207 protein-coding genes, 1 tRNA gene and 13 pseudogenes (2 of these 221 running past the window's edge) are annotated in these 226,965 nt (G+C 58.7%); 120 read left to right on the top strand and 101 right to left on the bottom strand.

What is annotated here, in order from left to right; translation table 11 throughout:
* A protein-coding gene (locus ACXPVS_RS02055) for an ABC transporter substrate-binding protein (RefSeq protein WP_458508418.1) crosses the window boundary here: on the bottom strand, positions 1-1,451 show its 5' portion. It extends 175 nt beyond the left edge of the window; 1,451 of the gene's 1,626 nt are visible here — the first part of the coding sequence; its start codon is at positions 1,449-1,451; its stop codon lies off the left edge, out of view.
* 426 nt (positions 1,452-1,877) lie between these two features.
* Entirely contained in the window at positions 1,878-2,594 is a 717-nt protein-coding gene (locus ACXPVS_RS02050; protein ID WP_458508417.1) for an SIMPL domain-containing protein, read from the bottom strand.
* A 207-nt stretch (positions 2,595-2,801) separates the two neighbouring features.
* On the opposite strand from ACXPVS_RS02050, the gene ACXPVS_RS02045 reads away from it, so the two are divergent.
* The 4 genes and pseudogenes from ACXPVS_RS02045 to ACXPVS_RS02030 all read left to right on the top strand — a co-directional run bounded on the left by ACXPVS_RS02045 (position 2,802) and on the right by ACXPVS_RS02030 (position 7,052).
* Entirely contained in the window at positions 2,802-4,064 is a 1,263-nt protein-coding gene (locus ACXPVS_RS02045) for an ATP-binding protein (RefSeq protein ID WP_458508416.1), read from the top strand.
* Positions 4,057-4,623, top strand: a complete 567-nt coding sequence (locus ACXPVS_RS02040; protein ID WP_008148925.1) for a response regulator transcription factor — start codon at positions 4,057-4,059, stop codon at positions 4,621-4,623. The genes ACXPVS_RS02045 and ACXPVS_RS02040 overlap by 8 nt, the downstream gene beginning before the upstream one ends.
* A gap of 97 nt (positions 4,624-4,720) precedes the next feature.
* On the top strand, positions 4,721-6,448 hold the full coding sequence (locus ACXPVS_RS02035) for an ABC transporter ATP-binding protein/permease (protein WP_458508415.1): 1,728 nt from the start codon (positions 4,721-4,723) through the stop codon (positions 6,446-6,448).
* A 119-nt stretch (positions 6,449-6,567) separates the two neighbouring features.
* Positions 6,568-7,052, top strand: a pseudogene (locus ACXPVS_RS02030) (FadR/GntR family transcriptional regulator).
* A 13-nt stretch (positions 7,053-7,065) separates the two neighbouring features.
* On the opposite strand, the gene ACXPVS_RS02025 reads toward ACXPVS_RS02030, so the two are convergent.
* The 3 genes from ACXPVS_RS02025 to ACXPVS_RS02015 all read right to left on the bottom strand — a co-directional run bounded on the left by ACXPVS_RS02025 (position 7,066) and on the right by ACXPVS_RS02015 (position 8,981).
* A complete protein-coding gene (locus ACXPVS_RS02025) occupies positions 7,066-7,212 on the bottom strand; it encodes a hypothetical protein (RefSeq protein ID WP_458508414.1) in 147 nt (48 codons plus the stop codon).
* Positions 7,213-7,458: 246 nt separating this feature from the next.
* Complete coding sequence (locus ACXPVS_RS02020) at positions 7,459-7,650, bottom strand: hypothetical protein (protein ID WP_458508413.1); 192 nt, start codon at positions 7,648-7,650, stop codon at positions 7,459-7,461.
* A 14-nt stretch (positions 7,651-7,664) separates the two neighbouring features.
* Positions 7,665-8,981: a phospholipase gene (locus ACXPVS_RS02015; protein ID WP_458508412.1), complete on the bottom strand. Its 1,317-nt coding sequence runs from the start codon at positions 8,979-8,981 to the stop codon at positions 7,665-7,667.
* 238 nt (positions 8,982-9,219) lie between these two features.
* Between ACXPVS_RS02015 and ACXPVS_RS02010 the strand changes: the two are divergent.
* The 3 genes and pseudogenes from ACXPVS_RS02010 to ACXPVS_RS02000 all read left to right on the top strand — a co-directional run.
* Positions 9,220-9,414: pseudogene (locus ACXPVS_RS02010) on the top strand (dihydrodipicolinate synthase family protein); the annotation flags it as partial.
* Positions 9,403-9,609, top strand: a pseudogene (garD, locus tag ACXPVS_RS02005) (galactarate dehydratase); the annotation flags it as partial. The pseudogenes ACXPVS_RS02010 and garD, both read left to right, overlap by 12 nt.
* 101 nt (positions 9,610-9,710) lie before the next feature.
* Entirely contained in the window at positions 9,711-10,652 is a 942-nt protein-coding gene (locus tag ACXPVS_RS02000; RefSeq protein WP_458508411.1) for an AEC family transporter, read from the top strand.
* Here the strand turns inward: ACXPVS_RS02000 and ACXPVS_RS01995 are convergent.
* From ACXPVS_RS01995 to gatC, 6 genes are all read right to left on the bottom strand, one after another.
* A complete protein-coding gene (locus ACXPVS_RS01995) occupies positions 10,649-11,029 on the bottom strand; it encodes a carboxymuconolactone decarboxylase family protein (protein WP_149630540.1) in 381 nt (126 codons plus the stop codon). The genes ACXPVS_RS02000 and ACXPVS_RS01995 overlap by 4 nt on opposite strands.
* The gene (locus tag ACXPVS_RS01990; RefSeq protein ID WP_458508410.1) at positions 11,026-12,087 is read right to left on the bottom strand and encodes a calcium/sodium antiporter; all 1,062 of its coding nucleotides are present in this window, start codon (positions 12,085-12,087) and stop codon (positions 11,026-11,028) included. The genes ACXPVS_RS01995 and ACXPVS_RS01990 overlap by 4 nt, the downstream gene beginning before the upstream one ends.
* A 50-nt stretch (positions 12,088-12,137) precedes the next feature.
* The gene (locus ACXPVS_RS01985) at positions 12,138-12,512 is read right to left on the bottom strand and encodes a septal ring lytic transglycosylase RlpA family protein (protein ID WP_458508409.1); all 375 of its coding nucleotides are present in this window, start codon (positions 12,510-12,512) and stop codon (positions 12,138-12,140) included.
* Between the two features lie 87 nt (positions 12,513-12,599).
* Positions 12,600-14,045: an Asp-tRNA(Asn)/Glu-tRNA(Gln) amidotransferase subunit GatB gene (gatB, locus tag ACXPVS_RS01980; protein ID WP_458508408.1), complete on the bottom strand. Its 1,446-nt coding sequence runs from the start codon at positions 14,043-14,045 to the stop codon at positions 12,600-12,602.
* 10 nt (positions 14,046-14,055) lie between these two features.
* Complete coding sequence (gene gatA / locus ACXPVS_RS01975) at positions 14,056-15,507, bottom strand: Asp-tRNA(Asn)/Glu-tRNA(Gln) amidotransferase subunit GatA (protein ID WP_458508407.1); 1,452 nt, start codon at positions 15,505-15,507, stop codon at positions 14,056-14,058.
* Positions 15,508-15,523: 16 nt separating this feature from the next.
* Positions 15,524-15,811, bottom strand: coding sequence for an Asp-tRNA(Asn)/Glu-tRNA(Gln) amidotransferase subunit GatC (gene gatC / locus ACXPVS_RS01970; protein ID WP_007941222.1), 288 nt, complete (start codon positions 15,809-15,811; stop codon positions 15,524-15,526).
* Between the two features lie 210 nt (positions 15,812-16,021).
* On the opposite strand from gatC, the gene mreB reads away from it, so the two are divergent.
* From mreB to tldD, 8 genes are all read left to right on the top strand, one after another.
* Positions 16,022-17,059, top strand: coding sequence for a rod shape-determining protein MreB (gene mreB, locus ACXPVS_RS01965; RefSeq protein ID WP_002555108.1), 1,038 nt, complete (start codon positions 16,022-16,024; stop codon positions 17,057-17,059).
* Positions 17,060-17,202: 143 nt separating this feature from the next.
* Positions 17,203-18,171 (top strand): rod shape-determining protein MreC, encoded by a 969-nt coding sequence (gene mreC, locus ACXPVS_RS01960; RefSeq protein ID WP_458508516.1) that lies wholly within the window; start codon positions 17,203-17,205, stop codon positions 18,169-18,171.
* A complete protein-coding gene (mreD, locus tag ACXPVS_RS01955) occupies positions 18,171-18,662 on the top strand; it encodes a rod shape-determining protein MreD (protein ID WP_458508406.1) in 492 nt (163 codons plus the stop codon). The genes mreC and mreD overlap by 1 nt, the downstream gene beginning before the upstream one ends.
* A 44-nt stretch (positions 18,663-18,706) precedes the next feature.
* Entirely contained in the window at positions 18,707-19,303 is a 597-nt protein-coding gene (locus ACXPVS_RS01950; protein WP_458508405.1) for a Maf family protein, read from the top strand.
* Between the two features lie 57 nt (positions 19,304-19,360).
* Positions 19,361-20,818, top strand: a complete 1,458-nt coding sequence (gene rng / locus ACXPVS_RS01945; RefSeq protein ID WP_458508404.1) for a ribonuclease G — start codon at positions 19,361-19,363, stop codon at positions 20,816-20,818.
* A 75-nt stretch (positions 20,819-20,893) separates the two neighbouring features.
* Entirely contained in the window at positions 20,894-24,700 is a 3,807-nt protein-coding gene (locus ACXPVS_RS01940) for a YhdP family protein (protein ID WP_458508403.1), read from the top strand.
* 82 nt (positions 24,701-24,782) lie between these two features.
* Complete coding sequence (locus tag ACXPVS_RS01935) at positions 24,783-25,631, top strand: carbon-nitrogen hydrolase family protein (RefSeq protein WP_458508402.1); 849 nt, start codon at positions 24,783-24,785, stop codon at positions 25,629-25,631.
* 18 nt (positions 25,632-25,649) lie between these two features.
* Positions 25,650-27,092: a metalloprotease TldD gene (gene tldD, locus ACXPVS_RS01930; RefSeq protein WP_008148876.1), complete on the top strand. Its 1,443-nt coding sequence runs from the start codon at positions 25,650-25,652 to the stop codon at positions 27,090-27,092.
* Positions 27,093-27,151: 59 nt separating this feature from the next.
* Here tldD and yjgA read toward each other — a convergent pair whose 3' ends face one another.
* Positions 27,152-27,676, bottom strand: a complete 525-nt coding sequence (gene yjgA, locus ACXPVS_RS01925) for a ribosome biogenesis factor YjgA (protein ID WP_347803536.1) — start codon at positions 27,674-27,676, stop codon at positions 27,152-27,154.
* A gap of 108 nt (positions 27,677-27,784) precedes the next feature.
* Here yjgA and pmbA point away from each other — a divergent pair, with 108 nt between their 5' ends.
* The 3 genes and pseudogenes from pmbA to ACXPVS_RS01910 form a co-directional block, all read left to right on the top strand.
* Positions 27,785-29,131: a metalloprotease PmbA gene (gene pmbA / locus ACXPVS_RS01920; RefSeq protein WP_458508401.1), complete on the top strand. Its 1,347-nt coding sequence runs from the start codon at positions 27,785-27,787 to the stop codon at positions 29,129-29,131.
* A 256-nt stretch (positions 29,132-29,387) separates the two neighbouring features.
* Positions 29,388-29,579: pseudogene (locus ACXPVS_RS01915) on the top strand (hypothetical protein); the annotation flags it as partial.
* 78 nt (positions 29,580-29,657) lie between these two features.
* A pseudogene (locus ACXPVS_RS01910) lies at positions 29,658-29,786 on the top strand (ZIP family metal transporter); the annotation flags it as partial.
* 7 nt (positions 29,787-29,793) lie between these two features.
* Here the strand turns inward: ACXPVS_RS01910 and ACXPVS_RS01905 are convergent.
* The 10 genes from ACXPVS_RS01905 to ACXPVS_RS01860 all read right to left on the bottom strand — a co-directional run bounded on the left by ACXPVS_RS01905 (position 29,794) and on the right by ACXPVS_RS01860 (position 36,822).
* Entirely contained in the window at positions 29,794-30,069 is a 276-nt protein-coding gene (locus tag ACXPVS_RS01905; RefSeq protein ID WP_458508400.1) for an HPr family phosphocarrier protein, read from the bottom strand.
* A gap of 15 nt (positions 30,070-30,084) precedes the next feature.
* Positions 30,085-30,942 (bottom strand): RNase adapter RapZ, encoded by an 858-nt coding sequence (gene rapZ / locus ACXPVS_RS01900; protein WP_149630552.1) that lies wholly within the window; start codon positions 30,940-30,942, stop codon positions 30,085-30,087.
* Positions 30,943-30,944: 2 nt separating this feature from the next.
* Positions 30,945-31,409, bottom strand: coding sequence for a PTS IIA-like nitrogen regulatory protein PtsN (gene ptsN, locus ACXPVS_RS01895; protein WP_008150761.1), 465 nt, complete (start codon positions 31,407-31,409; stop codon positions 30,945-30,947).
* A gap of 12 nt (positions 31,410-31,421) precedes the next feature.
* Positions 31,422-31,730, bottom strand: coding sequence for a ribosome hibernation-promoting factor, HPF/YfiA family (hpf, locus tag ACXPVS_RS01890; RefSeq protein ID WP_007941242.1), 309 nt, complete (start codon positions 31,728-31,730; stop codon positions 31,422-31,424).
* A gap of 74 nt (positions 31,731-31,804) precedes the next feature.
* Positions 31,805-33,298 carry an RNA polymerase factor sigma-54 gene (locus ACXPVS_RS01885; RefSeq protein WP_458508399.1) on the bottom strand — a complete coding sequence of 498 codons (1,494 nt, stop codon included), beginning with the start codon at positions 33,296-33,298 and terminating at the stop codon, positions 31,805-31,807.
* A gap of 185 nt (positions 33,299-33,483) precedes the next feature.
* Positions 33,484-34,209 (bottom strand): LPS export ABC transporter ATP-binding protein, encoded by a 726-nt coding sequence (gene lptB, locus ACXPVS_RS01880; RefSeq protein ID WP_027924532.1) that lies wholly within the window; start codon positions 34,207-34,209, stop codon positions 33,484-33,486.
* Positions 34,209-34,757 carry a lipopolysaccharide transport periplasmic protein LptA gene (gene lptA, locus ACXPVS_RS01875; RefSeq protein ID WP_458508398.1) on the bottom strand — a complete coding sequence of 183 codons (549 nt, stop codon included), beginning with the start codon at positions 34,755-34,757 and terminating at the stop codon, positions 34,209-34,211. The genes lptB and lptA overlap by 1 nt, the downstream gene beginning before the upstream one ends.
* Complete coding sequence (gene lptC / locus ACXPVS_RS01870) at positions 34,744-35,316, bottom strand: LPS export ABC transporter periplasmic protein LptC (RefSeq protein WP_458508397.1); 573 nt, start codon at positions 35,314-35,316, stop codon at positions 34,744-34,746. The genes lptA and lptC overlap by 14 nt, the downstream gene beginning before the upstream one ends.
* Positions 35,317-35,323: 7 nt before the next feature.
* Positions 35,324-35,848: a KdsC family phosphatase gene (locus ACXPVS_RS01865; RefSeq protein ID WP_458508396.1), complete on the bottom strand. Its 525-nt coding sequence runs from the start codon at positions 35,846-35,848 to the stop codon at positions 35,324-35,326.
* The gene (locus ACXPVS_RS01860; RefSeq protein ID WP_458508395.1) at positions 35,848-36,822 is read right to left on the bottom strand and encodes a KpsF/GutQ family sugar-phosphate isomerase; all 975 of its coding nucleotides are present in this window, start codon (positions 36,820-36,822) and stop codon (positions 35,848-35,850) included. Before ACXPVS_RS01860 ends, ACXPVS_RS01865 begins: the two co-directional genes overlap by 1 nt.
* Before the next feature lie 276 nt (positions 36,823-37,098).
* On the opposite strand from ACXPVS_RS01860, the gene ACXPVS_RS01855 reads away from it, so the two are divergent.
* The 10 genes from ACXPVS_RS01855 (at position 37,099) to hisC (ending at position 45,063) form a co-directional block, all read left to right on the top strand.
* Positions 37,099-37,908 (top strand): ATP-binding cassette domain-containing protein, encoded by an 810-nt coding sequence (locus tag ACXPVS_RS01855; protein ID WP_458508394.1) that lies wholly within the window; start codon positions 37,099-37,101, stop codon positions 37,906-37,908.
* Positions 37,908-38,705 carry a lipid asymmetry maintenance ABC transporter permease subunit MlaE gene (gene mlaE / locus ACXPVS_RS01850; protein WP_458508393.1) on the top strand — a complete coding sequence of 266 codons (798 nt, stop codon included), beginning with the start codon at positions 37,908-37,910 and terminating at the stop codon, positions 38,703-38,705. The genes ACXPVS_RS01855 and mlaE overlap by 1 nt, the downstream gene beginning before the upstream one ends.
* Positions 38,705-39,172, top strand: coding sequence for an outer membrane lipid asymmetry maintenance protein MlaD (gene mlaD, locus ACXPVS_RS01845; protein WP_458508392.1), 468 nt, complete (start codon positions 38,705-38,707; stop codon positions 39,170-39,172). The genes mlaE and mlaD overlap by 1 nt, the downstream gene beginning before the upstream one ends.
* A gap of 11 nt (positions 39,173-39,183) precedes the next feature.
* A complete protein-coding gene (locus ACXPVS_RS01840; RefSeq protein WP_458508391.1) occupies positions 39,184-39,840 on the top strand; it encodes an MlaC/ttg2D family ABC transporter substrate-binding protein in 657 nt (218 codons plus the stop codon).
* A complete protein-coding gene (locus ACXPVS_RS01835) occupies positions 39,837-40,142 on the top strand; it encodes an STAS domain-containing protein (protein WP_458508390.1) in 306 nt (101 codons plus the stop codon). Before ACXPVS_RS01840 ends, ACXPVS_RS01835 begins: the two co-directional genes overlap by 4 nt.
* A gap of 113 nt (positions 40,143-40,255) precedes the next feature.
* Entirely contained in the window at positions 40,256-40,495 is a 240-nt protein-coding gene (locus ACXPVS_RS01830) for a BolA family protein (RefSeq protein WP_007912386.1), read from the top strand.
* A gap of 22 nt (positions 40,496-40,517) precedes the next feature.
* Positions 40,518-41,783: a UDP-N-acetylglucosamine 1-carboxyvinyltransferase gene (murA, locus tag ACXPVS_RS01825; protein WP_458508389.1), complete on the top strand. Its 1,266-nt coding sequence runs from the start codon at positions 40,518-40,520 to the stop codon at positions 41,781-41,783.
* A 127-nt stretch (positions 41,784-41,910) separates the two neighbouring features.
* On the top strand, positions 41,911-42,546 hold the full coding sequence (gene hisG, locus ACXPVS_RS01820) for an ATP phosphoribosyltransferase (RefSeq protein ID WP_007901570.1): 636 nt from the start codon (positions 41,911-41,913) through the stop codon (positions 42,544-42,546).
* Positions 42,547-42,670: 124 nt separating this feature from the next.
* The gene (gene hisD / locus ACXPVS_RS01815; RefSeq protein ID WP_458508388.1) at positions 42,671-44,008 is read left to right on the top strand and encodes a histidinol dehydrogenase; all 1,338 of its coding nucleotides are present in this window, start codon (positions 42,671-42,673) and stop codon (positions 44,006-44,008) included.
* A gap of 2 nt (positions 44,009-44,010) precedes the next feature.
* Positions 44,011-45,063: a histidinol-phosphate transaminase gene (gene hisC, locus ACXPVS_RS01810; protein ID WP_458508387.1), complete on the top strand. Its 1,053-nt coding sequence runs from the start codon at positions 44,011-44,013 to the stop codon at positions 45,061-45,063.
* Positions 45,064-45,163: 100 nt separating this feature from the next.
* Here the strand turns inward: hisC and ACXPVS_RS01805 are convergent, their stop codons facing one another.
* The 3 genes from ACXPVS_RS01805 to algW all read right to left on the bottom strand — a co-directional run bounded on the left by ACXPVS_RS01805 (position 45,164) and on the right by algW (position 49,248).
* The gene (locus tag ACXPVS_RS01805) at positions 45,164-45,883 is read right to left on the bottom strand and encodes a DUF4198 domain-containing protein (protein WP_458508386.1); all 720 of its coding nucleotides are present in this window, start codon (positions 45,881-45,883) and stop codon (positions 45,164-45,166) included.
* Positions 45,884-45,895: 12 nt separating this feature from the next.
* On the bottom strand, positions 45,896-48,001 hold the full coding sequence (locus tag ACXPVS_RS01800; RefSeq protein WP_458508385.1) for a TonB-dependent siderophore receptor: 2,106 nt from the start codon (positions 47,999-48,001) through the stop codon (positions 45,896-45,898).
* Positions 48,002-48,087: 86 nt separating this feature from the next.
* Positions 48,088-49,248 (bottom strand): Do family serine endopeptidase AlgW, encoded by a 1,161-nt coding sequence (algW, locus tag ACXPVS_RS01795; RefSeq protein WP_458508384.1) that lies wholly within the window; start codon positions 49,246-49,248, stop codon positions 48,088-48,090.
* Between the two features lie 102 nt (positions 49,249-49,350).
* Between algW and ACXPVS_RS01790 the strand changes: the two genes are divergently transcribed.
* From ACXPVS_RS01790 to cysN, 3 genes are all read left to right on the top strand, one after another.
* The gene (locus tag ACXPVS_RS01790) at positions 49,351-50,109 is read left to right on the top strand and encodes a Nif3-like dinuclear metal center hexameric protein (RefSeq protein ID WP_458508383.1); all 759 of its coding nucleotides are present in this window, start codon (positions 49,351-49,353) and stop codon (positions 50,107-50,109) included.
* Positions 50,110-50,292: 183 nt separating this feature from the next.
* Positions 50,293-51,210: a sulfate adenylyltransferase subunit CysD gene (cysD, locus tag ACXPVS_RS01785; RefSeq protein ID WP_090175435.1), complete on the top strand. Its 918-nt coding sequence runs from the start codon at positions 50,293-50,295 to the stop codon at positions 51,208-51,210.
* A gap of 9 nt (positions 51,211-51,219) precedes the next feature.
* On the top strand, positions 51,220-53,118 hold the full coding sequence (cysN, locus tag ACXPVS_RS01780; protein ID WP_458508382.1) for a sulfate adenylyltransferase subunit CysN: 1,899 nt from the start codon (positions 51,220-51,222) through the stop codon (positions 53,116-53,118).
* A 67-nt stretch (positions 53,119-53,185) separates the two neighbouring features.
* On the opposite strand, the gene ACXPVS_RS01775 is transcribed toward cysN, so the two are convergent.
* Genes ACXPVS_RS01775 through ACXPVS_RS01765 form a run of 3 tightly spaced genes read right to left on the bottom strand, consistent with a single transcriptional unit; the run spans position 53,186 to position 56,590 of the window.
* A complete protein-coding gene (locus ACXPVS_RS01775) occupies positions 53,186-54,091 on the bottom strand; it encodes an acyltransferase (protein ID WP_458508381.1) in 906 nt (301 codons plus the stop codon).
* Positions 54,092-56,191 carry a phosphate acetyltransferase gene (gene pta, locus ACXPVS_RS01770; protein WP_458508380.1) on the bottom strand — a complete coding sequence of 700 codons (2,100 nt, stop codon included), beginning with the start codon at positions 56,189-56,191 and terminating at the stop codon, positions 54,092-54,094.
* A gap of 60 nt (positions 56,192-56,251) precedes the next feature.
* Complete coding sequence (locus ACXPVS_RS01765; protein WP_056742973.1) at positions 56,252-56,590, bottom strand: DUF3565 domain-containing protein; 339 nt, start codon at positions 56,588-56,590, stop codon at positions 56,252-56,254.
* Here ACXPVS_RS01765 and ACXPVS_RS01760 point away from each other — a divergent pair.
* The 3 genes from ACXPVS_RS01760 (at position 56,559) to ACXPVS_RS01750 (ending at position 58,911) form a co-directional block, all read left to right on the top strand.
* Positions 56,559-57,044, top strand: a complete 486-nt coding sequence (locus ACXPVS_RS01760) for an FKBP-type peptidyl-prolyl cis-trans isomerase (protein WP_445179753.1) — start codon at positions 56,559-56,561, stop codon at positions 57,042-57,044. The genes ACXPVS_RS01765 and ACXPVS_RS01760 overlap by 32 nt on opposite strands.
* Positions 57,045-57,168: 124 nt before the next feature.
* Positions 57,169-57,651, top strand: a complete 483-nt coding sequence (locus tag ACXPVS_RS01755; protein ID WP_458508379.1) for a glutathione peroxidase — start codon at positions 57,169-57,171, stop codon at positions 57,649-57,651.
* Between the two features lie 156 nt (positions 57,652-57,807).
* The gene (locus tag ACXPVS_RS01750; protein WP_458508378.1) at positions 57,808-58,911 is read left to right on the top strand and encodes an NADH:flavin oxidoreductase; all 1,104 of its coding nucleotides are present in this window, start codon (positions 57,808-57,810) and stop codon (positions 58,909-58,911) included.
* Here ACXPVS_RS01750 and ACXPVS_RS01745 read toward each other — a convergent pair.
* Together ACXPVS_RS01745 and cysZ are read right to left on the bottom strand one after the other, a co-directional pair.
* Positions 58,880-60,103, bottom strand: coding sequence for a glycosyltransferase family 4 protein (locus ACXPVS_RS01745; protein WP_458508377.1), 1,224 nt, complete (start codon positions 60,101-60,103; stop codon positions 58,880-58,882). The two genes, ACXPVS_RS01750 and ACXPVS_RS01745, sit on opposite strands and share 32 nt — an antisense overlap.
* Before the next feature lie 40 nt (positions 60,104-60,143).
* Positions 60,144-60,896, bottom strand: coding sequence for a sulfate transporter CysZ (gene cysZ, locus ACXPVS_RS01740; RefSeq protein WP_458508376.1), 753 nt, complete (start codon positions 60,894-60,896; stop codon positions 60,144-60,146).
* A gap of 315 nt (positions 60,897-61,211) precedes the next feature.
* Here cysZ and trxB point away from each other — a divergent pair, with 315 nt between their 5' ends.
* Positions 61,212-62,174 carry a thioredoxin-disulfide reductase gene (gene trxB, locus ACXPVS_RS01735; RefSeq protein ID WP_458508375.1) on the top strand — a complete coding sequence of 321 codons (963 nt, stop codon included), beginning with the start codon at positions 61,212-61,214 and terminating at the stop codon, positions 62,172-62,174.
* Positions 62,175-62,244: 70 nt separating this feature from the next.
* Here trxB and ACXPVS_RS01730 read toward each other — a convergent pair whose 3' ends face one another.
* The 11 genes and pseudogenes from ACXPVS_RS01730 to ACXPVS_RS01680 all read right to left on the bottom strand — a co-directional run.
* The gene (locus ACXPVS_RS01730; protein ID WP_458508374.1) at positions 62,245-63,528 is read right to left on the bottom strand and encodes an NAD(P)/FAD-dependent oxidoreductase; all 1,284 of its coding nucleotides are present in this window, start codon (positions 63,526-63,528) and stop codon (positions 62,245-62,247) included.
* Between the two features lie 65 nt (positions 63,529-63,593).
* Positions 63,594-64,421 (bottom strand): transporter substrate-binding domain-containing protein, encoded by an 828-nt coding sequence (locus ACXPVS_RS01725; protein WP_458508373.1) that lies wholly within the window; start codon positions 64,419-64,421, stop codon positions 63,594-63,596.
* 46 nt (positions 64,422-64,467) lie between these two features.
* Entirely contained in the window at positions 64,468-65,196 is a 729-nt protein-coding gene (locus ACXPVS_RS01720; protein ID WP_458508515.1) for an amino acid ABC transporter ATP-binding protein, read from the bottom strand.
* Positions 65,197-65,265: 69 nt separating this feature from the next.
* Complete coding sequence (locus ACXPVS_RS01715) at positions 65,266-66,240, bottom strand: amino acid ABC transporter permease (protein WP_458508372.1); 975 nt, start codon at positions 66,238-66,240, stop codon at positions 65,266-65,268.
* Positions 66,241-66,371: 131 nt separating this feature from the next.
* Positions 66,372-67,622 (bottom strand): 2-aminoadipate transaminase, encoded by a 1,251-nt coding sequence (locus ACXPVS_RS01710; protein ID WP_458508371.1) that lies wholly within the window; start codon positions 67,620-67,622, stop codon positions 66,372-66,374.
* Positions 67,623-67,745: 123 nt separating this feature from the next.
* Positions 67,746-68,084, bottom strand: coding sequence for a HopJ type III effector protein (locus tag ACXPVS_RS01705; RefSeq protein ID WP_458508370.1), 339 nt, complete (start codon positions 68,082-68,084; stop codon positions 67,746-67,748).
* Positions 68,077-68,373, bottom strand: coding sequence for a DUF1244 domain-containing protein (locus ACXPVS_RS01700; RefSeq protein WP_458508369.1), 297 nt, complete (start codon positions 68,371-68,373; stop codon positions 68,077-68,079). Before ACXPVS_RS01700 ends, ACXPVS_RS01705 begins: the two co-directional genes overlap by 8 nt.
* Positions 68,374-68,438: 65 nt before the next feature.
* Positions 68,439-68,810 (bottom strand): dihydroneopterin triphosphate 2'-epimerase, encoded by a 372-nt coding sequence (gene folX / locus ACXPVS_RS01695; protein ID WP_056742993.1) that lies wholly within the window; start codon positions 68,808-68,810, stop codon positions 68,439-68,441.
* Between the two features lie 2 nt (positions 68,811-68,812).
* On the bottom strand, positions 68,813-69,373 hold the full coding sequence (folE, locus tag ACXPVS_RS01690) for a GTP cyclohydrolase I FolE (protein ID WP_458508368.1): 561 nt from the start codon (positions 69,371-69,373) through the stop codon (positions 68,813-68,815).
* A 22-nt stretch (positions 69,374-69,395) separates the two neighbouring features.
* On the bottom strand, positions 69,396-70,106 hold the full coding sequence (gene folM, locus ACXPVS_RS01685) for a dihydromonapterin reductase (RefSeq protein WP_458508367.1): 711 nt from the start codon (positions 70,104-70,106) through the stop codon (positions 69,396-69,398).
* A 72-nt stretch (positions 70,107-70,178) separates the two neighbouring features.
* Positions 70,179-70,295 (bottom strand): annotated as a pseudogene (locus ACXPVS_RS01680) (antibiotic biosynthesis monooxygenase); the annotation flags it as partial.
* 93 nt (positions 70,296-70,388) lie between these two features.
* Between ACXPVS_RS01680 and ACXPVS_RS01675 the strand changes: the two are divergent.
* Positions 70,389-71,348, top strand: a complete 960-nt coding sequence (locus tag ACXPVS_RS01675) for a MerR family transcriptional regulator (protein ID WP_458508366.1) — start codon at positions 70,389-70,391, stop codon at positions 71,346-71,348.
* A 1-nt stretch (position 71,349) separates the two neighbouring features.
* On the opposite strand, the gene ACXPVS_RS01670 is transcribed toward ACXPVS_RS01675, so the two are convergent.
* Positions 71,350-71,955, bottom strand: a complete 606-nt coding sequence (locus ACXPVS_RS01670) for a hypothetical protein (protein WP_458508365.1) — start codon at positions 71,953-71,955, stop codon at positions 71,350-71,352.
* Between the two features lie 54 nt (positions 71,956-72,009).
* A complete protein-coding gene (locus tag ACXPVS_RS01665; protein WP_458508364.1) occupies positions 72,010-72,486 on the bottom strand; it encodes a PAS domain-containing protein in 477 nt (158 codons plus the stop codon).
* A gap of 154 nt (positions 72,487-72,640) precedes the next feature.
* Between ACXPVS_RS01665 and ACXPVS_RS01660 the strand changes: the two genes are divergently transcribed.
* The 4 genes from ACXPVS_RS01660 (at position 72,641) to ACXPVS_RS01645 (ending at position 76,014) form a co-directional block, all read left to right on the top strand.
* The gene (locus ACXPVS_RS01660; protein ID WP_458508363.1) at positions 72,641-73,096 is read left to right on the top strand and encodes a flavodoxin; all 456 of its coding nucleotides are present in this window, start codon (positions 72,641-72,643) and stop codon (positions 73,094-73,096) included.
* A 209-nt stretch (positions 73,097-73,305) separates the two neighbouring features.
* Complete coding sequence (locus tag ACXPVS_RS01655; RefSeq protein ID WP_458508362.1) at positions 73,306-74,088, top strand: class II aldolase/adducin family protein; 783 nt, start codon at positions 73,306-73,308, stop codon at positions 74,086-74,088.
* A complete protein-coding gene (locus ACXPVS_RS01650) occupies positions 74,088-74,990 on the top strand; it encodes an alpha/beta fold hydrolase (RefSeq protein WP_458508361.1) in 903 nt (300 codons plus the stop codon). The genes ACXPVS_RS01655 and ACXPVS_RS01650 overlap by 1 nt, the downstream gene beginning before the upstream one ends.
* A 112-nt stretch (positions 74,991-75,102) precedes the next feature.
* Positions 75,103-76,014: an SDR family oxidoreductase gene (locus tag ACXPVS_RS01645; RefSeq protein WP_458508360.1), complete on the top strand. Its 912-nt coding sequence runs from the start codon at positions 75,103-75,105 to the stop codon at positions 76,012-76,014.
* A 77-nt stretch (positions 76,015-76,091) separates the two neighbouring features.
* Here the strand turns inward: ACXPVS_RS01645 and ACXPVS_RS01640 are convergent, their stop codons facing one another.
* The 4 genes from ACXPVS_RS01640 to ACXPVS_RS01625 all read right to left on the bottom strand — a co-directional run bounded on the left by ACXPVS_RS01640 (position 76,092) and on the right by ACXPVS_RS01625 (position 78,957).
* Positions 76,092-76,859: an N-acetylmuramoyl-L-alanine amidase gene (locus tag ACXPVS_RS01640; RefSeq protein WP_458508359.1), complete on the bottom strand. Its 768-nt coding sequence runs from the start codon at positions 76,857-76,859 to the stop codon at positions 76,092-76,094.
* A gap of 214 nt (positions 76,860-77,073) precedes the next feature.
* Positions 77,074-77,340, bottom strand: coding sequence for a bacteriocin immunity protein (locus ACXPVS_RS01635; protein ID WP_458508358.1), 267 nt, complete (start codon positions 77,338-77,340; stop codon positions 77,074-77,076).
* Positions 77,341-77,342: 2 nt separating this feature from the next.
* Positions 77,343-78,119 carry an S-type pyocin domain-containing protein gene (locus ACXPVS_RS01630; protein WP_458508357.1) on the bottom strand — a complete coding sequence of 259 codons (777 nt, stop codon included), beginning with the start codon at positions 78,117-78,119 and terminating at the stop codon, positions 77,343-77,345.
* A gap of 55 nt (positions 78,120-78,174) precedes the next feature.
* A complete protein-coding gene (locus tag ACXPVS_RS01625; RefSeq protein WP_458508356.1) occupies positions 78,175-78,957 on the bottom strand; it encodes a hypothetical protein in 783 nt (260 codons plus the stop codon).
* Between the two features lie 685 nt (positions 78,958-79,642).
* Between ACXPVS_RS01625 and ACXPVS_RS01620 the strand changes: the two genes are divergently transcribed.
* The 4 genes from ACXPVS_RS01620 to ACXPVS_RS01605 all read left to right on the top strand — a co-directional run bounded on the left by ACXPVS_RS01620 (position 79,643) and on the right by ACXPVS_RS01605 (position 89,201).
* Positions 79,643-81,436: a DUF1302 domain-containing protein gene (locus tag ACXPVS_RS01620; protein WP_458508355.1), complete on the top strand. Its 1,794-nt coding sequence runs from the start codon at positions 79,643-79,645 to the stop codon at positions 81,434-81,436.
* Positions 81,437-81,459: 23 nt separating this feature from the next.
* Positions 81,460-82,827 (top strand): DUF1329 domain-containing protein, encoded by a 1,368-nt coding sequence (locus ACXPVS_RS01615; protein ID WP_458508354.1) that lies wholly within the window; start codon positions 81,460-81,462, stop codon positions 82,825-82,827.
* Between the two features lie 140 nt (positions 82,828-82,967).
* Positions 82,968-85,523, top strand: a complete 2,556-nt coding sequence (locus ACXPVS_RS01610) for a LuxR C-terminal-related transcriptional regulator (protein ID WP_458508353.1) — start codon at positions 82,968-82,970, stop codon at positions 85,521-85,523.
* 162 nt (positions 85,524-85,685) lie between these two features.
* Positions 85,686-89,201, top strand: coding sequence for a dermonecrotic toxin domain-containing protein (locus tag ACXPVS_RS01605; RefSeq protein ID WP_458508352.1), 3,516 nt, complete (start codon positions 85,686-85,688; stop codon positions 89,199-89,201).
* Between the two features lie 52 nt (positions 89,202-89,253).
* On the opposite strand, the gene ACXPVS_RS01600 is transcribed toward ACXPVS_RS01605, so the two are convergent.
* On the bottom strand, positions 89,254-90,048 hold the full coding sequence (locus ACXPVS_RS01600) for an IclR family transcriptional regulator (RefSeq protein WP_458508351.1): 795 nt from the start codon (positions 90,046-90,048) through the stop codon (positions 89,254-89,256).
* Positions 90,049-90,213: 165 nt separating this feature from the next.
* Here ACXPVS_RS01600 and hmgA point away from each other — a divergent pair, with 165 nt between their 5' ends.
* From hmgA to maiA, 3 genes are read left to right on the top strand one after another with little or no spacing between them, the layout of a single operon-like run.
* The gene (gene hmgA / locus ACXPVS_RS01595) at positions 90,214-91,518 is read left to right on the top strand and encodes a homogentisate 1,2-dioxygenase (protein ID WP_458508350.1); all 1,305 of its coding nucleotides are present in this window, start codon (positions 90,214-90,216) and stop codon (positions 91,516-91,518) included.
* A 3-nt stretch (positions 91,519-91,521) separates the two neighbouring features.
* Positions 91,522-92,826 (top strand): fumarylacetoacetase, encoded by a 1,305-nt coding sequence (fahA, locus tag ACXPVS_RS01590; protein WP_458508349.1) that lies wholly within the window; start codon positions 91,522-91,524, stop codon positions 92,824-92,826.
* A 12-nt stretch (positions 92,827-92,838) separates the two neighbouring features.
* The gene (gene maiA, locus ACXPVS_RS01585; protein WP_458508348.1) at positions 92,839-93,474 is read left to right on the top strand and encodes a maleylacetoacetate isomerase; all 636 of its coding nucleotides are present in this window, start codon (positions 92,839-92,841) and stop codon (positions 93,472-93,474) included.
* Between the two features lie 23 nt (positions 93,475-93,497).
* On the opposite strand, the gene ACXPVS_RS01580 is transcribed toward maiA, so the two are convergent.
* Entirely contained in the window at positions 93,498-94,301 is an 804-nt protein-coding gene (locus ACXPVS_RS01580) for a SirB1 family protein (protein ID WP_458508347.1), read from the bottom strand.
* 183 nt (positions 94,302-94,484) lie between these two features.
* Between ACXPVS_RS01580 and ACXPVS_RS01575 the strand changes: the two genes are divergently transcribed.
* Positions 94,485-95,504 (top strand): Glu/Leu/Phe/Val dehydrogenase dimerization domain-containing protein, encoded by a 1,020-nt coding sequence (locus tag ACXPVS_RS01575; protein ID WP_458508346.1) that lies wholly within the window; start codon positions 94,485-94,487, stop codon positions 95,502-95,504.
* Between the two features lie 17 nt (positions 95,505-95,521).
* A pseudogene (locus tag ACXPVS_RS01570) lies at positions 95,522-95,674 on the top strand (2-oxo acid dehydrogenase subunit E2); the annotation flags it as partial.
* A gap of 162 nt (positions 95,675-95,836) precedes the next feature.
* On the opposite strand, the pseudogene ACXPVS_RS01565 reads toward ACXPVS_RS01570, so the two are convergent.
* Positions 95,837-96,091: pseudogene (locus ACXPVS_RS01565) on the bottom strand (YebG family protein); the annotation flags it as partial.
* A gap of 278 nt (positions 96,092-96,369) precedes the next feature.
* Between ACXPVS_RS01565 and ACXPVS_RS01560 the strand changes: the two are divergent.
* The gene (locus ACXPVS_RS01560) at positions 96,370-96,870 is read left to right on the top strand and encodes a phosphate-starvation-inducible protein PsiE (protein ID WP_458508345.1); all 501 of its coding nucleotides are present in this window, start codon (positions 96,370-96,372) and stop codon (positions 96,868-96,870) included.
* Here the strand turns inward: ACXPVS_RS01560 and ACXPVS_RS01555 are convergent.
* From ACXPVS_RS01555 to ACXPVS_RS01545, 3 genes and pseudogenes are all read right to left on the bottom strand, one after another.
* Positions 96,867-97,190, bottom strand: a complete 324-nt coding sequence (locus ACXPVS_RS01555) for a DUF3509 domain-containing protein (RefSeq protein ID WP_458508344.1) — start codon at positions 97,188-97,190, stop codon at positions 96,867-96,869. The genes ACXPVS_RS01560 and ACXPVS_RS01555 overlap by 4 nt on opposite strands.
* Before the next feature lie 233 nt (positions 97,191-97,423).
* Positions 97,424-97,546 (bottom strand): annotated as a pseudogene (locus ACXPVS_RS01550) (HAAAP family serine/threonine permease); the annotation flags it as partial.
* 66 nt (positions 97,547-97,612) lie between these two features.
* Positions 97,613-98,989 carry an L-serine ammonia-lyase gene (locus tag ACXPVS_RS01545; protein ID WP_458508343.1) on the bottom strand — a complete coding sequence of 459 codons (1,377 nt, stop codon included), beginning with the start codon at positions 98,987-98,989 and terminating at the stop codon, positions 97,613-97,615.
* A gap of 135 nt (positions 98,990-99,124) precedes the next feature.
* Here ACXPVS_RS01545 and ACXPVS_RS01540 point away from each other — a divergent pair, with 135 nt between their 5' ends.
* From ACXPVS_RS01540 to ACXPVS_RS01505, 8 genes are all read left to right on the top strand, one after another.
* Positions 99,125-100,072, top strand: coding sequence for a LysR substrate-binding domain-containing protein (locus tag ACXPVS_RS01540; protein ID WP_458508342.1), 948 nt, complete (start codon positions 99,125-99,127; stop codon positions 100,070-100,072).
* 213 nt (positions 100,073-100,285) lie between these two features.
* Positions 100,286-100,693: an HPF/RaiA family ribosome-associated protein gene (locus ACXPVS_RS01535; protein WP_458508341.1), complete on the top strand. Its 408-nt coding sequence runs from the start codon at positions 100,286-100,288 to the stop codon at positions 100,691-100,693.
* 200 nt (positions 100,694-100,893) lie between these two features.
* On the top strand, positions 100,894-101,199 hold the full coding sequence (locus ACXPVS_RS01530) for a DUF3649 domain-containing protein (RefSeq protein WP_458508340.1): 306 nt from the start codon (positions 100,894-100,896) through the stop codon (positions 101,197-101,199).
* Entirely contained in the window at positions 101,196-102,776 is a 1,581-nt protein-coding gene (locus ACXPVS_RS01525; protein WP_458508339.1) for a PepSY-associated TM helix domain-containing protein, read from the top strand. The genes ACXPVS_RS01530 and ACXPVS_RS01525 overlap by 4 nt, the downstream gene beginning before the upstream one ends.
* Complete coding sequence (locus ACXPVS_RS01520) at positions 102,777-103,103, top strand: DUF3325 domain-containing protein (protein ID WP_458508338.1); 327 nt, start codon at positions 102,777-102,779, stop codon at positions 103,101-103,103.
* 4 nt (positions 103,104-103,107) lie between these two features.
* Positions 103,108-103,671 (top strand): RNA polymerase sigma factor, encoded by a 564-nt coding sequence (locus tag ACXPVS_RS01515; protein ID WP_458508337.1) that lies wholly within the window; start codon positions 103,108-103,110, stop codon positions 103,669-103,671.
* The gene (locus tag ACXPVS_RS01510; RefSeq protein ID WP_458508336.1) at positions 103,668-104,657 is read left to right on the top strand and encodes a FecR family protein; all 990 of its coding nucleotides are present in this window, start codon (positions 103,668-103,670) and stop codon (positions 104,655-104,657) included. The genes ACXPVS_RS01515 and ACXPVS_RS01510 overlap by 4 nt, the downstream gene beginning before the upstream one ends.
* A 113-nt stretch (positions 104,658-104,770) precedes the next feature.
* Positions 104,771-107,200, top strand: a complete 2,430-nt coding sequence (locus tag ACXPVS_RS01505) for a TonB-dependent siderophore receptor (RefSeq protein WP_458508335.1) — start codon at positions 104,771-104,773, stop codon at positions 107,198-107,200.
* A gap of 7 nt (positions 107,201-107,207) precedes the next feature.
* Here ACXPVS_RS01505 and ACXPVS_RS01500 read toward each other — a convergent pair whose 3' ends face one another.
* Complete coding sequence (locus ACXPVS_RS01500; RefSeq protein ID WP_458508334.1) at positions 107,208-108,083, bottom strand: helix-turn-helix domain-containing protein; 876 nt, start codon at positions 108,081-108,083, stop codon at positions 107,208-107,210.
* Between the two features lie 138 nt (positions 108,084-108,221).
* Between ACXPVS_RS01500 and ACXPVS_RS01495 the strand changes: the two genes are divergently transcribed.
* Positions 108,222-109,124, top strand: a complete 903-nt coding sequence (locus ACXPVS_RS01495) for a DMT family transporter (RefSeq protein ID WP_458508333.1) — start codon at positions 108,222-108,224, stop codon at positions 109,122-109,124.
* A gap of 27 nt (positions 109,125-109,151) precedes the next feature.
* On the opposite strand, the gene ACXPVS_RS01490 is transcribed toward ACXPVS_RS01495, so the two are convergent.
* The 3 genes from ACXPVS_RS01490 to ACXPVS_RS01480 all read right to left on the bottom strand — a co-directional run bounded on the left by ACXPVS_RS01490 (position 109,152) and on the right by ACXPVS_RS01480 (position 111,814).
* Positions 109,152-109,661 carry a DUF2165 family protein gene (locus ACXPVS_RS01490; RefSeq protein WP_458508332.1) on the bottom strand — a complete coding sequence of 170 codons (510 nt, stop codon included), beginning with the start codon at positions 109,659-109,661 and terminating at the stop codon, positions 109,152-109,154.
* A gap of 140 nt (positions 109,662-109,801) precedes the next feature.
* Complete coding sequence (locus tag ACXPVS_RS01485) at positions 109,802-110,776, bottom strand: 2-hydroxyacid dehydrogenase (RefSeq protein ID WP_458508331.1); 975 nt, start codon at positions 110,774-110,776, stop codon at positions 109,802-109,804.
* 69 nt (positions 110,777-110,845) lie between these two features.
* Positions 110,846-111,814, bottom strand: coding sequence for a LysR family transcriptional regulator (locus ACXPVS_RS01480; RefSeq protein WP_458508330.1), 969 nt, complete (start codon positions 111,812-111,814; stop codon positions 110,846-110,848).
* Positions 111,815-112,007: 193 nt separating this feature from the next.
* On the opposite strand from ACXPVS_RS01480, the gene ACXPVS_RS01475 reads away from it, so the two are divergent.
* From ACXPVS_RS01475 to ACXPVS_RS01460, 4 genes are read left to right on the top strand one after another with little or no spacing between them, the layout of a single operon-like run.
* A complete protein-coding gene (locus ACXPVS_RS01475) occupies positions 112,008-113,519 on the top strand; it encodes an efflux transporter outer membrane subunit (protein ID WP_458508329.1) in 1,512 nt (503 codons plus the stop codon).
* Between the two features lie 10 nt (positions 113,520-113,529).
* Positions 113,530-115,728: an FUSC family protein gene (locus ACXPVS_RS01470; RefSeq protein WP_458508328.1), complete on the top strand. Its 2,199-nt coding sequence runs from the start codon at positions 113,530-113,532 to the stop codon at positions 115,726-115,728.
* Positions 115,718-115,918 (top strand): DUF1656 domain-containing protein, encoded by a 201-nt coding sequence (locus tag ACXPVS_RS01465; RefSeq protein WP_008153498.1) that lies wholly within the window; start codon positions 115,718-115,720, stop codon positions 115,916-115,918. The genes ACXPVS_RS01470 and ACXPVS_RS01465 overlap by 11 nt, the downstream gene beginning before the upstream one ends.
* A gap of 25 nt (positions 115,919-115,943) precedes the next feature.
* The gene (locus ACXPVS_RS01460) at positions 115,944-116,798 is read left to right on the top strand and encodes an efflux RND transporter periplasmic adaptor subunit (protein WP_458508327.1); all 855 of its coding nucleotides are present in this window, start codon (positions 115,944-115,946) and stop codon (positions 116,796-116,798) included.
* Positions 116,799-116,823: 25 nt separating this feature from the next.
* Here the strand turns inward: ACXPVS_RS01460 and ACXPVS_RS01455 are convergent, their stop codons facing one another.
* From ACXPVS_RS01455 to yaaA, 16 genes are all read right to left on the bottom strand, one after another.
* Positions 116,824-117,222, bottom strand: a complete 399-nt coding sequence (locus ACXPVS_RS01455; protein ID WP_458508326.1) for a DUF4440 domain-containing protein — start codon at positions 117,220-117,222, stop codon at positions 116,824-116,826.
* The gene (locus ACXPVS_RS01450; RefSeq protein WP_458508325.1) at positions 117,219-118,046 is read right to left on the bottom strand and encodes an SDR family oxidoreductase; all 828 of its coding nucleotides are present in this window, start codon (positions 118,044-118,046) and stop codon (positions 117,219-117,221) included. The genes ACXPVS_RS01455 and ACXPVS_RS01450 overlap by 4 nt, the downstream gene beginning before the upstream one ends.
* A gap of 34 nt (positions 118,047-118,080) precedes the next feature.
* Positions 118,081-118,545, bottom strand: coding sequence for a multidrug transporter (locus ACXPVS_RS01445; protein ID WP_458508324.1), 465 nt, complete (start codon positions 118,543-118,545; stop codon positions 118,081-118,083).
* A 194-nt stretch (positions 118,546-118,739) separates the two neighbouring features.
* Positions 118,740-120,191, bottom strand: a complete 1,452-nt coding sequence (locus tag ACXPVS_RS01440) for a mannose-1-phosphate guanylyltransferase/mannose-6-phosphate isomerase (protein ID WP_458508323.1) — start codon at positions 120,189-120,191, stop codon at positions 118,740-118,742.
* Positions 120,192-120,297: 106 nt separating this feature from the next.
* Positions 120,298-120,954: an alginate O-acetyltransferase AlgF gene (locus ACXPVS_RS01435; RefSeq protein WP_458508322.1), complete on the bottom strand. Its 657-nt coding sequence runs from the start codon at positions 120,952-120,954 to the stop codon at positions 120,298-120,300.
* Positions 120,955-120,968: 14 nt separating this feature from the next.
* Positions 120,969-122,144 carry an alginate O-acetyltransferase gene (locus ACXPVS_RS01430; protein WP_458508321.1) on the bottom strand — a complete coding sequence of 392 codons (1,176 nt, stop codon included), beginning with the start codon at positions 122,142-122,144 and terminating at the stop codon, positions 120,969-120,971.
* 11 nt (positions 122,145-122,155) lie between these two features.
* Positions 122,156-123,721 carry an MBOAT family O-acyltransferase gene (locus ACXPVS_RS01425; RefSeq protein ID WP_458508320.1) on the bottom strand — a complete coding sequence of 522 codons (1,566 nt, stop codon included), beginning with the start codon at positions 123,719-123,721 and terminating at the stop codon, positions 122,156-122,158.
* A gap of 154 nt (positions 123,722-123,875) precedes the next feature.
* Positions 123,876-125,006, bottom strand: a complete 1,131-nt coding sequence (locus tag ACXPVS_RS01420; protein ID WP_458508319.1) for a mannuronate-specific alginate lyase — start codon at positions 125,004-125,006, stop codon at positions 123,876-123,878.
* Between the two features lie 11 nt (positions 125,007-125,017).
* Positions 125,018-126,478, bottom strand: a complete 1,461-nt coding sequence (locus ACXPVS_RS01415; RefSeq protein ID WP_458508318.1) for an alginate O-acetyltransferase — start codon at positions 126,476-126,478, stop codon at positions 125,018-125,020.
* 10 nt (positions 126,479-126,488) lie between these two features.
* Positions 126,489-128,078: a mannuronan 5-epimerase AlgG gene (gene algG / locus ACXPVS_RS01410; protein WP_458508317.1), complete on the bottom strand. Its 1,590-nt coding sequence runs from the start codon at positions 128,076-128,078 to the stop codon at positions 126,489-126,491.
* A 26-nt stretch (positions 128,079-128,104) separates the two neighbouring features.
* Positions 128,105-129,592, bottom strand: a complete 1,488-nt coding sequence (locus ACXPVS_RS01405; RefSeq protein ID WP_458508316.1) for an alginate export family protein — start codon at positions 129,590-129,592, stop codon at positions 128,105-128,107.
* Positions 129,589-130,992 carry an alginate biosynthesis TPR repeat lipoprotein AlgK gene (algK, locus tag ACXPVS_RS01400; RefSeq protein WP_458508315.1) on the bottom strand — a complete coding sequence of 468 codons (1,404 nt, stop codon included), beginning with the start codon at positions 130,990-130,992 and terminating at the stop codon, positions 129,589-129,591. Before algK ends, ACXPVS_RS01405 begins: the two co-directional genes overlap by 4 nt.
* Positions 130,993-131,002: 10 nt before the next feature.
* Entirely contained in the window at positions 131,003-132,172 is a 1,170-nt protein-coding gene (locus tag ACXPVS_RS01395; protein WP_458508314.1) for a PilZ domain-containing protein, read from the bottom strand.
* Between the two features lie 35 nt (positions 132,173-132,207).
* The gene (alg8, locus tag ACXPVS_RS01390; protein WP_458508313.1) at positions 132,208-133,689 is read right to left on the bottom strand and encodes a mannuronan synthase; all 1,482 of its coding nucleotides are present in this window, start codon (positions 133,687-133,689) and stop codon (positions 132,208-132,210) included.
* A gap of 121 nt (positions 133,690-133,810) precedes the next feature.
* Entirely contained in the window at positions 133,811-135,127 is a 1,317-nt protein-coding gene (locus tag ACXPVS_RS01385) for a nucleotide sugar dehydrogenase (protein ID WP_458508312.1), read from the bottom strand.
* Positions 135,128-135,933: 806 nt separating this feature from the next.
* Positions 135,934-136,713 carry a peroxide stress protein YaaA gene (gene yaaA, locus ACXPVS_RS01380; protein WP_458508311.1) on the bottom strand — a complete coding sequence of 260 codons (780 nt, stop codon included), beginning with the start codon at positions 136,711-136,713 and terminating at the stop codon, positions 135,934-135,936.
* A 150-nt stretch (positions 136,714-136,863) separates the two neighbouring features.
* Between yaaA and ACXPVS_RS01375 the strand changes: the two genes are divergently transcribed.
* Positions 136,864-137,988 (top strand): polysaccharide deacetylase family protein, encoded by a 1,125-nt coding sequence (locus ACXPVS_RS01375; RefSeq protein ID WP_458508310.1) that lies wholly within the window; start codon positions 136,864-136,866, stop codon positions 137,986-137,988.
* Between the two features lie 337 nt (positions 137,989-138,325).
* Positions 138,326-139,720, top strand: a complete 1,395-nt coding sequence (locus ACXPVS_RS01370; protein ID WP_282479893.1) for a PhoH family protein — start codon at positions 138,326-138,328, stop codon at positions 139,718-139,720.
* A gap of 125 nt (positions 139,721-139,845) precedes the next feature.
* Here ACXPVS_RS01370 and ACXPVS_RS01365 read toward each other — a convergent pair whose 3' ends face one another.
* Both ACXPVS_RS01365 and ACXPVS_RS01360 read right to left on the bottom strand, forming a co-directional pair.
* Positions 139,846-141,069, bottom strand: a complete 1,224-nt coding sequence (locus tag ACXPVS_RS01365) for an MFS transporter (protein ID WP_458508309.1) — start codon at positions 141,067-141,069, stop codon at positions 139,846-139,848.
* A pseudogene (locus ACXPVS_RS01360) lies at positions 141,066-141,338 on the bottom strand (carbamoyltransferase C-terminal domain-containing protein); the annotation flags it as partial. The pseudogene ACXPVS_RS01360 and the gene ACXPVS_RS01365, both read right to left, overlap by 4 nt.
* Before the next feature lie 277 nt (positions 141,339-141,615).
* Here ACXPVS_RS01360 and ACXPVS_RS01355 point away from each other — a divergent pair.
* From ACXPVS_RS01355 to ACXPVS_RS01295, 13 genes and pseudogenes are all read left to right on the top strand, one after another.
* Positions 141,616-141,804, top strand: a pseudogene (locus ACXPVS_RS01355) (PhoH family protein); the annotation flags it as partial.
* Positions 141,805-141,880: 76 nt separating this feature from the next.
* Positions 141,881-142,354: a cyclic pyranopterin monophosphate synthase MoaC gene (gene moaC / locus ACXPVS_RS01350; RefSeq protein ID WP_033061025.1), complete on the top strand. Its 474-nt coding sequence runs from the start codon at positions 141,881-141,883 to the stop codon at positions 142,352-142,354.
* Entirely contained in the window at positions 142,351-142,593 is a 243-nt protein-coding gene (locus tag ACXPVS_RS01345) for a MoaD/ThiS family protein (RefSeq protein ID WP_458508308.1), read from the top strand. The genes moaC and ACXPVS_RS01345 overlap by 4 nt, the downstream gene beginning before the upstream one ends.
* Before the next feature lie 3 nt (positions 142,594-142,596).
* Entirely contained in the window at positions 142,597-143,049 is a 453-nt protein-coding gene (gene moaE, locus ACXPVS_RS01340) for a molybdopterin synthase catalytic subunit MoaE (RefSeq protein WP_458508307.1), read from the top strand.
* Between the two features lie 212 nt (positions 143,050-143,261).
* On the top strand, positions 143,262-144,038 hold the full coding sequence (locus ACXPVS_RS01335; RefSeq protein WP_458508306.1) for an ABC transporter substrate-binding protein: 777 nt from the start codon (positions 143,262-143,264) through the stop codon (positions 144,036-144,038).
* A 190-nt stretch (positions 144,039-144,228) separates the two neighbouring features.
* Positions 144,229-144,738 (top strand): disulfide bond formation protein B, encoded by a 510-nt coding sequence (locus ACXPVS_RS01330; protein WP_458508305.1) that lies wholly within the window; start codon positions 144,229-144,231, stop codon positions 144,736-144,738.
* Positions 144,739-145,554: 816 nt separating this feature from the next.
* Positions 145,555-146,499, top strand: a complete 945-nt coding sequence (cyoA, locus tag ACXPVS_RS01325) for a ubiquinol oxidase subunit II (RefSeq protein WP_458508304.1) — start codon at positions 145,555-145,557, stop codon at positions 146,497-146,499.
* A 3-nt stretch (positions 146,500-146,502) separates the two neighbouring features.
* Positions 146,503-148,533: a cytochrome o ubiquinol oxidase subunit I gene (cyoB, locus tag ACXPVS_RS01320; RefSeq protein WP_458508303.1), complete on the top strand. Its 2,031-nt coding sequence runs from the start codon at positions 146,503-146,505 to the stop codon at positions 148,531-148,533.
* Between the two features lie 3 nt (positions 148,534-148,536).
* Positions 148,537-149,163 carry a cytochrome o ubiquinol oxidase subunit III gene (locus ACXPVS_RS01315; protein ID WP_008147627.1) on the top strand — a complete coding sequence of 209 codons (627 nt, stop codon included), beginning with the start codon at positions 148,537-148,539 and terminating at the stop codon, positions 149,161-149,163.
* The gene (cyoD, locus tag ACXPVS_RS01310) at positions 149,164-149,502 is read left to right on the top strand and encodes a cytochrome o ubiquinol oxidase subunit IV (RefSeq protein ID WP_458508302.1); all 339 of its coding nucleotides are present in this window, start codon (positions 149,164-149,166) and stop codon (positions 149,500-149,502) included.
* A gap of 11 nt (positions 149,503-149,513) precedes the next feature.
* Positions 149,514-150,401 (top strand): heme o synthase, encoded by an 888-nt coding sequence (gene cyoE / locus ACXPVS_RS01305; protein WP_458508301.1) that lies wholly within the window; start codon positions 149,514-149,516, stop codon positions 150,399-150,401.
* A gap of 194 nt (positions 150,402-150,595) precedes the next feature.
* Entirely contained in the window at positions 150,596-150,826 is a 231-nt protein-coding gene (locus ACXPVS_RS01300; RefSeq protein ID WP_458508300.1) for a DUF3077 domain-containing protein, read from the top strand.
* 86 nt (positions 150,827-150,912) lie between these two features.
* The gene (locus ACXPVS_RS01295; protein WP_458508299.1) at positions 150,913-151,407 is read left to right on the top strand and encodes a RidA family protein; all 495 of its coding nucleotides are present in this window, start codon (positions 150,913-150,915) and stop codon (positions 151,405-151,407) included.
* A 74-nt stretch (positions 151,408-151,481) separates the two neighbouring features.
* Here ACXPVS_RS01295 and ACXPVS_RS01290 read toward each other — a convergent pair whose 3' ends face one another.
* From ACXPVS_RS01290 to ACXPVS_RS01280, 3 genes are all read right to left on the bottom strand, one after another.
* Positions 151,482-152,186: a hypothetical protein gene (locus tag ACXPVS_RS01290; protein WP_458508298.1), complete on the bottom strand. Its 705-nt coding sequence runs from the start codon at positions 152,184-152,186 to the stop codon at positions 151,482-151,484.
* A gap of 245 nt (positions 152,187-152,431) precedes the next feature.
* Positions 152,432-153,949 (bottom strand): HAMP domain-containing sensor histidine kinase, encoded by a 1,518-nt coding sequence (locus ACXPVS_RS01285; protein WP_458508297.1) that lies wholly within the window; start codon positions 153,947-153,949, stop codon positions 152,432-152,434.
* A complete protein-coding gene (locus tag ACXPVS_RS01280; protein ID WP_458508296.1) occupies positions 153,946-154,662 on the bottom strand; it encodes a response regulator transcription factor in 717 nt (238 codons plus the stop codon). The genes ACXPVS_RS01285 and ACXPVS_RS01280 overlap by 4 nt, the downstream gene beginning before the upstream one ends.
* 151 nt (positions 154,663-154,813) lie before the next feature.
* Here ACXPVS_RS01280 and msrB point away from each other — a divergent pair, with 151 nt between their 5' ends.
* The 3 genes and pseudogenes from msrB to msrA all read left to right on the top strand — a co-directional run bounded on the left by msrB (position 154,814) and on the right by msrA (position 157,804).
* Positions 154,814-155,332 carry a peptide-methionine (R)-S-oxide reductase MsrB gene (gene msrB, locus ACXPVS_RS01275; RefSeq protein ID WP_458508295.1) on the top strand — a complete coding sequence of 173 codons (519 nt, stop codon included), beginning with the start codon at positions 154,814-154,816 and terminating at the stop codon, positions 155,330-155,332.
* 42 nt (positions 155,333-155,374) lie between these two features.
* A pseudogene (locus tag ACXPVS_RS01270) lies at positions 155,375-157,065 on the top strand (cytochrome c biogenesis protein DipZ).
* A 31-nt stretch (positions 157,066-157,096) separates the two neighbouring features.
* Positions 157,097-157,804, top strand: coding sequence for a peptide-methionine (S)-S-oxide reductase MsrA (gene msrA / locus ACXPVS_RS01265; protein WP_458508294.1), 708 nt, complete (start codon positions 157,097-157,099; stop codon positions 157,802-157,804).
* A gap of 65 nt (positions 157,805-157,869) precedes the next feature.
* Here msrA and ACXPVS_RS01260 read toward each other — a convergent pair whose 3' ends face one another.
* Complete coding sequence (locus tag ACXPVS_RS01260; RefSeq protein ID WP_458508293.1) at positions 157,870-158,775, bottom strand: LysR family transcriptional regulator; 906 nt, start codon at positions 158,773-158,775, stop codon at positions 157,870-157,872.
* Positions 158,776-158,877: 102 nt separating this feature from the next.
* Here ACXPVS_RS01260 and ACXPVS_RS01255 point away from each other — a divergent pair, with 102 nt between their 5' ends.
* Positions 158,878-160,074 (top strand): acetylornithine/succinylornithine family transaminase, encoded by a 1,197-nt coding sequence (locus tag ACXPVS_RS01255; protein WP_458508292.1) that lies wholly within the window; start codon positions 158,878-158,880, stop codon positions 160,072-160,074.
* A gap of 167 nt (positions 160,075-160,241) precedes the next feature.
* Here the strand turns inward: ACXPVS_RS01255 and ACXPVS_RS01250 are convergent, their stop codons facing one another.
* The 5 genes from ACXPVS_RS01250 to ACXPVS_RS01230 all read right to left on the bottom strand — a co-directional run bounded on the left by ACXPVS_RS01250 (position 160,242) and on the right by ACXPVS_RS01230 (position 164,829).
* The gene (locus ACXPVS_RS01250; RefSeq protein WP_458508291.1) at positions 160,242-160,610 is read right to left on the bottom strand and encodes an antibiotic biosynthesis monooxygenase family protein; all 369 of its coding nucleotides are present in this window, start codon (positions 160,608-160,610) and stop codon (positions 160,242-160,244) included.
* 79 nt (positions 160,611-160,689) lie between these two features.
* Positions 160,690-161,400 (bottom strand): glutamine amidotransferase, encoded by a 711-nt coding sequence (locus ACXPVS_RS01245; protein ID WP_458508290.1) that lies wholly within the window; start codon positions 161,398-161,400, stop codon positions 160,690-160,692.
* 37 nt (positions 161,401-161,437) lie between these two features.
* Positions 161,438-162,499: a 2Fe-2S iron-sulfur cluster-binding protein gene (locus ACXPVS_RS01240; RefSeq protein WP_458508289.1), complete on the bottom strand. Its 1,062-nt coding sequence runs from the start codon at positions 162,497-162,499 to the stop codon at positions 161,438-161,440.
* Positions 162,496-163,458: an AurF N-oxygenase family protein gene (locus ACXPVS_RS01235; protein ID WP_458508288.1), complete on the bottom strand. Its 963-nt coding sequence runs from the start codon at positions 163,456-163,458 to the stop codon at positions 162,496-162,498. Before ACXPVS_RS01235 ends, ACXPVS_RS01240 begins: the two co-directional genes overlap by 4 nt.
* Before the next feature lie 156 nt (positions 163,459-163,614).
* Positions 163,615-164,829: an MFS transporter gene (locus tag ACXPVS_RS01230; RefSeq protein WP_458508287.1), complete on the bottom strand. Its 1,215-nt coding sequence runs from the start codon at positions 164,827-164,829 to the stop codon at positions 163,615-163,617.
* Between the two features lie 260 nt (positions 164,830-165,089).
* On the opposite strand from ACXPVS_RS01230, the gene ACXPVS_RS01225 reads away from it, so the two are divergent.
* On the top strand, positions 165,090-166,388 hold the full coding sequence (locus ACXPVS_RS01225) for a serine hydroxymethyltransferase (RefSeq protein ID WP_458508286.1): 1,299 nt from the start codon (positions 165,090-165,092) through the stop codon (positions 166,386-166,388).
* A gap of 95 nt (positions 166,389-166,483) precedes the next feature.
* On the opposite strand, the gene pdxR is transcribed toward ACXPVS_RS01225, so the two are convergent.
* Positions 166,484-167,980 carry a MocR-like pyridoxine biosynthesis transcription factor PdxR gene (gene pdxR / locus ACXPVS_RS01220; protein ID WP_458508285.1) on the bottom strand — a complete coding sequence of 499 codons (1,497 nt, stop codon included), beginning with the start codon at positions 167,978-167,980 and terminating at the stop codon, positions 166,484-166,486.
* 135 nt (positions 167,981-168,115) lie between these two features.
* On the opposite strand from pdxR, the gene serC reads away from it, so the two are divergent.
* From serC to glyA, 5 genes are all read left to right on the top strand, one after another.
* Positions 168,116-169,198, top strand: a complete 1,083-nt coding sequence (gene serC, locus ACXPVS_RS01215; protein ID WP_458508284.1) for a 3-phosphoserine/phosphohydroxythreonine transaminase — start codon at positions 168,116-168,118, stop codon at positions 169,196-169,198.
* Between the two features lie 123 nt (positions 169,199-169,321).
* Complete coding sequence (locus ACXPVS_RS01210; RefSeq protein ID WP_458508283.1) at positions 169,322-170,575, top strand: benzoate/H(+) symporter BenE family transporter; 1,254 nt, start codon at positions 169,322-169,324, stop codon at positions 170,573-170,575.
* The gene (locus tag ACXPVS_RS01205; RefSeq protein WP_458508282.1) at positions 170,575-171,420 is read left to right on the top strand and encodes a YggS family pyridoxal phosphate-dependent enzyme; all 846 of its coding nucleotides are present in this window, start codon (positions 170,575-170,577) and stop codon (positions 171,418-171,420) included. Before ACXPVS_RS01210 ends, ACXPVS_RS01205 begins: the two co-directional genes overlap by 1 nt.
* Positions 171,421-171,444: 24 nt before the next feature.
* Positions 171,445-172,626 carry an acetylornithine/succinylornithine family transaminase gene (locus ACXPVS_RS01200; RefSeq protein WP_458508281.1) on the top strand — a complete coding sequence of 394 codons (1,182 nt, stop codon included), beginning with the start codon at positions 171,445-171,447 and terminating at the stop codon, positions 172,624-172,626.
* Between the two features lie 25 nt (positions 172,627-172,651).
* Positions 172,652-173,917, top strand: a complete 1,266-nt coding sequence (gene glyA / locus ACXPVS_RS01195; RefSeq protein WP_458508280.1) for a serine hydroxymethyltransferase — start codon at positions 172,652-172,654, stop codon at positions 173,915-173,917.
* Positions 173,918-173,996: 79 nt separating this feature from the next.
* On the opposite strand, the gene ACXPVS_RS01190 is transcribed toward glyA, so the two are convergent.
* From ACXPVS_RS01190 to ACXPVS_RS01150, 9 genes are all read right to left on the bottom strand, one after another.
* On the bottom strand, positions 173,997-174,218 hold the full coding sequence (locus ACXPVS_RS01190) for a formate dehydrogenase subunit delta (protein ID WP_458508279.1): 222 nt from the start codon (positions 174,216-174,218) through the stop codon (positions 173,997-173,999).
* Positions 174,215-177,097, bottom strand: coding sequence for a formate dehydrogenase subunit alpha (gene fdhF, locus ACXPVS_RS01185; protein WP_458508278.1), 2,883 nt, complete (start codon positions 177,095-177,097; stop codon positions 174,215-174,217). The genes ACXPVS_RS01190 and fdhF overlap by 4 nt, the downstream gene beginning before the upstream one ends.
* The gene (locus ACXPVS_RS01180; RefSeq protein WP_458508277.1) at positions 177,094-178,626 is read right to left on the bottom strand and encodes a formate dehydrogenase beta subunit; all 1,533 of its coding nucleotides are present in this window, start codon (positions 178,624-178,626) and stop codon (positions 177,094-177,096) included. Before ACXPVS_RS01180 ends, fdhF begins: the two co-directional genes overlap by 4 nt.
* Positions 178,623-179,099, bottom strand: a complete 477-nt coding sequence (locus ACXPVS_RS01175) for a formate dehydrogenase subunit gamma (RefSeq protein ID WP_458508276.1) — start codon at positions 179,097-179,099, stop codon at positions 178,623-178,625. The genes ACXPVS_RS01180 and ACXPVS_RS01175 overlap by 4 nt, the downstream gene beginning before the upstream one ends.
* 512 nt (positions 179,100-179,611) lie before the next feature.
* Entirely contained in the window at positions 179,612-180,547 is a 936-nt protein-coding gene (locus ACXPVS_RS01170; RefSeq protein ID WP_458508275.1) for a LysR substrate-binding domain-containing protein, read from the bottom strand.
* A gap of 80 nt (positions 180,548-180,627) precedes the next feature.
* Positions 180,628-182,637, bottom strand: coding sequence for a CocE/NonD family hydrolase (locus tag ACXPVS_RS01165; protein WP_458508274.1), 2,010 nt, complete (start codon positions 182,635-182,637; stop codon positions 180,628-180,630).
* Positions 182,638-182,767: 130 nt separating this feature from the next.
* Positions 182,768-184,360 carry a BCCT family transporter gene (locus ACXPVS_RS01160; protein ID WP_458508273.1) on the bottom strand — a complete coding sequence of 531 codons (1,593 nt, stop codon included), beginning with the start codon at positions 184,358-184,360 and terminating at the stop codon, positions 182,768-182,770.
* A gap of 285 nt (positions 184,361-184,645) precedes the next feature.
* Positions 184,646-184,978, bottom strand: coding sequence for a hypothetical protein (locus tag ACXPVS_RS01155; RefSeq protein ID WP_458508272.1), 333 nt, complete (start codon positions 184,976-184,978; stop codon positions 184,646-184,648).
* 129 nt (positions 184,979-185,107) lie between these two features.
* A tRNA-Leu gene (locus ACXPVS_RS01150) sits at positions 185,108-185,192 on the bottom strand.
* A 107-nt stretch (positions 185,193-185,299) separates the two neighbouring features.
* Between ACXPVS_RS01150 and queA the strand changes: the two genes are divergently transcribed.
* The 6 genes from queA (at position 185,300) to ACXPVS_RS01120 (ending at position 191,383) form a co-directional block, all read left to right on the top strand.
* Positions 185,300-186,349, top strand: coding sequence for a tRNA preQ1(34) S-adenosylmethionine ribosyltransferase-isomerase QueA (gene queA, locus ACXPVS_RS01145; RefSeq protein WP_458508271.1), 1,050 nt, complete (start codon positions 185,300-185,302; stop codon positions 186,347-186,349).
* A gap of 14 nt (positions 186,350-186,363) precedes the next feature.
* Positions 186,364-187,479, top strand: a complete 1,116-nt coding sequence (gene tgt, locus ACXPVS_RS01140) for a tRNA guanosine(34) transglycosylase Tgt (RefSeq protein ID WP_458508514.1) — start codon at positions 186,364-186,366, stop codon at positions 187,477-187,479.
* Between the two features lie 43 nt (positions 187,480-187,522).
* The gene (gene yajC / locus ACXPVS_RS01135; RefSeq protein WP_458508270.1) at positions 187,523-187,858 is read left to right on the top strand and encodes a preprotein translocase subunit YajC; all 336 of its coding nucleotides are present in this window, start codon (positions 187,523-187,525) and stop codon (positions 187,856-187,858) included.
* Between the two features lie 63 nt (positions 187,859-187,921).
* Positions 187,922-189,790 carry a protein translocase subunit SecD gene (secD, locus tag ACXPVS_RS01130; protein ID WP_458508269.1) on the top strand — a complete coding sequence of 623 codons (1,869 nt, stop codon included), beginning with the start codon at positions 187,922-187,924 and terminating at the stop codon, positions 189,788-189,790.
* Between the two features lie 9 nt (positions 189,791-189,799).
* Complete coding sequence (gene secF, locus ACXPVS_RS01125; protein ID WP_458508268.1) at positions 189,800-190,714, top strand: protein translocase subunit SecF; 915 nt, start codon at positions 189,800-189,802, stop codon at positions 190,712-190,714.
* Between the two features lie 120 nt (positions 190,715-190,834).
* The gene (locus ACXPVS_RS01120; protein WP_309674219.1) at positions 190,835-191,383 is read left to right on the top strand and encodes a glycine zipper 2TM domain-containing protein; all 549 of its coding nucleotides are present in this window, start codon (positions 190,835-190,837) and stop codon (positions 191,381-191,383) included.
* A 61-nt stretch (positions 191,384-191,444) separates the two neighbouring features.
* Here ACXPVS_RS01120 and suhB read toward each other — a convergent pair whose 3' ends face one another.
* A complete protein-coding gene (suhB, locus tag ACXPVS_RS01115) occupies positions 191,445-192,260 on the bottom strand; it encodes a type III secretion system regulator SuhB (RefSeq protein WP_033061458.1) in 816 nt (271 codons plus the stop codon).
* A 146-nt stretch (positions 192,261-192,406) separates the two neighbouring features.
* On the opposite strand from suhB, the gene trmJ reads away from it, so the two are divergent.
* The 21 genes from trmJ to ACXPVS_RS01010 all read left to right on the top strand — a co-directional run bounded on the left by trmJ (position 192,407) and on the right by ACXPVS_RS01010 (position 211,117).
* Entirely contained in the window at positions 192,407-193,177 is a 771-nt protein-coding gene (trmJ, locus tag ACXPVS_RS01110; RefSeq protein WP_458508267.1) for a tRNA (cytosine(32)/uridine(32)-2'-O)-methyltransferase TrmJ, read from the top strand.
* Positions 193,178-193,179: 2 nt separating this feature from the next.
* Complete coding sequence (gene cysE, locus ACXPVS_RS01105; RefSeq protein WP_458508266.1) at positions 193,180-193,956, top strand: serine O-acetyltransferase; 777 nt, start codon at positions 193,180-193,182, stop codon at positions 193,954-193,956.
* Positions 193,957-194,124: 168 nt separating this feature from the next.
* Positions 194,125-194,616 (top strand): Fe-S cluster assembly transcriptional regulator IscR, encoded by a 492-nt coding sequence (iscR, locus tag ACXPVS_RS01100; protein WP_003227911.1) that lies wholly within the window; start codon positions 194,125-194,127, stop codon positions 194,614-194,616.
* A gap of 50 nt (positions 194,617-194,666) precedes the next feature.
* Positions 194,667-195,881, top strand: a complete 1,215-nt coding sequence (locus tag ACXPVS_RS01095) for an IscS subfamily cysteine desulfurase (protein WP_458508265.1) — start codon at positions 194,667-194,669, stop codon at positions 195,879-195,881.
* Between the two features lie 85 nt (positions 195,882-195,966).
* The gene (gene iscU / locus ACXPVS_RS01090; RefSeq protein WP_003443374.1) at positions 195,967-196,353 is read left to right on the top strand and encodes a Fe-S cluster assembly scaffold IscU; all 387 of its coding nucleotides are present in this window, start codon (positions 195,967-195,969) and stop codon (positions 196,351-196,353) included.
* A 34-nt stretch (positions 196,354-196,387) separates the two neighbouring features.
* Entirely contained in the window at positions 196,388-196,711 is a 324-nt protein-coding gene (gene iscA / locus ACXPVS_RS01085) for an iron-sulfur cluster assembly protein IscA (protein ID WP_458508264.1), read from the top strand.
* Between the two features lie 8 nt (positions 196,712-196,719).
* Entirely contained in the window at positions 196,720-197,241 is a 522-nt protein-coding gene (hscB, locus tag ACXPVS_RS01080; protein ID WP_458508263.1) for a co-chaperone HscB, read from the top strand.
* Between the two features lie 51 nt (positions 197,242-197,292).
* Positions 197,293-199,155 carry a Fe-S protein assembly chaperone HscA gene (gene hscA / locus ACXPVS_RS01075; RefSeq protein ID WP_458508262.1) on the top strand — a complete coding sequence of 621 codons (1,863 nt, stop codon included), beginning with the start codon at positions 197,293-197,295 and terminating at the stop codon, positions 199,153-199,155.
* A gap of 2 nt (positions 199,156-199,157) precedes the next feature.
* Positions 199,158-199,499 carry an ISC system 2Fe-2S type ferredoxin gene (fdx, locus tag ACXPVS_RS01070; protein ID WP_458508261.1) on the top strand — a complete coding sequence of 114 codons (342 nt, stop codon included), beginning with the start codon at positions 199,158-199,160 and terminating at the stop codon, positions 199,497-199,499.
* Between the two features lie 14 nt (positions 199,500-199,513).
* A complete protein-coding gene (iscX, locus tag ACXPVS_RS01065; protein ID WP_008147746.1) occupies positions 199,514-199,714 on the top strand; it encodes a Fe-S cluster assembly protein IscX in 201 nt (66 codons plus the stop codon).
* Positions 199,715-199,806: 92 nt separating this feature from the next.
* Complete coding sequence (gene ndk, locus ACXPVS_RS01060) at positions 199,807-200,232, top strand: nucleoside-diphosphate kinase (protein ID WP_007916882.1); 426 nt, start codon at positions 199,807-199,809, stop codon at positions 200,230-200,232.
* A gap of 28 nt (positions 200,233-200,260) precedes the next feature.
* Positions 200,261-201,409 (top strand): 23S rRNA (adenine(2503)-C(2))-methyltransferase RlmN, encoded by a 1,149-nt coding sequence (gene rlmN, locus ACXPVS_RS01055; protein ID WP_458508260.1) that lies wholly within the window; start codon positions 200,261-200,263, stop codon positions 201,407-201,409.
* A gap of 12 nt (positions 201,410-201,421) precedes the next feature.
* A complete protein-coding gene (pilW, locus tag ACXPVS_RS01050; RefSeq protein ID WP_458508259.1) occupies positions 201,422-202,180 on the top strand; it encodes a type IV pilus biogenesis/stability protein PilW in 759 nt (252 codons plus the stop codon).
* The gene (locus ACXPVS_RS01045) at positions 202,180-203,214 is read left to right on the top strand and encodes a RodZ domain-containing protein (RefSeq protein ID WP_458508258.1); all 1,035 of its coding nucleotides are present in this window, start codon (positions 202,180-202,182) and stop codon (positions 203,212-203,214) included. Before pilW ends, ACXPVS_RS01045 begins: the two co-directional genes overlap by 1 nt.
* 3 nt (positions 203,215-203,217) lie before the next feature.
* Entirely contained in the window at positions 203,218-204,327 is a 1,110-nt protein-coding gene (gene ispG / locus ACXPVS_RS01040) for a flavodoxin-dependent (E)-4-hydroxy-3-methylbut-2-enyl-diphosphate synthase (RefSeq protein ID WP_010457850.1), read from the top strand.
* A 24-nt stretch (positions 204,328-204,351) separates the two neighbouring features.
* Positions 204,352-205,641 carry a histidine--tRNA ligase gene (hisS, locus tag ACXPVS_RS01035; protein ID WP_458508257.1) on the top strand — a complete coding sequence of 430 codons (1,290 nt, stop codon included), beginning with the start codon at positions 204,352-204,354 and terminating at the stop codon, positions 205,639-205,641.
* Positions 205,642-205,681: 40 nt separating this feature from the next.
* Entirely contained in the window at positions 205,682-206,323 is a 642-nt protein-coding gene (locus ACXPVS_RS01030) for a tetratricopeptide repeat protein (protein WP_458508256.1), read from the top strand.
* Positions 206,316-207,467 carry an outer membrane protein assembly factor BamB gene (gene bamB, locus ACXPVS_RS01025; RefSeq protein WP_458508255.1) on the top strand — a complete coding sequence of 384 codons (1,152 nt, stop codon included), beginning with the start codon at positions 206,316-206,318 and terminating at the stop codon, positions 207,465-207,467. The genes ACXPVS_RS01030 and bamB overlap by 8 nt, the downstream gene beginning before the upstream one ends.
* 139 nt (positions 207,468-207,606) lie before the next feature.
* Complete coding sequence (der, locus tag ACXPVS_RS01020; protein ID WP_458508254.1) at positions 207,607-209,076, top strand: ribosome biogenesis GTPase Der; 1,470 nt, start codon at positions 207,607-207,609, stop codon at positions 209,074-209,076.
* Positions 209,077-209,189: 113 nt separating this feature from the next.
* Positions 209,190-210,338 (top strand): pyridoxal phosphate-dependent aminotransferase, encoded by a 1,149-nt coding sequence (locus ACXPVS_RS01015; RefSeq protein ID WP_458508253.1) that lies wholly within the window; start codon positions 209,190-209,192, stop codon positions 210,336-210,338.
* On the top strand, positions 210,326-211,117 hold the full coding sequence (locus ACXPVS_RS01010; protein WP_458508252.1) for an amidohydrolase: 792 nt from the start codon (positions 210,326-210,328) through the stop codon (positions 211,115-211,117). Before ACXPVS_RS01015 ends, ACXPVS_RS01010 begins: the two co-directional genes overlap by 13 nt.
* Before the next feature lie 87 nt (positions 211,118-211,204).
* On the opposite strand, the gene leuA is transcribed toward ACXPVS_RS01010, so the two are convergent.
* From leuA to xseA, 3 genes are all read right to left on the bottom strand, one after another.
* A complete protein-coding gene (leuA, locus tag ACXPVS_RS01005; RefSeq protein ID WP_458508251.1) occupies positions 211,205-212,884 on the bottom strand; it encodes a 2-isopropylmalate synthase in 1,680 nt (559 codons plus the stop codon).
* Between the two features lie 465 nt (positions 212,885-213,349).
* Positions 213,350-214,171 carry a peptidoglycan DD-metalloendopeptidase family protein gene (locus ACXPVS_RS01000; RefSeq protein ID WP_458508250.1) on the bottom strand — a complete coding sequence of 274 codons (822 nt, stop codon included), beginning with the start codon at positions 214,169-214,171 and terminating at the stop codon, positions 213,350-213,352.
* 3 nt (positions 214,172-214,174) lie between these two features.
* Entirely contained in the window at positions 214,175-215,554 is a 1,380-nt protein-coding gene (gene xseA / locus ACXPVS_RS00995; RefSeq protein ID WP_458508249.1) for an exodeoxyribonuclease VII large subunit, read from the bottom strand.
* Positions 215,555-215,612: 58 nt separating this feature from the next.
* Here xseA and ACXPVS_RS00990 point away from each other — a divergent pair.
* The 4 genes and pseudogenes from ACXPVS_RS00990 to guaA all read left to right on the top strand — a co-directional run.
* Positions 215,613-215,800 (top strand): annotated as a pseudogene (locus ACXPVS_RS00990) (sulfite exporter TauE/SafE family protein); the annotation flags it as partial.
* Positions 215,801-215,860: 60 nt separating this feature from the next.
* Positions 215,861-216,409, top strand: coding sequence for a sugar ABC transporter ATPase (locus ACXPVS_RS00985; protein ID WP_458508248.1), 549 nt, complete (start codon positions 215,861-215,863; stop codon positions 216,407-216,409).
* Positions 216,410-216,526: 117 nt separating this feature from the next.
* Positions 216,527-217,996, top strand: coding sequence for an IMP dehydrogenase (guaB, locus tag ACXPVS_RS00980; RefSeq protein ID WP_458508247.1), 1,470 nt, complete (start codon positions 216,527-216,529; stop codon positions 217,994-217,996).
* Positions 217,997-218,079: 83 nt separating this feature from the next.
* The gene (gene guaA / locus ACXPVS_RS00975; protein WP_458508246.1) at positions 218,080-219,657 is read left to right on the top strand and encodes a glutamine-hydrolyzing GMP synthase; all 1,578 of its coding nucleotides are present in this window, start codon (positions 218,080-218,082) and stop codon (positions 219,655-219,657) included.
* Positions 219,658-219,797: 140 nt separating this feature from the next.
* Here guaA and ACXPVS_RS00970 read toward each other — a convergent pair whose 3' ends face one another.
* The 3 genes from ACXPVS_RS00970 to ACXPVS_RS00960 form a co-directional block, all read right to left on the bottom strand.
* Complete coding sequence (locus tag ACXPVS_RS00970) at positions 219,798-221,258, bottom strand: hypothetical protein (protein ID WP_458508245.1); 1,461 nt, start codon at positions 221,256-221,258, stop codon at positions 219,798-219,800.
* The gene (locus tag ACXPVS_RS00965; RefSeq protein WP_458508244.1) at positions 221,255-222,853 is read right to left on the bottom strand and encodes a VPA1262 family N-terminal domain-containing protein; all 1,599 of its coding nucleotides are present in this window, start codon (positions 222,851-222,853) and stop codon (positions 221,255-221,257) included. The genes ACXPVS_RS00970 and ACXPVS_RS00965 overlap by 4 nt, the downstream gene beginning before the upstream one ends.
* A 302-nt stretch (positions 222,854-223,155) precedes the next feature.
* Complete coding sequence (locus tag ACXPVS_RS00960) at positions 223,156-226,209, bottom strand: membrane-targeted effector domain-containing toxin (RefSeq protein WP_458508243.1); 3,054 nt, start codon at positions 226,207-226,209, stop codon at positions 223,156-223,158.
* A gap of 247 nt (positions 226,210-226,456) precedes the next feature.
* On the opposite strand from ACXPVS_RS00960, the gene ACXPVS_RS00955 reads away from it, so the two are divergent.
* Positions 226,457-226,965: the 5' portion of a multicopper oxidase family protein gene (locus tag ACXPVS_RS00955; RefSeq protein ID WP_458508242.1), read on the top strand. 868 nt of this gene lie beyond the right edge of the window; 509 of the gene's 1,377 nt are visible here — the first part of the coding sequence; the start codon lies at positions 226,457-226,459; its stop codon lies beyond the right edge, outside the window.

Here is a 226,965-nt window from a genome sequence, read left to right as displayed (position 1 = left end):
TCGGTCGTGCGCTTGGCTTCTTTCACGATGCCGTCGAACGTCTTGTCGCACCACTTGGAGAAGTTGTTGCCTTGCAGCGAATCGCAGCCGAACAGCACGTTCAGCCAGTTGTCCGGGTCACCGTTGTCGCCGCTCCAGCCAATCAGCATCGCGCCGTTTTCGCCGCCTTTGGAGCGCTTGATGTACTCGCCCCACTCGTAGGTCACGATCTTGGCTTTGATACCGATCTTGGCCCAGTCGGACTGCAGCATTTCAGCCATCAGCTTGGCGTTCGGGTTGTAGGGACGCTGCACCGGCATCGCCCACAGGTTGATCTCGGTGCCTTCCTTGATGCCGGCTTCCTTGAGCAGCGCTTTGGCTTTCTCAGGGTTGTACGGCGCATCTTTGATGGTGGTGTCGTAAGACCACTGGGTTGGCGGCATGGCGTTGACGGCCAGCTGACCTGCACCTTGGTAAACCGAGTCGATGATCTGCTGCTTGTTGACGGCCATGTCCAGTGCCTGACGCACTTTCAGTTGCGCCATCGGGTTTGGCTGATCGCTGCCCTTGATCTTGTCCATCACGTTGTAGGCGATGTAACCCAGGTTGAAACCCGCCTGGTTAGGCACTTTCAGGGTCTTGTCTTCTTGCAGGGCTTTCAGGTCGGCTGGACGAGGGAACAGAGTGATCTGGCACTCGTTCTTCTTCAGCTTCTGGATACGTACCGACGGGTCGGTGGTGATGGCGAAGATCAGGTTGTCGATCTTGACGTCGTCAGGCTTCCAGTAGTCCTTGTTCCCGGTGTAGCGGATGTTGGAGTCTTTCTGGTAGCTCTTGAACACGAACGGACCCGTGCCGACCGGCTTCTGGTTGATGTCGGAGGCTTTGCCTTCTTTCAGCAACTGGGCGGCGTACTCGGCGGACTGGACGGAAGCGAAACTCATGGCCATGTTCTGGATGAACGCGGCGTCGACTTCTTTGAGGGTGAACTTGACCGTTTTGTCGTCGACTTTATCGATCTTGGTGATGTTGGTGTCCATCCCCATGTCGGTGAAGTACGGGAATTCGGTTGGGTACGCCTTACGGAACGGGTCATCCTTGTTAATCATTCGATTAAAGGTGAACAGCACGTCGTCGGCGTTGAACTCGCGAGTCGGCTTGAAGTACGGGGTGGTGTGGAACTTGACGCCGTCACGCAGGTGGAAGGTGTAAGTCAGGCCATCATCGGAGATGTCCCATTGGGTCGCCAAACCAGGAACAACGGCGGTGCCGCCGCGCTCGAACTGAGTCAGACGGTTGAACATGGTTTCAGCAGAGGCGTCGAAGTCGGTTCCGGTGGTGTACTGACCAGGATCAAAACCGGCCGGGCTCCCTTCGGAGCAAAACACCAGGTTAGTCGCCGCTTGGGCGAAAGGTGCGGCAGCTAATAAGCTGGCGCCGACTAAAAACGGAATGACCGCGTGTTTAAGCATGGTGGCCTCATGATTTGTTGTCATTTTTGGAATTAGAGGACGACCTCGTGAGTCGTGCCTGCGGATACTTATGCAGGGGCCATACCCATTGCAAGATCCAGAGCGGCCACAAGTCTTAAACTGTGGCACGGGCGTACCTTAATGTCGCATATGTATAAATTTAGGTGCATTTGACCGTTTGCGCAGGTTTTTTTCAGTGCAAATCGCGCACCGACAGAGGGCGGTCGGTGCGCCGGGCGCACCCGGTCGGAGCGCGGTGTTACTTATTTATACTCACACCCTAGAAGGGTGTGAGGCCGAACGGGCTGGTCTTGAAGTCTGGAGCACCGTCGAGTTGGCAATCGGTGTGACAGGTGCTTGTTGCTTAAAGATGTGTTGTGCCTGTTGGTACAACTCAAACTTCTTTTCTGTTTACGGGTTATCGAATCAAGGCATCACCACTTCAATCGCGCCATCCGCCGTCATGCTCACCTGACTCGTACCCGCCTCGACTTCCGGCGTCACCGGCGCACTGTCCATGCTCGCCGCTTTCATCATCATCGGCCCGCGCATGTACGGCTGTGGATAACCGTTGCTGTTCAAGTTCAGGTTAACGATTTTATAACCCTTGCCACCCAAAGCGTCGGTGGCCAGTTGGGCGCGTGCCTTGAAGGCTGCCACGGCGTCTTTGAGCAGCGCATCTTCGCTGGCCTTGCGGGTTGGCGTGGCGATGGCGAAGTCCATGCCGCCCATTTTCAGGTCGGTGAGCAGTTCGCCGGTCAGTTTCGACAGTGCGGCGAAGTCGGAGCTTTCCAGGCGCAGTTCGGCGCGTTCGCGCCAGCCAGTGATTTTCTGGCCCTTGGTGTCGTAGATCGGGTAGCTGTTGCGGCTGCCTTGGCGCAGGGTGATGTCCTTGACCTGTTTGGCCTGGGCCAGCGCTTTGTTCATGGTGGTGCTGACGTCGGCGGCGAGTTTGGCCGGGTCGCTGTTTTGCTCTTCGGTGTAGAGGGTCACGATCATCAGGTCGCGGGCCACTTCCTGACTGACTTCGGCGCGCAGGGCGATCTGGTTGTAATGAAGTTCGTCGGCGGCCAGGGCTGGGAGGCTGGCGATAGTGCCAACGCTAAGGGCGAGGATGGCGGCGCTGCGGCGGAATGTGTGCATGAAAGCTCCTTGGGCGATGCGCAGGGGTAATGTCCGAGCCTGCGTGAAACCATCAGACTCTAGCGTTTATGATCCGGTTCGCACAGTTACAACTTCTATACAGATGATCGGGCCTGGCCTGTGGCTGTTTGCCGCACTTTTGCCTGCCAGCCCCCGTGCTTGGTTATACTCCGCGCGATCCGCCTGGAGCGCTCATCAGGAGAGCTCATGCTCGCCCCCGTTCAAATCACTTCCGCCACTCGCCAGAATCTCTGGCGGCTAACGTTCATCCGCACATTGGTGTTGGCCGCTCAGGCCGGTTCCGTGGGGCTGGCCTACTGGCTCGACTTACTGCCGCTGCCTTGGTTCCAACTGGCCGCGACCCTCGGTTGCTCGATGTTGCTGTGCGCGTTCACGGCCATTCGCTTGCGCACCTCATGGCCGGTTACCGAACTCGAATACGCCGTGCAACTGGCCTGCGACCTGTTTATCCACAGTGCCTTGCTGTATTTCTCCGGCGGCTCGACCAACCCCTTCGTCTCTTATTACCTGGTGCCGCTGACCATCGCCGCCGTGACCTTGCCGTGGCGTTACTCGGTGATTCTGTCCGGTATCGCGTTGACGATGTACACCCTGCTGCTGGCCCGCTTCTATCCGCTGCAAACCTTCCCGATCGCTCGGGAAAACCTGCAGGTTTACGGGATGTGGCTGAGTTTCGCCCTGGCCGCGGCGGTGATCACCTTCTTTGCAGCACGCATGGCCGAAGAGCTGCGCCGTCAGGAAGAGCTGCGTGCCATCCGTCGCGAAGAGGGCCTGCGCGATCAGCAATTGCTCGCTGTCGCGACTCAGGCTGCCGGTGCTGCCCATGAGCTGGGCACGCCGCTGGCGACGATGAGTGTGTTGCTCAAGGAAATGCGTCAGGACCATCACGATCCGATGTTGCAGGACGACCTGAGCGTGCTGCAGGATCAGGTCAAACTCTGCAAAGAAACCTTGCAGCAACTGGTGCGCGCCGCCGAGGCCAATCGTCGATTGGCGGTGGACATGCAGGACGTCACCGATTGGCTCGACGAAGCCCTGAATCGCTGGCACCTGATGCGCCCGGAAGCCAGTTATCGCTTCCAGCGCTTGGGCCAAGGCACCGTGCCGCGCATGGCGCCGCCGCCGGACCTGACCCAGGCGCTACTGAATTTGCTCAACAATGCCGCCGACGCTTGCCCCGAAGGGCTACAAGTGACGCTGGACTGGAATGCCGAGGACTTGACCATCAGCATTCGCGACCACGGCGCCGGTGTGCCGCTGGCCATTGCCGAGCAGATTGGCAAGCCCTTTTTTACCACCAAGGGCAAAGGTTTCGGCCTGGGCCTGTTTTTGAGCAAGGCCAGCGTGACACGCGCCGGCGGCTCAGTGAAACTCTACAGTCATGAGGAAGGCGGCACGCTCACCGAGCTGCGCCTGCCCCGTGTCGCCCGAGGAGACGAACATGAGTGACGAGATCCAAGTCGAAGGCGAAGGTGAAGAACTGCCGCATTTGCTGCTGGTAGACGACGACGCAACTTTCACCCGGGTGATGGCCCGCGCCATGGCCCGCCGCGGCTTTCGCGTCAGTACCGCCGGTTCCGCCGAAGAAGGCCTGACCATCGCTCAGGCCGACCTGCCGGACTACGCCGCGCTGGACCTGAAAATGGACGGCGATTCCGGCTTGGTGCTGTTGCCCAAGCTGCTTGAACTGGACCCGGAAATGCGCGTGGTGATCCTTACCGGTTACTCGAGCATTGCCACCGCCGTCGAGGCGATCAAGCGCGGCGCCTGTAATTACCTGTGCAAACCGGCGGACGCCGATGACGTGCTGGCCGCGCTGCTCTCCGAGCATGCCGACCTCGACACGCTGGTGCCGGAAAATCCGATGTCGGTGGATCGCCTGCAGTGGGAACACATCCAGCGCGTGCTGACCGAGCACGAAGGCAACATCTCCGCCACTGCCCGCGCCTTGGGCATGCACCGCCGCACGCTGCAGCGCAAACTGCAGAAACGTCCCGTTCGTCGCTGAACCTGCGCTGAACGAATGCGAGCCGCTCCTCGCGACAAAACGAACCGATCATCTATGATCGGTTCGTGCGTGTTCTTTTCTTTATCGAGCCTTATCCATGAATCAGAACGCTGAATTTTCCGCGGTCAATGATGCTGTGCGCGGGCAGTTCTTCCGCAAGGTCTGGGCGATTATCACGCCCTATTGGCAAAGTGAAGAGAAGGCCAAGGCCTGGACGCTGCTGATCGCGGTGATTGCCCTTTCGCTGATCAGCGTGGGGATCTCGGTGTGGTTCAACACCTGGTACAAGGATTTTTACAACGCACTGCAAAAAAAGGACGAGGCGGCCTTCTGGCGGCTGATCCTGTATTTCTGCGGCATTGCGGCGGTGGCAATCATCGGTGCGGTCTACCGGCTCTATCTGACCCAGATGCTGACCATCCGCTGGCGAGCCTGGCTCACCGAAAAGCATTTTGCCCGCTGGCTCGGCAACAAGAATTACTACCAGCTGGAACAGGGCGGTTACACCGATAACCCGGACCAGCGGATTTCCGAAGACCTCAACAACTTCACCTCGAACACCCTGGAACTGGGCATTGGTTTGCTTCGCAACATTGTCAGCCTGGTGTCGTTCTCGATCATTCTGTGGGGCGTGTCGGGCAGTATCGAAGTGTTCGGTTTCACCGTTCCCGGCTACATGTTCTGGTGTGTGCTGGTCTATGCCGTGATCGGCAGCTGGCTGACGCATTTGATTGGTCGTCGCTTGATCGGTTTGAACAACCAACAACAACGTTTCGAAGCCGACCTGCGTTTTTCCATGGTGCGGGTTCGCGAAAACGCTGAAAGCATTGCGCTGTACAACGGCGAGCCCAATGAAAACCGTCGCTTGAGCTACCGTTTCGGGAGGGTCTGGCACAACTTCTGGGACATCATGAAGGTGTCCAAGCGTCTGACGTTCTTCACCGCCGGTTATAGCCAGGCCGCCATCATCTTTCCGTTCATGGTTGCTGCACCGCGTTACTTCGCTGGCAAGATCGAACTCGGCGATCTGATGCAAATCAGTTCGGCGTTCGGCAACGTGCAGGAGAGTTTCAGCTGGTTTATCAGTGCGTATCAGAATCTCGCCGCGTGGCGCGCCACCTGTGACCGTCTGCTGAGTTTCCGCCAGGCCATGACCGACAACGAAGAGCGTACGCCGGCAATTGATGTGAAACACCAGGGCTCGGCGTTGAAGGTGCATAACCTTGGCCTCGACCTGGCCGACGGTCGTCACCTGCTGAGCAGCGCCGACATGACCGTGGAGGAGGGTGAACGCGTCATGCTTAGCGGCCGCTCCGGCAGCGGCAAATCCACTTTGCTTCGCGCAATGGGGCACCTTTGGCCGGCTGGCCACGGCAGTATTCGTCTGCCGATGGGGCGTTATCTGTTCCTGCCGCAAAAGCCGTATCTGCCAATTGGCAGCCTGCGTGAAGCGCTGAGTTATCCACAGCCTGGCGATACGTATCCGCAGGAGCGCTACGTTTACGTGCTGGAAGCCTGCCGTTTGCCGCATCTCGCTACCCGTCTGGACGAACCCAATCACTGGCAGCGCATGTTGTCGCCGGGTGAGCAGCAACGTCTGGCCTTCGCACGTGCGCTGCTTTACGCACCGCAATGGCTGTACATGGACGAAGCGACCTCGGCGATGGACGAGGAGGACGAAGCGTCGCTGTATCAGACCTTGATCGATGAGATTCCGGGATTGAGCATTGTCAGCGTCGGGCATCGCAGCAGCTTGAAGCGGTTTCATCCACGGCATGTTCGTATTGAGAATGGCCATCTGGTGGACCAGACCGTGACCGCCTAATGGGCACAACCCTTGTGGGAGCTCGCTTCCACAGGGGCTGATGCTCGTTGACGGTGATCGTACAACCGGGTTGAGCGACGATGCGGTTTGAGCCGCAACTTTCGAGAACGACGTTCACCATGGAAAACCCGATCGACGCACCACGTCTCCCTCGCAAGCGCCGCAGTCTCGCTCAGGAACGGGTGATCGTGTTGTCCGAGCAGATCCGCGACGGTCACCTCAAGCGTGGCGACAAGTTGCCCACCGAGTCGGCGATCATGGATGCCCGTGGCGTCAGCCGCACCGTGGTGACCTGCGCGATGTGCTGGCGATTCTGGAGTTGCGCATCAGCCTTGAAGTGGAGTCCGCCGGCCTCGCCGCGCAACGCCGCAACGCCGAGCAGTTGGCCTTGATGCGTGACGCGCTGGATGCGCTCAATGAAAGCGCCGCCCATGACGACCAACAGCACTACATGAATCGTCTGAGTCGTGAGCACGAAGAGATTTACGAGGCGATTGCGCGGCAGGATTCGGAGGCGGCGCGTGCGGCGTGCGTTTACATCTGACGAACAGCCGGGAGCGGCATGCGCCATGCTCATGAAGAGGCAGCGGCGCAGCGCGGGTAGGTGTTTTCAGCTATCACGCCGGGTCCGTATCGTAATCGACGTACTCGACCGTGTTATCAATCAACACTTTGAATGTTTTGCGGGTGATCACCCATTCCTTTCCGGGAATCATTTCAAAATCGACGAAGTCTCCGACGTTCACATGGAGGTCGAATTCCATGGGCATCTCCAGAGCGACATGATTGCTTCTGGCCGGAAATGTAAACCGGTGTTTTGTTCTCATGGACGTTCACCCGAGCAGTAATTGAGTCACCGATTTAGCCTCTTCCAACGAGTACTCAACACTGTAAGAAGTACCAGTTTCGATGAACGGTCAGTGTCAGTTTGCACCTTCCGCTGCGCCCGGAAAGACGCCATCGCGAGCAAGCTTGCTCGCGAAAGGGCCAAAAGCCTTGATGCAATAACCTCAGCCAGTCCTCAAAATCGAGCGGTCCACTCGTATCGCCAACTCAGCAGCCTCGGATTTCGCATCGAACACCACATTCCCATGGTCATTCACCACTGCCCGGGCAATCGGCACTCCTTTGGACAACAACTCCAACGGCGCGCCTTTCAGTGATTGGCCCGAGGCCAGTTCCAGTTTCAATTTGATAGTCATCATCGATCTCCTTATCAGGCAACGTTGTCAGTCGGTTTGTAATCCTTGAGCAGCAAATAGGTGCTCCAGCCCCACCAGTCATCCACGGTGGCGGTGTCGTTCAGGTTGTTGACGTCCTTGCGTCGCAGCACCTTGTTGCCCTCGACCCTGAACAGCGGCGAGAAGTTGGTCGTCAGGTTCAGGGCTGCTTGCAGATCAGGCATCTTTTTCAAGGCGCCGAAATGGGCGGCCGGCGGGGCGATTCCACTGAGATAGGCCGCGAACACTTCATCCGCAGACACCTGCACCGCCTGATTCACCTGGGTGCGATTAGCGCTGTCGACGGCGTCGAAGTAGCGCTTGTCCCCGTACGCGTGCCATTGATCGCCGTTGCCATTGCGCACATTGAGGCCGAATTTGCTGTCTTCGTCGTGCATGAACCGTGTGATCAATGAACCCAGATCGCTCGGCGTGACCACCGCTGCCAATTGTTTGCGGGGCACTCGCAAGTGGCCGGCGGAAAACAGGTCGGTCAGGTAGTGATCGGCAAAGGCGTTCATCGCATAGGCCAGTTCCAGCTGCTTTTCATCGCCGCTGGTGTGGGCCAACACCGCGTGTTGCACCGCTGCGGTGTGCCCGGCGATATAGGCCAGCAGCGCCCATTCGGCGAAGTGATCGGCGTTGTTGGCGGCCAGTTTCAGGTAGCGGCCAAATGGGAACAACGCCGAAACGAAACTGCCGCCGCCGGTGATCTTGTTCCACTCTTCTGACAACGTATCACCGAGGGCGTCATAAGCCTCGTGAGGTTGTTTACCGTCCTTGATCGCCTGTTTGATCGCGGCGATTTCCTTTTGCATCACACCGAGGATCAGCTTGGCCTCAGCGCTAGAAGCAGGCAGCACGGCCAGCGAGTTGAAAGCATTGGTAAAACGCTGGATTCGGTCAACGCTTGTCGCGCCTTCGCTGATCGGTTGATCGGGAATTCCATAAAAATCCCCCCCCAGCGCAACGACCTGACCGTAGGTCAGCGCCAGCCCGTTGGGTAAATGCAACTCCACCTGCGAAGCCGGGATCGCCGGTGCGTCCTTGATGAAACGCAGCAGTGTGCTGTCGCCGATGGCGGTGTGTTCGCCACCTTCGAACCTCAGTTGTGGCGGGCCTTTCAGGGCTTTGCCGGAGGCGGTGGGCAAAGGCGCGGGAAGGGAAGTCGTAGAGCTGTGATGATCAGCAATCTGCAAGACCACGTGTTGGTTTCCCCCGATGAGAGGGATGCCATGCTCGGTAAAAAGATCATCCAGTTCGGCAATGACCTGTTTTGGTTTTACTTTCTGTTGTGCGTGTAAACCTGACATTTCCATCTCCTTGATATGTCGTCGGTACGATCAAAAATTAACTGTATGCATATACAGTTGTCTGAATCATAGGTGAGAAATTTCCTACGTCAAGAAAATACCTTTCTGACTCAAATTCTGCGGTCGACGATGAAATGCAGTTGACGAGCGCTGTTTAAGTTGTGCGATGACATACAACTTTGGCGCACGCTGAACGGTTTTCTCACCCACAGACGTCGCTACTCAGGGTGTTCGAATAATGAATCCACAAGAACTGAAGTCCACCCTCTCTTGGGGTCTGCTGTCTTTCCCGGTTACCGATTTCAATGCGCAGGGCGACTTCCATCGCGCGGGTTACATCAAACGTCTCGAATGGCTGGCCCCATACGGCGCCTCGGCATTGTTCGTTGCGGGCGGCACCGATGAGTGCTTCTCTCTGGCGGCCAGTGATTTTGTCTGCGGGACGTTGCAATGGGCGGCGGGGATGAACTTGCACGTGTTCACGACCGGGCGGGCCTCGATCGAAGACCTCGGTTGGGAGTTGTTTCACTACTACCTGGATGTGGCGAGTGGCAGGAAACAAACCTGGGCGCAGAAGCACAAACTGCATAACGACATTACCTTGTTCAACCCTGCGCCCATCACCTAAGGCCGAGTAATGATCATTCCCATGCAGAGCGTGGGAATGATCCGGGTGAAAGTGGCTTATCATTAGCCCCCTAACGACGCTCATCCAAGGTTATCCCCAGCATGCTGGCTATCTTCCTCGAAACCCTGAACATCACCGCGCCGGTGTTTGCCATGCTGTTTCTGGGGGCGCTGCTCAAACGCATCGACTGGATCAACGACAATTTCATCCACACCGCGTCGGCTCTGGTGTTCAACGTCACCATGCCGGCATTACTGTTTCTGGGCATCCTGCATGCCGACCTGCACGCCGCGTTGCAACCGGCGCTGCTGATCTATTTCTCGCTGACGACGCTGGTGTGTTTTGCCATCGCCTGGGGCTGGGCGATCTGGAAGTGCCCGCGCGAAGATAGGGGGATCTACACCCAGGGCGCCTTTCGCGGCAATAACGGGGTGATCGGTCTCGCGCTGGCGGCAAGCATGTACGGCGACTACGGGATATCCCTCGGGGCGATTCTCGCGGCGGTGGTCATCCTGTTTTACAACACCCTCTCGACCATCGTGCTGGCGGTGTACAGCCCGGTGATCAAGTCCGACCCCTGGAGCATCTGCAAAAGCCTGATGGTCAATCCGCTGATCATCAGCGTGCTTGTGGCGGCACCGTTTGCCTACTTCAAAATCAGCTTGCCGGGATGGCTGGAAACGTCCGGCCAATACCTGGCGCAAACCACCTTGCCGTTGGCGCTGATCTGCATTGGCGGCACGCTGTCGCTGGCGGCCCTGCGCAAAAGCGGCAACATGGCGCTCAGCTCAAGCCTGGTGAAGATGATCGGCCTGCCGATTCTGGCGACGCTGGGGGCGTGGCTCTGGGGCTTTCGTGGTGCGGAGTTGGGGATTTTGTTCCTGTACTTCGGCAGTCCGACCGCCGCGGCCAGTTTTGTCATGGCCCGTCAGGCCAATGGCAATCATGAACTGGCGGCAGCGATCATCGTGATCACCACGTTGATGGCAGCGGTCACCACCAACATCGGGATCTTCCTGTTGCAGTGGGGCGGGTGGATCTAGTCGGCTTTCTGGTAGCTATCAATCACTTCCTGCGCCGCGCGAAATGCATCGATGGCCGCCGGTACACCGGCATACACCGCGCAATGCAGCAGCGCTTCACGAATCTCCTCCACGGTGCAGCCATTGTTCAGCGCACCGCGCACGTGACCCTTCAATTCCTGCGGGCACTTCAACGCGGTCAGGGCGGCGAGGGTGATCAGGCTGCGGGTTTTCAATGGCAGGCCTTCACGGTTCCAGACGCTGCCCCAGGCGTGTTCGTTGACGAAATCCTGCAGCGGTTGAGTGAACTCGGTGGCATTGCCTAGCGCGCGGTCGACGAAGGCGTCGCCCATCACTTGGCGGCGGACTTCAACGCCAGGTTTTTTATCATCGGTCATGGCAATTCCTTATTGTGGTGTTGGCGCCGCCAGGCGCGCAGCGACGTGAACAGCAAAAACGCCATCAGCGCCGGCAGGACAAAAAACAGCATCAGGTGTTCAAGCTTGCCGGCCAGCGGCATGCCGGTGGTGAACGACACCACGTGCAGACCGTAAGCCAGATACAAACCCAAAAACAGCAGACCTTCGGCGCGTGTCACCCGGTACCCGGAATAGAACACCGGCAGGCACAACACCGCGACGCCGAGCATCACCGGCAAGTCAAAATCGAGGGCGTTGGGCGATACCGACAGCGGCGACGGAGCGACCAATGCGGTGAAGCCCAGCACGCCCAAGAGATTGAACAGGTTGCTGCCGATCACGTTGCCCACTGCGATGTCGCGTTGACCGCGCAAGGCGGCGATCAATGAGGTCGCCAGTTCCGGCAGGGACGTGCTGACAGCGACAATGGTCAGGCCGATGATCCGCTCCGACAACCCCAGATCGGTCGCGACCAAAACCGCCGCGCCCAGCAGCAGGTGCCCGGCGTAGACCAGCATCGCCAATCCCGTGACGATCATCAGCAGACTGCCGAGCCAGGGCGCTTGCGGGACTTCGTGGGTCGTCGATTGCGGGCGGGTTGAGTGCCGCGACTGGCGCAGCAACAGGCCCAGATACAGCACCAGTGCCGCGAGCAGCAGCACGCCATCGGTGCGGGTCAGTTCTTCGTTCCACGCCAATACGAACACCAGCAAGCTGGCGCCGATCATCAATGGAATATCCAGGCGCACCAGTTGCCGTGAAACCCGCAGCGGGATGATCAGCGCCGAGAGTCCGAGGGTGACCAGGATGTTGAAGATGCTACTGCCGATCACGCTGCCGACGGCGATGTCGGCGTTCTGCGCCAGGGTCGCTTGCAGGCTGACTGCCATCTGCGGTGCGCTGCTGCCGAGGGCGACGATGGTCAGGCCGATAATCAGCGGTCGTACATGCAGGCGTGCGGCGAGGCGCACGGCGGCGCGCACCATCAGCTCAGCGCCGGCGATCAGCAACAGCAAGCCGCTGAGCAATTCAATCATGCTGATCAGCGGTAAATCGGCAAGTCCGAAAATGGTCGGTGCTCCGTCTGTCAGTCGTCGAGGGCTTGCACGCGAACCTTCGCGGTGCCACTGCGCAGCATGCCCAACTGTTCGGCCGCTTCACGTGACACATCGATCAGGCGCCCACGAGAGTACGGCCCGCGGTCGTTGATGCGCACCACGCAGGACCTGTCGTTGTTCAGATTGGTGACCTTTACCCGCGTGCCAAAGGGCAGCTGGCGATGGGCGGCGGTCAGGGAATTCTTGTTGAAACGCTCGCCGCTGGCGGTGCGTTTACCTTGGTGTTTGGCGCCGTAATACGAGGCAACACCGGTCTTGTCATAGCCGTGTGGATCGATGGTATCGGTGCTGGCGCAACCGGCCAGCAGAGAGAGCAGGGCGCAAGCGCCAAGTAAGCGCGTCATTTGAGAGCTTCCAAAAACAATTGTGGGAGCGAGCCTGCTCGCTCCCACAGGGATCAGAGCCAGTGTTGAGTGCTGGCTCCATTCTCATCAGCCTTCGAGTTTGCTTTTCAGCAGTTCGTTGACCTGTTGCGGGTTGGCCTTGCCTTTGGACGCTTTCATGGCCTGGCCGACAAAGAAGCCGAACATCTTGCCGCGTTTGGTTTCGTCTGCCGCGCGGTATTGTTCAACCTGTTCGGCGTTGGCCGCGAGCATCTCGTCGAGCACCGCGGAGATCGCGCCGCTGTCGGTCACTTGCTTCAAGCCGCGCTTGTCGACGATCTCGTCCGCGCTGCCTTCACCGTTGGCCATCGCTTCAAACACGACCTTGGCGATTTTGCCGGAGATGGTGTTGTCGGTGATGCGTCGCAGCATGCCGCCCAGTTGCTCGGCTGAAACCGGCGACTGGTCGATGTCCAGGCCCTGCTTGTTCAACAGGCTGCCCAGCTCAACCATCACCCAATTCGCCGCCAGTTTGGCGTCGCCACCGATGCTCGCGACTTTCTCGAAGTAATCGGCTTGCTCACGGCTGGTGGCCAGGACGCTGGCGTCGTAGGCCGACAGACCGAACTGCGCCTGGAAGCGTTCGCGTTTCTGCGGTGGCAATTCCGGCAGGGTGGCGCGCACGTCGTCGAGGAAGGAGTCTTCGATGACCACCGGCAGCAGGTCCGGATCGGGGAAGTAACGGTAGTCGTTGGCTTCCTCTTTGCTGCGCATCGGACGGGTTTCATCCTTGTTCGGATCGTACAGACGGGTCTGCTGGATCACCTTGCCGCCGTCCTCGATCAGTTCGATCTGACGCTGCACTTCGGTGTTGATCGCCTTCTCGATGAAGCGGAACGAGTTGACGTTCTTGATCTCGCAACGCGTGCCGAATTCAACCTGACCTTTGGGGCGGATCGACACGTTGCAGTCGCAACGCAGCGAACCTTCGGCCATGTTGCCGTCGCAGATGCCGAGGTAGCGTACCAGTGCGTGGACGGTCTTGACGTAGGCCACGGCTTCTTTGGCGCTGCGCATGTCCGGCTCGGAAACGATTTCCAGCAGCGGCGTGCCGGCACGGTTCAGGTCGATGCCAGTGGCTCCGTTGAACTCTTCGTGCAGGCTTTTACCCGCGTCTTCTTCCAGGTGCGCACGGGTGACGCCGACACGTTTGATCGTGCCGTCTTCCATGGCGATGTCCAGGTGGCCTTTGCCAACGATCGGCAATTCCATCTGGCTGATCTGGTAGCCCTTGGGCAGGTCCGGGTAGAAATAGTTTTTACGGGCGAACACGTTGTGCTGGCCGATCTCGGCATCAATCGCCAGACCGAACATCACCGCCATGCGCACCGCTTCCTGGTTCAGCACCGGCAATACGCCAGGCATACCGAGGTCAACCAGGCTGGCCTGGGTGTTCGGCTCGGAACCGAAGGTGGTGGAACTACCGGAAAAGATTTTCGACCGGGTAGTGAGCTGGGTGTGAATCTCCAGCCCGATCACGACTTCCCATTGCATGTGTTTCTCCTCAGAAGCCGGTTGGTGTGCGGGTGTGCCAGTCAGTGTTGAGCTGATACTGGTGGGCAACGTTCAACAGGCGACCTTCCTGGAAATACGGGGCAAGCAATTGCACGCCGACCGGCAGACCATCGACAAAACCGGCAGGCATGGACAGGCCCGGCAGACCGGCAAGGTTGGCCGTGATGGTGTAGACGTCTTCCAGGTACGCAGCAACCGGGTCGCTGTTCTTGGCGCCGAGCTTCCAGGCCGGGTTCGGCGTGGTGGGGCCGAGGATGATGTCGACCTCATTAAAAGCTGCCATGAAGTCGTTTTTGATCAAGCGACGAATCTTCTGGGCCTTCAGGTAATAAGCATCGTAGTAGCCGGCCGACAACGCGTAGGCACCCACCATGATCCGGCGCTGCACTTCCGCGCCGAAACCTTCGCCACGGGAGCGCTTGTACAGGTCAATCAGGTTTTTCGGATCTTCGCAGCGATGGCCGAAACGCACGCCGTCGAAACGCGACAGGTTGGAAGAGGCTTCTGCCGGTGCGATCACGTAGTACGCAGGGATCGCGTGCTGCATGTTTGGCAGGCTGATTTCCTTGACCACGGCGCCGAGCTTTTCCAGTTCCTTGACGCTGTTGTGGACCAGTTCGGCAATGCGCGGGTCGAGACCGGCGCTGAAGTATTCCTTTGGTACACCGATGCGCAGGCCTTGCAGCGAGCCGTTGAGGCCAGCGCTGTAATCAGGCACCGGTTCGTCGATGCTGGTGGAGTCCTGCGGGTCGAAACCGGCCATGCCTTGCAGCAGGATGGCGCAGTCTTCGGCCGTGCGAGCCAACGGACCGCCCTGGTCGAGGCTGGAGGCGTAAGCGATCATGCCCCAGCGCGAAACGCGACCGTACGTCGGTTTCAGGCCTGTGAGGTTGGTCAGTGCGGCGGGCTGACGGATCGAACCGCCCGTGTCGGTGCCGGTGGCTGCCGGCAGCAGGCGTGCAGCAACCGCCGCCGCCGAACCGCCGGACGAACCACCCGGAACGTGTTCCAGGTTCCACGGGTTTTTCACCGGGCCGTAGTAGCTCGACTCGTTGGCCGACCCCATGGCGAATTCGTCCATGTTGGTCTTGCCCAGGGTCACGGCGCCGGCAGCGGCCAGCTTGGCGACCACGGTGGCGTCGTACGGAGCTTTAAAGTTGTCGAGCATCTTCGAGCCGCAGCTGGTGCGGATGCCTTGGGTGCAGAACAGGTCTTTGTGTGCGATCGGCGCACCGAGCAGGGCACCGCTCTCACCCTTGGCGCGGCGTGCGTCAGCGGCTTTCGCCTGCTGGAGCGCCAGGTCTTCGGTGAGGCTGATGAAACTGTTGAGCTGCGGATCGAGCTGGGCGATACGCGCCAGCAGGGTTTTGGTCAGCTCTTCGCAAGAAAACTTTTTATCGGCGAGTCCGCGGGCGATCTCGGCCAGAGTCAATTGATGCATTGCAGGCTCTTTCCCTTTAGTCGATGACTTTCGGAACCAGGTACAGGCCGTTTTCGACCGCTGGTGCGATGGACTGATAGGCCTCGCGATGATTGGTCTCTGTCACGACGTCTGCACGCAGGCGCTGGCTGGCTTCCAGTGGGTGGGCGAGCGGCTCGATACCGTCGGTATTGACCGCCTGCATTTCGTCGACAAGCCCCAGAATGCTGTTCAGGGCCGAAGTGATGTGTGGAAGATCGGCATCATCAAGGCCGAGACAGGCCAGGTGAGCGATTTTTTCCACGTCGGAGCGTTCAAGCGCCATGGGAATCTCCAGTGGAAAACAGAACGGACGGCGTCCGTGTGTTAGATTGTCGGAACACTACCGCATTTCTACGGTCATAAGGCCGCGATTGTGGGGGTTGGTGCACAGAAAAGCGGCCAATTTAACATATTGGCGCCTTGCCCAAAATCCCTGTCGTTGTTAGAGTTTGCCGCACTTTTTTACCCACGCGTTGCCTAGGGTCCCTTTCCCATGTTCAAGAAACTGCGTGGCATGTTTTCCAGCGATCTTTCCATTGACCTGGGCACTGCCAACACCCTTATTTACGTGCGCGAGCGCGGCATCGTCCTGAATGAGCCCTCGGTTGTGGCTATTCGGACACACGGTAACCAGAAAAGTGTCGTTGCTGTCGGCACCGAAGCCAAGCGCATGCTCGGCCGTACACCGGGCAACATTGCTGCCATTCGTCCGATGAAGGACGGTGTGATCGCCGACTTCAGCGTTTGCGAAAAGATGCTGCAGTACTTTATCAACAAGGTTCACGAAAACAGCTTCCTGCAGCCTAGCCCTCGTGTGCTGATCTGCGTTCCGTGCAAATCCACCCAGGTTGAGCGTCGTGCCATCCGTGAGTCGGCCCTTGGTGCCGGTGCCCGTGAAGTGTTCCTGATCGAAGAGCCAATGGCTGCTGCGATCGGTGCCGGCCTGCCGGTTGAAGAAGCTCGCGGCTCGATGGTTGTCGATATCGGTGGTGGTACCACTGAAATCGCGCTGATCTCCCTGAACGGTGTGGTTTACGCTGAATCCGTCCGGGTGGGCGGCGACCGCTTCGACGAAGCAATCATCACCTACGTGCGTCGCAACTACGGCAGCCTGATCGGCGAATCCACTGCCGAGCGCATCAAACAGGAAATCGGTACTGCCTACCCGGGCGGCGAAGTTCGCGAAGTCGACGTTCGTGGCCGTAACCTGGCCGAAGGCGTTCCACGCGCATTCACCCTGAACTCCAATGAAGTGCTGGAAGCTCTGCAAGAGTCCCTGGCCACCATCGTTCAGGCGGTGAAAAGTGCGCTGGAGCAATCGCCTCCGGAACTGGCTTCCGACATCGCCGAGCGTGGTCTGGTACTGACCGGTGGTGGCGCTTTGCTGCGTGACCTCGACAAGTTGCTGGCCCAGGAAACCGGTCTGCCAGTGATCGTCGCCGAAGATCCGCTGACCTGCGTTGCTCGCGGCGGTGGCCGTGCGTTGGAAATGATGGATAAACACACCATGGACCTGCTGTCGAGCGAGTGATCTCCCCCGACGCATCTATGCTGTTTAGCGCGCAGGCAGCACTTTGCAGTGCTGCCTGTTGGCGTTTATCTTCTGTCAGTCTGCATCCAGGCCGGTTTGATGCCGTATGAATAAAGAGAACATTTGCCTGGGAGGAGCGGCTTATTAAACCGCTTTTCACCAAAGGGCCTTCGCTGGGCGTGCGCTTGTTGGTGCTGGTCGTGCTATCGGTCGCGCTGATGGTGGTCGATGCCCGCTTCACACTGCTCAAGCCAGTGCGTAGCCAAATGTCGCTGGTGCTGATGCAGTCTTACTGGATCACCGACCTGCCACAGCGGCTATGGCAGGGTGTGGCCAGCCAATTTGGCAGCCGCACCGAACTGGTCGCCGAAAACGAAAAACTCAAAACCGAAAACCTGCTGTTGCAGGGCCGCATGCAAAAGCTTGCCGCCCTCACCGAGCAGAACGTCCGGCTGCGCGAGTTGCTCAACTCCTCCGCGCTGGTCAACGAGAAGGTCGAAGTGGCCGAGCTGATCGGCATGGACCCCAATCCCTTCACCCACCGCATCATCATCAATAAAGGTGAGCGCGACGGTGTCGTCCTCGGTCAGCCGGTGCTCGATGCCCGTGGCTTGATGGGCCAGGTGGTCGAGTTGATGCCGTACACCTCTCGTGTGCTGTTGCTGACCGACATCACTCACAGCATTCCGGTGCAGGTAAACCGCAACGGTCTGCGGGCGATTGCCAGCGGCACCGGCAACCCGGAACGCCTGGAACTGCGTCACGTGGCCGATACCGCCGACATTAAAGAAGGCGACTTGCTGGTCAGCTCTGGCCTGGGGCAGCGGTTCCCGGCGGGTTACCCGGTAGCGACGGTCAGGGAAGTGATTCACGATTCCGGTCAACCGTTCGCTATTGTGCGCGCCGTGCCGACCGCCGCGTTGAATCGTAGCCGCTACTTGCTGCTGGTGTTCACCGACGGTCGTACAGCCGAAGAGCGCGCCAATGACGCTGCGCAGGCTCAAGAGGCCTTGGACCAGCACGGTGGTGGCCCCGTCATTCCCGCGACCGTACCCAAACCTGCAGCCAAACCGCCAGTCTCTGTGCCGGCTACCACAGGAGGACGAGAATAATGGTGGGTGCTACTGCCTCCCGAAACGGCTGGATAGTCTGGCTGACATTCGCCATAGGCATGCTGCTCAGCGTTTCGCCGCTGCCACAATTCATGGAAATCCTCCGTCCATTGTGGCTAGCCTTGCTGCTGGCATTCTGGGCGTTAGCCATGCCGCAGAAAGTCGGGATGGTCACCGCGTGGTGCCTGGGCCTGGTCGAAGACGTGCTTTATGGCACGCTGCTGGGCCAGAACGCATTGATCCTGACGCTGATCACGTACTTGGTGCTGGTGCTGCAACAGCGCCTGCGCATGTTCCCGATGTGGCAACAGAGCCTGATGATCCTGGTGATCTTCGGCCTCGCGCAGCTTGTTCAGCTATGGCTCAGCGCTCTGACTGGCAATCGTCAGCCGACGCTGGCGCTGGTCTTGCCGGCACTGGTCAGCGCATTGCTCTGGCCGTGGGTCAGCTACGGTTTGCGCGGTTTGCATCGACGCTACAAAATCAATTAATTCGGTCAGGCATTTGCCCGCACCTCGACAAGGGAGATGTCTTGATGAAATTGTTGTACCTGGCCTCAGGCTCGCCGCGTCGACGTGAACTGCTCACGCAGATCGGCGTGCCGTTCTCCGTCATCAGTGCGGACATTGATGAAACCCCTTTAGAAAATGAATCCCCTTCGGCCTATGTCGAGCGCCTGGCGCGCTGCAAAGCCGAGGCCGGGCGTCGGACCGTCGTGTCCGATACAGATTTTTGCGTGCTGGGCGCCGACACCGCCGTGGTGCTGGACGGTAAAATTTTGGGCAAGCCGGTTGATGAAGCGCAAGCGTGCGCCATGCTGATGATGTTGTCCGGGTGTGAGCATGAAGTCCTGACGGCGATTGCGGTGCTCGGTGGTGAGCGTTGCGAGTCTCGGGTGGTGAGCAGTCGGGTGCGTTTTCGCAACATCAGTCGTGATGAGGCGGTGGCCTACTGGGCCAGCGGCGAGCCACAGGACAAGGCCGGCGGCTATGGCATTCAAGGGCTCGGAGCGGTGTTTGTCGCCGGGCTCAATGGCAGTTACTCGGCGGTGGTCGGGTTACCGCTGTGCGAAACCGCTGAGCTGTTGGGCCATTTCGGCATACCCTGTTGGCAAACCCTTAACGCGCGTTGAGCGTCGTACTGACAAGATGCGGCCATTATCGTGAACATGCCTGAACGAGACCCTGCCATGAGTGAAGAGATCCTGATCAACATCACGCCGATGGAATCGCGCGTGGCGGTGGTTGAAAACGGTGTTCTGCAAGAGGTCCACGTCGAGCGCACGCAAAAGCGCGGGATCGTCGGCAACATCTATAAAGGCAAGGTCGTGCGGGTATTGCCCGGCATGCAGGCGGCATTTGTCGACATCGGACTGGACCGCGCCGCGTTCATTCATGCCTCGGAAATCTCCCTGCGCGAAGGCCCTGCGGTCGAGAGCATCAGCGCTCTGGTTCACGAAGGTCAGAGCCTGGTGGTGCAAGTGACCAAGGACCCGATCGGCTCAAAAGGCGCGCGCCTGACGACCCAGTTGTCGATTCCGTCGCGTTATCTGGTGTACATGCCGCGCACCGCGCACGTTGGCATTTCGTTGAAAATCGAAGACGAAGCCGAGCGTGAACGTCTCAAACAAGTGGTCACTGACTGTGTGGCCAAAGAAGGCATCAAAGAGGTCGGCGGCTTCATCCTGCGCACCGCAGCCGAAGGTGCCGGTGCCGAAGAAATCCTCATGGATATTCGCTACCTGCGTCGTCTCTGGGATCAGATCAACGAGCAGATCAAAACCATCGGCGCACCGAGTGTGATCTACGAAGACCTCGGCCTGGCGCTGCGCACCTTGCGTGATCTGGTGAGCCCGAAGATCGAGAAGATCCGGATCGACTCCCGGGAGACCTTCCAGAAAACCACACAGTTCGTTGCCGAACTGATGCCGGAAATCGCCGATCGTCTTGAGCATTACCCGGGTGAGCGGCCGATTTTCGACCTGTATGGCGTCGAAGACGAAATCCAGAAAGCCCTGGAACGTAAAGTCCCGCTGAAATCCGGCGGCTACCTGGTGGTCGATCCGGCTGAAGCCATGAGCACCATTGACGTCAACACCGGGGCGTTCGTCGGCCATCGCAACCTTGAAGAAACCATTTTCAAGACCAACCTCGAAGCCGCGACCGCCATTGCCCGCCAGCTGCGCCTGCGCAACCTGGGCGGGATCATCATCATCGACTTCATCGACATGGAAGATGAAGAGCACCAGCGTCAGGTGTTGCGCACACTCGAGAAGCAGCTGGAGCGCGATCATGCCAAGACCAACATCATCGGCATCACCGAGTTGGGCCTGGTGCAGATGACCCGCAAGCGCACTCGCGAAAGTCTTGAACAAGTGCTGTGCGAGCCGTGCAGCAGCTGTCAGGGCCGCGGCAAGCTCAAGACGCCGGAAACCGTTTGCTACGAAATTTTCCGCGAAATCCTCCGGGAAGCGCGCGCCTATCAGGCGGAAGGCTATCGTGTATTGGCAAACCAGAAAGTGGTTGACCGTTTGCTCGATGAAGAATCGGGCAATGTCGCCGAGCTCGAAGGTTTTATCGGGCGCACCATCCGGTTCCAGGTGGAAACCATGTATTCCCAGGAACAATACGACGTGGTGCTGCTCTGAATCGCGGTCTTCCAACCCTGCTAGAACGGCTGGCCTCAGCTTTTTGCAGTATTTTTGCCATGGGAGCCACCTGACATGGAGCGTCTGACACGCATTTTGGCCGCACTGACCCGCTGGGGTCTGGGGCTGTGTGCGTTGGTGTTGGTGTTGTTGGCGTTATACGTCAGCCTCGGCCGAGAGCTGACCCCGCTGGTGGCCGAGTACCGTGCCGAAGTCGAAGCCAAAGCCAGTGCTGCCTTGGGTATGCCGCTGAATATCGGTGAACTGGAAGGTAGCTGGAGTGGTTTTGCTCCGATCATGCTGGCTCACGACGTGATGGTCGGCGAGGGCGCCAATGCCTTGCGTCTGGATCAGGTGCGCGCGGTACCGGATCTTTGGGCCAGCCTGATGGCGCGTGAAGTGCGCATCGCTCACCTGGAACTCAGCGGCCTGAAGATCAGCCTCAAGGAAAGCGAGGACGGCCATTGGGCGCTGGAAGGTTTGCCGGTCCAGCAGGATCAGCCGCTGGATCCTGCGCAATTGCTCAATCGCATGCAGGTGGTTCAGCAACTGTCGGTACTCGATAGCCAAGTCACTTTCCAGCCACTGCAAGAGCAGCCGCTGACCCTGACATACGTCGGGCTGAATCTGAAAACCGGCGTCTCCCGCCAGCGACTCGATGCGCGCTTGACTCTGCCCGACGGACAACCGGTGGCAATCAGTCTGCGGACCCGCCTGCGCGCCAGCGAATGGAAAGACGGCGAGGCCGAAGCTTATTTGAGCCTGCCGCAAAGCGACTGGTCGAAATGGTTGCCTGAGCGACTGACCCAGCAATGGAATTTTTCCGAGTTCAAGGCTGGCGGCGAGCTTTGGGTGAACTGGAACAAGGGTGCCCTGCAAAGTGCTGCGATTCGCCTGAACGCACCGCAACTCAAGGGTGCGTACGCCGAGCGCAAGCCGATCCAGATCAACAATCTGGCGCTCAATGGCTATTACCAGCGCAGCTCCGAAGGCGTGCTGGTAACCCTGGATTCGCTGGCCATGAACCTGGGTGAGACCCGTTGGGAATCGCATGTGCAACTCAAACAAAATGCGGCGACCGACAAGGCTGAAGAGCTTTGGCATCTGCAAGCCGACCGCCTCGATCTCACCCCGATCACCCCGATACTGAATGCCTTGGGGCCGCTGCCCGAAGGCATCGCCACCGCCGTCGAACGACTCAAAGTGACCGGCGGCCTGCGCAACGTGCTGATCGACTTCCGGCCCAATGCCACCGACGACAGCAAATTCAGCTTTGCCGCCAACCTGGATCGGGTCGGCTTCGATGCCTATCACGGCGCTCCGGCGGCACGAAATGTCAGTGGCAGCATCAGCGGTGATCTGGGCAGTGGCGAGTTGCGCATGGACAGCAAGGATTTTTCCCTGCATCTGGACCCAATCTTCGCCAAGCCATGGCAGTACATTCAGGCCAATGCCCGACTGACCTGGACGCTCGATAAAGAAGCCTTCACCTTGATCGCGCCATACCTGAAGGTGTTGGGCGAAGAAGGCAAGATTGCCGGCGACTTTCTGATTCGCCTGCATTTCGACCATACCCAGGAAGACTATATGGACCTGCGGGTGGGTCTGGTGGACGGCGACGGTCGATACACCGCCAAGTATTTGCCGGCCATGCTGAGTCCGGGGCTGGACGAATGGCTGCGAACAGCGATTCTCAAGGGTGCAGTGGACGAAGGCTTCTTCCAGTACCAGGGTTCGCTGAACCACGGTGCCGACGAGACTGCTCGCAGCATCAGCCTGTTCTTCAAGGTTCACGACGCCGAACTGGCCTTCCAGCCAGGCTGGCCACATGTCAGCAACGTCACGGGCGACGTGTTTGTAGAAGACAGCGGTGTGCGGATCCTGGCCAGCAAGGGGCAGTTGCTCAATACCCAGGTCAGCGACATTTACGTCAATATTCCTCATGTGCCAGCGGGGCAAAATGTCCATCTGTTCCTCGACGGTGAATTCGCTGGCGGGTTGGGCGATGGCCTGAATATTCTCCAGGAAGCACCGATCGGCACCGCAGCCACCTTTGCCGGTTGGGAAGGCGAGGGCGATCTGCGAGGCAAACTGAAACTGGACATTCCATTGGTCAAAGGCGAGCAGCCGAAGATCCTCGTCGACTTCAAGACCGCCAAGGCCCGCCTGAAACTGGCCGAGCCAACCCTGGAGCTGACTCAGCTCAAGGGCGATTTCCGTTTCGACAGCAGCAAGGGTTTGAGCGGGAAAAACATCACCGCGCGCGCTTTCGATAAACCGGTTACTGCACAGATTTTCGCCGATGGCGGCTCCGGCAACCTCAAGACTCGCGTCGCCGCCTCGGGCCAGGTCGAGGTCAAGAAACTCACTGATTGGCTGAGTGTTACTCAGCCGTTGCCCGTGTCCGGTGTGATCCCTTATCAGCTGCAACTGACCCTTGATGGGGCCGACAGTCAATTGATGGTCAGATCCAACCTCAAGGGGGTCGCAATCAATTTGCCGGCGCCGTTCGGCATGGCGCCCGACGTCGGCCGCGACACCACGTTCCGCATGACCCTACAGGGGCCCGAGCGCCGCTACCGGGTCAACTACGGTGAGCTGGCGAACTTCGCGTTTGCGGCGCCGGCCGGCAACTTTGCCTACGGGCGCGGTGAGTTGTTCCTGGGGGGCGGCAATGCCGTGCTACCTGGGGCTAAAGGCCTGCGGGTGCGCGGTGTGTTGTCGGAACTGGATGTTGGCCCGTGGAAGGATCTGGTAGACAAGTATGCTGGCCAGGATCCGGGCGGCAACGCCAAGCAGTTGCTCAGCGGTGTGGATCTCAAGATTGGCAAGCTCAGCGGTGTCGGCACTACGCTCGATCAGGCTTCCGTGCAGTTGAATCGCAAACCTGCTGCGTGGGCTTTGCAGCTCGACAGTCAGCAGGTCAAGGGCAGTGCCAGCATCCCTGATGCGACGAAAGGCGCGCCGATTGCGATCAATCTGCAATACGTGCGTTTGCCGGCGCCAGACCCGACGGTCCTGGCCGACGAAAACTCGTCAGATCCGCTGGCCTCGGTGGATCCGACGAAGATCCCGGCACTGGATATCACCATCAATCAGCTGTTCCAGGGCAAGGACCTCGTCGGGGCCTGGCATCTGAAAATCCGTCCGACCGCCAAGGGCATTGCGTTTAATACGCTGGATCTGGGCCTCAAGGGCATTCTCCTGCAGGGCCGCGGCGGTTGGGAAGGCACGCCCGGATCCAGCGGCAGTTGGTACAAGGGCCGGATCAGCGGCAAGAATCTAGCCGATGTACTGAAGGGCTGGGGCTTTGCGCCGAGTGTCACCAGTGAAGATTTTCATATGGATGTCGATGGTCGCTGGCCCGGTTCGCCGGCCTGGCTGGCCACCAAGCGCTTCTCTGGAACCCTCGATGCTTCGCTGAATAAGGGTCAGTTTGTTGAAATTGAAGGCAGCGCCCAGGCGTTGCGAGTGTTTGGCTTGCTGAACTTCAACTCCATCGGCCGCCGGTTGCGTCTGGACTTCTCCGACCTGTTCGGCAAAGGTTTGAGTTATGACCGGGTCAAAGGCCTGCTGGTTGCGACCAACGGCGTATACGTGACGCGTGAGCCGATCCGGATGACCGGTCCCTCGAGCAACATCGAACTCAACGGGACGCTGGACCTGGTAGGCGATATGGTCGATGCCAAGTTGCTGGTGACGTTGCCTGTGACCAACAACCTGCCGATTGCCGCGCTGATCGTCGGTGCACCGGCGATCGGCGGCGCGCTGTTCCTGATCGATAAGCTGATTGGTGACCGTGTAGCGCGTTTCGCCAGCGTCCAATACACCGTCAAGGGGCCGTGGAAAGAGCCGAAAATCACCTTCGACAAGCCTTTTTGACAAACTTTTTGAAAACGCACTTCCCAAGCCTATGGAGTAGCATGGCGGCCTGCCCTTATAAAAAGCGATGAAGGAGCGCGCCATGTCTGTAGCGGTGATTCAAATGGTCAGCCAGAGCGATGTGCTGGCGAATCTGGCCCAGGCCCGACGGCTGCTCGAGCACGCGGCGGCCGGTGGTGCGCAGCTTGCCGTGCTGCCGGAGAACTTCGCCGCCATGGGTCGTCGCGACACGGCCGGCATCGGCCGCGCCGAGGCATTGGGCGAAGGCCCGATCCTGCCATGGTTGAAACAGACCGCCCGCGACCTCAAGTTATGGATAGTGGCAGGCACATTGCCGTTGCCGCCGGTGGATCAACCGACGGCCAAAGTGCATGCCTGCTCGCTGCTGGTGGATGACCACGGCGAAACCGTTGCACGGTATGACAAGTTGCACCTTTTCGACGTCGATGTGGCGGACAATCGCGGGCGTTATCGCGAATCCGATGACTATGCTTATGGTCGTGGGGTAGTCGTGGCGGACACGCCCGTCGGTCGAGTCGGGCTGACGGTGTGTTACGACCTGCGCTTCCCGGAGCTATACAGCGAATTACGCGCTGCCGGGGCGGAGTTGATTACCGCGCCGTCGGCCTTTACCGCGGTGACTGGCGCGGCGCATTGGGAGGTGTTGATTCGAGCGCGGGCCATCGAAACTCAATGTTATGTGCTCGCGGCTGCCCAGGGTGGGACGCATCCGGGGCCGCGAGAAACCTTTGGCCATGCCGCGATTATCGACCCGTGGGGACGTGTGCTGGCGCAACAGGATCAAGGCGAGGCCGTGCTGCTGGCCGAACGCGATAGCAGCGAACAGGCGTCCATCAGGGCGCGGATGCCGGTATCCAGTCACCGGCGATTTTTCTCGCAGGGCGCCCAGCGACCTGCCTCAGAACGATGAATTTAAGGCGTAAAGCATATGAGCGAGTTGTTGTCCTCAGTCAGTGAACACCTCCTGGCGCCCGGCGGCGTAACAATCGAGAGCCTGCAAGGTGTGCTCGGCGATCTGGCCGGCCCGGGCATCGATGCTGCCGACCTGTATTTCCAGGGGCAGATTTCCGAGTCCTGGGCGCTGGAAGACGGGATCGTCAAGGAAGGCAGCTTCAATCTCGACCAGGGCGTCGGCGTGCGAGCGCAATCAGGCGAGAAAACCGGTTTTGCCTACAGCAATGCCATTACCCTTGAAGCCCTCGGCGCCGCGGCCCGTGCTGCACGTTCGATCTCCCGCGCCGGTCAGAACGGCACGGTGCAAGCCTTCACCACTCAGGATGTCGCCCAGTTGTACGGGCCGGACAACCCGTTGGAAGTCATGACCCGTGCCGAGAAGGTCGAACTGCTCAAGCGTATCGACGTCGCGACTCGCGCCCTCGACCCGCGTATCCAGCAAGTCACTGTGAGCATGGCCGGCGTCTGGGAACGAATCCTCGTGGCCTCCACCGACGGCGGCCTGGCAGCCGATGTACGGCCGTTGGTGCGCTTTAACGTCAGTGTGATCGTCGAGCAGAACGGTCGCCGTGAACGCGGCGGTCATGGCGGTGGCGGTCGTACCGATTACCGTTATTTCCTCAGCGATGACCGCGCCATGAGCTATGCCCGTGAAGCGCTGCGTCAGGCGTTGGTGAATCTGGAAGCCATTCCTGCGCCGGCCGGTACGTTGCCGGTGGTGCTGGGGTCGGGCTGGTCCGGTGTGTTGCTGCACGAAGCGGTCGGCCACGGTCTGGAAGGCGACTTCAACCGCAAGGGCAGTTCGGCCTACAGCGGGCGCATGGGCGAGATGGTTGCGTCCAAGCTTTGCACCATCGTTGATGATGGCACGCTGGCCGGTCGTCGCGGCTCCCTGAGCGTCGATGATGAAGGCACCCCGACCGAGTGCACGACGCTGATCGAAAACGGCGTACTCAAAGGCTACATGCAGGACAAACTCAACGCCCGCCTGATGGGCGTGGCCCGTACCGGTAACGGTCGTCGTGAATCCTACGCGCACCTGCCAATGCCGCGCATGACCAACACCTACATGCTGGCGGGCGAAAGCGACCCCGCAGAAATCATCGCCTCGGTGAAGCGCGGCATCTACTGCGCCAATCTCGGCGGCGGTCAGGTGGACATCACCAGCGGCAAGTTCGTGTTCTCCACCAGCGAGGCGTACCTGATTGAGGACGGCAAAATCACTGCCCCGGTCAAAGGCGCGACGTTGATCGGCAACGGGCCGGAGGCCATGAGCAAGGTGTCGATGGTCGGTAACGATCTGGCGCTGGACAGCGGCGTGGGCACGTGTGGCAAGGATGGGCAGTCGGTGCCGGTGGGTGTCGGCCAGCCAACGCTGAAAATCGATGCGATCACTGTGGGTGGCACAGGATCGTAAGGGCGTTTGAAAAAGTGAAGCTTCGGGTGGGCCGCGTGGCGACTCACCCGGGAAGAGATTTAACGCAGACCGCGTTGAGTCTCGTCCAGCTCACGGATGTACTTGAAGATTTTACGGCTCGATGCCGGTGGCTTGTTGGTCGCCAGTTCGTGCTGGGCCTGACGGATCAGGGAGCGCAATTGCTGACGATCAGCCTCCGGGTAGTCGACCACGAACTTCTCCAGGACCGCATCGTCGCCCGCGATCAAACGATCACGCCAGCGTTCCAGGCCATGGAAACGTTCGTTGTACTGCCGAGTGGAGGCATCGAGTTGATCGAGCAGAGTCAGAATGGCGTCAGTGTCCTGATCGCGCATCAGTTTGCCGATGAACATAAGGTGCCGTTTACGCGCGATATTCGCGGTGTGCTTGGAGGCATCGCCCAGAGCCCGGCGCAAAGCGTCGGTCAACGGCAGTTTTGCCAGCAAGTCAGGCTTGAGCGTTGTAAGGCGCTCGCCAAGGTCAACCAGAGCATGAAGCTCGCGTTTAACCTGGGATTTGCTTTTTTCTCCCGTATCGAGGGAGTCGTCGTAAGAATCAACCATGGTGGCCGTCCGCAAAGAAACGCCGCCATGATAACCAGTCGGGGGCCGCTTGTCCGGCCCGGTCGCTCGAAGGCCCCAGCCGAAAGCAGAATTTGAGTGGAGAACAGCATGAGTGCAGTTGAAAGCGTCGGCCCACAAGCGTTGCCGGCACTGCAAGAACAAGTCGAGCAGATCATCGCTGAAGCCAAGCGCCAGGGTGCCAGTGCCTGTGAAGTGGCGGTGTCCCTGGAGCAGGGCCTGTCCACCTCGGTGCGTCAGCGTGAAGTCGAAACCGTCGAATTCAACCGCGATCAGGGCTTCGGCATCACCTTGTACGTTGGCCAGCGCAAGGGTTCGGCCAGCACGTCCGCCAGCGGTCCGGAGGCGATTCGCGAAACCGTCGCCGCCGCCCTGGCCATCGCCAAGCACACGTCTGAAGACGAAGCTTCGGGCCTGGCGGATGCTGCGCTGATGGCCAAGGATCTGCAGGATTTCGACCTGTTCCACGAATGGGACATAACGCCGGAGCAAGCTATCGAGCAGGCCCTGGCCTGTGAAGCGGCGGCGTTTGCCACCGACAGCCGGATCAAGAATGCCGATGGCACCACCCTCAGCACCCACCAGGGCTGCCGTGTTTATGGCAACAGCCATGGTTTTATCGGCGGCTACGCGTCGACCCGGCACAGCCTGAGCTGCGTGATGATTGCCGAGGCCGACGGCCAGATGCAGCGCGATTACTGGTACGACGTGAACCGTCAGGGCAACTTGCTGGCCGACCCGGTGAGCATCGGCCAGCGTGCCGCGCAACGGGCGGCGAGCCGTCTGGGCGCGCGTCCAGTGCCGACCTGTGAAGTGCCGGTACTGTTTTCCGCAGAACTGGCCGGTGGTTTGTTCGGCAGTTTCCTCTCGGCGATTTCCGGCGGCAGTCTGTATCGAAAGTCCTCGTTCCTTGAAGGCACGCTGGGACAGAAACTGTTCCCGGAATGGCTGACCATCGATGAGCGTCCGCACCTGATGGGGGCTATGGGCAGTTCGGCGTTTGATGGCGATGGTCTGGCAACGTACGCCAAACCGTTCGTCGAAAAAGGCGAGTTGGTCTCATACATTCTCGGCACGTACTCTGGCCGTAAACTCGGGATGCCGAGCACCGCCAACGCTGGCGGTGTGCACAACCTGTTCGTCACCCATGGCGAAGAAGACCAGGCAGCCTTGCTGCGCCGCATGGGTCGCGGCCTGTTGGTGACTGAGTTGATGGGCCAGGGCCTGAACATGGTCACTGGCGATTACTCCCGTGGCGCGGCGGGTTACTGGGTCGAGAATGGTGAAATCCAGTTTGCGGTCCAGGAAGTGACCATCGCCGGCAACATGCGCGACATGTTCAAACAGATCGTTGCCGTCGGTAATGACCTGGAGCTGCGCAGCAACATTCGTACAGGTTCGGTGCTGATAGAACGTATGACGGTGGCGGGTAGCTAACGCAAACCGCTACACAAAAAAGGCGTACCACCCCATCAGGTGGCGCGCCTTTTTTTATGCGTCCTACATCGCTCCCACAATGAAGCTTATGCGTTTCGTCGGGGTGTTTCGGTTCTCAATACCGGGTGATTTGCGTCTGAACCAGCCTGAGGAGAGCGTCGAGTACCTGTGCGCCAGGACCATGCAGGACCCGTGACTGGCGCCGGCCCTGCGTGAAGCAGCGTTGCGCCAGAGCAGCAAAACATAGGTCGAGCTGCTGAATTTTATCAGCGAGTACGGCGAGTACCCGCGTACGCATCGATTGCTGCACATCGATGCGCAGACCATGGGAATCCATTACACCCTGCATCACCCGACCTACATCAACGACCTCAACGCTGCGGTGGAAGGCACCGGGTTTGCCGAGTGGCCGGAGCAGCTGCGCGCGGCGGCAATCCTGAAGGCTCCTTGGCTGAGGCGATCGATGAGTAACTGGACGAATGTTTTGTTGAGCATTCGGATGGCTGTTATTGCTGGCGGGGATGTCGCGTTGTTGTGCGCCTGGCTAGTGAGCCTGGCCGAACTGTTGTTGCCCTTGGGATTGGCACTGGCGGCCGGGGCAATGTTACTGATCGGGTTTTGCTTGATGATAGTGATGGATACAGCGCTCGACTAAGCGAGGGTTACTCGCCTTCGCCGAAGAAGTCGTTGATCAAATCCACCAATGCCTGCAGCGCCTCATCAGCTCGTTCACCTTCGGTGCTCAGGTGGATTTTGGTGCCCTTGCCTGCAGCGAGCATCATCATTGCCATGATGCTTTTTCCGTCGACCGTGGATTCCGGCGTGCGTCCTACTCTGATCGTGCAATCCTTGAACTCACCGGCGACGCCAACGAATTTTGCAGAAGCGCGGGCATGCAGGCCCAGCTTGTTGATGATTTCAATTTCCAGAGCAGGCATCGCGGTGTGAATCCTTTAGCTGAGGTCGCGGTGGCGAACCTGGACGTTCTTCAGGGTTTTTTGCAGGGCCTGCCCCAGACGTTCGGTCAGGTAGACGGAGCGGTGATGGCCGCCGGTGCAGCCAATGGCGATGGTGACATAAGCGCGGTTGCTGGCGGCAAAGCGTGGCAGCCACTTGAACAAGTAGGTGGAGATGTCCTGGAACATCTCTTCGACGTCCGGCTGTGCCGCCAGGTACTCGGCAACCGGTTGGTCGAGCCCGGATTGATCGCGCAATTCTGGCTTCCAGTAAGGGTTCGGCAGGCAGCGCACGTCGAACACCAGGTCAGCGTCCACCGGCATGCCACGCTTGAAGCCGAAGGACTCCACCAGGAACGCCGTACCGGGTTCCGGCTGGTTCAGCAGACGCAGCTTGATGGTATCTCGCAGCTGATACAGGTTCAGGTTGGTGGTGTTTACTTTGAGATCGGCGAGGTCGGCAATCGGCCCGAGCAGGGCGGTCTCATCATTGATGGCCTCGGCCAGCGAGCGATTGGCATTGCTCAGCGGGTGACGACGGCGGGTTTCCGAGAAACGTTTGAGCAAGGTTTCTTCGTCGGCGTCCAGATAAAGCACGTCACACTGGATATGCCGGCTGCGCACTTCTTCCAGTAGTTCGGGAAACCGCGACAAGTGGCTCGGCAAGTTACGCGCATCGATGGATACGGCAACCAGCGGTTGTGCCAGTTCGGTGTGAATCAACGCGCGTTCGGCCAGTTCCGGCAACAGACCGGCGGGCAGGTTGTCGATGCAGTAGTAGCCGTTGTCCTCAAGAACATCGAGTGCGGTACTTTTACCTGAGCCGGAGCGGCCACTGACGATGATCAAACGCATGATTAATGACCGTTTTGCTCGTCCAGGACAACCTGATACAAGGCTTCATTGCTCGGGGCGCTGCGCAGTTTTTCGCGCACTTCCTTGCGGTCGAGCATGCTGGCGATCTGGCGCAGTAACTCCAGGTGCGCATCGGTAGCAGCTTGCGGGACCAGCAGAACGAACAGCAGGTCAACCGGGGCGCCGTCGATGGCGTCGAAATCGATGGGTGCATCAAGGTGCATCAGGGCACTGATGGGCGAAGTACAGCCCTTCAGGCGGCAGTGGGGAATGGCGATGCCGTTGCCAAAACCGGTTGAGCCGAGTTTTTCGCGGGCAATCAGAGCCTCGAAGACATCTTGCATCTCCAGATCCGGTACTTCTTTGTGGATAAGGTTGGCAATTTGCTCGAGGGCTTTCTTTTTGCTGCCACCCGGCACGTTCACGAGGGAACGGCCGGGGGTCAGGATGCTTTCAAGTCGGATCATGGGTTGGGAGTGTTAACGACCGGTGGCGCCCTGGAGGAGGCTTTGGGTCTTTTCCTTATGCTTTTTGAGTTGTTTATCCAGCTTGTCGGTCAGTGCGTCGATCGCCGCATACATATCGGTATGCTCCGCGTTTGCGACCACTTCATTGCCGGGAATATGCAGCGTGGCTTCGATTTTCTGCTTGAGCTTTTCGACCGTCATCGTGACTTGCACGTTGGTGATCTTGTCGAAATGCCTCTCTAATCGTTCGAGTTTTTCGCCGATGTAGGTGCGAAGAGGTTCGGTCACTTCCAGTTGGTGTCCACTGATGTTGACTTGCATACAGCTTCTCCTTCGTTGCCAGTGCATAAAGCGGCAGGCAGAAATGCCTGCCACTGGAACGCTGTGGCGTGGCTCTACATCAACCGCTTGCGTTCGCTCGAAGGCGCGATCCCGAGGGATTCGCGGTACTTGGCGACGGTGCGGCGAGCCACCTGAATGCCTTGTGCCTCCAGTAAACCAGCGATCTTGCTGTCACTCAACGGCTTTTTCTGATTTTCCGCGGCAACCAGTTTTTTGATGATCGCGCGGATTGCCGTGGACGAGCATTCGCCGCCCTCGGAGGTGCTGACGTGGCTGGAGAAAAAGTATTTCAGTTCATATATGCCCCGTGGGGTATGCATGAATTTCTGCGTGGTCACCCGTGAAATCGTCGACTCGTGCATGCCCACCGCTTCGGCGATGTCATGCAGGACCAGCGGTTTCATGGCTTCGTCGCCGTATTCAAGAAAGCCGCGCTGATGTTCGACGATTTGAGTGGCTACTTTCATCAGGGTTTCGTTGCGGCTTTGCAGGCTTTTGATGAACCAGCGGGCCTCTTGCAACTGATTGCGCATGAAGGTGTTGTCGGCGCTGGTGTCGGCGCGGCGCACGAAACCGGCGTATTGGGCGTTGACCCGCAGTCGTGGCACGGATTCCTGGTTCAGTTCCACCAGCCAGCGCTCGTTGTCCTTGCGTACGATCACGTCTGGAACGACGTATTCGGCTTCGCCGGACTCGATTTGCGAGCCCGGGCGCGGGTTGAGGCTCTGCACCAGTTCGATCACCTGACGCAGTTCATCTTCCTTGAGCTTCATGCGACGCATCAGTTGGCTGTAGTCGCGGCTGCCGAGCAGGTCGATGTAATCGGTGACCAGGCGTTTGGCCTCGACCAGCCAAGGCGTCTTGGCGGGCAGCTGACGCAATTGCAACTGCAGGCATTCGCTCAGGTTGCGGGCGCCGATGCCAGCGGGTTCGAATTGCTGGATGCGGTGCAGGACGGCTTCTATTTCGTCCAGTTCGATATCCAGTTCCGGGTCGAAGGCTTCGAGGATCTCCTCGAGGGTTTCGTCCAGGTATCCCTGATTGTTGATGCAGTCGATCAGAGTTACAGCGATCAGGCGATCAGTGTCGGACATCGGGGCCAGGTTCAGTTGCCACAACAGGTGGCTTTGCAGGCTTTCGCCGGCCGATGTGCGGGTGGTGAAATCCCACTCGTCGTCATCGTTGCTCGGCAGGCTGCTGGCGCTGGTCTGGTAGACGTCTTCCCACGCGGTGTCGACGGGCAATTCGTTGGGGATGCGCTCATTCCAGTCGCCTTCCTCGAGGTTGTCCACCGTCGGGGCGGTTTCCTGGTAGGAGGGTTCCTGAATGTCGACGTTAGGTTGCTGTTCGGCTTTGTCGGCCAAGGGGTCGGCGTTATCGAAGTCGTCGCCTTCTTCCTGGCGTTCGAGCATCGGATTGGACTCCAAGGCCTCCTGGATTTCCTGTTGCAGGTCCAGGGTCGACAATTGGAGTAGGCGGATGGCCTGTTGCAGCTGCGGTGTCATCGTCAGCTGCTGGCCCATTCTCAAGACTAGCGATGGTTTCATGGCAGGGGCTTAACACCTTATTCGCCGGCGCACATGCGCCATCCACTATAGGGCGCCGGAGCGCCAAACATAAGCAAATTATATGCCCGAAACTGCAACGTTTGCCTAGAGCGCTGTAACAATAAAAAAAATGTTGATTTTTTATTGGGACAAGCGCTCGAGCAACCAGCCAGACACTTCAGTGCTTACAGGCGGAACTCATGGCCCAGATACACTTCCTTGACCAAGTCGTTGGCCAGGATGGTGGCAGAGTCACCTTCGGCGATCAGCTGGCCATCGTTGACGATGTAGGCGGTTTCGCAGATATCCAGGGTTTCACGGACGTTGTGGTCGGTGATCAGCACACCAATGCCCTTGGCCTTGAGGTGGTAGATGATCTGCTTGATGTCGCCCACCGAAATCGGGTCCACGCCTGCGAACGGTTCGTCGAGCAGGATGAATTTAGGGTTGGTAGCCAGTGCTCGGGCGATTTCCACGCGGCGGCGTTCACCGCCGGACAGGCTCATCCCGAGATTGTCGCGGATGTGGCTGATGTGGAATTCCTGCAGCAGGCTTTCCAGCTCTTTGCGACGGCCGGCCTTGTCGAGTTCCTTGCGGGTCTCGAGGATCGCCATGATGTTGTCGGCTACCGAGAGTTTGCGGAAGATCGAAGCTTCTTGCGGAAGATAGCCGATGCCGGCCTTCGCTCGACCGTGCATGGGTTGGTGGCTGACATCAAGGTCGTCAATCAGTACGCGGCCCTGATCGGCCTGTACCAGGCCGACAATCATGTAAAAGCAGGTGGTTTTGCCGGCGCCGTTGGGGCCTAGCAGGCCGACGATCTGACCGCTGTCGATCGACAGGCTCACGTCACGCACGACCTGGCGGCTCTTGTAGCTCTTGGCCAGATGCTGAGCTTTCAGAGTTGCCATTACTGGGCCTTTTGCTCGTCGGTTTTCTTCTTTGGCTGGATTACCATGTCGATGCGCGGACGCGATTCGGTGATCTTGCTGCCCGTCGCGCGACCGGCGCTCGCAAGTTTCTTGACCGTGTCGTAGACGATTTTCTCGCCTTGGGTGACGTTGCTGTCCTTGTCGATGACTTTGGCTCGATCAATCAATACAACGCGGTTTTGCGAGGCGTGGTACTGGATGGTCACTCCGTAGCCCTGAACCGGCTTGGTGTCGCCCGCTGTCTGCAACTGCTCGAAGTAGGCAAGATTGCCCACCGAAGTCACCACGTCAATGTCGCCGGCCGGCGTGCGGGTGATGGTCACGGTGTTGCCTTTAACGATCATCGAGCCCTGGGTAATGATCACGTCACCTTTGTAGGTGGCAACGCCATTTTTGTCGTCCAGTTGGGCGTCGTCGGCCTGAATGCGGATAGGCTGCGCTTGATCGGTCGGCAGTGCCCAGGCGCTCACGCTTCCCAGTGCTGCGCTCAGACCGAGCAAAATAGGGAGGGTTTTAACGAGCCTCATACTGTCCTCTTACGTTCGATAGCAGGTGTATCCTGCTTTCTTTCAAATACGCTTTCATTCCCTTGCCAGTCGTCACACCACCAGCGCCGTCGATTCTAACGGGTTGCTCGGTCTGCGCATATTGCCGCTGCGGGAACACTGTCATGCGGGTGGTGGTAATCAGGGTCCTGCGGTTTTTCTCGTCGAAGCGCGTGATACGCACCGAGTCAATCAGTTCGACTTGAGTGCCGTCGGGATTTACTTCTCCGTGCTCGCTCTGGACGTGCCACGGGAACTCGGTGCCGCGGAACATGTTCAGGTCGGGATTGGTCAGCAGCGTCACTTCGGTGGCTTTCAGGTGTTCAACCTTGTCGGACGTCATGTCGTATTGCAGTTTGCCGTCCGGCAGATATTGCATGCTGTGGGCGTTGGTCGCGTAATAGTCGATCGCGGTTTCATCGATCTTTGCCACCGGCTGATCGAGGAAGCGTTCCGGGCTGATGTTCCAGTAGCCGACCGCCGCGAATATCGCTGCGATGCAACCGAACACCAGGAATTTGCGAATCTTTTTGCTCAGCATAGTTGGCTCACAGGTACGCGGCGTTTGCCGCATCAAGGCGGCCCTGCGCGCGCAGGATCAGTTCGCAGAATTCGCGAGCGGCACCTTCGCCACCGCGGGCCTGGGTGATGCCGTGGGCGTGTTCACGGACGAAACTGGCAGCATTTGCCACCGCCATGCCCAGGCCGACACGGCGAATCACCGGCAGGTCCGGCAGGTCGTCGCCGAGATAGGCGACTTGCTCATAGCTTAGGTTGAGTTGGGCAAGAAGTTCGTCGAGCACCACCAGTTTGTCTTCGCGCCCCTGGTACACGTGTGGAATTCCGAGGTTCTTCGCTCGTCGCTCGACCACCGGGGTCTTGCGGCCGCTGATGATAGCGGTCTGCACACCGGCTGCCATCAACATCTTGATGCCTTGGCCGTCGAGGGTGTTGAACGTCTTGAATTCGCTGCCGTCTTCGAGGAAGTACAGGCGTCCGTCGGTCAGTACGCCATCGACGTCAAAAACCGCCAGTTGGATGTTCTTGCCGCGTTGCAGCAGGTCGGTGCTCATCACATTACTCCTGCGCGCAGCAGATCGGACAGGTTGAAGGCGCCGATTGGACGGTCCTCCTTGTCTACCACTACCAGCGCATTGATTCGATTGTCTTCCATGATTTTCAAGGCCTCGGCCGCGAGCATATCGGCCCGGGCGGTCTTGCCGTGGACGGTCATGACCTCGTCGATGGACGTATGGTGGATGTCGATGGTCCGGTCAAGGGTGCGGCGCAAGTCGCCGTCGGTGAAGATCCCGGCCAGTTTGCCATCGGGCTCTACAATCGCGGTCATGCCCAGGCCCTTGCGGGTCATTTCCATCAAGGCGTCCTTGAGTAGCGTGCCACGTTGCACCAGGGGCAATTCTGCTCCGGCGTGCATGACGGTTTCCACTTTCAGCAGCAGGCGTCGGCCAAGGGCGCCGCCGGGGTGGGAAAAGGCGAAATCTTCAGCCGTAAAACCGCGGGCTTCCAGCAGCGCAACGGCCAGGGCGTCGCCCATGACTAACGCGGCGGTGGTCGACGAGGTCGGTGCCAGGTTGAGTGGGCAGGCTTCGTGCTCTACATGCACGTTAAGGTTGACCTCGGCAGCCTTCGCCAGCGGTGATACAGGGTTGCCGGTCATGCTGATCAATTGAATACCCAGGCGTTTGATCAGCGGCAGCAGGGTGACGATTTCATTGGTGGAGCCGGAGTTAGACAGCGCCAGGATGATGTCGTCGCGGGTGATCATGCCCATGTCGCCGTGGCTGGCTTCGGCCGGGTGCACGAAAAAGGCTGTGGTGCCGGTGCTGGCCAGGGTGGCGGCAATTTTGTTGCCGATGTGCCCGGATTTCCCCATGCCGACCACGACCACGCGGCCTTTGCTGGCCAGAATCATCTCGCAAGCGCGTACGAAATCTGCGTCGATACGGGGCAGCAAGCCTTGTATGGCTTCCAGTTCGAGGCGGATGGTGCGTTGGGCAGATTGAATCAGGTCGCTGGATTGGCTCATGTCAGAAATCGTATAGCCTGATGAAAAGGCGGCGATTATAACGGTAATGATCGAAACCCTCACGCAAGTTCGTCACGCTTTGTCATTCTCAGTTACCGAATACCTCCGAATAGAAGCTTTTACTCCGTCAAGTTGCTGAACATGGCGCGGCTTGGGTCTTGGGCGCGTGGCATTTGCAGTGATATAGTTCGCCGCCAGTTCGGCCTGCCCGGGAGGTATGTGCTTTCGCCAGAAAGTCAGGCGTCCGAGTGAGAGGCTGCATCGCAAGGAGTTTAGATGAGTGCCGATAAAGCCTACGCGGTCGAGCTGAAGGGACTGACCTTCAAGCGCGGAACGCGCAGCATTTTCAATAACGTCGATATACGTATCCCGCGCGGCAAGGTCACCGGCATCATGGGGCCTTCCGGGTGTGGCAAAACTACGCTGTTGCGGCTGATGGGCGCACAGTTGCGGCCCACCAAAGGCGAAGTTTGGGTCAACGGGCAGAACCTGCCGAAGCTATCGCGCAGTGACCTGTTCGATGCGCGCAAGCACATGGGCGTACTGTTTCAGAGCGGTGCTCTGTTTACCGATCTCGATGTGTTCGAGAACGTCGCTTTTCCACTGCGCGTTCACACCGAACTACCGGAAGAAATGATCCGGGACATCGTCCTGCTCAAATTGCAGGCCGTGGGCTTGCGTGGCGCTATCGATCTGATGCCTGACGAGTTGTCCGGCGGCATGAAGCGTCGTGTCGCGCTGGCCCGGGCAATTGCCCTCGATCCGCAGATCCTTATGTATGACGAGCCCTTTGTCGGCCAGGACCCCATCGCCATGGGCGTGCTGGTGCGCCTGATCCGCCTGCTCAACGATGCGCTGGGCATCACCAGTATCGTGGTCTCCCATGACCTGGCCGAAACCGCGAGCATCGCCGATTACATCTATGTCGTCGGCGAAGGCCAGGTACTGGGGCAGGGCACTCCCGAGGAGTTGATGAGCTCGCAGGAGCCGCGCATCCGTCAATTCATGACAGGCGAGCCTGACGGTCCGGTCGCCTATCACTTTCCAGCGACGGATTACCGCGCAGATCTTCTGGGGAAGCGTTGATGCGCAAGATTTCACTGATAGAACGGGTTCGCCGGTTCGGCCACTCTGGCATTGACGTGCTGGGGGTGTTCGGCCGTTCGGCGATATTCCTGTTTCATGCCTTGTTTGGCCGTGGCGGCATTGGCGGCGGTTTTGGCTTGCTGATCAAGCAACTGCATTCGGTGGGCGTAATGTCCCTGGTGATCATTGTGGTCTCCGGGGTATTCATTGGCATGGTGCTGGCGCTGCAAGGCTTCAACATTCTATCCAGCTATGGTTCTGAGCAGGCGGTCGGCCAGATGGTTGCGCTGACGCTGTTGCGCGAACTGGGGCCCGTGGTCACGGCGTTGTTGTTCGCCGGACGCGCCGGTTCGGCATTGACTGCCGAAATCGGCAACATGAAGTCCACCGAGCAGTTGTCCAGTCTGGAAATGATTGGTGTCGACCCGCTCAAGTACATCATTGCCCCGCGCCTGTGGGCCGGCTTCATTTCCCTGCCGGTGCTGGCGATGATCTTCAGCGTGGTGGGCATCTGGGGTGGTTCGTGGGTGGCCGTCAACTGGCTGGGTGTCTATGAAGGTTCCTATTGGTCCAACATGCAGAACAGCGTGACCTTTGCAGACGATGTGCTCAACGGCATCATCAAAAGCATCGTTTTCGCCTTTGTCGTGACCTGGATCGCCGTATTCCAAGGCTATGACTGCGAGCCCACTTCCGAGGGGATCAGTCGTGCCACTACCAAGACCGTGGTGTATGCCTCTTTGGCTGTACTCGGCCTGGACTTTATTCTGACCGCCTTGATGTTTGGAGATTTCTGATGCAAAACCGCACCCTGGAAATCGGTGTCGGCCTTTTCTTGCTGGCTGGCATCCTGGCTTTGCTGTTGCTGGCGTTGCGGGTGAGTGGCCTGTCCCCGAGCGCAACCACCGACACTTATAAACTTTATGCGTATTTCGACAATATCGCCGGTTTGACTGTCAGAGCTAAAGTGACCATGGCCGGTGTGACCATCGGCAAGGTCACGGCGATCGATCTGGACCGCGACAGTTTCACCGGTCGAGTGACCATGCTGTTGGAAAAGCGCGTAGACAACCTGCCGACTGACTCCACCGCATCTATCCTGACCGCTGGCCTGTTGGGCGAGAAATACATTGGTATCAGCGTGGGCGGCGAAGAAGACTTGCTCAAGGATGGTGGAACCATCCACGACACGCAGTCGTCGCTGGTACTCGAAGACCTGATCGGTAAATTCCTGCTCAATACCGTTAGTAAAGACGCCAAATGAGGAGCTTTTGAATGATCTCTACCTTGCGACGTGGCCTGTTGGTATTACTCTCGGCCCTGCCTTTGATGGCTAACGCCGTGGCGGCGCCTTCCGCGCACGAACTGGTACAGGACACCACCAATCGGCTACTTGCCGATCTGGCGGCCAATAAAGAGAAGTACAAGCAGGATCCGAAAGATTTTTATGCCGCGCTGGACAGCATCGTCGGACCTGTTGTGGATGCCGAGGGCATTTCCAAGAGCATCATGACGGTTAAATACTCGCGCAAAGCCACGCCTGCGCAAATGAAGACCTTTGAAGAGAACTTCAAAAAGGGTCTGTTCCAGTTCTATGGCAACGCTTTGCTCGAATACAACAATCAGGGGATCGTCGTAGACCCTGCCAAGGATGAGTCCGGCGACCGGACCAGCGTCGGTATGACGGTCAAAGGCAGCAATGGCGCGATTTATCCTGTGTCTTACACGCTCGAAAAGATCAGCGGCGAGTGGAAGCTGCGCAATGTGATCATCAACGGTATCAACATCGGCAAGCTGTTCCGTGATCAGTTCTCTGAAGCGATGCAGCGCAATGGCAATGACCTGGACAAGACCATCAATGATTGGGCCGGGGAAGTCGCCAAAGCCAAGGAAGTCAGTCAGAAGCAAACAACCGAGACGCAAGCTCAATGAGTGTGTCGGCCGTTCGCATGAGCGAATCCGGTGAGTTGACGCTTAGCGGCATGCTGGATTACCGCACTGGCCCCGGTTTGCGCAAGCAGGGGCAGGCGCTGATTAAGTCCAGCAAGGCCGAGGCACTGGTGGTCGATTGTTCGGCAGTGCTGAAGTCCAGCAGTGTCGGCTTGTCGCTGCTGCTGTGCTTCATGCGTGATGCAGAGGCGGCCGGCAAGGCGCTGAGCATCCGCGGGATGCCAGAAGACATGCGCGAAATCGCTCAGGTCAGCGAATTGACCGAGCTGTTGGCGCACCCCTAACCGCATCTATAAAGAGGCCCCCCGTCAGAGTCCTGCTTCGCGGGGTTCGCAGGCGCGGGGCTTTTTTGTATGATGTCCGACCCGCGCGCACAGGGCGCCGATTGAGGTTGAGCATGCAGGCCGTAGAAGTGAAGAGCTTCCTAGAAGGAAAGCTGCCAGGAACCCTGGTAGAAGTCGAGGGCGAAGGCTGCAACTTTCAGCTGAACGTGATTAGCGATGAACTGGCGGCGTTAAGCCCGGTGAAGCGTCAGCAGCAGATCTATGCCCATTTGAACCCATGGATCACCGATGGCAGCATCCATGCGGTCACTATGAAATTTTTCAGCAGCGCGGCCTGGGCCGAGCGCACCTGAGCCCAAGGGCGTCGAGATTCTTATGGATAAATTGATAATTACCGGTGGCGTTCGTCTTGATGGCGAAATCCGCATCTCCGGGGCAAAGAACTCTGCCCTGCCGATCCTGGCTGCAACCCTGCTGTGTGATGGCCCGGTGACCGTGGCTAACCTGCCGCACCTGCACGACATCACCACCATGATCGAGCTGTTCGGCCGTATGGGCATCGAGCCTGTGATCGACGAGAAACTCAGCGTCGAAATCGACCCGCGCACCATCAAGACCCTGATCGCTCCGTACGAACTGGTGAAAACCATGCGTGCGTCGATCCTGGTGCTGGGCCCGATGGTTGCGCGTTTTGGTGAAGCCGAAGTCGCACTGCCCGGCGGTTGCGCCATTGGCTCGCGTCCGGTTGACCTGCACATTCGTGGCCTCGAAGCCATGGGCGCAATCATCGACGTCGAAGGCGGCTACATCAAGGCCAAGGCGCCTGAAGGTGGCCTGCGTGGCGCGCACTTCTTCTTCGACACCGTCAGTGTGACCGGTACCGAAAACATCATGATGGCGGCTGCTCTGGCCAAGGGCCGCAGCGTTCTGGCAAACGCTGCTCGCGAGCCTGAAGTCATCGACCTGGCGAACTTCCTGATCGCCATGGGCGCCAAGATCACTGGCGCCGGTACAGACACCATCACCATCGATGGCGTCGAGCGTTTGCACCCGACCACTTACAAAGTGATGCCTGACCGTATCGAGACCGGCACTTACCTGGTCGCAGCTGCTGTGACCGGCGGTCGTGTGAAGGTCAAGGACACCGATCCGACTATCCTCGAAGCCGTTCTTGAGAAGCTCAAAGAATCGGGTGCCGAAATCACCTGCGGCGAAGACTGGATCGAGCTGAACATGCACGGCAAGCGGCCAAAAGCCGTTAACGTACGCACCGCTCCCTACCCGGCATTCCCGACTGACATGCAAGCGCAGTTCATCTCCCTCAACGCCATTGCCGAAGGCACCGGTGCCGTGATCGAGACGATCTTCGAAAACCGCTTCATGCACGTTTACGAACTGCACCGTATGGGCGCCAAGATCCAGGTCGAAGGCAACACTGCCATCGTCACCGGTACCGAAAAGCTCAAGGGCGCGCCAGTCATGGCCACCGACCTGCGTGCTTCGGCCAGCCTGGTGATCTCGGCGTTGATCGCCGAAGGTGACACCTTGATCGACCGCATCTACCACATCGACCGTGGTTATGAGTGCATCGAAGAGAAACTGCAGATGCTCGGCGCCAAGATCCGCCGCGTACCGGGCTAGTTTCTGCTGCATGGGCACAGGGACGTGCCCGTTGATTTCGTTTCAAGTCGAGCCTTCTCGGGCTCGATGTGTGCCCGGCGCCATTTGCGACCGGGCATCAGTAGCCTGATAAGGACTGACGTTTCCCATGTTGACCATCGCACTGTCCAAGGGCCGCATCCTTGACGACACCCTGCCGCTTCTGGCTGAAGCGGGCATCGTGCCGACCGAGAATCCGGACAAGAGCCGCAAGCTGATCATTCCCACGACCCAGGCCGATGTACGTCTGTTGATCGTGCGCGCCACCGATGTGCCGACTTACGTCGAACATGGTGCCGCTGACTTGGGCGTCGCCGGTAAAGATGTGCTGATGGAGTACGGCGGCCAGGGTTTGTACGAGCCATTGGACCTGCGAATTGCCCTCTGCAAGCTGATGACCGCCGGCCGTGTCGGCGATGTCGAGCCCAAGGGCCGTCTGCGTGTAGCGACCAAATTCGTCAACGTTGCCAAGCGCTACTACGCCGAACAGGGCCGTCAGGTCGACATCATCAAGCTCTATGGCTCGATGGAGCTGGCGCCGCTGATCGGTCTGGCAGACAAGATCATCGACGTGGTCGATACCGGCAACACCCTGCGCGCCAATGGTCTGGAACCCCAGGATTTCATTGCCGACATCAGCTCCCGGTTGATCGTGAACAAAGCTTCGATGAAAATGCAGCACGCCCGTATCCAGGCGTTGATCGACACCCTGCGCAAGGCAGTGGAGTCTCGACACCGCGGCTGATTCACCTGCGCGACGTTAAGTCGCGCCCGTCTATCCGCCTCATAGCCAGAATTCTCAGGTGCCCAAGCGGATCGATGGTAGCTTCGGGTACCTGAGTTTTCGCCATTCCTATGAGGCTCTCGCTATGACCGCACCGACTGCAATTCGCCGACTCAACGCTGCTGATCCGGATTTCGCACATCATCTGGATCATCTGCTGAGCTGGGAAAGTGTGTCTGACGACTCGGTCAATCAGCGGGTGCTGGACATCATCAAGGCCGTGCGCGAGCGTGGCGATGCGGCGCTGGTGGAATTCACCCAGAAGTTCGACGGCCTGCAGGTCGCGTCCATGGCGGACCTGATCCTGCCTCGTGAGCGCCTGGAACTGGCCCTGACCCGAATCACCGCGCCTCAGCGTGAAGCGCTGGAAAAAGCCGCCTCCCGAGTACGCAGCTACCACGAGAAACAGAAGCAGGACTCCTGGAGCTATACCGAAGCCGACGGCACGGTGCTGGGCCAGAAAGTTACGCCGCTGGATCGCGCTGGCCTGTATGTCCCGGGCGGCAAGGCGTCTTATCCGTCCTCGGTACTGATGAACGCGATTCCGGCCAAGGTGGCCGGTGTGACCGAAGTGGTCATGGTGGTGCCGACGCCTCGTGGCGAAATCAACGAGTTGGTGCTGGCCGCAGCCTGTATTTCCGGCGTCGACCGCGTGTTCACCATCGGTGGCGCTCAAGCGGTCGCTGCGCTGGCTTACGGCACCGAAAGCGTGCCGAAGGTCGACAAGGTGGTCGGTCCGGGCAATATCTATGTCGCCACCGCCAAGCGCCACGTGTTCGGCCAGGTCGGCATCGACATGATCGCCGGCCCATCCGAAATCCTCGTGGTCTGCGATGGTCAGACTGATCCGGACTGGATCGCCATGGACCTGTTCTCCCAAGCCGAGCATGACGAAGACGCCCAGGCGATTCTGGTCAGCCCGGACGCCGAGTTCCTCGACAAGGTTGCCGCCAGCATCGCCAAACTGCTGCCGACCATGGAGCGCGCCGAGATCATCGAAACGTCGATCAATGGCCGTGGCGCGCTGATCAAGGTTCGCGACATGGACCAAGCCATCGAAGTGGCTAACCGCATCGCGCCGGAACACCTTGAGTTGTCCGTTGCTGATCCGCAGGCCTGGCTGCCGAAGATTCGCCACGCTGGCGCGATCTTCATGGGCCGTCACACCTCCGAAGCCTTGGGCGACTACTGCGCCGGTCCCAACCACGTGTTGCCAACCTCCGGCACCGCGCGTTTCTCCTCGCCGTTGGGTGTGTACGACTTCCAGAAGCGTTCGTCGATCATCTTCTGCTCCGAGCAGGGTGCGTCGGAACTGGGCAAAACCGCTTCCGTGCTGGCCCGTGGCGAGTCGCTGACCGCCCACGCGCGGAGTGCCGAATACCGCATCGTTGACGAAGACTTTTCACAAGGGCAGGGGAACTGAACATGAGTCAACTCTGGAGCCCGTTCGTCAAGAATCTGGTGCCTTATGTACCGGGCGAGCAGCCGAAGCTGGTGAAGCTGGTGAAGCTCAACACCAATGAAAACCCGTACGGACCATCGCCAAAAGCCTTGGCGGCGATGCAGGCCGAACTGAATGACAATTTGCGCCTGTACCCGGACCCGAACAGTGATGTGCTCAAGCAAGCCGTCGCCAAGTACTACGGCGTGCAGAGCAATCAGGTGTTTCTCGGCAACGGTTCCGATGAAGTCCTGGCGCACATCTTTCACGGTTTGCTGCAACACGATCAGCCGCTGCTGTTCCCGGACATCAGCTACAGCTTCTATCCGGTTTACTGCGGGTTGTACGGCATCGCCTTCGACGCGGTGCCGCTGGATGAGCAGTTCCAGATCAACCCGGCGGACTACGCCAAGCCGAACGGCGGGATCATCTTCCCGAATCCGAACGCACCGACGGGCTGCCTGTTGGCGCTGGATGCCGTGGAGCAAATCCTCAAGGCCAGCCCGGATTCAGTGGTCGTGGTGGATGAGGCCTACATCGATTTCGGCGGTCAGACGGCGATCAGCCTGGTGGATCGTTATCCGAACCTGCTGGTGACCCAGACCCTGTCCAAGTCCCGTTCACTGGCCGGCCTGCGGGTGGGGCTGGCGGTGGGGCATCCGGACCTGATCGAGGCGCTGGAGCGGATCAAGAACAGCTTCAACTCCTATCCGATTGATCGCCTCGCGAATGTCGGTGCAGCCGCAGCGTTTGAAGATCGTGAGTACTTCGACAAGACGTGCCGGTTGGTCATCGAGCATCGTGAGTGGGTCGTTGCGCAATTGGAAGAGAAGGGCTTTGAAGTCCTGCCGTCGGCGGCGAACTTCATTTTTGCCCATCACCCGCAGCACGATGCGGCCGGGCTGGCGGCGAAGTTGCGTGAACAAGGGGTGATCGTTCGGCACTTCAAGCAGGAACGGATTGCCCAGTTCCTGCGGATCTCGATTGGCACGCCGGAGCAGAATCAGGCACTGATAGACGGCCTCGGCGACGTCTAAAGCTGTGCGAGCCTGCTCGCGATGAGGCCATCACATTCAACATTGATGTTGAGTGCAAAACCGCTATCGCGAGCAGGTCCACTCCCACAGAGTTCTGTGGTTATTCGTGATGCGGTTCACCAAGGAAGGTCAGTGAGCTGAATACCCCGCGCGTTGCCACATCCGCGTTGTCCTTCAGCGCAATCACCATCTGCGCCGAAATCACATTCAACCCTTCATTGCGCACCACCACCTGCGCACGGCCGTCGGCATCCGTCTCGGTGCTCAACGTATTCGGCGCACTGCGATAATCGCCAGTCAACTTCACCCCCGCCGCCGGTTTCCCATCCAGTAGTACCCGCACGGGCAGCAACTTGCCCGGTCCGACCGTCAGCGGATCAACCTCTGGCAGAATCAGCAGTTTCATCTGATCAAGCTTCGGCAACTTCGCTCCTGGTTGATAAATCGCCAGGCTGTATTTGAAGGTCTGCGTCGACTCAATGGCCCCCGGCACTTTGCTGCGTCCTTCGTTGATCCATTTTTTATCCGCCGTCTGCGACCACATGCCGTTGTCCAGCGCCACCGCCATCACGGCGGGCGGCTTCAGCGGCTGCAAACGGGCGTGATCGGCCAGGCGTTGGACGGTCACGGGGATCATTTTGCCGTTGACGTCATAGGCCCAGGCGCCGCTGATTTTTTGTGCCTTGAAGGCGTTATCTTCGGCGCCGTGGCCGTAAATCACTTCGATGTTGCCGCGACGTTGTTCGGTCCAGAGGCCATGGGCCGAAACCTCGGTGGCGAACAGCAGGCCGAGCAATGCCAAGGGTTTGAGGTGATACATGGGCATTTCCTTTTACAGATTGAGTGTGAGGCTGACGGCGAAATTGCGCGGCTCACCGGGGTTGACCCAGTAATTGCTGTACGAGCGCTCATCGTATTTCTCGTCGAAAAGGTTGTTCAGGTTCAGGCCGACGGTGACGTGTTCACTGGCCTTGTAGTGGGCCAGCAGGTCGACGGTGTGGTACGCCGGCAACTCGAAATCGCCGCCGGATTCGCCCGAGCGGTCGCCGACGTAAGTGAACGCGGCGCCGACGTCGGAACCGCGCAAATGGCCATTCTGAAACTCATAAACGCCCAGCAGACTGCCGCTGCGCTTGGCGACGCCGAGGATTCGGCTGCCGGTGGGAATGACCTTGTCACCCTCGGTGACCTCGGCGTCTATGTAGGCGAAGGCACCGATCAGCCGCACCGCGTCGGTGACGTGCCCGGTGACTTGCAAGTCGAATCCCTGGCTGCGGGCCTTGCCCATGGCGCGGCTGGTGTCCGTGCCCGGGTCGAGCGCGAGAACGTTTTCCTTTTCGATATGGAAGGCGGCGAGGGTGGAGCTCAACCGGTCGTCGAACAGCTCGCTCTTGATCCCGACTTCGTAACCGACGCCTTCTTCCGGGTCGAAGGATTTGCCGGCAGCGTCCAGACCATTATTCGGTTTGAACGAGGTGGAGGCGTTAGCGAACAGCCCGATTTCGGGTGTCAACTGATAAAGCAGGCCGGCCCGTTGAGTCAGGGCGTCGTGGCGCTGGCGGCTGGTGGCACCGCGGCTGTGATCGTCGATGCTTTGCTCGAAGTGCTCGAAGCGTGCACCGAGCATGCCGCGCAGTTTGTCGGTGAAGACAATCTGGTCCTGCAGGGTCAGCGCGCGGCTTTCGACGTGTTCAAAAAGGTCAGTGCCGGAGCGCTTGCCGTTGGGTTTCGGCTGGTCGTAGACGGGTTGATAAATGTCGATGGCGTAGGGACCGCCGGCAATGGTCGTTACCCGTTCGTTTTTACGGAAGTTCTCATACTCGCTGCCAATCAGCAGTTCGTGCTGCCAACTGCCGAGGTCGAACAGACCGCGCAGTTCGAGTTGGGTGATGCTGTCGTGCCAGTTGGTATCGCGCTCGCGGTAGCGTCGTTTGAGGGTGTGGCCGTCGGTATTCAGCGGGCGGTTTTCGGAGGCGTAGCCCCAGAGTTTGCCTTCCTTGTAATGGCTGGCCAGGCGCAGCTTCCAGTTGTCATTGAGATGATGTTCGAGTGTGGCTTGCAGCAGATTGTTGTGGTTGTCGATGTTGCCGTCGTTGGGCTCGCCAAGGAAGGTCGAGCGCGAGACGCCACTCCATGTGTTGTTCGGCGCGACGATGCCGCGATCGAACGTGGAGCTGTGACGGACGAATTCGCTCTCCACCAAGAGGCTGGTGTCCGGGTTCAGTTGCCAGTTGAAGGAAGGGGCGACGAATACTCGTTGGCTGTTCACATGGTCGCGAAAGCTGTGGTTGTCTTCGACGGCCAGATTGATTCGAGACAGCACGGTGGCGTAGTCATCGAGCGGCGTGTTCACGTCGAGGGCGGTGCGGTAGCGATCCCAACTGCCGGCGCTGGTTTGCAGGGTGGTGAAGGCTTCGGGCTGGGGTTTTTTGCTGACGATGTTCACCGTACCGCCGGGATCGCCGCGTCCATAGAGGCTGGCGGCGGGGCCTTTGAGCACTTCAATGCGCTCGATGTTAGCGACGTCCGGGGTGCTTGGGTAACCCCGGTTGGCGCTGAAGCCGTCCTTGTAGAACTCCGAGGTGGTGAAGCCGCGCACGCTGTATTCGTAAAGCGTCAGGCCGCCGAAGTTGTTCTGCCTGGACACTCCACCGGCAAAGTCCAGGGCACGCTCGACGCTGTTGCTACCCAGATCGTTGAGCACGCTGACGGGAATGACGCTGATGGATTGCGGGATGTCGCGGATCGCGGTGTCGGTTTTGGTCGCGCTGGAAGACCGTGTCGCGCGGTAGCCCTTGACTGGGCCGGTGGGCGATTCGTAGTCGGAGGTGACGCTGGTGACATCCAGTTCGAGGGGGCCGGGCTCTTCGGCGAAGACCGGATCCCCCAGCAGACCGAGGGCAAGACTGGCCACGGAAGCCATTGTTCGAGACGACATGTTATGTTGTTCCAATCGACGTATTGAAACAATATAACATGTCTAATGAGAATGTCTGCTGTTAGCCCGAGCGCCTCGGGCCAGGGTCAGTTCTCTTCTTTCTCTTTAGCCGGTGCCGGTGGTGGTCGCAGGCCGATCTCAGCCGTGAGCTTGAGCTCTTTGCCATTGCGCATGACCAGGATCGTGACCTGGTCGGTCGGTTTGATCCGCGCGACCTGGTTCATCGAACGACGACCATCGCCGGCCGGTTCGCCGTCGATGCTGAGGATCACGTCACCCAGTTGCAGACCGGCCTTCTGCGCCGGGCCGTCACGGAAAATCCCCGCGACCACAATGCCCGGTCGCCCCGACAGGCCAAACGATTCCGCCAGTTCCTGGCTCAACGGCTGCACTTCGATACCGAGCCAGCCGCGAATCACCTGGCCGTGTTCGATGATCGACTTCATCACCTCCATGGCCAGTTTCACCGGGATTGCGAAACCGATGCCCTGCGAACCGCCGGACCTGGAGAAGATCGCCGTATTGATGCCGGTCAGGTTGCCGTTGGCATCCACCAGCGCACCGCCGGAGTTGCCGGGGTTGATCGCAGCATCGGTCTGAATGAAGTCTTCGTAGTTGTTCAGGCCCAGCTGATTGCGCCCGGTGGCGCTGATGATGCCCATGGTCACGGTCTGGCCGACGCCGAACGGGTTGCCGATGGCCAGGGCCACGTCGCCGATGCGGATGTTGTCGGAGCGACCGACCGTGATCGATGGAAGATTCCTCAAGTCGATCTTCAGGACCGCGAGGTCGGTTTCCGGGTCGCTGCCAATCACTCGGGCCAGGGTTTCACGACCGTCCTTGAGCGCCACCACGATCTGGTCGGCGCCGCTGGTCACATGGTTGTTGGTCAGCAGGTAACCTTCCGGGCTCATGATCACGCCGGAGCCGAGGCTCGACTCCATGCGCTTCTGTTTGGGCGAGTTGTCGCCGAAGAAGCGGCGGAACTGCGGATCCTCGAACAGCGGATGGTTCGGTTTGTTGATGACTTTGGTGGTGTACAGGTTGACCACCGACGGCGCGGCCGTGGTCACCGCGTCGGCATAGGACACCGGACCCTGTTGCATAGTGGTGGTTTGCGGGGCTTGCTGCATGTTGACGTCGAGGTTCGGGAGCCCGACCCACTGTGGGTAACGCTGGATTATCAATAGAGCGATAAGCACGCCAGCCAACAGCGGCCAGCCGGAAAAACGCAGCGCTTTAAGCATTAAGCACGTCCTGAGAGGTTGCAGGCGGTATGAGACCGCCCATAATGTCGCGCATTATACGAGGCCAAGCGTGCCTCTGAGCGGGATATTTAGGAGTCTTTTATGGCCGTCGCCCTGAGCACCCTGGTCGAAGAAGCTGACCGTTACCTTAGCAGTTCAAGGATTGCCGATTACTGCCCCAACGGATTGCAGGTCGAAGGCCGGCCACAAGTGATGCGCATCGTCAGTGGCGTCACCGCCAGCCAGGCGTTGCTCGACGCCGCTGTGGAAGCCCGAGCCGACCTGGTGCTGGTGCATCACGGTTATTTCTGGAAAGGCGAGAATCCGTGCATCACCGGCATGAAGCAGCGTCGGTTGAAAACCCTGCTCAAGCACGATATCAGCCTGTTGTCCTACCATCTGCCGCTGGATCTGCACCCGGACGTTGGCAATAACGTTCAGCTGGCACGTCAACTAGACATTACTGTCGAAGGCCCGCTGGACCCGGACAACCTAAAAGTTGTCGGCCTGGTTGGTTCATTGAACGAGCCGGTGACGGCCCGCGATTTTGCCCGTCGCGTACAAGAAGTCATGGGCCGCGAGCCGTTGCTGATCGAAGGCAGCGAGATGATTCGCCGCGTTGGCTGGTGCACCGGTGGCGGTCAGGGGTACATCGATCAGGCGGTGCTCGCTGGCGTCGATTTGTACCTCAGCGGTGAGGCGTCCGAGCAGACCTTCCACAGCGCCCGGGAAAACAACATCAGCTTCATCGCCGCCGGCCACCACGCCACCGAACGCTATGGCGTGCAGGCACTCGGGGATTATCTGGCGCGGCGTTTCGCTCTTGAGCACATCTTCATCGATTGCCCGAACCCCATCTGATACCGGGTCTGCCGAACACACCTCAAGCGCGCTCCCACCGCGGTCTGCACGGGCCAAACGAGGGGGTATATTCATATACCCTTTCGATCTAGCTTACGTCCTGATTAGAAGAGGTCGCTGTGCTAGGATCGCCGCTCGAACACGGCCCGCTGGCCGTCCATAAGATCGTTTTCGTGAGTAGCCATGGTCGACAAACTGACGCATCTGAAACAGCTGGAGGCCGAAAGCATCCACATCATCCGCGAGGTCGCCGCCGAGTTCGATAACCCGGTGATGCTGTACTCCGTCGGTAAAGACTCCGCCGTGATGCTGCACCTTGCGCGCAAGGCATTCTTCCCGGGCAAACTGCCGTTCCCGGTGATGCACGTCGACACCCGGTGGAAGTTCAAGGAAATGTACGCGTTCCGCGATCGCATGGTCGAAGAACTCGGCCTTGACCTGATCGTGCACGTGAACCCCGATGGCGTCGCGCAGGGCATCAACCCGCTGACCCACGGTAGCGCCAAACACACCGACATCATGAAAACCGAGGGCCTCAAGCAGGCTCTCGACAAGTACGGTTTCGACGCCGCTTTTGGTGGTGCCCGTCGTGATGAAGAGAAGTCCCGTGCCAAAGAGCGCGTGTACTCCTTCCGCGACACCAAGCACCGCTGGGACCCGAAGAACCAGCGTCCAGAGCTGTGGAACGTCTACAACGGCAACGTCAACAAGGGCGAATCCATTCGTGTGTTCCCATTGTCGAACTGGACCGAACTGGACATCTGGCAGTACATCTATCTCGAAGGCATCCCGATCGTGCCGCTGTATTTCGCCGCCGAGCGCGACGTTATCGAGATGAATGGCACCTGGATCATGATCGACGACGAACGCCTGCTCAATCACTTGAGCGATGAAGACAAGGCGCGCATCGTCAAGAAAAAGGTCCGTTTCCGCACGCTCGGTGACTACCCGTTGACCGGTGCGGTCGAGTCTGAGGCCACCAGCCTGACCGACATCATTCAGGAAATGCTCCTGACGCGAACTTCCGAACGCCAGGGCCGGGTCATCGATCACGATGGCGCAGGCTCGATGGAAGAAAAGAAACGTCAGGGTTATTTCTAAGGGGTTGTCATGTCGCACGTATCTGATTTGATCAGCGAGGACATCCTCGCCTACCTGGGCCAGCACGAACGCAAGGAAATGCTGCGCTTTCTGACCTGTGGCAACGTCGACGACGGCAAGAGCACCCTGATCGGGCGCCTGCTGCACGACTCCAAAATGATCTACGAAGATCACCTGGAAGCCATTACCCGCGACTCGAAAAAAGTCGGCACCACCGGCGATGACATCGACCTGGCATTGCTGGTCGACGGCCTGCAGGCCGAGCGGGAGCAGGGCATCACCATCGATGTCGCTTACCGTTATTTCTCCACCGCCAAGCGCAAATTCATCATCGCCGATACCCCCGGCCATGAGCAGTACACCCGCAACATGGCCACCGGTGCATCCACCTGTGACCTGGCGATCATCCTGGTCGACGCCCGTTACGGCGTGCAGACCCAAACCCGTCGCCACAGCTTCATTGCCTCGTTGCTCGGCATCAAACACATCGTTGTCGCCATCAACAAGATGGACCTCAACGGTTTCGACGAAACAATCTTCGAGTCGATCAAGGCCGATTACCTGAAGTTCGCCGAAGGCATCGCGTTCAAGCCGAGCACCATGGCCTTCGTGCCGATGTCGGCGCTCAAGGGCGACAACGTAGTGAACAAGTCCGAGCGCTCGCCGTGGTACACCGGCCAGTCGCTGATGGAAATTCTTGAAACCGTCGAGATCGCCAACGACCGCAACTACACCGACCTGCGTTTTCCGGTGCAGTACGTCAACCGTCCGAACCTGAACTTCCGTGGTTTCGCCGGCACCCTGGCCAGCGGCGTCGTGCACAAGGGCGACGAAGTCGTTGTGCTGCCGTCGGGCAAGAGCAGTCGCGTGAAGTCCATTGTCACCTTCGAAGGTGAGTTGGAGCACGCCGGTCCTGGTCAAGCGGTGACGCTGACCATGGAAGACGAGATCGACATCTCTCGCGGTGATTTGTTGGTGCATGCCGACAATTTGCCGCAAGTGACTGACGCGTTCGACGCCATGCTGGTGTGGATGGCCGAAGAACCGATGCTGCCGGGCAAGAAATACGACATCAAGCGCGCCACGACCTACGTGCCGGGTTCGATCACCAGCATCGTCAACCGTGTTGACGTGAACACCCTGGAAGAAGGTCCGGCCAATTCGTTGCACTTGAACGAAATCGGTCGGGTCAAGATCAGCCTCGACGCAGCCATCGCGCTGGACGGTTACGCGAGCAACCGCACTACTGGTTCGTTCATCGTCATCGATCGTTTGACCAATGGCACCGTCGCGGCCGGCATGATCATCGCTCAGCCGTTGAGCCATGGCACCAGCACGCATCACGGCAAACTGGCGCACGTCGCTACCGAAGAACGCGCGCAACGCTTCGGCCAGCAACCGGCCACTGTGTTGTTCAGCGGCTTGTCGGGCGCCGGTAAAAGCACTCTGGCTTACGCGGTTGAGCGCAAGTTGTTCGACATGGGCCGTGCGGTGTTTGTACTCGATGGCCAAAACTTGCGTCACGACCTGAACAAAGGTTTGCCACACGATCGCGCCGGGCGTACCGAAAACTGGCGTCGTGCGGCGCACGTTGCGCGTCAGTTCAACGAAGCGGGTCTGCTGACGCTGGCAGCCTTCGTTGCGCCGAGTGCCGAAGGTCGTGAGCAGGCCAGGGAGCTGATCGGCAAGGAGCGTCTGCTGACGGTTTACGTCCAGGCCTCTCCTGCGGTCTGCGCCGAGCGTGATCCACAAGGCCTGTACGCGGCGGCCGGGGATAACATTCCGGGCGATTCCTTTCCGTATGACGTGCCGCTGGACGCCGACCTTGTGGTCGATACCCAGTCGCTGTCGCTGGAAGAAAGCGTCAAGCAAGTGCTGGATCTGCTGCGCGAGCGTGGCGCGATCTAAGCGTTAGCCGTTAATAAAGAACCCGCCGATGAGTGATCATCGGCGGGTTTTTTGTGTCTGGGAATGATTAGTTAGATGGGTGTTCGTGGTGCATCTGTGCAAGCAACGCGTCCTTCTCCTGCCACAACTGGTTGATCCAGCCCTGGAACTGCAATCGATACTCGCCATCCTGGTCGTAGTTCTTGCCGATGAACTGCGGCGGAATCTTCATCTCCTGAAAGTGCACCACCACGTCCTTCACGTTCCCACAGAGCAAATCCCAATAACCGGGCCGGCCGGCCGGATAGTGAATGGTCACGTTGACGATGGCTTCCAGCTGTTCACCCATGGCATCCAACACAAACGCAATGCCGCCAGCCTTTGGTTTGAGCAAGTAACGGAACGGCGATTTCTGCTGGGCATGCTTGGCTTCGGTGTAGCGCGTGCCTTCGACGAAGTTGAAAATCCCCACCGGGTTATGGCGGAACTTGTCGCAGGTCTTGCGGGTGGTTTCCAGGTCTTTGCCTTTCTTCTCCGGGTGCTTCTCCAGGTAGGCCTTGGAGTAGCGCTTCATGAACGGAAAACCGAGCGCCCACCACGCCAGACCAATCACCGGCACCCAGATCAGTTCCTGTTTGAGGAAGAACTTCAGTGGACGAATCTTCCGGTTCAGCACGTATTGCAACACCATGATATCGACCCAGCTCTGGTGGTTGCTGGTGATCAGATACGAGTGCTGATAGTCCAGACCTTCCAGACCGCTGAGTTTCCAGCGCGTGTGTCCGAGCAAGTCCATCCACGCTTTGTTGTTGCTGATCCAGGCTTCGTGGATATGGCTCATCAGCCAATCGGTAAAACGCTGGGCGGCGGGGAAGGGCAATAGCAGTTTGAAGATCGCTACGATGAACAGGGGAGTGCAGCAGGCAATCGTGTTCAGCGCCAACAGTAGCGAGGCAATGATGCCTCGCAGCGGTGCAGGTAGGGAATCCAGCATTTAAAGATCCAAAGGTCGGTTGGCAGCTTGAATCGCGGTCAATGCGATGGTGTAGACGATGTCGTCGACTTGCGCGCCGCGCGGCAGGTCGTTCACCGGTTTGCGCAGTCCTTGTAGCATCGGCCCGAGGCTGACGCAGTCGGCGCTGCGCTGCACGGCTTTGTGGGTGGTGTTGCCGGTGTTCAGGTCGGGGAACACGAACACTGTGGCGCGACCGGCCACCTGGCTGTTCGGCGCCAGTTGCCGGGCAACGGTTTCGTTGGCGGCGGCGTCGTATTGCAATGGGCCGTCGATCAGTAGCGAGTGCTGTTGTTCATGGGCGAGCAACGTCGCTTCGCGTACTTTCTCGACTTCTTCGCCGCTGGCCGATTCACCGCTGGAGTAGCTGATCATCGCCACGCGCGGGGTGATGCCGAAGGCGGCTGCCGAGTCGGCGCTTTGCAGCGCGATCTCTGCCAGTTCGCTGGCGCTCGGGTGCGGGTTCATCACGCAGTCGCCGTAGACCAGCACTTCCTCGGGGAAGAGCATGAAGAACACTGACGACACCAGCGTGCAGCCCGGCGCGGTCTTGATCAGTTGCAAGGCTGGACGGATGGTGTTGGCGGTGGAGTGAATGACCCCGGACACCAATCCGTCGACCTCATCGAGCGCCAGCATCATGGTGCCGATCACCACGGTGTCTTCCAACTGCTGTTCAGCCATCGGCGCATTGAGGCTTTTGGTTTTGCGCAGGGCGACCATCGGCTCGACGTAGCGCTCGCGAATCAGGTCCGGGTCGAGGATTTCCAGCCCCGGCGGCAGCTCGATGCCTTGGGCGCGAGCCACGGCTTCGACGTCTGCCGGTTTCGCCAGCAAGACACAACGGGCAATGCCGCGTGCCTGACAGATCGCCGCGGCTTGCACGGTCAACGGCTCGCTGCCTTCAGGCAGGACGATGCGTTTGTTGGCAGCCTGGGCGCGCTGGATCAATTGATAGCGGAACACCGCGGGCGACAGGCGCATTTCCCGTGGCGTGCCGCAGCGCTGGTGCAGCCACTTGGCGTCCAGGTGGCTGGCAACGAAATCGGTGATGATCTCCGCGCGTTCGCGGTCGTCGATCGGGATTTCCTTGTTCAACCCGTTCAACTGGTTGGCGGTGTCGTAGGAACCGGTGCTCACCGACAACACCGGCAGGCCCGCCTGCAACGCGCCACGACACAGGTCCATGATGCGCGGGTCGGGCAGGGTGTCGCTGGTCAGCAACAGGCCGGCCAGCGGCACCCCATTCATGGCCGCGAGACTGACGGCGAGGATGATGTCGTCGCGATCGCCGGGCGTCACCACCAACACGCCGGGCTTGAGCAGCTCTACGGTGTTGCGCATGGTACGGGCGCAGATGATGATTTTGGTCATGCGCCGGGTCTCGTAATCACCGGCATTGAGAATTTGCGCGTCCATCAGGTCGGCGACGTCGCGGGTGCGTGGGGCGTTCAATTCCGGCTGGAACGGGATGCAACCCAGCAGACGGAAATCGCCACTGCGCAGTAATGGCGAATGCTCTTTCAAGCGCGAGGCGAAGGCCTCCATGCTCTCCTCGGTTTTGACTTTGTTGAGGATCACGCCAAGGACTTTCGGGTCTTTTGGACCGCCGAACAGTTGCGCCTGCAACTCCACGCGGCCGGACAGTTCGGTCAGCACTTCGTTTTCCGGTGCCGAGACCAGGATCACTTCGGCGTCGAGGCTTTTCGCCAAATGCAGATTGACCCGCGCGGCATAACTGGCGCTGCGGGTCGGGACCATGCCTTCGACGATCAGCACGTCCTTGCCGACGGCCGCCTGCTGATAAAGGGTGATGATTTCTTCGAGCAACTCATCCAGTTGACCGTCGCCGAGCATGCGCTCGACGTGCGCCAGACCGAGCGGCTGAGGCGGTTTCAAACCGTGAGTACGCGCCACCAGTTCAGTGGACCGTTCAGGCCCGGTGTCACCCGGGTGCGGCTGGGCAATCGGTTTGAAAAAGCCGACTTTGAGGCCGGCCCGCTCAAGGGTACGCACCAGCCCAAGGCTGATGGAGGTCAGACCCACACCAAAATCGGTGGGTGCGATAAAAAAAGTTTGCATGCGAATTCTCTGGAGGTGCATGGCAGTGGTGAACGCCTATGACTGACGATCTACCGAAATTCAGTCGCCAAGGTTATCGCTAACCGAGCCTTGTGCGCACCAACCGCAATCAAAGGGCTGGCCTATTTTTTCAATACGTTGCGCGGGGTCCAGGACCCAGGCGCGCGATTGCCACGGCGGCTGGTGACGCAGGTGCTGGGTGTGGCCGCAGGAAAGCTCGGCCACCCAGTGCCCGTCCTCATCCTGATGGAAGCCTGTGACCGTCGATCCTTTCGCCGCTACCCGTCTGTCCGGGTTGTGTTCGCTTTCGGGCGATTGCTTCGCTAAACTTGGCCATTCTTCATTCTTATGCAAAAGGTCTCGCCCCATGCTGATCGCCGCCAATAAGGCTGTCTCCATCGACTATACCCTGACCAACGACGCCGGTGAGGTCATCGACAGTTCCGCCGGCGGCGCGCCGCTGGTCTACCTGCAAGGCGCAGGTAACATTATTCCGGGCCTGGAAAAGGCTCTGGAAGGCAAAGCAGTCGGTGACGAACTGACTGTCGCCGTAGAACCTGAAGATGCCTACGGCGAATATGCTGCCGAACTGGTCAGCACGTTAAGCCGCAGCATGTTCGAAGGCGTCGACGAACTGGAAGTGGGCATGCAGTTCCACGCATCCGCTCCGGACGGTCAGATGCAGATCGTCACCATTCGCGATCTGGACGGCGACGATGTCACCGTCGACGGCAACCACCCGTTGGCCGGTCAGCGCCTGAATTTCCAGGTCAAGATCATCGACATTCGTGACGCCAGCCAGGAAGAAATCGCTCATGGTCACGTCCATGGCGAAGGTGGCCATCAGCACTGATTTTCTGCGCTAAGCTTTCGAGTACTGGAGAGGCGCCCGAGGGGCGCCTTTTTAGTCCGCGGCTGTCCCTGGTGACACCGCCAAGTGGCTGTTTCGAGAAGAACACGGGAATCTGGAGTTCGTCATGAGTGCTTTTCACGACCTTAAATTGACAGGCCTGGATGGTCAGGAGCTACCTTTGGCGCCCTTCAAGGGGCACGTCGTGCTGGTGGTTAACGTCGCCTCCAAATGTGGCTTGACCCCACAGTACGCGGCGCTGGAAAACCTCTACCAGCAATACAAGGACAAAGGCTTCAGCGTACTGGGCCTGCCGTGCAACCAGTTTGCCGGGCAGGAACCGGGTACCGAGCAAGAGATCCAGGCATTTTGCAGCCTCAACTACGGCGTGAGTTTTCCGTTGTCCAGCAAGCTGGAAGTCAACGGTCACGATCGTCATCAGCTGTACCGTCTGCTGGCGGGCGAGGGTGCTGAATTTCCCGGTGACATCACCTGGAACTTCGAAAAATTCCTGCTGGGCAAGGATGGTCGTGTGCTGGCGCGATTCTCGCCGCGCACGGCACCGGATGATCCGTCTGTCGTTCATGCGATCGAAAAAGCGCTGAGCTGAACCCAAAAAATCGCAGCCACTGAGCTGCGATTTTTTATGCCTGCCTTTTGATCCTTAATCACCACAATCAATAGTGCTGTGCATTGCTTGCCGCGCTGCATATTATCGCCGTCATAAAATATCTATCCCGTCGATACCGTTTTCGTGGAGCGTCCCATGCCCGTCAGAGCCCTGTTCAAACCGTTCCACCTCGGCACCCTCGAACTGTCGACCCGCGTCGTCATGGCGCCAATGACCCGTTCGTTTTCGCCGGGTGGCGTTCCTAATTCCAAAGTGATCGAGTACTACCGTCGTCGCGCCGCTGCGGGTGTAGGTCTGATCATCACCGAAGGCACCACCGTCGGCCACAAGGCTTCCAACGGCTACCCGAACGTGCCGCATTTCTACGGCGAAGCGGCGCTGGCCGGATGGAAAAAAGTGGTCGACGCGGTTCACGCTGAAGGTGGCAAGATCGTTCCGCAGCTGTGGCATGTCGGCAGCGTGCGCCGCATCGGCACCGAGCCGGAAGCCGCCGTGCCGGGTTACGGTCCGTCGGAGAAATTGAAGGACGGTCAGGTCGTGGTGCACGGCATGACGCAGCAAGATATCCAGGACGTGATCGCTGCATTTGCCCAGGCCGCCAAAGCTGCCCAGAGCATCGGCATGGACGGCGTGGAAATTCACGGTGCCCACGGCTACCTCGTGGACCAGTTCTTCTGGGAAGGCAGCAACCAGCGCACCGACGAATACGGTGGCAGCCTGGCTAACCGTTCGCGTTTCGCCATTGAACTGATCCAGGCTGTACGTGCTGCGGTCGGCGAAGGCTTCCCGATTATTTTCCGTTTCTCTCAATGGAAGCAGCAGGATTACACCGCGCGTCTGGTGCAAACACCGCAAGCGCTGGGCGAATTCCTCAAGCCGTTGTCCGACGCTGGCGTGGATATTTTCCACTGCTCGACGCGCCGTTTCTGGGAGCCGGAGTTCGACGGTTCCGAGCTGAACCTGGCCGGCTGGGCCCGTAAACTCACCGGAAAACCGACCATCACCGTGGGCAGTGTCGGCCTGGATGGCGAGTTCCTGCAGTTCATGGTCAACACCGACAAGATCGCGCAGCCAGCCAGCCTGGAAAAACTGCTGGAGCGTTTGAACAATGATGAGTTCGATCTGGTGGCGGTAGGTCGTGCGCTGCTGGTGGACCCGGACTGGGCGCAGAAGGTGCGTGACGGCCGTGAAGAAGACATCCTGCCGTTCAGCCGTGAGGCGTTGATGACCCTGGTTTAAGCTGAGGCTCTATGCTTGAGGCAAGCGGGGTCTGACAAGCCCCGCGCAACTGCCCCTCAAATTGCTCGATAATTGCTGCCCAGCCCTGGCGACTCGCATGCTGACGCGCATTAAGCCGCATGCAGCGCAAGGTTTCGCGCTCCTCCAACAGCCAACACGCCGCATCGCAAAACGCCTCTTCGTCCCCCGGCATCGCCAGTACGCCGTTGTAGCCGTGGCGAATGTGCTGGGCCGCTGCTGCCTGATCGTAGGCCACCACACCCAAACCCGAAGCCAGTGCCTCAAGCACCACGTTGCCGAACGTCTCGGTCAGGCTTGGAAACACAAACACATCCCCCGACGCGTAGTGACTGGCCAAGGCTTCGCCGCGTTGCGCCCCACAGAAAATCGCCTCGGGCAGTGCTTTCTCCAGGGCCACTCGTTGCGGGCCGTCACCGATCACAATCAACCGAATTTTGCGCTGTGGGTAAGTGGCTTTCAGTGCGTCGAAGCAACGTTTGAGCAAACCCAGATTTTTCTCCGGTGCCAGACGTCCTACGTGGATGAGCGCGATGTCGTCGTTGCCCAACCCCCAGCTCTCACGCAGGCCGCTAATCCGTTTGGTCGGGTGAAACAACTGGCTGTCGACCCCACGCGACAGCAACGCCAGCCGCTCGAAATGCCGGCGCTCCAGTTCCATTCTTTGACTCACGCTAGGCACCAGGGTCAGCGTCGAACGATTGTGAAACCAGCGCAGGTAATGGGTCAGCAATCGCGTCAGCAGCCCAAGCCCATACTGACTGGAGTACTGCTGGAAATTGGTGTGGAAGCCGCTGACCACTGAAATCCCCAAGCGCCGCGCCGCGCGCAACGCGGACAATCCCAGCGGTCCTTCCGTGGCGATATACAGCACGTCCGGTCGATGACGTTTCCAGCGCCGCAGCAGCTTGTGCATCGACGACTGACCCCATTGCAAGCCGGGGTAACCCGGCAGCGGCCAGCCCCGACACAGCAGCAACGCACCGTCACTGCCCAGCTGCTGATCGCAACCCTGACGCGGTCGCACCAATTCCACCTGATGCCCGCGCGCGCGCAAGCCGTCGCACAAGCGGCCGAGGGTATTGGCCACGCCGTTGATTTCGGGAGGGAAGGTTTCGGTGATCAGAGTGATATGCAGAGCTGTCGTCATGACCTCAGTCTCGGCTGAGGCCATGTCGTCAGTGTGACGGGTTGATGATGAATTTGTGACCGGGTCAGCGCTGGGCTACCAGGTTTTCCGCGCCGCGTTCACGCACCCAGAACAGGGTTGCACCCGCCACGGCGGCCGGCATCATCAGGATGTTGACCACCGGAATCAACAGCACCAGATAGACACTGCCGCCGAAACTCATGCTCTGCCAGCGCTTCTCGCGCAGCCAGGCGAGCATCTCGTTCCAGCCCAGTTTGTGGTTGTCCGCCGGGTAGTCGATGTATTGGATCGCCATCATCCACACCCCGAACAGCAGCCACAGAGGCGCAGCGATGATGTTTACCACCGGAATGAACGAGAGGATGAACAACCCGATGGCGCGTGGCAGAAAGTAGCCGAGCTTGCGCATTTCCCGGGCCAGGGTGCGGGGGATCATGTCGATCAGTTCGCCCCAGTTGAAGGACGGGAAGTCGTCGGTGCCGCGCACCACGACTTCGACTTTTTCCGCGAGGAAGCCGTTGAATGGCGCGGCGATGACGTTGGCCAGCATGGTGAAGGTGAAGAACACCATCAACACCACCAGCACCACGAACATCGGCCAGAGAACATAACTGAGAAAACTCAGCCAGTCGGGCAGGGATGGCATCAACGTATCGACCCACAGGCTGAATTGATGGCTGGCCAGGTAGATCAATCCGACGAACAGCACCAGGTTGATTACCAGGGGCAACAATACGAACAAGCGCAGGCTTGGGCTCAGGACCAGCTTGAGGCCTTCGCGCAGGTATTGCGGGCCGGACAGAACGGGGGCGGGCATAACGTGCTCCGAACAAAAGGGAAACGCGCCGACCTTACCGGCTTTGCCTGACAGGCGAAAGCGCGGTAGCAGCATCGACATTAACTGTAACAAAGGCGCCTATCTATCCATCGTGATGGGATAGAGACCGCCTATGAGCTGGATTGTTAAACCGTATTTCCTTAATCTTCGCCTCCTCGATACGCTGCACCCAATCTTTTTACAGGACTGTCGAGCCCAAGCCTTCCCCAAGTGCTTTCAACGGTCCTTTTTTATTCCCGTCGGTAACCCGGCGTTCCGCGCCAGAAGTTTCGGCCCGGTCAACAGGAGCAGGTCATGTCTGAAGTCCGTCATTCGCGAGTGATTATTCTCGGTTCCGGCCCTGCCGGTTACAGCGCCGCAGTTTATGCCGCCCGTGCCAACCTCAAGCCACTGCTGATCACCGGCATGCAAGCCGGCGGTCAACTGACCACTACCACCGAAGTCGATAACTGGCCTGGCGACGTCCATGGCCTGACCGGTCCGGCGCTGATGGACCGCATGAAAGAGCACGCCGAGCGCTTTGAAACCGAAATCGTTTTCGATCACATCAATGCCGTGGACTTCGCTGCCAAGCCTTACACCCTGACCGGCGACAGCGCGACTTACACTTGCGACGCACTGATCATCGCCACCGGCGCCAGCGCCCGTTACCTGGGCCTGCCATCGGAAGAAGCGTTCATGGGCAAAGGCGTTTCGGCCTGCGCGACCTGCGACGGTTTCTTCTACCGCAACAAGCCAGTGGCCGTGGTCGGTGGTGGCAACACCGCTGTTGAAGAGGCGCTGTACCTGGCCAACATCGCCAGTAAGGTCACCCTGATCCACCGTCGCGAAACCTTCCGCGCCGAGAAGATCCTGATCGACAAGCTGAATGCCCGGGTTGCTGAAGGCAAAATCGTGCTGAAGCTTAACGCGACCCTGGACGAAGTCCTGGGTGACAACATGGGCGTGACCGGTGCCCGTCTGAAGAACAACGACGGCAGCTTTGACGAGCTGACAGTCGACGGCGTGTTCATCGCCATCGGCCACACCCCGAACACTTCGCTGTTCGAAGGTCAGCTGACCTTGAAAGACGGCTACCTGGTGGTGCAGGGCGGGCGTGAAGGCAACGCCACTGCCACCAGCCTCGAAGGTATCTTTGCTGCCGGTGACGTGGCTGATCACGTTTACCGCCAAGCCATCACCTCGGCCGGCGCCGGTTGTATGGCGGCACTGGACGCCGAGCGCTACCTCGACGATCTGCAGAACGCTTCGTTCTGATTGCTTAGCGATGAAAAAACCGGCCTTGGCCGGTTTTTTTTGTGTTCGCAGAAAAGTCCCTCGGTTTCGATTAGACCCGGAACCGCTCCTGGACAAAGTCCATGACCTTCAACGATTGATAGATGGCATTGGCGGCAATCCGTCCGAACGGTCCGCCGTTCCAGTCCAGCAAGTACGGATTAAACAGTTGATAACGCGCACTTTCCCCGCACACCGCTTCGGCGATGACCCTGCCGCCAATCGAGCCGGTATTCAAGCCATGGCCACCAAACGAGGTGCAGGCCCAGACGCCCGGTTCCAGTAATCCCAGGTTGGGCATCTTGTTGGTGGAGTAACCCATCAGTCCGGACCAGGCTAATTCGATTTTGACCGGAGCCAGTTGTGGATAGACCGAGACCATGTCGGCCTTGAGCAGGGTGGCGAGGGTCTTTTCGTTCTGTTCGTTGCGGGTGGTGATGCGTCCGCCCCAGAGCAGGCGATCGCCTTCGACCACGCGGTAATAGTCCGAGGCGCGGCGGTCGTCGGAGAACGCGGCGCCGGAGTCGAGGACGTTTTTGATTGAGTCGCCCAAGTGTTCGGTCAGCACCACATAGGTCGCGATGGGCAGGAAGGCGCGGCTGAGTTTTTGCAACTCCGGGCCGCCGTAACCGCCAGCGCAGAACACCAGGTCCTGGCAGCACACGGTGCCGTTGGCGGTCTGGACAATTTTGTCGGCGCCGTCGCGCCGCCAGTCCAGCATTTTTGATTGTTCGAAAATCCGGCCTCCCGCGGCGTCGATGGCGAGGGCCAGCCCCAGGCAATAATTCAGCGGGTGGAAGTGCAGCGCCTTCGGATCCTCGATGCCTTGGAAATAGCGCAGGGTGTGGGCCCGTTCGCGGACCTGAGGGGTGTCGAGGTAGTTGAGTTCATAGCCGAAGTCGCGGCGCATCGTGTCGATGTGGTTTTTCACACTCGCACTGTCGTCGTAACGCTTGACCTGAATCGTGCCGGCGGATGGATCGCAGCCAGTCAGTGCCAGTTCGGCGATGTTGCGGCGGACAATCTCCACACCCTCGACCGACATCTGAAAAAGCGCCCTGGCCTGTTCCAATCCCAGTTTCTTGCGAATCGCTCCCGACCCTGCAGCCCATCCCGGCGAGACCACACCGCCATTTCGACCGGACGCGCCCCAGGCGACTTGCTGGGCTTCGAGGATGATCACGCGTTTGCCGCGCCGGGTCAGCTCCAGGGCAGCGGTAAGGCCCGCGATCCCGGCGCCAATGATGCAGACGTCGCAGGTTTCATCAGTGCTCAGTCCGGGCCTGGCTGCGCGAGGCAGCGAGGTTTGGGAATACCAGGTGGTAGGAAAGGACATGGTCAATCCTTGAGTGCTGCCTTTGGTGGGAGCGAGCAAGCCCGCTCCCACAGGGGAGGATTGGCTTACTTGACGGTCGAATAGTCCACGCCGTACCACTTGGTGGACAGCTTGGTGAGCGTGCCGTCCTTGTGCATCTCGCCGATGATTTGACTGAGCTTGGCTTTCAACTCCGCGTCACCCTTGTCGGTGGCAATGGCCAGGGGTTCGTAGAACACCACGCCATTGTCGACGGTACGCAGCGGGTAGTTTTTCTTGATGGCCGCCTCCAGCGTGCTGCGCTGAGTGAGGATGCCGTCGAGACGAACGCCGTCGCCCAGTCGCAAGTCATCCAGCGGTCCAAGGGAGCCGGCATAGGTTTTCATCTTTTTGGTCTGTACGTCGTAGGTGACTGGCGGCAGTTCAGTTGCTTCGATGGCCAGCGCCTGATTCAGGTAATCCTCGGACGTGGTGCCGCCTTCGACACCGATAGTTTTGCCATTGAGGGCTTTGTGGTCGGTCAGTGTGGATTTGTTGTGAACCGCAAACACGTAGGGCACGTAGTAATAGGTCGCGGGGAAGTCGAGAATTCGCGCGCGACTTTTGGTGGCGGTCATCGAGCCCACAGACATGTCCCAGCGGCCGTTCCACTTACCCGCGGTGATCACGTCCCAGTCAGGGGTGATGAATTTGACCTCGACTCCGAGACGCTTGGCGATCTCCTTGGAAACGTCGATATCAAACCCGTCGATTTCATTCTTATCGTTGATAAACCCTTGGGGAGGCCAGGTCGCCGACGTGGCGACGGTCATTGTTTTACTTTTCTGGATCTTGTCCAGTACGGCTCCGGCGTTGGCGGCGCCGACGAACACCAGCGACATTGCGGCTGCGATTACGTGTTTTTTGCTGACCATGTCCATCTCCACTTATCGTTATTGTTATGAAGGGGCAAAGCGGTGCTCAGTGACCAATGATCTGTGACAGGAATTTCTGTGCGCGTTCAGTTTGCGGGTTGTTGAAAAACTCGGACGGGGTGGCTTGTTCGATGACTTGGCCCTGGTCCATGAACAGCACGCGGTCGGCGACCTTGCTGGCAAAACCCATTTCGTGGGTTACGCAAATCATGGTCATGCCGTCGGTGGCCAACTCGCCCATCACGTCCAGCACTTCGTGGACCATTTCCGGATCGAGGGCCGAGGTTGGCTCGTCAAACAGCATCACTTTGGGGTTCATGCACAGTGCCCGGGCAATCGCCACGCGCTGCTGCTGGCCGCCGGACAGTTGGGAAGGGTACTTGTCGGCATGTTCGGCAATGCGTACCCGCTCCAGGTAAACCTGAGCGCGCTTTTTCGCCTCGGCGTTCGACACGCCTTGCACCAGTTGCGGGGCCAGGGTCAGGTTGTCCATCACGCTTAAATGTGGGAACAGGTTGAAGCTCTGGAATACCATGCCGATTTCCCGGCGCACCGCGCTGACACTTTCAGCCTCGCTGGTGAGGGTGATGCCGTTGACCTGAATGTGGCCTTTCTGGAAATTCTCCAGATGGTTGATGCAACGAATCATCGTCGACTTGCCCGAGCCTGACGGACCGCACACCACCAGAATTTCGCCGGTGGCGACGTTCAGGTCGACATCGCGCAACGCGTGAAAATCGCCGTACCACTTGTTCAGGCCGGTGATAGAAATCATTGAAGGACGGGGTTGCGCAGCAGGCGCAAGGTTGAGTTGTTCAGCCGTATTGGTTCGAATCATCGCGCATCAACCTCTGACAATGGATCGGTTGACCCGTTTTTCGATCCGCGCCTGCACCCGTTCAAGGATGAACGATAGGGCCCAGTAAATCATCGCAGCGGTGATCAGCATTTCCAGGTGGCGGAAGTCTGCGCGGCCCTGGGTCTTGGCCAGGTACATCAATTCCCAGACACCGATCACCGACACCAGCGAACTGTCCTTGAGCATGGCGATGAACTGGTTGCCGGTGGGCGGGATGATCACCCGCAAGGCTTGCGGCATGATCACCCGGCTCAGGGTCTTGAACGGGCTAATGCCGAGGGCTCGCGAGGCCTCCCACTGACCCACCGGAATGCTCTGGATGCCCGCACGAAAAATCTCTGTCATGTAAGCGCCGTAGCACAGCGACAACGCGAGGATGCCGGCTGGCACTGCGTCCACCACATAACCCAGTTGCGGCAGTCCGAGGTAAATCAGGTAGATCTGGATCAGCAGTGGAACACCGCGAAAAAATGAGGTGTAGAACGAGGCGATGGCATTGGCTAGGCCGTTGTTCGACAGCTTGGCCACGGCACCTATCAACGCCAGCACGAAGGCAATCACGATCGCCACAGCGGAGATGTATAGGGTGGTCGCGGCGCCCTGGATGATCAGGAAACCGATTTTGTCGAGGATGAAGCTGTAGGAAAGGTCGAAGGTGTCGAAGAACGCCAGGAACAGGATCAGCAGTTCGATCCATACCACGGTGGTCTGCACCTTGAATTTCAAGCGTCCGAGGACGTGAAAGTTCAGCGTGCCCAGTGCGGCAATCGCCAGGCCGATGGCGATATTGCGAACGGTCAGGTTGTCCGGGGCATTGCCCAACAGCGGATGCAGGAAATGACTGAGGCCGCTGTTGCCCAAGTTCATCAGGTAGGCGCCGAGAAACAGCACTACGGCTACGCCGAGCAGGAATTGAGGATCATTGGACTTTTTTTTATAAATTATATTGTCGTGATACATGACTGCCTCAGGCTTGTCGGTGGTAGTGATCTCGCTGGGTAAAAGAGGTGTTTGGCCAGTATTGCGATGCAAAATAGGGGACTACAAGCGAACATAATTCGCTATGTCAGTCCCGGATCGCAGTTTGCTTTTCAGGAAAGTTTCGCCAGGTTTGCTTCAAGGATATCCAACCCCTCCTCCAGCACCGCAGCCTCAGTGGTCAACGGCGCCAAAAGCCGAATGATGTGGCGCGACTTGCCGCTGGGCATCAGCAGCAAGCCCGCGTCTCGTGCCAGCGCGAGCAGTTGTGTCAACTGCGCCGATGCCGGTGTGCCGTCGGCATTGATCAACTCAATGCCGCGCATCGCGCCAACGCCCGTCAAGCGACCCAGAAACGGGGACCGCTTGTTGGCGCGCCAGGCCTCGTAGCGGCTGACGATGGCTTCTTCTTGTTGCGAACCCCATACGTGCAGGTTCGCATCGGTCATCTCGTCCAGGGTTGCCAGTGCCGCGGCGCAGGCAATCGGGTTGCCCGAATAGGTGCCGCCCAGTCCGCCCTTGGGCAAGGTGTCGAGCAGTGACTTGCGCCCGACCACTGCACCCAGCGGCACACCGCCGGCGATGCTCTTGCCCAGCAGAATCAGGTCCGGCTCAATGCCCAGTCGCGAAAAGGCAAAGCGCTGGCCGGTGCGGCCGAAGCCGGACTGGATTTCATCAGCGATCAGCAGGATGTTTTTTTCATCACAGAAGCGACGTAGCGCTTGGGCGAACTCCACGTCCAGCGTCAGGAAGCCCGATTCGCCCTGTACGGGTTCGACGATAAAACAGGCGACGTCGTCGACGTCGATCTCGACGCTGAACAGCCGGTCCATGGCTTTTAGAGCCTCGGCGCAGGTCACGCCGTTGTCCTTGCTCGGGAAGGGCAGGTGAAAAACCGGACCCGGCAGCACGCCGATTTTCTGTTTGTAGGGCGCGACTTTGCCGTTGAGGTTGAGCGTGGCGAGGGTACGGCCATGGAAGGCGCCGTCGAAGGCGATGACGGCCGTGCGACCGGTGGCGCCACGGACGATCTTCAGGGCGTTTTCCGCTGCTTCCGCACCGCTGTTGGTGAGCATGCCGCTGACCGGGTAGCCCACCGGAATAAATGCGGTGAGACGATCCATCAGTTCGATGTAGGGCGCATGCGGAGCGGCGTTGAACGCGTAGTGGGTCAGCCGGGTGGCTTGTTCGCGAATGGCCTCGACGATGCGCGGATGGCAATGGCCGAGGTTCAATACACCGATGCCGCCGACGAAGTCGATGTAGCGTTTGCCATCGGTGTCCCAGACCTCGGCATTTTTGCCGTGGCTGAGCGTGACGGGATGAACGATGTTGATCGACTGGCTGATGGTTTCGCTGCTCATGGATGACCGACTCTGAAGAAGGGATGCTTCTTTTTATCTAAGCCGTGAGCAGCGGTGCCCGGCAAACGAAATAAAGTTGCCGGGTCAATCTTAAAAGTCGGGATGTGATTTGCGGGCGTTGAATCAGCGGCGAGTCAGCGGCTGTTGAGTGAACTTCACACCGGCCAATCCATGAACAATCAGCGCGCGGATATTGCCGTGATCGCTGCCCTCAGGCGTCGCCACCACCGAACGGTAATGCTCGCCGAACGCCAACAGCGCCTCTTCATCGCTCAAGCCTTCCAGCAGCGCCAGACCCAGGGTCTTGCACGAGCCTTCATTCTGGCCGGCTGCGTTTTCCACGCTGCCATTGTTGAACGCCTGAGGTTGATAGTCGTAGCCGGCGGCGATGAACGCCAGGGTATCGGCAAAAACGTGTTCGCCGCTCTTGAGGCTGGCGCGCAGGGTATTCACATCACTCATTGGGTTTTCCTTTGGCGAACGCCGCTTGTTGTTCGGCGTTGGCTTCTTGCTGGTATTGGGCTTTCCACTCGACGTACGGCATGCCGTAAACCACTTCGCGGGCGTCATCGAGGCTGACCTCGATCTGGCGTTCGTCGGCAGCGGCCTTGTACCACTTGGACAAGCAGTTACGGCAGAAACCGGAGAGGTTCATCAGGTCGATGTTCTGCACGTCCTTGCGGCTGTCCAGGTGGGCGACCAGCCGGCGAAAGGCGGCGGCTTCGAGTTCCAGGCGTTGTTGATCGTTCATGGCGGGCTCTGTGCAATCAAATCGTGTGAGGATGATAAAAGTCTGACGAACAATGTGCCAGACGGTCAGCGGCTCGCGGCCAGGGTAATAGACACCGACTCGGCGAATCGCAGGGCGTGGGGTTTGTCGACTTCGACCTCGGCGTACAACACCGACTCGTTGGCCATGACCAGATCGAGAATTTCCTGAGTCAGGCGTTCGAGGAGGGCGAAGCGATTGCCCTCCACGTGGGCGATGATCGACTTGGTGATGGTGCGGTAGTTCAGCGCGTGATCGATGTCGTTGTCACGCACCGCTTCCTGAGCGGCATACAGGATGGTCAGGTTGATCAGGACATCCTGCTTGTTGAGGATTTCATCCTCGTTGATCCCGATGAAGGTCCGCAGGCACAGGTCCTTGACCCGGATGCGTGCCGTTCCTGGTTGAAGTTGTGGCATTGCTACTTGCTCCGTCCAATCAATTGCAGGAACTCCTGGCGGGTGTTGCTCGACTCGCGGAAGGCGCCGAGCATCACCGAGGTGTTCATGGTCGAATTCTGTTTCTCGACGCCGCGCATCATCATGCACATGTGCTTGGCTTCGATGACCACCGCGACGCCCGCCGCACCGGTCACTTGCTGCACCGCGTCGGCGATTTGCCGAGTGAGGTTTTCCTGGATTTGCAGGCGACGGGCGAACATGTCCACCAATCGTGCAATCTTCGACAGGCCCAGCACCTTGCCCGTTGGAATATAAGCCACATGCGCCTTGCCGATGAAGGGCAGCATGTGATGTTCGCAGAGCGAGTACAGCTCGATGTTGTCGACGATGATCATTTCATCGTTATCGGAAGCGAACAGCGCGCCGTTGACGATCTCTTCGACACTTTGCGCATAACCATGGCAGAGGTACTGCATGGCTTTTGCCGCGCGAACCGGGGTGTCTTGCAGACCCTCTCGGTCGGGGTTTTCACCGAGGCCGATGAGGATTTCGCGATAGCTCTGGGACAGGGATAACGTCATGGAACATCCTTGCGGGGGCCGTTTATTTGATGTGCCGTCCGCCGTTGACGGTCAGGGTCGTGCCGGTGACATAAGGGTTGTCGAGCAAATAACGCAGGCTCTGGTAGATCACTTCGCCGCCGGGTTCGATACCCAGCGCGGACTTGGCCAGTGCCTTGGCGCGGTACGCTGCGTCGTCGTCGGGGGTGAACATTAGCAGGGCTGGCGCGATACCGTTGACCTTGATTGTCGGCGCGTATTTCGCGGCGAAGGACAGGGTGAGGCTGTCGAGGCCGGCTTTGCTGGCGCAGTAGCCGATGTGTTTGCTGCTGCCCTTGCGGGTCACGTCGTCGCTGATGTGCACGATGTCGGCGGGGCTTGAGCGTTGCAGCAAGTCTGCACAATGCAGATTGATCAGGTAGGGCGCCAGCATGTGGACGTTGAACATGCGGGTGAAGGCCGTGGCGTCGGTGTCCGGGGTTTCGGCCAGCCATTCGGAGGCGTTATGGACAATCGCCCGCAGGCTGTCGGTGTGGTTATTCAGATCGCTGATGAACGCAAAAATCCCGGCTTCAGTGGAGAAGTCTGCAAACACCGCGGTCGCCCCCAGATCGCGCAGGATTTGCACGCCGGGGCGTTCACTGCGGTAACTGAAGATCACCGCTTGACCATCCTCGAGCAAACGCTGCGCGCAGTGCAGACCGACACGTTGGCCGGCACCGGTGATGAGGATTGGAGCTGCGGAAGAGGTCATGAACGGCTCGCGTCGCGGTAAGAGCAAAACTATACCAGCGACGTGGGGCGTACACCTATTGTGGTGGCAGGCTTAGCGATTCTGCGTTGAAGGCTCGGCGGGCAGCGGCCGTTGCGGCGTGGTGTTCAGCCAGTTGGTCAGCAGTCGGGTCGACAGCAGAATGAAGAAGTAGACCATCAGCGGGGTCAATCGGCGACGCGGCGCGCCACCAACGACTTGAACGGTGGGGGGGTAGGGGAGGTAGAATGGGATCCAATTTATACATGGACGTAGAATTGTAAAATGCCTGTCTTGACTGATGTTATCCCTGGATTGCAGCGTGGTCTTCCACTCGAGCAGGAAGAGCTGTTTCCGATACGCGAAGTAGCGCGCCTGACGGGGGTCAACCCGGTCACGCTCCGTGCATGGGAACGACGCTATGGATTAATACAGCCTGCGCGCACCGACAGTGGGCATCGACTGTATTCCATGACCGATATCGATCGGGTCCACAGCATCCTTGGTTGGATCGAACGCGGCGTTGCTGTCAGTAAAGTCGGCAAGATTCTGGCCAGGATTGCACCGCTACAGGCCTTATCGCACCTCCTCCCGAATGAACTCGTGCACGCTGACTACACGCAATGGCAGCAACAGATTCAGGCGGCGGTGAGTGCCTTTGACGAGGTTCAACTGGATCAGGTCTATGGACTGATCTTTTCCAGTTATCCCTTTACCGTCGTGTTTCAGGACATTCTGCGTCCACTCTGGAAGCAATTACTGCAGCGCCATGACGCGTTCGGCCGGGCTAGCGAGTGGTTTTTCCTGGATGGCTTTCTGCGCGCTCGAGTGTTGCAACGCCTGCTGCTGGTGCGTGTCCTGCAGCCGCGACGGGTGATTGTCTGCGCCCTGAACGATCAGTGTCGTGAACTCGAAGTCCTGGTAGCGGCGCTGTTTCTGAACAGTGCCGATTCGGCTATTCAGGTGTTGGCTATCGGTCAGCCGTTCGACGAATTGACGCTGGTCTGCGAGCGGGTCAAGCCCCAGGCGCTGGTGCTGTTTTCCAATCACGCGCCTGTGCCCGAATTGCCACGGCGATTGAAGCGCCTGGCCTTGAGCCTGGATTGTCAGTTGATGCTGGCGGGGGATGCGTCCGACCTGGTACAGGAGAACCTGACCGGATCGTCGATTGGATGCTTGGGTAACGAAGGATTGGTCATGCGTCAGCGTTTGAAACAGTTCCTGGCAGGCACCCTGGACACTTGAATCAGAGATGCATGGCTGGATGCGTCAGCCGATGCTGTTGAAGGATGTACTGGCGCAGGCGCTCGGTTTCGTCCTTGTCATCCTGATTCAACTGGTAGGCATAGAAGCCGTTGTCGGTTTCTTTCTCGAAGGCGCCGCGCAACGCGATCCGCTCATAGCCGGACGGGCTGAACCACAAGGCGAAATGTTTTGGCGGTTTGGTCTTGTTGCGAACTTCCAGCAAAACCCCTTTGAACGACACTTCGTGCACCCACATCGTACCGGGTTGGCCACTGGCATTTTCCAGTGCAACTGGTTCCTCGAGTACCAGGCGCCATGGCCGGACCATCGGTCCGTCTTCATAGATACTGGGGACGCCGAGGCGTAAATGCATCGCGTGAAACTCGTCTTCCACCAAGTGCAGCGGGAAGGTCATTTGCTGATTTTCGAAGTTGGCCTGGATGGTGACTTGCTCATGGGCGGCAAGGCGTGTGAGCAAGTCACGGATTTGTGAACCTCCGTTGACGAGCAGGCTCGACGTCGCATCCCGCATATTGAGTTTCGGGTTGTGTTGCATGGTCTGGATAAAATCCAGCTCATCCTGGGTCAGGAGTGCGTCGCGTTGCATGATCTGCTCAACAGAAAAAGTTACAAAGTCATCGGTGATTGTAGTTAATGACAATCAATTCTTTGATTTGTTTTTGCCGTTCGTCGCTTTTAGTGCGGCAAGCTCGGCCTGGACCCCGGCCAACTGCGCCTCCAGTTGGGCAACTCGCTGCTGCGCCTTGACCTGAACAGTGACGTCTTTCTGCACACCAACAAAATAAGTCTGTCCGTCATCCGGGTTTTTTACTGTTGAAAGGGACAGTTCGTTCCAGAATGGCGTGCCATCTTTGCGGTAATTTCTGAGGATTTTCCGACAGGAACCGCCACTGCTCAATGCCTCGCGAATCGCCGGGAGTGCTTCCTGATCGCGGTCACCGGACTGAAGAAACCGGCAATCCTGGTAAAGGATTTCTTCGCTGGTGTAACCCGTCAGGCGTTCGAATGCCGGGTTGACGTAAATCAGGATCTTGTCCTGCTCGCCTTCCTTCTCGGCAACCACGATGCCGTCGTTGGACGCGTTAATCACCATTTGCAGCAGTTGGGCGTTAATCATCGGAGAATCCTTTCCAATTTGATTGAGCGCTGCATTTTAGAAGAACACCGATTACTGTCTACTGGCCATCAACGTTAATTGAGAGTCAATCGCAGCTTTTTTGCCATGGCTGTTAATATTCCCCGTCTTTTTACTCAGCTTCAGGATCAGATTGATGAAAGTCGCCATCCTTTCCGGCTCGGTCTACGGCACGGCTGAAGAAGTCGCCCGCCATGCCGCGAGCATTTTGAACACCGCAGGTTTCGAAACCTGGTACAACCCGCGTGCAAGCCTCGCCGATGTTCAGGCCTTTGCTCCCGACGCCTTCCTGGCGGTGACCTCGACCACCGGCATGGGCGAGTTGCCGGACAACCTGCAACCGTTGTATTTCGCCATTCGCGACCAGTTGCCGGCGGCCTGGCGTGGCTTGCCGGGCGCCGTGATTGGTCTGGGCGATGCAAGTTACGGCGACACGTTTTGTGGCGGCGGCGAGTTGATGCGCGAATTGTTCGGCGAACTGGGCTTACGCGAAGTCCTGCCCATGCTGCGCCTGGACGCCAGCGAAAGCGTGACGCCGGAAACCGACGCCGAGCCTTGGCTGGCGGAGTTGGTCAGCGCTCTGCGGGGTTAGTCAGGGTTCTGACGGGGCTGCGCAATCTGTTCGCCGCACCGTTGTTGGCGGCAGTACGTTGACGTGGATCCAGGTTCGTTGGCGTACTGACTCGCTAGGCCATCAAGCTGGCTGCCAATGCAACTACACGATCCCCGGGGCGTGACTAGACTGTTGTAGCGTCGGTAAACAATAGAAACCCCAAGAATAAAAATCAGAGGTTCCTTGCCGTGAACGTAGCCCCCGTCCAATCGCCACACAGTGTCAAGGATCAGGTCAGCGCCGCCGAGTGGCAGACCCGCGTCGATCTTGCCGCCTGCTATCGTCTGGTTGCCCTGCATGGCTGGGATGACCTGATTTTTACCCACATTTCGGCCAAGGTCCCCGGTACCGAAGACTTTCTGATCAACCCGTTCGGGCTGATGTTCCACGAGATTACCGCGTCCAGCCTGGTCAAGGTCGATCAGGCCGGCAACAAGCTGATGGACAGCCCTTACGAGATCAACCCGGCCGGTTACACCATCCACAGCGCCGTGCACGAGGTTCGTCACGATGTCGTCTGCGTGCTGCACACCCATACGGCGGCGGGTGTCGCGGTGTCGGCGCAGAAACAAGGCATTTTGCCAATCAGCCAACAATCGTTGTTTGTTCTGTCGAGCCTGGCTTATCACGCCTACGAAGGTGTTGCGCTTAGCCATGAAGAGAAGGCGCGACTGCAAGCCGACCTCGGCGAAAACAATTTCCTGATGCTGCACAACCATGGTCTGTTGACCTGCGGCGGCACGATCGCCGACACGTTCCTGATGATGTTCACCTTCCAGCGCGCCTGCGATATCCAGGTGCTGGCGCAGAACGGTGGCGCCGAGTTGATCGCCATCGAACCGCAGATTCTGGCAGGCGCCAAGGCGATGATCGCCGGCGTCACCAAAAGCGCTCAAGGGATGGGCGGCGCACTGGCCTGGCCAGCGCTGCTGCGCAAACTCGATAAACAAGACCCGGGTTATAAACACTAATGGCCCTCGCCGAGATCCCCCTGTGTGTCTGGCGCAAACGCGGCCAGACGTTCGTATTCCGAGGCCAGACCATCCGTTACTGGACGGCGGGGCAGGGTGAGCCACTGCTGCTCATTCATGGCTTCCCGACCGCCAGTTGGGACTGGCATTACCTTTGGCAGCCGCTGACCCAGCGTTATCGGGTGATTGCCTGCGACATGCTCGGCTTTGGCGACTCCGCCAAACCGGTGGACCACGAATACAGCCTGCTGGAGCAGGCCGATCTGCAACAGGCTTTGCTGGCGCACGTGAAGGTCGAGCAACCGGTGCACCTGTTGGCCCACGATTATGGCGACAGCGTGGCCCAGGAACTGTTGGCCCGGCATTACGAAGCGCGCATTCATATCGGCAGTTGTGTGTTCCTCAATGGCGGCCTGTTTCCCGAAACCCATCGCCCGATACTGATGCAAAAACTCCTGCTCAGCCCCTTGGGCTGGATGATCGGGCGAGCCTTTTCCCGTGACGGTCTGGTGAAGAGTTTTCAGCGGATTTTCGGTCCGCACAGTCGCCCCACCGAGAGTGCGATGGATGATTTCTGGAGTCTGATTGAGAGCAATCAGGGGCCACGGATCATGCACAAATTAATCGCCTACATCCCTGAACGCCGTGTCCAGCGTGAGCGTTGGGTCAGCGCGATGCAGCGTGGTGAAGTGCCGTTGCGGGTGATCGATGGTGAGGTCGATCCGATCTCCGGCGCGCACATGGTCGAGCGTTATCGGGAACTGATCCCGAACCCCGACACGGTCTTGTTGCTCGGTATCGGCCACTACCCTCAAACCGAGGCGCCGGGGCAGGTGCTCAAGCACTATCTGGCATTTCGCGATCAGCTGGTTTCAATGCCGCGCAGGGTCGCCTGTTCCTGACTATCCCCCTGCCTTATCGCGCACCATTCAGCCTCACCCCAGTTCATTGTGACCCGCATCGCCGTGCCTGACACTCGGACTCATTGTCCCCTGGCCTGCTGGAGTCCCCCCAATGAATGAGTCTGTGCGCTTCGAAGATAAAGTTGTGATCATCACGGGTGCAGGCGGCGGTCTGGGCCGGGCCCACGCGTTGCTGTTCGCCAAACAGGGCGCCAAAGTGCTGGTCAACGACCTCGGCGGCTCGGCTCAGGGCGAAGGCGCAAACGCTTCGGCGGCTGACCGGGTGGTGGCCGAAATTCGTGAGGCCGGTGGTATCGCCCAGGCCAACCATGACTCCGTCACCGACGGCGAAAAAATCGTTCAGAACGCCTTGGACACCTTCGGCCGTGTCGATGTAGTGGTCAACAACGCCGGGATCCTGCGGGACAAAACCTTCCACAAAATGGAAGACGGCGACTGGGACCTGGTTTACCGCGTCCACGTCGAAGGCGCCTACAAAGTCACCCGCGCCGCCTGGCCGCACCTGCGCGAGCAAAACTACGGCCGCATCATCTTCACCGCTTCGACCTCGGGCATTTACGGCAACTTCGGTCAGTCCAACTACGGCATGGCCAAACTCGGCCTCTACGGCCTGACCCGCACCCTGGCCATCGAAGGCCGCAAGAACAACATCCTGGTCAACGCCATCGCCCCCACCGGCGGCACCCGCATGACCGAAGGCCTGATCCCGCCGCAAGTCTTTGAACAGCTCAAGCCGGAACTGGTCAGCCCGCTGGTGGTGTACCTCGCCAGCGAGAACTGCCAGGAAACCTCCGGGCTGTTTGAAGTCGGTGGCGGCTGGATGGGCAAGGTGCGCTGGGAACGAAGCCTGGGTGCGGGGTTTGATCCGCGGATTGGGTTCTCGCCGGAAGATGTGGCGGCGCATTGGCAGCAGATCTGCGATTTTGAAGACGCGGCGCACCCGCAGGACAACCTTGAAGCGTTGAAGGAAATGATGGCGAATTTGCAGAAGTATTCGCTTTGATGGAAACCAGCAAGGTCACCGTTCTTGACCTTGCTGGTTCTTGATAGTCGGCCCCGACATCTGGTTTGCAGCGGTGATCAGGGAAAATACTTGTGAACCAATGCCGCCAGATTCGCGGCCGTTTGCGCATCCATGATCCCGTCGTACGTTTCCGGGCGAAAGTGCAGCTGAAAGGCCCGAACCAGTTGTGTGAAACCTTGTTCAGTTGACGCACGGGACACGTCGTACCCGTAAGTCTTGAACAGTGTGAGCAACTTGGCTCGGGCTGGAATGCCGGTCTCGTTGTATTGCTGCAGATAGGTGTCTCGGGTGGCATCGTCGAACCAGGCACCGACGCCTTTCAAGTAAAGGGCATGCCAAGGGAATTTCGGCCCGGGGTCACTCTTGCGGCCGACCGCAATATCCGAGTGCCCCAGAACATGGGGCGGGCTGATAGCCGGGTAACGTTCAAGGATGTTCAGCGCCAGCTCTTCAATGGCGGCAATTTGTTCTGGCTGATACGGCGGAAAGTTGAAAACCCCTTGGCTAAACGTTGCAAGGTTGACGATTTCAACGCCGATTGACGTGTCGTTCAGATTGCTTCGATTGCCCCAGGTACTGACGCCCGCATGCCACGCCCGCTTGGTTTCGTCGACGAGATTGAAAACTTCCTGCCTGGTATAACCTGCTTTCAAGTAGCTCGGGTCGGTGATGTCGGGAACCAGATAGTGGGCGCTGACATTCGGGCCGGTCAGTGCGTTGACCGAACTGGAGAAGTTGCCGGCTGTGTAGTGGAGAATCAGAAAGCGTACTCGGGTGTTGAAGCTTTTGGTGGCGCGGTATTTATTGTAGTCAATGGGATTCATGGAGATATTGCTCGCCGTGGATTAGGTTGAAGTCAGCGTGATTGCAAAATGAATGGCTGACTTGTCATTAACCTTAATCGCTGGCGCGCTTCGTGCGATTACAGATCTATGTAGTCGCTTTCCGAGAAGTGTGTAGGTGGTAGGAAGTTTCGCGAGTTTGCATAAGAACTGGCGGTATAAGAAGCAAGCACGAATGCTTGCTTCTTTGTTTGGATTACTGTTCTTCAGGTTTGAAGCCTGGTTTGCCGTTGGCTGCTCTCCAGGTTTTAATGGCGTTTAACGCGCCCGTAGGGCTGTCTTCAACACCCTCTGCTGGGTAATATAAAATATCAGTGCCGTTTGGGTGTTCTGAAGTATCTACGATGTTGTCAACAACTGCATCGTGCTCTTTCTCTGATGAGTAATCGCCTTCAAATAACCTGTTTATGAGACTTGGGAATTCGGTTTCTGTGTATTCTTCGAATTTATTTTTTAATTTCATTTTTACATTTCTCCCTTTTTTGAATGGGCTTCGATGTGCTGCTTTGGTGTTAGTACACGAAGATTATCTATGTCGTAGACCGAGCAGCCTTCATTGATTGGCTTAACGTGGTGAATTTCAAATTTTTTACGTGCACCAACTTGATCCGAAAACAGAGCAGCCGGTGATAGCCCATTTCTAATATCAAGCTTGTTGACTTCGGTAAACTGATCAATCAGAAATTGGTCATTCGCCACGGCCTTCCAAAATACTCTGCGAAACGCTTTAAAACTCGAAAACTCCCGTCCTCGAAATTTATCCGCAATCTGCATCGGAATCGGCGCTCCTTCTCCCGTCGAGGCAGCACCCAACCAGTGTCCGGAAACTGCTTGTCCGGCGCCACTGGCAACACCGGGATCCTGCCGCCGATCCCTGAACATCGTGAATGTCGGAGGGATCCCGGAGTCGATCGGAAAAACGGTGATGAAGCCACCAAATCCGTAGCGATCCAGCTCTGGAAACGGATTGATTCGCCCTGTGTCAGGGGTGACGGTAGCGCCTTCATAGATCGGCAGGTCAGTGTCGATCAGCGGAAATTCCGTCGAAGGATCCTGCGGTTCTACCAATGGCGTCCAGGTGATGACGGGACCGTTAGAGACGGTGCTGCCGGATACGTAAACATTCTTGCTCGCGTCAAAGTGAGCAAACCTCACCGGCACACTCGCGGGTACTGTCACTCCGTCAGTAGTAACAACAACGATCTCTACCCTGTTGCCTACCGTCCTCGAGCCGAGTCTCACTGGCAGGTCGGTTTCCCCTCCGACGGCTGCCAGTTCATACAGGTCGGTCGTTGAATTAGGAGCGAGTTCGCTTCTGAAGCTGAGCCTGAGCCCGAAACTGCGCCTCGGTCTGAGCTTCCACCTTCATGCGGGCTTCTTCAGCAGCAACCCGTTGTGCTTCTTGTTCCGCTTCTCGTTGTCTTTGTTCTTGCGCATGCGCAGCGGCAAGAAGGTGCTGCACATGTATGTGTTGATTATTTAAAAGCTGAATTTGCTCTGTCAGTCGCTTTGCAGAGTAAGCAGCTTTATAGGAGGCAACCCATTTTGAATAAGCGGGCCCATAGGGCGTGACAGTTCTATCCAGAGCTTGAGCTCTGGCTAGATAATCACCAATCGTTGTGTTGAGTGGGCTGTGTCCATAGAAAGCATTGGCCAACACCGTATGGGTGTGCAGTTCAGCGGTCTTTTGTTGGATTAATACGTTTCTGACATTTAGTTCGTGCTGATAGGCCTGCGCCGACGTAGAAACTGATGATGGATGTTGTGCTCTCACATTAGCGAGGTCAACCTCAGTTGATCTTGGCAAGTCCTGAGATTTCGCACCATATTCATTTTTTACAAAAGCCTCCGTGGCCTTGATGTTGTCTCGGGTTTCGCGCCTTAGCCCTTCGCTGTGTGTAAGGCCAGAGCCCATTCCTCCTGGTCGTGTCGGCGGAACGCGAAATCCACCGCCTTTTGAGTCTTTTCCTGGTTTTGGTTGTTTTCCAACATAAGTGGTTGGCAAAAATTCAATTTTGCCGTGTTCTCCGACAACATTAGTTGCTGGTAACTGATACGGGGGACCTTGTTTTTCTGGCATTGTGAATCTTCCATGACGTCATTAATCGGTGGTGCTGAATAAGGTTACGCCAGGAGGTTTGAGGCTGGGTCCGAGAAAGTTGTAGGTTGTTTCTATTTGGAGTGTGCGCAGTTTTGCACTGTTTTTTGTGAAATAGAAAGAGGGGTCCTTAATTTGTGTAAGAACATTCTCTAGTTGTTGAGCAGTACTCGCGCTAACGAGGGCTGTTCAGCAATTAAACGAAACGCGCCCATAAAAAAGGCCGCTGCAAACGCAGCGGCCAAAGTAAGACGATTGATCAAGGAGCAATAAATCAACGTCAGTGAACACGGGGCGATGAGTCGAACATCTTCAATTCATCTGAAATCTTTCGCCAATGACGTGGGTGGGTCACTCGCCATTGCTTCGTGCTTTCCGGCCAGTTGCCGTGAAAGCCCGGCAAGAATAAGACCTTGAGTCCTAAGGAAAAATAGCGATTCATGACATGAACTGTTGCAGCATGAGCAACAGTGCTGACAGACCCCGCCTACACGCCATGCGTTGCGTTGATAACCCCCCATCCAGCCCATCCATAACCTGCGCAAATCCCCGTCCCATGCGGGTATTCATCCTTTGGAGGTACATCGTGAATACCTCCTTGGTGCGCTTATCGCTCCCCACGTGCGGCAGTAGGGTGGGGCCTTCTGTCACTCACCGGGGAAGACGCATGACAAAAACAACAATGCGCGCCATCTTCACGCCGCAAGCGCTGGCCGCTGCGGTTGCCTTGGGTTGCTGCGCCCAGGCGCAGGCTGTTTCATTCAACATTGGGGAAATCGAGGGGAGCTTTGACTCTTCGCTGTCCGTCGGCGCGAGCTGGGGCATGCGCGATGCCGACAAATCCTTGGTGGGCGTGGTTAATGGCGGGACCGGCCAGTCTTCGACCGGGGATGACGGGCGGCTGAACTTCAAGAAGGGCGAAACCTTCTCCAAGATCTTCAAGGGTGTTCATGACCTTGAGTTGAAGTACGGCGACACCGGGGTGTTCGTGCGTGGCAAGTACTGGTACGACTTTGAACTCAAGGACGAGAATCGCGAGTTTAAACCGATCAGTGACAGCGGTCGTAAAGAAGGCGCCAAGTCCTCCGGGGCGCAGTTGCTCGACGCTTTTGTCTATCACAACTACTCCATCGCCGATCTGCCGGGCACTGTGCGCGCCGGCAAGCAGGTGGTCAGTTGGGGTGAAAGTACCTTCATCGGCAACTCGATCAACAGCATCAACCCGATCGATGTTTCAGCGTTCCGCCGTCCTGGCGCCGAAATCAAGGAAGGCCTGATTCCGGTGAACATGTTGTTCGCTTCTCAGAGCCTGACCGACCAACTGTCGGTGGAAGGTTTCTATCAACTGGAATGGGACCAGACTGTCGTCGACAACTGCGGCACCTTCTTCGGCAACGACGTGGTGGCGGATGGTTGCAACAACAACTACACCGTCGGCAGTCCGGCGATTGCACCGTTGCAACCGATCGCTGCAGCGTTTGGACAAGGCTTCGAGGTCAGTCAGGAAGGTGTGATCGTCCCGCGTGGCGGTGACCGCGATGCCCGCGACTCCGGGCAGTGGGGGACGGCGCTGCGCTGGCTCGGCGACGACACCGAGTACGGCCTGTACTTCATGAACTATCACAGCCGTACGCCGACGGTCGGGACCACCACTGCCGGCCTGACAACGTTGGCACGGATCCCGGCCATCGTCAGTGCCGCCAACAGAATCGCCCCCGGCACCGGGGCGGCACTGGCTCAGAGCGTCATGCTCGGTCGCGGCCAGTATTACCTTGAGTACCCGCAAGACATTCGTCTCTACGGCGCGAGCTTTTCCACCACCTTGCCTACCGGCACGGCGTGGACCGGCGAGATCAGCTATCGACCCAACGCTGCGGTGCAAGTCAACACCAACGACCTGACCCTGGCCATGCTCAACCCGATTGCAGGCGGCGCGGCATCGCCTATCGCGACCACGCCCGGTGCCGACAACAAAGGCTACCGCCGCAAGGAAGTGACGCAGGTCCAGAGCACCCTGACGCAATTCTTCGACCAAGTGCTGGGCGCCCAGCGGCTGACCCTGGTTGGCGAGGCGGCGGTGGTGCACGTCGGTGGCCTGGAGTCGCGTACCAAACTGCGTTACGGCCGTGACTCGGTGTATGGCCAATACGGTTTTGGCGGCGATACCGATGGCTTTGTTACCTCAACCTCCTGGGGCTACCGCGCCCGGGCGATCCTCGATTACGCCAACGTGATCGGCGGGATCAACCTCAAGCCCAACCTGTCCTGGTCCCACGACGTCGCCGGTTACGGCCCCAACGGGCTGTTCAACGAAGGCGCCAAAGCGGTCAGCGTCGGCGTCGATGCCGACTACCGCAACACCTATACCGCGAGCCTCAGTTACACCGATTTCTTCGGCGGTGACTACAACACCCTGCAAGACCGCGACTTCCTGGCGTTGAGCTTCGGCATGAACTTCTGATCTGGCTGAGAAGGATGATTTTAATGTGCAAGATGATTCTGCAATGCGGCGCCCTGGCCTTGAGTCTGCTGGCTGCCAACGTGATGGCGGCGGTCTCGCCTGAAGAAGCCAACAAGCTTGGCACCAGCCTCACGCCGCTGGGCGCCGAGAAGGCCGGCAACGCCGATGGCTCGATCCCGGCCTGGACTGGCGGCATCCCGAAAAATGCCGGCGCGGTGGACAGCAAGGGTTTCCTGGCTGACCCGTTCGCCAGCGAAAAACCACTGTTTATCATCACCGCCGCGACGGTCGACAAGTACAAAGACAAATTGTCGGAAGGCCAGGTGGCGATGTTCAAGCGCTACCCCGAGACCTACAAGATCCCGGTTTATCCGACCCACCGTACCGTGGCCGTACCAGCGGACATCAATGAGTCGGCCAAGCGCAGCGCTCTGAACGTGACGCCGATCAACGACGGTAACGGTCTGGCCAATTTCACCGGCAACCGCTATTACGCCTTTCCGATTCCGAAGAACGGTGTCGAGGTGATCTGGAACCATATCACCCGCTATCACGGCGGGAACCTGCGTCGCACCATCACCCAGGCAACGCCTCAGTCCAATGGTGATTTCACCGTTATCCGATTCAAGGACGAGGTTGCGGTACCTTCGTTGCTCGGTGATTTTAAACCGGGCAGCGATGAAAACGTCCTCAGCTACTTCAAGCAGCAAGTCACCGCGCCTGCGCGCCTGGCGGGTAACGTGTTGCTGGTTCACGAGACCCTTGATCAGGTCAAGGAACCGCGCAAGGCCTGGATTTACAGCGCGGGCCAGCGCCGTGTGCGCCGTGCGCCTCAAGTGGCCTATGACGGCGTGGGGTCCTCGTCCGACGGGTTGCGCACCACTGACAACTTCGACATGTTTTCCGGCGCACCGGATCGCTACGACTGGAAGCTGGTCGGCAAGAAAGAAATGTACATCCCTTACAACAGCTACAAGCTCGACTCGCCCAGCCTCAAGTACACCGATGTGATCAAGGCCGGGCATATCAATCAGGATCTGACCCGCTATGAGTTGCACCGGGTCTGGGAGATCGTGGCCACGGTCAAGCCGAACGAGCGGCACGTGTATGCCAAGCGTCACATGTACATCGACGAAGACAGCTGGCAGGTGGCGCTGGCCGATCACTACGACGGTCGCGGTCAGCTCTGGCGTGTGGCCGAAGGTCACGCTCAGTTCTACTACGACTACCAGGTGCCGGCCTATACGGTCGAGGCGCTATATGACTTGATCGCCGGTCGTTACATTGCACTGGGGATGAAGAACGAGGAGAAACGCAGCTTCGAATTCAACATTGACGCAAAAGCGGGAGACTACACGCCGGCAGCCCTGCGGAGTACGGGGGTAAGGTAATCGTCCTACAGGCTCCTGCACACAAAGGTGACCCTCCGGTCACCTTTTTTATAGGCACAAATCAGTACGCTGAATACTTCTTCAACAAGCTGCAAAGAGAGGGCTAGGGTGGCGCCACAATTATAAAAAGGCGCACCACTATGACCGCCATGACGCTGTGTCGGGACCGTCCTGGATACCTGCCCCGTCTGTCTCCCCACCACCTGTCTCGCGACCGGTTGACTGAGCCGTTACTGGCATCGACGGCGCGGGTGAAATTACTCTGCGCGCCCGCTGGCAGTGGCAAGAGCGCGCTGCTCGCCGAATGCCTGTTGCGGGCGCCCGCGCAGTGTCAGGTCTGTTGGTTGCCGTTGCTGGGAGAGCCGATCAATGTTGTCGATTTTCGGCGGCGGTTGGCTCAGGAATTGGGGCTGACCTCGTCGGATGAGCCCACGTTGCTGGAGTATCTGACGCGATCACAGATGCCAGCCTGGCTGTTTTTCGATGACTATTGCCGCGTCCCGAACCCCGAGTTGGACCTGCTGCTGGATCGCATGCTAACGGTCAGCAGCCCGATGGTGACCTGGTGGTTGGGCACCCGTCGTCGCCCACAATGCAACTGGCCGCGCTTGCTGCTTGATGATGAGTTGTATGAGTGCGAGCACTCCACGCTGGCGTTTAATCAAAGTGAGATCGCCCAGCTGTTGCGGCATGTGGCACCGGTCGAGGCCAATGCAGTCGCCGGCAAGATCATCCAGCGCAGTGGCGGCTGGTGCGCCGGCGTACGGATTGCACTGCTGCAAAAATGTGACGGGTCTCACACCACCACGCCACAGGGCCGAACGAACACCTTACTCGATTACCTGAAGCACGAGTTGTTCACCACGCTGACGCCGGAGCTGACGGAAGCCTGGCAGGTACTCGCCCATTTACCGCGATTCAATGCAAGGCTGTGCGATCACCTGTTTGGCGCGGGTGAAGGTGCGCAATGTTTGAGGACGTTGCAAGAACTGGGTTGTTTTATCGAGCCTTGGCAGGACTTGACCGACTGGCTGCAGATTTTCCCACCGCTCACCCAGTTGATGTGCGATGAGCAATGGCCGGCGAGACGTTCCTGGCATCGTCGTGCCTGCCAGTGGTTCGCGGGCGAACTCGATTGGAAAGCCGCCTTCGAACAAGCACTGCTGGCTGAAGAGTTTGAGGTCGCCGTCAGCCTGTTGCAGCATTTCAGTTTCGAGCACCTGTTCGAGGAACAGACGGTCGTGCTGTTGTTGCGTTTGCATGAGCAACAGGGCGAGGAGCTGACGTTGGGCAGCCCGCAATTGGTTGGATTGATTACAGCTGCGCTGTTATTCGCCGGACGTTTCGAACAGGCGACTGCCTGTATCGCTCATTTGGCGCATTTCACGCCTCAACCCTCGGCGGTGCTTCAGCGTCAACTGATTGCACGTTGGCAGGCCCTACAGGGTTGGTTGCTGCATTTACAGGGACGAATGGAGGCTTCGCGCGCGCACTTTCTTGACGCAATGAGCGCGCTCGATCCCGAATGTTGGACGGCGCGGCTGATGTGTTTGTCCGGTTTGACGCAACAGGCCTTGCTGCGGGGTGAACTTGATGTGGCGCAGGCGATAAACCGCGATGCGTTGTGCCTGGCGCGAGCCCAAGGCTCATTGGTGTTCGAAGGGCTGCTGGAGCTCGATCACGCGCAATTACTGGAGCAACGTGGCGCTCTCGGTCGCGCAGAAACACTACTTGCCAACATGGCTGATCTGCTCGGTGAACAATCAACCCGTTCCAAACCATTGCTGGGCCGAATTGCCCTGCGTCGCGCGCGTCTGGCTTTGTACCAAGGGCAGGACGAACGTGCATCGGAACTGTTCCAGACAGGGTTGGACGTTTGTTTGCGCAACCACGACAAGCGCGTGCTCTACGGCTTTCTCGGTCAGGCGCAGCTGGCAGCCAATCAGCGTGACTATGCCCTGGCCTTTGTCCGGCTGCGCGACGCGGAGCGGCTGATGCAGCAGCGACAGATTCCGGACACCGTTTACAGGGGCGTCCTGTTGCAAGTCAGCAGTCATTTCTGGTTGCAGCAAGGGCGGCCGGAACTGGCTCATGAAGCGTTGACTCGTGTGTTGCGCCACTATCGTGGGCCGCACGCGCGACAGGCACCGCCGGCGACGCTGGACTTGATACCACGTATCGAATACCTGCTGGTTTTGGCGGAGGTTCATCTTCAACGAGCGCAAGAGCCACTGGCCCGGCTCAAGCGGTTTGCTGATTCTGCAGAAGCGCAGGGCGCTCATCGTCTGGAGGCCGAGTTGCACCTGGCGATGGCGGAGGTGGCTTTTGTTCAGGGCCAAGTGGCTTTGGCCAAAGAGGCTTTTGAGCAAGGTCTGGAACACATTCGTCGTTGTAACTTGTCGTTCTTGTTGTGTCAGCTTCGTCTACGTCAGCCGAATTTTTTAATCGAATTGGGTATGACTGCTTGCATTACACGTCAAGTAGATGCCGCGGGCGGCGATAACCCGCTTAGTCTGCGAGAGACACAGGTGTTGACATTAATTGCGTCTGGCAATTCGAATCAGCAGATCGCCGAACAGCTTTTTATTTCATTGCATACGGTAAAAACTCACGTACGGCGAATTTACCAAAAGTTAGACGTGGAACGCAGAACTCATGCGGTTGCCAAAGCCCGGTTGTTGGGTTTATGGGCGTAGAGCGCTGAGGAGAAGTGGATGTTGATAATGTAACTTTAAAGTACTACATACGTTGAAAGTAAATCTGGCTTTATTTATGGGTGGTGTCTGATTTAGCGTGATTGCAAGTGGGTGAAGTTTAACGCTTTGCTCCTGTAATTAAATAATTCAGAGAAATTGGTTATGGATGATCAAAAGATTTTAAGTTCGCAGTTTGAATTGGCTGAAGTCAGTGAGGCGATGAAGCAGCTGTCTAGTCAGCTGGCGAATGCGCCTTCGTTCAAAGGATTGCTTCAGGAATGTGCGTTGAAGGAACTTCAGCGACTGGATCCGGAAGTGTATGTCAGTCGGGTGTTTATCAATTGGCACGGCAGTACTTCGGCGTCTGTCAGTGAGCCAACAGGTTTGTTAAATGACGTACTGATGGAGTGTCTGTTACGTGGGCGTGCACCTGTTTATAACGCTGCTGAGTATGGAGTATACGACTGGCGTGACTCGACGGCGGACGAGGACCGCCACCCGGCTCTGGATATCGTAACGGTTGGCAAACTGATCACAGAACTACTTCTGAATTTGCCCGAAAAGTACGCTGCAGTTATTGACCAGCACTGGTCTGCCTCTCAGGGTTCCGACGCCACAGGGCGACCATTGTCTACGCGTAAAAGCATAGTGCGAACCCTCTATGTCAGGCTTTTCTGGCGTGAGTTGGCCGTCATGGCCGCGGAAGGTGGTTTGACACCGGACGACGAAAAGAAAGTCAATGAGTTGGCCAGCCCTCTGCTTCCCAGCGCGTTTTATGGTGTCTCGGTTCAGTTGCACAAAGGAGGCTTTGCGGCATTGGCTTCGACCTTCGTCATGCGCCTGGATGGTCAGTCGTTGGGGGCGATTATCCCGGCGACTGACAGTGCAGTGATTCTTTATACACCGAGTCGAGGTGTGGAGAAGTTCGCTACTTCGCGGGCACTGCATGAGGTACTCAAGAAGCGTCTGAGTGAGCCGGACCAGCGGGCAGAGCTCCTGAAAGGTCTTTCGTCCGATGACGCAGATCAGGTCAGCGATAGTCCTGATATTCGTTATTCGAGAATTGATGAAGATGTATTTTCGGCTTGCATCAATGCCGCGCTGAAGAAACAAAAGGCCAATATCATTGGTCAACTACGGGGCATGAACGGTTCGCGTTCGGATAACGAAAAAACGGTGCAGAAAATTGGCTCAATGCTGCACCTGGAAGAGATGAGCGAGGAGGCGAAAGGTCGTGCCGCCGTTTTCATTAAGTTGGTGTCAAGCAATGCCCGGCCAAGATGGTTGAAGGAGAGCTATGAAACTAACCAAGAAATTTATGCTTCCCTTGAACAGAGATTGCTTGAAAGCGAGGTGGGATTTCATGAGGCGACTAAAGTTGCTTCTACGTTTAAAAACTATGTCCACGGAGTGGTAGAGGATTTCATTTCGCCAAGTACAGATGAGCGTATTGATCCCGACACTATCTTTGTGAGCGTTCGGCATACTGTTAAATTAGCGGGCGGAAAAAAAGTAGAGCACAGTGAGCGAAAAACGCTGACTCAGGCTTTTATGTACGGTGCTCATGATCAAGAGGGGCAGTACGTGGTGGTTGTAGAGGAGTTCTATAACAATCCAAGGTTAAGTCCTTCTAATATAGCGCAGGCGATTCAGTCGTTAAATCTTCGTGTGGCGTATAACATGGCGAGGCAACGGGTTTATTCACAGGATCACGTCGTCGAATCAATGCGAGAGCGCTTGGGGCGAAAGACTGCCTTGACAATGTTTGGCGCGATCTTGCAAAACCACGTTACCTCGGTCGCTCAGGACATAGTGCAGCGTTACAACTTCGGTGATCCGACGATAGAGATAACCGGGATTGCGTTGGGGGCTAGAGTCAAGCCGATGAAAGATTTAATGGTGTATCGGAGGAAAAGTGCCGATGTTAATAGAAGTCCCCATGTCCTTTATGCGCCGGGTTTTCCGACGGGGCAGGAGTGGTTTCAGTTTCCTGATCTGAAAAGCTTACAGCAGCAAATGGGTCATTGGGCTTTTGACAAAGAAGGGCAGACCTATTTGAGGGGGCAGGGGTATTCAAGTGAAAGAGAAACGTTGGAGGAAATGTATCACCTAGAAGAGCCAAGCTTGATGTTGCAAGAGTGGTGGTGGTCCTCGATCCTACTGACACCGTGGGTCGAAGTTGGTCTATTAAAATGGAGTGTCCAGAATATAATCAGCTGGGAGGCGGACGAGGCGGAAGTCGCTACGCCGCGGTGGTACAGGAACTCGAATGTGGCAGATCAGCTTCTGTTGAATCGCTTAAATGCAGACTTCAAGGCGATTTATCAGATGTCCAAAGACAAGCTTGATATCGAGCCATTCCGTAAATTCGCTCGAAGCCTGGTGATGAAGACGCTGAACGAGTACCTGAGTCGCTCCGGACCTCATCCGGAAATTGATCCTGATGAGGTGTGGGTGAAGTTTCACGCTGATTCGAAAATCAGTTTGACCAACTTGTTCATTCAGTGGCAGTTGTGGCGCAGTGATATCTCGATCTTTGAAAAATTTTTCTTCGGCGCCAATCCTGTTGGCGGAATAATTCTTGATCTCAAGGAACAGTTGAGAGATGCGTTGTTCTGGACTTTTTCCGATCAGCCCATTGCGGCGCTGAATGCAAAAGTAATTAATGCCGTCATTGATCTGATGCCAGGTGAAAAATACATTGAGTACCTTAAGGCCAAACTTCTGCATGCTCCGGATGTTGATTTGAAGGTGAGCCTTTATCGCAAGCTCAAACAAAATGAAATGCTCAGGTCGGCACTCACGCAGAAAATGAAAGGTGAGATGTCGCAGGAGCAGTTCAATTGGTTGAAGGGGTTGATTGACGGTTTTGATCGAGACATCCCTCGTGAGAGTTACATTATCGCAGGTGGCAAGCCGGGTATTGGGGCTTACGGATTTACGCTTGAAGGTCGCAAACTGGAAGGCGCCTATGTCTTCGGTCGCAGGGTTAACGATCGTGAAGAATTAATTATCTATATACCTGATACGCCCGACGGCAAAGACTTCTTTTCTGTCGAAGCGTTAGCTGCTCGATTGAAGAGTTTCCGTTTTGGCCAGCATGTTTTGACATTGGCGCGTCTGGAACATAGAAAAGTCATAGAAAACACACTAAACCGTTACAGTCGTTGGAACGATCCGATCTCGTCCACGCCTGTGTTGGAGAATAGCTATCCGGTGTTGACGTTCAAGCAGGAATACGGGTCCATGATTGGACGCTTTATAGCCGATGTGGATTATCAGACGACAAGCCCGGCCGAAGCGATATGGCAGGAAGCAAAACTTCTGATTGATTTGGCACTTGATGTGGTGTCGTTGTTAATCCCGCCAGTTGGCATTGTGGTGAGCGTGCTGCGAATCACTCACTCAGTCGTTCTGGGAATAGTTGCTTCCAGCGAGGGGGATGACAAGGCGGCCAATGCCTATTTTGCCACTGCGTGGAGAGGGGCTATTACTCTGTATATCGGTAAAATCGCTTCGGTAGGAGCCGCTGTTAATGCTGTTGGCCTACTGTCCAGAATCAAGGATATAACCGACCTCGTCTCGACAGTAACCGGGGTCCCGGTAGGCATTAGCTATATAACGGCAGTCGCCGTTCCACAACACGAGGTGCAGAGCACGACTCGATTGATAGGTTAATGCAGTGATCAATACGCCTGGAAACATCCTGGCGTCGAACTAAAGCTGCATTTCAACGATGGATGGGAGATGTCTCATACCCCATCCGCCAACTCACACCCCGCGTCGCAGCCAACAATCGCTGCGCCGCCGGGCCGCTTTCATCAGCGTGAAACAATGACGCCGGGCCGACAATAGTCATCACCGCCGCAACATGCCCGACAGCATTGAACACCGGCGCCGACAACGCATCGACCCCCGGCATCAGCAAACCATGCACATGATGCAGACCGCGTTCGCGGATCTGTTCGCACAACGCCTGATAGGCCTGATCATCCACCAGCGCATGGGTCGAGCCGCTCTGCAGTTCCTGCTCTCGCAATTCGACGGTTTCACGCTTCGGCAGAAAGGCACCGAACACCAGCCCTGTGGACGAGCTGAGCAACGGCAACACCGAGCCCAATTGCGTTACCACCGTCACCGCACGTACGGCCGGTTCGATATGCACTACGGTCGCGCCCTGATTGCCCCACACCGCCAAAAAGCAGGTTTCGTTCAGTTCATCGCGCAATTCGGCCAAGGGCAGGGCACCCACTTTCAGCACGTCCATACTGTTCAGAGCGGCGAGTCCGACGCGCAACGCTTCGCGCCCCAGACCGTAATGGTTGGTGGCAGCATTTTGTTCAGCAAAACCGCTGGCAATCAGCGCCTGCAAATAGCGGTGAACCTTGCTCGCTGGCATTTGCACGTGTTCGGCCAGACGCGACAACGAGGTGGAGGGCGACAACTCGGCCAAGGCCTTGAGGATGTCGGTGCCGACTTCGGCCGAGCGGACTTTCTGTTTATCGTTGCTGCGCGGCGTTTCCATGGAGGCGGTCTGATCCCGGGACGAATGGGCGTCTTTATAGCTTGACGGTCAATACCAATCAAATTACGTTATGCGTAATCGAATTACGATAAATATAACCCAGGCGTGCCGAGAGCTCTTCAATGGAGTGACAGGCTATTGCCTACTCCCTGTTCAGGAGGCTCCATGAACCTCGATTCAACGGCGCCCGCGCTGGCTTATCAGTCCGGCTTCGGCAATGAATTCAGCAGCGAAGCGTTGCCCGGTGCCCTGCCTATCGGCCAGAACTCCCCGCAAAAAGCCCCGTACGGTCTCTACACCGAATTGTTCTCTGGCACCGCGTTCACCATGGCCCGCAGTGAAGCGCGGCGCACCTGGATGTACCGCATTCAGCCGTCAGCCAATCACCCCGCGTTCGTCAAACTGGATCGGCAACTGGCCGGCGGCCCGTTGGGTGAAGTGACCCCCAATCGTCTGCGCTGGAATCCGTTGGATATCCCGAGCGAGCCGACCGATTTCATCGACGGTCTGGTGAGCATGGTCGCCACCTCGGCTGCGGAAAAACCGGCCGGGATCAGCATCTACAGTTACCGCGCCAACCGCTCCATGGAGCGCGTGTTCTTCAACGCCGACGGCGAACTGCTGTTGGTGCCTGAGCTGGGACGCTTGCGTATTGCAACCGAATTAGGCGTGCTTGAACTGGAGCCACTGGAAATCGCCGTGCTGCCACGCGGTCTTAAATTCCGCATCGAACTGCTCGACCCGTACGCTCGCGGCTACATCGCTGAAAACCACGGTGCACCGCTGCGTCTGCCGGACTTGGGGCCTATCGGCAGCAACGGCCTGGCCAATGCGCGGGACTTCCTGACCCCGGTCGCCCATTACGAAAACCTCAGCCAACCCACCACGCTGGTACAGAAATTCCTCGGCCAGTTGTGGGGCTGCGAACTCGATCATTCGCCGCTAAACGTGGTCGCCTGGCACGGTAATAATGTGCCGTACAAATATGACCTGCGTCGTTTCAACACCATCGGCACGGTCAGTTTCGATCACCCGGACCCATCAATCTTTACCGTCCTGACGTCGCCGACCAGTGTCCACGGTCTGGCCAATCTCGACTTCGTGATCTTCCCGCCACGCTGGATGGTCGCCGAGAAAACCTTCCGTCCACCGTGGTTCCACCGCAACCTGATGAACGAATTCATGGGGCTGATCAAGGGCGAGTACGACGCCAAGGCCGAAGGCTTCGTGCCCGGCGGCGCGTCCTTGCACAGTTGCATGAGCGCCCACGGCCCGGATGGCGAAACCTGCACCAAGGCGATCAACGCCGAACTCGCGCCAGCGAAAATCGACAACACCATGGCCTTCATGTTCGAGACCAGTCAGGTGCTGCGCCCGAGCCGATACGCCCTGGATTGCCCGCAACTGCAAAACAACTACGATGCCTGCTGGGCCAAACTGCCCGCCACTTTCGACCCGACCCGGAGATAACCCATGACTCAGACTTCCATCACTCGTAGCTGGGTTTCCTCCGCCAATGGCCATGCTGATTTCCCATTGCAGAACCTGCCGCTGGGCGTGTTTAGCGTGAAGGGTTCGGCACCGCGCAGTGGCGTGGCCCTTGGCGAACATATCTTTGATCTGGAAGCTGCACTGGACGCCGGCCTGTTCGACGGCGCCGCAAAAACTGCAGTCGAAGCCACCCGTGGCGGCCAGTTGAATGCGTTCTTCGAACTGGGGCGTGACGCTCGCGTTGCCCTGCGCGAACGCCTGTTGGAACTGTTCAAAGAAGGCAGCACCCTGCACGGCAAGATCGAAGCCCAAGGCGCAAAACTGCTGCCACTGGCGGCGAACTGCGAGATGCACCTGCCGGCGAAAATCAACGATTACACCGACTTCTACGTCGGCATTGAGCACGCGCAAAATGTCGGCAAACTGTTCCGTCCCGACAACCCTTTGCTGCCGAACTACAAGTACGTGCCGATCGGTTATCACGGTCGCGCTTCGACCATTCGCCCGTCCGGCACCGAGGTTCGCCGTCCGAAAGGCCAAACACTGCCGGCCGGCCAGACCGAGCCGACGTTTGGTCCGTGCGCACGTCTGGACTATGAGCTGGAGCTGGGCATCTGGATCGGTCAGGGCAACGAGATGGGCGACTCGATCGCCATCGGTGACGCTGCCGATCACATCGCCGGATTCTGCCTGCTCAACGACTGGTCGGCGCGCGACATTCAGGCTTGGGAATACCAACCGCTGGGGCCGTTCCTGTCGAAAAGCTTTATCACCAGCATCTCGCCTTGGGTGGTGACTGGCGAAGCACTGGAGCCATTCCGTCGCGCTCAGCCGGCACGTCCGCAAGGCGACCCACAGCCGCTGCCGTACCTGTTCGATAAACGCGATCAGGCCGCTGGCGCCTTCGACATCGAACTGGAAGTGCTGCTGCTCACCGAAGGCCTGCGCGAGCAAAAACTGCCGGCCCATCGCTTGACCCTCAGCAATACCCGACACATGTACTGGACCGTGGCGCAAATGGTCGCGCACCACAGCGTCAACGGCTGCCAGTTGCAGGCCGGTGACCTGTTCGGTTCGGGCACCTTGTCGGGGCCGGAAAACGGTCAGTTCGGTAGCCTGCTGGAAATCACCGAGGGCGGCAAAAAGCCGATCGAACTCGCGTCTGGCGAGGTGCGTAAATTCCTTGAGGACGGCGACGAAATCATCCTGCGGGCTCGCTGCACCCGCGAGGGTTTTGCCTCCATCGGTTTCGGTGAATGCCGCGGCAAAGTGCTGCCAGCGCGCTAAGAGGATCGGGTCATGGAACTCTATACCTACTACCGTTCGACTTCGTCCTTTCGGGTGCGTATCGCGTTGGCGCTCAAGGGGCTGGATTACCAGGCGCTTGCGATCAACTTGATCGCGCCGCCAGGTGGCGAACATCGACAGGCGCCGTATCTGAGCATTAATCCGCAAGGCCGAGTGCCGGCCTTGCGCACTGACGAAGGTGAGCTGTTGATCCAGTCGCCGGCGATCATCGAATACCTGGAAGAACGTTATCCACAGGTGCCGCTGCTCTCCAAAGGCCTCGCTGCTCGCGCCCATGAGCGCGGTGTGGCGGCGGTGATTGGTTGCGACGTGCATCCGTTGCACAACGTCAGCGTGCTCAACAAGTTGCGGCAGTTGGGGCACGATGAACCGCAAGTGGTGGCGTGGATCGGGCACTGGATCAGCCAAGGATTGGCGACGGTGGAGCAGCTGATCGGCGATGAGGGTTTTTGCTTTGGTCCGACACCTGGGCTGGCGGATGTTTACCTGATCCCGCAGCTGTACGCGGCCGAGCGCTTCAGTATTTCACTTGAGGCGTATCCACGGATTAGTCGGGTGGCGGCGTTGGCGGCGACGCATCCGGCGTTCATCAAGGCGCATCCGTCGAATCAGCCAGACACCCCTTGAATCAGAAACACGATTTTTTGCGTTTAATGGACGATGGCGTTCGGCGGCAGGTGCCCCAGCCGTTCAGTCAGGCGAATCCGCTGAATCGGGTCGTCACTAAGCAGCAGGGCATGCTCCAGGTCAAAGCGCTCGGCGTTGGGGCAGTCCAGCCGTTGATAGAGACTGGCCCGGGCCAGGTAGTCGGAGGCGCTGGCGTTGCCCAGTTCCAGCACTCGTTCGGCGTCGATCAGAGCGCCGATGCAGTCATCGTTAGAAAGGTGTAACTGACGCAGGTTGCGTGACAGCCGCTGCAGCATTTGCACGGGTTCGGCCGTGAGCAAGTGCTCGGCGCCAAGCTTCATGTTCGGGCCGTATTGGCGTTGCAGCAGTTCCCGGCAATCGTTGGGGTACAACCGACGTCCGCCGCAGGGGTCGAGCAGGTGATCGGCGCCCGGTACCCGCAGCAGGAAATGCCCAGGGAAGTTGACTCCAGCCAGGGGGATTTCCAGACCTTTGGCCAGTTCCAGAGCAATCAACCCCAGACTCAGCGGCTGCCCACGTCTGCGTTCCAGCACTTTATTGATCAGCGCGACGTGCGGACGCAATGGCGTGGAGTCGTCCTGAGCAAAACCCAGGTCATTCATACGCCGTAACAATGGCTGGGCCAACTCGCTCACCGGCAACATCGGCAAGCCGTAACTGACCCGTTGTTGCAGGTCTTTGAAATCGTTCAGCACCGCCTCGGGATTGACCTCAGTGTCGTGTTCGGCGGCAATCCACAGCGCCGCCTCGAACAGCGCGGGCGGTGAACGTTGCAGGCAGTCGAAGAAACGTTGGCGGGGGGTCATCACAATCTCCGGGTAATGCCTCGTTTTAGCCCCGTCTCCGGCATTCGTCCAGTGCCGAACATAGGCGGCTGCAGGTTATGTCCGAAAGTCTGTATGACGGCGTCGCTTATTCCGGTGCGCTTCTGCAATTTTCGCGTGCAAGCCTATACTGGCGACTACAAGAAGTGATTCGGGAGCCCTACGATGTTCGCTCTCATGCAAAGCACTCGCCTTGAATCGCTGCATCTGAGCGTCGACCCGGTCACCGGGTTGAAGGCGGTCATTGCCATTCATAACAGCCGTCTGGGGCCTGCCCTGGGCGGGTGTCGTTACCTTGCCTATCCGAGCGACGAGTCCGCCGTCGAGGATGCAGTGCGCCTTGCCCAAGGCATGAGTTACAAGGCGGCGCTGGCCGGTCTGGCTCAGGGCGGCGGCGTGGCGGTGATTGTTCGCCCGGTCCATGTGGAAAACCGCGGCGCGCTATTCGAAGCCTTCGGGCGTTGCATCAATCAGCTCGATGGCCGCTACGTCACCGCCATCGACAGCGGCACCTCGGTGGCGGACATGGATTGCATCGCCCAACAGACCCAGCACGTCACCAGCACCACCTCGGCGGGCGACCCGGCACCGCACGCGGCGATGGGCGTGTTCACCGGTATTCGTGCCACCGCCATGGCCCGGCTGGGCAGCGATAACCTCGAAGGCCTGCGAGTGGCGATTCAAGGGCTCGGCAACGTTGGTTATGCCCTCGCCGAACAACTGCACGCCGCCGGTGCCGAGCTGCTGGTCAGTGACATCGATCACGGCAAAGTGCAATTGGCGATGGAGCAACTCGGCGCTCACCCGATCGCCAACGACGCGCTGCTCAGCACCCCTTGCGACATTCTTGCGCCCTGCGGTCTCGGTGGCGTGCTCAACAGCCACAGCGTGGCGCAATTGCGCTGCGCGGCGGTGGCCGGTTCGGCAAACAACCAACTGACCCATCTGGAAGTCGCCGATCAACTGGAGCGGCGGGGCATTCTGTATGCACCGGATTACGTGATCAATTCAGGCGGGCTGATCTACGTTTCGCTCAAACACCGCGGCGAAGAGCTCACGACCATCACCGCACACCTGTCGAAAATCAGCTCCCGGCTGACCGAAGTCTTCGCCCATGCCCAAGCGGAAAAACGCTCGCCGGCCCGAGTGGCTGACGCGTTGGCGGAGAAAGTGCTGTATCGATGAGGTTGAATCGACGAAGGATTCGCGACGAACCGGTGGCGGTCGATAGCGCAGTGGTGGTGCATCCGGTCCTGCCGCTGTCCCTGACCTTCGATCATCGCGTGGTGACGGGGGGTGAGGCGGCGCGTTTCTTCAAGGCGCTGGTCGAGGCGCTGGAACAACCGGAAGCTTAGGTTTTTCGCAGGCATGAAAAAGGCCCTGAGCCATTCGACTCAGGGCCTATTCAATTCGGGCGTTGCTTACTTGGCTGCCTTGAGGGCTTTGGCTGGCTTGGTCGGCTCAGCGACTTCAACAGGTTCAGGCGCCTCAACAGGGGCGGCCTTTTCAACGACTTCAGCAGGCGCGTTCAGCAGTTCCGACAGAGCATCCGGCTGGCTCTTGAACGCCTTGGCGAACACATCGCGGTTCTTCGCCATGTAGATCCCGGCTTCTTCCACTTGCTGTTCGGTCAGGGACGGAACGGCTTTTTGCAACACTTCAGCCAGCAATTCGGCCAGTTCGAGCATTTTGTCATGACGGTCAGCTTCGGCTTTATCCATGAACAAGCGCTCCAGATCTCGGCTGCTGCGGTATACCACTTCGACGGCCATTTACCACCTCACATGCCTTCACATTAAGTTGTCTTATTCGACTACTGTATTTATATACAGCGAAAAGGATAAGCGAATCCCTGCGCTTTGGGTAGTGGCTTTTTAATGTAGACCGAAATCAGGGTTTGTGAGATGCAGGTGCGACCAAACGCCACGGAGCACGTTTTAGAGCACCTCGCCATCATGTGACAGGCGCCTCTGGCCTTTTTTCTGCATGCAGAACAACCGTCACGTCAAACCCGCATCATCCGCTCGAACCGAGCTAAGGAAGAATCACCGTGAAAATCAACTGGGCCGAGAAACTGCGGCAGAACGTGCATCAACTGGCCGAGTCTCTGGGCAATCTGTTCGTCGAGACCTTCCACTACCTGGCGCTGTTCGCCATCGGTGCCGTCACCGCGTGGGCGGCGGTGATGGAGTTTTTGCAGATGATCGAGGCAGGGCACATCAAGATCGATGACATCTTGCTGTTGTTCATCTACCTGGAACTGGGGGCGATGGTCGGGATTTATTTCAAGACCAATCACATGCCGGTGCGCTTCCTGATCTACGTGGCGATCACCGCGTTGACGCGACTGCTGATCTCCAACGTCTCGCACCACAATCCGCCAGACCTTGGGATCATCTACCTGTGCGGCGGGATTCTGCTGCTGGCATTTGCGATTCTGGTGGTGCGTTACGCCTCGTCGCAATTCCCTTCGGTGAAAATCGAACACCCGCAACGCAAGATCGGTGCGGGTTCCGGTGAGCATCCCGACGTGGAGAAGGGCGAGCTTTAAAGCCCCATGGCTGACCGGCTGTGGCCCTTGATGTGGGGCGGCGGCAGGTTACGGTTGCAATTGTCGCCGTCGGTCATGGCTTCGAGGATGGCCACGGCGCTGTGCCCCTGTTCGATGGCAATGCCGAATTGAATGCTTTGCACCAGGCGTTTGAGGCGCTGGGGGTCATTGCGTTGTTCCGCGCTGATCATCCGTTTGGCGACCACATGACCGCTGTTGGACAGGGTCAGCATGATGCTGCCATCCAGACCCTGAATGCTCAGGTTGATCTGATAGTCCGGTGCAAAAGCATCGGTAATGAGCTGAAAAGGATTGTCCATGATGCGTTACCGCCTGATTGAACGTGCAGTTGTTGACCCGCCGTGATCGGGATTAGTTCGCAACACCAGACCATCGGCATTCCATGTTCCTGGACTTTCACCCGTGCAACGTAGGCGCTGCCGAAGGCTGCTCCATAGGCACAGCAAAGGGCATGCCGGAAAAATTGTCGAACAATAGACACGGCAAAAACAGAGGCGGGCACTACAGCCCGCCTTCTTTTTATCTGCCCGTTTCAGGGCATGAATGAGTAGATGATCGCAGACAGTGCAATCAAACCGATCAACACTACGAACACGTTCGAGGCCTGACCTGAGTACTGGCGCAAGGCTGGCACTCGACGGATGGCGTACATCGGTCATCGTTTGGCGTCGTTATTGTTCTTGCTCGGGCTCACGTGTTGCGGGCGGTCAGGGAATGCTCCTCAGCATTCCACCCAGCTAACAGCCAGGCCGCCCCGTGAAGTCTCTTTGTATTTGTCGTGCATGTCGGCGCCGGTATCGCGCATGGTGCGGATGACCCGGTCCAGGGAAATGAAGTGTTTGCCGTCGCCGCGCAGGGCCATTTGCGTGGCGTTGATCGCTTTCACGGCGGCAATCGCATTGCGCTCGATGCACGGCACTTGCACCAGGCCGCCAACCGGGTCGCAGGTCAGGCCGAGGTTGTGTTCCAGGCCGATTTCGGCGGCGTTTTCCAGTTGCTCGGGCGTGGCGCCGAGCACGTCTGCCAGCCCGGCGGCGGCCATGGCGCAGGCGGAGCCCACTTCGCCCTGGCAGCCAACTTCGGCGCCGGAGATAGACGCGTTTTTCTTGCAGAGAATGCCTACAGCCGCAGCGCCCAAAAAGAACGCCACCACGTCATCGTCCGACGCGTCCGGGTTAAATTTCATGTAGTAATGCAGCACTGCCGGAATGATCCCCGCCGCGCCGTTGGTCGGCGCCGTGACCATGCGCCCGCCCGCTGCGTTTTCCTCGTTCACGGCGAGGGCAAACAGGTTGACCCACTCCATGGCCGACAGCGTGGAGGTGATGACATTCGGCTTGCCGATTTCCAGCAGGCTGCGGTGCAATTTCGCCGCGCGACGCGGAACATTCAGACCGCCGGGCAGGATGCCTTCATGGCGCAGCCCTTGCTCGACGCATTCGCGCATCACCGACCAAATGTGCAGTAGCCCCTGACGGATTTCGGCTTCGCTGCGCCAGGCCAGTTCATTGGCCATCATCAACTCGGAAACGCGCAGACCGTGCAGGTTGCAGAGCCTGAGCAGTTCGGCGGCGCTGGAAAAATCATACGGCAGCACTACCTCGCTGATTGGCGCGATGCCGGACTCGGCTTCGGCCGCTTCGATGATGAAACCGCCACCAATCGAATAGTACGTTTGCTCCCACAACTCACCGGTTTCGCCAAAGGCTGTCAGGGACATCGCATTGGGGTGATAGGGCAGGCTCTCGTCGAGCAGCAGGAGGTCGCGTTGCCAGTTGAAGGCGATGGTGGTTTTGCCCGCCAGAGACAGTTCGCCGGTTTCGCGCAGGGTCTGGACTCGACTGTCGATGGACGTGGGATCGATGCTGTCCGGCCACTCGCCCATCAGACCCATGACGCAGGCGCGGTCGGTGGCGTGACCGACGCCGGTCGCCGACAGCGAGCCATAAAGTCGGATTTCTACCCGCCGTACGTCAGCCAGCAATTGTTGGTCAATCAGGGCTTGGGCGAAGGTCGCGGCGGCGCGCATTGGGCCGACGGTATGGGAACTGGACGGACCGATGCCGACTTTGAAGAGATCGAAAACACTGATAGCCATGCTAAAGCCTATACACGCAATGGAAGAGGAATCGCTGCCATTTTTGTAGGACAAGCGCAATGTCGGCGATACTGCCTACCTCGGTCCTACGTGACCAACGAAACTTCCTAAGACAGCCTTTAGCAGGACTAAACAATGAGTCGCCAATTGCACGCCCAGACTTACGTCTGGCTGCACGTGTTTTCCTGTGCCGCGCGGCACTTGTCATTCACCCGTTGCGCCGAAGAACTGCACATCACGCCGGGTGCGGTCAGTCAGCAAATACGACAGCTGGAAGAGCGGCTGGGTTTTCGCTTGTTTCACCGTCGTGCTCGGGGTGTGGAATTGAGTGCCGAAGGCCAGCGACTGGCCATCACGGTCAACGAGGCTTACGGCAGCATCGATGCGGAATTGCGACGACTGGACGCCGGAATGATTAGCGGGATTTTGCGGGTGCGCTCGATTCCATCGTTCCTGAGTAAATGGCTGACACCACGACTGCCACGTTTGCAGCAGCGCTTTCCGGACATTCAATTGCGCCTGGTGGCTGAGGACAGCAGCGTGCCATTACACGAAGGCGACTTCGATTTGGCCATCGACCTGAATGACGGCAGCTATCCCGGTTTGTTATCGACAACCTTGCTCGACGAGCAGATCTTCCCGGTCTGCGCCCCAAGCCTGTTGCGCGGCCGGCCGCCGCTGCATGGCCCGGCGGACCTGATGCATTTCCCATTGCTGCACGACATCACCGCCTGGCGCGGCAGTTACGAGTATGCAGAGTGGGAGTTCTACCTCAATACCATCGGCTTCGAAGGTGCGGACGTGCGGCGCGGGCACACCTTCAATCGCAATCACCTGACTATCGAAGCGGCGATTGCCGGGATGGGCGTGGCAATTGCGCGACGAACCTTGCTGAACGATGAGTTGGAGCGTGGGACGTTGATCGTGCCGTTTGGCTTGGCGGTGCCCAATCACAAGCGTTACGTGCTGCTCTATGCGCCGGGGGCGCTGAGCCATCCGGGCGTGCGTGCGGTGCATGACTGGCTGGTGGAAGAGGCGGGGATTTTTCGAAGCCTGCATCCGCTGGCGGAGCGGCAGATGTGAGCAATTGTGACAAAAGAGTCAGGCGACCAAACTCCCGACAGTAACAGCGCTTTTGCTCCTTGTCCGGCTTTTTTTGCGTATGAAAATTTATCTTTTTCTAGGGGTTGAATTGTTCTGCGAGCAGACCGATTGTGTAAGTAAGAGGACACGGTGATGACGCCCACGTGCCAGCCGATGTGCCTCTCGCGAGCTAGCTGAAATAAGGGATGAACTATGCAAATCCAAGTCAACAGCGATAACCATATTCAAAGCAGCATCCGACTGGAGGAGTGGGTACGTACTACCATTGAGAGCACGCTTGAACGTTATGAAGAGGATCTGACACGCGTCGAGGTTCATCTGCGGGATGAGAACGGCGACAAGCCCGGTCCCCATGACATGCGCTGTCAGCTGGAAGCTCGGCCAAAAGGCCACCAACCGATTTCTGTGACCCATAAAGCCGCAAGCCTGGAACTGGCGATCGACGGTGCGGCCGAAAAACTTGAACATGCGCTTGAGCACCTGTTCGGCAAACTGCGGGGCAAACCACGTGCCGCTGTGGTGCCGTTCGAGAGAGTCGCTGCCGATGCGTTGCTGGAAGACGAGTTTCTCGAGAACGAACAGGCTGTACAAAACGGTTGAAGCCTGATTAATTTTTTACCTTTTCACCGACAAACGGGTCTGCTTATGCAGGCCCGTTCTTGTTTGTGCTGACTGACCGCTGACGGCAGTAACACCGACTCCGTCGGATCTATTTTGCATATGAGAATATTTATCATTAGTATTGCGATCTTGTTAGCCCCGTGACGTTCACGAGGCTTCACCCGTTTCAAGGTCGAAACATGAAAGGCAAAATCGCTGCGCTCCCCGTTTCCTACCGACTGGCCGTCACTTCCCGAGTGTTGGCCGCCGTGCTGGGGGGGTACTTCGTCGCGGCATTGGCCAGTGTCAGCCTGACGATGTGGCTGCCCATGGCTCGTGGCGAAGCGGTGGTCGCCGGGATGATGACCTCGTTTCTGGTGTATCTGGTCGCCGTGCTCTGGTGCTTTGCCTGTCGCAGTGCGTGGCACGCCTGGTTCGGATTGATCGTGCCAAGCGTGGTTTTGGCGGCGGTGTCGGGGCTGGCTTACTGGATGGGGCACTCATGAAAGAGGGCTTTCGACAGGCCATGGCCTGGTTGCACACCTGGGCCGGGTTGATCTTTGGCTGGCTGCTGTTCGCGATTTTCCTGACCGGCACTCTCGCCTACTTCAAGGATGAGATCAGCCACTGGATGCAGCCGGAAATCCCCGCCCGTTCGCTGTCCTCCGAAGCCACTCTGACCCTGGCCCAGCACTACCTTGAACGGCACGCTGCGGGCGCCTCGCGATGGCTCATCGATTTACCGGATGCTCGCGAACCCGGGCTGTCGGTGAGGTGGCAGCAAGCATCGGCGAAGCCCGGCGTGCGCGGTCAGTTCACCGAAAAACTCCTCGATCCGCAAACCGGCGCAGAAGTGCAGGGCCGGGACACACGCGGTGGCGAGTTCTTTTACCGCTTCCACTTTCAACTGCAGATGCCCTACCCGTGGGGGCGCTGGCTGTCGACGATCGCAGCGATGGTGATGTTCGTCGCGCTGATCAGCGGGATCATCACCCACAAGAAAATCTTCAAGGACTTCTTCACCTTCCGCCCGCGCAAGGGCCAGCGCTCCTGGCTCGACGGGCACAACGCGGTGGGTGTTCTGGTGTTGCCCTTTCATTTGATGATCACTTACAGCAGCCTGGTGATTTTCATGTCGATGGTGATGCCAGCGAGCATCCTTGCCGCGTACAAAGGTGATGTCGAGGCGTTTTACGATGAGGTGTTTACGGCGTCCAGTTCGCCCGAAATGGCAGGCAAGCCGGGCCAGTTGATTCCGTTGGCACCGCTGCTGGAACGGGCCACCGAGCAGTGGTCGGGCGGACGAACCGGGTGGCTGACAGTGAACAATCCGGGTGATGCGAATGCCTCGGTGATTCTTGCGCGTGACGGCGCCGACCGAGTGGTCCACGACTTTGGCAACGCGTTGACATTCAATGGCGTGACCGGGCAACTCCTCAGCGCAACGCCCAAGCAAGCATTGCCAATGGCCATTGCCGGCGGTTTCTACGGCTTGCACATGGGCCATTTCGCCGGCCCGGTATTGCGCTGGCTGTACTTCATTTTTGGCTTGGCGGGCACCGCGATGATCGGAACCGGGCTGGTGATCTGGCTCGGCAAGCGTCAGCTCAAACATGCGAAGAGCGCCGTGGTGCCGTTTGAGTTGCGACTGGTAGACATCCTGAATATCGCCAGCATGTCGGGGTTGATGGTCGCGGTGGCGGCGTTCTTCTGGGCCAATCGATTGTTGCCGGTCGGAATGGCCGGGCGGGCGGACTGGGAGGTGAACAGCTTCTTCATCGTCTGGGGCTTGAGTGTGTTGCACGCCATGGTCCGCCGTGGTCGTGCCGCGTGGGTCGAACAGTTGGCGCTGGCGGCGTTGCTGTTCTGTGCGGTGCCGCTGCTGAACGCACTGACCACGCCTTATCACTTGGGCGTCACGCTGATTCAGGGCGATTGGGCCATGGCCGGTTTCGATCTGACGTGCCTGGGCAGTGGTCTGTTTTTCGCGTGGGCTGCGTGGAAAATGCAGCGCGCGGGGCAGACTGGACTCGTCACCCGAGCGCGGGCGAAATCGATAATGCTTGAGCAAGAGGCGCACTGAATGTTCCTGGCGTTGTTGCTGTGCTATGGCGGTTTCACCGCGCTCTGTTTATCGATGGATCGCAAGCATGCCGAACTGTTGGGGCGCAAGTCCTCGGCCCGTCGCCGCCAGGGAATGAAACTCAGTGGCTGGTTGTTGCTGGCGTTATCGCTGTGGGCTGCGGTGTCGTCGACGGGCTGGGGACGTGGATTGGTCGAGTGGTTTGCGGTGTTGATGCTCAGCGCTTTGCTGCTGGTGTTGTTGATGCCGTATCGCCCGCGCCTGGCCCTGGTGTTGGCCGGATTGAGTCTACTCACCAGTCCCGTCGCCGTGTTTGCAAAGGGCTGACCCGATGATCACCCGTCCACCGGAATCCGATGACGATGAACATCGCGGTGCGCGTGCGCATTTCCTGCGGGTGTTCCTTTCCCAGCGTTCGCAAATGGAAGCGCTGGTGAGCCGACGAGTTGGGTGTCGGGCGACGGCCGCGGATCTGGTGCAGGACTTGTTCCTGCGCTTCTGGCGTCGACCGCTGGTGCAGGTCGAAGAGCTCAGCACTTACCTGTTGCGTTGCGCCGGCAATATCGCCATCGACCATTTGCGCAGCGAAGGCACGCGGGTGCGGGTCAACGAGGGCTGGATACCGGATCAACCGGACAGCCACGGCAGCGAACCGCAAGCCGCGTTGGAGGCGGGTAACGACTTGCGTCACGTCGAAGCGGCGTTGCGTGCGCTGCCTGAGCGTACACGGCAGATTTTTTTGCTCAACCGTATTCACGGGCGCAAATACGCCGACATCGCGAAGGTCATGGCTTTGTCCCAAAGCGCCGTGGAAAAACATATGATGCGCGCCCTCGAGGCTTGCAAGGCCAGCCTGCGGGAACCCGATCCGCGCACGCCAGGGAAAGCACTGTGAACAACACCGAACGCGTCATCCCGACGCCTGCTCAGGAGCAGGCGGCCTTCGCCTGGCTAAGTCTGTTGCATGACCAGCCCAGCAGCGGCGATCAGGCCACCTTCAGTCATTGGTTACAGGCCGACCCCGCCCATGCCGAGGCTTACGCCCAGGCGCAAGGGGTGTGGGCGTTGACCGAAACACCGGCCCGAACGCTGGCCGATGAAGACGCGTTTGCCTTGCAGGGTTACCTCAACGCCATGAATCGCTCGCGCCGTACCCGTGTTCGGCGTTGGGCCGGTGCGTTGGCGATGGCCGCGTGTCTGGTGCTGATGATCGGCGTCGGTGCTGGCTGGCACCCGTCGCGCTGGGTGGATGATCTGGGCGCGGACTATGTGTCGGCACCGGGGGAAATTCGCACCGTCACGTTGGCGGATCAGTCGCAAGTCACGCTTGATGCTGACAGCGCGATTGCGGTGGATTTCAGTCGTGGCGAGCGGCGCGTTCAACTGCGGCGCGGCGCTGGATTTTTCAGCGTGACCCACACCGGCGAGCCGTTTGTGGTGGACGCTGAAAAAGGCCAGGTGCGGGTGCTGGGGACTCAGTTCGAAGTGCGTCTGCAACCGCACGGCGCTCAGGTCACGGTGTTGTCCGGACGGGTGGGTGTGACGGCGGACAAACACGCCGCGCAACAAATCCTCATCGCTGGCCAGCAAGTGGCCTATGGCGAGGGGTCGGCGGAAAAACTCCATGCGATCGACAGCGAAGCGCAATTGGCGTGGCGTCAGGGATGGCTCAATTACTACAAAATGACACTCGCCGACGTGGTGCAAGACCTTGGGCGTTATTACCCAGGACGGATTGTGCTGCTCAACGATGAACTCGCGGCGCGGCGGGTCAGTGGCAGCTTTGCGAGCAAGGATCCGCAAGCGGTGTTGAGTTCGTTGCAGGGGGTGTTGGGGTTTGAGCAACGCAAGGTTTTGGGGCATCTGATTATTTTGCGTTGAGGCAATGCTAAATTTTTTTCACAATTTTGGTGAGGTAAACCCCAGCGCCATCCGTGTAGTGACTGAAACTGCGAGTCATTCGCATCCAGTAGGTTCTACACAGGTCATGAGCAATGAAGTCCAGGGCAAAGTCGGGTTCGGTCAAACAATGGTTGGGTACGTGTGCCTTGAGCTTTTCGGCGTTGGCATTGCTGCCGTTGAGTGTGGCGGTGGCGGCTGAGGCCGGCAGTGCCCGACAGAGTGCGCAGTTCAGCTTCGCAATGGCGGCCAAACCGCTGCCTCAGGCCTTGAGCGACTTCAGTCGGATCACCGGCGTCAGCGTCATCTACACCGATGAGGCGCCGTACGGCCTAACCGCCCCGGCGATCAATGGGCAGTTGAGCGCCGAACAGGCAATGCAGCGTTTGCTCAGCGGTTCGGGGTTCACCTTCCGTCGCTCCGACGGCCGCACTTGGGTGCTGGAGCCGTTGCCTACCGAGGGTGCCTTGAACCTGGGCGCGACCACCATCACCTCGGTGGCCGATCAATCCATGAGCTATCAGCCACCGCCCACCAGTTCGGTGATGCGCTCATCGGCCTTGCTTCAGGAAATTGCGCAGACCGTCAACGTGGTTCCGGCTCAGGCCATCCGTGATCAAGCGCCGCGCAATCTGGATGACGCGCTGGCCAACGTCAGCGGTATTACTCAAGGCAACACACTGGCGAGCACTCAGGACTCGGTGATGACTCGCGGTTTCGGCGACAACCGTAACGGCTCGATCATGCGCGACGGCATGCCGATCGTGCAGGGCCGTGGCATGAATGCGACCGTGGACCGGGTCGAAGTGCTCAAGGGCCCGGCCTCGCTTCTTTATGGCATTCAAGACCCGGGCGGCGTGGTCAACATGGTCAGCAAGAAACCCGAGCTTGAGCAGTACAACGCGTTGACCCTGCGTGGCTCGACCTATGGCGACGGCAAAAACGGCAGCGGTGGCGGCCTCGACAGCACTGGCGCGTTGGGTGACTCCGGGTTGGCGTATCGCATGGTCCTGGACCACGAAGACGAAGATTACTGGCGCAACTTCGGTACTCACCGCGAGACATTGGTAGCACCGTCACTGGCCTGGTTCGGCGAAAGTACCAAGCTGCTGTTCTCCTACGAACACCGCGAGTTTCTGACCCCGTTCGACCGCGGCACGATCATCGACCCGCGTGACAACCATCCGCTGGACATCTCCCGCGAGCGTCGCCTCGACGAACCCTTCAACAACATGGAAGGCCGCTCGGACCTGTATCACTTCGAGGCCGATCACGAGCTCAACGACAACTGGAAAGCCCACTTCGGCTACAGCTGGAATCGTGAAACCTACGACGCCAGCCAAGTGCGCATCACCGCCATCGACACCAACAAAGGCACCCTGACCCGCAACATGGACGGCACTCAGAACGCCATCAGCACCGACCGCTTCACCACCGCCAGCCTTGAAGGCAACATCCCGCTCGCGGGGATGAAACATGACCTGGTGTTCGGCGTCGATGATGAGCACCGCAAGATCTACCGCGAAGACCTGATCCGCCAGAAAAGCCTGAGCACCTTCAGTTACGTCAACCCGGTTTACGGCCGTGAAGTCGCCGGGACCACCGTCAGCCCGGCGGACAGCGCGCAGACCGATGAACTGCGCAGCGACTCGATCTTCCTCCAGGACTCGATCCACCTGACCGATCAATGGATTCTGGTGGCCGGCGGGCGCTTCCAGGCATACGACCAGTACGCCGGTAAAGGCGTGCCGTTCAAGGCCAACACCGACAGCAACGGCCAGAAATGGGTGCCTCGCGCCGGTCTGGTGTATCGCTACACCGATGAATTGTCGTTCTATGGCAGCTACACCGAGTCGTTCAAACCCAACTCGACCATCGCACCCTTGAGCGGCAGCAGCACTGTGCTGGACGGCAGCGTTGCGCCGGAAGAAGCCAAGTCTTGGGAAATCGGCGTCAAGCTGGATATGCCGGGTCGCGTGACGGGTAACGTCGCGCTGTTCGACATCAAAAAACGTAACGTGCTGGTGGCCAATTCTGAAGGTCCCGTGACGGTCTACAGCGCCGCCGGTGAAGTGCGTTCCCGTGGTCTGGAAGTGGACCTGAGCGGTCAACTGAGTGATCGCTGGAGCATGATCGGCAGCTATGCCTACACCGACGCCGAAGTCACCGACGACCCGACCTACAAAGGCAAAAAACTGCAAAACGTAGCGAAGCATAGTGGCTCGCTGTCGGCGGTTTATGACGTTGGCACCATCGTCGGGGGGGATCAGTTGCGGCTTGGCGCGGGTGCGCGTTATGTCGGTGAGCGAGCGGGTAATGCCGTGAACGATTTCGACTTACCGAGCTACACCGTGGCGGATGCATTCGCCACTTACGACACCAAAGTCGAAGGGCAGCAGGTCAAGTTCCAGCTCAACGTGAAGAACGTGTTTGACCGAACCTACTACACCTCGGCGGCGAGTCGGTTCTTTGTGTCGATGGGGGAGTCGCGGCAGATTTCGCTTTCGAGCACGTTGGCGTTCTGAGGCGGCGTTAGCGCAAAAACGCCTGGCGATACCCGCCGGGCGTTGCGCCCAATGCCTGCCGAAACCGATGGGTGAAATGACTCGCACTGGCAAAGCCGCACGCCAACGCAATCTCCCCCAGCGGCTGCGACGTCGAACGCAACAACTCCCGCGCCCGGCTCAGTCGCCGTGCCAATACATACTGATGCGGCGGCAACCCAAAGCTCTCGCGAAACATCCGAGCAAAGTGGTATTCGGATAGCGCACACAACGCCGCCAACTGGCCCAAGCTGATGGCCTCGGCCAACTGAGTGTCGATGAACGCCACCAATTGCCGTCGCTGATGCGCAGCCAATCCACCTTTAAGCCGCAAGCCCTCACGCATTCCAACCTGACCGAGCAAAACGTGGCTGAGCATTTCATGGGCCAGGCTGCTGGTGAGCACGCGTTCGCCGGGCTCGTCCCAGTTGAGTGTGAGCATTTGCCGAAAGCGCCGGGCTTGCGCCGGGTCGTCCAGAAAGGTGGCTTCGCGCAGTTGCAGCTCGCGAGGTTCGCGGTCCAGCAAAGTAACGCAGCCGAGGGCGAATTGTTCGGGGCTGAAATACACGTGGGCCAGGCGAATGTCGCCGTTGATCACCCAGCCCGATTGATGCTCGGCCGGCAGGATGCACAGCTTGTCGGGGCCGCCCTTGGTGCCGGGCTGGTCGCGGCGAAACGTGCCGGTGCCGCCGGCGATGTAACAGGACAGGGTGTGATGACTCGGCGCTTCGTAGTCCTGGGCGTCGTGATGGTTGCTCCACAAAGCCGCAGCCATGCCGTCACCGAGCTCGGCGCTGTGCTCCAGGCGAGCATTGGGCGAGCGGTTGAGGGCTTGAAAGACTTGCAGGGTTTGCAGTGCGGCCATGATTGGTTCTCTCCGACGCCTTGCATCCTACTCCGTAGCCGTTCTGCTGCCAGCCTGTGGCCCGACAAAAGCGCAAGTTTATGCAAGTGCGAAAGGCCTGGGCGCAGGACACTGAAGGCCTATCCAGGAGTCTTTGTCATGAACCTTTCGTTGTATCTGCTGACCGTGCTGATCTGGGGCACCACCTGGATTGCCTTGAAATGGCAATTGGGCGTGGTGGCGATTCCGGTGTCGATCGTCTATCGCTTCGGCCTCGCCGCGTTGGTGCTGTTCGTGATGCTGCTGCTGAGTCGCCGCCTGCAAGTGATGAACCGTCGCGGGCATTTGATCTGCGTGGCGCAGGGATTGTGCCTGTTCTGCATCAACTTCATGTGTTTTCTGACCGCCAGCCAGTGGATCCCCAGCGGTTTGGTCGCGGTGGTGTTTTCTACCGCCACGTTGTGGAACGCACTCAATGCTCGCGTGTTCTTCGGCCAGAAAGTCGCTCGCAATGTGCTGATGGGGGGGGCGCTGGGGCTGCTTGGGCTTGGCCTATTGTTCTGGCCTGAGGTGGCGGGCCACACCGCGAGCCCGCAAACCTTGCTCGGGTTGGGCTTGGCATTGCTCGGCACCCTGTGTTTCTCGGCCGGTAATATGCTGTCGAGTTTGCAGCAGAAGGCGGGGCTGAAGCCGCTGACCACCAACGCCTGGGGCATGGCTTATGGCGCGGCGATGTTGTCGGTTTGGTGCCTGGTCAAGGGCATTCCGTTCGACATGGAATGGAATGCGCGCTACATCGGCTCGCTGCTGTACCTGGTCATTCCGGGTTCGGTGATCGGTTTCACTGCCTACCTGACGTTGGTCGGACGGATGGGGCCGGAACGCGCAGCTTATTGCACCGTACTGTTCCCCATCGTGGCGCTGAACGTGTCGGCGTATGCCGAAGGCTATCAATGGACCGCGCCCGCCTTGATGGGTTTGGTACTGGTGATGCTGGGCAATGTGCTGGTGTTTCGTAAGCCCAAGGCGTCGATAGTGCAAGGGAGCGGCAAACTGGCGTGAAGGTGTGGTTAATCGAACGCTGACACTTCAGCGTTCGATTTTGAGCACGATGTAAATCAGCAGTGGAAACATGAAGTCTACGACGTGTCGGGCCCAATCCTTGGCGTTCCAGAGTGCAGATTCATCCATGTTGAACCATTCGGTGCCGATCACTTGTAGGCAGATGTAATAGACAAAAAGGCCAATCAATAAACCGACGATCGCAAACTTCTTCGCTTCGTGAAAAGCGGCTGCAGGTGTATTGATGTTTCGATAAAGATGGTAGGTGCCCAGCAGGCAGAACGCCGTGTAAATAACTTCCAAAGTGATAATTAACCAATAAATGCGGTGGTGGAGCATGGGCGAAGTGATCGCTCTGTAGCTCAGGTTCAGGTTTTCTCGGGTGGTGTCCATGCTGAGAATATGGCCGACGTATTCGTAATTGGATGGGTAGTCGGTAACGTTGCTGTACATCACCATTAAGCCAAAGAAGCTTATATAGGTCATTAGTATTACTTTGCTGTATCTAATCAGTTTGTCGGTCGTAAGGTCGTTCAAGGTAGGGGCTCTCCATAACTAAAGTCCGTCAGTTTGACTAAGTAATGGGAGTCTATAGTGCGTGTGTTTTTTGTAGCAGTGAACTGAATGACAAGGTGTGTATTTCACGGGCAGGCGGTTAAAACGCCTGCCCGTTTTAGTTAGTGCTTCCAGACCTGTGGGTTCACCAGATCTTGCGGTCGCTCACCGAGTAAAGCGCTGCGCAAGTTAGCCATTGCACGGTTGGCCATGGCTTCGCGGGTTTCATGAGTCGCCGAGCCGATGTGCGGCAATGTCACCGCGTTTTTCAGTTGGTACAGGGGGGACTCGGTCAGCGGTTCTTTCTCGTAAACGTCCAGCCCGGCACCGCGAATCCGGTTGTTTTGCAGGGCTTCGATCAAGGCGGGTTCGTCCACCACCGGGCCACGGGCAATGTTCACCAGAATCGCGCTTGGTTTCATCAACGCCAGCTCGCGATGGCTGATCAGGTGCCTGGTTTTTTCGCTGAGCGGCACCACCAGGCAGACGAAATCAGCTTCGGCCAGCAGTTGATCAAGGCTGCGCAACTGCGCGCCGAGCGCTTGCTCCAACTCGGTCTTGCGGCTGTTACCGCTATAGATGATCGGCATGTTGAAGCCCAGCCGTCCGCGTCGGGCAATGGCCGCGCCGATGTTGCCCATGCCGACGATGCCCAAGGTTTTGCCGTGTACATCGCAGCCGAACAATGGCGCACCAACGGTGGCTTTCCACTGGCCAGCCTTGGTCCAGGCGTCCAGTTCGGCAACGCGTCGGGCGCTGCTCATGAGCAGGGCGAAGGCCAGGTCGGCGGTGCTTTCGGTGAGGACGTCGGGGGTGTTGGTGAGCATGATCCCGCGTTCGTTGAAGTAGGCGACATCGTAGTTGTCGTAGCCGACCGAGACGCTGGAAACGACTTCCAGTCTCGCGGCGCTCTCCAACTGTGCGCGCCCGAGTTTGCGCCCGACGCCGATCAGGCCATGCGCGTGGGGCAGGGCTTCGTTGAATTGGGCGTTGATGTCGCCGTTTTTCGGGTTCGGCACGATGACGTCGAAGTCTTGCTGCAGGCGTTCGATCATTTCAGGGGTGACGCGGCTGAAGGCGAGGACGGTCTTTTTCATGGGAGGAGGGCTCTCGGCGCAGGTGAATGCCAAGCACGCTAGCATTCTTCCGCGCAGGGGGGCTGGAAATCAGTTCGCCACCCGAACCCCACCCATGCTCCCGCTCAATTCATACGCCACCAATTCCGCCTGATGCGCCGCCAATATCTCCGGCAAGGACCCGCGCAAATACTCGACCCACGTCTTGATCTTCGCATCCAGATACTGCCGCGAAGGATAGATCGCGTACAGATTCAGTTCCTGCGACCGGTAGTTCGGCATCACCCTGACCAGCGTGCCGTTACGCAAACCTTCGATCGCCGCGTACACCGGCAACACGCCAATGCCCATGCCGCTGATGATCGCGGTTTTCATCGCATCAGCCGAGTTCACCAAAAACGGTGAGCTATTGATCGTCACCATTTCCTGGCCTTCCGGGCCGTCAAAGGTCCATTTCTCCAGCGGGATCACCGGGCTCACGAGGCGCAGGCACGCGTGGTTCAGCAAATCGCTGGGCTTGTGTGCGTAGCCGTTGGCTTTCACATACGCGGGCGAGGCGCAAACGATGCTGTAGGTGATGCCCAAACGCTGGGAGACGAAGCCCGAGTCCGGCAGTTCGCTGGCGAGCACGATGGACACGTCGTAGCCCTCGTTCAGCAAGTCGGGCACGCGGTTGGCCATGGTCAGGTCGAACGTGACGTCGGGGTGAGTCTTGCGGTAACGAGCGATGGCGTCGATCACGAAGTGCTGACCGATGCCGGTCATGGTGTGCACTTTGAGCTGCCCGGCCGGGCGGGCGTGGGCGTCGCTGGCTTCGGCTTCGGCTTCTTCGACGTAGGCCAGGATCTGCTCGCAGCGCAATAGGTAGCGCTTGCCGGCCTCGGTCAGGGCGATGCGGCGGGTGGTGCGGTTGAGCAGACGGGTTTGCAGGTGGGCTTCCAGGTTGGAGACCGCGCGCGAAACGTTGGCCGTCGTGGTGTCGAGTTGCACGGCGGCGGCGGTGAAGCTGCCGGCCTCGGCCACGTAACTGAAGGCGCGCATGTTTTGCAAAGTGTCCATGGGGTGCTCTCTAGGCGAATGGCAAATTGTGACACGAAGTTGCTGACTTTCTACAGGCGACGAAAGATGAACCAACGGATTATCGCGTTAACGGTAACAAAGATTCACAGGATTCCTAGCTTATCGCCAACAAAGCCGCCCCCTAGAATTGCGCACCTCAGGAACAACTCCCCCACCTCAGGAAATCGCAGCAGTGCCGCGTCGCATCAACAGAGCGCTTCAGACGTTCAGTGTTTTGGCTTTAACCCTGGCAATCAGCGGCTGCATCGGTACCGCAGGTATTGCCCCGCAGGGCAAGGCGCTGGAGGCCGATTCACTGGCCACCGACGAAGCCATCCAGAACGCTGCACAGGACGCTCACTGGCCCACCGCGCAATGGTGGCAGGCCTATGGCGACCCGCAATTGAACCGCTGGATCGACCTCGCCGTGCAAGGCAGCCCGACCATGCTCATGGCGGCGGCGCGAGTGCGTCAGGCCAAATCCATGGCCGGGGTCGCCGAGTCTGCCGAGTCGCTGCAGATCAATGCTCAATCCACCCTCAAACGCCACAACTGGCCCGCCGATCAGTTCTACGGGCCGGGCGAGTTGGCGAACACCACCACCTGGGACAACAACGCTGCGCTGGGCTTCAGCTACGCCTTAGACCTTTGGGGGCGCGAAAGTAACGCCACCGAGCGCGCCGTCGACATGGCTCACATGAGCGCCGCCGAAGCGCGTCTGGCTCAGCTCGAATTGCAGAACAACATCGTGCGCGCCTACATCGAGCTGTCGTTGCATTACGCGCAACGGGACATCGTCGAGGCGACCTTGAAACAGCAGCAGCAAATTCTCGACCTCGCGCAGAAGCGTCTGAACGGTGGCATCGGCACCCATTTGGAAGTCAGTCAGGCTCAAACGCCGCTGCCGGAAACTCACCGCCAGATCGATGCACGGGACGAAGAAATCGCCCTGAGTCGCAATCAACTCGCTGCCCTGGCAGGCTTTGGTCCGGGGGAAGGCGCGCAGTTGCAGCGGCCAATATTGTCGTTAGGTGCCGCGCTGAAACTGCCGTCGTCGTTGCCCGCGCAGTTGCTCGGGCAACGCCCGGACGTAGTCGCCAGTCGTTGGCAAGTGGCGGCTCAGGCACGGGGTATTGATGTCGCGCACGCTGGTTTTTACCCCAACGTCGACCTGGTCGGCAGCCTCGGCTACATGGCCACCGGCGGTGGAGCGCTGGAGTTTTTGACCGGCAAGAAGCTCAACTACAGCGTAGGCCCGGCGATCTCGTTGCCGATCTTCGACGGCGGCCGGTTGCGCTCGGAGCTAGGCGAGGCCTCGGCTGGTTACGACATCGCCGTGGCCAAGTACAACCAGACGCTGGTCAACGCGCTGAAAAACATTTCCGACCAGTTGATCCGCCGCGAATCCATGGACAAGCAGCACACCTTCGCCGCCGAGTCGGTGGCCACTGCGCAGAAGACTTACGACATTGCGATGATCGCCTACCAGCGCGGGCTCACCGACTACCTCAACGTGCTCAACGCCCAGACCTTGGTGTTCAAACAGCAGCAGGTTCAGCAGCAGGTGCAGGCCGCGCGACTGAGTGCTCATGCTGAACTGGTAACGGCGCTCGGCGGAGGACTGGGCGCGGGTAACGACGTGCCGAAAGACAGCCAGACGCAGGCGCCGAAAACCCCGGCCATTCTCCAAGCCCTCAATCATTGAGCAGGATTTCATGACGCCCTTGCCCGCACCTTTGCGCTGGCTGTATTCCCTTGAATGGCGCCGGGGCTTCTTCGACTGGGCGCGCAGCGATGGCGTGACCTGGGTCTATATTTTCAAGGTGCTGTTCGCCGCGTTTCTGACCCTGTGGCTGGCCATGCGCCTGGAGTTGCCGCAACCGCGCACGGCGATGATTACCGTGTTCATCGTCATGCAGCCGCAAAGCGGTCACGTGTTGGCCAAGAGTTTCTATCGCTTCCTTGGGACATTGGCCGGCTCGGCGGTGATGGTCGCGTTGATTGCCTTGTTTGCGCAGAACACCGAGTTGTTCCTCGGTTCGCTGGCGATTTGGGTGGGCATCTGTTCGGCGGGCGCGGCGCGCTATCGCAACTTCCGAGCCTATGGTTTCGTGCTCGCCGGGTATACCGCTGCGATGGTGGGTTTGCCCGCACTGGCGCACCCGGACGGCGCGTTCATGGCGGCCGTCTGGCGGGTACTGGAAATCTCTCTGGGGATTATTTGCTCCACGCTGGTCAGTGCCGCGATCCTGCCGCAGTCCTCCAGCGCCGCGATGCGCAACGCCCTGTATCAGCGCTTCGGCGTGTTCGCGCTATTCGTCACGGATGGCTTGCGCGGTCGCAGCAAACGGGAGGCTTTCGAGGCGAGCAACGTGCGCTTCATCGCCGAGGCCGTGGGGCTGGAAGGGTTACGCAGTGTCACCGTGTTTGAAGACCCGCACATGCGTCGGCGCAACGGTCGGCTCAGTCGGCTGAACAGCGAATTCATGGGCATCACCACCCGTTTCAACGCCTTGCACCAGTTGCTCGAACGTTTGCGCAGCAGCGGCGCCGATCACGTGGTTGCGGCGATCAAACCGGGATTGCAGGACCTGGCTGAACTGCTCGACGGCTTCAGCGGCCGTGCGCTGACCAACGCCGATGCGGGGCGTCTGGTCATCGCGCTGACCGCCTACAAAGAAGGTCTGCCGGCGCGCGTTCGCAGCTTGCGCAGGATTTTTCAGGAGCGCAATCCGAGCGACGCCGAGCAGCTGGATTTTCATACCGCATACGAACTGCTCTTTCGCTTCGTCGACGACTTGCACAGTTATGCACAGACCCATGCGTCGCTGGCGGATCACAGCCATGCGCGCGAGCAATGGGACGAGCCGTTCACCCCGCAAACCAACGGGATGGCGTCGGCCGCCTCGGGGATTCGCGCGGCGTTCATTCTGGTGGTTCTGGGCAGCTATTGGGTCGCAACGGCGTGGCCGAGCGGTGCGACGATGACCCTGATCGCCGCTGCTACCGTGGGTCTCTCGGCGGCGACACCGAACCCAAAACGCATGGCGTTTCAGTTGGCTTGCGGGACGCTCCTGGGGGCCCTGATCGGATTCGTCGAGATGTTTTTCATCTTCCCCTGGATCGACGGTTTTGCGTTGCTCTGCGTGATGCTTGCCCCGGTGATCGTGCTCGGTTCGTTTCTGACCTCGCGCCCGCAATACGCCGGTGTCGGCCTTGGCCTGCTGATTTTTTTCAGCACCGGTTCAGTGCCGGACAACCTCACCGTTTACAACCCTTATACCTTCATCAACGACTACATCGCCATGGTGCTTGGCATGCTGGTCTGCGCGGCGGCCGGGGCGATCATTCTGCCGCCCAACAGCCGCTGGTTGTGGCGTCGGCTGGAACAGGATTTGCGCGGGCAAGTGGTGTACGCCATCAGCGGCAAACTCAAGGGATTGGCGTCGAGTTTCGAAAGCAGCACCCGTGACCTGTTGCATCAGGCCTACGGTCTCGCGGTGGGGCAGCCGCAGGTACAACGGGACTTGCTGCGCTGGATGTTTGTGGTGCTGGAAGTCGGCCACGCGATCATTGAGTTGCGTAAGGAACAGGCGATCCTGCCGGTGCATCCGGCTTATGCCGAATCCCAACCGTGGCGTCAGGCGATCCGGGTGATGGGGCGCTCGCTGGTGCGGCTGTTTCTGCAGCCGAGCCAGAGCAATCTGGAACGCGGCCTGATCGCTGTCGATCACGCGATCAGCCGCGTGCAAGCCACCGACGAACCTTTCGCGCCGCACTTTGACACCTCGGCCCTGCGCCGGGTGAAGAGCTACCTGCACTTCATCCGGACTTCGTTGCTGGACCCGCAATCACCGCTCGCCGGCTACATAAATGCCACCGCCAAGCCCCCAGGACTTGAACATGCCTCGTGAAATCGCCTTCCACGGCGTGTACATGCCGACCATGACCCTGATGTTTTTCATCGCGGCGGCGCTGGCCTGGGCACTCGACCGGTTCCTGTCCGGGTTCGATTTGTACCGCTTCTTCTGGCACCCGGCGCTGCTGCGCCTGAGTTTGTTTACCTGCCTGTTCGGCGCCCTGGCGCTGACTGTTTACCACTGACTCTCTATCACTGAAGAAGGCCCTGATGAAAAAGCTTTTCAGCCTGCTCGCCACTCTATTGGTGCTGGCCCTTGCGATGTGGATCGGCCGGACGTTGTGGGTGCACTACATGGACACGCCATGGACCCGTGACGGCCGGGTGCGCGCCGACATTATCAATGTCGCCGCTGACGTCACCGGGGAAGTGGTGGACGTGCCGGTGCGCGACAATCAACAGGTAGCGAAGGGCGATTTGCTGATGCGGATCGACCCCGAACACTACCGCATTGCGGTCAAACAGGCACAGTCGCTGGTGGCCTCGCGCAAGTCGACGTGGGAAATGCGCAAGGTCAACGCCCTGCGCCGCGCTGACATGGACAACCTGGTGATCTCCAGGGAAAACCGCGACGACGCCAGCAACATCGCCGATTCGGCCCTGGCCGATTACCAGCATGCTCAGGCACAGCTCGAAGCCGCCGAACTGAACCTCAAACGCACCGAGGTCCGCGCAGCGGTGGACGGTTATGTGACCAACCTCAATGTGCATCGCGGCGACTACGCGCGCATTGGCGAAGCGAAAATGGCCGTGGTCGATATGCATTCGTTCTGGGTGTATGGCTTCTTCGAGGAAACCAAATTGCCCCACGTGCGCGTGGGCGATAAAGCCGACATGCAGTTGATGAGTGGCGAAGTGCTGAAGGGGCACGTTGAGAGTATTTCTCGCGGCATCTACGACCGTGATAACCCGCAGAGTCGCGAGCTGATTGCGGATGTGAACCCGACCTTTAACTGGGTGCGCCTGGCGCAGCGGGTGCCGGTGCGGATTCACATTGATGAAGTGCCGGAGGGTGTGCTGTTGGCGGCGGGGATTACTTGTACCGTGGTTGTTAACAGGCCATAAGACCGAGTTGCTAAAAGACGACACCTCAGCCCTTGCAAAACGTCTCATGCAAATGCCGCCAAAGCACCTTGCCCCCCGCCTGGGTCTCAAACACCACCGTTGACCGGCGATCAGAGTGCAAGCCGGTCGCATCGGTCTGTTGTTCGCGATAACTCACCACTGCGCCGTCGTCGTACCGCGCGATGCCGCGCAATTCGCTGAGCTCAATTCTGAATCCAAGCTTCTTGCCGCCCGCCATCAAAAACAACGCACTCAACGCGTCGAAGTCCAGCACCCGGCCCAACGGCGAGACCATGGAAAATTGTGGCGAAAAACGCGTCAGCAACTGTTCAAGCGCCGGCTCGTCCTGTTCCTCGGCCAACCATTGCTCGATGGCGACGTGGGCCTGGATCACTTCGTCAAAGTATTCGGTGTAGTCGGTCATGGAAGTTGCCCCTTCAGTCCGAACCGCTTCATTAACCCCGCCTCCAGCAGGCCTTTAGGCAACAACCCCGCCAGCAACGGCAACGCCCGACTGCCATTGCCCAGACGAATCAGGCGCGGTGGTTTGCTCTGCTGCACGGCCTTGAGCACACCGGCGGCCAATTCACTGGCCGGGGTCGGGTTGTCCTGGGAGGCCTTGGCCCGTGCGCGAATGCCGTCACGCAGCGGCCACCACGGCGATTGTTCGGTAATCAGCTGCTCCGCCTCATGGCCGGCATTCTTGGCAAAACTGGAGGCAATGGCGCCCGGCTGGACTTCCATGACCCGCACGCCGAACGGCGCCAGTTCCATGCGCAACGCATCGGTCAAGGCATGCACCGCCGCTTTCGAGGCGCAGTAGGCGCCGGCGAATGGCGTGACCAGAACCCCTGATACGCTGCCGATGTTCACCACCAGACCCTTGGCGTGGCGCAGCACCGGGAACAGGGCGCGGGTGACGCCGACGATGGCGAACACGTTGGTTTCGAATTGCCGCTGCATGGCCGGTACACCGCCGTCGAGCAACGGCCCCATGGCGCCGTAACCGGCATTGTTGATCAGCACGTCGAGGCCGCCATGTTGCTGGTTGATGCGCTCGCTCAAGTGTTCGAGTGCCGCTGCGTCGTTGACGTCCAGTTGCACGGCGGTGAAGCCGGCAGCGTTCAGCGCTGCCACGTCTTCTGTCTTGCGGGCGCTGGCCCAGACTTCGTATCCGGCACTTTTGAACACCTCGGCGAGGGCGCGACCAATGCCGCTGGAACAACCGGTAATCAACGCAACGGGCATGGCGCGATCCTTGTGCAAAAAGAGAGAGGGAGGATCAATCGGAGAAACTACCTTTTAAACGCTCGGCGCGAAACGCCAGCGTTTGCGGGCGATAGCCGGGACGCAGCGGTGGCAGCGGCAAACAGTCTTCCCAGGCCGCGCCGGCCTGCAGTTCGCCGGGGCCACGATAGCGTGGTGCGGTGTATTGATTGTCGGCCAGATTGACCGTGTCGCCCGGCGCATAGGCTGCGATGCGCCAGCGCAGTTTGGTCAGCGGCACGTCGTTGCCGTTATTCATTGTCAGTTGCAGTGGGCGATCGGCCGGGCACTGTTCTGGCGCGTAAGTGATGCGCAACTCCAGGCGCGCCAGTTGCTTGGCCTCGCGGTTGTCCATCCAGATCACCCCCGTGGCTACCACACCCAGTCCGATGGCCGCCGCCACCGAGACCGGCAATGCCTTGGCCGGGTAGCGCAGCAACAAAATCAGCCAGGTGATGACCAGCAGGACGCCGATGAACATGTTTGAACGCTCCTTGAACTCATGACCACCATCCTACCGAAGGGCTGAAGGAATGGACATTCATCGATCAAGGTCTTTAGCCGTTAGATCGTTTCCACGCAGAGCGTGGGACGAGAAATAAAAAAAACCGCCCAACCCGCTGCGGATAGGGAAACGCAGCGGGTTGGACGGGGGCTTCTTGTATGACAGATCAATTACTGTGAGATGGTTTTCACCGACACGCCGCGTTCAATCGGGTTGGAGCGACCGTAGATATCTTCAAACCGCTCGATATCGTCTTCGCCCAGGTAGCTGCCCGATTGCACTTCGATGATTTCCAGCGAGATCTTGCCCGGATTGCGCAAGCGGTGGACCGAGGCGATCGGGATGTAGGTCGACTGATTTTCAGTGAGCAAGAACACGTTTTCGTCGCAGGTCACTTCCGCAGTGCCGCTGACCACGATCCAGTGTTCGGCGCGGTGGTGATGCATCTGCAATGACAGGCACGCGCCGGGTTTGACCGAGATGCGCTTGACCTGGAAGCGGCCGCCCATGTCCACCGAGTCGTAGGAGCCCCACGGACGATAGACTTCGCAGTGGGTCTGGGTTTCGCTGCGGCCCTGCTCGTTAAGGGTGTTGACCATCTGTTTCACGCCTTGGACCTTGTCCTTGTGGGCGATCATCATGGCGTCCTTGGTTTCGACGACCACGATGTTTTCCAGGCCGATCACCGACACCAGTTTGCCGTTGCCGTGGATCATGCAGTTTTTGCTGTCCTGAATGACCACATCGCCTTTGGTGACGTTGCCGTTGGCGTCTTTTTCATTCACTTCCCACAGCGACGACCAGCAGCCGACATCGCTCCAGCCCGCGGTCAGCGGTACAACGCAGGCGCGCTGGGTTTTTTCCATCACCGAGTAGTCGATGGAATTGTCCGGGCAGCAAGCGAAGGTGGCGGAGTCGATGTCGACCGTGTCGGCATCCTGCTCGCTGCGCTCCAGGGCCAACATGCAGGTGTCGTAGATGTCCGGATCGTGTTTTTTCAGCTCTTCCAGGAATCGGCTGGCGCGGAACAGGAACATGCCGCTGTTCCAGAAATAACCGCCGGACTCGACGAACTCGGTGGCGCGTTTCACGTCCGGTTTTTCGACGAAGTGCGAGACGCGGCTAACGCCTTCCGGCAGCAGCGAATCATTGGTCGACTTGATGTAGCCATAGCCGGTTTCCGGTTTGGTGGCCGGTACACCGAACAGCACCATTTCGCCGTTTTCCGCAGCGACTGTGGCCAGGGCGAGCGCGCGTTGCAGGGCTTTCTGATCTTCCAGCACGTGGTCGGCTGGCAGCACCAGCATCAACTCGTCGCGACCTTCGTTGACCAGCATCATCGCGGTCAACGCAACTGCCGGAGCGGTGTTGCGGCCAAACGGTTCCATCAGGATGCGCTGGGTGTCCAGGTTACGGGCACTCAGTTGCTCGTTGACGATGAAACGGTGTTCCTTGTTGCAGACTACGATCGGGGTGTCCATGCCTTCGAACACCAGGCGTTCCAGGGTTTGCTGGAACAATGTTTGTTCGCCGGTCAGGGCGAGAAATTGCTTAGGGAACTGTTTGCGCGAAAGCGGCCAAAGACGTGAGCCACTACCACCTGACAAGATCACCGGAATCATGTTGTTACTCCTTGAAAATCGTATGGGTCAGAGCTACTGCGTTCTGTCGTTTCACTCTTGTTCTTATTCCGTGTCCGGGTAGCCCGTGGGCTACCCGACAAAATGATTAGCGCGTCGAAACCGGGCGTTTTACCCAGACTGGTGCCAGGTTGCTGCCCGTGCCGGTGACGTACAGCACGGCGGCTTCACCACGTTCCAGGGCCACCGGTTTCACGTCGCCGACTTTCTTGTCGCCATCGTATAGCGCCAGGCTGACTTTAACCGGGTTGATTTCACGCTCGCCACGGCCCTTGGCGGCCACGGTCGGGATCACTTCGGTCTTGCCGTCAGCGGTTTTCAGGGCCAGGGCTTTGTCGCTGAGGTTCTGCACGCGAACCAGCGATTTTTGCTTGTTCTTGAACGGCGGTTCTTCGATCAGTTGCGGTGCGCCGCTGGCGTTGTTGACCAGGGTGTAATAGTGATCACCGGCCAGTTTCACCGCCAGGGACTGGCTACCGACCTTGGCGCTATAGTCGCCGCCCGGCATGAAGCTGAAGTCAGTGCTGGACAGTGGCGCGACGTCGGCCAGGTTTGTGGTGCCCACGGTGGCGCTGACTTCAGCGTTACCGGCGTTGTAGACACGTACGAAGCTTGAGCCTTTCGGTGCGGTCGGACCGTAGAGCGCGGAGTCGCCACCGGCGAAGGCTTGCATCGACAACACGCTCATGCCAGCGACGAGAGCGAAAGTCTTGGCGAGACGGCGAGGAGTAGTAGTGAAAGTCATGGTGTACCTCTCTTTCAGTTTTGCGCCCGGTCGGGCGTCTCGGATTTAGTGTTTGCGGCTACGTTTTGTTGGCGAGCACCGGCTTCTTTGAGCTCTGCGACCCACTGCGGGTCGGCGTCACCGATTTCGTTGTTCACAGGCAGATAACGTTCAGGAAACTCCCAGATCAGCACCTGTGGCGGGCTGTTCTTGAAAGCATCACTTTGCAGATAGCTGAGCATCGGCAGAATCGGGCCATGGCCGTCTTCGGCGTAATCGACTACATCACTGTTCAGCGCTTGTTTCAGCGCACCGACGAAGTTCCAGTTGGGGTTGGCGCTGTAGCTGGTGCCGATCAGGGCCACCGGCACTTCAGTGTTGGCGAACAAGGCGTCATCACTGGCTGGCTGGTCTTGTGCCGCAACGGTGTTGCGCTTCTGCAACGGCTCAGGCTTGGGCATCAGGTTTTCGAACAGCGGGTCCAGCGGCAGGAACAACCGCAGGTCGCCCTTGTGAGTCACCTTCTCCGCAGGTTCAGTGACGAAGTGTTGCGGCTCGCCGCTCAGCGGGGTTTTTTCGGCGATGGTTTTGGCCAGGGTTTCGGCTGCGATTTGCGCGCCTTCCGGGGTCCAGTGAGTGTCGGTGCGCAGGAACACCTGCTGACCGTTCAGTTTGGCTTTCAACATCGGGCCGAACAGGTCGGGAGCGAGGATCTTGTTGGCCGCCACACGAGCGTGGAAGTCTTCATAAAGGTTGGCGTGGATACTCGAAGGCTTCACGGCACCCAGGTGTTCCGGGTACAGGCGAGTCTTGGCTGGCACAATCGCCATGACCAGTTTCACACCTTTGGCCTTCAGTTCCTGGCGCACGCCTTCAACCAGCGCGTAGTTGCCTTGCAGGTTCAGTTCTTCGTTGACGATCGGGTTGAATTCCTCATCGCTGTACAACCATTGATCGCGGCCGAGCACGACGCCCGGACGACCTTCGTTGAACAGTTTGAAGTCCAGCGCCGCCCAAAGGTTGGTGCCCAGGCGCTTGATCGGGAACTCGTCGTCGTAATGCGTTTCCACGGCTTTGGTCCAGCGGCCATTGAGCACCGTCGTTTCGGCAGAGGTACTGAAACCGATGAAACTGCGCGTGGACCACAGGCCCAGGACCAGCAGCGTCACCATGAACAGGGCGATGTAGAGGATGCGTAATGAGCGGGTCATCGTCAGATCCCTCAGAACTGGAAGTAAAGGAACGGCGAGAAGCTTTGCGCCGAGAGTTTGAAAATCGAGGCGATGAACAGCACCAGCACCAGCGTGCGCATCACGTATCGAGACCAGTGCGCCGTCCAGTAGGCCGGTTGCACAGTCGCTTCAACGCCGACGGTGTAGCCAGGCTCGTGGATGCTGCCCGGGTTGTCGCCCGGTACCGCTTTGATCATTCCAGGGGTTGCGGCAGCCGGGCCATCGGCCTCGACGTTCACCACAGGCTTGGTCTTCTCAGGCGGCAGGTTGCTGTAGAAGTCGCGGATGCCGAAGAACGCCAGGGTCATGTAAGCCACCACCAGGGTCGCCACTTGCAGGCCGCTGAGGCTGGCCGCGTTGAGTTCCGACAGTGACCATTCGCCGAAGCTGAACATCGCGCCGTACATACGACCGGCGACGTGCAGGTTTTCCGAGCGGAAGATTACCCAGCCCATGACCACGAGCAGGAAGGTCAGCGCCCAGCGGATCGGGTTGATGCTGCGCGGCGAGGTATTCAGGCCGAGGGCTTTTTCGATCGCCAGCCACATGCCGTGCCAGGCGCCCCAGACGATGTACGTGATGTTCGCGCCGTGCCACAGACCACCAAGGAGCATGGTCAGGAACAGGTTGCGATAGGTCGTCAGCGTACCTTTACGGTTACCCCCCAGCGTGATGTACAGGTAGTCACGCAACCAGGTCGACAGGCTGATGTGCCAGCGACGCCAGAACTCGGTAATCGACTGGCTGATGTACGGCTGTTTGAAGTTTTCCATGAAGCGGAAACCCATCATCAAGCCCAGACCGATTGCCATGTCGCTGTAACCGGAGAAGTCGAAATACAGTTGCGCGGTATAGGCCAGCGCGCCGAGCCAGGCATCGCCCGTGGTCGGATTCTGCAAGGCGAAGCAATGGTCGGCCACGACCGCCAGGGTGTCGGCGATGAAGACCTTCTTGATGAAGCCCTGCATGAATCGCGTCGCACCTTCGGAGAACTTGTCGAGGGTGTGGGTGCGGTTGTTGAACTGGTCGGCGAGATCGCGAAAGCGCAACACCGGACCGGCGATCAGGTGCGGGAAGATCGCCACGAAAGCCGCAAAGTCGATCAGGTTGCGGGTCGCCGGGGTATCACCACGGTAGACGTCGATGATGTAGCTGATGGACTCGAAGATGTAGAACGAGATCCCGATCGGCAACAGCACGTGGGTCAGGATGAACGGCGACAGACCAACGGAGGTCATCATCGCGTTGATGCTGTCGACGCCGAAGTTGGCGTACTTGAAGTAGCCGAGAATGCACAGGTCGACGGCCACGCCCAGGAGTAACCAGCGTTGTGCCGGTTTGGTCCGAACGCCTGCGGCGCCGACTTTGAGGCCGATCCAGTAGTTCCACAGCGTGACGGCTGCGAATAGCGCAAGGAAGTCCACACGCCACCAGGCATAGAACACGTAGCTGGCGATTAGCAGCAGCAGGTTGCGATAGCGTATTCCGCTTAAGTAGTACATGCCGAGAAAGAGCGGCAAGAACAAAAACAGGAACACGTTGGATGAAAATACCATCCCGGTCTCTCCATGTTTAACCAACAGTCAAGGGCCGCAGCCCCCCCAAACCCCCCCACGAAAAAACCGGGGGAATATCACTCAACTCAAATCGTGCACTGACCCTGTGGAAGCGAGATTGCTCGCTCCCTTCCACAGGGAATTGGCGTTAGTCCTAGGACCCTTTGCCCTTCTCATTTGCCGGGTCGTAGACCTTGGTCAAGTCACCACCGAGGCGAAAGGTTTTGAACGGCTGCATCTCGTGCTTTTTCTCAAGCACATCCGGCGAGCAGGTGTAGAGCGAGCAGAACGGTTCGAGCCAGGCGAATTTCGAGTCGATTTTCAGGTCGGTCATGTCCTGTTCCTTACCGTTCTTGTTCTCGAAGCTGCTCGGGTCTTTGACACCCGCGAGCACTCGATCACCCAGGCGTTTCAAGGCGCCGTTGTTTTCCTGACGCAAGTCCACACCGTTGACCTGAGCGTAACTGGCGATCATCGCGAGCGGCGGCAGGGCGTAGTTGTGGTAGGCGAGGGCGCGTTGCTGGCGCTTGAGTTCGTTGGGCAGGAAGCCCTGGGCGTCGATTTGATTGGCGCCGACCTTGAATTCCTTCACCGACCAGTCGAACAGGTCGCGGCGGTTGGTGGCGATGGACGTTGCCATCACCGACCAGGCGGACCAGTACGAGTGGTTGTTGGTTTTTTCCAGCGGCAGGTTGTCCCAATCGCTGACCACCTGATCAGCCATTTTGCTGAACCAGGCCTCAATCAACTGCGACTCTTGCGGGTGGTTTGCCAACGGATGCGAGTCGGAGAACTTCAGGCGGATATAAGACGACGCCATGCTGCCCAACGCCCATTTGCGCATGGACTTGCCGGTGTGGTTGAAGTCCTTGGACATCAACGCATCGGCCTTGGCCCAGGCGGTCAACCAATTCAGGGTGCATTCCAGCTGTTCCGGACGACCGTCACGCATGTACTGCATCACGCGCTTGCTGGTGCCGCGCTCAATCTTGGTGATGTCGGCCGTGGTGTCACGGAAGGCTTTTTCCGATGCCTTGTTCAGGGTCGAACGGGCCTTGTCGGAACCTTCATATTTGCTGCGAAATTGCAGAGGACCGGTGTATGGCGTTGGCATCGCATCACAGCCTTTGCTCTTGTCGCCGGTTTTGACTTTTTCAATCGGCGCGAAGTAACCCTGGGGCGGACGCAAGGGCGCGGCGGCCTGAGTGGCTCCGGCGAACATCGCCAGCGTCAGCAGGGAGGGCGCGATCAGTCTTTTCAAAGTTCGGGTTTGCATGCATGTCATAAGAGGTTGCCTCATTGCCCGGTCTGAGCCGTACGCTGCCCAGTGCCAGGGAATACATTGCGTTTGCAGATTTTCGCTTCGACTTTCTGTGGCGCGGCACCTGCTTCAGGGCCCTGGACTTCGACGGCCAGCAGATTCTGCGAGGCCCAGTCTTCGTCCGTGCGCAACTCAAAGGCGAAACGCCCGTCGGTGTCGGAGGTTTCCGGTTTGTCGATCTTGATGTCCTCGTGGCGACCGTTCATGTACCAGAGGGTGGCTTGCAGAGTTTTCACCGACGGATCGGCGAAGCGGATATCGACCTGATGGTTGCTGTTTTGCAGGTTCAGGTTCTTGCTGTTGACCATCAATTCGTTCTTGCCCGGTTTCAACGTGGTGCTGCTGGTCATCTGTGCATCCTTTCCTTCGCAACCGTTGTCCAGCAACGCCATCATCTGGCGGTAGATGGTTTCCTGGTTGAGGCGGTAGAGCGGCGAGAATTCCCAGATCAGAATCTTCGGCGGATTGGTCTGGAACTCTTCGCTGCCCAGGTACTGCAGCATCGAACCTTCCAGGCCACCGCCGGGGAACGACACGTTGAGGATGTCGGCGCTGATGGCCTCTTGGAGGAAGCCGGCGAAGTTGTAGTTTTTGCCACTGTGGCTGGTGCCGACCAACGTGATCTCCGGATTTGCGGAATCACCGAACAGGTCGCCATCCGCGGCTTCGCCTTTGGGCTCGGTAGTGAATTGATCCATGTACTGGACCGCGTAGCTGGTGCCACAGAGTTGACCGGCCATGTTGTGCAATGTTCCGGTCTTGCCCATGCGACCCGACTTATGGCTCTCGAACTCGCGCTTCGGAATGTCAGCGAATTCAGGCAGTTGCTTGACTTTTTCGCCGACGATTTTCGCTGTGCGCTGAGCGCCATACGGCGTCCAGTGCTGGTCGCCACGGAAGTAGAAGTCGTGAGCGGGCAGGGTGTCGGGCAGTGATTCGTTGGTCAGCGGCGACAGGTCCGGTACGGTGTAGCCCATCTGCTCGAAACGGCCGAGCATGGTCTTGTAATTCCTCAAGGCCTTGTCGAAATCGAATGAGGCCTTGTCTTGCGGGTTGAGCTTGTTGCGGTTCACCAGGCCACGGGTCGGCTGGTAAACCACGACCAGTTCCACGCCTTTGCTCTTGAACGCATCGTGCAATTCTTTCATGCGTTTGTAGCCGGCCGGGGTGGTGTCGAACTCAGTGCGCAAGTCTTCTTGCGTACGGAACAGCCAATCGCCCTGAGCCTGCACCAGCGTGGTGAAGTTCTGCTGGTAACGCGTGGTGTAGTTCTTCGCGTCATGGGCTTCGGGGCAGAGGTTGCAGCACGGTTCGGCGCTGAATGTTGGCGGACTAATGTTACTTGCAGCTTCGTTCGCACGAACGCCGCCGCTGGCCGCGAGAATGCCGGCGGTCAGGGCCGACAGGCTGAGTAATTTGATCAAGTGTGAGTGCATAAAATTATCCTCAGTCCTGCATTTCGGTCTGGCGTTCGACAGGGTCGATCAGCACGGCTTTCTGCTGGCGCACCAACAGGTCGAGAATTTCATCCTGACGCTCGCCGAGAATCCCGTTGAAGCTGATGCCGCTGGACTTGGTCGGGGCGAGCATGGACACGCGATACAGTTCGACGCTCAGGGGTGAGTCGATGGACAGCGGGCCGCTGCCGTTGCCCGCCAGTTCGCCACCCACGATGATCAGCGACACCTGGGCATCGAACGGGTCGAGCTTGATGTCACGGTCGGTGTCGCTCAGGTCTTTGATGTGGCCGTAGACGCCGGTCAGGCCGTTGGCCATGGACAGGTTTTCGTAGAGTCGGATGTTCACACTGTTACGAATACGAATACCGTGACGACGGTTACTGATCACCTTGTTGCCGTAAATCAGATTGTCCGCACTCTCGTAGAGGGTGATGCCGTCGGTATGGTTTTTGTAAATCTCGTTGTAGGCGATGATGTTGTTGACGCTGTTACGGTCGATCACCAAGCCAGACAACTTGTTGTCATAGCTGCGGTTGTTGAAGATGAAGCTGTCGTTGACCTCACGGGAAATAATGATCCCGTGTTTTTTCTTGGTCCCGAAAACCGTGTTGTCGGCGATGATCAGACCGTGGGAACGGTCATGCGGGTCAATGCCGTAAACGATGTTGTCTTTGTAGGTGTTGCCCTTGACCACAAAGTCGCGGGTTTCGTAGCAGTAGAAGCCGTACCACATGTCCGAGAACTCCGAGCCGACGATCCAGCCGCTCGGTTCAGGGCGCTTCATCACTTTGGCCATGTTTGGCGTGTACTGAGAAATACTTACGCCGTAGGACTTACTGTTGGCGTAGCCGAAACTGGCGATCTTGCTGTTGGCGATGTAGGTCTCGGTGCCGCCCCAGGACAGCAGGAACGGACGGAACTCCTTGGGCGACTTGAAGGCCGCCGGGCCGTTTGCCTTCTCGCTCCAGCCAGTGATTTTGGTATCGCGCACGAATAGCTGGCCGTCGTTGACCAGGAACGAACCGGCCTCTTGGGACAGGCGCAGTTCCTGGGTCTGCTTGTCGATTTCCAGGATGCCTTTTTCACCCACCACGATCGGCAGCTTCGCCAGGAACACACCCGGCGAGGTTTCGCTGAAGTACTGCTTGGGCAATTTCTTGGCCAGGTCCTTGAGGTTCATGTAGCCGTCGTCGATGAAAATCGCCTGTGGGATACCGTGCTGACGCACGACCCATTCGGCCATCTTGTTATCGCCGCCGATGAAGTCCTTCAGGGCGTTTTCCTGCATCATCCGGCGCACGCTGATTTTGCCGGCCTTGGTGCGCACGATTTTCGCGGCGATGGCTTCGGCGGTGTAGCCGGAGGTGTCCGGCAGTTTCGGCTTGGCCAACTCCAGCGGCGCGGTCGGTGCACTGCTGACGGTGTAGGTCTTGGCCTGTTGCAACCCTTTCGCGATGGTCACCGGCTGGACTTTTTGAACCGGCGAGGCCGGCTCCACAGTGGCGAAGGCTGCCGTGCTGGCCAGTAACATCGCGCCGGCCAGCACGGTTATCGAGCCTCTCTTTGGACTGGTCATGTCGGGAACTCCCTTAGCGGTTCGCATCAGAAGCGCCAGATCACGTCGACAAACGCGCGGTGCATGTACGAGTCGACGCCTTTGCCATAGGCATCGCCGGGCTTGAACACGCCGCCACGCAAACGCACCAGGGCCGAAGGCTCATCGATCGATTGGCTCAAGGCTGCGGGCAGCAGGCCTTGCTTGAAGTACTTGGTGACGACCACGTCCAATTCCTGACCGAGGTCTTTGTTACCATCTTCCAACGGCAGAGACGTGCTGGAAAGAATGGCGCCGGTGGCGTCGTCGGTGTTGTTCTGGACGGCGTTGATGCCGTTGCTGCCGACCGGCTTGTTACCGTCGACGCGCCAGAATTTGTGGTAGATCACGCTGGCGTCGTATTCGTCGTTGAGCATCCACGAACCGAACAACGTCGCGCTTTGCATGTTGTTCATTTCGCCACGGAAGGCTTCGCCGAAACGGTGAACCCGCGAGCGAGTACCGGTGTAGTTCGAACGGTTGCTTTCCAGGCCGTTCTGTTCGTAATCGGCGCTGGCACGGGCATAGGCTGCACCGACTTGCCATTGCGGATCGAGGCGCAGACGCACGCCCAGGTCAGTGGCCCAGCCATCTACATTGCCACTGGTTTTGGCGTGTGCTGGTGTGGTGCCATCGGCGTTGAGCGGGTTGACCTTGTCGCGGTCGCCGCTCATGCCGGTGACGCTGCCCCAGTAGTTGACGGTGTTGGTGTTGCGCCAGTTATAGGCATCGCTGTCGGCAGTAAGGCCGAGCCAGCTGATATCGCCATTCTCTTTCTTGTCCAGAGAGTCGGCGGGGACACCTGGCTGCGCGGTATCGAGCTTGCCGTCATCGTGGGTGTGATGACCGCGAATGCCGACCCAGTTGCCCGGGTTCCACTGGTACGCCGCATCGGCGTAAGCGTGCAGGCGATCCTTGTCCTTGGGCGCGAGTTCTGTGAGGTCGGTGCGGTACTCGCTGAAGCGCTCGGCAACACCGGCGTTGGCGCGCAACAGGGTGGTGTCGAAGGTCCAGTTCAGGGCTTCGATGTTGGTGTCGCGCCATTGACCATCGTCATTACGCAGACGCTGGCGGCCGAGCTTGAGCATCTCGCCGGGGTAGGGCGTAAGGCCGCTGTAGCCGACCCAGAACTCACGCATCGCCAGGTAGTTTTTCTTGCTCTTGCGATCACCGTTGTCGGTGGTCTGAGTGCCGTCGCTGTCGGACTGTTGCAGGGTGTCCGTCTCGATGATGTCGGTGGACGTCACGGCCTGACCCATGGCGTAGCCGCTCCACGCGCCGCTCTCGCCATAAATCCATGGGCGCAAGTCGAGGCCGACGCCGTTGACGTCTCCGCCGCTCTGCGTGCCCAGGTCGGTGTCGCCTTCGGACTGGGCGGTGACTTTCACGTCAAGGCCGAAGTTCTTGCTTTCAGTCAGGGCCGCCAGGGTCGGGCACGACCACAGCAGGGCGAATGACAGGCCAATACCGGCCTTAACGAATGGATTCAACTTCATAGGGATTCCTCGCCGTCTTCTTCCAGTGCGTGCAGTTGCAGCGTGTTCTGGCTCAAGGCACCACGAACGGCCTGTTCTTGTTTCAACAGGCGTTGGGCCTCTTTGATCTGGGCTGGCGGCAGTTGGGCTTGGAGTGTTTGCGCAAGCTCGGTGGCTTGCGGGGTGTTCTGGGCCTTGGCCAATTGGCTGAAGACATAAGCGTTAAGCGGGTCGGGCCGGGTGCCCTTGCCTTGGGAGAACAGTTGGGCAATCGCGAAGTCGGCGCTGTTCTGGCCGTTACGCGCAGCCTTGAGCAGGTGATCCAGCGCTTTTTGCGAATAGACCTTGCCCAGGTAACCGCGACGGTAGATCTGGCCGAGGTAGTAATCGGCGGCCACTTCTCTGCCGACGGCTTTCTTGAAGTGTTCTTCGGCGACCTTCGCGTCGACCAGCACCATTTTGCCTTCGTAGTAGAGCTTGCCCAGCAACAGTTCGGCGCGCGGCTGGTCGGCAGCGCGGCCGTTATCCAGGTACTTCATCATCGTGTCGACGTCAGCCAGTTCGGGGAAGTCGTAGAGCAATTGCGCCAGGCTGACCCAGGAAGCAGGGTAGGCAGGAGCGATGCCTTCGAGCAGCGATTGAGCGGTTTTCTCATCGGTCTTGCCCAGGGATGCATCGCCCAGTACGCGAGCCACGCTGTCCACCCGCTGCGCGGAAATTGTGCCGCGAGCCTGAGCGGCTTGCATTTGCTTGATCAGCTCGGCCTGTTTCTCTGGCTGGGCTTTTTTCTGATAGACCGTGGCCAGTTCGACGTAGCAGATGTCAGTGGTGTTCAACGCGGCTTTGCAGATCGTTTCCACTTCGTCCAGATGCTGGTCGTAAGTGCCCAGGGTGCGATAGAGCAGCACTTGGGCCAGGCCCGCTTCGGGCTTGCCTTCGCTGCGCCATTGGCTGATCTGCTGTTGCGCGTTGATGTTCGGGAAACTGTGCGGGTATTGCAGGTACAACATCGCCAGCGGAATCAGGGTATTGCCTTCGCCAGCGACCGAGGCTTTTTTCAACAGGCCTTCGGCTTCGTGCTGTTCGGCTTCGGTGGAACCGGGTTTGGCCACCAGCAGACGACCCAGGCGAGCCTGCGCTCGCGACGATACGCTGGCCGCGGCGCGATACGTTGCCTCGGCTTTCTTGATCTGCGCCGGGTCACGGCTGTCGACCTGGATATCGGCGAGGCCAACCTGTGCTTCGCTGTAGCCCAGGTCTGCCAGTTGCTGGTAATTCTGCGCCGCCAGCGTGGTATCACCGCGCTTGAGGGCTTCGTTGGCCAGGCGCTGGTCGGGCAGGCCGGCGCATCCGGTCAGGGCGATTGCCATGGCCAGAGTCAGCGGGACCGGCAGGATTCTGAGTGGGCTAGTCACGGGCATGTCCTCTGTTTTAACGACCGGCGGCCATGGCTTTGTCGATCAGCCAGTTCAGGTTCGGACCACGAGTGGCGTTGACTTCAACCGGGCGGCCGGCGAATTTGCTGTCCAGCGGCTCGTCAGGCTTGATCTGCACGCGGATGTCGGACGACAGGTCGGCGCTTTTCAGGCTGGTGCTGCTGCTGATCGTGCCGGAGCGGATTTTGTCTTCGCCTGCGATCTGGAAGCTGACCGAGCTGCCTGGCAGCACGTCGCTGAACTGGCGATAGGAGAAGCGCGCTTCAACGTTGGCTTCGCTGTTGCGCGGCACCAGTTGGAAGATCACGTCGCCCTTGCTGGCGTACTGACCGTCGGCGACCATTTGCTGCGCCACGGTGCAATCGCACGGCGACGTCAGGGTGCCGGTCATTTGCTTGCCGAACAGTTCTTCAACCTTGGCCGGTTGCAGTTGGTCTTCGTCCAGATGGCCCTTGAGTACGTCGAGCATGCTGGTGCTGAACGTCGCCAGCGGGGCGCCTTTGGCCGCAATGCCGTCGGTTTTGATCAGGCTCTGTACCGTGCCGTCGCGCGGCATGGTGATGTTCATGCCCGCCACGCTGACCAGACCGGCCTGGGCGTGGCTGACGAAGTACATGCCGTACACCGACTTGAAGATGAAGCCGAATGCCGTCAGGCCGACGAGGAAAATCGCGAAGCTGAAAGTCACTGCACGCAGACGACCGAACGGGGTCATGCCGTGGCCGCCATCCTTGACCTTGCGGGCCTTGGTGAAGTTGTCGCGTTGCAGGGTGGCCAGCACTTCACCCATGGTGACGATGTCGCCTGCCAGGTGAGAAGTGATGAGGTGGCGCAGGGTGGAAATGTCCTGAGATTCGAGGTTCTGAAACTGGCAACCGGTACGACCGGTTTCGCGCTCGTGGGAGCGCACCAGTAACTCGACGTCCATGGCCAGGCCGAGGTTATCGATGACGAACTGCAGGCGAGCCTTGTACACGTCGCCGATCTTCAGTGGCTGCTGACCGGCGTTGAAAGCCAGGCCGCCAGCGGAGAGGTCGATGACCCGAGCTTCTACCGGGGTCCGGTCAGGACCGTAGAAACGCAGCTTGGCCGGGATTTTCACCCGGGCGTGTTGGCGCTGAGCTTCTGATTCATGCACTACGTTGGCGTTGACGGCGGTATTCATATGGGCGATTTCCTAGTTAATTCAGGCGAGTTCGGTCAGACCATCATCAGCAGCACGGCAACAAAGATGCTGCCGGCGGAGAAGGTCATGGTCCGAGACGACCAAGTGTTGAACCAACGTTGAAAGCTGGCGAGATCACGGGTCAATTTGGTGTCCTGGCGAGTCCAGGATTGTTGGTCGAGGCGGAAGAACACGTAGATCTTCACCAGCGCGCCGACGATCTGGTTGTAATAGAGAATCGCCGGGTAGGCCGGGCCGATCGTGTGACCGGACAAAGACAGCAGCACGGTCAGGATCAGGCGGGTAATGCCGATCCACAGCAGGTAAACCAGGATGAACGCGGCGCCGTACTTGAAGGTGGCGATGAGCGCGACGGTCAGGCCCAGCAGTGACGTCCACATCGACACACGCTGGTCGAACAGCACCACCGAAGTGAACAGGCCGAGACGTTTCATCCCCAGGCCCAAGGCGCGGGAGTTCTGCCGCAGGTTGTTGCCGTACCAGCGGAACATCAGTTTGCGGCTGGCCTTGATGAAGCTTTTTTCTGGCGGGTGTTCCACGGTGTGGATCGCGGCGTCCGGTACGTAGAACGTGTCGTAGCCCAGGCGCATCAAGCTGAACCAGCTCGACTTGTCATCACCGGTGAGGAACTTGAAGCGGCCCAGGCGCCAGTGTTGCAGTGAGTCGCTTTCCACGTCGGCGATGAAGTCCGGATCGGTCACCACAGTGGCGCGGAATACCGACATCCGTCCGGTCATGGTCAGCACGCGCTTGGACAGCGCCATCGAGCACATGTTGATGTGGCGCTGGGCGAACCGCAGTTTGTGCCACTCGCTCATGATGTAGCCGCCGCGCACTTCGCAGAACTCGTTGGTGGTCAGGCCGCCGACATTGCCGAACAGCTGAAACCACGGCACGGTCTTGAGCACGACGCCTTCGGCGAGCACGGTGTCGCCATCGATCACTGCAACCACTGCTCGGTCGTCCGGCAAGTGGCGGGAGATGGCGCGGAAACCGTAGGCCAGGCCATCGCGCTTGCCGGTGCCGGGAATGCGCACGAAGTCGAGCTTGACGCGAGCCGGTGGGTTCATTTTGGCCCAAAGGCTTTTCACCAGCTTCTCATCGGACATTTCCACGATGGAGCAGACCATGGTGGTCGGCAGGCCGCAGTCGATCGCTTCGCGAATCACCGAGGCGTAGACCTGGGCGGTGGTCAGCGCATCGATACGAAAACTGGTGACCATCAGAAACACATGGGAGGGGTCTGCCGCTTTACCCAGCTTGCGCACTTTGCGCCGCAGGTGCGGGTAGACCACGTACAGAAACAGCATGCCGCGCAGAAAGTGCGTAGCACCCATCGAGTAGCGCCAGATACCGACGATACCGATCAGCAAGATGAAGTCATTCGACTCGGAGTCGAACGTGGACGCAGGCAACGCCATGGCGATGCCCATCAATAAACTGAGGTAAAACAGCCAACCGGCGACCTGAAGTAGGCCGTGCTTTAGCCTGTGCATAATCTGCATCCGTCTCTATCTCGGGCGAGCCTGTGGGGTGGCCCGATGGGGTTAAGGCAGGCGAAAAAGCCGGGAGGGTTGCGGGATTTGTGAGCCCTGCAAACCCTCCCCAAGCCGCTTGTTACCAGCAGATGCCTTCAGTCCGGCCACTCACGTTGGTGGCTTGGGACATGAAACCGACCAGGTCGATCACTTGCTTGCCGTGTGGAGCGTGTTGCGCCAGCGCGCGGAACTTCTCGTCACGGTTGCCGAGGATGATCACGTCGGAGTTGTTGATCACGTCGTCGAAATCGGCGTTGAGCAAGGATGAGACGTGAGGAATCTTCGACTCGATGTAATCCTTGTTCGCACCGTGGACACGGGCGTATTCGACGTTGGTGTCGTAGATGCTCAGGTCGTAGCCTTTGCCAATCAGCATTTCCGCCAGATCAACCAGCGGGCTTTCGCGCAGGTCGTCAGTACCGGCCTTGAAGCTCAGACCCAGCAGGGCGACTTTGCGTTTGCCGTGGCTGGTGACGATGTCGAAGGCGTTCTGCACTTGGGACTCGTTACTGCGCATCAACGAGTTCAGCAGCGGCGCTTCCACGTCCAGGGACCCGGCACGGTAGGTCAGGGCGCGAACGTCTTTGGGCAGGCAGGAGCCGCCGAACGCGAAACCAGGGCGCATGTAGTACTGGGACAGGTTCAGAGTCTTGTCCTGGCAGACCACTTCCATCACGTCGCGACCATCGACGCCGACGGCCTTGGCGATGTTGCCGATCTCGTTGGCGAAGGTCACCTTGGTGGCGTGCCACACATTGCAGGTGTACTTGATCATCTCGGCCACTGCGATGTCCTTGCGGATGATCGGAGCGTCAAGTTCTTCGTACAGCGATTGCAGAACGTCGCCCGACGCCTTGTCGAACTCGCCGATGACGGTCATTGGCGGCAGATCGTAATCGGCGATCGCAGTGCTTTCACGCAGGAACTCTGGATTCACTGCAACGCCGAAGTCGACGCCGGCTTTCTTGCCGGAGCAGTCTTCGAGGATCGGGATCACTACGTTTGCCACAGTGCCTGGCAGTACGGTGCTGCGAACTACGATGGTGTGACGGGTCGTCTTGTCTCGCAGGACAAAACCGATCTCGCGGCACACGGCTTCGATGTAGTTCAGTTCCAGGTCGCCGTTCTTCTTGCTCGGCGTGCCGACGCAGATCATCGACAGGTCGGTATCGCGAATTGCTTCGGCGAAGTCGGTCGTGCCGCGCAACTTGCCCGTCTCGATACCCTTGTGCAGAAGCTCGCCCAGACCCGGTTCAACAATCGGCGATTTACCGGCGTTGATCATATCGATTTTGTCTTTGGCAACATCGACGCCAACGACGTCATGGCCCCGTGCAGACAGGCAACCGGCACATACTGCGCCGACGTAACCCAAACCAAATATGCTGATGCGCATCGCAATTACCTCTGTGTTTATCAAGCCATTACATGGCCGGAGTTAATGGTGTTCAGCGGTCATAGTGCACTCGGAAGTGCGTCTCAACGGCGCCGCGATACCGCGTGCAGGCATGTAAGTTCCGAGTGTCTAAATAAGTTCACTCAAGGTGCGCGCAACTAGGCTTTTATTGTTATGGCGAGCCCTGTTATGCAGCTGATCTTCTAGTCAGAAGACATTCGTGCAAAGGTCTTACGCGCTTGATGCCAGGCCAGAAGCCCGTAAATCAAGCGGTTTGGTGCTCAGGTGAGCACGTTTATAGGGGCGCAGCCTTGGCCTTGTAGGGGATATTGATGATGCTTATCTCCTGTCCTTTATGTGTTGCCCAGATCAGGGGCCAGTCAGCAGAAGTTAGTGTGACAACTTGGCTGCATGAGCCTCTTCTCTGCGTAAGTTATCTCGTACAAGTTAAGAGAAAATGGTTACCGGTGGTATGAGCGACGCATTTGGACATAGTTCCAGTCCACCCATCGCGAATTCTGAAGTTTCTTGAAATATTGAAAAAGATGGCACTGCTCTCATATTGATAGCAACGCCTGTTTCACCCTTGATACATAGGGTTGTGGTCGGATTAGATAGTTATGTGCCACTACCGATAAAAAAACGCAGTGCCACTACTGAAAAACTTCAGCGAAGTCGAGTGAAACTAAAGTTAGAAAATTAGTTGATTGTTTTTTGACGTCAGTAAAATGACGAAACAGGCGGGAATTGTTGGACGATTGGACGTGACGCACGACCCATTAATGAGGCGTGCGCCAGCCAAGTGTTTACTCGGGTGCGTGATCGCGCAGGAACACCAGGTTGTCCGGTTTAGACTGCTCGGTACTGTAGCGATAACCTTGTAGGTCGAATTGCTTGAGGGCTTGCGGGTCGTTGATGCGCTCTTCAATGACGAAGCGACTCATCATGCCTCGGGCCTTTTTCGCGTAGAAGCTGATGATCTTGTACTGGCCGTTCTTCAGATCCTTGAATTCGGTATTGATGATGCGCGCGTTCAGAGCGTTGCGTTTGACCGCCGAGAAGTACTCGTTGGAGGCCAGGTTAAGCAGAACGTCATCGCCTTGATCGGCCAGGGCTTCGTTCAGCCATTCGCTGATCCGTGTGCCCCAGAAGGCATACAAGTCCTTGCCACGGGCATTCGCCAGTTTGGTGCCCATCTCCAGTCGATACGGCTGCATCAGGTCCAGTGGGCGCAGCAGGCCGTACAGGCCGGACAACATGCGCAAGTGCTGCTGGGCGTAATCGAAATCGGCCTCGCTGAAAGTTTGAGCATTCAATCCGGTGTAGACGTCGCCCTTGAAGGCGAGCAGTGCCTGTTTGGCGTTTTCCGGAGTGAACGCCGGCGTCCAGCTGCCGAAACGCGCGGCGTTGAGTCCGCCGATCTTGTCGGAGACGTGCATCAACTCGCTGATCTGCGCAGGGGCCAGTTCGCGCAATTGCAGGATCAGCTCCTGAGAGTGGTCGAGGTATTGTGGCTGGGTGAAGCGCTGGGTCGCCGGGGGTGTTTCGTAATCGAGGGTCTTGGCGGGGGAAATCACCATCAGCATGAAGTCGTCTCCTTTAATCGTGGAGGCGATTCTAGGGGGTTGTCTGTGTTGACTCCAGCTATGAGCGTCATAGGTGATCGGTGGTGTCATGCGATCTTTTGATCTTCCCGCGATATAGTGCCGCGCGGGTTTTGTTATGGAGACATCCCATTGCGTATCGTTTTTCTATTTTCGGCCTGGCTGTTGAGCTTCGGTGCCATGGCGGCGCCGGGGGATGTGGCGACGCTTGATCGCAGCACCTGGCCTGAACAGCTCAACAGCCCGACCCTGTTTGATGTGGCGTCACGCGCCGAGATCCTCATGTTCGCTCACGTCCTGTTGGCCAGCGAAACCCTGGATGAAGTGAGCCTGGCCAAGCGTCTTGGGTTGCGCACGGTCAATCTGGAATCGATCAACAACCTGCGCCAGCGCATGTGGCAGCGACTGCTGAGCAACTATAACTACGCCCAGCAGAGTTGTGATCAGGATGCGTCCTTCTGTTTCCTGGTCGAGGACATGGACACCCTGCGCCGGCAAGCCGCCAAGTTTCAGGTCAGCGATGAGAGCTACTACATAAAGTGGGCCGAGCCGAGCCGACTGTTCCACGCCCAGTACCTGGACGAGCAATTGCGCAAGGCAGCGCTGTTTCCGCAAACCAGCAGCGAAGTGGAGCGTTTTGGCGACTATGAGCGCAACGGCGATCAGATGCATGACCGGCTGTTTTTGCTGACCTTCGACAGTGCCGCCAATGCCACGCCGGATAACACCGCCTGGGCCACGGAATACCTGCGCAAGTGGAACATGAGTGGCACGTTCTTCGTCCTCGGCAAGGACATCCAGGCCCGTCTGGCCGATCGTTCGGTGGCCAACCTGCAAGCGACGTACTCAAAGCAATGCATTGGCGTGCAAGGTTGGGAGTTTCGCTCCCACAGCCATTGGCAGGACTGGCAGGACTCGGTACGACGCAGCGTCGAACTGGTCAAAAACAAACTGCCCGAGAACTACGTGCCATTGTTTCGGCCGCCCGATGGTCAGCGTCGGTCTGACGCGGAAGGATTCTTCAAGTCCCAGGGTTTGCAGGTGGCGCTGTGGGATATCGATGCCCAGGAGGGTGCCGGCAAGCTAAAAGCCAATCAGAGCGCGCAACGGGTGTTGAGCCTGATGTTGTTGTGGCGTCACGGGGTGATCAACTTCAACGTGAAGCAGGATGCGCTGAAAACGGCGATGCCCTGGCTCATCACGCAAACGGCGCAAAGCGGAATCGGCTGGGAAGACTGTCAGGGCGCGTTTCGCTGAAAACGGCCAAAGGCCGTAAACATTGGGTGATGAGTGATTTTTGGCGGGCATTCGATGCAGGCCGACTTCCGACTTTAACGGGATGATGGCAATCCGCCTAGTGCTATTGGTCACTCTGAAAAATAAACTTCAAAAAAACGTCAAAGTACTTTTTTCTGTCACAGGTTTTGGAGTATTACGAAGACAGACCGCCGAAACCTGCAACACAGGTGGCGTCTTCCAAGACCCCAATTTGTGTGCAGTTCACTTGAGTCCCAACAGGTGAATTCGGTGGCCACTTCGAGGCGCAGCACTGTCACGGTATTGCGTCGACTGGCTCCCACAAAGGTGACCGAGTATGGATGATCACGGACGTAGTTCTTCCTCCAACCAGCCAATCCTTTATGTACTCGATACCAACGTACTGATTCACGATCCAAACGCCTTGCTTAACTTCGAAGAACACCACGTTGCCATCCCGATGACCGTGCTTGAGGAGCTCGACAAGCTCAAGAGCGGGCATCACAGCGTGGCTGCAGAATGCCGTCAGGCGATTCGCCTGATCGACAAGACCTTGGGCGATGCCAGCCCTGAAGATGTCGAACTCGGTGTCCCGATCCAGCGTGGCAAGAGTGGGCCCAAGGGTTTGCTATCAATTTTGATGAGCAAACGTGCCGAACCGAACATCATTCTGCCCGAGCACCTGAACGACAACATCATCATCAACCAGTTGATCGACCTGCACGCGCGCGAACCAAAACTGCCCGTGGTGCTGGTCACCAAAGACATCAACATGCGCCTCAAGGCCCGGGCTTGCGGGATTGCGGCCGAGGACTACAGCACCGACCAACTGGTTGACGACGTGTCGCTGCTGCCCAACGGTTATCACAACATGACCGGCTCTTTCTGGGACCGTGTGAGGAATGTCGACACCCGTCAGGATCATGGCCGCACCTGGCACCAAGTGCAGTTGATCGACAACCTGCCGGCGGTGCACGTCAACGAGTTCATTATTGATGAACAGGGCTTTGTCGGCTGGATCAAGGAGATCGATGAAGACAAGCTGCTGATTCTCGACCTGCATCAGGAACCCCTGTTGCACCAGGAAGCCTGGGGCCTGAAACCGCGTGACATCTATCAAAGCCTGGCGCTGTACGCCTTGCTCGATCCGGATATCCACCTGGTCAACCTGACCGGGGCCGCGGGTTCCGGTAAAACCATCCTCGCACTGGCGGCGGCGATCGAGCAGACCATGGTCAGCAAACGCTATCGCCGGATCATCGCGACCCGTAGCGTGCAGGGCCTGGACCAAGAGATCGGTTTCCTGCCCGGCACCGAAGCGGAAAAAATGGAGCCTTGGCTGGGCGCCATCACCGACAACCTCGAAGCCTTGCACATGGATGACGAAAACACCCATGGCAGTGTCGATTACATCCTCAGCAAAGTGCCGTTGCAGTTCAAATCCCTCAACTACATTCGAGGCCGCAGCTTCCAGCAGAGTCTGATCCTCATCGATGAATGCCAGAACCTCACGCCGCACCAGATGAAAACCATCATCACCCGTGCCGGCGCCGGTTCCAAAGTGGTGTGCCTGGGTAACCTGGCACAAATCGACACCCCTTACCTGTCCGCGACCAGTTCCGGGCTGACGTACCTGACAGAACGCTTCAAGGATTTCCCCAACGGTGTGCACATCACCCTGCAAGGGGTGCCACGTTCGATTCTGGCTGAATACGCTGAATCGCATTTGTAAACGCTTGACCAAAACCGGGCGACCTGAAATTCGCCCGGTTTTTTGTGCCCGGCGAGTAACCCTGTGGAAGCGAGACTGTTTGCGATGGTGCCACCGCAGTAACGCCATAGCCCAAGACGCCTGTGTCATTCATTTGAAATGCGAGTTGCCTCTGACGAGAAATCATCGCGATATTTAAGATGTAGAAGTGCACCGAAAAATACGGCGATACCTCCAGAGAGGATAAAAACGCCACCGATTGAAATATGTGTCGATAGCCATGCACCAAAAATCGGCCCTGTGATCATAAATAACAACGTTAAACTGCGTGCGGTGGCTGACACTGTCCCCAAATGAGATAACGGGCAGTATTTCTGCAGGGTCACGCCAAACCCTAAAGATGTAAGCCCATAGGCGCAGCCTGCGATGAAGAAAATAAATATCAAAGTAGCCAGTGCCGAAATGTCTCCTGGCAATGGAAGTAGTCCGGCAATTGCTACCATTAGACCAAACATTAGTAGAGATAGCGTTGAACATAGAGACATTCTGCTGGGGTAAATTATTTTGAAGCTCAGGCCGGCTAAAAGTCCTCCTAGTGCCGTAGCACTAACGATTGCTCCAAATGCATATGCACCGAAACCAATGCCTTTCAGAAATAGACTCAGCAATGAATCGTAACATCCCAGTACGGCAGATTGAATGAGTGTGCAGATGAAGAATAATTGCGTGGATGGTCCACTGCGTAATAACACCTTCAAGGCTTTTAAGCTTCCAAATGATCTTTTTTCGGGCGCGTGTATTTTTTTCTGTCGATTGTTTAAAGAGAGAAAAATTACGCAAAATACACCGAATAGCGAAAAAATAGCGGAGATTAAAAACCCGTATGCTTTGTCTGTTGTGCTGGCAATAATACCCGCGGCCAGAGGTGAGCAGACCTTGATTAAGTGATCCATTACGGTGATCAGTGAGATATTGTTGACGAGGTCTTTGTTGGCCAGAAGCTTTCTCGTCAAAATTATTTCTGCTGCTCCGGAACCCAGATTAGATATTCCTTTGAGACAGACAAGCGCTAGGAACATAACTTCAGAGTGTGCTGAAAATAATAGGCAAGCAACGATAAAACGGAGTGAAAAACTTATTAATAAAAATTTTACAGGGCTCATGTGGTCAGCCAGAGATCCAAAAGCAGGCCCTAGCAAAAGTAATGGAAGTCCATACAGCGCTGCTGCATAGCCCAGCGTTTGTGGAGATGCATCGAATTCAAATGTCAGGACCGTAAACATCAGAACGAAGTCGACCCACAGTGTGACGGAACTGCTGAGGCGTATCCCGCATAAGTAGCCGTATCCTTTGACTTCGGGAAGGCTCACTGCTCTGTCCGGTTAGTGCGATACATTACGTGATCTACTACACGCATAGATACTTCGTTGTTTGGGTAAAATATCTCAAAATTGATGAGTGAGCTTATAAGTCCCCTTCCTTTGACATTTAATGAGGTGATGCATAGGACGCTAACGCCGGATATTTTTTTGAATGCTGATAATAAATTATACATGTCGGCATTTTCCTGATGGCTGACGGTCTGGACCCTGGCAGTCCTATCAGCCTGAGTAATGGCTTTAAGTCGCTTGTCAATTGTGTTTTTACTTCGGTGACGAAACTAGTCGTATTAAAAGGGAGGGTCAATAATTTGGGTTGTAGGATTATTCTTTGGGTGTGGTTCCGTCATTCGTACGCCAAATTCCTACTGGGTATTTTTTTAGACAAGTATTCAGTCTGTTGCGCAAGCGTTGATAGAGCGCAGTGCTTCTGGGGCATTCGGAGTATTGTCGATTCAGTAACATTAGATTACTGAATCGGGCTCGGTGACTTGTCTAATCGCGGATGAATGTTGACCATGACAGAAGACATAGACGCTGATCGATGAATGCCAGAACCCCACGCCGCACCAGATGAAAACCATCATCACCGGTGTCGGTGTCGGTGTCGGTTCCAAAGTGGTGTGCCTGGGTAACCTGGCACAGATCGACCCCCCTAACCTGTCCGCGACCCGTTCCGGGCGGCCTCACAGGTCGCCCGGTTTTTATGCCCAACACATAACCCTGTCGAGATCCGTTAATCAAACGTGCGGATTTTTGACCCACAGGTTTACAATCGGGGCTCCTGATCAGGAGTATCCCTGTGCTGACTCATCTCGATTCCCAAGGTCGCGCCAATATGGTCGACGTCACTGAAAAAGCCGTGACGTTCCGTGAAGCAACAGCCCAAGCGCTTGTGCGCATGCTGCCCGAAACCCTGCAGATGATCGTCAGCGGCGGTCACCCCAAGGGTGATGTGTTCGCCGTGGCGCGTATCGCGGGCATTCAGGCTGCGAAGAAAACCAGTGATTTGATCCCTCTGTGCCATCCGCTGCTGCTCACCGGCGTCAAGGTCGAGCTCAGTGCCGAAGGCGACGACACCGTGCGCATTGTCGCGCGCTGCAAGTTGTCCGGACAGACCGGCGTAGAGATGGAAGCCCTGACCGCCGCCAGCGTTGCGGCGCTGACTATCTATGACATGTGCAAAGCGGTGGATCGCGGCATGACTATCGAAAGCGTGCGGCTTCTGGAGAAGCTCGGTGGCAAGAGCGGCCATTTCCAGGCGGATCAACCATGAACGTCACCGTGAAGTTTTTTGCCCGTTACCGTGAGGCGCTCGGCGTGGACTCGGTGAAGGTTGAAGGTGATTTCGCCACGGTCGACGATGTGCGTGCGCTGCTGGCCCTGCGTGACGGTGCCGAAGTGTTGAGCGAGCAAAACTTGATGTGCGCCCGCAACGAAGACCTGTGCCAACTCGATGAGCCGGTGAGCGATGGCGATGAAGTGGCGTTTTTCCCGACCGTGACCGGAGGCTGAGCCATGGCGATTCGCGTGCAATCGACGGCGTTCGATCCGGGTGCTGAAGTCAACGCCATGCATGCCGCCAATGTGGGCGTCGGTGCGGTGGTGAGTTTTGTCGGCTATGTTCGCGACTTCAATGAAGGACTCGACGTCGCCGGGATGTTCCTTGAGCACTACCCGGGCATGACCGAAAAAGCCCTCGCCAAGATAGCCACAGAGGCCAAGCAGCGCTGGCCGCTGCTCAGGCTGGAAGTGCTGCACCGCATCGGCGCCCTGGAGCCGGGTGAGCCGATCGTCTTCGTCGGCGCCGCCAGCGCCCACCGCCAGGCCGCGTTCGATGCCTGCGCCTTTGTCATGGACTACCTGAAAACCCGTGCGCCGTTCTGGAAGAAAGAAAACACCTCTGACGGGTCGCGTTGGGTTGAAGGACGTGACAGCGATCATGCGGCGGCGGATCGCTGGAAGCCGTAAGTAGCCGATAAAGATCGCCTCACGCTCCTGCGTGGGAGCGATCAACGCCCCTAAATTCCCTTCCCCTCCATCGGCTGGCAGAACAGCAGGTGTCCTGATTGACGGTCGATACATAAAAGTCCAGTATGGATTTATAAGTACAATAAAGCGCTTCCCGTTTCTGCTCTTTCTTCTGTCTTTCCAAACCAACAACAACCCGCGAGAGAACGAACATGAAGAAGTTCCCCCTCATCACCGGCCTGTCTCTGAGTCTCTTGGTGTGCAGCAGCCTGTTCGCCGCCGATAAAACCCTACGCATCGGCATCGAAGCGGCTTATCCACCGTTCGCGTCCAAAACCGATAAAGGTGAGATTGTCGGGTTCGACTACGACATCGGCAATGCCCTGTGCGCGCAGATGAAGGTCAAGTGCGTTTGGGTCGAAGGTGAGTTCGACGGTCTGATTCCTTCCCTCAAAGTGAAGAAAATCGACATGGCGCTGTCGTCCATGACCATCAATGAAGACCGCAAGAAGTCGGTGGATTTCACCCACAAGTATTACTTCACCTCATCGCGTCTGGTAATGAAGGACGGCGCGGCAGTGGATGACCAGTACGCCAGCCTCAAGGGCAAGACGGTTGGCGTGCAGCGCGCAACCACCACTGACCGTTATGCCACTGAGGTTTTTGAACCGAAGGGGATCAACGTCAAGCGTTACGGCAACAACGAAGAGATTTACATGGATCTGGCTGTCGGTCGCCTGGATGCCATCTTTGCCGACACCATCCCGCTGAATGACTTCCTGACGATGCCGCGTGGCAAGGGTTATGCCTTTGTCGGGCCGGAGCTCAAGGATCCGAAATACGTGGGCGAGGGCGCCGGGGTTGCAGTGCGCAAGGGCAACACCGAGTTGGTCGCCAAGCTGAACACGGCCATCGACGGCATTCGCGCCAGTGGCGAATACCAGAAGATTTCAGAGAAGTACTTCAAGTCTGATATCTACGGCGATTGATCAGTTGCTGGCGGGGGCTTTCTCACGAAAGCCTCTGCGCGGTTCCGATTGCTGAAAAACGGGTAAAAGTTAATCCCTTCTTAACCGGCTTGTCGTCTATTCCCCAATATCCCGCTGTGCGCGCCGGACTCTCAAAGGTCAGGGCCAGCGTGTAGACTTCTGGGCAATCGATATTTAGAAGGGAAACGCAATGAGCGAGGAAACGATGCGGTTGGGCCGTGAACGGCGCTATCTGGTGATGCTGGGCATCATTTGCCTGGGGCTTATCGGTGGTGCGCTGTATATGCAAATTGTTCTGGGCGAGGCGCCATGCCCGCTGTGCATCCTGCAACGTTATGCGTTGCTGCTGATCGCGTTCTTCGCGTTCATCGGCGCGGCCATGCGCACCCGCCGCAGCATCACGGTATTTGAAACCCTGGTGGTGATCTGCGCCATTGCAGGCATCGGGGTGGCCGGGCATCACGTCTATACCCAGTTCTATCCGGCGGTCAGCTGTGGCATCGATGTACTGCAACCGATAGTCGACGGTTTGCCACTGGCGAAGATCTTCCCGCTGGGCTTCCAGGTCGACGGCTTCTGCTCCACGCCGTACCCGCCTATCCTGGGTCTGTCGCTTGCACAATGGGCGCTGATAGCCTTTGTGCTGGTCGTGGTGCTGGTGCCGCTGCTCACGTCGCGTAATCGTAAAGCCCTGCGCTGAAATCATCCGCCGCATCGCTGGCACACCCAAAAACGCCCCGGCCCTCGTTGAGAGGGCCGGGGCGTTTTGCGTTTCAGGGCGCAGGGAAAATAACCTTGATGCGCGACAAGTATGGGTGAGGCACGTATGCGACACGTTGTCACAGTAGGAGTGTCGCAAAGCATTTCAAGTCGCCGAATTGGTCTATGGCTACACAACAAAATTGACCTGTTTCAGCGTCTGGCAACTTCAGCCTCAAAAATCCGGAACATGCAGTTTTAACAGGTCCGGGCGAATTGCCGGAAGCCCTTGTCACATGGGGACTTTGGCAGGGCCGAAGGAGGGCGCAGAGCCTTCGGTACTGTCTGAACTGCCTGAGGTAGACCTACAGTTTTTGCTGTTTTTGTTGAGAATGAATTTCGATACCATGGCGCGCTTTTGCAAATATCGTTAATGATTGTTGCTGGAATGGATAAAAATTATTTCGGGATGAGACATGGTTTATAAAACGTTACATATCTACAATCGCCCGCACTGAATTACCGACACTGCTCATCCCTGAGCAGGAATAGGGCGTCGAGAGGCTCTTTGGCTTCATGCGACTCCCAGATGTCGGTGCCTTCCAATTATCCGCACCAAATGGAATTGGTCTGTAACAAGGCCTTTGACCACGAATTCGAATAAGAACTCAACGCTAGCCCAGGATTTGTCGAGCAGCGTCTGACGCGCGACGGGCAGCCACTTATTCAATCCAAGAAAAATGCCAACCCTTGGCAGGGTGAAGTGTTGGCGATCAAAACCCAACTGCATTGCGCAAGCTGCTTTAGAGGTCGTGAGATGAGTAAAAACAGGTACCCCAGACTACTAGGCTTATTGCCGCTGATCGGCACGTTGCTGCTGTCAGGCTGCAACATGACCTTGCTCGACCCCAAGGGCCAGGTCGGCCTGGACGAGCGAAACCTGATCATCACCGCAACGCTGCTGATGCTGTTGGTCGTGGTTCCAGTCATCGTCATGACCTTCCTGTTCGCCTGGAAATACCGCGCGTCCAACACCAACGCTGTCTACACCCCGAAATGGTCGCACTCCACCAAGATTGAAATCGCGGTGTGGGCCGTTCCAGTGCTGATCATCATTGCTCTGGGTTATGTCACCTACAAATCGACCCACGCGTTGGATCCTTACAAGCCGCTGGAATCCGACGTCAAGCCGATCACCATCGAAGTGGTCGCGCTGGACTGGAAGTGGATGTTCATCTACCCGGAACAAGGCATCGCCACCGTCAACAAGATCGTGTTCCCGGCGCACACGCCGATCAACTTCAAGGTGACTTCGGACTCCGTGATGAACTCGTTCTTCATCCCGGCCCTGGGCGGCCAGATCTACGCGATGGCCGGCATGCAGACCAAACTGCACCTGATCGCCAATCAGAACGCTGAAATGGACGGTATCTCCGCCAACTACAGCGGCGCTGGTTTCACCGGTATGAAGTTCAAAGCTATCGCCACCTCTCAGGAAGATTTCGACGCCTGGGTCAGCGAAGTCAAAAAGGCACCTAAACAGCTTGAAAAAGCTGAATACGAAGCCCTTTCCAAGGCAAGCCAGAACAACCCAGTCGAACTCTACTCCTCGGTCACGCCGAACCTGTTCCAGATCATCGTCGACAAGTACGAAGGCATGAATCCGGGCAAGCCGATGCACCACGAGAAGAAAGAGCACGAAATGGCCGCCATGGAAGGGATGGACATGAGTTCGCATTCAGCTGCCGGGGCAGAGGAGTAAACGATGTTTGGTAAATTAAGTTGGGAAGCGGTCCCGTTCCACGAACCGATCGTGATGATAACCATCGCCATGATCGCGCTCGGTGGTCTGGCGCTGTTCGCTGCAATCACCTATTTCAAGAAGTGGACCTACTTATGGTCCGAGTGGCTGACCTCGGTCGACCACAAGAAAATCGGCGTGATGTACATCATTGTTGCCATGGTCATGCTGCTGCGCGGTTTTGCCGACGCCATGATGATGCGTACCCAGTTGGCCATGTCCACCGAGGGTTCGCCTGGCTACCTGCCGCCTGAACACTATGACCAGATCTTCACCGCTCACGGTGTGATCATGATCATCTTCATGGCGATGCCATTCTTCACCGGCCTGATGAACCTTGCAGTGCCGCTGCAGATCGGCGCGCGTGACGTGGCCTTCCCGTTCCTGAACTCCCTGAGCTTCTGGCTGCTGGTGTCTGGCGTGGTGCTGATCAACCTGTCCCTGGGCGTCGGCGAGTTCGCCAAGACCGGTTGGGTTGCGTATCCGCCACTGTCGGGCCTGCAATACAGCCCGGGCGTGGGGATGGATTACTACATATGGGCGCTACAGCTATCCGGGTTGGGTACGACGCTCACGGGGGTCAACTTCCTGGCCACCGTGCTGAAAATGCGTACCCCGGGCATGAAGATGATGGACATGCCGATCTTCACCTGGACTTGCACCTGGGCCAACGTCCTGATCGTGGCCTCGTTCCCGATCCTGACCGCTACCCTGGCACTGCTGACGCTTGACCGTTACATGGATTTCCACATTTTCACCAATGAACTTGGTGGCAATCCAATGATGTACGTCAACCTGTTCTGGGCTTGGGGCCACCCCGAGGTTTACATCCTGATTCTGCCGGCGTTCGGGATCTTCTCCGAAGTCATCTCGACCTTCACCGGCAAGCGTCTGTTCGGCCACCACTCGATGGTCTACGCATCGGGTGCGATCTCGATCCTGGGCTTCATGGTCTGGCTGCACCACTTCTTCACCATGGGTTCGGGTGCCAGCGTCAACGCCTTCTTCGGTCTGGCGACGATGCTGATTTCGATCCCCACGGGGGTGAAGCTATTCAACTGGCTGTTCACCATTTACCAAGGGCGTCTGCGTTTCACCAGCCAGGTTCTGTGGACCCTGGGCTTCATGGTGACTTTCGCCATCGGCGGCATGACCGGCGTACTGCTGGCCATTCCGGGTGCGGACTTTGTCCTGCACAACAGCCTGTTCGTGATCGCTCACTTCCACAACGTGATCATCGGCGGTGCGGTATTCGGCTACATCGCAGGCTTCGGCTTCTACTTCCCGAAAGCGTTCGGCTTCAAGCTGCACGAAGGTTGGGGCAAGGCAGCGTTCTGGTTCTGGATTTCGGGCTTCTTCGTCGCGTTCATGCCGCTCTATGCACTGGGCTTCATGGGCATGACCCGTCGTCTGAATGCCACCACCAACCCTGAGTGGGTGCCGTACCTGTACGTCGCCATGTTCGGCGCGGTGATGATTGCGGTCGGTATCGCCTGCCAGTTGATTCAGCTTTACGTCAGCGTGCGTGATCGCAACAAGCCGGAAAACATGTGCGAACACGGTGACCCGTGGAATGCCCACACGCTGGAATGGTCGACCTCGTCGCCACCGCCGTTCTACAACTTTGCCGTGCTGCCAAAAGCGGAAACCATCGATCCGTTCACCGAAGCCAAGGAAAACGGTACCGCGTACATGGCTCCGGCCCGTTACGAACCGATCCACATGCCAAACAACACCGCGACCGGTGTGGTCATGGGTGCTCTGTTGACCGTGTTCGGTTTCGCGATGATCTGGCACATCTGGTGGTTGGCCATCGTTGGCCTGGTTGGCACCGTGGGCTACTTCGTGATCCACGCTGCCCGCGATGATCAGGGCTATATGGTGCCGGTCGACGTGATCGAGCGCATCGAAGCCGAGCAGCACAAGCGTCTGGTAGCGGCCGGAAAAGTTCCAGCCTCCGCCACCCGTGTTGAAACCTCGTTGGAACAGGCTTAAACCATGTCGAACTTAGTGACCACTGCTGGACACGCCCATGGCACGGACCATGGGCACGACGACCATCACCACGACTCGGGCGAGATGACCGTATTCGGTTTCTGGCTCTACCTGATGACCGACTGCATTCTGTTTGCGTCGATCTTCGCGGCGTACGCGGTACTGGTTAACAACGTAGCGGGTGGCCCGTCGGGCCACGACATCTTCGAACTGCCGTACGTACTGGGCGAAACCGCTCTGCTGCTGTTCAGTTCGATCACCTACGGCTTCGCCATGCTGGCGTTGTTCAAGGGCAAGAAGAACCAGGTGCTGGGCTGGCTGGGCATGACCTTCCTGTTCGGCGCCGGCTTCATCGGCATGGAGATCAACGAGTTCCACATGCTGATCTCCGAGGGCTTCGGTCCTAGCCGCAGCGGCTTCCTGTCCGGGTTCTTCACCCTGGTCGGCACCCACGGTCTGCACGTGACCAGCGGCCTGATCTGGATGGCGATCATGATGTATCAGGTGCAGAAAAACGGCCTGACGGCGACCAACAAGACCCGTCTGAGCTGCCTGAGCCTGTTCTGGCACTTCCTGGACGTGGTGTGGATCTGCGTATTCACGGTTGTTTATCTGATGGGGACTATGTAAATGGCTAACGCAGCTCATTCCCACAATGGCCACGACGCCAGCCACGGCAGCGTCAAGTCCTACGCGATCGGCTTCATTCTGTCGGTGATCCTCACGGTCATTCCTTTCGGCCTGGTGATGTACCCATCGCTGCCGAAAGCCCTGACCCTGTGGATCGTACTGGCCTTCGCAGTGATCCAGGTACTCGTGCACCTGGTGTACTTCCTCCATCTGGACCGCTCCGCTGCCCAGCGTAACAACGTGATCGCGCTTGTTTTCGCTGCACTGGTAATCGTTCTGTTGGTAGGCCTGTCGCTGTGGATCATGTTCAGTATCCACTCCAACATGATGGCGCACTGAGGAAAGTCCGGATGTCCTTTAAGCACTTTATCCAAATCACCAAACCGGGGATCATTTTCGGTAACGTGCTTTCTGTGGCGGGCGGATTTTTCCTGGCCTCGAAAGGGCATGTCGATCTGGCCATTTTTCTGGCCGCCATGATCGGCACGTCGCTGGTGGTGGCTTCCGGTTGCGTGTTCAACAACTGCATCGACCGCGACATCGACCTGAAGATGGAACGCACCAAAAACCGGGCGCTGGTCCAGGGCTTGATCTCCCTGAAACTGGCCCTGACTTTTGCGACCGTCCTGGGTGTTTTCGGCGTTGCTCTGTTGTACAAAGTGGCCAACCCGTTGGCCGCGTTGTTCGCGGTGATCGGCTTTGTCATCTACGTCGGTTTCTACAGCCTGTACCTCAAGCGCAAGTCGGTTCACGGCACGCTCGTGGGCAGTCTGTCGGGCGCCATGCCGCCGGTGATTGGCTACGTCGCTGTGACGAATAGCTTCGACATGGCCGCACTGACGTTGCTGGTGATGTTCAGCCTGTGGCAGATGCCGCATTCCTACGCCATCGCGATTTTCCGCTTCAACGATTACCTGGCCGCATCGATTCCGGTGCTACCAGTGAAGCGCGGGATTGCAGTGGCGAAGAAGCACATCCTGCTCTACATCCTGGCGTTCCTCGTGGCGACCTTGATGCTGACCTTCAGCGGCTACGCCGGCATGAGCTACCTCGCCGTCGCCGCGGCCATGGGCATGTACTGGTTGTACATGGCCTGGACGGGTTACAAGGCAGTGGATGACACGGTCTGGGCACGTAAGTTGTTCGTGTTCTCGATCTTCACCATTACCGCGTTGAGCGTGATGATGTCGCTGGACTTTAAAGTGCCAAGTGAGCTGTTGCTGACGTACGCGCCTTAAGATCCGGATGCTGTACAAAAAGCCCCGCCTTCGAGAGAAGCGCGGGGCTTTTTATTGATCGCTACCACGCGGAACATGGGAACGATCAAGTGGGGGCGTATGCCGTCGCTCCCGTGGGGGGGGTGATGACCCTGACACCATGCAAGGCCAGATTGGTGTGCATGGTGAAGTAACACGGATCGTCGAGCCGTACCGTGTCGCCGGGTTTGACCAGCAGGCGCATCAACGCCGGCGTCCCGGTGATTCAAGCCCTCTCCCGCGCCTCTGATCTGCTCCACGTCGCGAAACTCCTTGCATCAGACGCCGCGATGGTTCGCGATACCGACCGCTATGCCTGGGCGTCGCATTTTTTGCAGGAGATGAGCAAAGCGATCATCGATGATGTGGTGAAAGTGCTCGACGCACCGGGTAGCAACCGCGCTTGAACAAAAAAGCCCCGCACATCTCCCGAGGCGAGATCTTTGGGCTAACCTGTCAAAAAATGGATCCAATTTTTGATAGAGGAGCAGAGATGACTGAACACATGACCTGCGATGAGCGATTCATCGCGCTGGCAAAAGAGCTCGGCTACGACATCTACGGTGAGAATACGGCTGGCGGGCATTACTCGCTGTTGGTGCGGCATCACGATGAGCTTTATATCAGCGGTCTGGTGCCGCTGATGAATGGTGAAGTTCAGTATCCGGGCAGGGTAGGCCTGGATCTGACGCTGGCGGATGCACAGAGCGCTGCCAGCATCAGTGCGTTGCGCGGTCTGGCATTGATTGTTGATGCTATCGGTTCGCTGGACAAGATCAAGTTGCTATTGCGCGTCACGGTTTACATAAAGTCCACCGCGGATTTTGTCGACTTGAGCGAAGTGGCCAACGGTGCGTCGGACGTTTTCAGTCATGTACTGGGTGATGCCGGTAAACATACACGAACCACGATCGGCGTTTATCAACTGCCGAAAGACGCAGCCATTGAAGTTGACATGATCGTTGCGATACGGCCATCAACGCTCTAACGATGAATTTGTAGGCAATAGAAAGGCCCGCGCTGAATCTCAGTGCGGGCCTTTTCGGTCATCGATGGCGGGTGTTACTGCGCGGCGATGCTGTAGCCATCGAACGCGGTTTGCTGCTGAAGCGCGGTGATGATGTTCTTGCGGTTAACCGCTTGTTCGGCCCCGGCATTGTCCAGGAACGTCTCGCTTTGCAGCTCCGCTTCTTCGCCTTCACCGACGAAGGTGAAGCCCAGGAACTCGAGTGCTTCACGGTCAACGTTCAGTCTCGAACGCGGGGTGCGCAGCGGCAACGTGACGCTGATGCCGTCTTTACTGATGGTGAACACTTCGACATCTTTCTTGGCGCGAGCCGCTTTGCTTTTGCCACTGCTTGGGTTGCTGATGGCCTGGTGGGTCTGGTTCAGCACTTTCAGTGCGAGGCCATAGACCAACTCCTGAAATGCCGGATCGTCCTTGAAACTGGAAAGAATCCGGCTGATCGGGAATTTGCTGCTCAAGTCTTCCAAGGCTGCAATGTCGGAGGCCTCGGCGTCCTTGAGCTGCTTGAGTTCACCCATCAGCTCGTAGGCTTTATCGTCGTCGAAGCTGTCGTGAGCCTGGCGAATCGCGGCACGCAGTTCGCGGATCTGGTCACTTTCGCGGGTGGACTGGAAAGCGTCCAGGACCATCTCGCTGATGGTCTTGGCCTGGGGCAGGTGATGTGAAAGATTGATGGAGTTTTCGTATTCCGCTTTGGACGACAAGGTGACTACGGATTCAGCGGTATTGGAATCGGACATTGAAATTTCACTACTTCTTTTAACTTGGGTTGAGGCGAGAAAGCGCTGGGCCTTTTCAGGCCGCCTAATCTATTGGACCGAGGCGGCGTTGTCACGGATGAACAGGCGGCTGGTCATCATTTTTGGCACAGCGGCTTTTAACTGGCGGCTATCGGGGGCGTTTTGCCTGAAGTGTCAGCAGTAGTCGATAAACCTGCCGAAATGAGTGCCGCAATATTAGCCGTTGCTTTGGCCCAGGCAGTCGACTATTTCCCCAGCGAATTCAGATTCATCGACCGAACCGCCAAGTTCTCAGCCGTTTGCTGATCCACCGCCAACGGAAAGCGGAAGGTCGCGCCGCGGCCGGGAACATCAATCAGCTGGATTTGGTGGCCGTGCAATTGCAGGATCCGGTGCACGATCCGCAATCCCAGTCCACCGTCACGCCGTGCGCCGCCAATGTTGAACGGGCGCAGGAACAGACCTTCGCGCAGTTCGGCAGTGATGCCGGGGCCGGTGTCGCTGACGGTGACCTCAATGAAAGGTCCTTGAGGGCGCAGGCTGAGCTCGATTTCTCCCCCTTGAGGCGTGTGGCGCAGGGCGTTGTCGAACAGGTTGGTGAGCACCCGCTCGATCAACCCAAGGTCGGCGCAGGCCGCCGAAACATTGGGTGCGAAGGTGGCCTTCAGTTCGACCTGACGCGCCTCGGCCGTCAGTTCGAACTTCTGGAAAATGTCCTGTACCAGATCGGTCAGCGAGAAACGCTCCAGCACCGGTTGCACGAAACCATGTTCCAGCCGCACCAGTTCCAGCAGCGATTGCGCCAGACCACCCACCTTGCGGCTTTGATCCAGCGCGATGCCCAGGTAACGGCGGCGCTCGGCGGGTGACAACGTGGCGTCCTTGAGCGACAAGGTTTCCAGGTAGCCGTGCAGCGAGGCGAGAGGTGTGCGCAGGTCGTGGGAGATGTTTGCCACCAGTTCGCGGCGTTCCTGATCCTGGCGGGTCAACGAACGCCATTGCTCGCCGAGGCGCGCCTGCATCTGCCGGAAGGTGGCGTCGAGTATGGCAATTTCATCGTGACTGGCGGCTTTTTCCACCGGGACGGATGCAGGAGGTGTTACCGGAGCGCCATCAATGTCGAACCGGCTGACGGTTTCGGTCAAATGGCGCAAAGGTCGGGTGATGAGGGCGAATGCCGTGAGGCCGGCAATCAGGCACAGCAACGCCACCAGCCCGATGGACAACAGCGCGGCACTCAGGGCGGCGCTGGTGGCGCCGCGTTCGGCGAAGCGGTCGTGCGCTTCGCTGAGCAGCACCACATAGAGATAGCCCACCGGTTTTCCGTTGACCTGCAATGGTGCGGCGCTGAATACTTTGCGGCCATCGACGCTGCGCGGATCGTCGCCGAGAACTGGCAGGGCATCGCCCTTGAGCAGACGCTGGATCGGCGCCAGATCGACCTGCTCCCGGCGTATCCGACCCTCGGGCGCAGCACTGCCGACAATCCGGCCCTCGGGGTCGAGCAGGTAGACCTCGACACTGGGATTGACCAGCATCAGTTGGCTGAACAGGTCGCGCACGGCGTCGGGCATCAGGCCTTTGGTGTCCATCAGCACGGTGTCATGGGCAATGTGTCGGGCCAGATCCCGCGACAACCCTTGCACCACTTCCAGCTCATGTATCTGGTTGGACCGCACCTGCAACCAGGCCGACGTGCCGCAGCACACCAGCAGCAACACGGCGAACACCAGAGACAGGCGCTGAGTCAGGGTCAGTCTCACGGCTGCTCCTCCCTGACCGCGAATTTGTAGCCTCGTCCCCATACCGTGAGGATGCGCGCGGGTTGCGCCGGATCGGCCTCGATTTTTGCCCGCAGGCGGTTGATGTGAGTGTTCACGGTGTGCTCGTAGCCTTCATGGCTGTAGCCCCAGACTGCGTTGAGCAGGTCCATGCGTGAGAACACTTTGCCGGGCTGACGGACGAAGAAATACAACAGGTCGAATTCCCGTGGCGTGAGGTCGAGGCGGCGACCGTCAAGGGACACATCGCGAGTGATCGGGTCGATGGCGAGGCCGTCCGTGATCAGGCTGCCGGCGTCCATTTTCAGGTTGCGGGCCATGGCGTCGACCCGTCGCAACAGCGCTTTGACTCGGGCCACCAGCTCGAGCATCGAAAAGGGTTTGGCCAGGTAATCATCGGCGCCGAGTTCGAGCCCGAGAATCCGGTGCACTTCGCTTGAGCGCGCACTGGTAATGATGATCGGTGTGTAGCGGGCCATGGCGCGGGCGCGGCGGCAGATTTCCAGGCCATCGACGCCGGGCAGCATCAGGTCGAGGATCAGTGCGTCCCAGCTTCCTTGCTGCAGCAATCGCATGCCCTCATCGCCGTCGGCGCAGTGCACCACCTCGAACTGCTCATCGCGTAGATGCAGGCAGATAAGGTCGGCGATATGCAGGTCGTCCTCAACCACGAGGACGCGTTTGGTCTGTTCCATCAAGCTCAATCCTTCGGCGCAATGAGCGCATTGTGCAGGTTTTACGGGGCCTGAGTTATCACGAATTGTTTAACTTCTCGTGAGGATTTGGCGATCAACCCAAGCCTAGGCTGTGTTCCATGACAGGCACCTGGAATTTTTGGAGACGACCATGTTTTCACGGCGACAGTTTCTCATAGCAGGCGGCGGGCTAGGCGCTGCAGCCTTGGTCATCGGTGTATTGCCAAAATTTTCCGCGCGTTCTGCACTGATCAGTAATGCCGGTGCGGCGGAGATGTTCGAGGTGAGCCACAGCGACAGCGAATGGCGCGCCATGCTCAGCGCCGAGCAGTACGAAATCCTGCGCGAAGAGGGCACCGAACGGGCCTACAGCAGCCCGCTGAACAACGAACACCGTGACGGTACGTTTGCCTGTGCCGGTTGCGATCTGCCGCTGTTTTCCTCCACGACCAAGTTCGACAGCCGCACCGGTTGGCCGAGCTTCTGGGCGCCGCTGGACAAGGCTGTGGCCACTCGTCAGGACCGCTCCTTCGGGGTACTGCGCGAAGAGGTCCACTGTCGGCGTTGTGGCGGTCATCTGGGCCATGTCTTCGAGGATGGGCCCAAACCCACCGGCTTGCGCTACTGCATGAACGGCCTGGCGATGACTTTCGAGCCGCAGGCGGCTTGATCCATGGGTACTCCCGTTCACTAATTTTTGCAGGTCGACATTATGTGGCTTCTGGTCCTCGCTTACCTCGGTGGTGTGCTGACGATTGTCAGCCCGTGCATCCTGCCGGTGCTGCCTTTTGTCTTCGCTCGCACCGGGCAGCCGTTTGTGAAGAGCGGGTTGCCGCTATTGGCGGGAATGGCGCTGACCTTTGCGCTCGTTGCCTCGTTAGCGGCGGTGGGCGGCGGTTGGGTGGTGCAAGTCAATCAGTACGGTCGTTGGCTCGCATTGCTGTTCGTTGCACTGTTCGGGCTGACGCTGTTGCTGCCTCGATTGGCCGAGCGTCTGACCCGGCCGTTGGTGGCAGCGGGCAGCCGGTTGTCGCAAGCCGCGGGTGCCGATGCACGGCCGCGTCCCGGCGCTTCGTTTCTGATCGGCGTCGCCACAGGTCTGCTCTGGGCTCCGTGCGCCGGGCCGATTCTGGGGCTGTTGCTGACCGGAGCAGCGCTGCAAGGGGCAAGCATCGCAACCACCTTGTTGTTGCTGGCCTACGCCGCGGGTGCCGCAACCTCCCTCGCGGTGGCGCTGCTGCTGGGAGGTAAAGTTCTCGCGGCGATGAAGCGTTCCTTCGGCGCTGGCGAGTGGCTGCGTCGAGGTCTGGGCGCTGCAATGCTGGCCGGTATCGCAGCGATCGCCCTGGGGCTGGACACCGGTGTTCTGGCGCGGATTTCGACGGCGTCCACCGGCGGTATCGAGCAGGCTTTGGTGGGGCAGCTGACCGAAAAAACACCGTACGTTAGCGGGGCGGTAATGGCGCAGATTCCAGCCTCGGGAAGTGCAATGAAAGCGGCTGACAAAGCGCCGGCTACACTGCCAATTGAAGGCAACCTGCCATCGCTGGATGGTGCGGTGCAATGGCTCAACTCGCCCCCCCTCACAGCGCAGGCCTTGAAAGGCAAAGTCGTGCTAGTGGATTTCTGGACTTACTCCTGCGTCAACTGTCTGCGCGCACTGCCCTATGTGAAGGCTTGGGCCGAGAAGTACCGCGATCAGGGATTGGTGGTGATTGGCGTGCATGCGCCCGAGTTTGCGTTCGAGCGAGACGTAGGCAATGTCACTAAAGCCATGAAGAACCTAGGCATCAACTACCCGGTGGCCATGGATAATGACTTCAAGGTCTGGCGAGCTTTCAACAACCAATACTGGCCGGCCCACTATTTTGCCGACGCTCAAGGTCGCATCCGTTATCACCATTTTGGTGAGGGCGCGTACGCCGAATCGGAACGGGTGATCCAGCAACTGCTGCGCGAAGCAGGTGCCGCGAAGGTCGCGGACGGACTGATCAATACCAGCACCGAGGGTGTTCAACTGACCCCGGACATGAACGAAGTGCAATCACCGCAACCCTATGTCGGCTACCAGCGTGCCGAGCATTTGGTGCCTGAAACCAGCCTGGTGCCGGACAAGGTGTCGGCCTATAGCGCCCCGGCCAGTCGCACCGTCTACCGCTTCCATGCCCGCGATCTGCATCTGGTGCCTGGCGCTGACGGTAAACCGGTGCGCTTCAACATGTTGGTTGACGGAAACCCCCCGGCGATGCCCCCGGCACTGACGTGGCGACCGACGGCAGTGGCAACGTGACTGAACAACGCTTGTACCAATTGGTGCGCCAAACGGGCGGCGTGACGGATCGCACCTTCAGCATCGTATCTCTCGATCCCGGAGTGTCGGCGTATGCGTTTACCTTCGGTTGATCATCATTCTATTTATTCAGGAATCAGCCTCATGAAAACCCTATTTACCTGGCGTCGCACCTTGTTGGGCCTGGCCGCTGCCGGCGTCATCGGCCAATGTCTGGCGTTCTCTTCCGGTGCGGCGCAAGACGCGGTCATCATTCCGCCACCCACCTTCGACGAAAGCACCCAGGCTGACAGCGAAAGGGCTGTTTTTGCCGGCGGGTGCTTCTGGGGTGTCCAAGGCGTGTTCCAGCATGTCAAAGGGGTGAAGAACGCAGTCTCCGGTTACGCCGGCGGTGCAGCCAACACTGCTCAGTACGATCGGGTCAGCGGTGGCGATACCGGTCATGCGGAATCCGTCGAAGTTACCTTCGACCCCCGTCAGGTCAGCTACGGCACCTTGCTGCAAATCTACTTCTCGGTGGCTCACAACCCTACCGAACTCAACCGTCAGGGACCTGACCGTGGCACTCAGTATCGCTCGGCGCTTTTCCCGGAAAACAGTGAACAGCAACGTGTCGCTCAAGCCTACATCGCCCAACTCGATGCCGCCCATTCGTTCAACAAACCCATTGTCACCCAGTTGGAGACCTACAACGGTTTCTACCCGGCCGAGGAGGAGCATCAGGACTTTCTGACCGAGCACCCGACCTATCCGTATATCGTGATCAACGATCTGCCGAAGGTCACACAGTTGAAGCAGCTGTACCCGGATCGGTATCAAGGGGAACCGGTTTTGGTGAAGGCGGGTAACTGAGCATCTCGTACGATACCCAAGTGACCCGCCTGTCGAGGAGATGAGTGCATGGGGTATTCGGTGGGCTAGTGCTTGCCCCATCTCTGCAAGGCAAAGTCGACGAAACTACGCAGTTTTGGCAAACGGTAGCGATCCTGGGCATACATCAGGTTCATCGGTCGGCTCGGCGGCAAGTAATTGTGCATCACTGCCACCAGTTTTCCGTCCTTGAGATCTTGCTCCATCAACGCAGCAGGCAACACCACGATGCCCATACCGGTTCGCGCCGCTTGATGCAGTCCTGCCGAACTGTTGATCAACATCGGTCCATTGACCGCGACTGCCATTTCGCCCTCGGGACCGTTCAGGCGCCAATGTTTTTCCACCGACTGCCAGTCATCCCCGGCCGGATAGGCAAAGGACAGACAGTCGTGGTGTTGCAGATCATCAGGTTTCTCTGGTGTGCCTTTGCGCACCAGGTACTCCGGTGATGCACACATGGTCAGGCTGTAGTCGAGGAGTGGGCGGGCGATCAAGTGGGTCTCCACGGTATTTCCCAGGCGAAACGCCACGTCGAAACCGTTTTCGAGGAGGTCCGGACGACGATTGGTGAGGACCACATCCAATTTTACGCTTGGACACAACAGGGTGAATTCACTCAGGGCGGGTGCCAGTTTTTCGGTGCCGAACGTCAGCGGCGCGGTGATGCGCAAGGTGCCGCTCGGTTCGTCGAGGGCCTGCTCGGCCAGTCGTTCGGAATCGGCCACCAGCCCCAGCACTTCGAGGCAACGCTGATAATAAGCGGTGCCGAATTCCGTTAACCGCTGGCGTCGCGTCGTACGGTTGAGCAGGCGCACACCCAGGCGTTGCTCCAGCGCCCGCAGGTGATTGCCGACCATGGTGGTGGACATTTCGCACTGCAGCGCGGCGGCGGTCATGCTGCCGGTTTCCACCACTTTGACGTAAACGGTCATTGCCTGGAACAAATCCATTATCAAGCCTGGCTTTAAAATGATTGAAGTATTGCAGCGTTTATCCAGATCAGGTGGCTAACCATACTGCAAAAACACCGACCATTGATGGAGCTTGATGTCATGACCGCCGCCTGCCTGATGACCACTTACCAACCCTTGGCCTTGAGTTTCAGCAAGGGCCTGGGTACGCGCCTGTGGGATCAGGCCGGTCGTGAGTACCTGGACGCGGTGGCGGGCGTGGGAGTGACCAACGTCGGTCACTGCCATCCGAGAATCGTCTCGGCCATCAGCGAACAGGCCGGGTTGCTGTTGCACACTTCCAACCTCTACAGCATCGACTGGCAACAGCGGCTGGCGCAGAAACTGACGCAATTAGCGGGCATGGAGCGCGCCTTCTTCAACAACTCGGGTGCCGAAGCCAACGAGACCGCGCTGAAACTCGCTCGGTTGTATGGCTGGAAAAAAGGCATAGAACAACCGCTGGTGGTGGTCATGGAAAACGCCTTTCACGGTCGCACGCTGGGCACCTTGTCCGCCAGCGATGGCCCGGCCGTGCGCCTGGGCTTCAGCGAGTTGCCGGGGGATTTCGTCAAAGTCCCATTCGGCGACCTCAAGGCGCTGGATAAGGTGCAGCAAGCCCATGGCCCGCGCATCGTGGCGATCCTGATGGAGCCGGTTCAGGGTGAAAGCGGTGTCCAGATGGCCCCGCCCGGTTACCTGAAAGCCATTCGCGAACTCTGCACTCGGCGCTCGTGGCTGATGATGCTCGACGAAATCCAGACCGGCATCGGTCGCACTGGCCAATGGTTCGCCTCTCAGCACGAAGACATCGTTCCGGACGTCATGACCCTGGCCAAAGGCCTGGGCAACGGCATTCCCATCGGCGCCTGCCTGGCCCGGGGTAAAGCCGCCAACCTCTTCACCCCTGGCAGTCACGGCAGCACGTTCGGCGGCAATCCCCTGGCCTGCCGGGTCGGATGCACCGTGCTGGAGATCATCGAAGAACAAGGGCTGCTGGACAACGCCAAACATCAGGGCGAGCGTCTGCTGACCAGATTGCGCATTGAATTGGCGGACGACCCGAACATCCTGGAGATCCGCGGCCGGGGTTTAATGATTGGCATCGAACTCAAACAACCGATTCGTGACTTGACCCTGATCGCCGCACGGGATCACGGCTTGCTGATCAACGTGACACGGGGCAAGACCATTCGCTTGCTGCCGCCGCTGACGATTGATGAGGGGGAAGTGGAGATGATTGTCAGAGGGGTTTGCCGGGCGGTGAGTGCGGCTGTCATTCGGCGCGCGTGCATCTGATGAATGAAGCGGCGCGAAGGGGGGAGCTGGTTGTCGATGGCGACGCATTTCTCTGGGTGGCGGCGTTCCGGGATTACTGATGTCGAAGAGCGGGTTGTGGTGAGCCCGCTCACCACAACCACCGACAATAAATCTCTCGCCCCTGTGCAGTTGACGAGAATACGGCGTTATATCACCGCGCCAACCGTGGCGGGTTCGCCGTCGACCACTACGTTGTACGGTGCTTGTTCGCGATCACGCAGGCCGTAATCACGAATCACCGATGTCACGCGCACGCGATAATCATCGAAGATTTTGTCGCGCCCGGCGCGCTGGGCCGACAGGTGGGCTGTCACGTTGCGCCACTGCACCACGGCTTCCTCATCGCGCCAGGTGGTGACCGACATCACCTTCTTGGGGTTCAGCGTGCTTTGAAAGCACTCGACGGAGATAAACCCGTCCATGGGTTCAAGCAGCGGGGTCAGCTTGTTGACCAGATCAACATAGGTCTCGCCCTGGCCCGGCAGTGCCTGTAACTCAAACAATACGACGATCATTTTTGATTCCTCATCCTTGACGGTATTTTTCAGGTGGTGTTACACGGTGCAAATGCGGTGGGCGGTTGCCCGACCGCTTTTAGTGTTTTATCGGGGTGCTCAGATTGTTCAGCCAGGCCCGCATGACGTGGCCCGCGGCGCGGGTCAGGCGGTCGCCGAGGTTAATGGCCTCGCTGCGCAACGCAACAGGATCGATTCCGGTTTGTGCCAGTTCGCTGGCATGGCCAACCAGCCATTGCTCGATGTTGGCAGTGTCGGCTTCGAGGTGAAATTGCAGGCCGAGAATCGTGTTGCCCACGGCGAACGCCTGATGAGCCCCCATCGGGGTACTGGCCAGCAGCGCAGCGCCCTCCGGCACATCGAACTGGTCGCCGTGCCAGTGCAGCACGGGGGTGTCCATCAGCGCGGCGAGCGGCGATTCCTGACCGGTCGCGGTCAGGGTCAGCGGTGAAAAACCGATCTCCTTGACACCCATCGGGTAGACGTTGGCGTGCATGGCCCGGGCGATCAATTGCGCACCGAGGCAGATGCCCAGCAGGGGATTACCGGACGCAACGCGCTGGCGCACCAGCTTCAGTTCGTCTTGCAAAAACGGATACAGATGCTCGTCATGGGCCCCGATAGGGCCGCCGAGTACGATCAGCAAGTCGGCCTGCAACACCTGCTCGCTGTAGATGGCATCGACCGTGGGGTCCAGGTAAATCAGCGAATAGCCTTCTTCGGCCAGAATGGCATCCAGGGTGCCAACGTCTTCGAAGTGAATGTGGCGCAGTGCAATGGCAGTTTTCATGGAAAAACCCAGTTGTTGAAGAAAGGACGGTAACGGTTCATGCCGTGATGGTGAGGTCGACCTTGATCGTCCCGGATTGCGGGAAGGTGCAGCAGGCGAGGACGTAGCCTTCGTCCTTGTCCTTGTCCGTCAGGCAAAAGTCGGGCTCAAGGGTGTAGTGACCCTGCGACACCTTCAGCCGGCAGTGACCGCAGATGCCGGCGCGGCAAAGGCTGCGCACCGCAATACCGCTGGTTTCGAGCATTTCCAGCAAATTCTTGCCGGCGGGTGGCTCCAGCACCTGATCGTTGTGGTTCAAGTACAGGCGCAGCGTTGTGTCGGTCTGAGCCTCGGTCTGTGCGGCGGTGACCGGCGCGGCCGGTGGCGTGAATGACTCGATCAGCAAGCGGCTGGCGGGGAACATGGCTTGCGTGTGTTCGCGCATGCCCTGGGCGAAGCCATGGCTGCCGCAGATCACTACGCTCTCGGGGTTACCCAGCCGGCTCAGGTCCTGGGCTTGGGGACGACCGGCGCTGAAGTGCCCGTTGTTGTTGACCGCTTCGCGGGTGACGAACACCTGCAAGGAGAACCACGATGTGGTCAGCTCAAGCTCCAGCAACTCATGTAGAAACGCAATCTCGGCGATGGTCGGCACACACAGCAGCAGACTCACATCGGGCACCGCCAGTCCGCGTCGCGCGCGCTCGACCAGGCCGCGCAGTAACGCAATCGGCAAGGTGATGCCGATGCCGCCGGCGAGCATGCCGACCTGTCGGCAACCCAGAACCGACGCCAGCGAAATATCACCCGCTACAAACTGCACCGAGGTGGTCGAACCGGCTTGCAGCGTAGCGTGCAACTGGTCCGAAACCCCGCCATGACCCTCGCGCTTGACCGCAATGTCGAATCGGTCGGTGCCGCGCTTGCGCGTGATCGAATACAGCCGCTGATGATGGGTGCCCGCCATGTCTGCGGCGTGCAGGGCTACGTGTTTTCCTGCTTCCAGGCTGTCGAGGAATTCGGCGGTTGCGTCCACTGCGCGCAGGGTGAAGACTTTTACGTTGGCCGCTTCAATGGTCACGTGTTCGCACAGGGCCTGGAGGGACGTCATAGCGTTCATGCGCGGGCCTTCTCGCCTAAGGTTTCAAGGGCATGCTCGGCACTGCTGAGGCCGTTGCCGGTCAAGCCGATCCGGTCTATCAGGGCTTCGAGCGAGTCGGTGTAGACGCTGATTTCGTTGTTGTCGCCCACGTCATGCAGGATCTCGCCGGCATGGGGGAAATCCAGCATCGAAAACACGGTGGCCCATGCGCCCATTTCGTTATTGGCGAACATCTGCACCGTGCGCAGGATGATCGAGCGCAGGTACTCGCGCTCCTTGCGGCTCAGGCCATTGACGATGTCGGAAGCGACGAAGCTGAAGACGCTGGAATGGCTCCACTCGTCCATAGCGTGGGTGCGCGTGACCTCATGGCACACCGCCTGAATGCTGGCGTCCTCGGCCATGGTCTTGAGGTAGTCGGTGATCAGCGTTTCGCTGGCACACGCGACGCCGAAGCGGGTCAGGCGTCGCTCCCATTCGGCGGTGCAGTCGGCCAGGAGGGCCTCGCGCCAGGTCACCAGGTTGAAGGCGCTGAAGTCCAGCGGGGCGAGCTTGCGCATGTCATAGATATAGTTGCAGGCCATGATGGACATGCGCGTGTGCAGGGCTTCGTCGAGCAGTGCCTGAGACATCACGTCCTGCAGCAGGGCGCGGTTGTTGCTCGGCGGCGGGGTCTTGATGATGTCCTCGCAGGCAGGCACGACCACATTGCATTCGATGTAGATGGTCTTGAGGTTGTAGATGCCCCACGCGTAGGACAGGCATTTGGATTGCAGGTCCTGGGGGGCTTCGAGCCAGGCCTGGTGATGACGAAATGGCAGCAGCGACAGACTGAAGTCGTGCTTGTCGGCATCAAAGGCGAGGCCCCAGTAGTTCGGTTGCGGGTTGTTGACGGCGGCGCGGGTTTTCCAGAGCGTGGAGAGTTTGGCCAGCATATTTTTTACCGCGTCATCGGTACCACAATTCAAACGTTCCATGTTTTAACTCCAAGGAAATCGACGATTGGTGTTCGGGTTTACCGTGCAGTCCTTGCAAAAATAACGGGTCCGCAAAAGCGGGGGGTGAAGCGCAATAAATGCGGGACGATGCCCTTCAAGTCTGCGGCAAAAACACACTGGGGCTATTGACCCAGCTCACTTGAATGCCACTTGCAGTGCCGTCATTTTTCGAGCCTTGGCCATGGAGCGCTCCTGCATCAGGGTCAGTACAACGGTCAGTCCCATGAAGGCGGCGCTGGCCCAGAAAATTGCGTCGGGGTGGCCTTGGTCGAGCAGCCAGCCGAACCCGACGGGGCCGATGGCGCCACCGATGTTGAAACCGGTAGAGACGATGCCGAAGGTTTTTCCTTCGGCGCCCTTTGGGGCCGCCGCACGTACCAGCATGTCGCGGGACGGTGCGATCACCCCGGTCAGGAAGCCCGCAGCCCCCAGCACAACCAGCAGCGCCGGCTCGCTCAGGCGTGCCGTGGCGACCAGCAGCATCAGCACGCTGGCCAAGGCAAACGCGCTGGCTGCCACTAAGCCATGGCGGCGGGTCCGGTCGGCCAAGGCTCCCCCTGCCAGCACGCCGAAGGCGCTGGCAAAGAGGAAGGCGGTCAACGCCGAGTTGGCCCAGGTCAAGGCCACTCCCTGGCCTTGCATCAGGGCGGCGACCGAGAACTTCTCAATCGCGCCGGTGCTCAGGTTCAGCAGCACGAACAACAGGGTCAGGCTGAGCACCATAGGCGAGAGCAGTGACAGGCGACTGGCGCCGATGGGTGTCGGGTCGGCGGCGGGATACACGCGACTGACCCCTGCCAGTGCGGAGCCTGAGATCAACAACAGCGCCAGCGCGACAAACCCCACCAGTGCCGCCGCTGCGAAGGCCATGGCCGGGTTGCTCGCCACCGCGATACCCAGCAAAAACACAGGGGCTACGGCCGCGCCAAGGAAACCGGCAAAGGTATGCACGGAGAACGCCTTTCCGATGTGGGCGGGGTCAATGTGTCGGGACAGCAGGGCGTAGTCGGCCGGGTGATAAATGGCGTTGGCGACACCGGCCAGCACCATGCCGATCAACAAACAGGTGTAGCCGGGCAGGAGTGCAATCAGCAGGAAACTGCTGCTGCCCAGCGCTAGTGCGACCAACAGCAAGCGCCTGGCACCGTGGCGGTCAACGGCAAACCCCATGGGCGCCTGTACCAGCGCCGTGACGATATTGAACAGGCTCAACGCCAGGCCTAGCTCGACATAATCCACGTTGAAAAAAGCCGGAAGCAGGGGGAATAGCGCCGCCAGCACCATGATGTGCAAATGACTGACAAAGTGCGCTGCAGCGACCTGAGGCAACAACCCGATACGAATCGTCATGGCGAAACCTATGTGATGAGCATGGCAAAACCGGCACAGAGCTTAATGAGGCGATGGTCTTGTTCGATAGTCCATTATCGGTGAACCAGCCAGACCACTTTGAATGGCTGCAATTTCACCATGCCTGCCGCTGCGTAGACGTGTGGCAACGGCATTGAGCCCGGTGGTCTGCAACATCGGCACGAACTGGTATGGTTGGCTGGCCCGTGGGCGGCTAGGGTAGTGCGGCGTGTTATCGGGCGTTTACACAGGGAGTGACCATGCCGCATTTCGCTTATCGGGAGGGCCACGCGCTGCCAGGGGTCAGTGGCGTTGCGCTGCCCCAGGTGGACGGGGAGGTGTGGCGCGCCATCGACGCCGAGCGCCAGCGCCAAGTGCAGTCAATCGAGCTGATCGCCGCCGAAAACGTGGTCAGTCGTGCGGTGCTCGAGGCCCAAGGGTCGGTGCTGACCAATAAATATGCCGAGGGCTACCCAGGGCGTCGCTATTACGCCAGTTGCTGCAATGTCGATGCAATTGAAGAGCTCGCCATCGAGCGGGCCAGGCAACTGTTCAGCTGTGCCTACGCCAACCTGCAACCCCATTCGGGCAGCCAAGCCAACCAGGCAGTGTTTCTGGCGCTGCTGGCGCCGGGGGACAAGATCCTGGGCCTGGACCTCAAGTCCGGTGGGCACCTGTCCCATGGTGCTGCGTTCAACTTGTCCGGGCGATGGTTTCAGGCCCTCAGCTATGGCGTGCACCCGGTGACCCAGAGGGTCGACATGGATCAGGTCGAGCAGATCGCCCGACAAGAACGCCCACGCCTGATCATCGCAGGGGCCTCGGCGTATTCACGGGCGCTGGATTTCTCCCGGTTTCGTGCGATTGCCGACGAGGTGGGTGCGTTCCTGATGGCCGACATCGCCCACGTCGCCGGGCTGGTCGCGGGTGGTGCGTATCCGTCTCCAGTGCCGTTTGCCCACGTCACCACCCTCAGCACCCACGCCACGTTGCGCGGTCCGCGTGGCGGGATGATCCTGTGCAATGAGCAGGCCATTGCGCAGAAGATCAATGCGGCTGTGTTCCCCGGCCTGCAGGGCGCGGCACTGATGCACACCGTTGCAGCCAAGGCCGTGGCGCTGGGCGAGGCATTGCAACCGGCCTTCGGCGCTTATGCCCACGCCGTGGTCGCCAATGCCCAGGCCTTGTGCGGCCGATTGGCTGAAGGTGGGCTGTTGGTCGTGTCGGGCGGCACCGACTGTCACTTGGGGGTGATTGATCTGCGACCCTGGGGCCTGGTGGGGAATGTCGCCGAGCGTGCGTTGGAGGCAATCGGCATTACCGTGAACAAAAATGTCGTGCCCGGCGATGAGGTCAAGCCCACCGTGACGTCCGGCATTCGTCTCGGCAGTGCGGCGTGCACTTCGCGTGGCATGGGGGTCGATGAATTCAGGGAGATCGGCGACATGATTTTGGCCATGCTCGGTGGCGTGCGCAGCGGTGCCCTCGACGGCCGCACTGAACGCTCGATTCGTGAAGGCATCAGCGACCTGACCAAGCGTTTCAGGCTGCCGTATTAACCACCTGCGCTTTTTTAAAAGAAATTCCAATGCCCGGTATCATCCCCACCGGCCGCCCAGGCCCAACAGTTGCTGATGAACTATGCCCTGGGCCATTAGATTTTCAGGGCGTTGGCCAGGCGTAACATGGCGGCTTCGATTTCATACGCGGTCAGAGAGGAGTAGCCCAGCAGCCAGCCCTGTTGCTTCGGGTGGCCCGCGTACAAGCCGCTGAGGCCGGACAGTTGCACGCCGGCAGTGGCGGCCTGACGGATGGTTTTTTCCTCGGACCATCCGGCTTTCAGCAAGCAGGGGATTTGCAACCCGCCCGGCGGCAGTTCGGCGGTGACCACCGTGCTCAAGTACTTGCCGATTGCGTCATGCATGATCGACCGGCGTCCGGCATACAGCTTGCGCATGGCCCGGACATGCGCGTTGTAATGGCCGTCTTCCATAAAGCGCGCCAGCGTCAGTTGCAGCATTTGCGGAGTGTGGCCGTCCATCATGCTGCGCGCATAGGCAAAAGGCTTGACCAGCTCGGCGGGCAGCACCATATACCCCATGCGCAGGCCGGGGTAGAGGGTTTTGCTGAACGTGCCGATGTAGAGCGTGCGCCGATACTTGTCCAGGCCCTGCACGCACGCCGTGGGTTGCCCGTCGTAATGGAACTCGCTGTCGTAGTCATCCTCGATGATCCACTTGCCTTTTTGCGCCGCCCAATTGATCAACTCAAGACGCCGCTCCAGTGGCAACGTTGCGCCGGTGGGGTATTGGTGCGAGGGCGTGACATACACGCAATTGGCGCCGCTGCGGTCGGCGTACAGCAGGTCGGTGCGGATGCCCCGTTCATCGACATCAATGGGCAGCACCTTGGTTTCGGCGATTTCGAAGGCCTTGCGGGCACCGTAATAGCCGGGGTTTTCCAGCAGAATCGGCTTGCCAGCGTCCACCAGCAACTGCGCGCACAGATACAACGCCTGACGCGTACTGCTCAACACCAGCACCTGGTCGGGGGAGCATTTGGCGCCGCGCTCGAGGTTCAGGTAGGTGGCAATCGCTTTGCGCAGGGGCTCGGCCCCTTGTGGATCGCCATGCAGCAGCACGTTCGCGCGATAGTCTTTCATGACCTGGCGCTGCAAACGCTCCCAGACATCCGTTGGGAAGCTGCGGGTTTCCGGCAGGCCGGTGGCGAATGCTTTGATGACTTGCTGATCGCGCACGCCGCCGGTGTCGAAGATCATCCGCCCGCGTTGGCTGAGTTCGGCGCCCGGTGCGGCGACGCTGCTCCTGACTTCCTGAGCCTTGAGGCGTCGGCGGCCGGCACCGCGTAATTCGACGCCCACCGTGTTGCAGACGTAACTGCCGGCGCCTTCGCGGCGCACGATAAACCCGTCCCGATGCAACTGCACATAGGCGTTCTCAACGGTGTCGCGGGCGCAGCCCAGTGACTTGGACAGAACCCGCGTGGCGGGCAGTTTCAAGCCGGGGGCGAGGGCGCCGTCGAGAATCAGCGCACGCAACGCACGTTGGATCCGCTGGTGCAAATCCAGCAACTGAAACTCAGCGTCGTTGAGGCGCATCTTCAGGGTTTCCAGCTCGAAGGTCTTTGCCATGTGGTCTGCTCTCTTTCCATGAATTGGCAGGTAATGTCAGGCCAGTTTATCCATAGACTCTGACCCTCGCCACCCCAGGCTATACCTCGGTGATTACGCACAGGGCGAGCGTTCTTGAACAGGAGTTACTCAACCATGGCACGGTCACACAACTTCAGCGCAGGCCCTACCGCGGTGCCGTTGGACGTCCTCACTCAGGTGCACGAGGAGTTTTTTGATTTTGCCGGCACCGGCATGTCCGTGATGGAAATCAGCCATCGTTCCCAGGTGTTCATGGCGGTGGCCCGCGAGGCCGAACGGGACCTGCGCGATATCCTCGGGGTGCCGCCCGCCTACAAAGTGTTGTTCCTGCAAGGGGGCGCCTCGTTGCAGTTTGCTCAAGTGCCGATGAACCTGATAGGCGATAAAGGCACGGCGGATTACCTGCACACCGGCCTCTGGTCGGGCAAGGCGATCGAGGCTGCACGGCGCTACTGCGATGTGCGCGTGGTTGCCAGTGCCCACGCGTCCGGTTTCGACCGTATCCCCCACGCCTCGGACTGGCGCCTTAACGCCGACGCCGCCTACTTGCACTACACCGAGAATGAGACGGTGCACGGCGTGCAGTTCATCGACACACCCGCGAGCGACGCGCCGCTGGTGTGCGATGCCTGTTCAAGCCTGCTGTCCAAGCCGATCGACATCGCCAGGCATGGACTGGTGTATGCCGCCGCGCAGAAAAACATGGGCGTGGCCGGGTTGACGGTGGTCATCGTGGACCCGGCGTTGCTGGAGCGTTCCCATGCCTTTACCCCGGACATTCTCAACTACGCGCGCATCAGCGACGCGCAGTCGATGCTCAATACCCCGGCGACCTTCCCCTGGTACCTCACCGGCCTGACGCTCAAGTGGATCAAGCACAGCGGCGGTCTGCAGGCCCTGCATCAGCGCAACCAGGTGAAGGCGCGAATGCTGTACCGCGCCATCGATGAGAGTGACGGGTTTTATCGCAATGGTGTGCAGTTGCCGTACCGCTCCATCAACAACGTGCCCTTCCGGCTGGCCGAGGCGGCGCTGGAGAAGGCCTTTTTGCGCAGCGCCGAGCAGGCCGGGCTCAATGGCCTCAAAGGCCACGCCAGCGTCGGCGGCCTGCGCGCCAGCCTCTACAACGCCGTTTCAGTGCCGGCGGTCGAGGCGCTGTGCGATTTCATGAACGCGTTTGCGCGCGAGCATGGCTGAGCCGACCACGCAAAGTGGTCTGGTCTGCTGCGTTAAAGCGTAGGGGTAAAACCTGCCATTCAACCGCTATAAATAACCGCTTGCCAGCGGCCGGATACATCGTCCAGCAAGGAGCCAAGACCTATGTCATCTACTCAATCCCTTTCGTCCCTGCGTTTGCGGGACCTGCTGCACCCGGTGGTTGCCGGGTTGATTTCGGTGATCGTCAATTACGGCGGCACCTTCATCCTGGTGTTTCAGGCCGCCAAGGTCGCAGGGCTCAGCCCTGAGTTGACGGCGTCGTGGGTTTGGTCTGTGTCGATCGGGGTAGGGGTGACCGGGCTATTCCTCAGTTGGGTGAGCCGCGAGCCGATCATCACCGCCTGGTCGACCCCGGCGGCGGCGTTTTTGATCGTCGCCTTGGCGACCACACCCTACGCCGAGGCCATTGGGGCGTACATGATTTCGGCTGCAGCGTTCGTGCTGCTGGGCGTGTCCGGTTACTTTGAAAAAGCCGTTCGCCTGATCCCGCCTGGTGTGGCCGCGGGCTTGTTGGGTGGCATCCTGCTGCAGTTCGGCATCGGTGCGTTCGCCAGCATGAGCGTCGACCCGTTATTGGTCGGGGTGTTGATCGGCGCCTACATCCTGTTCAAGCGCCTGAGTGCGCGCTATGCGGTGGTCGGCATTCTGGTGCTGGGGCTTGGCTTTCTGCTGATGCAGGGGCGCGTGGATTTCACGGGGCTGGCGCTGGAGTTTGCGACACCGGTGTTCACACGCCCTGAGTTCTCGGTCAATGCGTTGTTGAGCGTGGCGTTGCCGCTGTTTCTGATCACCCTCACGGGGCAGTACATGCCGGGCATGCTGGTGCTGCGCAATGACGGGTTCAACACCAGTGCCAACCCGATCCTCAGCGTGACCGGGCTGGGTTCTCTGCTGATGGCGCCGTTCGGTTCCCATGCCTTCAACATCGCGGCGATCACGGCTGCGATCTGCACGGGCAAGGAAGCGTCTGAAGACCCGTCCAAGCGCTGGATCGCAGGCGTGGCCGCGGGCATCTTCTACATCCTGGTGGGGATTTTCGGCGTGACCCTGGCGGCGGTGTTCATGGCCTTCCCGGCGACTTTCATCACCACCCTAGCCGGGCTGGCCCTGTTGGGCACACTCGGCGCGAGCCTGGCCAATGCCATGGTGGACGTGAAATCGCGGGAAGCGTCGCTGATCACTTTTCTGGCCTGCGCGGCCAATATCACCCTGCTGGGCATCGGCGGCGCGTTCTGGGGCCTGGTCATCGGCCTGGCGGCCTACGCCGTGCTCAATGGGCAGTTGCCGCGCCGTGAAAAGACGGCTGTCCCACAGACCGAACCGGTTGCAGTGCCCACCAAAGGAGCGACCCACTGATGCCTGATCAAACCGAAGACCTCAACACCCTGCATGCGCGCCACGGTCGTTACCCTCAGGCCGGCAGTGTCGAAGACTTTCGTCGCAACCTGGCCGCCGTGCAGCAACGCATTGTCGAGGCGTGCCGTCGGGTAGGGCGCGACCCGGCTGGTGTGCGCTTGCTGCCGGTCAGCAAAACCTTTGATGAAGCTCATCTGCGTCTGGCCTATGCCGCCGGTTGCCGCCTGCTGGGCGAGAACAAGGTGCAGGAAGCACAGCGCAAGTGGGAAGCCATGACCGACCTGCAAGACCTGCAATGGTCGGTGATCGGCCACTTGCAGACCAACAAGGCCAAGCAGATCGCACGTTTCGCCAGCGAGTTCCAGGCCCTGGACAGCCTGAGGGTGGCCGAGGCACTGGACCGTCGCCTGCGCATTGAAGGTCGGCAGATGGACGTGTTCGTCCAGGTCAATACCTCCGGCGAAGCCAGCAAGTACGGGCTGGTGCCCGATGACGTGGCGGCCTTCCTGGAGGCTATGCCGGCGTTCCCGACCCTGAGGGTTCGCGGGTTGATGACGCTGGCGCTGTTCTCGGTCGACGTGGTGCGGGTGCGCCCGTGCTTCGTCCGGCTGCGTGAATTGCGCGACCGCTTGCGGCATTGCGCCCCTGATGGGGTGTCGCTGCAGGAGTTGTCGATGGGCATGTCAGGTGACTTTGAAATTGCCATTGAAGAGGGCGCGACTGTGGTGCGCGTCGGACAGGCGATCTTCGGTGCCCGAGCCATGCCGGATGCGTACTACTGGCCGACCGCCGATGCCCGTCCCCTCAGTGAAGACACATTGTTGTCGATCATTCCCAGCCGTTGATCCTCCTCGACAGGAAGGCCCGCAATGTCCGCTGCACCCGCTTACCTCATGCACACCTCAGCCCGACAACCGGTTTCGTTCAGCCGAGGCGAGGGCGCCTCGTTGTGGGACACCGAGGGTGTTGAATACCTGGATGCCATCGCCGGTGTGGCGGTGACGAGCCTGGGGCATGCCAACCCCGAAATTGCCGCGGCCATCGCCGAACAGGCCACGGTGTTACTGCACACGACCAATCTGTTTCGCATCCCATGGCAGGAGCAATTGGGCGAACGGCTGTGCCAGCTCTCGGGCATGCAACGGGCGTTTTTCTGCAACTCCGGAGCGGAGGCCAACGAAGCGGCGCTCAAACTCGCCCGCCTGCACGCCAACGCCCGGCAGGTGGCCCAGCCGCAAGTGTTGGTGATGGACAACAGTTTTCACGGGCGCACCCTGGCCACCCTCGCTGCCACCGGCAACCCCGCCGTGCATCGCGGCTTCGAGCCCCTGATGCCGGGCTTTGTGCGAGTGCCTTACGACAACATCGAGGCGATTCGCCAGGTTGCGGCGCAGTCACCCGATATCGTCGCGGTGCTCGTCGAGCCGGTGCAGGGTGAGGGCGGAGTGCACGCCGCCTCTGCCGGCTACTTGCAGGCCCTGCGCCAACTGTGTGATGAACACGACTGGCTGATGATGATCGATGAAGTGCAGACCGGGCTGGGCCGCACTGGCACCTGGTTTGGCTTTGAGCATGCGGGCATCCAGCCGGACGTCATCACCCTGGCCAAAGCGCTGGGCAACGGTTTCCCCATCGGCGCGTGCCTGGCGCGGGGCAAGGCCGCCGAGCTGTTTTCTCCCGGCCACCATGCGTCCACGTTCGGCGGTAACCCACTGGCGTGCCGCGTGGGCTGCACAGTGCTCGACATCATGCAGCGCGATCACATCCCGCAACGCGCCGCTGCCTCGGGGCGCCGCTTGTTGGCGGCCCTGAAGCTGGCGCTGGGCAACCATCCAGAGGTGGTGTCCGTTCGCGGTATCGGCTTGATGATCGGCATTGAACTCAACCGCCCGTGCGCCGAACTGGTCGGCCGGGCCCGTGAAGAACAACGTCTGCTGATCACCGTCACACGGGGCACCACCGTGCGCCTGTTGCCGCCGCTGATCTGCAATGACGCACAGATCGACGACATCGCCGCGCGCATCACGCGCCTGCTGTCACCCGCCGCTTGAATTCTTGACCAAGGACACTTTGCACATGTACGACTCGACGCTGACTCTCAATGCTTTCGACCCTGAGCTGTATGAATCGATTCACAACGAAGAGCATCGCCAGGAAGACCATATCGAGCTGATCGCCTCGGAAAACTATGCCAGCCCGTTGGTGATGAAAACCCAGAGCACGGTGCTCACCAACAAGTACGCCGAAGGCTACCCCGGCAAGCGCTATTACAGCGGCTGCGAATACGTCGACGTGGCCGAGCGGCTGGCCATCAAGCGGGTCAAGGCCCTGTTCGATTGCGACTACGCCAACGTGCAACCCCATGCGGGCGCCCAGGCCAACGCGGCGGTCTTCCTGGCACTGATCAACCCCGGTGACACGGTGATGGGCATGAACCTGGCCCAGGGCGGTCACTTGACCCACGGCAATCCGGCCAACTTTTCGGGACGTCACTACACCATCGTGCCTTACGGACTGAACCCGAAAACCGGCTTTCTTGACTATGACGAGATGGAGCGGATCGCACTGCAGACACGCCCCAAAATGTTGATCGGTGGTTTTTCCGCGTATTCGCGGTACAAGGACTGGGCACGCATGCGCAGCATTGCCGACAAGGTCGGGGCGATCTTCTGGGTCGATATGGCCCACGTCGCCGGGCTGGTCGCCGCGGGCGAATACCCGGACCCGCTTCCCCATGCGCATGTGGTCACCAGCACCACGCACAAAACTCTGCGCGGGCCACGCGGCGGTTTGATTTTGTCCAAGGGACAGGATGAAGCGTTCTACAAAAAGCTCGATTCCGCTGTGTTTCCCGGCGTGCAGGGCGGGCCGCTGATGCACCAGATCGCGGCCAAGGCCGTGGCATTCAAGGAAGCGCTTGCGCCGGAGTTCGGCGTCTACCAGACCCAAGTGGTCATCAACGCCCGGGCCATGGCCGGGGTGTTGCAAAAGCGCGGGTACAAGATCGTCTCGGGCGGCACCGACAACCACATGATGCTGATCGACCTGTCCGACAAGACCTACACCGGCAAGGAGGCCGATGCGGCCCTGAGCAGTGCCTATATCACCGCCAACAAAAACTCGGTGCCGAATGACCCGCGCTCACCGTTTGTGACATCCGGCCTTCGTATCGGTACACCGGCGGTGACCACCCGCGGGTTTGGTGTGGAGGCCTGCGAGCAAGTGGCCGGCTGGTTGTGCGACGTACTGGACGCCCTGGAAAACGGAGACAGCGACAAGGTCGGGCACCACGTGCGCGAACAGGTTGTCGCGCTGTGCCGTCGCTTTCCGGTCTATCGCTGAGTCTGGCCCGGTAATCCGTGAAGAACCCATTTAAAGCCCCGAAAAACTCGGGGCTGATCCCAAGGGATCCTGTGCGAACCTAAGCCTCCCAGCCGGCCCCACTGACCGCTGCCTGCGCCAGTGGATGCAAGTCTGCCCCTTGATGCTCCGTCTGCCAGGCCAACAATTCCTTGCGCATGCCGGGCGTCCAGTACATCTGCAGATGATTACGCACGCCGAGCACGGCCTGTTGCTGATCCGGTTGGCTGGCGAAGTACTGGGCGATCTGGTTGGCCATTTTGATCAGGCTGGCAGTGCTCATCGGCGCACCTCGGCTTTAGTGCCACGCGCCTGACGGCGATCCTTGAGTAAACGGTCCTGTTTATCACTGAACGCCTGATAGCGTTTTTGCCACTCGGAAGGGTGGTAGACGCGGCTGACTTCCACGGCCGTGACCTTGTACTCCGGACAGTTGGTGGCCCAGTCGGAGTTGTCGGTGGTAATGACGTTGGCCCCTGATTCAGGGAAGTGGAACGTGGTGTACACCACGCCCGGGGCGACCCGTTCAGTGACCCGCGCACGCAGTACGGTCTGGCCGGCGCGGCTGCCGATGCCGACCCAGTCACCTTCGTTGATGCCACGGCTCTCGGCGTCCGTCGGGTGGATTTCCAGGCGATCTTCGTCGTGCCAGGCGACGTTTTCGGTACGCCGGGTCTGAGCGCCGACGTTGTACTGGCTGAGGATGCGCCCGGTGGTCAGCAGCAGCGGATAGCGATTGTTGACCTTTTCCTCGGTGGGCACGTAGCCGGTGAGCATGAAGCGCCCCTTGCCGCGCACGAATTCCTCGATGTGCATGGTTGGCGTGCCGTCCGGTGCCGCGGCGTTGCACGGCCATTGCAGGCTGCCATGGCGATCCAGTTCGGTGTAGCTGACGTTGGTGAAAGTCGGCGTCAGGCTGGCGATTTCATCCATAATTTCTGACGGGTGCGTGTAGTTCATGGGGTAACCCAGGGCGTTGGCCAGGGCCACGGTGCCTTCCCAGTCGGCCTTGCCGCCCAGCGGGTCCATGACTTTGCGCACCCGGGAGATGCGTCGCTCGGCGTTGGTGAAGGTGCCGTCTTTTTCCAGGAACGAGCAGCCCGGCAGGAACACGTGGGCGAACTTGGCGGTTTCGTTGAGGAAAATGTCCTGCACCACGATGCATTCCATGGCCGACAGGGCTGCGGTGACGTGTTGAGTATTCGGGTCGCTCTGGGCGATGTCCTCGCCCTGGCAATACAGGCCCTTGAAGCTGCCGCTGAGGGCGGCTTCGAACATGTTGGGAATGCGCAGGCCCGGATCGGGTTGCAGAGTGACATTCCAGGCCTGTTCGAACTGCGCTCGTACCACCTCGTTGGAGATGTGGCGGTAGCCAGGCAGCTCGTGGGGGAACGAACCCATGTCGCAGGAGCCCTGAACATTGTTCTGCCCACGCAGCGGGTTCACGCCCACGCCTTCGCGGCCGATGTTGCCCGTGGCCATGGCCAGGTTGGCGATGCCCATGACCGCGGTGCTGCCCTGGCTGTGTTCGGTGACGCCCAGGCCGTAGTAGATTGCCGCGTTGCCGCCGGTCGCATACAAACGGGCGGCGGCGCGGATGTCGGTGGGGTCTACGCCGCAGATGGGGCCGAGGGCTTCCGGCGAGTTGTCCGCGAGGCTGACGAATTCGCGCCAGTGGGCGAATTCGTTGTCCTCGCAGCGGGCGTCGATAAAGGCTTGGTTCAACAGGCCTTCGGTGACGATGACATGGGCCAGGGCGTTGAGCATGGCGACGTTGGTGCCCGGGCGCAGGGCCAGGTGCAGTTCGGCGCGGGCATGCACCGAGTCCACCAGGTCAATGCGTCGTGGGTCGATGACGATCAGCCGCGCGCCTTCACGCAGGCGGCGTTTGAGCTGGGAGGCGAACACCGGATGGGCGTCGCTGGGGTTGGCGCCCATCACCAGGATCACGTCGGCCTGCATCACCGAGTCGAAACTCTGGGTGCCGGCGGACTCGCCAAGGGTTTGTTTCAGGCCATAGCCGGTCGGCGAGTGGCAGACCCGCGCACAGGTGTCGACGTTGTTGTTGCCGAACGCGGCGCGCACCAGTTTTTGCACCAGATAGGTTTCTTCGTTGGTGCAGCGGCTGGAGGTGATCCCACCAATGGAGTCGCGGCCGTATTTCTGCTGCAGCCGACGGAATTCGCTGGCGGCGTAGGTCACCGCTTCATCCCAGCTGACTTCCTGCCAGGGGTCGTTGATGTTTTTGCGGATCATCGGTTTGGTGATGCGATCCGGGTGGGTGGCGTAGCCCCAGGCAAAGCGCCCTTTGACGCAGGAGTGGCCGTGGTTGGCCTGGCCATTCTTGTCCGGAACCATGCGCACCAGTTGGTCGCCTTTCATCTCGGCGCGGAACGAGCATCCCACGCCGCAATAGGCGCACGTGGTAATCACGCTGCGTTCGGGCTGGCCCAGTTCGACCACGCTTTTTTCCATCAAGGTCGCGGTGGGGCAGGCTTGCACACAGGCGCCGCAGGACACGCATTCCGAGTCGAGGAAGTTCTCGCCACCGGCGGCCGCGACCCGGGACTCGAAACCGCGCCCGGTGATGGTCAGGGCAAAGGTGCCCTGGGTTTCTTCGCAGGCGCGCACGCAGCGGTTGCAGACGATGCACTTGCTCGGGTCGAAGTCGAAGTAGGGGTTGGACGTGTCCTTCACATCGGCCAGATGGTTGTCGCCTTCATAGCCGTAACGCACCTCCCGCAGACCGACCTGGCCGGCGACGGTTTGCAGCTCGCAGTTGCCGTTGGCCGAGCAGGTCAGGCAGTCCAGCGGGTGATCGGAGATGTACAGTTCCATGACATTGCGCCGCAGGGTCGCCAGCTTCGGCGTCTGGGTGTGCACGGTCATGCCTTCAGTGACCGGCGTGGTGCAGGACGCGGGGTAGCCGCGCATGCCGTCGATCTCCACCAGGCACATGCGGCAAGAGCCGAAGGCTTCCAGGCTGTCGGTGGCGCACAGTTTGGGAATGGTGGTGCCCATCAACGCAGCGGCGCGCATCACCGAGGTGCCTTCGGGCACGCTGATGCTGCGGCCATCGATGTTCAGGGTGACTTGCACCTGGCTTTCGCGGGCAGGTGTGCCCAGATCTATATCGGTGTTCGGGTCGAAGAGAGTGATCATTGGTCGGCCTCCGAAGATTGCAGACCGAAGTCGGCGGGGAAGTACTTGAGGGCGCTGGCCACCGGAAATGGGGCCATGCCGCCCAACGCACACAGCGAACCGTATTGCATCGTGTCGCATAGGTCCTTGAGGATGATCACTTGCTCTTCGCGACCGCTCTGGTCTGGCGCGGCGAGCAGGCGGTCGATCACCTCCACGCCCCGGGTCGAGCCGATGCGGCACGGCGTGCATTTGCCGCAGGATTCCTCGGCGCAAAATTGCATGGCGAAACGCGCCATTTGAGCCATGTCCACCGTGTCATCCGCCACCACCACACCACCGTGACCGAGCATCGCGCCAATGGCGGCGAACGCTTCGTAATCCAGCGGCGTGTCGAATTGCGACGGCGGCACCCACGTGCCGAGCGGGCCGCCTACCTGTGCGGCTTTCAGCGGTCGGCCACTGGCGGTGCCGCCGCCGTAGTCTTCCACCAGTTCCCGCAGGGTCAGGCCGAAGGCCCGTTCCACCAAGCCACCGTGGCGGATATTGCCCGCCAATTGGAAGGGCATCGTACCGAGGGAGCGGCCCATGCCGTAATCGCGATAGAACTGCGCACCCTTGGCCAGAATCAGCGGCACCGAAGCCAGGGTCAGCACGTTGTGCACCAGCGTCGGCAGGCCGAACAGACCCTTCAAAGCGGGGATCGGTGGCTTGGCGCGGACAATCCCGCGTTTGCCTTCCAGGGAATCCAGCAGCGCGGTTTCTTCACCGCAAATGTAAGCGCCGGCCCCGACGCGCACTTCCATATCGAAGGCCAGGCCACTGCCGCCGACATTGGCACCGAGGTAACCGGCGGACCGGGCGATGTCCAACGCCTCGCGCAGTGTGGCCACGGATTGTGGATATTCCGAGCGCACATAAATGTAGCCGTAGCTGGCGCCGACGGTGATGCCGGCGATGGCCATGCCTTCGATCAGCAGGAAGGGGTCACCTTCCATCAACATACGGTCGGCGAAGGTGCCGGAATCGCCTTCGTCGGCGTTGCACACAATGTACTTCTGAGCAGCCTGGGTGGCGCGCACTGTGCGCCATTTGATCCCGGCGGGGAACGCCGCGCCACCACGGCCACGCAGGCCTGAATCAAACACGTCCGTCGCGGTCTGTTCGCCGCCCACTGCGATGGCGCGGGTCAAACCCTCGAAGCCACCGTGGGCCCGGTAATCGTCCAGGGACAGCGGCCGGGTAATACCGGCGCGGGCGAACAGCAGGCGTTGTTGAGTCTTCAGATAAGGCAATTCTTCCACCAGGCCCAAGGCCAGTGGGTGCGAGGACGGCTCGCCTTGCAGGGCTTCGAGCACGGACGACACATCGGCGGCGGTCAGCGGGCCAAAGCCGATACGACCTTGCGGGGTGTCCACTTCCAGCAGCGGTTCCAGCCAATACAGGCCGCGCGAACTGGTGCGCTGCAGGTCTTGGCTGGCAAGGGCCAACGCCACCTCATCGGCACCCACGGCACGGGCCAGGGAATCACAGGATAGATAGAGGCTCATACGTCCTCCCGGCAAGCGTCGAGCAGTGCATCCAGACGCTCGGCACTGAGCCGCGCATGCACTTGACCATCCAGCTCCAACGCTGGCGAACAAGCACAAGCACCGAGGCAATACACCGGACGCAAACTGATGCTGCCATCGGCGCTGCTGCCGTGGTCGTCCAGTTGCAGACGTTCACGCAACTGAGCCGCAAGCTGCTCGGCGCCACGACTTTTACAGGACTCAGCCCGGCACAGACGCAGGATATGCCGGGCCGGCGGCGCGGTACGGAAGTCATGGTAAAAGCTGATTACCCCGCGAACCTCAGCCTGACTCTGATTGAGGGCGTGAGCAATCTCGGGGATGGCCGCATCGGGGATGTAACCGATGCGTTCCTGAATATCATGAAGAATGGGCAACAGCGCGCCGGGGAGACCCTTATGGCGCTCCAGCAGACTGTTGACCAAAGGCAAGTGCAGCATCTCATCAGGCATTCAGCATTCCTCACGGTCACGGACAAACCAGAGGGTTGTCGGTCGTCCGAAAGTGTCGGCGGCGGCATTCACACCACGTCACGGTATCGTGGCATTTTCAGGCCGTTGGCCAGGGCACCCTTGGCGGGCATCTTGTTGTGCCCGGCGCGGTCTTTGCCGCACCTTTTATAGGGCATTAAGGCAGCTTGCCACGCTGACTTTGATTCATCAGCACCAAAGCGACGTGTTCGGTTCTGCCTACGACTATCCATTAAGTCTAGAAGAGCGCAGCCCAAGGCGCTGTCTTTGAATGGTCGTGATCCAATTTCGCTTGAGCGTTTATGCACAACGTCCTGGATGGCGGAAACAACAAAGGCCCGCATTTGTGCGAGCCTTCGTTTTGATGGGGGCGGCTTATGTGATCGCCCAGGGCTTTCCGACGGCGGAGCTGGCAATCATCCGATGCCCAACTTGTCACCGCAGACCATCTCTGCGTAGTAAACGGCAGTCAAAGGCTACGCGAGGGGTGGATGTCAGGGGGTTATTTTCAAAGCGTTGGAGTGCGTCAGTAACCAATGGCGGAAACTGCGAACGGCAGGCAGTGGGTTGCGGTGGTGCGGTTGCATCAGGTACAGGCGGCCGCGGCTGAGCATGCTGTGGGGTAAGGCCATCTGCAGGCGACCCGAAGCCAGCTCGCCTTCGAGCAGGCTTTTCCAGCCAAGGGAAACCCCTTGACCCATGACCGCCGACTGCATCAGTAATTGATAGCTATTGGTGCGCAAGGCGTGCCTCGGGCTGTGGTAACTGGCTCCCGCATCGGAGAACCAGTCGGCCCAGGTCAACCAGTCGTGATAATGGTCCTCCACGATCAGCAGGGTATGGTCTTCGAGCAGATGCGGCGCGTCTCGAATCTGGCCTCGGCGCTCCAGATACCCGGGGCTGCAGACGGCGATCACCTCCTCGGTTTCAAACACCGGTGTTAACTCCAGATCATGGGGTGCGGGCAATTCGTCGAGGTGATAGAACAATCCCAGGTCGTATTCGCTGACGTCCAGGTGTCTGGGGCTCTCGCTGCACAAAATGCGGATATCCAGGTCCGGGTGCTGACTCTGGAATTGCGGCAACAGCGCTGCCAGCCAGATTGAACTGATGGTCGGTGTGCTTGCCAGGGTGAGTTGCCGATCCGCACCACGGCGGCGCAGTTCTGCGGATTCGCGATCCAGCTCGCGCAACAGTCGCTGGATAGTGCGGAAATAACGCTCGCCGGCCGGCGTCAGGCTGATGCCCAGCGCCAGACGGTGGAAAAGGGGGCGTGCCAGGTCTTCTTCCAGACGCTTGATTTGTCGGCTGACCGCGCTCTGGGTCAGGTTCAACTCGTGGGCCGCCTGGGTAAAGCTTAAATGACGGGCGGCGGCCTCAAATGTCTGTAGACAGTTGAGCGGTGGGAGATCGACGTTTCGGCGCGACATGAGGTATCCAATGGCAAGAGGTAACCCCAGCGAACTGGGGTCAGTCGGTAGTCACATTCCGTATCCTGCCATTCCCGGACTCACAGGGCGACCCGGGCGACGCGTTTGCTCCATTGACGGTGATGCACCTGCTCGCCGTTCTCCCGTGCCACCTGCTCGGCCTCCACGTAGAACCACTGGTCATCCGCACGCAGATGCAGGCTGCTGTCGACCTCGACCGACCACTGCTCGCGCCCAACGCGGTACTGCCATTGAATATCGGCCCGTGTCGACAACGGGTCCCACGGCAACGTGCGGTACTCCTCGGTGCAACGCTGATCGACGCACAAACCATGGTCGAGAAAGCGCATCGCACCCAGATCGTCTTCGATGCGTACGCAGACTTCACCGCTGCTCACATCTTCGATCAAGGTGCGCTTGGGCGCGGCTGCGCGCAGAACTTCCACGGCCGCCGGTGGAGCACTTTGCGGCGCGTCGAAAGGGCATTCCACCGCGTCGCCGGTAAATACCGGCAGTTGTACGCTTTGCAGGCCGGGCAATAAGGTCAGGGTGGTCAGTTCGCGGCTTGGCCACAGCAGGGGGAAACTGGCGGTACTGAGCGCCAGGCGCAATCGGTAACCGGATGGCAGTCGGACACCAACCTGATCCAGGTTCAAATTCACATCCATTGGCTCACCCGCGACAGGCGGCGTTAGTTGGGCGAAGTCGTCGCGCAGGTTCAAATTCAGCACGCCGTAGGTGATCTGACTGACTTGACCATCAGGCGCTACGGCGTTGAGTCGGACGACCAGTTGGCCACAGGCGGTGTCGCTGCTCAGGCGCAGCTTCAGACGTACATCACCCAGTAATGCCAGCGGTTCGGTCAGCGGTTGGGAGTCGAAACACAGGGACTGCGCATCGTCGCGGCGCTGATCAGTCGGGCCATCGGGGCCGAACCAGATCGCGCAATATTCGCCCTGATGCAGGCCGGTGGTCAGCGGTGAGCAGAAACTGCGTGAGGCGCTCAACGACTGTTGGCCCTGGCTCAGGCCGCGATCATCGAGGCTGAAGTCCGTCCATTGAATGTGCGGGTCCGGCCACCCGGTGGTCTGGACCCAGACGCCCGGGCGCTCGGCATAGCTGCCCTTGGGAGGCAATACATCTTGCAGATAGAACGTGCACGGTGCGTCGTCCATCACGCCATTGTCGATACCCTTGAGCCAGTGATCCCACCAGCGCTTGGCTTCCTGCAGGAAACCGATGGCTGGGTTGGGCACTGCAAAATGCGGGTATTTGTGAATCCACGGCCCGATCATGGCTTTTTTCGGGCCGTGGAGATTTTCCATCAGGCGCGGTACGGCATTCTTGTACGCATCGCCCCAACCGCCCACGGCGTAGACTGCAGCCTTGATCGCCGAATAATCCTCACACACCGAACCATGGCGCCAGTAATCATCTCGCGTCTGGTGTTGCAGCCAGGTCTCGGCCAGCAACGGCATTGCGTCCAGACGCTCCTGCCACATTTCCTTCCAGCTCTCGCCGACTAGCACTGGATCAGGCACCGCCGCGCTGAAGTTGAGCATGGTGGCCGCCCAGCCGAAGTTCTCCATTAGCAGGTTGCCACCCTTGTAATGGATGTCATCGGCGTACCGGTCATCGGTGGAGCACAGCGTGATGATCGCCTTCAAGGCTTCAGGCTGACGCGCCGCCACTTGCAAGCCGTTGAAGCCCCCCCAGGAGATGCCCATCATTCCCACGTTGCCGTCGCACCAGGATTGCTGGCACAGCCACTCGATCACTTCTATCGCGTCATTCTGTTCCTGGAGCACGTACTCGTCGGCCATCAAGCCTTGGGACTCGCCATTGCCGCGCATGTCCACGCGTATGCACACGTAACCTTGGCCGGCCATCCAAGGGTGGGTCAGTGCATCGCGTACAGCGGTGCCGTCACGTTTGCGGTAAGGCAGGTACTCCAGGATCGCTGGGAAAGCGTGCTCACCCACGGTTTCGGGCAGCCAAATACGCGCAGCCAGTTGCGTGCCATCGCTCAGTGGGATCAGGCAATGCTCGATTTCATGAACTTTGTGGGCAAACTCGGTGATGATTTCCATCGGTGACTCCAAAACAGTATTCAAATGTTTGACCGCGAGCCAATGCCTCCCTAGTGCATGGGGGAGGCAGGCGCTTGCAGACGCAACGGGAAGGGGCAGGCCACGGTGATACTCGCGAGTCCGTGCGGTTCTATCGCAAGAACTCCGGCGCTTGAGTGGCAACGGGCACTTCACGTGCTAGAGAGGCCTGGCTGACCGGGACGACTTTCACCTCCAGCAGTGCCGGATTCTTGAGCCAGTAAATCAGTGAGGTGCTGGCCAGCAGCACAAGAATCATGCCCGGCAGCCCACCAAGGTTGGACAGCATCTTCACCCCGTCGATACCGACAAACGCGACCATGACCCAGGACACCGTCCCGATGATCACGCCCCATACCACTTTGAGCATCGGGTTGCCGTCCAGGTCTGAATCCGCAGTGACACCCTTGCTGCAAAGGTTGGAGATCACGTCTGTGCTGGAGTCCGCAGCAGTGACGAAAGAAATGAACGCGATGAACAGTAGGAAAGCGATCATCAGGCTACTGGCCGGCAACTGCTGGAACATCTGGTACAGCACATGCTCAACGCCTTGCTCGTTGAGCACACGGTTCAAGCTGCCATCACCCAGCGCGTCGAAATACAGGCTGCAACCGGAGAAAATGCCGATCCACAGCGCGGTAAACAGTGCCGGGTAGAGCATGTTGATATGGACGAACTCGCGGACGGTGTAGCCACGACCGATCTTGCCGAGAAACAAGGCACTGACAGGGGCCCAGGCAAACCAGACCGACCAGTAGAAAACTGTCCAGCTTTGCGGCCAGCTGTCACCACTGGCGGCGCCGGTGAAGAGGCTGCGGCTGAAGAAGGTGTTCAGGTATACGCCCAGGGACTCGACGCCGAGGCTGAGTATGAAAAGGGTCGGACCGCAGATCAGGACGAACAAACCCAGTGCCAGCATGATCCAGGTGTTGAATGACGACAGCATGACGATGCCGCGCTGCAGGCCGCTGGTGGCCGAGGCGACAAAGGTGATGACGATGACGCCAATGATGATAGCCAGGCGCAGCGGCGTAGTTTCACCGCCGATGTACTGGCTCAGCCCGCCGGCCAGGGTCAACGCGCCGGTACCCAGAGAGGACGCCATACCTGCGACCAGTGCAAACATGGCCAGGGTGTCGATCAGTCCCGCATAACGTTTGACTCGTTCGGCACCCAGTAACGGTTGCAGCATCGAGCCAATGGAGAAGTTGGCGCGCAGGTTGTAGAAGACCAGCGCGAACACCAGTGAAGGCACCAGATAAATGGCGTAAGGGGTGATGGTCCAGTGCAGGAACATCGTCGACATCGCGAAGGTTTTGGCCACTGAGGAGCCCGCCTCGATGGCCATGCTGCTGGGCGGGGAATACAGGTGATAAAGCGGCTCGGCCGTGGTCCAGAACAGCACACCCACTGCTAGCGTGGTGCATAGCGCGACCATGAACCAGCGCCATTTGCTCAGTAATGGCTGGGCCTGTTCCCCGCCGATGCGCACCTTGCCCAGAGGCGAGAAGTACACGATCCCGGTCAGGACCACCATAGAGAAGGATCCAGCGCTGAACAGCCAGGAGAAATTCTTGAGAATCATCGCGTTGAGCTGTTTGCTCACCGCGAGAAACGCGTTCAGGTCGACGTAGCTGGCAATCACCGCTGCCAGCAGAATCAGAAACGTTGGCCAAAAGACCAACGGCCGCAATGGATACTTCATATCGTGCGATTCCCCAGACTGATTATTTTTATCGCCTTAACGGCATTATTAGGTGCGAACTCAGCAGCATCCTGCGGCTGTTTCGCTTCGACGTCTTCGCTGGGGTATAGATAACCGTTTATGCAACATCGGACGCAATCGACCAATCGGCATAGGGGTATTCCCGGAGGTCATGGGTGTAGGAGGGCAGGTGGCGGGGGCAGGGCGCGCTGGAAATGTCGTACCGCGACGTCACGACCAATGTCGGTCCAGCAATCGGGCATTCACGCGTTAATCCGCGTTCCTTCAATATTGAATGTTTTTCAGATAATCCTTGAGCGCGATGAGCGGTGCATCAAGCAGTCCCAGCGTCTGCGCAGCGCTGAAATCTACCGCCAGCCTATGCAGCTCGCAGCCCAGGACGGTATCAACACCGCCAACGGCGTTCAGTGCCAAGCCCAGACATTCATCCACTTTCCTTCGGATCCCCTCGACATCCCCCCTGCGCACCAGCAACCCAAACACCTCCCGCTCATAATCACTCATCAGCAGATCATCCCGAAGAATCGGACTTGAATCTTCCGTCTCGTAAGCAAGCTTGAGGCAGAACAGGGCGACGGTTTCCAGCAGCAGTTCCATAGGGGGTCCTTGTGAAATAGTCCGCCAGGGCGAGAGGGGAAAAGAACCTTCGGCAGCTCCTGCGCGGGCGGGGGTGGCTTTTCTACAGACGAAAAAAAAGGCCTTGCTAAGCAAGACCTTTCTTAATTTTGGTGCCCCGAGGGAGACTCGAACTCCCACTTCTTGCGAAAACGGATTTTGAATCCGCCGCGTCTACCAATTCCGCCATCAGGGCTCAATGGCGGCGAAGTATAGAGATGAGATTACCGTCGGTCAATCAGGTACATAGAGAATTTTCACTATTTCGGCTAGACTTCCGGCCCCTGCTAGACGAACCCCATCATGCGCGTTGCTGACTTTACTTTCGAACTCCCTGATTCGCTGATCGCTCGCCACCCTTTGGCCGAGCGTCGCAACAGTCGCCTGTTGACCCTGGATGGGGTCAGCGGCGCCCTGGCACACCGTCAATTCACTGATTTGCTGGAGCATTTGCGCCCGGGCGATTTGATGGTGTTCAACAATACCCGGGTGATTCCGGCGCGGCTGTTTGGCCAGAAGGCTTCCGGCGGCAAGCTGGAAATCCTGGTGGAGCGGGTGCTGGACAGCCATCGCGTGCTGGCCCATGTACGGTCCAGCAAGTCGCCGAAGCCGGGATCGAAGATCCTGATCGACGGCGGTGGCGAAGCCGAGATGCTGGCGCGCCATGACGCGTTGTTTGAGTTGGGGTTCGCCGAAGAGGTGTTGCCGCTGCTTGATCGCGTCGGGCACATGCCGCTGCCTCCTTATATAGACCGCCCGGATGAAGGCTCGGACCGCGAGCGTTATCAGACGGTCTACGCCGAGCGTTTGGGCGCGGTAGCGGCGCCCACGGCGGGGCTGCATTTCGATCAGCCGCTGATGGACGCGATTGCCGCCAAGGGCGTCGAGACGGCGTTCGTGACCTTGCACGTCGGCGCGGGCACCTTCCAGCCCGTGCGCGTCGAGAAGATCGAAGATCACCACATGCACAGCGAATGGCTGGAAGTCGGCCAGGACGTGGTCGATGCCGTCCAAGCCTGCCGCGCTCGTGGTGGTCGCGTGGTGGCCGTGGGGACCACCAGCGTGCGCTCCCTGGAAAGCGCCGCGCGCGATGGCGTGCTCAAGCCGTTCAGCGGCGACACTGACATCTTTATCTACCCAGGCCGGCCGTTTCATGTGGTCGATGCCCTGGTGACCAACTTCCATTTGCCCGAATCCACGCTGTTGATGCTGGTTTCGGCGTTCGCCGGTTATCCCGAAGCCATGGCCGCTTATAAAGCTGCCGTCGAGCATCGATACCGTTTTTTCAGCTACGGGGATGCGATGTTTATCACCCGTAACCCCGCACCACGTGGCCCTGAGGACAAAGAATGAGTCGCCAAAGTCGTATGTCGTTTGAGTTGCTTGCTACTGACGGCAAGGCTCGTCGCGGTCGTTTGACCTTCCCGCGCGGTACCGTCGAGACCCCGGCGTTCATGCCGGTGGGCACGTACGGCACGGTCAAGGGCATGTTGCCGCGGGATATCACCGCCACGGGCGCGGAAATCATTCTGGGTAACACCTTCCACTTGTGGCTGCGTCCTGGCACCGAAGTGATCAAGAAGCACGGCGACCTGCACGATTTCATGCAGTGGAAAGGCCCGATTCTGACTGACTCCGGCGGTTTTCAGGTGTTCAGCCTGGGCGCGATGCGCAAGATCAAGGAAGAGGGCGTGACCTTCGCCTCTCCTGTGGACGGCGCCAAAGTGTTCATGGGCCCGGAAGAGTCGATGCAGGTCCAGCGCGATCTGGGCTCCGACATTGTGATGATCTTTGACGAATGCACCCCGTACCCGGCTGACGAAGACGTCGCGCGGGTATCGATGGAGCTGTCGTTGCGTTGGGCCAAGCGTTCGAAACAAGCCCATGGCGACAACACGGCGGCACTGTTCGGCATCGTTCAGGGCGGTATGCACCAGGATTTGCGCATGCGTTCCCTGGAGGGTCTCGACAATATCGGCTTCGATGGTCTGGCCATTGGCGGTCTGTCGGTGGGCGAGCCGAAACACGAGATGATCAAGGTGCTGGACTATCTGCCTGGCCAGATGCCGGCTGACAAACCTCGTTACCTTATGGGCGTTGGCAAACCGGAAGATCTGGTTGAGGGTGTGCGCCGCGGTGTGGACATGTTCGATTGCGTGATGCCAACCCGTAATGCTCGCAATGGGCATCTGTTCATTGATACAGGCGTGCTGAAGATCCGTAACGCGTTCCATCGCCATGATGATTCGCCGCTGGATCCGACCTGCGATTGCTACACCTGCCAGAACTTCTCCCGTGCTTATCTGCACCATCTGGACAAGTGTGGCGAAATGCTGGGTAGCATGTTGAATACCATCCACAATTTGCGCCATTACCAGGTGCTTATGGCTGGTTTGCGCGAGGCTATTCAACAGGGTACATTGGCCGCCTTTGTCGACGCCTTTTACGCCAAACGCGGGTTACCTGTTCCGCCTTTGGACTGAGTTTTCTGACCCCAAGATTCAACATTTGCAACTGGAGTGCTAAATGAGCTTTTTTATTTCTAATGCCATGGCTGACGCTGCTGCACCTGCTGCAGGCCCAATGGGTGGCGGCTTTGAGTGGATTTTCCTGGTCGGTTTCCTGGTCATCTTCTACCTGATGATCTGGCGTCCACAGGCCAAGCGCGCCAAAGAGCAGAAGAGCCTGCTGAGCAGTCTGCAGAAAGGCGACGAAGTTGTGACCACCGGTGGTATCGCCGGCAAGATCACTAAAGTGGCAGACGACTTCGTTGTTCTGGAAGTTTCCGACACCATCGAAATGAAGTTCCAGAAAGGCGCCATTGCCGCTACGTTGCCAAAAGGCACGCTAAAAGCGATCTAAGTTTCAACTTCTACTCAATCGACGGGGCGCGCAAGGCGCCCCGCGTCATAAGCGGGCGGCGTGATGCTGAACAAATACCCTCTGTGGAAATACATTCTGATCCTGGCGGTGCTGGCGGTCGGTCTGATTTATTCCGCTCCCAATCTATATCCTGATGACCCGGCCATTCAGGTCAGCGGTGCAAGCACTGCGCTGCAAGTGACTCAGGCTGATCTGGATCGTGTGGGCACAGCGCTCACGGAATCCGGGATCAACGTCAAGGCTGCCACCCTGGCAGTAAACGGCAAGGGTGGTTTGATTCGTCTGGCCAAGGCTGAAGATCAGCTGCCTGCCAAAGACGTCGTGCGCAAGGCATTGGGTGATGACTACGTCGTTGCACTGAACCTGGCACAAACCACCCCTCAATGGCTGCGCAGCCTGGCCGCGCACCCGATGAAGCTGGGTCTGGACTTGTCCGGTGGTGTGCACTTCCTGCTGGAAGTGGACATGGACAAAGCCCTCGATGCACGCCTGAAAGTCTACGAAGGCGACGTCAAGAGCCTGTTGCGCAAAGAACGTCTGCGCTATCGCAGCTTGCCGCAACTCAACGGTGCCATTCAGCTGGGCTTCGCTGATGAAGCAATCCGCGACCAAGCCCGTACGCTGATCCGCAAGAGCTTCAACGATTTCGATATTGTTCCGGCCGACCTCAATGGCCAACCGGTACTGCGTCTGGCGATGACCCCGGCCAAGCTGGCGGAAATCCGTGAATACTCCATCAAGCAGAACTTGACCACGGTACGTAACCGCGTCAACGAGCTGGGTGTTGCCGAGCCAATCGTTCAGCGCCAGGGCGCCAACCGCATCGTGGTTGAGCTGCCGGGCGTGCAGGACACCGCCGAAGCCAAGCGTATCCTCGGCAAGACGGCCAACCTTGAATTCCGTCTGGCTGCTGAGCCGGGCGCTTCGAAAGCCACTTCCGAATCCTTCGAGTTCCGTGAAGGCAATCGTCTGCCAGCACAGATCGAGCGTGGCTTGATCATCACGGGCGACCAGGTGACTGACGCCAAGGCTGGCTTCGACGAGCACGGCACGCCAGAAGTGAACATCCGTCTGGATGGTCATGGTGGCGAGTTGATGAGTCGTGCGACTCGCAGCAACGTCGGTCGCAGCATGGCGGTGATCTTTATCGAGCAACGTCCGGTTACCACTTACGTCAAGCAAGTGGTTAATGGCGTCGAGAAAGACGTGCCGGTCCAGACGTTCAAGGAAGAGAAAAAGATCATCAGCCTGGCGACCATCCAGTCGCCGCTAGGTGCTCAGTTCCGTATCACTGGCCTGAACGGTCAGGGCGAGTCGTCTGAGCTGGCGCTGCTGCTGCGCGCTGGTGGTCTGGCTGCACCGATGTACTTCGCTGAAGAGCGCACCATTGGTCCAAGCCTGGGTGCCGATAACATCATCAAAGGTGTCGATGCGTCGCTGTGGGGCATGCTGTTCGTCTCGCTGTTTATCATCGCCATCTATCGCTTCTTCGGCATCATCGCCACCGTCGCTCTGGCGGTGAACATGGTGCTGCTGCTCGCCCTGATGTCGCTGCTGGGTGCAACACTGACCCTGCCGGGTATCGCCGGTATCGTGTTGACCATGGGTATGGCCGTCGACGCTAACGTTCTGATCTTCTCGCGGATACGTGAAGAGATCGCCGCCGGCATGACCGTACAGCGGGCAATCAATGAGGGCTTCGGTCGGGCATTCACTGCGATTATCGACGCCAACCTGACCACGCTGTTGGTAGGCGGGATTCTCTTTGCAATGGGCACAGGCCCGGTCAAAGGTTTCGCTGTGACCATGTCCCTCGGGATCTTTACCTCGATGTTCACGGCCATTTTGGTGACCCGCGGAATGGTCAACCTGATCTTCGGTGGTCGTGACTTCAAGAAGTTGTGGATTTAAGGGGCTGCCATGTTACGTACAATCAACTTCATGGGCGTTCGCAACGTTGCGTTCGGCGTCACATTGTTCCTTACGGTGCTGGCATTGTTCAGCGTCGCCACCAAGGGCTTGAACTGGGGCCTGGATTTCACCGGCGGTACGCTCATCGAGCTGAACTACGAGCGTCCGGCCGATGTTACCAAGGTGCGTGAGCAGCTGGTAACAGCGGGTTATCAAGATGCGATCGTGCAGAGCTTCGGTGCAACCACCGATTTGCTCGTGCGCATGCAGGGTGAAGATCCGCAGCTGGGTCATCAAGTGGCGGAAGCGCTGCAGAAAGTCGGTGGCGACAACCCGGCGATGGTCAAACGGGTCGAGTACGTGGGCCCGCAGGTCGGTGAAGAGCTGCGCGATCAGGGCGGCCTCGGCATGCTGATGGCGCTGGGTGGCATCCTGATCTACCTGGCTTTCCGCTTTCAGTGGAAGTTCGCGGTCGGCGCCATCGTTTCTTTGATTCACGACGTGATCGTGACCATCGGTATTCTGTCGTTCTTCCAGGTCACCTTCGACCTGACGGTGCTGGCGGCGGTGCTAGCGATCATTGGTTACTCGCTCAACGACACCATCGTGGTATTCGATCGGGTTCGTGAGAACTTCCGTGTGCTGCGCAAGGCGTCCTTGGTCGAGAACATCAACATCTCGACTACCCAGACCCTGCTGCGGACCATGGCAACGTCGATCTCTACTTTGCTGGCGATCTCGGCCCTATTGTTCTTTGGTGGGGACAACCTGTTCGGCTTCTCTATCGCACTGTTTATCGGTGTGTTGGCGGGTACGTACTCGTCGATCTACATCGCCAACGTCGTGCTGATCTGGCTGAACCTGAGCACCGAGGATCTGATTCCTACAGTGGCTTCTGATAAAGAAGTCGACGACCGCCCATAACGGCTATCGTTTTCCAGCTGTCGGCCGAAAAGGCGCGAGTATTGAACTCGCGCCTTTTTTTATGCTCCAAGGCTGGGAGAAGCGCGGGCTTGTCCCGCATGAAATGATCAGGAGGTTCATGTGAACAAGTCGTTGCTGGTTGGTGCGGTATTGGGTGCTGTCGGTGTAACTGCCGGGGGTGCTGTTGCCACCTATAGCCTGGTTAAAAGCGGCCCTGAGTATGCGCAAGTGCTAGCCGTTGAACCGGTCAAGACGCAAATCAAAACGCCACGTGAAGTGTGCAAGGACGTTGCAGTAACCCGGCAAGCGCCGGTGAAAGATCAACATCAGATCGCTGGTACCGTATTGGGTGCCGTGGCAGGTGGTTTGCTCGGCAATCAGATCGGTGGCGGCACCGGCAAGAAGATTGCCACCGTGGCGGGTGCAGTTGGCGGTGGTTATGCGGGCAACAAGGTCCAGGAAGGTATGCAGAATCGTGATACCTACACCACGACTCAAACGCGGTGTAACACTGTGAATGACATCAGTGACAAGGTCGTAGGGTATGACGTCCGTTATTCACTGGATGGCAAGGAAGGCAAGGTGCGGATGGATCGCGATCCGGGCAACCAGATTCCGGTCGACAAGGAAGGTAAATTGATCCTGTCGCAGAACGAGCCGGCTCAGTAAATAGCTGAAATTCAAATACAAAAAAAGCACCCTTCGAGGTGCTTTTTTTGTGGCTGCTCGATTAGCGTTTCAGCGAGGCCGGCAGGTGCGGCTGGATGGCCGTCAGTACTGCTTTGAAGCATTTGGTGTTACCGGCAACGACATGGCCTTTCTCAAGGAAGTCGTGACCGCCGGTGAAGTCGCTCACCAGGCCGCCTGCTTCCTGAATCAGCAGGGCGCCTGCAGCCATGTCCCACTCGGACAGGCCCGACTCCCAGAATGCGTCGAAACGGCCGGCCGCTACGTAAGCCAGGTCCAGGCTCGCCGAGCCGGCGCGGCGGATGCCGGCAGTCTGGCCAACCAAGGCGCGGAACATGCCCAGGTAGTTGTCGAGGTTGTCCATTTGGTCATCGCGGAACGGGAAGCCGGTACCCAGCAGGGCGCCGTCCAGACTGGTGCGGCCGCTGACGCGCAGGCGGCGACCGTTCAGTTGAGCGCCACGACCACGGCTGGCGGTGAATTCTTCCTGGCGAACCGGGTCCAGAACAACAGCGTGTTCCAGGCGACCGCGGTATTTGCAGGCGATGCTGACAGCGAAGTGAGGAATGCCGCGCAGGAAGTTGGTAGTGCCGTCCAGTGGGTCGATGATCCACAGGTAGTCTTCGCCTTCGCCGCTACCAGGGTGCATGCCGGTTTCTTCGCCGAGAATGCCGTGGGTAGGGTAGGCCTTGCGCAGCGCGTCAATGATTTTCTGCTCGGCGGCGCGATCCACCTCGGATACATAATCCTTGGCGTCTTTTTCGTCGACCTTGATGGTATCCAGGCGCTCGATGGAGCGGAAGATCAATTCACTGGCGCTGCGGGCGGCGCGCAGCGCGATATTCAGCATGGGCTGCATGGATGTGTCACCTAAGGTTGTTAAAGAAAGCCGGGCATTCTATCAGAAAGTTTCTTCAGGTGAAGGTCAGTGTTCGCTTTCGTAGCTTAACGGTAGGTTGAGCTGTAAGATTCTGCTCCCCACTAAAGTGTTCGAGAGCGCCTCCCTTGCTGCAAAACATTCGTGTCGTCCTGGTCAATACCAGCCATCCCGGGAATATCGGCGGGGCTGCGCGTGCCATGAAGAACATGGGACTGTCGCGGCTGGTGCTGGTCGAACCGCGGTTGTTCCCGCATCACGAAGCCGATGCTCGTGCTTCCGGTGCCGGTGACATCCTTGAAAACGCGCAAGTCGTCGCCACCTTGGAAGATGCCTTGGTCGGCTGCAATCTGGTGCTCGGCACCAGCGCCCGTGACCGTCGCATTCCCTGGCCGTTGCTCGATCCTCGCGAATGCGGCCTGAGGGTTGTGGAAGAGGCCTCGCAGGGTGCTGAGATCGCTTTGGTCTTTGGTCGTGAAGATTCCGGTCTGACCAATGAAGAGTTGCAGCGATGTCATTATCACGTGCACATCCCATCAGACCCTGAGTTCAGTTCGCTGAACCTTGGGGCGGCGGTGCAGGTGTTGAGCTATGAAGTGCGGATGTCCTGGCTTGCGGCCCAAGGTCAGCCGAGCAAAGTCGAGAAGGATGAAGTGGCGTCCACCAAAAGTGGTGAGCTGGCGACCATGGATGAGTTGGAGCGATTCTATGAGCATCTGGAGCAAACTCTGGTGACCATTGAGTTCCTTGATCCGGAAAAGCCGCGGCACTTGATGGCGCGCCTGCGTCGGTTGTACGGACGCAGCTCGGTCAGTCGGGCAGAAATGAATATATTGCGTGGCATCCTCACGGAAACCCAGAAAGCGGCCCGTGGCGAGCTTCTTAAGCGGAAGGATTAAAAATGTTCGAGCGTTTGCGTGAAGATATCCAGAGTGTTTTCCATCGTGATCCGGCAGCGCGTAATGCTTTCGAAGTTCTGACCTGCTATCCGGGCATGCACGCCATCTGGATCCACCGTCTGTCGTCGTCCCTGTGGGGTATGGGCTGGAAGTGGCTGGCGCGACTGGTGTCGAACTTTGGTCGTTGGTTGACCGGGATCGAAATTCATCCGGGCGCCAAGGTCGGTCGTCGCTTCTTTATCGACCATGGCATGGGCATCGTCATCGGTGAAACCGCTGAGATCGGCAATGACGTCACTCTTTATCAAGGTGTGACCCTGGGTGGCACCAGCTGGAACAAGGGCAAGCGTCACCCGACTCTTGAGGATGGCGTGGTGGTCGGGGCCGGGGCCAAGGTGCTGGGTCCGTTCACGGTCGGTGCCGGGGCCAAGGTCGGTTCCAATGCTGTGGTCACCAAGGCGGTTCCGGCGGGTGCGACGGTGGTCGGAATTCCAGGTCGGATTATCGTCAAGTCCGATGATGAGCAAGATGCCAAACGCAAGGCCATGGCCGAGAAAATCGGTTTCGATGCCTACGGTGTCGGAGAAGACATGCCTGATCCGGTGGCTCGCGCCATTGGTCAGTTGTTGGATCACCTGCAGGCGGTCGACGGTCGTCTGGAGGGCATGTGTGGTGCGTTGAAGGATCTGGGTAGTAACTACTGCGCCAAGGATCTGCCTGAGTTGCGCGAAGAAGACTTCGCCTGCGTCAAGGATAAGGATGAAAGCAAGGCGGGCTAACTCCGGCCGCTCCCGTCGAAAGCAACTGCTGGCTGTTCGCGGCCAGCCTTTGCTATGATACGCCCGCTCTTTTGCGGGTAATCCTGACTAAAGTACTAGGTCTTATAGTTGACTTAAATACTCGGGAATTGCATACTCGCCCCATTCTGAACTCCGTGGTAATTGTCCATGCGACTGACTACAAAAGGCCGATACGCCGTGACTGCCATGCTTGACCTGGCGTTGCACGCGCAGCACGGGCCGGTGTCCTTGGCAGATATCTCCGAGCGCCAAGGTATCTCCCTGTCCTACCTCGAACAGCTCTTCGCCAAATTGCGCCGTAGCAATCTAGTGTCCAGCGTCCGTGGTCCAGGCGGCGGCTATCAGCTGTCGCGTGACATGCAGGGTATCCAGGTCGCTCAGGTGATCGATGCGGTGAACGAATCGGTCGATGCAACCAAATGCCAAGGCCAGGGCGATTGCCATTCCGGCGACACCTGTCTGACCCACCACTTGTGGTGCGATCTGAGCCTGCAGATTCACGAATTTCTCAGCGGTATCAGCTTGGCTGACCTTGTCACTCGCCGTGAGGTACAAGAAGTAGCCCAGCGTCAGGATCAGCGTCGTTGCAACAGCAAAGCGCCGCGCCTGGACAAGATTGAAGCGTCCGCCGTCGAATGACAGCCAAAGAGCTAGCGGCACGCCAGCCAGCCTGATTTAGGAGATAGTCCATGAAATTGCCGATTTACCTTGATTACTCTGCGACCACCCCGGTTGATCCGCGTGTAGCGCAAAAAATGAGTGAATGCCTGCTGGTCGACGGAAACTTCGGTAACCCGGCGTCCCGTTCCCACGTGTTCGGCTGGAAAGCTGAAGAGTCTGTTGAAAACGCTCGTCGTCAGGTTGCTGACCTGGTTAACGCCGATCCGCGTGAGATCGTCTGGACCTCCGGTGCCACCGAATCCGACAACCTGGCAATCAAGGGCGCGGCGCATTTCTATGCGACCAAGGGCAAGCACCTGATCACCACCAAGATTGAGCACAAGGCTGTCCTCGACACCATGCGCCAACTGGAGCGTGAAGGTTTCGAGGTGACTTACCTTGAGCCTCGTACCGACGGTCTGGTGACTCCAGAGATGGTCGAAGCCGCACTGCGTGACGACACCATTCTGGTGTCGATCATGCACGTGAACAACGAAATCGGCACCGTCAACGACATCGCGGCCATCGGCGAGCTGACACGTTCGAAGGGCATCCTGTTTCACGTCGACGCGGCTCAGTCCACTGGCAAGGTCGAGATCGACCTGCAGAAGCTGAAAGTCGACATGATGTCGTTCTCCGCTCACAAAACCTACGGCCCTAAAGGCATCGGCGCACTGTACGTGAGCCGCAAGCCGCGTGTTCGTATCGAAGCGACCATGCACGGCGGCGGTCACGAACGTGGTATGCGTTCGGGCACTCTGGCGACACACCAGATCGTCGGCATGGGCGAAGCCTTTCGTGTAGCCAAGGAAGACATGGTTGCCGAGAACATCCGCATCAAAGCCTTGAGCGACCGCTTCTTCAAGCAGGTCGAAGGCCTGGAAGAGCTGTACATCAACGGCAGCATGACCGCTCGCGTACCACACAACCTGAACCTGAGCTTCAACTACGTTGAAGGCGAGTCGCTGATCATGGCGCTCAAGGATCTGGCGGTTTCGTCCGGTTCGGCTTGCACCTCGGCTTCCCTTGAGCCTTCGTACGTACTGCGCGCCCTGGGCCGCAACGACGAACTGGCACACAGCTCGATTCGCTTCACCTTCGGCCGTTTCACCACCGAGGAAGAAATCGACTACGCCGCGCAGAAAGTCTGCGAGGCCGTTACCAAGCTGCGCACTCTGTCGCCGCTGTGGGATATGTACAAAGATGGTGTCGACATTTCGAAAATCGAGTGGGCGGCACACTGATTTCAAGTCGCCGCAAACCGGCCCTGTCGAACCGAGGTTCCCAGGGCTTCAAGAGCGACTCTCTGATGAGTGAGGATTAAGAATCATGGCTTACAGCGAAAAGGTCATCGACCACTACGAAAACCCGCGCAACGTCGGCAAAATGGACGCTGAAGACCCGGATGTCGGTACCGGCATGGTTGGCGCTCCAGCGTGCGGCGACGTGATGCGTCTGCAGATCAAGGTTAACGAACAAGGCATCATCGAAGACGCCAAGTTCAAGACCTACGGTTGCGGTTCGGCTATCGCCTCCAGCTCCTTGGCGACCGAGTGGATGAAAGGCAAGACTCTGGATGAAGCAGAGACCATCAAAAACACTCAGTTGGCTGAAGAGCTGGCGCTGCCACCAGTAAAAATTCACTGTTCTGTACTTGCTGAAGACGCTATCAAAGCGGCCGTTCGCGACTACAAGCAGAAGAAAGGCTTGATCTGACTTTCAAGATTTGGCGACGAGTAAGGAGTCACCGATGGCTATCAGCATGACAGAAGCGGCTGCTCAACACGTGCGACGCTCCCTCGACGGGCGCGGCAAAGGTGAAGGGATTCGTCTGGGTGTTCGCACCACAGGCTGTTCCGGCCTTGCCTACGTGCTGGAGTTTGTCGACGAGGTAGTTGCAGAGGATCAGGTGTTCGAAAGTCACGGCGAGAAAGTGATTATCGACCCGAAAAGCCTGTCCTACCTGGACGGCACCGAACTCGATTTCGTCAAGGAAGGGTTGAACGAAGGCTTCAAGTTCAACAATCCCAACGTGCGCGGTGAGTGTGGCTGCGGCGAAAGCTTCAACATCTGAGGCTGCGCGTGGGTACTCCTTGTCATTTCGCTTTATTTGAACTGAAACCGAGCTTCCGTCTGGATCTCGATCAGTTGGCCGCGCGCTATCGTGAGTTGGCGCGCGGTGTTCATCCGGATCGCTTTGCAGACGCTTCCGAGCGCGAGCAGCGGCTGGCGCTAGAGCAATCCGCGAGCCTCAACGAGGCCTATCAGACGCTCAAAAGTCCCCCAAAACGCGCGCGTTACTTGCTCGCCATGGGCGATCGCGAGCTACCGCTGGAGGTCACGGTGCATGATCCGGAGTTTCTTCTGCAGCAGATGGAGCTGCGTGAAGAGCTCGAAGACCTGCAAGACAGCGCCGATCTGGCGGGTGTTGCAGTGTTTAAGCGTCGCCTGAAGACTGCGCAGGATGAACTGAACGAAAGCTTCGCAGCCTGTTGGAATGATGCCGTGCAACGTGAACAGGCCGAACGCCTGATGCGGCGCATGCAGTTCCTCGACAAGCTCACCTACGAAGTGCGCCAGTTAGAAGAGCGCCTCGACGATTAACCCAGTGCCGCTCCGGTCGCACGCCTGATATACAGATAAGTCCTGATAACGATGGCCCTACTGCAGATCGCCGAACCCGGCCAAAGTCCTCAACCGCACCAGCGTCGTCTGGCTGTGGGGATCGACTTGGGCACTACCAATTCGCTGGTCGCTGCGTTGCGCAGTGGTCTTTCCGAGCCTCTGGCTGACGCTGACGGGCAGGTCATCCTGCCGTCTGCCGTGCGCTACCACGCCGACCGTGTCGAGGTCGGCGAGTCGGCCAAACTGGCCGCCGCTACCGATCCTTTGAACACCGTGTTGTCGGTCAAGCGCTTGATGGGTCGTGGTCTGTCCGACGTCAAGCAATTGGGCGATCAACTGCCGTACCGCTTTGTCGGCGGCGAATCGCACATGCCGTTCATCGACACGATTCAGGGCCCAAAAAGCCCGGTCGAAGTCTCTGCCGATATCCTCAAGGTGTTGCGTCAGCGCGCCGAAGCGGCGTTGGGTGGCGAACTGGTAGGCGCGGTGATTACCGTTCCGGCCTATTTCGACGATGCTCAGCGTCAAGCCACCAAGGATGCGGCCAAACTGGCCGGTCTGAATGTGCTGCGTCTGCTCAATGAGCCGACCGCCGCCGCCGTGGCTTACGGTCTGGATCAGCACGCTGAAGGCCTGGTCGCTATTTATGACCTGGGTGGCGGTACCTTCGATATTTCGATTCTGCGCCTGACCGGCGGTGTGTTTGAGGTTCTGGCTACCGGCGGCGATAGCGCTCTGGGTGGCGATGACTTCGACCATGCAATTGCGGGCTGGATCATCGAGAGCGCCGGTCTGTCCGCCGACCTCGATCCGGGTGCGCAACGCAATTTGCTGCAAGCCGCTTGTGCGGCCAAAGAAGCGCTGACCAATGCCTCGGCCGTTGAAGTCGCTTATGGCGACTGGAGCGCCGAGCTGACCCGTGAAGCCTTCAATGCGCTGATCGAGCCCATGCTTGCCCGCAGCCTGAAAGCCTGTCGCCGCGCTGTGCGTGATTCCGGCATCGAGCTGGACGAAGTACACGCGGTGGTCATGGTGGGCGGTTCGACTCGTGTGCCTCGCGTTCGCGAAGCAGTCGCAGAAGCCTTCGGCCGCGAACCGTTGACCGAAATCGATCCGGATCAAGTGGTGGCCATTGGTGCCGCGATCCAGGCCGATACCCTGGCTGGCAACAAGCGTGATGGCGATGAGTTGCTGTTACTTGACGTGATTCCGTTGTCTCTGGGGCTGGAAACCATGGGCGGACTGATGGAAAAGGTGATTCCACGCAACACCACCATCCCCGTCGCCCGAGCTCAGGACTTCACGACTTATAAAGATGGCCAGTCGGCCATGGCGATCCACGTATTGCAGGGCGAGCGCGAGCTGATCAGCGACTGCCGCTCTCTGGCGCGCTTCGAGTTGCGCGGCATTCCAGCGATGGTGGCCGGTGCTGCGAAGATTCGCGTAACCTTCCAGGTCGATGCCGACGGCCTGCTCAGTGTCGCGGCGCGCGAGCTGGGTTCGGGCGTTGAAGCCAGCATCCAGGTCAAGCCGTCCTACGGTCTGACCGATGGCGAAATTGCCAAGATGCTCAAGGATTCGTTCCAGCACGCCAACGACGACAAGGTCGCTCGAGTGTTGCGCGAGCAGCAGGTCGATGCCCGGCGCCTGATCGAAGCGGTGCAGGGCGCCCTCGATGTCGATGGCGAGCGCTTGCTCGACGCCGAAGAGCGCATGGTCATCGAAATGCAGATGCAGGAACTGACCGAATTGATGAAGGGCACCGATGGTTACGCCATCGAGCAGCAGACCAAGCGTCTGTCGCAAGTGACCGACGCCTTTGCTGCCCGCCGCCTGGACTCGACGGTGAAAGCCACTCTGGCGGGGCGCAACCTGAATGAGATTGAGGAATAACGATGCCGCAGGTCATTTTTCTGCCACACGATAAGTTTTGCCCGGACGGCATGGTTGTGGAGGCTGAGCCTGGCACATCCATTCTCGAACTGGCCCACGAACACCATATCGAGATGGAAAGCGCCTGTGGTGGCGTCTGCGCCTGCACCACCTGCCACTGCATCATCCGTGAAGGTTTCGACTCGCTGGAAGAAGCGGACGAGCTGGAAGAAGATTTTCTTGATCGTGCCTGGGGGCTGGAGGCGCAATCGCGTCTAGGCTGTCAGGCACTCGTCGGAAATGAAGACCTGACTGTCGAAATTCCGAAATACTCGCTCAACCATGCAGCCGAAGCGCCGCACTGATTCAAGGAACTGAAATGAGTCTGAAGTGGGTTGATGTGCTGGAAATCGCGATCCAGCTGGCTGAATCCAAGCCAGATGTGGACCCGCGTTACGTGAACTTCGTCGATCTGCACAAATGGGTGCTGGCATTGCCGGAATTCAGCGATGATCCGACCCGCGGTGGCGAGAAGGTGCTTGAAGCCATTCAGGCCGCCTGGATCGAAGAAGCAGACTGAGTCTGCGCCGTATGCAGTTAGGCAATACCCAAGAACCCGCGTATAATTCGCGGGTTTAATTTTTCACAAATTACCGTTTCTGGAGTTACACCATGGCTGTTCAACGTACTTTCTCCATCATCAAGCCTGACGCTGTTGCAAAAAACGTTATCGGCGAGATCACCACTCGTTTTGAAAAAGCTGGCCTGCGCGTTGTAGCTTCGAAACTGAAGCAACTGTCCAAAGCCGAAGCTGAAGGCTTCTACGCTGAGCACAGCGCTCGTGGTTTCTTCGGCGACCTGGTTGCTTTCATGATCTCCGGTCCGGTTGTCGTTCAGGTTCTGGAAGGCGAAAACGCTATCGCTCTGAACCGTGAGCTGATGGGCGCTACCAACCCTAAAGAAGCTGCTGCCGGCACCATCCGCGCTGACTTCGCTGATTCCATCGACGCCAACGCTGTACACGGTTCGGACTCCGAAGCCGCTGCTGCTCGCGAAATCTCGTACTTCTTCGCAGCTACTGAAGTAACCACTCGCTAAGCATTGGCTTATGAGTGAAGGTGAATCCATGACTACATCGACTGTAAAAACTAACCTGCTGGGTCTGACTCAGCTGGAAATGGAAAAATTCTTCGACTCAATCGGGGAGAAGCGTTTCCGTGCCGGTCAGGTAATGAAATGGATTCACCACCTTGGCGTCGATGATTTCGACGCCATGACGAACGTCAGCAAAGCCTTGCGCGACAAGCTCAAGGTCATTGCTGAAGTCCGCGGCCCCGAAGTGGTCAGCGAGGACATTTCCACCGACGGCACCCGTAAATGGGTGGTGCGCGTGGCGTCCGGTAGCTGCGTCGAGACTGTGTACATTCCACAGGGCAAACGCGGCACTTTGTGCGTTTCGTCCCAGGCAGGCTGTGCCCTGGATTGCAGTTTCTGCTCCACCGGCAAGCAAGGATTCAACAGCAACCTCACTGCCGCCGAAGTCATCGGCCAGGTGTGGATTGCCAATAAGTCGTTCGGCAGCATCCCGGCGACCGCCGACCGTGCCATCACCAATGTGGTGATGATGGGCATGGGTGAGCCGCTGCTGAACTTCGACAACGTCGTGGCTGCCATGCATCTGATGATGGATGACCTGGGCTACGGGATCTCCAAGCGCCGCGTAACCCTGTCTACATCGGGTGTGGTGCCGATGATCGATGAGCTGTCCAAGCACATCGACGTCTCCCTGGCGTTGTCCCTGCACGCACCGAATGACGCATTGCGTAACCAATTGGTGCCGATCAACAAGAAGTATCCGCTTAAGATGCTTCTCGAGTCGTGTCAGCGCTACATGTCGTCCCTGGGCGAAAAGCGCGTACTGACCATTGAGTACACTTTGCTCAAGGACATCAACGACAAGGTCGAACACGCGGTCGAAATGAGCGAGTTGCTCAAGAACATCCCGTGCAAGATCAACCTGATTCCGTTCAACCCGTTCCCGCATTCCGGTTACGAACGCCCAAGCAACAACGCGATTCGTCGTTTCCAGGATCAGCTTCACCATGCTGGCTTCAATGTCACCGTACGCACCACCCGCGGTGAAGACATCGATGCCGCGTGTGGCCAGTTGGTAGGACAGGTGCTGGATCGCACCCGTCGCAGCGAACGTTATATCGCCGTGCGCGAGTTAAGCGCCGAAAACGATATCGCACAGAACGCTGCGAACAATAATTAAGAGAGGATCTCTATGCCCCTGCGCTTCGCGCTGCTTTTGCTGTTGGCCAGCCTGTGTGCTGGTTGTGTCCTGTCGGGCGATTTCAACCCGATGAAGACCAGCAAGGGTCGCGATGAAGCGCGCGTTGCCTATGTGCAGCTGGGTTTGGGGTACTTGCAGCAGGGCATGACTGAACGGGCGAAAGTGCCGTTGAAGAAAGCGCTGGATCTGGATGACTCGGATCCGGATGCCAACGCTGCGCTGGGTCTGGTATTCCAGGCCGAGATGGAGCCGGAGCTGGCGGATCAGCATTTTCGCAAGGCGCTGTCTTCCCGCCCCAACGATGCGCGAACGCTGAACAACTACGGCAGTTTTCTTTTCGAAGAGAAACGGTACCAAGAGGCTTACGAACGCTTTGAGCAGGCCGCCGCCGATACCTTGTATCCTGAGCGTTCGCGGGTGTTCGAGAACCTCGGAATGACCGCTTCGAAGCTGGGGCAGCGTGACCTGGCCCAGCAGCAGTTGGAAAAAGCCCTGCGTTTGAATCGCCGACAGCCACGTGCATTGCTGGAAATGGCTGAGTTGTCCTTCGAAGACAGGCATTATGTGCCCGCGCGTGACTATTACGATCGTTTTAGCCTGCTCACCGAGCAAAATGCACGTAGTCTATTGCTCGGTGTTCGGCTGGCAAAAGTGTTTGATGATCGCGACAAGGCCGCCAGTTTTGGCCTGCAACTAAAACGACTCTATCCCGGTACGCCGGAATATCAGCAATACCTGTCGGAGCAATGATGAAAGCGGTGCATCCCGAAGTTGTAGCAGCGAATCGCGTTAACCCCGGTGAGACCTTGCGCCAGGCCCGCGAAAGCAATGGCTGGTCGCTGGCCGAAGTGGCCCTCAAGCTCAACCTCACCGTCAATTCCCTGAGCAATCTGGAAGCCGGCGCTTTCGACAAGCTGCCTGGACATACCTTTGCTCGCGGTTATATTCGCGCCTACGCAAAATTGCTGGGCATGGATCAAACCTTACTGGTCCAGCAGTTCGACCAATCCACCGGCACCGACTCCCAGGGCAGCAACGTTCATAGCCTGGGACGTATCGAAGAGCCGGTTCGGGTTTCCCACACTATTTTGCGAATTGTCAGCCTGTTGTTGCTGATCGCGGTGATTGGTGGTGGTTTTATCTGGTGGCAGGATCAAACCTCACTGCGCGCCAAAGACCTGATTAGCCTGAGCCCGGAGCACGTTGAAGTCGAAGGCGCTGACGGCACCACCCAGATCCATCCGCTGGACGAGCCGGAAGACCAGGCCGTCGCGGAAGGTCAGGCTGACGGTGCAACCGCTCTTGCGTTGCCGCAAGCCGAGACGTCGGATGAAGCGCCGGCTGAAGCTGAAGCGACTGCGCCTGCTGCACCGGTTGCACCAGCGCCAACGCCTGTTGCACCTGCCCACAGCACCGCTCCGGTTGTCGCGACTCCGGCCGCGCCAGCCCCGACTGCTCTTGTTGTATCGACCCCGCCTGCGAGCGCTTCGGTGACGCCGACCATTCCCATTCCCGCTCCAGCAGCGGCTGCGGCGGTAGCCGGCCAGGGCCAGGTGCAAATGCAGTTCACCGCCGACTGCTGGACGCAAGTGACCGATGGCACCGGCAAGGTGCTGTTGAGCGGTCTCAAGCGCAAAGGCGAAAACGTTTCCGTGAGCGGCAAGCCACCGTTTGCCGTGCGTCTGGGCTTTGCCCGTGGCGCGCAGGTCAGCTACAACGGGCAGGTGGTTGATGTCGCTCCGTTCACCAGTGGCGAGACTGCTCGCCTGAAGTTGGGTCAATAAGTCATGCACGGCGAATCTCCAATCAAACGTCGCGAATCCCGCAAGATCTGGGTCGGTAACGTGCCGGTGGGCGGCGATGCGCCTATTGCTGTGCAGAGCATGACCAACAGCGACACCAATGATGTCGCAGCCACCGTGGCCCAGATCAATCGCCTGGAAGCCGCCGGCGTCGATATCGTGCGCATCTCTGTGCCGGACATGGACGCCGCCGAAGCCTTCGGCAAGATCAAGCAACTGGTCAAAGTGCCGTTGGTTGCCGACATCCATTTCGACTACAAGATCGCTCTGCGCGTAGCTGAACTGGGTGTTGACTGCCTGCGAATCAATCCGGGCAACATCGGTCGCGAAGACCGCGTGCGTGCCGTAGTCGATGCGGCCCGTGATCGCGGGATTCCGATCCGTATCGGTGTGAACGCCGGCTCCCTGGAAAAAGACCTGCAAAAGAAATACGGCGAGCCGACTCCGGCTGCGCTGGTTGAGTCGGCTCTGCGTCACGTCGAGCACCTTGAACGTCTGAATTTCCAGGACTTCAAGGTCAGCGTGAAAGCCTCCGACGTGTTCATGGCCGTCGCCGCTTACCGCTTGCTGGCCAAGGAAATCGTCCAGCCGCTGCACCTGGGCATCACCGAAGCCGGTGGCTTGCGTTCAGGCACGGTGAAATCCGCCGTGGGCCTCGGTATGCTGCTCGCCGAAGGGATTGGCGATACTATTCGCATCTCGTTGGCGGCTGACCCGGTCGAGGAAGTGAAAGTCGGCTACGACATTCTAAAATCCCTGCACCTGCGTTCCCGTGGCATTAACTTCATCGCCTGCCCGAGCTGCTCGCGGCAGAACTTCGATGTGGTTAAAACCATGAACGAGCTGGAAGGGCGCCTCGAAGACCTGCTGGTGCCGCTGGATGTCGCGGTCATCGGTTGCGTGGTCAACGGACCGGGCGAAGCCAAGGAAGCTCATATCGGCTTGACCGGCGGCACGCCAAATCTGATTTATATCGACGGCAAGCCGTCGCAGAAACTGACGAATGACAATCTGGTGGATGAGCTTGAACGCTTGATCCGTCAGAAAGCGGCCGAGAAGGTCGAAGCTGACGCAGCAGTCATTGCGCGCGGCTAAGTCGAACGAATTTAAGGATTTATAGTGAGCAAGTCTCTGCAAGCCATACGTGGCATGAACGACATCCTGCCCGAGCAGACTCCCCTGTGGCGTCATTTCGAAGGCACCGTCTCGCGTTTGCTGGATAACTACGGTTACAAGCAGATCCGCATGCCGATCGTCGAGTTCACCGAGCTGTTCAAGCGCTCCATCGGTGAAGTGACCGACATCGTCGAAAAAGAGATGTACACCTTCGACGACCGTAACGGCGACTCCCTGACCCTGCGCCCCGAAGGCACGGCGGCCTGCGTGCGTGCAGTGCTTGAGCACGGCATCACCGGTGGTGGCCAGGTGCAGAAACTCTGGTACATCGGGCCGATGTTCCGCCACGAACGTCCGCAGAAAGGCCGTTATCGCCAGTTCCATCAGATCGGTTGCGAAGTCTTCAATCTCGACGGTCCGGACATCGATGCCGAGCTGATCGTGCTGACCTGGCGCCTGTGGGGCGAACTGGGCATCCGTGATGCGGTCAAGCTCGAGCTCAACAGTCTGGGCACCGCCGAGTCCCGCGGTCGTTATCGCGATGCGCTGGTCGAGTTCCTTTCGGCCCGCCTGGACAGGCTGGACGAAGACAGCCAGCGCCGTCTGAAAACTAACCCGCTGCGGGTTCTTGATACCAAGAACGCCGACACTCAAGCGGTGCTGGTCGACGCGCCGAAAATGGCCGACTACCTAGACGAGGAATCCCGCGTGCACTTTGAGGGCCTTAAGGCTCGTCTGGACGTCGCCGGCATTCCTTACGTGATCAACCCGAAGCTGGTTCGCGGGCTGGATTACTACAGCAAGACCGTTTTCGAATGGGTCACCGACCAATTGGGCGCCCAGGGCACCGTGTGTGCCGGTGGTCGTTACGATGGTCTGGTCGAGCAAATGGGCGGCAAGCCGACCTCGGGCGTTGGTTTCGCCATGGGCATCGAGCGCCTGGTGCTGTTGCTTGAAACCCTGGAGCAGATCCCGGAAGAGATTTCCCGTCAGGTCGACGTCTACCTCTGCGCTTTCGGTGAAGCCGCCGAGCTGGCCGGGCTGGCCCTGAGTGAACGTGTTCGTGATCAATTGCCCAACCTGCGCCTGCAAGTGAATGCCGGCGCCGGCAGCTTCAAAAGCCAGTTCAAGAAAGCCGACAAGAGCGGTGCGTTATACGCGCTAATCCTCGGTGACGACGAAATGGCCCAGCAAGTGGTAGGTTTCAAACCCCTGCGTGGCCAGGGCGAACAACAAAGCATTGCCTGGGATGCGCTTGCTGCACACCTGGCCACCTGCGTCGTGCAGGGTTGAAGCTGTCAAACAGCCGATTTAGCGATTAAGGAGTATTGGGGTGTCGAGTACCGAAGACGAACATCTGGCGGATTTGAAGGACTGGTGGATACGCAACGGCAAGCCCCTGGTCACTGGCGGCCTGTTGGCGCTGGTCATCGTGTTCGGATGGCAAGCCTTTCACAAGTATCAGAGCAATCAGTCGCAAGGCGCCTCGATGCTCTATCAGCAACTGCTGGAAACCACGCTGACGCCAGACGGCAAGCCTGATGCGGCCCGTGTTGCGGACCTGGCCGCCAAGCTCAACAGCGAGTTCGGCGGTAGCGCTTACGCGCAGTACGGCAGCCTGTTCGTGGCAAAAGTCGCGGTCGACAGCGGCAAGCTGGATGATGCAGCCAGCGAGCTGAAAGCCATTGTCGCCAAGCCGGCCAACCCGGCGCTGGGCGAAATTGCTCGTCAGCGTCTGGCGCAGGTGCTGGCCGCGCAGAACAAGGCCGATGAAGCCTTGAAGCTGCTCGAAGGCGATGCCGATAAAGCATTCCTGGCCACTCGCGAAGAACTCAAAGGCGACCTGCTGGTGCTGTTGGGTCGTACCGATGAAGCGAACGCTGCGTATCAAAAAGCCAAGGCTGCACTGTCGGATGAAGCGGCAGTGGGTGGCCTACAAATCAAGCTGGACGACCTGGCCAAAGGGGATGCGTGACGTGATTCGTTGGAAACATGCAGCATTGCTGGCTCTGGCCATATTGGCCGCGGGTTGCAGCAGCAACAGCAAAAAAGAACTGCCGCCGGCCGAGTTGACCGACTTCAAAGAAGAAGTGGTTCTGCAAAAGCAGTGGAGTCGTTCGATCGGTGACGGTCAGGGCGAATCGTACAACATGCTGGTTCCGGCGATCGATGGCGATACCATCTATGCCGCCGACGTCACCGGTGTGGTGATGGCGATGGATCGCAGCAATGGCGACGTCAAATGGAAGAAAGATCTCGAATTGCCTGTTTCCGGCGCTGTCGGCGTCAGTTACGGTCTGCTCCTGATCGGTACGATCAAGGGTGAAATCGTTGCCCTGGACGCCGTCAACGGCGAAGAGAAATGGCGCGCTCGCGTGTCCAGTGAAGTCCTCGCACCACCTGCCAACAACGGTGATGTCGTTGTCGTTCAGACTCAGGATGACCGTCTGATCGGCCTGGATTCCGCTACCGGGACCCAGCGCTGGTTGTATGACAGCACTCCAGCGGTATTGACCTTGCGTGGCACCAGTGCGCCGATCGTTACTAACCGCCTCGCGGTGGCTGGCCTGTCGACCGGTAAAGTAGTCGCTCTCGATATTTCCAACGGCGTGCCGGTGTGGGAACAACGTGTAGCGATTCCACAAGGTCGTTCGGAACTGGAGCGCGTTGTCGATATCGACGGCGGCCTGCTGCTGTCCGGCGGTACGCTGTATGTCGCCAGCTATCAGGGTCGCGTTGCGGCACTGGATCTGGAAAGCGGACGTCAGCTCTGGCAGCGTGATGCTTCCAGCTACGCCGGTGTCGCCCAGGGTTTTGGCAACGTCTATGTGAGCCTGGCTTCGGGCACCGTTGAAGGCGTCGACGAACGTTCCACCACAGCCTTGTGGAGCAACGATTTGCTGGCCCGTCGTCAACTGTCGGCTCCGGAAGTGTTCTCCAGCTATGTTGCAGTCGGTGATATGGAAGGTTACTTGCATCTGCTGAGCCAGGTGGACGGTCGTTTCGTCGGCCGCGAGCGCATCGACAGCGACGGCTTGCGTGCTCGTCCGCTGGTGGTGGGTGACACGATTTATCTGTATGGCAACAGTGGCAAACTGGAAGCCCTGACCATTAAGTAAAGGTTTGACTATGCTTGGGGTTAAACCCCAGGCAGCCCCGTAACACGGGGTTCGCAGCGCCCTCAAGCGCTGCCCCGAGCACCAGCCGCTGCCTAGCAGCGGCTTTTGTATTTTCTGAAATAACGAAGTGGAGAGCCGCATGGTTCCCGTAATCGCCCTGGTGGGCCGACCGAACGTCGGCAAGTCCACCTTGTTCAACCGCCTGACCAGGACTCGCGACGCCATCGTCGGCGACTTGTCCGGTCTGACCCGTGATCGCCAATACGGTGAGGCCAAGTGGCAAGGGCGTTCCTACATTCTGGTCGACACCGGCGGTATCTCCGGTGACGAGCACGGTATGGACGAAAAAATGGCCGAGCAGTCGCTGCTGGCCATTGAAGAAGCAGATGTCGTTCTGTTCCTGGTAGATGCCAAGGCCGGTTTCACCGCCGCCGACCAGATGATCGCTGAGCATTTGCGCAAACGTAACAAGCGTTCTTACGTGGTTGCCAACAAGGTCGACAACATCGACCCTGAAATGGCTCGCGCCGAGTTCGCCCCGTTGGGCATGGGCCATGCGATCCCGATCGCCGGTGCTCATGGTCGTGGCATCACCCAGATGCTGGAAATCGCCCTGAGCGACTTCCCGAAAGACGAAGAAGAGCCGGAAGACGGCGAAGAAGAGATCGTTGCCGAAGGTGAGGAAGCCAAGCGCATTCCTGGCCCAAGCGAAAAAGACGGGATCAAGATCGCGATCATCGGCCGCCCGAACGTCGGCAAGTCCACTCTGGTCAACCGCATGCTCGGTGAAGACCGGGTGATCGTGTATGACGAACCCGGCACCACTCGCGACAGTATCTACATCCCGTTCGAGCGTAACGACGAGAAGTACACGCTGATCGACACCGCCGGTGTGCGCAAGCGCGGCAAGATCCACGAAGAAGTCGAAAAATTCTCCGTGGTCAAAACCCTGCAAGCGATCAAAGACGCCAACGTGGTGATCTTCGTGATGGACGCCCGCGAAGGCGTGGTGGACCACGACCTCAACCTGCTGGGCTTTGCCCTGGAAGCGGGTCGTGCGTTGGTTATCGCGATCAACAAGTGGGACGGCATGACGCCGGGTGAGCGCGACTTCGTGAAGGTCGAGCTGCAACGTCGACTGTTCTTCGTTGACTTCGCCGACATCCACTTCATCTCGGCCCTGCACGGCACGGGCGTGGGCAACCTCTACGCCTCCGTACAGAACTCGTTCAAGTCCGCGGTGACCCGCTGGCCAACCAACCGCCTGACCCAGATTCTGGAAGATGCGGTCGGTGAGCACGCGCCACCGATGGTCAACAACCGCCGGATCAAGCTGCGTTATGCCCACTTGGGTGGTGCCAACCCGCCGATTATCGTGATTCACGGTAACCAGATCGAGAAAGTGCCGAAGTCTTACGTGCGGTATCTGGAAAACACATACCGTCGTGTCTTGAAGCTGGTTGGTACACCGATCCGCATCGAGTTCAAGGGCGGCGAAAACCCGTACGAAAGCAAAAAGAACTCGCTCACCGACCGTCAGGTCAACAAGAAGCGTCGCATGATGTCGCACCACAAGAAAGCCGACAAAAAGCGCCGCGATAAGCGCTGATTCAGGCAAGCGGAAGAGGGCGCCCATGGCGCCCTTTTTCATACCTGCCGTTTGGGCTATTCTCGGGCTCTCCCGCGCCGCCGTAGAGCCGGGTGTAGAGCAGGGAATCACCGATGATCACCAGTAAACTGCCGAATGTCGGCATCACTATCTTCACTCAGATGACTCAGCTCGCGGCGCAAACCGGGGCGCTTAATCTGTCCCAGGGATTTCCCGATTTCGATGCGCCGCAAGCCCTGTGCGATGCGGTCGGTCGGCATATCGCCAATGGCCATAACCAGTATTCGCCGATGACCGGCCTTCCTGCATTGCGTCAGCAGGTTGCGGCGAAGATTGCCCGCAGCTACGGCGTCAATGTGGATGCCGAGCATGAGGTGACCGTCACGCCCGGTGCAACCCAGGCGATTTTTTGCGCCATTCAGGCGGTTATCCACAGCGGCGACGAAGTGATCGTCTCCGATCCGGCCTACGACAGTTATGAACCTTCGGTTGAGCTGGCCGGTGGTCGCTGTGTCCATGTGCAACTGGGTTTGAATGACTTCGCCATCGACTTCCATAAGCTGGGTGAAGCCATTACCCCACGCACGCGGATGATCATCCTCAACACCCCGCATAACCCAAGCGGCGCGCTGATCAGTCGTGCCGAGCTGGATCAGTTGGCAGCGTTGATTCGCGACCGCGACATCTATGTCGTCAGCGATGAGGTCTACGAACACCTGGTGTTCGATGGCATGCCCCACATCAGCGTGCTGAATCACGAAGAGCTGTTTTCGCGTGCTTTCGTGGTCAGCTCCTTTGGCAAAACCTATCACGTCACTGGCTGGAAAACCGGCTACGTGGTCGCACCGTCGGCCCTCACCGCCGAGCTGCGCAAGGTTCACCAGTACGTCAGTTTCTGCGGCGTCACGCCGTTGCAATACGCCTTGGCCGATTACATGGCCGAACACCCTGAACACGTCGAAGAACTGCCGGCCTTCTATCAGGCCAAGCGCGATCTGTTCTGCGATCTGTTGGCGCCGTCGCGCTTCAGTTTTACCCGCGTGGCCGGCACGTATTTCCAGTTGGTCGATTATTCGCAGGTCCGCCCGGACCTCAATGATGTCGAAATGGCGTTGTGGATGACCCGCGAACATGGCGTGGCGAGCATCCCGATCTCGGTGTTCTGCCAAACCCCGCCCGAAGGCCAGCGCTTAGTGCGCCTGTGCTTCGCCAAACGTGAGGAGACCCTGCGTGAAGCAGCGGCAAAACTATGCGTGATCTGAGTGCACTACCCAATCTGAATATTGCGCTGATCCAGACCACCCTGGCCTGGCACGATCGTCAGGCCAATCTGGAGCATTTCGAGTCGTTGCTGGAACAGGCTCGCGGCGCTGACCTGATCATCCTGCCGGAGATGTTCACCACCGGTTTCTCGATGGAGTCCGCGACCCTCGCCGAGTCAGAAAATGGTCCGACCAGCAAATGGCTTCGGCTTCAGGCTGCGAAACTGGATGCGGTGATCACTGGCAGTGTGATCGTCCAGGCGGCTGACGGCAGCCATCGCAATCGCCTGTTGTGGGCGCGGCCGGACGGGGAGGTGTGGCACTACGACAAGCGCCATCTGTTCCGTATGGCCGGCGAGCACCATCACTTCACCCCCGGCGAGCGTCAGGTACAGTTCGAACTCAAGGGTTGGCGCGTGCGTCCGCTGATTTGCTACGACCTGCGCTTCCCGGTCTGGAGCCGCGATGCTCAGGACACCGATTTGCTGCTGTACACCGCCAACTGGCCGGGTGCACGGCGTCAGCACTGGAACCGTTTGCTACCAGCGCGGGCCATCGAAAACCTTTGTTACGTGGCGGCAGTGAATCGCGTTGGTACTGACGGAAAGGGGTTTGCCTACACCGGTGATAGCCAGGTGTTGGATTTCCAGGGCGAGACATTGCTCAGTGCTGGCGAAGCGGATGGCGTGTTTAAGGTCGTTCTGGACGCGGCGGAACTGGCGGCGTATCGCACGCGGTTTCCGGCGAACCTGGATGCGGATACGTTCGAGCTCACGTAACCAATCGTTCCTGCGCGCAGCATGGGAACGATCAACAAAAAGGCCCCTAGGTTTTCACCTAGGGGCCTTTTGCATTACAGCGAAGGCTTACGCCGCTTTCGCTTCCGGCTGGCTCAGCGAGCGGTTAAGCGCGCTGAACAAAGCCTTGAAGCTGGCAGTGGTGATGTTTTCATCGATACCGACGCCGTGCACCGCACGTTCACCATTCACGCGCAGCTCGATGTAGGCCGCCGCCTTGGCATTGGTGCCCGAACCGATGGCGTGTTCGTTGTAGTCCATGATTTCAACCGGAATTGGCAGACCGGCCACCAGCGCTTCCAGGGCGCCGTTGCCCTTGCCACGCCAGTGCAGGTTGGTTTCGCCCTGACCTTTGCCAGAGACTTCCACTTCGACGGCGCTGTGACCGTTTTCTTCCTGCAGGCGATGGCTGACCAGCGCGTACGGGGTGTTGGCCTGCAAGTACTCGCTGTGCAGCAGCGCGTGGATCTGCTGAGCCGTCATCTCGAGGCCCAGACGATCGGTTTCACGCTGCACCACCTGGCTGAACTCGATCTGCATGCGACGCGGCAAGCTGATGCCGTATTCCTGTTCCAGCAGGTAAGCGATACCGCCCTTGCCCGACTGGCTGTTGACGCGGATCACGGCCTCGTAGCTGCGGCCGATGTCGGCCGGGTCGATCGGCAAGTACGGCACTTCCCACAGGGCGTCCGGTTTCTGCTGGGTGAAGCCTTTGCGGATGGCGTCCTGGTGGGAGCCGGAGAACGCGGTGTGAACCAGGTCGCCGACGTACGGGTGGCGTGGGTGCACCTGGATCTGGTTGCATTCTTCGACGACTTTGCGCACGCCATCGATGTCGGAGAAGTCCAGTTCCGGGTGAATGCCCTGGGTGTAGAGGTTCAGCGCCACGGTCACGAGGTCGACGTTACCGGTACGTTCGCCGTTGCCGAACAGGCAGCCTTCAACACGGTCGGCGCCGGCCATCAGGCCCAGTTCGGTTGCCGCAACGCCAGTGCCGCGGTCGTTGTGGGTGTGCAGGCTGATGATCACGCTGTCACGACGGTTGATGTGACGGCCGAACCATTCGATCTGGTCGGCATAGATGTTCGGGGTCGCGCATTCGACGGTGGCTGGCAGGTTGAGAATCATCTTGTGCTCAGGCGTCGGGTTCCAGACTTCGATGACTGCGTCACAGACTTCTTTGGCGAACTCGAGCTCAGTGGCGCTGAAGGTTTCTGGCGAGTATTCGAAGGTCCATTCGGTGTTTGGCTGCTGGGCGGCATATTTGACGAACAGTTTGGCCGCGTTCACTGCGATGGCCTTGACCCCTTCCTTGTCCTGGTTGAAGACAATGCGACGGAAAGAAGGGGAGGTGGCGTTGTACAGGTGAACGATGGCTTTCTTCGCCCCGCGCAGGGACTCGAAGGTGCGCTCGATCAAATCTTCACGGCCCTGGGTCAGCACCTGAATGGTGGTGTCATCCGGGATGTGGTTGCCTTCGATCAGGGTGCGCACGAAGTCGAAGTCGGTTTGCGAGGCGGCCGGGAACGACGCTTCGATTTCTTTAACGCCGACCGACACCAGGGTTTTCCAGAAACGCAGCTTCTTGACCGCGTCCATTGGCTCGATCAACGACTGGTTACCATCACGAAGGTCGGAGCTGCACCAGATCGGCGCGGCGGTAATGGTCTTCGACGGCCAGGTGCGGTCCGGGATGTCGATGGTCGGGAACGCGCGGTATTTCGAAGACGGGTCTTTGAGCATGCTCATCGGGAAATCCTTATTGTGTGGGCCGAAAAAAGGCGGCCTGCCGGTGGATCAAATGTTCTTGGGGAAAAGCGTGGGGCGAGGCACCGCGATTCAGCCTGGCAGTCGTGCACTGACAAGGCACAGGCTGCGGTGCTGGCGAAGCTGAATGAGGGTGTGAGAGGTTTTCATGCCTTCAACCCTAACCGCGAGGATGAAGGATGGCAAGCAGTCGAAAAAAATTGAGATAAATCCTCTAAAAGTCGTGGTTATCGAGATTTTATTGCGGTAGGCGGCGGTGATTGTCTTTATGTTTGCGCGAGGTTTGAGCGATGCGCAATTGAAGGCTTTCGGTGATCGAGCGTGTTGGTGCGGCTATTCTTAAAGCCAGTGAGGAAAGGCTCGCCTTTGATCAGCGAGCCGGACACAGCAAAACAGTGTTGACGGAAAAGCTCAGGGCGCGAAGAGGCCGGTCGCCTCACTCAATATTCAGGGCTGAAATGCACCTATAAAGATAGCCGGATCCACCCGTGCATCATTCAGGCTGACGTTCCAGTGCAAATGCGGCCCGGTCGCGCGCCCGGTGGAACCGACTTTGCCGACTACCCCACCACGGGCCAATTGCTGGCCAAGCTTCACGTCGATTTTCGACATGTGGCAAAACATGCTGATAAACCCCTGCCCGTGGTCGACAAACACCGTGTTGCCGTTGAAAAAATAGTTACCGATCAGGATCACCTTGCCGGCCGCCGGGGTCTTGATCGGCGTACCGGCCGGTACAGCGAAGTCCAGGCCCGCGTGAGGATTACGCTCCTCACCATTGAAGAAGCGGCGAACGCCGAACTTGCTCGACAGCGGGCCGTTGACCGGTTTGTCCAGCAACAGGTTGCTCGGGATGTTTGGGCTGAAGCTGCGGTAAGCCTGGACCTGTTCGGCCAACTCACCCTCAATGCGCTTGAGATTCTTTGGGTTCGGATTGACTTGCTGCGTGTTCTTCAAGGTGATGTGTTGTTCCGGGTACTTCTTGTTACCAACGTTGAAACTCAGATGACGACCGCCACTGCTGATCTGCTGAGTGCCCGGTTTAACCGTCAGCGGCACACCCACAATCGCCAGCCAGTTGTTCTGTTCCTTGACCACCAGCACAGGCTTGCCTTGATAACTGGCTTTCGGCGCCTGCGCAGAGGCACCCAGATCCACCACGGCCACGCCGCCCTGCACCGGTTTGTTCAACAGGCGGGTGATGTAACTGTCGGCGTGGGCATTGAAGGTCAGGCACAGCAACAGCAGCGGAGCTAAAAAACGGGGCATGGATTAATCCAGTAAAGAAAGGGTGACAGGCGTCAGGTGATTGTCTTCGACCCGCACTTGCAGTTCGCCTTCGCCAAGTCTGGCTTTCAGGCGCTGACCGTTGTGGGTTTGCGTGGCGTTGCGGATTGCGTTGCCGCGTTCGTCCAGCAAAATGCTGTAGCCACGGCCAAGGGTCGCCAAAGGGCTGACCACATGCAGCGTCTGCATCTGGCTTTGCAGTTGCAGGCGACGGGATTTGAGCCCTTCGCGCATGGCGCGGGGCAGGCGTTCGGCAAGACTGTCGAGGCGCTGACGGAGCATCGCCAGTTGCCGTCCGGGATGTTGCCCGGCGAGGCGGGTTTCCAGACGGATCAACCGTTCGCGACGGGTATTGAGGCTGCGTTCGAAGGCGCGGCGCAGGCGCATGTCCAGATCATCCAGGCGTTGAGCTTGCTGGCGCAGACGTTCACCGGGATGGCGCAGGCGGCGGGACATGCCTTCCAGGCGCAGTCGATCACGCATCAAGCGGTCGCGGATACGCATCACCAGCCGTCGATGCAGGCTTTCGACCCGGCGGACCAGTTCACTGGAATCCGGCGCGAGCAGTTCGGCGGCGGCGGACGGCGTCGGGGCACGGACGTCGGCTACGAAGTCGCTGATCGATACGTCGGTTTCATGGCCGACGGCGCTGACAATCGGCGTCACGCAGGCATCCACGGCGCGGGCTACGGCTTCTTCGTTGAAGCACCAGAGGTCTTCCAGCGAGCCGCCGCCACGGGCCAGGATCAACGCATCGAAACTGCGGGCGTCCGCCAGTTTCAATGCGCGGACAATCTGCGCAGTGGCTTCGCGGCCCTGCACGGCAGTGGGGATCAACGTGAGTTGGATCTGCGGCGCACGGCGCCGGAATACGCTGATGATGTCGCGAATCACCGCGCCGGTGGGCGAGCTGATAATGCCGATGCGTTGCGGATGCGCCGGCAGCGGCACTTTTCGCTCGGCGCTGAACAAGCCTTCGGCGCTGAGTTTTTCCTTCAGTGCATCGAAGGCCAGGCGCAGCGCACCGTCACCGGCCGGCTCCACGGTATCGAGGATCAGCTGATAGTCGCCACGGCCCTCGAACAGCGAAACCTTGCCGCGGACCTTGACCGCCAGACCATCTTTCAATGCCTGACGCACTCGCGCCGCGTTCTGCCGGAACAGTGCGCAACGCACCTGGGCACCGCTGTCCTTGAGGGTGAAATACACGTGGCCGGACGCCGGACGGGCGAGGTTGGAAATTTCGCCTTCGACCCAGATGTTGCTGAACACGTCTTCGAGCAACACCCGCGCGCGACCGTTGAGCTGGCTGACAGTCAGGACTTCACGGTCCAGGCCGAGTCTTGCAAAGGGATCTTTAATCATGGGGCGCAGTTTAAAGGCATTCGACGCTGAATCTCTATCAACCAGCGAAAATCCCCTGAGTGCGCTGCTCAGTTGCAGTGCGGTGGTGCGTTTGAGCCTGTTTGCCGTCGCAGGTGTGTACGCCGAGCTACCCTTGTTGGTATTGGCGCTGTGGATCGGCCGGCGATTGACCATGAGAATGTCCCACGAGGCGTTTGTGCGGCTGGTGACTGGTTGGTGCGGGTCGAACGTTATTTGAGTACTTGACCTCTGAAGCCGGGTGCTTATGCTGCCGGGCTTCGTTAAAGCGTTGCAGCAGGCCGCATCATGAATTCGCAAAGCATCATCGTCCCGAAGATCTCCACCCTGCCGGTGCACGAACCCCGGGCCCGGGCGGTCGTGCGTTGGCTGGTGCGCAAGAACATCATTAAAGAAGAACTGACCACTTGTGGCCGCACTGGCAACCGCATGGCTCATGCCATCGCCGACGGTGCCCGCGCTGTAGTGCTGCATCCTGAAGCGCTGCCGTTCGGCGAACCGATCAATGGCCTGGAAATCATCACCAAGCGCTGCATCTATACGCCGGCCAAGGGCTTCCTTGAAGAGGCGGGTTGCGCTGAGTGTCGCAAGGAAATCGGCGAAGCGCTGTTCGAAAGCCTGGAAGACTGGATGCCGGGGCGCACCGATAACTTCACGTGTCCGGAATGCGGGCATGAAGATGACATTAATGGCTTTCTTTTTCTGCAGGAATGCGGCTTTTCCAACCTGGGCTTTATCTTCAACAACTGGGCCGAGGCCGGGTTCAAGCAGAGCTTTATCGACGAATTTGCCGATTGGCTCGATCATGCGGTCAGTTGGGTGAAAGTCGAGCTGTAGGAGGCAACAATCCCCGTATATCAGTAATGCTAATAATAGACAGAGTTTTACATTGAACCCGAGGGGGTGTCTGACTATAATGGCGCGCTTCCATTTTCCCGCTCGGGAGCCCCCGCGATGCTGCGTATCAGCCAAGAAGCTCTGACATTCGACGACATTCTCCTAGTGCCTGGTTATTCCGAGGTGCTTCCTAACGAAGTCAGTCTCAAGACCCGCCTAACCCGTGGCATCGAGCTGAATATTCCTCTGGTTTCTGCCGCCATGGACACCGTTACTGAAGCCCGTCTGGCAATTGCCATGGCTCAGGAAGGTGGCATCGGCATCATCCACAAGAACATGACCATCGAGCAGCAAGCTGCCGAAGTTCGCAAGGTCAAGCGTTACGAAGCCGGCGTGGTCAAGGACCCGATCACCATCGAGGCTGACGCCACGGTTCGTGAACTGTTCGAACTGACCCGCCTGCACAACATCTCCGGCGTTCCGGTATTGCACGATGGCGACCTGGTCGGCATCGTCACTTCCCGTGACGTGCGTTTCGAGAACCGTCTGGATGCCACCGTCCGTGAAGTGATGACGCCTAAAGAGCGTCTGGTCACGGTCAAGGAAGGCGCCGACAAGAACGACGTCCGCGAGTTGTTGCACAAACACCGTATCGAACGCGTCCTGATCGTCGACGACAAATTTGCCCTCAAAGGCATGATGACCGTCAACGACATCGAAAAAGCCAAGGCTTACCCGCTGGCCAGCAAGGACGATCAAGGTCGTCTGCGTGTAGGTGCTGCGGTCGGCACCGGTAAAGACACCGGCGATCGCGTTGCGGCACTGGTTTCCGCCGGCGTTGACGTGGTGGTGGTTGACACCGCCCACGGTCACTCCAAAGGTGTGATCGATCGCGTTCGCTGGGTTAAACAGAATTTCCCTGACGTTCAGGTCATCGGCGGCAACATTGCCACCGGCGCTGCCGCCAAGGCTCTGGCCGATGCGGGCGCCGACGCCGTCAAGGTCGGTATCGGCCCTGGCTCGATCTGCACCACCCGTATCGTCGCCGGTGTCGGCGTCCCGCAAATCAGCGCCATCGCCAACGTCGCCGCAGCCCTTGAAGGCACTGGCGTGCCGTTGATCGCCGACGGCGGCATCCGTTTCTCCGGTGACCTGTCCAAGGCCATCGTAGCCGGTGCTTCCAGCGTGATGATGGGTTCGATGTTCGCCGGTACTGAAGAAGCGCCGGGCGAGATCGAATTGTTCCAGGGTCGTTCGTACAAGGCATACCGTGGCATGGGTTCGCTGGGCGCTATGTCCCAGGCGCAAGGCTCCTCCGACCGTTACTTCCAGGACTCCTCGGCAGGCGCCGAGAAACTGGTTCCGGAAGGCATCGAAGGGCGTGTGCCGTACAAGGGCACCCTGAGCGCGATCATCCACCAACTGATGGGCGGCCTGCGTTCCTCGATGGGTTACACCGGCAGCGCCGACATCGAAGAAATGCGCACCAAGCCTGAGTTCGTGCGGATCACCGGTGCTGGCATGGCCGAATCCCACGTTCACGACGTACAGATCACCAAAGAAGCGCCAAACTACCGCGTAGGTTGAGGCTTCCAGCAAAAAGTTAAGTAACCGGGGCTGTTTGATTCAGCCCCGAGTTGTTTCTGAATTCCATAGACGAGACTGACTCCATGGCCCTCGACATTCACGCTCACCGCATCCTGATCCTCGATTTCGGTTCCCAGTACACCCAGCTGATTGCCCGCCGCGTGCGTGAAATCGGCGTGTACTGTGAACTGCATCCGTTCGACATGGACGACGAAGCGATTCGCGAATTCGCTCCCAAAGGCGTCATTCTCGCGGGCGGTCCCGAGTCTGTGCACGAAGCCAACAGCCCTCGCTGCCCGCAAGCCGTGTTTGACCTGGGCGTACCGGTCTTCGGTATCTGCTACGGCATGCAAACCATGGCTGAACAGCTGGGTGGCAAGGTCGAAGGTTCCGAGCTGCGTGAGTTCGGTTATGCCCGTGTCGACGTGGTCGGCAAGAGCCGTTTGCTCGACGGCATCGAAGACCACATCGACGCCGACGGCCTGTTCGGCCTCGACGTGTGGATGAGTCACGGTGACAAGGTCACCAAGATGCCTCAGGAATTCCACATCCTGGCCAGCACCCCAAGCTGCCCGATCGCTGGCATGTTCGACGATACTCGTGGCTATTACGGCGTGCAGTTCCACCCGGAAGTGACCCACACCAAGCAGGGCGGTCGCATCCTCTCGCGCTTTATCCTCGATATCTGCGGCTGCGAAGCCTTGTGGACGCCTTCGAAGATTGCTGAAGACGCCATTGCCAACATTCGCGCCCAGGTCGGCACTGACAACGTACTGCTCGGCCTGTCTGGCGGTGTGGACTCCTCGGTGGTTGCCGCGCTGCTGCACAAAGCCATCGGCGATCAGCTGACTTGCGTCTTCGTTGACAACGGTCTGCTGCGCCTGCACGAAGGTGAGCAAGTGATGGCCATGTTCGCTGAGAACATGGGCGTCAAGGTGATCCGCGCCAATGCCGAAGATCAGTTCCTCGACAACCTGGCTGGCGAGTCCGACCCAGAGAAGAAGCGCAAGATCATCGGCCGTACCTTTATCGACGTCTTCGATGCCCAGTCCAACAAACTGGACAACATCAAATACCTCGCCCAAGGCACCATCTACCCGGACGTGATCGAGTCGGCTGGCGCCAAAAGCGGCAAGGCTCACGTGATCAAGTCTCACCACAACGTGGGTGGCTTGCCGGAAGAGATGAACCTGAAACTGGTCGAGCCGTTGCGCGAGCTGTTCAAGGACGAAGTCCGTCGTCTGGGCCTGGAACTCGGCCTGCCGTACGACATGGTCTACCGTCACCCGTTCCCGGGCCCGGGCCTGGGCGTGCGGATTCTCGGTGAAGTGAAGAAGGAATACGCCGACCTGCTGCGTCGCGCCGACCACATTTTCATCGAAGAACTGCACAAGGCCGACTGGTACCACAAAGTTAGCCAGGCATTCGTGGTGTTCCAGCCAGTTAAGTCGGTTGGGGTTGTTGGCGATGGCCGTCGTTACGCCTGGGTCGTTGCCCTGCGTGCCGTGGAAACCATCGACTTCATGACCGCGCGTTGGGCTCACCTGCCTTACGAACTGCTGGAAACCGTCAGCGGCCGCATCATCAATGAAATCGAAGGCATCTCCCGCGTCACTTATGACGTGTCGAGCAAGCCACCAGCGACCATTGAGTGGGAATGATTGGACGTCCGGCACTGACCGGCACCATCTAGCAAGAAATGCCCTGGAGCCCGCGTAATTGCGGGTTTTTGGCTTTTTGGGTCTGGCAAATTCTGGCAGCTTTGTGCAGCGGGCTTTTGATTTTGTGAGGATACAGCTGCTTAGTCGATTTCAGGTCTGCCGTACTTGAGGATCACATAGGCTTCCTTGTCCGGATCGAATGGTAGTCGCATTGTGGGCTTTTCATCGATCCAGTCGGCGTCTGTACCCTCGATATTGATTGCCAAGAAAAGGGGCTGCATTTCCGATAGCACTGCGTTCCACTCAGAGATACAGTCCATGATCCCGGGGTGCCAGTTGTTTTCCACGGTCTGAAGTTTCTCAATGAGTGAGGAAATCATGTGCTGCCTCTGGTCACCGTCGAGGCATTCGACGGCATAACCTACTAAAGCGTAATCCAACTCACACTGAGAGATCTTAATGAGGCTGTCAGCAGTCCCGTTCAGACCGAACCTCCAACACATCCAACGCTGAAAAGCAAAATCCCACAAAGCTTTGCGCTTCTTGGCTATGGCCCTTTCCCGGAAGGCCCGGAGGCAATCCGCGACTGAAAATCGGGTCTGCTGACCAGCCCCGTGCAGGCTAATCGCATCAACGTAGGCTTGAAGGACCGTATCGTTCGCATCAGCAAGAGCGCAACCGAGAGGCGTCTGTAATTCTGGAAATCGCGAAGGAAATAAGTTGAACACGTGCATCCAGGCAGCCCAGCGCGGCTTATCTTTCGAGACGTTCTCCAAGATCTGGACCAGAGACTTCTTGGAATCATCGCTGAGTAGCTCGCGGTTAGACCTAAGCGACACAGATATGTAAGTCGTTGCGAACTGGACATGAGGGTTGGTCGACCTAGAGCCGAGGCGTAATGCTGCATTGGGGGGGAGCGATAGCACGACGCTCATGACCGGTGCGGTCTGCCGCAGACCCGAGACGGCCTGCACCAAGCGTTCTGGTGCAAATCTGTCGAGACATTGGGCAGCCTGCACAATGGCAATGCCCGGAAAAAAACCATCCTCGATAAGTCGCCAGCCTTGTGCGATTCCAATCCAGTCGCTTTTGGCATCAGCTTTTTCAAACTTTTCGACCGCCTCCAACTCCCAGATTGGAGGCGCTAAGCCCTTAGTTGTGAAGCTCATCGTCAGGCCCGTAATGACTCTCTCGAGCGAAGCGAGTAGTTCATCGTTGGGCCTGAAGTCATCTGGCACATTGCCCCAGAAATTCGCCTCCATCGTTGTGAACTTTCCGACGACGAAGAGGGCGACCAGCCGGATACGGCTCGGATCAGCGCTTACGTTCCAATCGGCGCCTTCTTGGATGATCCACCGAAGCAGGCCGGTGAGTTTGTCAAAGTCCTCACCGCTCGGAGGCTTGCCGCGTCGGAGCAATTCAACGAAGGCAAATTGAGATCGGATCGCGTCAAATAACTCGTTGCAGGCATCCCCATCAGAAATTGCATGAAACGGATCAGATTGCGCTTCGATTGCCGCAAGAAGCGAGTTGGGGGCTTCGACCGCCCCAGGTCGCGTAGCTTCCGCCATAGCCGAGAGAAGAACATCCGCAGCGTTCATGACGGCCTCCTCCATATTAGATGATCCTGTCCGCCGAGTAGCTCCCAAAGGTCGGTGAAGGCATCCACCACAAGCTGAGCATTGTCGACCTTCTGAAGGATGTGATGCGCCGTACCCACGGAGTTTACCGAGGTGCCGAGCGACCAAGCCATTGCCCCATCTGGGCCGGATGGGAAGATAAGGAACCTATCGTGGAAGTCCCATCCCGCCGCGCCCTTCTGTACTCGAAGTTCGAGTTTCAGGCCCCGCCAGTTGCTTTGACATTCATCAAGTGTTTGTCGAATTTTGTCGCTGGGGCCGGCTTTGGACGTCGTCAGGCCGCGAAGGTCCACACCTTGATAGGGGCAGTAAAATAGTGTTTCGAGTAGGTCCTGGGCTGACAGATATGGATCCCATAGCCAGGCGCCTTTTTCGCCGTAGGCAACGATCAGCGCACGCAAGTCATCCAATGCCTTGCGGCGGCCTGCATTTCCATCACCTCTGGTTGGACGATACTGAACAAAGCGGCGCTCGGCAGCGAGCTTATTGGCTTGCTCGGTGTACATCCGTTTCGCTGTCCATCCCCCGTTGTCGTCCGGCTGCGGATCACCGACGAGGCTATGAGTAGAGAACGAAGTCATACCTACTCGTCGAAGGTCACTACTACCATCCGGGTTTTTGACCGAGAAGATGCGTGGCTCCGGATCGAGTGAGCGCATGTTGAATGAGATGGTTGAGATAAAAGAACCCGGTCCGGAGGCGACGAGGAGCGTGCTGTCTTGCTCTGCCCAGATGAAGCCCCGATGCAGTCCTCGGCCAGCACGCATCGGGAGGGGAGTGATCCTTTCCTGTAGCCTCGCTGAAGCAAAGCCAGTCAGGATGTCGTCGTGTTCCAATTCGCAGGCAGCGATCAACGGACGTGGAGTGGCTTTAGGATGCCAAGCGTGTTCGATCTGAAAATTCCCGTCTTGAAGCTGCTGGAATTTCGCCATTAGCACGGTGACCGGAAGTTGGACAGTCAAGTTGCCGAGCCGGTCTGACATTGTGGCTAGTTGAAGTGGGATGTGCTTTTCGACCCGCACCGATAGCTCTTGTAACCGACGAGGATCCGCGAAGAATGGCGTCAGCGCTTCTTTACCATGATCGGCCCATTCAAGCAGGTGCGAACCGGTCCAGAAATTGTTTTTGAGGAGTTTGTTCCATGGAACCGGCGCACCATTGTCCGGCGGCACAAACTGTGCGGGCATTGGCAAAAGCTCGCCAATTTCGAGTTCAGCGCCCGAAAGTTTCCATCCTTCTCCAGCCTCCAAAGCCGTGAGAGCCGGGATGAGCGTTTCGATCGGTACCGTGTAACGGCGGAGGCCAAAACTCCAGCCAGTGAGCGATTTGATTCGAATAGGTTTCGGCGTCAGGAAGTAGGCAGCCGCTGGCTCGAGATCAGGTTGTTCCTCGGCAATCAAGAGCGTGAAGATATTGATCATGCCTGCATTATCGGGCCGACTGGCGAACAGCTCAGTACATTCGACATGGGTATAAAACCCCAGCGTACCGGGCGTGAGAAGCTGGGTCAGCTCCGGCAACGGGGAGCGAGGCTCGGGTGGCTCATATCGGTTCATGAAGGTAGCTGCCGGAGGCTAAAATTCTCATTATGTCCAATTTGAGTACCAGGCGCCTCGCTTGATGCTGAGCAGGCTTTTGGCTGCGTTACGTGCTCAAGACAGAATCTATGAAGTCAGGTTTTCCTAACATGGTATTACTTATGGAATTGATCTTAAAATTTTATGTTTCTAACTGATATATATGGATATTTATTTGTTAATGATAATAGAGTGGGAATAATCCCGCGCTCGCCTTGATGGCTTGATCGCAGGTAACAGAAAAGGCCGTGTGAACACTGTTCACACGGCCTTTTTGCGTTTTAGACGCCGGGTAGTCGGACGGGGGTCATGCCCATTCTGTGCAGCGCTGAACTCAAGGCGTCTGGGGTTTGAAAGCGTCGGCCATTGATCTGCCAGGCATCCCGTTCGACGTAGTACCCATCGGCATCCTGCTTGATGGGCGTTCGAACGAGTTTGCCTCGGGTGATGATGCCGTTACTGGTGATGACTCTGTTGGTGAGGGTTCTGCTGCGGTGAACCAGAAAGGGTTCACCGGTACTGGTGCTGAGGGTGTACGTGCCTGGCCTGGGCAGGCCATCTTCCAGCCTTTGCGCCAGGATCACGCTTTTGGGCGTTGGGATTTGCAGCAACAAGTCATTTTTGGCAAAACCGGCCGCTTGCCCCGGGCGCGGCTGGTCGGCCACCCCCGGGTCGAACTTGATACCGCCGAGCTCATCCGGGCCCACGCTTTCAATCCGCAGCCCGATGCTGCCTTCAAGTTCGCTGACACCCGCCACGCCGGCATAGGTATTGGTGTGGCTGTTCCCGACCAATGCCACCCATCGATGCGCGCCTCTGGCTGTCTGGTCGGCGCCGATGACTTGGCGGGCGAAAAAATTCATCATTTTTTGCCGAAAATTAATATCTGCCCCCTGAATGCCTATGCTGCGGTAACTGGCCAGACAGTCGATGGCCTGAACGCGGATATGTTGTGTTTGCGCCGTCCTGACCACTTGCTCAAAAGTGAATTGTTCGCTGGGGTCAGTCGAAAAACCTGCGTCAAGGTCCTTGAGATAGCTTTCCAGATCCTCGGACATCACTCCAGTCCTGTTGAACGCGTCCAGGTCAGCCTGATGGAAATCGGTCAGCAGATGCTCCATGTACAGGGTTTTGACTTTTTGTTTGCGCAGCACGCTCATATTCTCGATCAGAAACTGTTTGCTGCCCACGCTGGAGTGACTTTCACCGATGACCAGACTCTGTGACCGCTTGAAAAGGGTCTTGATGATGTCCTTGAACTTTGCATTCGGGATGAAGGATGGAATGGCCGGCCTGGGTGGCAGTTGCAGTTGCGAATAGAAGGTCACGGCGTCCTCGTGCAGCGTTCGGCGCAGTCTCTTGAAGGCATCCAGTTCATCGTCCGGATTGTTGGGGTTCACAAAGCCGTCCTTCAAATCCCCCTTCGAGGCCGTACCCTTGGCCGCCTGTTCGAGGGCTGGCTTGATCTCCTGCGGAACATCGTATGCCGTCGCCGGGGCATCGAAATCCGGGAGTGGCGGCTCGGCCCTGGTAAACAGATCGGAAAACCTGCCTCCTCCTGTCAGCCTGGGACGCGTGAGGGCCGTCCATTCACCCAGTTCATTCAGGCGCACCGGTATGTTGCGAAAAAAGGAGTAGGGATTGACCGGGTCGATGATTGCCCAGGACTGGAGTTCATTGCTGTAACGCACCTGAAAAAAACGGTCGTCGATAGCCATGTAGTGACCGCCGGTTGCGGGTTGATAAATGCCCTGAAATTTACCTTCATCACTCACCGGGAAGTCGCCGTCGAGAATCTCATTGGTTTCAAAGGGCGCCAGTATGTCCATATCGGAGGGGCCGGTAGCGTCGACGGAGAGGGAGGGCATCGCGGGTGTTTCTGTTTCTGTCTTGGACGCTTCTCCCCAGGCAAGCGCCTCTTCTGTCTCGGCGGCCTCTGCCAGTTCAGCTGCGCCGCGCAGAAATGGCAAATTAAACAGCACCTCCACACTGCCAAAAATGGCTGCTTTGACAGCCGCTTTGCGTTCCATTGGAGTCGTGCCGTTGATGGCCTGGTCGATGTGAAGCCCGACATTGGCAATGCCAGCGCCGATGACGACAAGCGCTGCCGGCCATGCAAGGGTGGCCATTGGCCCGAAGGTGTGGTTGAAGGCATTGAGATAGCCTATCCACAGCTTTTTCCTGATCTCGCCATTGGAATGCAGCAGGAAATCGGCGTCGCTGAGCATGCGCTCATGGGTCGATTGGTTCAGGTGGGTGAACGCATCACCGGAAATCTTTTCGCCTCGGTAGTGCAACAGATGATAGTCGGCGACGTTATGTTCGCTGGGCAAAACGTCATACGCATGGGTGAGTCCGACATTATCAATTGGCGTTTCTTCAAGCGTGTGGATGATCAGGCCGATGCCGGTAAAGTTGGCGAGCTTGTGTCCCAGTGAGGCTGGCCTTTCCTGAAGAATGTCGCGCTCCTTCTGCTTGAAGTGCATCAGCATGCGTTCACGGCCTTCGGCATCCTTGACCTCATCGACCAGCCATTGGTGCAACTCCTCGACATTGTTAAAGCAGTAAAATCCCCTGGGTTGGCCCGGAATGTAAAGAATGTTCAGGTCACTGTCGTCGGTAATGCTCAGGATGTCGGTCGACTCGAAGTGGTCAATGCAAAACTTGCGAATCGATAAGCCGCTGCCCGCTGACGCCTCGTCCAGTAGCATTTGCCAGGTGAGCGGCCTGCTTACATTACCGACGACCGCCCTGAGCACCGTGGTGAAGCGTGCTCGGGTCAAATGGCCTTTCTCGTAGTCTTCAATGGCTTTGGCAATGAACGTGCACTTGGCCAGCGCACGGAAGTTGTCGCTGTGCTTTTCCCAGAACGTTGCGATGGCCGTTTTGTAACGGTCAGCGAAATTGATATCCCAGAAGGCTTTCAGCGCATCCTTGGTGTGCAGGCGAATTTCGTTGGTTTCGTCGTAGTTTCCGGCATTGCCATCGGCGCGATAGAAGCCGCTGTCGGCGTCCAGAAGGTCAGCGTTATCCTGGTCGTGCACACTGAAACGCTGTATCACCAGTTGCGGGAAGGTCACCGACTCCCTGGGTTTTTCAAACACGTGTTGCCAACCGGTAAAGGTCTTCGAACTGCTTTGCGCGGCGCGGAATCGGTGCCAGTAGACCTTGTCGGGCTCGATGTCGGTGATGTTGTGCTGGAGCAGAATATCTTTGGCGACCTGATACGCCATGGCGTACATGTCGGGGCAGTCGGCGACCAAGCCGGGGATCAGGGCGTGGAGCGCCAATACGTCGGTGGCGTCGGGCACGAATGTGTCGTTGGAGTCGTCCATGATTCTCTCTTTGAAAGCGGGTGGAAGGTCGCTCACTATCTCAAGAGAGGTCAGCTCTATCTGTAGGCCGTGGGGACGGTAGCCATGGCTGTTTGCGCTGGCGTTGAGTAGGACATCGAGCTTTGTCAGGTAGTCCCCGCCCTGCGGCCCATGGTCGCGCTGCTCTTACTGTTTCGCAGTTGCAGGTGTATCGTATTCGCCTTTTGCGGGCTCAGGCCTGCCGCTTTCAAGTGAGGTAGTTGCGTTCATGTCCTTTACCCGTCGCCAAATACTCGGTGGCCTGACCGGTCTTGTTGTCGTTGGTGTCGGAGCGGGGGGCGCGTCGCGTTACTGGTTGGGCAAGATGGCCGACGCCGACGCGGGTCATGACTATGAGCTGATCGCCGCACCACTGGACGTCGAACTGGTGGCCGGGCACAAGACCCAAGCCTGGGCCTTCGGCCCGTCGGCGCCGGGTACCGAGTTGCGGGTGCGTCAGGGCGAATGGCTGCGGGTACGTTTCATCAACCACCTGCCGGTGGCGACCACCATTCACTGGCACGGCATTCGTCTGCCGCTGGAAATGGACGGCGTGCCCTACGTCTCGCAGCTTCCGGTGCTGCCGGGCGAATACTTCGACTACAAATTCCGCGTGCCCGACGCCGGCAGCTACTGGTATCACCCACATGTGAACAGCAGCGAAGAACTTGGTCGCGGGCTGGTCGGCGCGTTGATTGTCGAAGAGCGCGAACCTACCGGTTTCAAGTACGAGAAGAC

It is taken from the genome of Pseudomonas sp. Ma2-10, from assembly GCF_054330215.1.
The sequence above is the reverse complement of the archived record's forward strand: the minus strand, read 5'-3'. Positions and strand labels throughout refer to the sequence as shown.

Bases quoted from the DNA above. Each gene is read 5' to 3' on its own strand.
- ACXPVS_RS02050 (WP_458508417.1), bottom strand. From the start codon at position 2,594: ATGCACACATTCCGCCGCAGCGCCGCCATCCTCGCCCTTAGCGTTGGC.
- ACXPVS_RS02045 (WP_458508416.1), top strand. From the start codon at position 2,802: ATGCTCGCCCCCGTTCAAATCACTTCCGCCACTCGCCAGAATCTCTGG.
- ACXPVS_RS02040 (WP_008148925.1), top strand. From the start codon at position 4,057: ATGAGTGACGAGATCCAAGTCGAAGGCGAAGGTGAAGAACTGCCGCAT.
- ACXPVS_RS02035 (WP_458508415.1), top strand. From the start codon at position 4,721: ATGAATCAGAACGCTGAATTTTCCGCGGTCAATGATGCTGTGCGCGGG.
- ACXPVS_RS02025 (WP_458508414.1), bottom strand. From the start codon at position 7,212: ATGGAATTCGACCTCCATGTGAACGTCGGAGACTTCGTCGATTTTGAA.
- ACXPVS_RS02020 (WP_458508413.1), bottom strand. From the start codon at position 7,650: ATGACTATCAAATTGAAACTGGAACTGGCCTCGGGCCAATCACTGAAA.
- ACXPVS_RS02015 (WP_458508412.1), bottom strand. From the start codon at position 8,981: ATGTCAGGTTTACACGCACAACAGAAAGTAAAACCAAAACAGGTCATT.
- ACXPVS_RS02000 (WP_458508411.1), top strand. From the start codon at position 9,711: ATGCTGGCTATCTTCCTCGAAACCCTGAACATCACCGCGCCGGTGTTT.
- ACXPVS_RS01995 (WP_149630540.1), bottom strand. From the start codon at position 11,029: ATGACCGATGATAAAAAACCTGGCGTTGAAGTCCGCCGCCAAGTGATG.
- ACXPVS_RS01990 (WP_458508410.1), bottom strand. From the start codon at position 12,087: ATGATTGAATTGCTCAGCGGCTTGCTGTTGCTGATCGCCGGCGCTGAG.
- ACXPVS_RS01985 (WP_458508409.1), bottom strand. From the start codon at position 12,512: ATGACGCGCTTACTTGGCGCTTGCGCCCTGCTCTCTCTGCTGGCCGGT.
- gatB (WP_458508408.1), bottom strand. From the start codon at position 14,045: ATGCAATGGGAAGTCGTGATCGGGCTGGAGATTCACACCCAGCTCACT.
- gatA (WP_458508407.1), bottom strand. From the start codon at position 15,507: ATGCATCAATTGACTCTGGCCGAGATCGCCCGCGGACTCGCCGATAAA.
- gatC (WP_007941222.1), bottom strand. From the start codon at position 15,811: ATGGCGCTTGAACGCTCCGACGTGGAAAAAATCGCTCACCTGGCCTGT.
- mreB (WP_002555108.1), top strand. From the start codon at position 16,022: ATGTTCAAGAAACTGCGTGGCATGTTTTCCAGCGATCTTTCCATTGAC.
- mreD (WP_458508406.1), top strand. From the start codon at position 18,171: ATGGTGGGTGCTACTGCCTCCCGAAACGGCTGGATAGTCTGGCTGACA.
- ACXPVS_RS01950 (WP_458508405.1), top strand. From the start codon at position 18,707: ATGAAATTGTTGTACCTGGCCTCAGGCTCGCCGCGTCGACGTGAACTG.
- rng (WP_458508404.1), top strand. From the start codon at position 19,361: ATGAGTGAAGAGATCCTGATCAACATCACGCCGATGGAATCGCGCGTG.
- ACXPVS_RS01940 (WP_458508403.1), top strand. From the start codon at position 20,894: ATGGAGCGTCTGACACGCATTTTGGCCGCACTGACCCGCTGGGGTCTG.
- ACXPVS_RS01935 (WP_458508402.1), top strand. From the start codon at position 24,783: ATGTCTGTAGCGGTGATTCAAATGGTCAGCCAGAGCGATGTGCTGGCG.
- tldD (WP_008148876.1), top strand. From the start codon at position 25,650: ATGAGCGAGTTGTTGTCCTCAGTCAGTGAACACCTCCTGGCGCCCGGC.
- yjgA (WP_347803536.1), bottom strand. From the start codon at position 27,676: ATGGTTGATTCTTACGACGACTCCCTCGATACGGGAGAAAAAAGCAAA.
- pmbA (WP_458508401.1), top strand. From the start codon at position 27,785: ATGAGTGCAGTTGAAAGCGTCGGCCCACAAGCGTTGCCGGCACTGCAA.
- ACXPVS_RS01905 (WP_458508400.1), bottom strand. From the start codon at position 30,069: ATGCCTGCTCTGGAAATTGAAATCATCAACAAGCTGGGCCTGCATGCC.
- rapZ (WP_149630552.1), bottom strand. From the start codon at position 30,942: ATGCGTTTGATCATCGTCAGTGGCCGCTCCGGCTCAGGTAAAAGTACC.
- ptsN (WP_008150761.1), bottom strand. From the start codon at position 31,409: ATGATCCGACTTGAAAGCATCCTGACCCCCGGCCGTTCCCTCGTGAAC.
- hpf (WP_007941242.1), bottom strand. From the start codon at position 31,730: ATGCAAGTCAACATCAGTGGACACCAACTGGAAGTGACCGAACCTCTT.
- ACXPVS_RS01885 (WP_458508399.1), bottom strand. From the start codon at position 33,298: ATGAAACCATCGCTAGTCTTGAGAATGGGCCAGCAGCTGACGATGACA.
- lptB (WP_027924532.1), bottom strand. From the start codon at position 34,209: ATGGCAACTCTGAAAGCTCAGCATCTGGCCAAGAGCTACAAGAGCCGC.
- lptA (WP_458508398.1), bottom strand. From the start codon at position 34,757: ATGAGGCTCGTTAAAACCCTCCCTATTTTGCTCGGTCTGAGCGCAGCA.
- lptC (WP_458508397.1), bottom strand. From the start codon at position 35,316: ATGCTGAGCAAAAAGATTCGCAAATTCCTGGTGTTCGGTTGCATCGCA.
- ACXPVS_RS01865 (WP_458508396.1), bottom strand. From the start codon at position 35,848: ATGAGCACCGACCTGCTGCAACGCGGCAAGAACATCCAACTGGCGGTT.
- ACXPVS_RS01860 (WP_458508395.1), bottom strand. From the start codon at position 36,822: ATGAGCCAATCCAGCGACCTGATTCAATCTGCCCAACGCACCATCCGC.
- ACXPVS_RS01855 (WP_458508394.1), top strand. From the start codon at position 37,099: ATGAGTGCCGATAAAGCCTACGCGGTCGAGCTGAAGGGACTGACCTTC.
- mlaE (WP_458508393.1), top strand. From the start codon at position 37,908: ATGCGCAAGATTTCACTGATAGAACGGGTTCGCCGGTTCGGCCACTCT.
- mlaD (WP_458508392.1), top strand. From the start codon at position 38,705: ATGCAAAACCGCACCCTGGAAATCGGTGTCGGCCTTTTCTTGCTGGCT.
- ACXPVS_RS01840 (WP_458508391.1), top strand. From the start codon at position 39,184: ATGATCTCTACCTTGCGACGTGGCCTGTTGGTATTACTCTCGGCCCTG.
- ACXPVS_RS01835 (WP_458508390.1), top strand. From the start codon at position 39,837: ATGAGTGTGTCGGCCGTTCGCATGAGCGAATCCGGTGAGTTGACGCTT.
- ACXPVS_RS01830 (WP_007912386.1), top strand. From the start codon at position 40,256: ATGCAGGCCGTAGAAGTGAAGAGCTTCCTAGAAGGAAAGCTGCCAGGA.
- murA (WP_458508389.1), top strand. From the start codon at position 40,518: ATGGATAAATTGATAATTACCGGTGGCGTTCGTCTTGATGGCGAAATC.
- hisG (WP_007901570.1), top strand. From the start codon at position 41,911: ATGTTGACCATCGCACTGTCCAAGGGCCGCATCCTTGACGACACCCTG.
- hisD (WP_458508388.1), top strand. From the start codon at position 42,671: ATGACCGCACCGACTGCAATTCGCCGACTCAACGCTGCTGATCCGGAT.
- hisC (WP_458508387.1), top strand. From the start codon at position 44,011: ATGAGTCAACTCTGGAGCCCGTTCGTCAAGAATCTGGTGCCTTATGTA.
- ACXPVS_RS01805 (WP_458508386.1), bottom strand. From the start codon at position 45,883: ATGTATCACCTCAAACCCTTGGCATTGCTCGGCCTGCTGTTCGCCACC.
- ACXPVS_RS01800 (WP_458508385.1), bottom strand. From the start codon at position 48,001: ATGTCGTCTCGAACAATGGCTTCCGTGGCCAGTCTTGCCCTCGGTCTG.
- algW (WP_458508384.1), bottom strand. From the start codon at position 49,248: ATGCTTAAAGCGCTGCGTTTTTCCGGCTGGCCGCTGTTGGCTGGCGTG.
- ACXPVS_RS01790 (WP_458508383.1), top strand. From the start codon at position 49,351: ATGGCCGTCGCCCTGAGCACCCTGGTCGAAGAAGCTGACCGTTACCTT.
- cysD (WP_090175435.1), top strand. From the start codon at position 50,293: ATGGTCGACAAACTGACGCATCTGAAACAGCTGGAGGCCGAAAGCATC.
- cysN (WP_458508382.1), top strand. From the start codon at position 51,220: ATGTCGCACGTATCTGATTTGATCAGCGAGGACATCCTCGCCTACCTG.
- ACXPVS_RS01775 (WP_458508381.1), bottom strand. From the start codon at position 54,091: ATGCTGGATTCCCTACCTGCACCGCTGCGAGGCATCATTGCCTCGCTA.
- pta (WP_458508380.1), bottom strand. From the start codon at position 56,191: ATGCAAACTTTTTTTATCGCACCCACCGATTTTGGTGTGGGTCTGACC.
- ACXPVS_RS01760 (WP_445179753.1), top strand. From the start codon at position 56,559: ATGCTGATCGCCGCCAATAAGGCTGTCTCCATCGACTATACCCTGACC.
- ACXPVS_RS01765 (WP_056742973.1), bottom strand. From the start codon at position 56,590: ATGGAGACAGCCTTATTGGCGGCGATCAGCATGGGGCGAGACCTTTTG.
- ACXPVS_RS01755 (WP_458508379.1), top strand. From the start codon at position 57,169: ATGAGTGCTTTTCACGACCTTAAATTGACAGGCCTGGATGGTCAGGAG.
- ACXPVS_RS01750 (WP_458508378.1), top strand. From the start codon at position 57,808: ATGCCCGTCAGAGCCCTGTTCAAACCGTTCCACCTCGGCACCCTCGAA.
- ACXPVS_RS01745 (WP_458508377.1), bottom strand. From the start codon at position 60,103: ATGGCCTCAGCCGAGACTGAGGTCATGACGACAGCTCTGCATATCACT.
- cysZ (WP_458508376.1), bottom strand. From the start codon at position 60,896: ATGCCCGCCCCCGTTCTGTCCGGCCCGCAATACCTGCGCGAAGGCCTC.
- trxB (WP_458508375.1), top strand. From the start codon at position 61,212: ATGTCTGAAGTCCGTCATTCGCGAGTGATTATTCTCGGTTCCGGCCCT.
- ACXPVS_RS01730 (WP_458508374.1), bottom strand. From the start codon at position 63,528: ATGTCCTTTCCTACCACCTGGTATTCCCAAACCTCGCTGCCTCGCGCA.
- ACXPVS_RS01725 (WP_458508373.1), bottom strand. From the start codon at position 64,421: ATGGTCAGCAAAAAACACGTAATCGCAGCCGCAATGTCGCTGGTGTTC.
- ACXPVS_RS01720 (WP_458508515.1), bottom strand. From the start codon at position 65,196: ATGATTTCTATCACCGGCCTGAACAAGTGGTACGGCGATTTTCACGCG.
- ACXPVS_RS01715 (WP_458508372.1), bottom strand. From the start codon at position 66,240: ATGTATCACGACAATATAATTTATAAAAAAAAGTCCAATGATCCTCAA.
- ACXPVS_RS01710 (WP_458508371.1), bottom strand. From the start codon at position 67,622: ATGAGCAGCGAAACCATCAGCCAGTCGATCAACATCGTTCATCCCGTC.
- ACXPVS_RS01705 (WP_458508370.1), bottom strand. From the start codon at position 68,084: ATGAGTGATGTGAATACCCTGCGCGCCAGCCTCAAGAGCGGCGAACAC.
- ACXPVS_RS01700 (WP_458508369.1), bottom strand. From the start codon at position 68,373: ATGAACGATCAACAACGCCTGGAACTCGAAGCCGCCGCCTTTCGCCGG.
- folX (WP_056742993.1), bottom strand. From the start codon at position 68,810: ATGCCACAACTTCAACCAGGAACGGCACGCATCCGGGTCAAGGACCTG.
- folE (WP_458508368.1), bottom strand. From the start codon at position 69,373: ATGACGTTATCCCTGTCCCAGAGCTATCGCGAAATCCTCATCGGCCTC.
- folM (WP_458508367.1), bottom strand. From the start codon at position 70,106: ATGACCTCTTCCGCAGCTCCAATCCTCATCACCGGTGCCGGCCAACGT.
- ACXPVS_RS01675 (WP_458508366.1), top strand. From the start codon at position 70,389: ATGCCTGTCTTGACTGATGTTATCCCTGGATTGCAGCGTGGTCTTCCA.
- ACXPVS_RS01670 (WP_458508365.1), bottom strand. From the start codon at position 71,955: ATGCAACGCGACGCACTCCTGACCCAGGATGAGCTGGATTTTATCCAG.
- ACXPVS_RS01665 (WP_458508364.1), bottom strand. From the start codon at position 72,486: ATGATTAACGCCCAACTGCTGCAAATGGTGATTAACGCGTCCAACGAC.
- ACXPVS_RS01660 (WP_458508363.1), top strand. From the start codon at position 72,641: ATGAAAGTCGCCATCCTTTCCGGCTCGGTCTACGGCACGGCTGAAGAA.
- ACXPVS_RS01650 (WP_458508361.1), top strand. From the start codon at position 74,088: ATGGCCCTCGCCGAGATCCCCCTGTGTGTCTGGCGCAAACGCGGCCAG.
- ACXPVS_RS01645 (WP_458508360.1), top strand. From the start codon at position 75,103: ATGAATGAGTCTGTGCGCTTCGAAGATAAAGTTGTGATCATCACGGGT.
- ACXPVS_RS01640 (WP_458508359.1), bottom strand. From the start codon at position 76,859: ATGAATCCCATTGACTACAATAAATACCGCGCCACCAAAAGCTTCAAC.
- ACXPVS_RS01635 (WP_458508358.1), bottom strand. From the start codon at position 77,340: ATGAAATTAAAAAATAAATTCGAAGAATACACAGAAACCGAATTCCCA.
- ACXPVS_RS01625 (WP_458508356.1), bottom strand. From the start codon at position 78,957: ATGCCAGAAAAACAAGGTCCCCCGTATCAGTTACCAGCAACTAATGTT.
- ACXPVS_RS01620 (WP_458508355.1), top strand. From the start codon at position 79,643: ATGACAAAAACAACAATGCGCGCCATCTTCACGCCGCAAGCGCTGGCC.
- ACXPVS_RS01615 (WP_458508354.1), top strand. From the start codon at position 81,460: ATGTGCAAGATGATTCTGCAATGCGGCGCCCTGGCCTTGAGTCTGCTG.
- ACXPVS_RS01610 (WP_458508353.1), top strand. From the start codon at position 82,968: ATGACCGCCATGACGCTGTGTCGGGACCGTCCTGGATACCTGCCCCGT.
- ACXPVS_RS01605 (WP_458508352.1), top strand. From the start codon at position 85,686: ATGGATGATCAAAAGATTTTAAGTTCGCAGTTTGAATTGGCTGAAGTC.
- ACXPVS_RS01600 (WP_458508351.1), bottom strand. From the start codon at position 90,048: ATGGAAACGCCGCGCAGCAACGATAAACAGAAAGTCCGCTCGGCCGAA.
- hmgA (WP_458508350.1), top strand. From the start codon at position 90,214: ATGAACCTCGATTCAACGGCGCCCGCGCTGGCTTATCAGTCCGGCTTC.
- fahA (WP_458508349.1), top strand. From the start codon at position 91,522: ATGACTCAGACTTCCATCACTCGTAGCTGGGTTTCCTCCGCCAATGGC.
- maiA (WP_458508348.1), top strand. From the start codon at position 92,839: ATGGAACTCTATACCTACTACCGTTCGACTTCGTCCTTTCGGGTGCGT.
- ACXPVS_RS01580 (WP_458508347.1), bottom strand. From the start codon at position 94,301: ATGACCCCCCGCCAACGTTTCTTCGACTGCCTGCAACGTTCACCGCCC.
- ACXPVS_RS01575 (WP_458508346.1), top strand. From the start codon at position 94,485: ATGTTCGCTCTCATGCAAAGCACTCGCCTTGAATCGCTGCATCTGAGC.
- ACXPVS_RS01555 (WP_458508344.1), bottom strand. From the start codon at position 97,190: ATGGACAATCCTTTTCAGCTCATTACCGATGCTTTTGCACCGGACTAT.
- ACXPVS_RS01545 (WP_458508343.1), bottom strand. From the start codon at position 98,989: ATGGCTATCAGTGTTTTCGATCTCTTCAAAGTCGGCATCGGTCCGTCC.
- ACXPVS_RS01540 (WP_458508342.1), top strand. From the start codon at position 99,125: ATGAGTCGCCAATTGCACGCCCAGACTTACGTCTGGCTGCACGTGTTT.
- ACXPVS_RS01535 (WP_458508341.1), top strand. From the start codon at position 100,286: ATGCAAATCCAAGTCAACAGCGATAACCATATTCAAAGCAGCATCCGA.
- ACXPVS_RS01530 (WP_458508340.1), top strand. From the start codon at position 100,894: ATGAAAGGCAAAATCGCTGCGCTCCCCGTTTCCTACCGACTGGCCGTC.
- ACXPVS_RS01525 (WP_458508339.1), top strand. From the start codon at position 101,196: ATGAAAGAGGGCTTTCGACAGGCCATGGCCTGGTTGCACACCTGGGCC.
- ACXPVS_RS01520 (WP_458508338.1), top strand. From the start codon at position 102,777: ATGTTCCTGGCGTTGTTGCTGTGCTATGGCGGTTTCACCGCGCTCTGT.
- ACXPVS_RS01515 (WP_458508337.1), top strand. From the start codon at position 103,108: ATGATCACCCGTCCACCGGAATCCGATGACGATGAACATCGCGGTGCG.
- ACXPVS_RS01505 (WP_458508335.1), top strand. From the start codon at position 104,771: ATGAAGTCCAGGGCAAAGTCGGGTTCGGTCAAACAATGGTTGGGTACG.
- ACXPVS_RS01500 (WP_458508334.1), bottom strand. From the start codon at position 108,083: ATGGCCGCACTGCAAACCCTGCAAGTCTTTCAAGCCCTCAACCGCTCG.
- ACXPVS_RS01495 (WP_458508333.1), top strand. From the start codon at position 108,222: ATGAACCTTTCGTTGTATCTGCTGACCGTGCTGATCTGGGGCACCACC.
- ACXPVS_RS01485 (WP_458508331.1), bottom strand. From the start codon at position 110,776: ATGAAAAAGACCGTCCTCGCCTTCAGCCGCGTCACCCCTGAAATGATC.
- ACXPVS_RS01480 (WP_458508330.1), bottom strand. From the start codon at position 111,814: ATGGACACTTTGCAAAACATGCGCGCCTTCAGTTACGTGGCCGAGGCC.
- ACXPVS_RS01470 (WP_458508328.1), top strand. From the start codon at position 113,530: ATGACGCCCTTGCCCGCACCTTTGCGCTGGCTGTATTCCCTTGAATGG.
- ACXPVS_RS01465 (WP_008153498.1), top strand. From the start codon at position 115,718: ATGCCTCGTGAAATCGCCTTCCACGGCGTGTACATGCCGACCATGACC.
- ACXPVS_RS01460 (WP_458508327.1), top strand. From the start codon at position 115,944: ATGAAAAAGCTTTTCAGCCTGCTCGCCACTCTATTGGTGCTGGCCCTT.
- ACXPVS_RS01455 (WP_458508326.1), bottom strand. From the start codon at position 117,222: ATGACCGACTACACCGAATACTTTGACGAAGTGATCCAGGCCCACGTC.
- ACXPVS_RS01450 (WP_458508325.1), bottom strand. From the start codon at position 118,046: ATGCCCGTTGCGTTGATTACCGGTTGTTCCAGCGGCATTGGTCGCGCC.
- ACXPVS_RS01445 (WP_458508324.1), bottom strand. From the start codon at position 118,545: ATGTTCATCGGCGTCCTGCTGGTCATCACCTGGCTGATTTTGTTGCTG.
- ACXPVS_RS01440 (WP_458508323.1), bottom strand. From the start codon at position 120,191: ATGATTCCGGTGATCTTGTCAGGTGGTAGTGGCTCACGTCTTTGGCCG.
- ACXPVS_RS01435 (WP_458508322.1), bottom strand. From the start codon at position 120,954: ATGACTTTCACTACTACTCCTCGCCGTCTCGCCAAGACTTTCGCTCTC.
- ACXPVS_RS01430 (WP_458508321.1), bottom strand. From the start codon at position 122,144: ATGACCCGCTCATTACGCATCCTCTACATCGCCCTGTTCATGGTGACG.
- ACXPVS_RS01425 (WP_458508320.1), bottom strand. From the start codon at position 123,721: ATGGTATTTTCATCCAACGTGTTCCTGTTTTTGTTCTTGCCGCTCTTT.
- ACXPVS_RS01420 (WP_458508319.1), bottom strand. From the start codon at position 125,006: ATGACATGCATGCAAACCCGAACTTTGAAAAGACTGATCGCGCCCTCC.
- ACXPVS_RS01415 (WP_458508318.1), bottom strand. From the start codon at position 126,478: ATGCACTCACACTTGATCAAATTACTCAGCCTGTCGGCCCTGACCGCC.
- algG (WP_458508317.1), bottom strand. From the start codon at position 128,078: ATGACCAGTCCAAAGAGAGGCTCGATAACCGTGCTGGCCGGCGCGATG.
- ACXPVS_RS01405 (WP_458508316.1), bottom strand. From the start codon at position 129,592: ATGAAGTTGAATCCATTCGTTAAGGCCGGTATTGGCCTGTCATTCGCC.
- algK (WP_458508315.1), bottom strand. From the start codon at position 130,992: ATGCCCGTGACTAGCCCACTCAGAATCCTGCCGGTCCCGCTGACTCTG.
- ACXPVS_RS01395 (WP_458508314.1), bottom strand. From the start codon at position 132,172: ATGAATACCGCCGTCAACGCCAACGTAGTGCATGAATCAGAAGCTCAG.
- alg8 (WP_458508313.1), bottom strand. From the start codon at position 133,689: ATGCACAGGCTAAAGCACGGCCTACTTCAGGTCGCCGGTTGGCTGTTT.
- ACXPVS_RS01385 (WP_458508312.1), bottom strand. From the start codon at position 135,127: ATGCGCATCAGCATATTTGGTTTGGGTTACGTCGGCGCAGTATGTGCC.
- yaaA (WP_458508311.1), bottom strand. From the start codon at position 136,713: ATGCTGATGGTGATTTCCCCCGCCAAGACCCTCGATTACGAAACACCC.
- ACXPVS_RS01370 (WP_282479893.1), top strand. From the start codon at position 138,326: ATGGATGATCACGGACGTAGTTCTTCCTCCAACCAGCCAATCCTTTAT.
- ACXPVS_RS01345 (WP_458508308.1), top strand. From the start codon at position 142,351: ATGAACGTCACCGTGAAGTTTTTTGCCCGTTACCGTGAGGCGCTCGGC.
- moaE (WP_458508307.1), top strand. From the start codon at position 142,597: ATGGCGATTCGCGTGCAATCGACGGCGTTCGATCCGGGTGCTGAAGTC.
- ACXPVS_RS01335 (WP_458508306.1), top strand. From the start codon at position 143,262: ATGAAGAAGTTCCCCCTCATCACCGGCCTGTCTCTGAGTCTCTTGGTG.
- ACXPVS_RS01330 (WP_458508305.1), top strand. From the start codon at position 144,229: ATGAGCGAGGAAACGATGCGGTTGGGCCGTGAACGGCGCTATCTGGTG.
- cyoA (WP_458508304.1), top strand. From the start codon at position 145,555: ATGAGTAAAAACAGGTACCCCAGACTACTAGGCTTATTGCCGCTGATC.
- cyoB (WP_458508303.1), top strand. From the start codon at position 146,503: ATGTTTGGTAAATTAAGTTGGGAAGCGGTCCCGTTCCACGAACCGATC.
- ACXPVS_RS01315 (WP_008147627.1), top strand. From the start codon at position 148,537: ATGTCGAACTTAGTGACCACTGCTGGACACGCCCATGGCACGGACCAT.
- cyoD (WP_458508302.1), top strand. From the start codon at position 149,164: ATGGCTAACGCAGCTCATTCCCACAATGGCCACGACGCCAGCCACGGC.
- cyoE (WP_458508301.1), top strand. From the start codon at position 149,514: ATGTCCTTTAAGCACTTTATCCAAATCACCAAACCGGGGATCATTTTC.
- ACXPVS_RS01295 (WP_458508299.1), top strand. From the start codon at position 150,913: ATGACTGAACACATGACCTGCGATGAGCGATTCATCGCGCTGGCAAAA.
- ACXPVS_RS01290 (WP_458508298.1), bottom strand. From the start codon at position 152,186: ATGTCCGATTCCAATACCGCTGAATCCGTAGTCACCTTGTCGTCCAAA.
- ACXPVS_RS01280 (WP_458508296.1), bottom strand. From the start codon at position 154,662: ATGGAACAGACCAAACGCGTCCTCGTGGTTGAGGACGACCTGCATATC.
- msrB (WP_458508295.1), top strand. From the start codon at position 154,814: ATGTTTTCACGGCGACAGTTTCTCATAGCAGGCGGCGGGCTAGGCGCT.
- msrA (WP_458508294.1), top strand. From the start codon at position 157,097: ATGAAAACCCTATTTACCTGGCGTCGCACCTTGTTGGGCCTGGCCGCT.
- ACXPVS_RS01260 (WP_458508293.1), bottom strand. From the start codon at position 158,775: ATGGATTTGTTCCAGGCAATGACCGTTTACGTCAAAGTGGTGGAAACC.
- ACXPVS_RS01255 (WP_458508292.1), top strand. From the start codon at position 158,878: ATGACCGCCGCCTGCCTGATGACCACTTACCAACCCTTGGCCTTGAGT.
- ACXPVS_RS01250 (WP_458508291.1), bottom strand. From the start codon at position 160,610: ATGATCGTCGTATTGTTTGAGTTACAGGCACTGCCGGGCCAGGGCGAG.
- ACXPVS_RS01245 (WP_458508290.1), bottom strand. From the start codon at position 161,400: ATGAAAACTGCCATTGCACTGCGCCACATTCACTTCGAAGACGTTGGC.
- ACXPVS_RS01240 (WP_458508289.1), bottom strand. From the start codon at position 162,499: ATGAACGCTATGACGTCCCTCCAGGCCCTGTGCGAACACGTGACCATT.
- ACXPVS_RS01235 (WP_458508288.1), bottom strand. From the start codon at position 163,458: ATGGAACGTTTGAATTGTGGTACCGATGACGCGGTAAAAAATATGCTG.
- ACXPVS_RS01230 (WP_458508287.1), bottom strand. From the start codon at position 164,829: ATGACGATTCGTATCGGGTTGTTGCCTCAGGTCGCTGCAGCGCACTTT.
- ACXPVS_RS01225 (WP_458508286.1), top strand. From the start codon at position 165,090: ATGCCGCATTTCGCTTATCGGGAGGGCCACGCGCTGCCAGGGGTCAGT.
- pdxR (WP_458508285.1), bottom strand. From the start codon at position 167,980: ATGGCAAAGACCTTCGAGCTGGAAACCCTGAAGATGCGCCTCAACGAC.
- serC (WP_458508284.1), top strand. From the start codon at position 168,116: ATGGCACGGTCACACAACTTCAGCGCAGGCCCTACCGCGGTGCCGTTG.
- ACXPVS_RS01210 (WP_458508283.1), top strand. From the start codon at position 169,322: ATGTCATCTACTCAATCCCTTTCGTCCCTGCGTTTGCGGGACCTGCTG.
- ACXPVS_RS01205 (WP_458508282.1), top strand. From the start codon at position 170,575: ATGCCTGATCAAACCGAAGACCTCAACACCCTGCATGCGCGCCACGGT.
- ACXPVS_RS01200 (WP_458508281.1), top strand. From the start codon at position 171,445: ATGTCCGCTGCACCCGCTTACCTCATGCACACCTCAGCCCGACAACCG.
- glyA (WP_458508280.1), top strand. From the start codon at position 172,652: ATGTACGACTCGACGCTGACTCTCAATGCTTTCGACCCTGAGCTGTAT.
- ACXPVS_RS01190 (WP_458508279.1), bottom strand. From the start codon at position 174,218: ATGAGCACTGCCAGCCTGATCAAAATGGCCAACCAGATCGCCCAGTAC.
- fdhF (WP_458508278.1), bottom strand. From the start codon at position 177,097: ATGATCACTCTCTTCGACCCGAACACCGATATAGATCTGGGCACACCT.
- ACXPVS_RS01180 (WP_458508277.1), bottom strand. From the start codon at position 178,626: ATGAGCCTCTATCTATCCTGTGATTCCCTGGCCCGTGCCGTGGGTGCC.
- ACXPVS_RS01175 (WP_458508276.1), bottom strand. From the start codon at position 179,099: ATGCCTGATGAGATGCTGCACTTGCCTTTGGTCAACAGTCTGCTGGAG.
- ACXPVS_RS01170 (WP_458508275.1), bottom strand. From the start codon at position 180,547: ATGTCGCGCCGAAACGTCGATCTCCCACCGCTCAACTGTCTACAGACA.
- ACXPVS_RS01165 (WP_458508274.1), bottom strand. From the start codon at position 182,637: ATGGAAATCATCACCGAGTTTGCCCACAAAGTTCATGAAATCGAGCAT.
- ACXPVS_RS01160 (WP_458508273.1), bottom strand. From the start codon at position 184,360: ATGAAGTATCCATTGCGGCCGTTGGTCTTTTGGCCAACGTTTCTGATT.
- ACXPVS_RS01155 (WP_458508272.1), bottom strand. From the start codon at position 184,978: ATGGAACTGCTGCTGGAAACCGTCGCCCTGTTCTGCCTCAAGCTTGCT.
- queA (WP_458508271.1), top strand. From the start codon at position 185,300: ATGCGCGTTGCTGACTTTACTTTCGAACTCCCTGATTCGCTGATCGCT.
- tgt (WP_458508514.1), top strand. From the start codon at position 186,364: ATGTCGTTTGAGTTGCTTGCTACTGACGGCAAGGCTCGTCGCGGTCGT.
- yajC (WP_458508270.1), top strand. From the start codon at position 187,523: ATGAGCTTTTTTATTTCTAATGCCATGGCTGACGCTGCTGCACCTGCT.
- secD (WP_458508269.1), top strand. From the start codon at position 187,922: ATGCTGAACAAATACCCTCTGTGGAAATACATTCTGATCCTGGCGGTG.
- secF (WP_458508268.1), top strand. From the start codon at position 189,800: ATGTTACGTACAATCAACTTCATGGGCGTTCGCAACGTTGCGTTCGGC.
- suhB (WP_033061458.1), bottom strand. From the start codon at position 192,260: ATGCAGCCCATGCTGAATATCGCGCTGCGCGCCGCCCGCAGCGCCAGT.
- cysE (WP_458508266.1), top strand. From the start codon at position 193,180: ATGTTCGAGCGTTTGCGTGAAGATATCCAGAGTGTTTTCCATCGTGAT.
- iscR (WP_003227911.1), top strand. From the start codon at position 194,125: ATGCGACTGACTACAAAAGGCCGATACGCCGTGACTGCCATGCTTGAC.
- ACXPVS_RS01095 (WP_458508265.1), top strand. From the start codon at position 194,667: ATGAAATTGCCGATTTACCTTGATTACTCTGCGACCACCCCGGTTGAT.
- iscU (WP_003443374.1), top strand. From the start codon at position 195,967: ATGGCTTACAGCGAAAAGGTCATCGACCACTACGAAAACCCGCGCAAC.
- iscA (WP_458508264.1), top strand. From the start codon at position 196,388: ATGGCTATCAGCATGACAGAAGCGGCTGCTCAACACGTGCGACGCTCC.
- hscA (WP_458508262.1), top strand. From the start codon at position 197,293: ATGGCCCTACTGCAGATCGCCGAACCCGGCCAAAGTCCTCAACCGCAC.
- fdx (WP_458508261.1), top strand. From the start codon at position 199,158: ATGCCGCAGGTCATTTTTCTGCCACACGATAAGTTTTGCCCGGACGGC.
- iscX (WP_008147746.1), top strand. From the start codon at position 199,514: ATGAGTCTGAAGTGGGTTGATGTGCTGGAAATCGCGATCCAGCTGGCT.
- ndk (WP_007916882.1), top strand. From the start codon at position 199,807: ATGGCTGTTCAACGTACTTTCTCCATCATCAAGCCTGACGCTGTTGCA.
- rlmN (WP_458508260.1), top strand. From the start codon at position 200,261: ATGACTACATCGACTGTAAAAACTAACCTGCTGGGTCTGACTCAGCTG.
- pilW (WP_458508259.1), top strand. From the start codon at position 201,422: ATGCCCCTGCGCTTCGCGCTGCTTTTGCTGTTGGCCAGCCTGTGTGCT.
- ACXPVS_RS01045 (WP_458508258.1), top strand. From the start codon at position 202,180: ATGAAAGCGGTGCATCCCGAAGTTGTAGCAGCGAATCGCGTTAACCCC.
- ispG (WP_010457850.1), top strand. From the start codon at position 203,218: ATGCACGGCGAATCTCCAATCAAACGTCGCGAATCCCGCAAGATCTGG.
- bamB (WP_458508255.1), top strand. From the start codon at position 206,316: ATGCGTGACGTGATTCGTTGGAAACATGCAGCATTGCTGGCTCTGGCC.
- der (WP_458508254.1), top strand. From the start codon at position 207,607: ATGGTTCCCGTAATCGCCCTGGTGGGCCGACCGAACGTCGGCAAGTCC.
- ACXPVS_RS01015 (WP_458508253.1), top strand. From the start codon at position 209,190: ATGATCACCAGTAAACTGCCGAATGTCGGCATCACTATCTTCACTCAG.
- ACXPVS_RS01010 (WP_458508252.1), top strand. From the start codon at position 210,326: ATGCGTGATCTGAGTGCACTACCCAATCTGAATATTGCGCTGATCCAG.
- leuA (WP_458508251.1), bottom strand. From the start codon at position 212,884: ATGAGCATGCTCAAAGACCCGTCTTCGAAATACCGCGCGTTCCCGACC.
- ACXPVS_RS01000 (WP_458508250.1), bottom strand. From the start codon at position 214,171: ATGCCCCGTTTTTTAGCTCCGCTGCTGTTGCTGTGCCTGACCTTCAAT.
- xseA (WP_458508249.1), bottom strand. From the start codon at position 215,554: ATGATTAAAGATCCCTTTGCAAGACTCGGCCTGGACCGTGAAGTCCTG.
- ACXPVS_RS00985 (WP_458508248.1), top strand. From the start codon at position 215,861: ATGAATTCGCAAAGCATCATCGTCCCGAAGATCTCCACCCTGCCGGTG.
- guaB (WP_458508247.1), top strand. From the start codon at position 216,527: ATGCTGCGTATCAGCCAAGAAGCTCTGACATTCGACGACATTCTCCTA.
- guaA (WP_458508246.1), top strand. From the start codon at position 218,080: ATGGCCCTCGACATTCACGCTCACCGCATCCTGATCCTCGATTTCGGT.
- ACXPVS_RS00970 (WP_458508245.1), bottom strand. From the start codon at position 221,258: ATGAACGCTGCGGATGTTCTTCTCTCGGCTATGGCGGAAGCTACGCGA.
- ACXPVS_RS00965 (WP_458508244.1), bottom strand. From the start codon at position 222,853: ATGAACCGATATGAGCCACCCGAGCCTCGCTCCCCGTTGCCGGAGCTG.
- ACXPVS_RS00960 (WP_458508243.1), bottom strand. From the start codon at position 226,209: ATGGACGACTCCAACGACACATTCGTGCCCGACGCCACCGACGTATTG.